119 protein-coding genes and 4 pseudogenes (1 of these 123 cut by a window edge) are annotated in these 230,686 nt (G+C 71.8%); 54 read left to right on the top strand and 69 right to left on the bottom strand.

What is annotated here, in order from left to right; translation table 11 throughout:
• A protein-coding gene (locus LNK82_RS14975) for a macrolide family glycosyltransferase (RefSeq protein ID WP_230567583.1) crosses the window boundary here: on the bottom strand, window positions 1–454 show its 5' portion. It extends 749 nt beyond the left edge of the window; 454 of the gene's 1,203 nt are visible here — the first part of the coding sequence; its start codon is at window positions 452–454; its stop codon lies off the left edge, out of view.
• A 433-nt stretch (window positions 455–887) separates the two neighbouring features.
• Here LNK82_RS14975 and LNK82_RS14970 point away from each other — a divergent pair, with 433 nt between their 5' ends.
• Both LNK82_RS14970 and LNK82_RS14965 read left to right on the top strand, forming a co-directional pair.
• Complete coding sequence (locus tag LNK82_RS14970) at window positions 888–1,898, top strand: ATP-binding cassette domain-containing protein (RefSeq protein ID WP_230567582.1); 1,011 nt, start codon at window positions 888–890, stop codon at window positions 1,896–1,898.
• Window positions 1,891–2,664, top strand: coding sequence for an ABC transporter permease (locus LNK82_RS14965; RefSeq protein WP_230567581.1), 774 nt, complete (start codon window positions 1,891–1,893; stop codon window positions 2,662–2,664). Before LNK82_RS14970 ends, LNK82_RS14965 begins: the two co-directional genes overlap by 8 nt.
• Before the next feature lie 81 nt (window positions 2,665–2,745).
• Here the strand turns inward: LNK82_RS14965 and LNK82_RS14960 are convergent, their stop codons facing one another.
• Window positions 2,746–3,462 carry a class I SAM-dependent methyltransferase gene (locus LNK82_RS14960; RefSeq protein ID WP_230567580.1) on the bottom strand — a complete coding sequence of 239 codons (717 nt, stop codon included), beginning with the start codon at window positions 3,460–3,462 and terminating at the stop codon, window positions 2,746–2,748.
• The gene (locus LNK82_RS14955) at window positions 3,449–4,543 is read right to left on the bottom strand and encodes a DegT/DnrJ/EryC1/StrS family aminotransferase (protein ID WP_230567579.1); all 1,095 of its coding nucleotides are present in this window, start codon (window positions 4,541–4,543) and stop codon (window positions 3,449–3,451) included. Before LNK82_RS14955 ends, LNK82_RS14960 begins: the two co-directional genes overlap by 14 nt.
• A gap of 348 nt (window positions 4,544–4,891) precedes the next feature.
• On the opposite strand from LNK82_RS14955, the gene LNK82_RS14950 reads away from it, so the two are divergent.
• The 5 genes from LNK82_RS14950 to LNK82_RS14930 all read left to right on the top strand — a co-directional run bounded on the left by LNK82_RS14950 (window position 4,892) and on the right by LNK82_RS14930 (window position 12,478).
• Window positions 4,892–6,367, top strand: coding sequence for an NDP-hexose 2,3-dehydratase family protein (locus tag LNK82_RS14950; RefSeq protein ID WP_230567578.1), 1,476 nt, complete (start codon window positions 4,892–4,894; stop codon window positions 6,365–6,367).
• Window positions 6,368–6,369: 2 nt separating this feature from the next.
• Window positions 6,370–7,317, top strand: coding sequence for an aldo/keto reductase (locus tag LNK82_RS14945; RefSeq protein ID WP_230567577.1), 948 nt, complete (start codon window positions 6,370–6,372; stop codon window positions 7,315–7,317).
• A 219-nt stretch (window positions 7,318–7,536) separates the two neighbouring features.
• Complete coding sequence (locus tag LNK82_RS14940) at window positions 7,537–8,328, top strand: ABC transporter ATP-binding protein (RefSeq protein ID WP_230567576.1); 792 nt, start codon at window positions 7,537–7,539, stop codon at window positions 8,326–8,328.
• Window positions 8,328–10,865 (top strand): FtsX-like permease family protein, encoded by a 2,538-nt coding sequence (locus tag LNK82_RS14935; RefSeq protein WP_230567575.1) that lies wholly within the window; start codon window positions 8,328–8,330, stop codon window positions 10,863–10,865. The genes LNK82_RS14940 and LNK82_RS14935 overlap by 1 nt, the downstream gene beginning before the upstream one ends.
• A gap of 350 nt (window positions 10,866–11,215) precedes the next feature.
• Window positions 11,216–12,478: an LLM class flavin-dependent oxidoreductase gene (locus tag LNK82_RS14930; protein ID WP_230567574.1), complete on the top strand. Its 1,263-nt coding sequence runs from the start codon at window positions 11,216–11,218 to the stop codon at window positions 12,476–12,478.
• Between the two features lie 306 nt (window positions 12,479–12,784).
• On the opposite strand, the pseudogene LNK82_RS14925 reads toward LNK82_RS14930, so the two are convergent.
• The 7 genes and pseudogenes from LNK82_RS14925 to LNK82_RS14895 form a co-directional block, all read right to left on the bottom strand.
• Window positions 12,785–17,860, bottom strand: a pseudogene (locus tag LNK82_RS14925) (type I polyketide synthase); the annotation flags it as partial.
• Window positions 17,861–17,896: 36 nt separating this feature from the next.
• Window positions 17,897–33,835, bottom strand: coding sequence for an SDR family NAD(P)-dependent oxidoreductase (locus LNK82_RS14920; RefSeq protein WP_443706257.1), 15,939 nt, complete (start codon window positions 33,833–33,835; stop codon window positions 17,897–17,899).
• An 80-nt stretch (window positions 33,836–33,915) separates the two neighbouring features.
• The gene (locus LNK82_RS14915) at window positions 33,916–35,220 is read right to left on the bottom strand and encodes a methylaspartate mutase (RefSeq protein ID WP_230567626.1); all 1,305 of its coding nucleotides are present in this window, start codon (window positions 35,218–35,220) and stop codon (window positions 33,916–33,918) included.
• 112 nt (window positions 35,221–35,332) lie between these two features.
• Complete coding sequence (locus LNK82_RS14910) at window positions 35,333–35,815, bottom strand: cobalamin B12-binding domain-containing protein (RefSeq protein ID WP_230567571.1); 483 nt, start codon at window positions 35,813–35,815, stop codon at window positions 35,333–35,335.
• A complete protein-coding gene (locus tag LNK82_RS14905) occupies window positions 35,812–37,032 on the bottom strand; it encodes a type III PLP-dependent enzyme domain-containing protein (protein ID WP_230567570.1) in 1,221 nt (406 codons plus the stop codon). The genes LNK82_RS14910 and LNK82_RS14905 overlap by 4 nt, the downstream gene beginning before the upstream one ends.
• Window positions 37,032–38,564, bottom strand: coding sequence for an AMP-binding protein (locus LNK82_RS14900; protein WP_230567569.1), 1,533 nt, complete (start codon window positions 38,562–38,564; stop codon window positions 37,032–37,034). Before LNK82_RS14900 ends, LNK82_RS14905 begins: the two co-directional genes overlap by 1 nt.
• Window positions 38,565–38,625: 61 nt before the next feature.
• The gene (locus tag LNK82_RS14895; protein WP_230567568.1) at window positions 38,626–40,191 is read right to left on the bottom strand and encodes an AMP-binding protein; all 1,566 of its coding nucleotides are present in this window, start codon (window positions 40,189–40,191) and stop codon (window positions 38,626–38,628) included.
• Between the two features lie 95 nt (window positions 40,192–40,286).
• On the opposite strand from LNK82_RS14895, the gene LNK82_RS14890 reads away from it, so the two are divergent.
• On the top strand, window positions 40,287–40,532 hold the full coding sequence (locus LNK82_RS14890; RefSeq protein WP_230567567.1) for a phosphopantetheine-binding protein: 246 nt from the start codon (window positions 40,287–40,289) through the stop codon (window positions 40,530–40,532).
• A 22-nt stretch (window positions 40,533–40,554) separates the two neighbouring features.
• Here the strand turns inward: LNK82_RS14890 and LNK82_RS14885 are convergent, their stop codons facing one another.
• The 8 genes and pseudogenes from LNK82_RS14885 to LNK82_RS14850 all read right to left on the bottom strand — a co-directional run bounded on the left by LNK82_RS14885 (window position 40,555) and on the right by LNK82_RS14850 (window position 88,248).
• Window positions 40,555–41,466, bottom strand: a complete 912-nt coding sequence (locus tag LNK82_RS14885) for an ACP S-malonyltransferase (RefSeq protein ID WP_230567566.1) — start codon at window positions 41,464–41,466, stop codon at window positions 40,555–40,557.
• A 114-nt stretch (window positions 41,467–41,580) separates the two neighbouring features.
• A complete protein-coding gene (locus LNK82_RS14880) occupies window positions 41,581–42,486 on the bottom strand; it encodes a proline iminopeptidase-family hydrolase (protein WP_230567565.1) in 906 nt (301 codons plus the stop codon).
• Window positions 42,483–53,351, bottom strand: a pseudogene (locus tag LNK82_RS14875) (SDR family NAD(P)-dependent oxidoreductase); the annotation flags it as partial. The gene LNK82_RS14880 and the pseudogene LNK82_RS14875, both read right to left, overlap by 4 nt.
• A gap of 27 nt (window positions 53,352–53,378) precedes the next feature.
• Window positions 53,379–73,235 (bottom strand): SDR family NAD(P)-dependent oxidoreductase, encoded by a 19,857-nt coding sequence (locus LNK82_RS14870; protein ID WP_372470491.1) that lies wholly within the window; start codon window positions 73,233–73,235, stop codon window positions 53,379–53,381.
• A 32-nt stretch (window positions 73,236–73,267) separates the two neighbouring features.
• Window positions 73,268–77,881: pseudogene (locus tag LNK82_RS14865) on the bottom strand (type I polyketide synthase); the annotation flags it as partial.
• A gap of 47 nt (window positions 77,882–77,928) precedes the next feature.
• A pseudogene (locus LNK82_RS14860) lies at window positions 77,929–86,172 on the bottom strand (type I polyketide synthase); the annotation flags it as partial.
• A gap of 185 nt (window positions 86,173–86,357) precedes the next feature.
• Entirely contained in the window at window positions 86,358–87,776 is a 1,419-nt protein-coding gene (locus tag LNK82_RS14855) for an NAD(P)/FAD-dependent oxidoreductase (protein WP_230567561.1), read from the bottom strand.
• A gap of 37 nt (window positions 87,777–87,813) precedes the next feature.
• The gene (locus LNK82_RS14850; RefSeq protein WP_230567560.1) at window positions 87,814–88,248 is read right to left on the bottom strand and encodes an SRPBCC family protein; all 435 of its coding nucleotides are present in this window, start codon (window positions 88,246–88,248) and stop codon (window positions 87,814–87,816) included.
• 213 nt (window positions 88,249–88,461) lie between these two features.
• Here LNK82_RS14850 and LNK82_RS14845 point away from each other — a divergent pair, with 213 nt between their 5' ends.
• Genes LNK82_RS14845 through LNK82_RS14835 form a run of 3 tightly spaced genes read left to right on the top strand, consistent with a single transcriptional unit; the run spans window position 88,462 to window position 91,016 of the window.
• Entirely contained in the window at window positions 88,462–90,042 is a 1,581-nt protein-coding gene (locus tag LNK82_RS14845) for an acyl-CoA carboxylase subunit beta (RefSeq protein WP_230567559.1), read from the top strand.
• A gap of 4 nt (window positions 90,043–90,046) precedes the next feature.
• Window positions 90,047–90,229 (top strand): acyl-CoA carboxylase epsilon subunit, encoded by a 183-nt coding sequence (locus LNK82_RS14840; protein WP_230567558.1) that lies wholly within the window; start codon window positions 90,047–90,049, stop codon window positions 90,227–90,229.
• A 22-nt stretch (window positions 90,230–90,251) separates the two neighbouring features.
• Window positions 90,252–91,016: a thioesterase II family protein gene (locus LNK82_RS14835; RefSeq protein ID WP_372470490.1), complete on the top strand. Its 765-nt coding sequence runs from the start codon at window positions 90,252–90,254 to the stop codon at window positions 91,014–91,016.
• A gap of 43 nt (window positions 91,017–91,059) precedes the next feature.
• Here LNK82_RS14835 and LNK82_RS46755 read toward each other — a convergent pair whose 3' ends face one another.
• Window positions 91,060–93,837 (bottom strand): AAA family ATPase, encoded by a 2,778-nt coding sequence (locus LNK82_RS46755; protein WP_308257213.1) that lies wholly within the window; start codon window positions 93,835–93,837, stop codon window positions 91,060–91,062.
• Between the two features lie 379 nt (window positions 93,838–94,216).
• Here LNK82_RS46755 and LNK82_RS14815 point away from each other — a divergent pair, with 379 nt between their 5' ends.
• The gene (locus LNK82_RS14815; RefSeq protein WP_230567556.1) at window positions 94,217–94,777 is read left to right on the top strand and encodes a flavin reductase family protein; all 561 of its coding nucleotides are present in this window, start codon (window positions 94,217–94,219) and stop codon (window positions 94,775–94,777) included.
• A gap of 386 nt (window positions 94,778–95,163) precedes the next feature.
• A complete protein-coding gene (locus tag LNK82_RS14810) occupies window positions 95,164–95,358 on the top strand; it encodes a hypothetical protein (RefSeq protein ID WP_230567555.1) in 195 nt (64 codons plus the stop codon).
• A 46-nt stretch (window positions 95,359–95,404) separates the two neighbouring features.
• Here LNK82_RS14810 and LNK82_RS14805 read toward each other — a convergent pair whose 3' ends face one another.
• Window positions 95,405–98,329: an AfsR/SARP family transcriptional regulator gene (locus LNK82_RS14805; protein WP_230567554.1), complete on the bottom strand. Its 2,925-nt coding sequence runs from the start codon at window positions 98,327–98,329 to the stop codon at window positions 95,405–95,407.
• A 117-nt stretch (window positions 98,330–98,446) separates the two neighbouring features.
• On the opposite strand from LNK82_RS14805, the gene LNK82_RS47685 reads away from it, so the two are divergent.
• From LNK82_RS47685 to LNK82_RS14745, 12 genes are all read left to right on the top strand, one after another.
• On the top strand, window positions 98,447–99,088 hold the full coding sequence (locus tag LNK82_RS47685) for a response regulator transcription factor (RefSeq protein ID WP_230567553.1): 642 nt from the start codon (window positions 98,447–98,449) through the stop codon (window positions 99,086–99,088).
• 151 nt (window positions 99,089–99,239) lie between these two features.
• Window positions 99,240–100,949, top strand: coding sequence for an IlvD/Edd family dehydratase (locus LNK82_RS14795; protein ID WP_230567552.1), 1,710 nt, complete (start codon window positions 99,240–99,242; stop codon window positions 100,947–100,949).
• Between the two features lie 128 nt (window positions 100,950–101,077).
• Window positions 101,078–103,822, top strand: a complete 2,745-nt coding sequence (locus LNK82_RS14790) for a PKD domain-containing protein (RefSeq protein WP_230567551.1) — start codon at window positions 101,078–101,080, stop codon at window positions 103,820–103,822.
• Between the two features lie 439 nt (window positions 103,823–104,261).
• A complete protein-coding gene (locus LNK82_RS14785) occupies window positions 104,262–107,897 on the top strand; it encodes a tetratricopeptide repeat protein (protein ID WP_230567550.1) in 3,636 nt (1,211 codons plus the stop codon).
• A gap of 76 nt (window positions 107,898–107,973) precedes the next feature.
• The gene (locus LNK82_RS14780; RefSeq protein WP_230567549.1) at window positions 107,974–109,539 is read left to right on the top strand and encodes a hypothetical protein; all 1,566 of its coding nucleotides are present in this window, start codon (window positions 107,974–107,976) and stop codon (window positions 109,537–109,539) included.
• A gap of 30 nt (window positions 109,540–109,569) precedes the next feature.
• Window positions 109,570–110,139, top strand: coding sequence for a hypothetical protein (locus LNK82_RS14775; RefSeq protein ID WP_230567548.1), 570 nt, complete (start codon window positions 109,570–109,572; stop codon window positions 110,137–110,139).
• A gap of 55 nt (window positions 110,140–110,194) precedes the next feature.
• Window positions 110,195–110,617 carry a hypothetical protein gene (locus tag LNK82_RS14770; protein ID WP_230567547.1) on the top strand — a complete coding sequence of 141 codons (423 nt, stop codon included), beginning with the start codon at window positions 110,195–110,197 and terminating at the stop codon, window positions 110,615–110,617.
• Window positions 110,614–111,216 carry a nucleotide exchange factor GrpE gene (gene grpE / locus LNK82_RS14765; protein WP_230567546.1) on the top strand — a complete coding sequence of 201 codons (603 nt, stop codon included), beginning with the start codon at window positions 110,614–110,616 and terminating at the stop codon, window positions 111,214–111,216. Before LNK82_RS14770 ends, grpE begins: the two co-directional genes overlap by 4 nt.
• Window positions 111,213–112,862, top strand: coding sequence for an Hsp70 family protein (locus tag LNK82_RS14760; RefSeq protein ID WP_230567545.1), 1,650 nt, complete (start codon window positions 111,213–111,215; stop codon window positions 112,860–112,862). Before grpE ends, LNK82_RS14760 begins: the two co-directional genes overlap by 4 nt.
• A gap of 49 nt (window positions 112,863–112,911) precedes the next feature.
• Complete coding sequence (locus tag LNK82_RS14755; RefSeq protein WP_230567544.1) at window positions 112,912–114,996, top strand: Hsp70 family protein; 2,085 nt, start codon at window positions 112,912–112,914, stop codon at window positions 114,994–114,996.
• 6 nt (window positions 114,997–115,002) lie between these two features.
• Window positions 115,003–118,020 carry a zinc ribbon domain-containing protein gene (locus LNK82_RS14750; protein WP_230567543.1) on the top strand — a complete coding sequence of 1,006 codons (3,018 nt, stop codon included), beginning with the start codon at window positions 115,003–115,005 and terminating at the stop codon, window positions 118,018–118,020.
• Window positions 118,021–118,467: 447 nt separating this feature from the next.
• Entirely contained in the window at window positions 118,468–119,895 is a 1,428-nt protein-coding gene (locus tag LNK82_RS14745) for a pectate lyase family protein (RefSeq protein ID WP_230567542.1), read from the top strand.
• 76 nt (window positions 119,896–119,971) lie between these two features.
• Here LNK82_RS14745 and LNK82_RS14740 read toward each other — a convergent pair whose 3' ends face one another.
• The gene (locus tag LNK82_RS14740) at window positions 119,972–121,501 is read right to left on the bottom strand and encodes a tetratricopeptide repeat protein (protein ID WP_230567541.1); all 1,530 of its coding nucleotides are present in this window, start codon (window positions 121,499–121,501) and stop codon (window positions 119,972–119,974) included.
• Between the two features lie 562 nt (window positions 121,502–122,063).
• On the bottom strand, window positions 122,064–125,021 hold the full coding sequence (locus LNK82_RS14735; protein ID WP_230567540.1) for an NACHT domain-containing protein: 2,958 nt from the start codon (window positions 125,019–125,021) through the stop codon (window positions 122,064–122,066).
• 316 nt (window positions 125,022–125,337) lie between these two features.
• On the opposite strand from LNK82_RS14735, the gene LNK82_RS14730 reads away from it, so the two are divergent.
• The gene (locus LNK82_RS14730) at window positions 125,338–125,811 is read left to right on the top strand and encodes a hypothetical protein (RefSeq protein ID WP_230567539.1); all 474 of its coding nucleotides are present in this window, start codon (window positions 125,338–125,340) and stop codon (window positions 125,809–125,811) included.
• A gap of 45 nt (window positions 125,812–125,856) precedes the next feature.
• On the opposite strand, the gene LNK82_RS14725 is transcribed toward LNK82_RS14730, so the two are convergent.
• Together LNK82_RS14725 and LNK82_RS14720 are read right to left on the bottom strand one after the other, a co-directional pair.
• Window positions 125,857–126,687 carry a class I SAM-dependent methyltransferase gene (locus LNK82_RS14725; protein WP_230567538.1) on the bottom strand — a complete coding sequence of 277 codons (831 nt, stop codon included), beginning with the start codon at window positions 126,685–126,687 and terminating at the stop codon, window positions 125,857–125,859.
• A 41-nt stretch (window positions 126,688–126,728) separates the two neighbouring features.
• A complete protein-coding gene (locus LNK82_RS14720; RefSeq protein ID WP_230567537.1) occupies window positions 126,729–127,553 on the bottom strand; it encodes an SAM-dependent methyltransferase in 825 nt (274 codons plus the stop codon).
• 234 nt (window positions 127,554–127,787) lie between these two features.
• Between LNK82_RS14720 and LNK82_RS14715 the strand changes: the two genes are divergently transcribed.
• The 6 genes from LNK82_RS14715 to LNK82_RS14690 all read left to right on the top strand — a co-directional run bounded on the left by LNK82_RS14715 (window position 127,788) and on the right by LNK82_RS14690 (window position 133,253).
• Window positions 127,788–128,642, top strand: coding sequence for a methyltransferase domain-containing protein (locus LNK82_RS14715; protein ID WP_230567536.1), 855 nt, complete (start codon window positions 127,788–127,790; stop codon window positions 128,640–128,642).
• 5 nt (window positions 128,643–128,647) lie between these two features.
• Window positions 128,648–129,106, top strand: coding sequence for a PPOX class F420-dependent oxidoreductase (locus LNK82_RS14710; protein WP_230567535.1), 459 nt, complete (start codon window positions 128,648–128,650; stop codon window positions 129,104–129,106).
• A gap of 65 nt (window positions 129,107–129,171) precedes the next feature.
• Complete coding sequence (locus LNK82_RS14705; protein WP_230567534.1) at window positions 129,172–129,675, top strand: SRPBCC family protein; 504 nt, start codon at window positions 129,172–129,174, stop codon at window positions 129,673–129,675.
• A gap of 70 nt (window positions 129,676–129,745) precedes the next feature.
• A complete protein-coding gene (locus LNK82_RS14700; protein ID WP_230567533.1) occupies window positions 129,746–130,279 on the top strand; it encodes an EF-hand domain-containing protein in 534 nt (177 codons plus the stop codon).
• Between the two features lie 149 nt (window positions 130,280–130,428).
• Window positions 130,429–131,895, top strand: a complete 1,467-nt coding sequence (locus LNK82_RS14695) for a TldD/PmbA family protein (RefSeq protein ID WP_230567532.1) — start codon at window positions 130,429–130,431, stop codon at window positions 131,893–131,895.
• Window positions 131,889–133,253, top strand: a complete 1,365-nt coding sequence (locus LNK82_RS14690) for a metallopeptidase TldD-related protein (RefSeq protein WP_230567531.1) — start codon at window positions 131,889–131,891, stop codon at window positions 133,251–133,253. The genes LNK82_RS14695 and LNK82_RS14690 overlap by 7 nt, the downstream gene beginning before the upstream one ends.
• Here LNK82_RS14690 and LNK82_RS14685 read toward each other — a convergent pair.
• Genes LNK82_RS14685 through LNK82_RS14665 form a run of 5 tightly spaced genes read right to left on the bottom strand, consistent with a single transcriptional unit; the run spans window position 133,161 to window position 138,147 of the window.
• A complete protein-coding gene (locus LNK82_RS14685) occupies window positions 133,161–134,126 on the bottom strand; it encodes a homocysteine S-methyltransferase family protein (RefSeq protein WP_230567530.1) in 966 nt (321 codons plus the stop codon). The two genes, LNK82_RS14690 and LNK82_RS14685, sit on opposite strands and share 93 nt — an antisense overlap.
• Window positions 134,123–135,277 (bottom strand): trans-sulfuration enzyme family protein, encoded by a 1,155-nt coding sequence (locus tag LNK82_RS14680; RefSeq protein ID WP_230567529.1) that lies wholly within the window; start codon window positions 135,275–135,277, stop codon window positions 134,123–134,125. The genes LNK82_RS14685 and LNK82_RS14680 overlap by 4 nt, the downstream gene beginning before the upstream one ends.
• A gap of 8 nt (window positions 135,278–135,285) precedes the next feature.
• The gene (locus LNK82_RS14675; RefSeq protein ID WP_230567528.1) at window positions 135,286–136,149 is read right to left on the bottom strand and encodes a class I SAM-dependent methyltransferase; all 864 of its coding nucleotides are present in this window, start codon (window positions 136,147–136,149) and stop codon (window positions 135,286–135,288) included.
• Between the two features lie 22 nt (window positions 136,150–136,171).
• The gene (locus LNK82_RS14670) at window positions 136,172–137,434 is read right to left on the bottom strand and encodes an aminotransferase class V-fold PLP-dependent enzyme (RefSeq protein WP_230567527.1); all 1,263 of its coding nucleotides are present in this window, start codon (window positions 137,432–137,434) and stop codon (window positions 136,172–136,174) included.
• Window positions 137,431–138,147, bottom strand: coding sequence for a crotonobetainyl-CoA--carnitine CoA-transferase (locus LNK82_RS14665; protein ID WP_230567526.1), 717 nt, complete (start codon window positions 138,145–138,147; stop codon window positions 137,431–137,433). The genes LNK82_RS14670 and LNK82_RS14665 overlap by 4 nt, the downstream gene beginning before the upstream one ends.
• A gap of 177 nt (window positions 138,148–138,324) precedes the next feature.
• Here LNK82_RS14665 and LNK82_RS14660 point away from each other — a divergent pair, with 177 nt between their 5' ends.
• From LNK82_RS14660 to LNK82_RS14640, 5 genes are read left to right on the top strand one after another with little or no spacing between them, the layout of a single operon-like run.
• Window positions 138,325–139,677: a DUF885 domain-containing protein gene (locus LNK82_RS14660; protein ID WP_230567525.1), complete on the top strand. Its 1,353-nt coding sequence runs from the start codon at window positions 138,325–138,327 to the stop codon at window positions 139,675–139,677.
• On the top strand, window positions 139,674–140,390 hold the full coding sequence (locus LNK82_RS14655; protein WP_230567524.1) for a DUF899 family protein: 717 nt from the start codon (window positions 139,674–139,676) through the stop codon (window positions 140,388–140,390). Before LNK82_RS14660 ends, LNK82_RS14655 begins: the two co-directional genes overlap by 4 nt.
• 52 nt (window positions 140,391–140,442) lie before the next feature.
• Complete coding sequence (locus tag LNK82_RS14650) at window positions 140,443–141,735, top strand: aminotransferase class V-fold PLP-dependent enzyme (RefSeq protein ID WP_230567523.1); 1,293 nt, start codon at window positions 140,443–140,445, stop codon at window positions 141,733–141,735.
• A gap of 16 nt (window positions 141,736–141,751) precedes the next feature.
• Window positions 141,752–143,464, top strand: a complete 1,713-nt coding sequence (locus LNK82_RS14645) for an ABC transporter substrate-binding protein (RefSeq protein ID WP_230567522.1) — start codon at window positions 141,752–141,754, stop codon at window positions 143,462–143,464.
• On the top strand, window positions 143,461–144,102 hold the full coding sequence (locus LNK82_RS14640; RefSeq protein ID WP_230567521.1) for an NHL repeat-containing protein: 642 nt from the start codon (window positions 143,461–143,463) through the stop codon (window positions 144,100–144,102). Before LNK82_RS14645 ends, LNK82_RS14640 begins: the two co-directional genes overlap by 4 nt.
• 17 nt (window positions 144,103–144,119) lie before the next feature.
• Here LNK82_RS14640 and LNK82_RS14635 read toward each other — a convergent pair whose 3' ends face one another.
• From LNK82_RS14635 to LNK82_RS14565, 15 genes are all read right to left on the bottom strand, one after another.
• Window positions 144,120–144,797, bottom strand: a complete 678-nt coding sequence (locus LNK82_RS14635; RefSeq protein ID WP_230567520.1) for a winged helix-turn-helix transcriptional regulator — start codon at window positions 144,795–144,797, stop codon at window positions 144,120–144,122.
• Between the two features lie 55 nt (window positions 144,798–144,852).
• Window positions 144,853–146,157, bottom strand: a complete 1,305-nt coding sequence (locus LNK82_RS14630; protein WP_230567519.1) for an ABC1 kinase family protein — start codon at window positions 146,155–146,157, stop codon at window positions 144,853–144,855.
• A complete protein-coding gene (locus LNK82_RS14625; RefSeq protein ID WP_230567518.1) occupies window positions 146,141–146,779 on the bottom strand; it encodes an NHL repeat-containing protein in 639 nt (212 codons plus the stop codon). Before LNK82_RS14625 ends, LNK82_RS14630 begins: the two co-directional genes overlap by 17 nt.
• Complete coding sequence (locus LNK82_RS14620) at window positions 146,779–147,678, bottom strand: class I SAM-dependent methyltransferase (RefSeq protein WP_230567517.1); 900 nt, start codon at window positions 147,676–147,678, stop codon at window positions 146,779–146,781. The genes LNK82_RS14625 and LNK82_RS14620 overlap by 1 nt, the downstream gene beginning before the upstream one ends.
• An 81-nt stretch (window positions 147,679–147,759) precedes the next feature.
• Window positions 147,760–148,962, bottom strand: coding sequence for a DUF6004 family protein (locus tag LNK82_RS14615; protein ID WP_230567516.1), 1,203 nt, complete (start codon window positions 148,960–148,962; stop codon window positions 147,760–147,762).
• A 401-nt stretch (window positions 148,963–149,363) separates the two neighbouring features.
• Window positions 149,364–149,783, bottom strand: coding sequence for an acyl-CoA thioesterase (locus LNK82_RS14610; protein ID WP_230567515.1), 420 nt, complete (start codon window positions 149,781–149,783; stop codon window positions 149,364–149,366).
• Entirely contained in the window at window positions 149,776–155,133 is a 5,358-nt protein-coding gene (locus LNK82_RS14605; protein ID WP_230567514.1) for a type I polyketide synthase, read from the bottom strand. The genes LNK82_RS14610 and LNK82_RS14605 overlap by 8 nt, the downstream gene beginning before the upstream one ends.
• Window positions 155,130–156,077, bottom strand: a complete 948-nt coding sequence (locus tag LNK82_RS14600) for an enediyne biosynthesis protein UnbU (protein WP_230567513.1) — start codon at window positions 156,075–156,077, stop codon at window positions 155,130–155,132. Before LNK82_RS14600 ends, LNK82_RS14605 begins: the two co-directional genes overlap by 4 nt.
• On the bottom strand, window positions 156,074–157,972 hold the full coding sequence (locus LNK82_RS14595; RefSeq protein ID WP_230567512.1) for a CRTAC1 family protein: 1,899 nt from the start codon (window positions 157,970–157,972) through the stop codon (window positions 156,074–156,076). Before LNK82_RS14595 ends, LNK82_RS14600 begins: the two co-directional genes overlap by 4 nt.
• 33 nt (window positions 157,973–158,005) lie before the next feature.
• A complete protein-coding gene (locus tag LNK82_RS14590) occupies window positions 158,006–158,917 on the bottom strand; it encodes a DUF1702 family protein (protein ID WP_230567511.1) in 912 nt (303 codons plus the stop codon).
• 172 nt (window positions 158,918–159,089) lie between these two features.
• Complete coding sequence (locus LNK82_RS14585; RefSeq protein WP_230567510.1) at window positions 159,090–160,841, bottom strand: ABC transporter substrate-binding protein; 1,752 nt, start codon at window positions 160,839–160,841, stop codon at window positions 159,090–159,092.
• A 39-nt stretch (window positions 160,842–160,880) separates the two neighbouring features.
• Complete coding sequence (locus tag LNK82_RS14580) at window positions 160,881–161,366, bottom strand: SRPBCC family protein (protein ID WP_230567509.1); 486 nt, start codon at window positions 161,364–161,366, stop codon at window positions 160,881–160,883.
• Window positions 161,367–161,469: 103 nt separating this feature from the next.
• On the bottom strand, window positions 161,470–162,843 hold the full coding sequence (locus LNK82_RS14575) for a cytochrome P450 (RefSeq protein WP_268996421.1): 1,374 nt from the start codon (window positions 162,841–162,843) through the stop codon (window positions 161,470–161,472).
• Window positions 162,844–162,950: 107 nt separating this feature from the next.
• Window positions 162,951–163,379 carry a DUF6188 family protein gene (locus LNK82_RS14570; protein WP_230567507.1) on the bottom strand — a complete coding sequence of 143 codons (429 nt, stop codon included), beginning with the start codon at window positions 163,377–163,379 and terminating at the stop codon, window positions 162,951–162,953.
• 31 nt (window positions 163,380–163,410) lie between these two features.
• Window positions 163,411–163,893, bottom strand: a complete 483-nt coding sequence (locus LNK82_RS14565; protein WP_230567506.1) for a hypothetical protein — start codon at window positions 163,891–163,893, stop codon at window positions 163,411–163,413.
• A gap of 229 nt (window positions 163,894–164,122) precedes the next feature.
• Here LNK82_RS14565 and LNK82_RS14560 point away from each other — a divergent pair, with 229 nt between their 5' ends.
• The 6 genes from LNK82_RS14560 to LNK82_RS14535 all read left to right on the top strand — a co-directional run bounded on the left by LNK82_RS14560 (window position 164,123) and on the right by LNK82_RS14535 (window position 174,905).
• Window positions 164,123–164,566, top strand: a complete 444-nt coding sequence (locus LNK82_RS14560; protein WP_230567505.1) for a YbaB/EbfC family nucleoid-associated protein — start codon at window positions 164,123–164,125, stop codon at window positions 164,564–164,566.
• A gap of 4 nt (window positions 164,567–164,570) precedes the next feature.
• Window positions 164,571–164,876 carry a type VII secretion target gene (locus tag LNK82_RS14555; RefSeq protein ID WP_230567504.1) on the top strand — a complete coding sequence of 102 codons (306 nt, stop codon included), beginning with the start codon at window positions 164,571–164,573 and terminating at the stop codon, window positions 164,874–164,876.
• On the top strand, window positions 164,873–169,462 hold the full coding sequence (locus LNK82_RS14550; protein ID WP_230567503.1) for an RHS repeat-associated core domain-containing protein: 4,590 nt from the start codon (window positions 164,873–164,875) through the stop codon (window positions 169,460–169,462). Before LNK82_RS14555 ends, LNK82_RS14550 begins: the two co-directional genes overlap by 4 nt.
• Window positions 169,463–169,464: 2 nt before the next feature.
• A complete protein-coding gene (locus LNK82_RS14545; protein WP_230567502.1) occupies window positions 169,465–169,857 on the top strand; it encodes a hypothetical protein in 393 nt (130 codons plus the stop codon).
• A gap of 152 nt (window positions 169,858–170,009) precedes the next feature.
• On the top strand, window positions 170,010–172,307 hold the full coding sequence (locus LNK82_RS14540; RefSeq protein WP_230567501.1) for an RCC1-like domain-containing protein: 2,298 nt from the start codon (window positions 170,010–170,012) through the stop codon (window positions 172,305–172,307).
• Window positions 172,308–172,820: 513 nt separating this feature from the next.
• On the top strand, window positions 172,821–174,905 hold the full coding sequence (locus tag LNK82_RS14535) for an ATP-binding protein (RefSeq protein ID WP_230567500.1): 2,085 nt from the start codon (window positions 172,821–172,823) through the stop codon (window positions 174,903–174,905).
• A 12-nt stretch (window positions 174,906–174,917) separates the two neighbouring features.
• Here the strand turns inward: LNK82_RS14535 and LNK82_RS14530 are convergent, their stop codons facing one another.
• On the bottom strand, window positions 174,918–177,131 hold the full coding sequence (locus LNK82_RS14530) for a tetratricopeptide repeat protein (protein WP_230567499.1): 2,214 nt from the start codon (window positions 177,129–177,131) through the stop codon (window positions 174,918–174,920).
• Window positions 177,132–177,547: 416 nt separating this feature from the next.
• Between LNK82_RS14530 and LNK82_RS14525 the strand changes: the two genes are divergently transcribed.
• A complete protein-coding gene (locus tag LNK82_RS14525; protein ID WP_230567498.1) occupies window positions 177,548–178,564 on the top strand; it encodes a hypothetical protein in 1,017 nt (338 codons plus the stop codon).
• Here LNK82_RS14525 and LNK82_RS47680 read toward each other — a convergent pair.
• Complete coding sequence (locus LNK82_RS47680) at window positions 178,521–180,695, bottom strand: ATP-binding cassette domain-containing protein (protein WP_230567497.1); 2,175 nt, start codon at window positions 180,693–180,695, stop codon at window positions 178,521–178,523. The genes LNK82_RS14525 and LNK82_RS47680 overlap by 44 nt on opposite strands.
• Window positions 180,692–182,512, bottom strand: a complete 1,821-nt coding sequence (locus LNK82_RS14515; protein WP_230567496.1) for a serine/threonine-protein kinase — start codon at window positions 182,510–182,512, stop codon at window positions 180,692–180,694. Before LNK82_RS14515 ends, LNK82_RS47680 begins: the two co-directional genes overlap by 4 nt.
• A gap of 301 nt (window positions 182,513–182,813) precedes the next feature.
• Between LNK82_RS14515 and LNK82_RS14510 the strand changes: the two genes are divergently transcribed.
• Window positions 182,814–183,206 carry a hypothetical protein gene (locus tag LNK82_RS14510; protein ID WP_230567495.1) on the top strand — a complete coding sequence of 131 codons (393 nt, stop codon included), beginning with the start codon at window positions 182,814–182,816 and terminating at the stop codon, window positions 183,204–183,206.
• 7 nt (window positions 183,207–183,213) lie between these two features.
• On the opposite strand, the gene LNK82_RS14505 is transcribed toward LNK82_RS14510, so the two are convergent.
• Window positions 183,214–186,018: a tetratricopeptide repeat protein gene (locus LNK82_RS14505; RefSeq protein ID WP_230567494.1), complete on the bottom strand. Its 2,805-nt coding sequence runs from the start codon at window positions 186,016–186,018 to the stop codon at window positions 183,214–183,216.
• A gap of 229 nt (window positions 186,019–186,247) precedes the next feature.
• Here LNK82_RS14505 and LNK82_RS14500 point away from each other — a divergent pair, with 229 nt between their 5' ends.
• A complete protein-coding gene (locus tag LNK82_RS14500; RefSeq protein ID WP_230567493.1) occupies window positions 186,248–187,735 on the top strand; it encodes a hypothetical protein in 1,488 nt (495 codons plus the stop codon).
• Between the two features lie 12 nt (window positions 187,736–187,747).
• On the opposite strand, the gene LNK82_RS14495 is transcribed toward LNK82_RS14500, so the two are convergent.
• The 4 genes from LNK82_RS14495 to LNK82_RS14475 all read right to left on the bottom strand — a co-directional run bounded on the left by LNK82_RS14495 (window position 187,748) and on the right by LNK82_RS14475 (window position 192,979).
• Window positions 187,748–188,332: a TIR domain-containing protein gene (locus LNK82_RS14495; RefSeq protein WP_308257217.1), complete on the bottom strand. Its 585-nt coding sequence runs from the start codon at window positions 188,330–188,332 to the stop codon at window positions 187,748–187,750.
• A gap of 187 nt (window positions 188,333–188,519) precedes the next feature.
• The gene (locus LNK82_RS46730; protein ID WP_308257212.1) at window positions 188,520–191,378 is read right to left on the bottom strand and encodes a tetratricopeptide repeat protein; all 2,859 of its coding nucleotides are present in this window, start codon (window positions 191,376–191,378) and stop codon (window positions 188,520–188,522) included.
• A gap of 52 nt (window positions 191,379–191,430) precedes the next feature.
• Complete coding sequence (locus LNK82_RS14480; protein ID WP_230567491.1) at window positions 191,431–191,766, bottom strand: hypothetical protein; 336 nt, start codon at window positions 191,764–191,766, stop codon at window positions 191,431–191,433.
• Window positions 191,767–192,046: 280 nt separating this feature from the next.
• Window positions 192,047–192,979 (bottom strand): helix-turn-helix domain-containing protein, encoded by a 933-nt coding sequence (locus LNK82_RS14475; RefSeq protein ID WP_230567490.1) that lies wholly within the window; start codon window positions 192,977–192,979, stop codon window positions 192,047–192,049.
• A 354-nt stretch (window positions 192,980–193,333) separates the two neighbouring features.
• Here LNK82_RS14475 and LNK82_RS14470 point away from each other — a divergent pair, with 354 nt between their 5' ends.
• Window positions 193,334–193,852 (top strand): hypothetical protein, encoded by a 519-nt coding sequence (locus LNK82_RS14470; protein WP_230567489.1) that lies wholly within the window; start codon window positions 193,334–193,336, stop codon window positions 193,850–193,852.
• A 394-nt stretch (window positions 193,853–194,246) separates the two neighbouring features.
• Here the strand turns inward: LNK82_RS14470 and LNK82_RS14465 are convergent, their stop codons facing one another.
• The 6 genes from LNK82_RS14465 to LNK82_RS14440 form a co-directional block, all read right to left on the bottom strand.
• Entirely contained in the window at window positions 194,247–194,567 is a 321-nt protein-coding gene (locus LNK82_RS14465; RefSeq protein WP_230567488.1) for an alpha/beta hydrolase, read from the bottom strand.
• Window positions 194,568–194,584: 17 nt separating this feature from the next.
• Entirely contained in the window at window positions 194,585–194,803 is a 219-nt protein-coding gene (locus LNK82_RS14460; protein WP_230567487.1) for a hypothetical protein, read from the bottom strand.
• A gap of 99 nt (window positions 194,804–194,902) precedes the next feature.
• On the bottom strand, window positions 194,903–195,139 hold the full coding sequence (locus LNK82_RS14455) for a hypothetical protein (RefSeq protein ID WP_230567486.1): 237 nt from the start codon (window positions 195,137–195,139) through the stop codon (window positions 194,903–194,905).
• A gap of 1,009 nt (window positions 195,140–196,148) precedes the next feature.
• A complete protein-coding gene (locus LNK82_RS14450) occupies window positions 196,149–197,438 on the bottom strand; it encodes an FG-GAP-like repeat-containing protein (protein ID WP_230567485.1) in 1,290 nt (429 codons plus the stop codon).
• Window positions 197,439–197,644: 206 nt separating this feature from the next.
• Window positions 197,645–198,121: a hypothetical protein gene (locus LNK82_RS14445; RefSeq protein ID WP_230567484.1), complete on the bottom strand. Its 477-nt coding sequence runs from the start codon at window positions 198,119–198,121 to the stop codon at window positions 197,645–197,647.
• Between the two features lie 326 nt (window positions 198,122–198,447).
• Complete coding sequence (locus LNK82_RS14440; RefSeq protein ID WP_230567483.1) at window positions 198,448–201,240, bottom strand: BTAD domain-containing putative transcriptional regulator; 2,793 nt, start codon at window positions 201,238–201,240, stop codon at window positions 198,448–198,450.
• A 582-nt stretch (window positions 201,241–201,822) separates the two neighbouring features.
• Here LNK82_RS14440 and LNK82_RS14435 point away from each other — a divergent pair.
• The gene (locus LNK82_RS14435) at window positions 201,823–202,173 is read left to right on the top strand and encodes a hypothetical protein (RefSeq protein WP_230567482.1); all 351 of its coding nucleotides are present in this window, start codon (window positions 201,823–201,825) and stop codon (window positions 202,171–202,173) included.
• Here the strand turns inward: LNK82_RS14435 and LNK82_RS48280 are convergent.
• Window positions 202,140–202,595, bottom strand: coding sequence for a group II intron maturase-specific domain-containing protein (locus LNK82_RS48280; protein ID WP_372470492.1), 456 nt, complete (start codon window positions 202,593–202,595; stop codon window positions 202,140–202,142). The genes LNK82_RS14435 and LNK82_RS48280 overlap by 34 nt on opposite strands.
• A 59-nt stretch (window positions 202,596–202,654) precedes the next feature.
• Window positions 202,655–203,026: a hypothetical protein gene (locus LNK82_RS14430; protein ID WP_230567481.1), complete on the bottom strand. Its 372-nt coding sequence runs from the start codon at window positions 203,024–203,026 to the stop codon at window positions 202,655–202,657.
• A 16-nt stretch (window positions 203,027–203,042) separates the two neighbouring features.
• Between LNK82_RS14430 and LNK82_RS14425 the strand changes: the two genes are divergently transcribed.
• The 3 genes from LNK82_RS14425 (at window position 203,043) to LNK82_RS14415 (ending at window position 204,945) form a co-directional block, all read left to right on the top strand.
• The gene (locus LNK82_RS14425; RefSeq protein ID WP_230567480.1) at window positions 203,043–203,276 is read left to right on the top strand and encodes a hypothetical protein; all 234 of its coding nucleotides are present in this window, start codon (window positions 203,043–203,045) and stop codon (window positions 203,274–203,276) included.
• 586 nt (window positions 203,277–203,862) lie between these two features.
• Window positions 203,863–204,225, top strand: a complete 363-nt coding sequence (locus LNK82_RS14420; RefSeq protein WP_230567479.1) for an integrase — start codon at window positions 203,863–203,865, stop codon at window positions 204,223–204,225.
• 36 nt (window positions 204,226–204,261) lie between these two features.
• Window positions 204,262–204,945 (top strand): integrase core domain-containing protein, encoded by a 684-nt coding sequence (locus LNK82_RS14415; protein ID WP_230567478.1) that lies wholly within the window; start codon window positions 204,262–204,264, stop codon window positions 204,943–204,945.
• 234 nt (window positions 204,946–205,179) lie between these two features.
• Here LNK82_RS14415 and LNK82_RS48275 read toward each other — a convergent pair whose 3' ends face one another.
• Window positions 205,180–206,127: a cold-shock protein gene (locus tag LNK82_RS48275; RefSeq protein WP_372470489.1), complete on the bottom strand. Its 948-nt coding sequence runs from the start codon at window positions 206,125–206,127 to the stop codon at window positions 205,180–205,182.
• A gap of 777 nt (window positions 206,128–206,904) precedes the next feature.
• Here LNK82_RS48275 and LNK82_RS14395 point away from each other — a divergent pair.
• Window positions 206,905–209,673, top strand: a complete 2,769-nt coding sequence (locus tag LNK82_RS14395; RefSeq protein ID WP_230567477.1) for a SpoIIE family protein phosphatase — start codon at window positions 206,905–206,907, stop codon at window positions 209,671–209,673.
• Between the two features lie 1,361 nt (window positions 209,674–211,034).
• Here LNK82_RS14395 and LNK82_RS14390 read toward each other — a convergent pair.
• The 7 genes from LNK82_RS14390 to LNK82_RS14360 form a co-directional block, all read right to left on the bottom strand.
• Window positions 211,035–212,768, bottom strand: a complete 1,734-nt coding sequence (locus LNK82_RS14390) for an AIPR family protein (protein ID WP_230567476.1) — start codon at window positions 212,766–212,768, stop codon at window positions 211,035–211,037.
• A 24-nt stretch (window positions 212,769–212,792) separates the two neighbouring features.
• Window positions 212,793–215,882 carry an ATP-binding protein gene (locus LNK82_RS14385; protein ID WP_230567475.1) on the bottom strand — a complete coding sequence of 1,030 codons (3,090 nt, stop codon included), beginning with the start codon at window positions 215,880–215,882 and terminating at the stop codon, window positions 212,793–212,795.
• Window positions 215,883–215,979: 97 nt separating this feature from the next.
• Window positions 215,980–216,627, bottom strand: a complete 648-nt coding sequence (locus tag LNK82_RS14380; protein ID WP_230567474.1) for a hypothetical protein — start codon at window positions 216,625–216,627, stop codon at window positions 215,980–215,982.
• Window positions 216,628–216,790: 163 nt separating this feature from the next.
• On the bottom strand, window positions 216,791–219,388 hold the full coding sequence (locus tag LNK82_RS14375; RefSeq protein WP_230567473.1) for a pPIWI_RE module domain-containing protein: 2,598 nt from the start codon (window positions 219,386–219,388) through the stop codon (window positions 216,791–216,793).
• On the bottom strand, window positions 219,385–222,642 hold the full coding sequence (locus LNK82_RS14370; protein ID WP_230567472.1) for a pPIWI_RE_Z domain-containing protein: 3,258 nt from the start codon (window positions 222,640–222,642) through the stop codon (window positions 219,385–219,387). The genes LNK82_RS14375 and LNK82_RS14370 overlap by 4 nt, the downstream gene beginning before the upstream one ends.
• A 29-nt stretch (window positions 222,643–222,671) precedes the next feature.
• Window positions 222,672–223,709: a pPIWI_RE_Y domain-containing protein gene (locus tag LNK82_RS14365; RefSeq protein ID WP_230567471.1), complete on the bottom strand. Its 1,038-nt coding sequence runs from the start codon at window positions 223,707–223,709 to the stop codon at window positions 222,672–222,674.
• Window positions 223,706–225,247 carry a PD-(D/E)XK nuclease family protein gene (locus LNK82_RS14360; RefSeq protein ID WP_230567470.1) on the bottom strand — a complete coding sequence of 514 codons (1,542 nt, stop codon included), beginning with the start codon at window positions 225,245–225,247 and terminating at the stop codon, window positions 223,706–223,708. Before LNK82_RS14360 ends, LNK82_RS14365 begins: the two co-directional genes overlap by 4 nt.
• A 101-nt stretch (window positions 225,248–225,348) precedes the next feature.
• Here LNK82_RS14360 and LNK82_RS14355 point away from each other — a divergent pair, with 101 nt between their 5' ends.
• A complete protein-coding gene (locus LNK82_RS14355) occupies window positions 225,349–226,278 on the top strand; it encodes a serine/threonine protein kinase (protein ID WP_230567469.1) in 930 nt (309 codons plus the stop codon).
• Here the strand turns inward: LNK82_RS14355 and LNK82_RS14350 are convergent.
• On the bottom strand, window positions 226,275–229,010 hold the full coding sequence (locus LNK82_RS14350) for an ATP-binding protein (RefSeq protein ID WP_230567468.1): 2,736 nt from the start codon (window positions 229,008–229,010) through the stop codon (window positions 226,275–226,277). The genes LNK82_RS14355 and LNK82_RS14350 overlap by 4 nt on opposite strands.
• 239 nt (window positions 229,011–229,249) lie before the next feature.
• Between LNK82_RS14350 and LNK82_RS14345 the strand changes: the two genes are divergently transcribed.
• The gene (locus LNK82_RS14345) at window positions 229,250–230,284 is read left to right on the top strand and encodes a hypothetical protein (RefSeq protein WP_230567467.1); all 1,035 of its coding nucleotides are present in this window, start codon (window positions 229,250–229,252) and stop codon (window positions 230,282–230,284) included.
• Window positions 230,285–230,686 lie beyond the last annotated feature (402 nt).

Genomic DNA, 230,686 nt, shown 5'->3' with positions numbered 1-230,686 from the left:
CGCTGACCACGCCGTCCTCGTCCTCCATCATCGCGTGGAGGTAGGAGAAGTGCTCGTTCGAGGCGAACACCGAGACGGACTGCAGGGCCGGCCGCTGCCACTTCAGGCCCAGGATCCGCCAGGCCAGCGGCGTGGCCGAGTCGGCGATGACCATGTCGGGCACGTCGTCGGCCAGGCCCTCCAGCGCCGCCCGGACCATCGCGCCGCTGTCCTCGACCAACGTGCGCGGCATGAACGACGCGTCGGAGTTGATGATGTCGAGGATGTCGACCTTGTCGTACTTCGAGTCGTACGGGAGCAGCGTGGCCCCGGAGGGCTTGACGACCTCTGCCATGCTCTCACCGGTGACGTAGGTGACCCGGTGACCGCGGCGAATCAGCTCGGCCACGACCGAGAGGTTCGGGAACACGTGACCGCGGTCGGGGATGCCGACGAACAGGAAATGGTGGGACATCGCTGAGGGTCCAATTCGGTAGGCGGGCTCATGTCTGAGGCGGGTACTGCCGACGGTATGAACCGCCGCCCCGTACGGACGGCCCCTAGCGGCCCCCTAATTCAACCCTTGTCGGGCGAAACCCCCCGTCGCACCCGGTGAGTGTTACCCGGCAATACACCCGTGCGGCGCACTCGCGAAAGCTCGCGTTCACCCCAATGGCCCCGGCACGGCTACTGCGAACGATAGGGGGCGCGAAGCGTGGGAAACAGCTGCCTGCGGGTGCGCCCTATGGCACAATCCCCGCAGATCAAGCGCCCGACGCGTCGTGGACGCCGCGATCGGCACCGCGTCCCGGCACCGGTGGTCGGTTTTCCGTGCGCCCCGGCCGTTGATCATTCAACCACCCACCACGAACGTCGCACCGCTCAACCGAACGAGGGGGACCACGGATATGGCCGATGACTTCGCGATCGAGGCGAACGGCCTGGTGAAATCGTACGGGTCGGTCCAAGTGCTCACCGGCGTCGACATCCGGGTCGCCCGGGGCAGCATCTTCTCGCTCCTCGGCCCCAACGGCGCGGGCAAGACGACGATGGTCCGCATCCTGTCGACCCTCGTGCGCCCCGACGGCGGCACGGCGCGCGTGGCCGGCCACGACCTGTTGACCGACCAGCGCAAGGTGCGCCGCGCCATCAGCCTGACCGGTCAGTCGGTCGCGCTGGACCAGCGGCAGACCGGCGAGGAGAACCTGCGCATGATGGCGCAGCTGTCGGGCCTGTCCGGCGCCCGCTCCCGCGCGCGGGCCAAGGAGCTGCTGGAGCAGTTCGACCTCGTCGAGGCCGGGACCCGCCGCGTGGGCACCTACTCCGGTGGCATGCGCCGCAGGCTCGACCTCGCGGCCGGCCTCGTCGGCCAACCGTCCATCGTGTTCCTGGACGAGCCGACGACGGGCCTGGACCCGCGCAGCCGCCGCATGATGTGGGAGGTCATCAGCGGTCTGACCGCCGCCGGCGTGACGATCTTCCTCACCACGCAGTACCTGGAGGAGGCCGACGAGCTGGCCGACCACGTCGCGCTGCTCGACGGCGGGCGCGTGGTGGCCGAGGGCACGCCGACGGAGCTGAAGGAGCGGGTGGCCGAGCAGCGGCTGGACGTCACGTTCGTCGACGACGCCGCGTTCCGCGCCGCCCTGGGCTTCCTCGGCGAGCGAGCCGTGCACCGCGAGGAGTCCCGCCGCACGATCGGCATCGCGACCGACGGCACGGCGGCGCACATGCGGGCGCTGCTGGACGAGATCGACGCGGACCGCACCGCGGTCACGCAGTTCGAGGTGCACAGCGCGACGCTGGACGACGTGTTCCTCGCGCTCACCGGGCGTGCCGCGACCCGGGCCGAGGACCAGACCGGGAAGGCCGACGGCGACGCCGAGGCCAAGCACGAGAAGGAGATCTCCGGTGTCTGACACCGCCACCCCGCCGTCGCGCCTCGGCCAGTGGCCCGCGATGAGCAGCCGGGCAACCCGGCTCGCGCTGCGCGACCTGGACGCGCTGCTGACCACCTGGATCCTGCCGATCGCGATCATGGTGCTGTTCATGTCGCTGTTCGCGGGCGCCATCCAGACCGGCACCGACTACATCCTCTACCTCACCCCCGGCATCCTGCTGACCTGCGCGGGCTTCGGCGCCGCCACCACCGCGGTCACCGTCAACAACGACATGACCGGCGGCATCGTGGACCGCTTCCGGTCCATGGACATCAGCGGCGCGCCGGTGATCGCCGGTCACGTCCTGGTCGGCACGGTCCGCACGATCGTCACGCTCATCCCGGTGGTCGGCGTCGCGCTGCTCTACGGGTTCCGGTCCGAGGCGACCGCGCTCGAGATCCTCAGCGCGGTCGGCATCATCGCGCTGTTCATCTTCGCGATGGCGTGGTTGGCCGCGTCGGTCGGCGTGCTGGCCAGGTCGAGCGAGGCCGCGAACGCGTTCACCTTCGTGGTCGTGTTCCTGCCCTACCCGAGCAGCGCGTACGTGCCGATCCACACCATGCCGGGCTGGTTGCAGCCGTTCGCGGAGTACCAGCCGGTGACGCCGGTCATCGAGACCATCCGCGGCCTGCTGCTCGGCACGCCGGTGGGTGACAACCCGCTGCTGGCGATCATCTGGTGCGTGGGCATCGCCGCCGCCGGCATCGTGTTCTGCACGGTGATGTTCCGCCGTCGCACGGCCTGACCGGAGGACCGCGAAAGCCCGGCTGGGAATCGTCCCAGCCGGGCTTTTCGTCCACAAGGGACGTCCGGGGTGGACGCCGGGTCAGAGCGGCCTGGTGCCCACGAACAGCCCGCGTGCCGCGTGGCCGCCGCCCTCGACGTACTCCACCGGGCAGCCGGCGTCGGCGAACGCGGCCTCGTACTCCGCCTTCGTGTAGAGCCCCAGGCTCTGGCGGTCGGTGAAGTAGCGGATGTTGTCGCCTTCGGCGTCGCTGACCAGGTAGTGCATCTCCACCACGCTGCGCGCCTTGACGGTCTTCCACCGGCCCATCCGCGACACCACGACCCCGTTGTGCTCGAACGTCGCGGTGACCAGCTCGCCGCCGTTCCAGTGCTCGGCGAGGATCCACGGTTCCACGACCAGGACGCCCTTGGGCGACAGGTGCCGCACCATGTTCTCGGCCGCCGCGCGCAGCCCGGCCAGGCCGGGCAGGTAGCCGACGGAGCTGTACATCGAGCACACCGCGTCGAACTCGCGGTCCAGCGCGACGTCCCGCATGTCACCGCAGTGGATCGGCACGTCCGGCAGCTTCGCCCGGGCGTGCTCCACCATGGCCGCGGACAGGTCCACGCCCACCACGTCGAACTGCTCGGCGAGGTGGACCAGGTGCGAGCCCGTGCCGCAGCCCAGGTCCAGCAACGTGGTCGCGTGTGGGCAGCGGTCCAGCACGAGGCCGCGGATCACGTCCGCTTCCGCCCGGTAGTCCTTGTGCGCCTGGTAGATCGCGTCGTAGGCGTCGGCGAACTCAGCGTCGTACACGGGATCCCCGTTCGGTGACGACGGCGCGGATGATCGCGGCGATGCCGATGATCTCCTCCTCGCCGATGGACGTGCCGGTCGGCAGCGCCAGCACCCGCTCGGCCAAGGCCTCCGAGTGCGGCAGCGGCAGGGGTGCGTGCACCTCGGGCGCCTGCTTGTAAGGCTCGATCTGGTGGCACGCGGGGTGGAAGTAGCGGCGCGCCATGACGTTGCGGGCGTGCAGCTCGTCGCACATCTCGTCGCGCGACAGCCCGGCGACCGCGCCGTCGACCTCGATCACCAGGTACTGGTTGTTCGACCGCTCGTCCGGCGCCTGCTCCCGCACCGTCACGCCCGGCACGTCGGCCAGCTCCCTGAGGTACAGCTCGTAGTTGAGCAGGTTGTGCTTGATGATCTCGTCCATCACCTCCAGCGAGGTGAGGCCCATGGCGGCGACGCCCTCGTTCATCTTCCCGTTGGTGCCGTGGGAGACGACGTCGCGGTCCGGGTCGATGCCGAAGTTGCGCATGGCGCGGATCCGCGCGGCCAGCTCGGGGTCGTTGGTCACCACCGCGCCGCCCTCGAAGCTGTTGAGGAACTTCGTGGCGTGGAAGCTCAGCACCTCGGCCGCGCCGAACCCTCCCAGCGGCACGCCGCCGTAGGTCGAGCCCAGGCCGTGGGCCGCGTCGAAGATCAGCGGGATGCCGTGCCGCTCGGCGATCGCGGTCAGCTCGGCGATGGGGCACGGCCGGCCGAACACGTGCACGGCGACGATCCCCTTGGTGCTCGGGGTGATCACCCGCTCCAGGTGCTCGGGGTCGATGTTGCCGGTCCCCTGGTCGATGTCGCAGAACACCGGGACGACGCCGATCCAGCTCAGCGCGTGCGCGGTGGCCACCCAGGTGAACGACGGCACGATCACCTCGTCACCCGGCCCGATGCCGCACGCCCTGGCGGCGAGCTGGATGCCGACCGTCGCGTTGACCACGGCCACGCAGTGATCCGCGCCGGTCACCTCGACCAGTCGCTGCTCGAACTCGCGGACCAGGGGACCGTCGGTCAGCCACAGCCTGTCCAGTGCCTCGTTGAGGAGCTCGAACAAGCGAGACCGTTCACCCACGTTCGGGCGCCCCACGTGCAGCGGGCTGCTGAAAAGAGGCTCGTCAGGCATTCCTGCATGGTGCGGGCCGGTCGACCGCCCCTTCAACCCCTACGGAACACCGGCCACCCCTCGGCCGCCCCTTACGGAACCCGGGCGCACCCCCCGACCTCACCCTTAGGTTCCGCGCCGGCCTTGATTCCACCGCGCCGAGGCAACACGATCGAGCGGGTCGACCGCGTCGACCCGTCCCTCCACTCTACCCGGTCACGCGGCACCGTCGACCCTTTCCAGCGCCGGTCCGCCCTTCCCGACCGCGCCGGCCCGCTCACGAGCCACAGGAAGTGCCCAGTGTCCGAAACCACGGCGGCACGAGCCGTCCTGCTGCGCACCACGGATGAGACGACACCCGTGCGCATCGCCGAGTCGGTCCTCGCCGACTCCGGTTCCGAGATGTCGCTGCCCGAGTTCCTCCAGTGGTTCGCCGAGAGACTGGCCACCGACGGCAGCGTCATCGAGAAGATCCCGCTGCGCGACCTGAAGGGGTGGCGGACCGACCCGGACACCGGGAACCTGGTCCACGACAGCGGCAAGTTCTTCGTGGTGGAGGGCCTGTCGGTGCGGATCGAGGGCGCCGCCGTGCCCGCGTGGACCCAGCCCATCATCAACCAGCCGGAGATCGGCATCCTGGGCATCCTGGTCAAGGAGTTCAACGGGGTGCTGCACTGCCTGATGCAGGCCAAGATGGAGCCCGGGAACTGCAACACCTTGCAGCTGTCCCCCACCGTGCAGGCGACCAAGAGCAACTACACGCGGGTGCACAAGGGCGCCCCGGTGCCGTACCTGGACTACTTCACCGACACCGACCGCAACCACGTGCTGGCGGACGTGCTGCAGTCCGAGCAGGGTTCCTGGTACTACCGCAAGCGGAACCGGAACATCATCGTCGAGACCACCGACGACGTCGAGCTGCTCGACGGGTTCTGCTGGCTGACGATCGGCCAGCTGCACCACCTGTTCGAGATCGACAACCTGGTCAACATGGACTCCCGCACGGTGCTGTCCTGCCTGCCGTTCTCCGGTGACCGGCTGACCGACGCGTTCTCGGCCGCGGCCGGCGCGGTGCGGCTCGACGTGCTGCGGTCGTGCAGCGACGACGAGGGCAGCCTGCACACCACCGGCGAGATCCTGAGCTGGATCACCGGCGCGCGGACCCGGCACGACGTGACCACCCAGCGCATCCCGCTGGACCAGGTCGAGCACTGGGTGCGCACGGACGAGCGGATCTCGCACGAGAGCGGGCTGTTCTTCAACGTCGTCGGCGTCGACACGGTCGCGGGCAACCGCGAGGTGCGCAGCTGGACCCAGCCGATGATCGAGCCCACCGACGTCGGCGTGGTGGCGTTCCTCGCCAAGCCGATCAACGGCGTGCTGCACGTGCTGGTGAACGCGCGGGTGGAACCGGGCTACCTCGACGTGGTCGAGCTGGGTCCGACGGTGCAGGGCATGCCGAGCAACTACGCCGCGCTGCCCGACGCCGCGCGCCCGCCGTTCCTGGACGAGGTGCTCGACGCGCCGGCGGAACGGGTGCGGTTCGAGACGGTCCTGTCCGAGGAGGGTGGGCGGTTCTTCAACGCGCAGACCCGCTACACCGTGGTCGAGGTCGACTTGGACGTGCCGCCGGAGCTGGCGGACGACTACCGCTGGATGACGCTGCACCAGCTGGTGAGCCTGCTGCGGCACGGGCACTACGTCAACGTGCAGGCGCGCAGCCTGATCGCCTGCCTGCACAGCACGTTCGGCGCGTCGAACTGGGACGAGGGGTGACGGTGCAGCACGTCAGGCTCGGCCGCACGGCGCTGAAGGTGAGCAGGCTGTGCCTCGGCACGCTCAACTTCGGCGTGCGCACCACCCGCGAAGAGGGCTTCGAGATCATGGACGCCGCGCTCGACCGCGGCGTGAACTTCTTCGACACCGCCAACAACTACGGCTGGCAGGTCCACAAGGGATTCACCGAGGAGCTGATCGGCGAGTGGTTCGCCCGTGACGGCGGCCGGCGGGACAAGGTGGTGCTGGGCACGAAGGTGTGCCAGCCGATGAGCGACCGGCCCAACGACCAGGGGTTGTCCGCGCGGCACATCATCGCCTCCTGCGACGCGTCGCTGCGCCGGTTGCGCACCGACTGGATCGACCTGTTCCAGTTGCACGACATGGACTTCACCGCGCCGTGGGACGAGGTGTGGGGCGCGTTGGAGGTGCTGATCGGGCAGGGCAAGGTCCGCTACGTCGGCACGTCCAACTTCGCCGCCTGGTACCTGGTGTCGGCGCAGGAAGCGGCGGTGCGGCGCGGGAACCTCGGCGTCGTGTCCGAGCAGTGCGTCTACAACCTGGTCCGGCGCGGCGCGGAGGCCGAGCTGATCCCGGCGACCACCGCTTACGGCGTCGGGGTGTTCGCGTGGTCGCCGCTGCACGGCGGTCTGCTGGGCGGCGCGGTGCGCAAGCTCGCGGACGGCACCGCGGTCAAGACGGCGCAGGGCCGGGCCGAGGTCGAGATGCGCACGCAGCGGGACCGGATCAGCGAGTACGAGAAGCTCTGCGCCGAGCTCGGCGCGGACCCGGCCGAGGTGGCGCTGTCCTGGGTGCTGACCAGGCCGGGGATCACCGGCGCGGTCATCGGCCCGCGCACCCTGGACCACCTGGCCTCGGCCGAACGCGCGCTGGGCGCGCCGCTCGACGACGAGGTGTCGGGAAAGCTCGATGAGCTGTTCCCGGCGTGAGCGCCGAGGACCGCGACCACCGGGAAAACCGCAGGAACGCCGGACCGGCCGACCCCCCGGCGGTCTTGGTGTCAGCGCCAGCGACCAGGGGTGAGGCTAGCCCTACCCACCGGCTCAGGGCGCGCCCCATTCCAACGGAGCGCCAACCGCTCGTAGTGTCGCTGCCAGATGCGATGCGGCACGACGAACGGCGCTGACGAACCTTTGAGGAGTCACGAAGTGGAAACCCAGAAATCCTCGAGCACGGCGATTGTCCGGCTGGATTCCGTGCGCAAGGTCTACGGCAAAGGTGCGAACAGCGTCACCGCGCTGGCCGATCTCTCGCTCGAATTCGAGAAGGGCACCTTCACCGCCGTCATGGGCCCGTCCGGGTCGGGCAAGAGCACGATGCTGCACTGCGCGGCCGGGCTCGACCAGCCCACCTCCGGCACGGTCGTGCTGGACGGCGTCGACCTCGGCAAGCTGAACGAGAAGAAGTTGACGCTGCTGCGCCGCCGGCGCATCGGGTTCATCTTCCAGTCGCTCAACCTGCTGCCCGCGCTGACCGCCGAGCAGAACGTGACGCTGCCGCTGCAGCTGGCCGGTACCAAGCCGGACCGCGCCGCGGTGGAGGACGCCCTGGCGCAGGTCGGTCTCGCGGACCGCCGCCACCACCGGCCGACCGAGCTGTCGGGTGGTCAGCAGCAGCGCGTCGCCGTCGCGCGCGCCCTCATCACCCGCCCTGCCGTGATCTTCGCCGACGAGCCGACCGGCGCGTTGGACACCCGCTCCGGCCGCAGCGTGCTGACCCTGCTGCGCAACGCCGTGCGCAACCACCAGCACACCATCGTCATGGTCACGCACGACCCGTCCGCCGCTTCCTACGCCGACCGCGTCGTGTTCCTCGCGGACGGCCAGATCGACAGCGAGCTGCGCAACCCCACCGCCGAGACCGTCGCCGAGCGCATGACGATGCTCGGCGCCTGGGCCGACAAGGACGCCGTCGGGTCGAGCGCGTTCGGGGGTGCCTGATGCTGCGCCTCGCCCTGCTGACGCTGCGGCACCGCTGGGCCGGGTTCGTGGCGACGTTCGTCGGCATGTTCCTGTGCGCGGCGATGATGATCGCGGCGGGTGGTCTGCTGGAGACCACCATGCTCAACGCCATCCCCGCCGAACGGCTGGCCGCCGCGCCGGTCGTGGTGACCGGGGATCAGAGGTTCGGCGCGACCGGCTCGTTCAGCGAGCGCATCCGGCTCGACGAGGACCTGGTCGACACGGTGGCGGCCGTCCCGGGTGTCGCCGAAGCGGTGCCGGACCGCGGTTTCCCGGTCCTGCCGCTGGGCACCACCCCGCCGAGCGGCACGCCGCTGGCCACCACCGGCCACGACTGGGACACCGCGAAGCTGCGCCCGTACTCGCTCAGCGAGGGCGCCGCGCCCACCGCGGGCCAGGTCGTGCTCGACCCGATCGCGCAGCAGCAGTCCGGCGCGAAGGTCGGCGAGCCGGTCACGCTGTCCATCGCGGGCGGTGTCGAGCAGTTCGAGGTCGCCGGCATCGCGAGCGGTCCGGGCGCGAACAACTCGGCGACCGTCTTCTTCACCGGCGACGACGCGCGCCGGTTCGTGACCGACACGTCGAAGGTCGACGCGATCGCCGTGCTGCCCGAGCCGGGCACGGACACGGCGGCGCTCGCCCAGCGGATCACCGACGCGGTCGCGGGCAAGCAGGCGACCGTGCTGACCGGTGACCAGCGCGGTCACGCCGAGTACCCGGTCGCGTTGGAGTCCGACGACCTGCTGCTGATCTCGTTGATGCTGGCCAGCGTCGCCTTCCTGGTGTCGCTGCTGGGCATCGCGGTGACGCTCACCCTGGCGCTGCAGAACCGCCACCGCGAGCTCGCGCTGATGCGCGCGGTCGGCGCGACGCCGGGTCAGCTGCGGCGGATGGTGCTCGGCGAGACGATCGCGGTCGCGCTGGTCGCCTCCGCGCTGGCCGTCGCGCCGGGCGTCCTGCTGGGTCGCTGGCTGTTCAGCCGGGTCGTGGACGCGGAGATCGCGCCCAAGATGATGGCGTTCCACCTCGGCTGGATCCCGACCGTCGCCGCGGTGGCGACCGCCCTGGTCACGGCCGTGGGCGCGGGGCTGGTGGCCGGTCGGCGGGCGACCAAGACGCGGCCGATCGAGGCGCTCGGCGACCTCGCCGCCCAGCGCACCCGCGCCGGGTGGGTCCGGCGGGGCCTGGCCATCCTGTGCGTGATCTACTCCGGTGGCCTGGTCTTCGTCACGTTCAACTTCGTCAGCGGCCCGTTCGTGGCCGGACCGGCGACCTGGTCGTCGATCCTGCTGGCGATCGCGTTGCTGCTGCTGGGCCCGGACGTCTCGCGGCTCATGGTCGCCGTGCTCGGTCCGCTGCTGCGCGCGCTGTCGGGGTTCTCGGGCACGCTGGCCACGCTCAACGCGCGGGCCCGGCCCGCTCAGGTGGCCGCCGTGATCACGCCGTTGATCCTGCTGGTCTCCGTGGGCACCGGCAGCCTGTACGTGAACACGACCGAGCAGAGCACGGTGGGCAAGTACACCGAGGGCTTCGGCGCCAACACGATCCTGCGGTCGGGACCGGACGGGTTCGCGCCCTCCGTGTTGGAGGAGGTCCGGGCGGTGCCGGGGGTCGGCACGGCGTCGGAGTTCCTGGTGAGCAACGGGTTCATCACCTCGCCGGCCGACGCGTGGGCCGGTCAGCAGAGCCTCGGCGGCTGGCAGCTGAAGGGCTTGACGGCGGACGCCGCGCAGCAGGTCACCACGACCACGGTGGCGCAGGGCTCGCTGGCGGACCTGGAGGGCGATTCGGTGTCGCTCAACGAGGGTCACGCGCAGGCCATGGGTGTGAAGGTCGGTGACTCGATCACGATGCGCCTCGGTGACGGCGCGGAGGTCGACCTGCGGGTCGTCGCGCTGCACGCCGAGGACGAGGACTTCACCTCGATCATCCTGCCCGCCCGGTTGCTCGCCGACCACACCACGTCCGGCCTGCCCAACCACATCGTGGCGGCGCCGGCGGCCGGCACGGACGCGGCGCAGCTGACCGCGGCGGTGGAGGCGGTGACGGCGGCCCACCCGGGCAGCCACGTGGTGAACCGGGAGCAGCTGAACGAGGCGTTCGAGAACTACCTCGACGCGATGGCCACGATCAACTACCTGTTCCTGACCATCCTGCTCGGCTTCATCGCGATCTCGGTGATCAACACGTTGGCGCTGTCGGTCGGCAGGCGGCGTCGTGAGTTCGGGTTGCAGCGGCTCACCGGCGCGACCCGCGGCCAGGTGATGAGGATGACGATGCTGGAGGGCGTGCTGGTGGCGCTCATCGGCATCGTGCTCGGCAGCCTCATCGCGCCGACGACGATCGTGTCGTTCAGCCTGGCGCGGACGGGTTCGCCGTTCCCGGTCGGCCCGGTGTGGATGTACTTCGCCGTGATCGGGGCGGCATTCGTGCTCGTGCTCGCCGCGACGTTCACGTTCGCGATGCGTGCGACGAAGGGTCGACCCTTGGAGGCCGCACTGCCAGAGGGCGACTAGCAGCACCCCGTCAGCGCCGCGTCCGCTCAGGCCCCGCGACTCCCGGTTGGGAGGTCGTGGGGCCTGAGTGTTGTGGGGGTCGGGGCTGTTTGGTGGTCTGGTCGGGGCTGTGGGGGTGCGAAAGCCAGGTCAAATCGGGCCTCCGCGGGGTGGTTTCGGGTCCGTTGAGGGCGGGTTGGGGTCAGCGGCCTCGGCGGGGCGGGGTTTCCTGCTATCCCCTAGGCACCCCTAACTGTGGGAATGTCCGAGAGACCGGGCTGGTAATGGTTGCCTGTTGGCCTTGGGCGGCCGAATACTTCGGGGCGAAGCGAGCGGACGACACGGGGTTTCCCGACGAAATGGGGATGGTCATGCGATTTGGGCTCCTGTATCACCACCAGCTTCCCCGGCCGTGGGCCGAGGACAGTGAAGAGCGGATGCTCAACGAGTCGCTGGACCAAATCACGTTGGCCGACCGGCTCGGTTTCGACTACGCCTGGGAAACAGAGCACCACTTCATGGACGAGTACTCGCACTCGTCCGCGCCCGAGGTGGTCCTGGCCGCCGCGGCGGCGCGGACCAAGCGGATTCGGCTGGCGCACGGGATCGTGTCCCTTCCCCCCGGTGTCAACCACCCCGTGCGGGTGGCGGAACGACTGGCCACGTTGGACCTGATCTCCGGTGGCCGGGTCGACTTCGGCACCGGGCAGGGCAGCACGCAGTTGGAGCTGGAGGCGTTCGGCGTCAACCGGGAGACCAAGCGCGAGCAGTGGGAGGAGGCCGTCGAGGTCATCACCCGCCTGCTCACCGAGACCCCGTTCACCGGGCACAACGGCCGGTTCATCGACCTGCCGCCCCGCAACGTCCTGCCCAAGCCCAAGCAGAAGCCGCACCCCCCGATGTGGGTGGCGTGCAGCAGCCCGCAGACCGTGGAGACCGCGGCCCGCAACGGCATGGGCGCGTTGTCGTTCGCCTTCATCTCGCCCGAGCAGGCCAAGGAACGGGTCGACGCCTACTACGAGACGCTGGCCTCCGACGAGTGCCTGCCGATGGGCTTCTCGGTGAACCCGAACTTCGCGCTGGTGCTGCCGTTCATGTGCCACCAGGACGAGCAGGTAGCCCTCGACCGCGGCCTGGACGGCGCCTACTTCTTCGCCTACTCGTTCATGCACTACTACGTGAACGGCAAGCACCGCCCCGGCGTCACCGACGTCACGGCGGACTTCGAGCGGATGCGCCACCAGTTGGGGTTCGTGCGCGACCTGGGCGACTCCGCGCTCGCCGCGATGGACCCGAAGACGCGCGCGGAACGCGCCGCCCTGCGCCGCGGCATCGGCACGCCGGAGCAACTCGCCGAGGTCATCCGCGCCTACGAGGACGCGGGCGTGGACCAGATCATCTTCCAGGCGCAGATCGGGGCCAACAAGCACGAGCACGTCTGCGAGGCCCTGGAACTGTTCGCCGCCGAGGTCATGCCGGAGTTCGAAGCGCGCCGCGAGGAGCGGGACGCGGCCAAGCAGCGCCGCCTCGAAGTGCCGATCAAGGAAGCCCTGGCCCGCAAACCCCACCGCTCGGTCGACGTGTCCGACTACGTGACCAAGGCCGAACGTCCAGAGCTCGCCCCCCGACGCTAAACCCACCAAACCAACCCGGAACCACCGCCCACTACACACGACCACAACGGACCCGCCACACCACCGCAGAGGCCCGATTTTACATGGGGTTCGGGTGCTTTAGGCTGGTCGAAGCCGGCAGGCCTGGCGGGACGCTCTTCCCCGCCGGGCCTGCCGGCTTTGGCCTGCCTGGAGTGCCCGTAAGGGGCCCCATGTCAAATCGAGCCGGGCTGAACCACCGAACCACCAACCACCGACGACCGACCACCGAACCACCGGTCAGCCGCGGAGGTCCCGATCCAGCCGGGACCTCCCCCGTGCCACCGATCAGCCGCTGAGCTCCCGGTCCAGGATGTCGAACAGCTCATCAGCCGTGGCGTCGTCGAGGCTCGCGGGAACCTCCTCCACCGGCGGGGCCAGTTCGTCACGCAGGTGCCTGGCCAGGGCGATCGGGGTCGGCTGGTCGAAGATCAGGGTCGGCGGCAGGCGGTGGCCGGTGGCCTCGGCCAGCCGGTTGCGCAGCTCCAACGCGGTGAGCGAGTCGAAACCGAGGTCGAGGAATCCGCTCGCGGCGGCCACCGCGGCGGTCCGCTCATGCCCCAGCACCGCCGCCGCGTGCGTGCGGACCAGGTCGAGCAGCACGCGTTCCCGCTCGGCCTCGGTCAGCCCGGCCAGCTTCGCGACCAGCGCCGCACCACCGACCGCGACCGGTTCCCGGCGGGCCGGACGGCGCGCCAGGTCGCGCAGCACCGCGGGCACCTCGTCGGTCCGGCGCCGCAACGCGGGCAGGTCCACCCGCAACGCCACGGACCTCGCCCGGTCCTCGCCCACCGACGCGTCGAGCAGCGCGAGCCCTTCCTCGACCGACAACGGCGGCAGGCCCTGCCGTCGCATCCGCTCCAAGTCGGCCTCGGCCAAGTCACCGCTCAGCCCGGTGCCGACGGCCCACAGTCCGAACGCGACGGACGTCGCAGGCAGCCCGGCCGCACGGCGGTGCTCGGCGAGCGCGTCCAGGAACACGTTGGCCGCGGCGTAACCAGCCTGCCCGGACGCCAGCACCAGACCACCGGCGGACGAGAACAGCACGAACGCCGCCACGTCACCCGCGAGCTCGTGCAGGTGCCACGCCGCGTCGGCCTTCGCCCGCAACGTGCGGTCCACCTGCTCGTCGGTGATCGCACCCACCAAAGCGTTCTCGGCGACACCGGCGGCGTGCACGACGGCGGCGGGCGGGTGGTCGGCCAGCAACGCCGCCACCGCGCCACGGTCCGACACGTCGCACGCGGCGATGGTGACCTCGGCGCCCAGCCCGGTGAGCTCGTCGCGCAACGCGTCCGCGCCCGGCGCCGCCGCACCCCTCCTGCTCACCAGCACCAGCCGTCGCACACCGTGCTCGGCGACCAGGTGACGGGCGACGAGCGCGCCGAGACCACCGGTGCCACCGGTGATCAGCACGGTGCCGTCCACGGGCCACCGCACGGCCGAGCCGGTCGCCTGGACCAGCCGGGGCACCAGGATCTCGTTGCCCCGCAACGCGATCTCCGGCTCACCGGTCGCCACGGCCGCCGCGAGGGAAGCGTCGGCACGATCGACGTCCACCACCGTGAACCGGCCGGGGTGCTCGGCCTGCGCGGCGCGCACCACGCCCCACACCGGAGCCAGCCGCACGTCCACCGACTCGCCTTCGGCCGTGGCGACCGCACCGCGGGTCACCACCACCAGCCTGCCCGGACGGTCGTCCGCGACCCAGGACCGAACGGCGGCGAGCACATCGCCCACGGCCGCGCGCACGGCGTCGGGGACGGCCAACCCGTCCGGCGCCACGCACTCGTGCACGGTGAACGGCTCGCCGAGCTCGCCCGCGGGCGCGGTCCGCCACTCGACGCCGAACAGCGAGCCGCCGAACTCCCGCGCCACCGGCCGGGACAGCAGGGCGGCCACCGACAGCACCGGCCGGCCCGACGAGTCGGCCGCGTCGACCGCCACCAGGTCGTCGGCCTGCCGCCGCAACCGGACGCGCAGCTCCGCGGCACCGTGGACGTGCGGCGTCACGCCGGTCCACGTGAACGGCAGGAGCGTGGCGCCGGTGTCCTGCAGCACGTCGGCGTGCAGGGCCGCGTCGAGCAGGGCGGGGTGCACCACGAACCCGGCTCCCCGCTGGGCCTGCTCCGGCAACGCCACCTCGGCGAACACCTCGTCGCCACGCCGCCACGCGGCCCGCAGGCCCTGGAACGCCGGGCCGTAGTCGTACCCGCGCTCGGCCATCCGCTCGTACGCGTCGTCCGTGTCGAGGGGGGTGGCGCCGGCGGGCGGCCACTCGGCGGGAGGCTCCCACGCGGGCTCGGTAGCGGCGGTGAGCACGCCGTCCGCGTGCGACGTCCACGACGCCTCGGCGTCACCGGCGGGACGCGAGTACACGCGGACGCGACGGTGGCCGTCCTCGTGCGGCGGGTCCACGACCACCTGGATCGCGAGAACGCCGGTGAGCACGAGCGGCGCGGTGAGGACCAGTTCCTCCAACGCGTCGCACCCGACGTGGCCGCCCGCGCTCAGCGCCAGCTCCACGAACGCCGTGCCGGGCAGCAGCACCCGGCCGTTGACGGCGTGGTCGGCGAGCCACTGGTGGCCGCGCGGGTCGAGGCGACCGGTCAGCACGACGCCGTCGTCCGCCAAGGGCACCACGGCGGACAGCAACGGGTGCCCGGCGCTGAGCTGGCCGTGCGCCCGCGCGTCGGAGTCCTGCCCGACCTCGGCCTGCGACCAGAAGCGGCGGCGCTGGAAGGCGTAGGTGGGCAGCGGGACGCGGCGGGCGCCGCTGTCGGCGAAGAACGCGGCCCAGTCGGGGGCGGCACCGCGGCCGACAGCCGTGGCCAGCGCGGCGAGCACACCGCGCGGCCCGTCGTGGCCCCGGCGCGCGGCGGCGCGGAACACCACCTCGGGGTCCGCCAGGGACTCCTCCCCCAGCGCGGACAGGACCGTGTCCGGGCCCAGCTCCACGAACGTCCGCACGCCGTCGGCGGCCATCGCGCGCACCGCGTCGTCGAAGCGCACGGCGTCGCGCACGTGCCGGACCCAGTGCTCCGGCGAGCACAGCACGTCCGCGCCGGCCTTCTGCCCGGTGGTCATCGACACCACCGGCAGCGTCGGCGGGTGGTAGGTCAGCCCGGCCGCGACCTCCCGGAACCGCGCGAGCACCGGTTCCATCAGCGGCGAGTGGAACGCGTGCGAGACCCGCAGGCGCTTGGCCCGGGGGAACCGGGAGGCCAGCTCCAGCACGGCGGACTCGACGCCGGAGAGCACCACCGCGTCGGGACCGTTGACCGCGGCGATGTCCACCTCGTCGGTCAGCAGGGGGCGCACCTCGTGCTCGCCCGCCCGCACCGCGACCATCGCGCCGCCCTCGGGCAGCTCCCGCATGAGCCGACCGCGCGCGGCGACCAGGGTGGACGCGTCCTCCAACGACAGCACACCGGCGACGTGCGCGGCGGCCAGCTCGCCGATCGAGTGGCCGGCGACCGCGGTCGGCCGCACGCCCCACGACTCGACCAGCCGGTACAGCGCGACCTCGAACGCGAACAGCGCGGGCTGCGCGAAGTCGGTGCGGTCCAGCAGCCCGGCGTCCTCGCCCCACACGACCTCGCGCAGCGGCCGGTCGAGGTGGGGGGCCAGCGCGGCGAGCACGGCGTCGAACGCGGCGGCGAACGCCGGGAACGCCGCGTGCAGGTCGCGTCCCATGCCGAGCCGCTGCGCGCCCTGGCCGGTGAACAACACCGCCGGGGCGCGGTTGCGGCCGTGGTCGACGACGGCGTCCGCGTGCGGTCGACTGGCCACGACTGCGGCCAACGCCGAGCGCGCCTCGTCGTGGTCGGCGGCGAGCACCACCGCGCGGTGGTCGAACAACGTGCGGGTCGTCGCCTGGGAGAACGCGAGGTCGACCACGCGGGCGTCCGGCCGGGCGTCGATCCGGGCCAGCAGGGCGGCGGCCTGGCCGCGCAGCGCTTCCGGCGTCTTCGCGGACACGACCAGCGGCCACACCGCACGCGGGGGCTCGACGATGTCAGCGGCGTCCTCGGCGGGCGCCTGCTCCAGGATCACGTGCGCGTTGGTGCCGCTCATGCCGAACGACGACACGCCTGCGCGGCGCGTGCCACCGTGCTCCGGCCACGGCCGCGCCTCGGTGAGCAGCTCCACGGCGCCGGCGGACCAGTCCACGTGCGGCGTCGGCTCGTCGACGTGCAGCGTGCGCGGCAGCACGCCGTGCCGCATCGCCTGGACGACCTTGATCACGCCGCCGACGCCCGCGGCGGCCTGGGTGTGCCCCAGGTTCGACTTGATCGAGCCGAGCCACAGGGGCGCGCGGTCGGCGGGCCGGTCCCGGCCGTAGGTGGCCAGCAGCGCCTGCGCCTCGATCGGGTCGCCCAGCACGGTCCCGGTGCCGTGCGCCTCGACCACGTCCACGTCGGCCAGGGTGAGGCCGGCCGCGGCGACCGCCTGCTTGATCACCCGCTGCTGCGCCGGGCCGTTCGGCGTGGTCAGCCCGCTGGACGCGCCGTCGGAGTTGACCGCGCTGCCGCGCACCACCGCGAGCACCGGGTGGCCGTTGCGCCGGGCGTCGGACAGCCGCTCCAGCAGCAGCACGCCCACGCCCTCCGAGCAGCCGGTGCCGTCGGCGGCGGCGGAGAACGACTTGCACCGGCCGTCGCGGGCCAGGCCGCGCTGGACGTTGAAGTAGACGAACATGTCCGGGGTCGCCATCACCGTGACCCCGCCGGCGAGCGCGAGCCCGCACTCCCCCGACCGCAGCGCCTGCACCGCCGAGTGCAGGGCCACCAGGGACGAGGAGCAGGCGGTGTCGACCGTGACGGCGGGGCCCTCGAGCCCGAGCGAGAACGCGACCCGCCCGGTGACCAGGCTGCCGTCGCTCGTGCCGAACCCGTAGTCGTGGTACATCACGCCGGCGAACACGCCCGTGCGGCTGCCCCGCAGGGAGCGCGGGTCGATGCCCGCGCTCTCGATCGCCTCCCACGACGTCTCCAGCAGGAGCCGCTGCTGCGGGTCCACGCCGATCGCCTCGCGCGGGCTGATGCCGAAGAAGTCGGCGTCGAAGTCGGCGGCGTCGTGCAGGAAGCCGCCCTCCCGCGCGATGCTGCGGCCCGGCGCGCCCGGTTCGGGGTCGTACAGGCCGTCCAGGTCCCACCCGCGGTCGGTGGGGAACCCGGTCACCCCGTCGCGGCCCTCGTCGACCAGGCGCCACAGCTCGTCCGGGGATGTCACGCCGCCCGGGTAGCGGCACGCCATGCCGACCACGGCGATCGGCTCGGTGGCCGCCGCGGCGAGCCGCGCGTTCTGCTGTCGCAGGCGCTCGTTGTCCAGCATGGACTTGCGCAGCGCCTCGACGATCCGCTCAACCGATGTGTCCACTGAGGACCGTCCCCACTCTCAGTCGTCGTCGCTCGCGGCGAGCGCGGCGCGCACCAGGTCGTCCACGTCCAGGTTCTTGATCAGGTCGCTCTGGTCGGTCGGGCCGTCCGAAGCGGTCGGCGCGGCCGGACGGCCCGCGTCGGGCGTCCCGGCCAGCGCGAGGATCGCGTCGAGCAGACCCGCGGCGCGCAGCGCGTCGACCGGGACCGACGTGAGGGCGCGGCGGACCGCCTCGTCGTCGTGCGCCGCCGGGGCGGGCGGGGTGACCGGAACGGGCGCGGCGGTCGGTGCGGGCGTCGCGGCCGGGATCAGGTCGGACACCTCTTCGAACAGGTAACCGGCCAGGGCGCTCGGGTTCGGGTAGTCGAACATGAGCGTGGCGGGCAACCGCATGCCGGTCGCCGTCTGGAGCCGGTTGCGCAGTTCGATGGCGGCCAGGGAGTCCAGGCCCATCTCGGTGAAGCCCCGGTCGACGTCGATCGCCTCCGGCTCGTCGTGCCGGACGGCCGCGACGTGCGTGCGGACCAGGTCGAGCAGCACGCGTTCCCGCTCGTCGTCGGGGAGGCCGGCCAACCGCTGTTCCAGCGACACGGGCGCGGGCTTGGCGGCGGGCGTGGCCGTGCGGTCCGCGGCGGCGGCGACCCGGGTCGGGGTCGTGCGCTTGGCGACCTCGCGCAGCATCGCCGGGACCGGTGCGGACGACGCGGCCAGCGCGGCGGCGTCGACGCGCATGGGCACGAGCACCGGCTGGTCCAGCGCGACGGCCTCGTCGAACAGCACGAGCCCTTCGGCGGACGACATCGGCGGCAGGCCGAGCGCCGCCAGCCGCTGCTCCTCCGCGCCCGCGTCCACGGTGCCGCCGCCCAGGCCGGTCACCGTGGTCCACAGGCCGAACGCGAGCGCCGTGGCGGGCAGGCCCTCGGCGCGCCTGCGCTGCGCGAGCGCGTCCACGAACCGGTTCGCGGCGGCGTAGTTCGCCTGACCGGTGCCCAGCACCAGCCCGGACACCGACGAGAACAGCACGAACGCGGTCAGGTCGGCGTCACGGGTCAGCTCGTGCAGGTGCCAACCGCCGTCGACCTTGGGGCGCAGCACCCGTGCCAGCCGGTCCGCGTCCAGCGAGTCGACCAGCGCGTTGTCCATGACGCCCGCCGCGTGCACGACACCGCGCAACGGGTGCTCGGCGGGCACCCCCGCCAGCAGGTCGGCCAGCGCCGCGCGGTCGGCCACGTCGCACGCGGCCACCTCGACCCGTGCGCCCAGCTCCGCCAGCTCGGCGACCAGCGCCGCCGCGGCGGGCGCGGTCGCGCCGCTGCGGCTGGTGAGCAGCAGGTGCCGCACGCCGTGCACGGACACCAGGTGGCGGGCCATCAGCGCGCCGAGGCCGCTCGTGCCGCCGGTCACCAGCACGGTGCCGTCGGCGTCCCACGGCGCCGCCCGCTCCGGGTCGGACGTGGACACCTCGGCGAGCCGCGGCACGCGCACGTCGCTGCCCCGCACGGACAGCTCCGGCTCGTCCAGTGCGACCAGCGCCGGCGTGATCCGCCCGTCGAGCACGTCGACCAGCACGAACCGGCCGGGGTGCTCCTGCTGCGCCGCGCGCACCAGACCGTGCACGGCGGCCTGCGCCGGGTCCACGTCGTCGGTGTCGACCCCGCCGCGCGTCACCACCACCAGCCGCGACCGGTCGAACCGCCCGTCGGCGAGCCAGCGCTTGAGCAGGTCCACCACGTCGGACAGCACGCGCCGCGTGGAGCCGGGCACGTCGCCGTCACCCGACGGGCACCCGAACCACACGACCTCCGGCCCGGTCGCGGCGAGCGCGTCCAGGTCGTCGAACGCGGGCACGCCCGGCAGGTCCACGTCGCCGAGCACGGCCCACCGGCCCGCCGGCGCGTCACCCGCCGCGCCGAGCGGCAGCGAGACCCAGCCGAGCCGGAACATCGACTCGCGCGGCCGGGTGCCGGTGGACGCGGCGGCGGCAGCGGCGACCCGGTCCGGCGTCACCGCGCGGACCACCAGGGACCGCACGGTCGCCACCGGGTTGCCGGTGGTGTCGGCGAGTTCCAGGCGCACGGCGTCGGAGCCGACACCCGCGTCGGAGTCGACCCAGTTGATCCGCACCCGCAGGTGCGCGATGCCCCCGGTGTGGACGGTGACGCCGGTCCACGCGAACGGCAGCTGCGACGCGCCGACGTCCTGCGGCTTGCGCCCGCCGAGGAAGTCGGTGGCGCTCAGCGCGGCGTCGAGCAGCGAGGGGTGCAGCCGGAACCGGGCGGCCTCGGTCCGCGCCTCCTCGGGGAGCGCGACCTCGGCGAAGATCTCCCGGTCGCGCCGCCAGACCCGCTTGAGGCCGCGGAACATCGGCCCGTAGTGGTAGCCCTGGCTGGTGAGGTAGTCGTAGACGTCGGAGATGTCGACGACCTCGGCGCCCGCGGGCGGCCACTCGCGGTGGCCGACGTCGAACTCCTCGGGGGTCGGGTGCTCCTGCGCGAGCTCCGCCAGCACACCGGACGCGTGACGGGTCCACCGCACGTGCGGCGGCGCGTCCTCGACCCGCGAGTACACCGCGAACGACCGGCGACCGCCCGCGTCGGCCTGCTCCACCACGACCTGCACGGCGGTGCCGCCGGTCAGGGGCAGCGGCATCAACGCCTCGATGGTCAGCTCCTCGACCACGGGGCAGCCGACCTCCTCGCCCGCGCGCACGGCCAGTTCGACGTACGCGGTGCCGGGCAGCAGCACGGTGCCGAGGACGTCGTGGTCGGCGAGCCAGGCGTGGGTGTCCAGCGCCAGCCGCCCGGTCAGCGTGACGCCACCGGACTCGGGCGCCACCACGACCGCGGTGAGCAGCGGGTGGTCGGCGTCCACCTGGCCGGCGCCGGTGACGCCGGTGTTCGCGGGTGCCATGTCGAGCCAGAACCTCCGTCGCTCGAACGCGTACGTGGGCAGGTCGGTGCGCCGCGCGCCGCGCCCGGCGAAGTAGGCCGACCAGTCGGGGCCGCCGGCCGTGACGTGCAGCCCGGCCAGCGCGGTGAGCAGGGCCTCGGGTTCGGGCCGGTCCTTGCGGACGGCGGGCGCCAGCACGGCGGGCGCGTCGTCCAGGCAGGCGTCGGCCAGCGCGGTGAGCACGCCGGTCGGGCCCAGCTCCAGGAACCGGGTGACCCCGGCGTCGGCGAGCGCGCGCATCCCGTCGGCGAACCGCACGGCCTCGCGGACGTGGCGCACCCAGTAGTCGGGCGAGCCCAGGTCGGCCGCGGTGGCGAACCCGCCGGTCAGGTTGGACACGACGCGCAGCCGCGGCGTGCCGTAGTCGAGGCCGGCGGCGACCTCCCGGAACTCCGCGAGCACCGGTTCCATCAACGGCGAGTGGAAGGCGTGGGAGACGCGCAGCTCCGTGCCGCGGAAGTGGGCGGTGACGGCCCGGACCTCCTCGGCGACGCCCGAGACCACCACGGACTCGGGACCGTTCAGGGCGGCGATGCCGACGCCCTCGGTGAGCAGCGGCACGACCTGGTCCTCGGTCGCGCGCACCGCGGCCATCGCGCCGCCGGCGGGCAGCGCCTGCATGAGCCGGCCGCGGGCGGCGACCAGCGTGCAGGCGTCGGCGAGCGACAGGACGCCCGAGACGTGCGCGGCGACCAGTTCGCCGATGGAGTGGCCGAGCAGCACGTCCGGCGTGACGCCCAGCGACTCGACCAGGCGGAACAGTGCGACCTCGAACGCGAACAGGCCGGTCTGGGTGAACCGGGTCTGGTCGAGGTCGGTGCTGTCCTGGTCGAACATCAGGTCGCGCAGCGAGCGGCCGAGCAGCGGGTCGAGGTGCGCGCACACCTCGTCCAGGGCCTCGGCGAACACAGGGTGCGCCTCGTACAGCTCGCGGCCCATCCCGGCGCGTTGGGCGCCCTGCCCGGAGAACAGGAACGCGGTGAGGCCGTCGCCCGCGGCTGCCCCGGTGACGACCGCGCCGCCGGCGACCGCGCCCGTGGAGAGGTCGGCGAGGTCGCGCAGCACCTCGTCCCGGCTCGCGCCCAGCACGACCGCGCGGTGCTTCAACGCGGCCCGCCCGGTGGCCAGGGAGTAGCCGACGTCGAGCAGGCTCACGTCGGGGTCGGCCTCCAACCACGCCTTCAGCCTGGCCGCCTGCTCGGGCAACCGGCTCTCCGCCGCTGCCGAGAGCACCAGCGGCACGAGACCGGCGTCGGGTTCCCGCTCGTCGGACGCCGGCTCCACCACCGGCTCGTCCGGCGCCTGCTCGAGGATCACGTGCGCGTTCGTGCCGCTGAGCCCGAACGAGGACACGGCGGCGCGGCGCGGACGTCCCGCGGCGGCCCACTCCACCGGCTCGGTCAGCAGCCGCACGTCGCCCTCGGTCCAGTCGACCTGCGGCGACGGCTCGTCCACGTGCAGGGTCCGGGGCAGCACGCCCCGCCTCATCGCCATCACCATCTTGATCACGCCGCTCACACCGGCCGCCGCCTGCGCGTGGCCGATGTTCGACTTGACCGAGCCGAGCCACAGCGGCCGGTCCGGCGTCCGGTCCTGGCCGTAGGTGGCGAGCAGCGCCTGCGCCTCGATCGGGTCGCCGAGCCGCGTGCCGGTGCCGTGGCCCTCGACCACGTCGACGTCCGAAGTGGACAGACCGGCGCTCGCCAGCGCCTGCCGGATCACGCGTTGCTGCGAGGGGCCGTTGGGCGCGGTCAACCCGTTGGACGCGCCGTCCTGGTTGATCGCCGACCCGCGCACGACCGCGAGCACCCGGTGGCCGTGGCGGCGGGCGTCGGACAGCCGCTCCACGACGAGCAGGCCCATGCCCTCGGCCCAGCCGGTGCCGTCGGCCGCGCCGGCGAACGCCTTGCACCGGCCGTCGGCGGACAGCCCGCGCTGGCGGCTGAAGTCCACGAAGATGTCCGGGGTCGGCATCACCGTGACGCCGCCCGCGATCGCCATCCCGATCTCGCCCTGGCGCAGCGCCTGGACCGCCATGTGCAGCGCGACCAACGACGAGGAGCACGCCGTGTCGACGGTGACGGCGGGCCCTTCCAGGCCGAGGGTGTAGGAGACCCGGCCGGACGCGATGCTGCCCGCGCTGCCGTTGCCGAGGTACCCGGCCAGGTCCTCGGGCACTTCGCCGGGACGGCTGCCGTAGTCGCCGTACATGACGCCGACGTACACGCCGGTCCGGCTGCCGCGCAGCGTGGTCGGGTCGATCCCGGCGTCCTCCAACGCCTCCCAGGAGCCCTGCAGCAGCAGCCGCTGCTGCGGGTCCATGGCCAGCGCCTCGCGCGGCATGATGCCGAAGAACTCGGGGTCGAACTCCGCCGCGTCGTGCAGGAACCCGCCCTCGCGGACGTACGTGCGGCCCGGCTGCCCCGGTTCCGGGTCGAAGATGCCGTCGACGTCCCAGCCGCGGTCGGTGGGGAAGCCGCCGACCGCGTCCCGGCCCTCGGCCACCAGCCGCCACAGGTCCTCGGCGTCGCGCACGCCACCGGGGAAGCGGCAGCTGATGCCGACGATCACGACGGGGTCGTCCGCGACGGCGGACGTGGTGACCGGAGGCGGTGCGACGGCGGCGGCGGTCGTCGTGAGGGAGCCGTCGATCAGCGCCGCGACCGCGCGGGCCGTCGGGTGGTCGAACACCAGCGTCGCGGGCAGCCGCACGCCGGTCGCCGCGGTGAGCGCGTTGCGCAGCTCGACCGCCGCGAGCGAGTCCACGCCGAGGTCCCGGAACGGCCGGTCGGCGTCGATCGCGTTCGGGCTCGCGTGGCCCAGCACCGCCGCCGCGCACGACCGCACCACGTCGAGCACGGCCCGCAGCCGCTCCGCGCCGGACAGCCCGGCGAACCGGTCGTCGGACGCCCGGCCCGCGCGCACCGGCCGACCGGCGAGGCCGCGCAGCAACGCGGGCAGCTCGTCGGACCGCGCGCGCAACGCCGCCCGGTCGACCGGCATCGGCGTCACCACCGGGTCACCGGTCGCGAGGGCGCTGTCGAACAGCGCGAGGGCGTCCTCGACGGCCATCGCGGGCGTGCCGAGCCGTGCCATCCGGTCCAGGTCGGCGTCCGCGAGCGGACCGCCCAGCCCGGTGTCGACCGCCCACATGCCGAACCCGAGGGACGCGGCGGGCAGGCCGGCCGCGGCGCGGTGGGCCGCCAGGGCGTCCAGGAACACGTTGGCGGCGGCGTAGTTGCCCTGCCCGGCGGCCAGCACGGTGCCGCCCGCCGAGGAGAGCAGCACGAACGCCTTCAGGTCGCGGGTCAGCTCGTGCAGGTGCCACGCGCCGTCCACCTTGGGCCGCAGCACGGCGTCCGTCCGCGCCGCGGTCAGGTCGCCGACCAGCGCGTTGTCGGCCACGCCCGCCGCGTGCACGACGGCGGTCAGCGGGTGGTCCGCGGTGATCCGGTCGAGCAGGGCGGCGACGGCGGCGCGGTCGGTGACGTCGCACGCCTCGACCCGCACGTCCGCGCCGAGCCCGGTCAGCTCGGACCGCAGGTCGTCGGCGCCGGGCGTCTCCGCGCCGCGGCGGCCGGTGAGCACGAGCCGCCGCGCGCCGTGCTCGGTGACGAGGTGCCGGGCGAGGATCGCGCCGAGCCCGGTGAGGCCGCCGGTGACGAGCACCGAGCCCTGCCAGGCGGCGGAGGGGTCGGCGGTCGCGGGCGCCGCGGCGACCAGCCTCGGCACCAGCGCTTCACCCGCCCGCAAGGCGATCTCCGGCTCACCCAGGGCGACCGCGGACGCCACCAGCTCGGCCGACGCCGTGCCGTCGTCGTCCACCAGCACGACGCGGCCCGGGTGTTCGGCCTGGGCGGCGCGCACCAGACCCCACACGGGGGCCTGCGTCACGTCGATCGCGTCGTCACCCGAGGTGGCGACGGCCCGCGTGGTGCGGACGACGAGCGTCGAGGAGGTGGTGCGGTCGTCGGCCAGCCACGTCCGCAGCGCGTCGAGGACGTCGACGACGACCGCTCGGGTGGCCTCGGGCACGTCACCCGAGCCTGGCGCGGCCACGAGGACGTCGTGCTCGGGGGCCGGACCACCGGTCCGCACGCCCACCCGGCTCCAGTCGACCCGCCACAGCGCACCGGACGACACCGCGGCCCGGCCGAGCTCTCCGGCCGTGACGGGGCGGCTGACCAGCGAGCGCACCGACAGGACGGGGTTGCCGGAGCCGTCCGCGACGGTGATCCCGGTGACCTCCTCGCCACGCAGCCGCCGCAGCCGCACCCGCAGGTCGGTCGCGCCCGACGCGTGCAGCGACACGCCGTTCCACGAGAACGGCAGCAGCGTCGCGCCCGCCGCGCCACCGTCCGCGTCCAGCAGGTCGGCGTGCATCGCGGCGTCGAGCAGCGCCGGGTGCAAGCCGAACCGGCCGGCGTCACGCCTGGCCTCCTCGGGCAGCGCGACCTCGGCGAACACGTCGTCACCGCGCCGCCACGCGCGCCGCAGGCCCTGGAACGCCGGGCCGTAGGCGTAACCGCGGTCGACCAGCCACCGGTAGGCGTCGTCCACGGGCACCTCGGCGGCGCCCGGCGGCGGCCACTCGACCAGCTCCGCCGTCGGCGGGTCGGCCACCGGGCCGAGCACGCCGGTCGCGTGCCGCACCCACGGCATGTCGTCGCCGTCGGCGCGCGAGTACACCCGCACCGAACGCGTGCCGTCGTCCTCGGCCTGACCCACGACCACGCGCAAGGTCACGCCGACGTGCAGCGCGAGCGGCACTTCGAGGGTCAGCTCGTCCACGTGCCCGCAGCCGGCCTGCCGCCCGGCGCACAGCGCCAGCTCCACGAAACCGGTGCCCGGCAGCAGGACCGTGCCGAGCACGTCGTGATCGGCGATCCACCGCTGCACACCCGTCGAGAGCCTGCCGGTGAGGACGACCCCGCCGGAGTCCGGCTCCACCACGGCGGCGCTCAGCATCGGGTGGTCCACCCGGTCCAGGCCCGCGGCGGTGACGTCACCCTGCCCCGGCTGCACGTCCAGCCAGTAGCGCTCGCGCTGGAACGCGTAGGTCGGCAGGTCCACCTTGCGGGCGTTGCTGCCGGCGAAGAACGCGGACCAGTCGACGGTGCCGCCGGCGGCGTGCAACCGGCCGAGGCCCGTCACCGCCGTGACCGCCTCGTCGCGGCCCTTGCGCTGCAACGGGATGCCGTGGTCCACCAGGGCGCTGAGCACACCGTCCGGCCCGACCTCGACGAACCTGCTGACGCCCTGGTCCCGAAGGTGCGTCACGGCGTCGTGGAACCGGACCGCCTCCCGGACGTGCTTCACCCAGTGCTCCGGGTCCGTCACGTCGCCGGTCGTGGCGATCGGGATCTCCGGTTGCCGGAAGGTCAACTCCCCCACGACAGCGCGGAAGTCGTCCAGCATCGGGTCCATGAGGGTGGAGTGGAAGGCGTGCGACACCGAGAGCCGCTTCGACTGCTCGAACCGCGCCGCGACCGCCAGCACCTCGGCCTCAACGCCCGACACGACGACGGAATCCGGCCCGTTGACCGCCGCGATGCTCACACCGTCGGTCAGCAACGGCAGCACGTCGGCTTCGGTGGCCTTGATCGCCACCATCGCGCCGCCTTCAGGCAACGCCTGCATCAGGCTCGCGCGGGCCGACACCAACCGGCACGCGTCGGGGAGCGACAGGACCCCGGCGACGTGGGCGGCCGCGATCTCACCGATCGAGTGGCCGGCCAGGAAGTCCGGCCGAACGCCCCACGACTCCAACAACCGGTACAGCGCCACCTCGAACGCGAACAGAGCGGGCTGCGTGAACTCCGTGCGGTTCAGCCGTTCCGCGTCCTCGCCCCACACCACATCCCGCAGGACGGGGTCGAAGCCGGCCAGCACCTCGTTGAACGCGCCGGCGAACACCGGGAACGCGGCCGAGAGCTCACGACCCATCCCAGGTCGCTGCGAACCCTGACCCGTGAACAGGAACGCGGTCTCACCGCCGGCACGCGCCGCCACCGGCACCACACCGGCCAGCGCGCGCACCAACTCGTCACGATCCCGACCGACCGCCACGGCCCGGTGCTCGAACGCCGACCGCGCCGTCACCAACGACAACCCGACGTCCACCGGGCGGACGTCGGCGTCCACGAACGACGCCAACCGCGCGGCCTGAGCACGCACCGCCTCGGCCGAACGACCGGTCAACACCCACGGCACCACGGGCAGCTCGACACCGGCCACCTCGGGCTCGACCGGCTCCTCGACGGCCTGCTCGACGATCACGTGCGCGTTCGTGCCGCTGATCCCGAACGACGAGATGCCGGCCCGACGCGGCCGGTCCTCGACCGCCCACTCCCGTGCCTCCGTGAGCAGGCGGACGCCACCGGCGGTCCAATCCACGTGCGGCGACGGCTCGTCGACGTGCAGCGTGGACGGCAGGACCCCGTGCCGCATCGCCATGACCATCTTGATGATCCCGGCGACACCGGCCGCGGCCTGCGTGTGACCGATGTTCGACTTGATCGACCCCAACCACAACGGGGCATCCTCAGCGCGGTCCTGGCCGTAGGTCGCCAGCAACGCCTGCGCCTCGATCGGGTCACCCAACGTCGTGCCCGTGCCGTGGCCCTCTACCACGTCGACGTCCGAAGTGGACAGTTGCGCGCCGGCCAGGGCCTGGCGGATCACCCGCTGCTGCGACGGGCCGTTGGGCGCGGTGAGGCCGTTGGACGCGCCGTCCTGGTTCACCGCCGAGCCCCGCACGACCGCCAGGACCTGGTGCCCGTTGCGGCGGGCGTCCGACAGCCGTTCGACCAGCAGGACGCCGACGCCCTCGCTCCAGCCGGTGCCGTCCGCCGCGCCCGCGAACGACTTGCACCGGCCGTCCGGCGCGAGACCGCCCTGGCGCGTCATGTCGACGAACGTGTCCGGGGTGGACATCACGGTCACGCCGCCCGCGAGCGCCAACGAGCACTCACCGCGCCGCAGCGCCTGGATGGCCAGGTGCAGCGCGACCAGCGACGACGAGCACGCCGTGTCGATGCTGACCGCGGGGCCTTCCAGCCCGAGGGCGTAGGAGACCCGGCCGGACACGACGCTGGCCAGGCTGCCGTTGCCGTGGTAGCCGGCGAGCTCCTCCGGCAGCGGCCCGAGGCGCAGGCCCCAGTCGTGGTACATCACGCCCGCGAACACACCGGTGTCGCTGCCCCGCAACGACACCGGGTCGATGCCGGCGCGTTCGACGGTCTCCCACGCGGTCTCCAGCAGCAGCCGCTGCTGGGGGTCCATGGCCTGCGCCTCGCGCGGGCTGATGCCGAAGAAGTCCGCGTCGAACTCGGCCGCGTCGTAGAGGAACCCGCCTTCGCGCGCGGCGCTGGTGCCCGTGCGGGCGCGTTCCGGGTCGTAGAGGTCGTCCGGCCAGCCGCGGTCGCCGGGGAACACCGAGATGGCGTCCGCGCCGCCGGACACCAACCGCCACAGGTCCTCCGGCGAGGCCACCCCACCGGGGTAGCGGCAGGCCATGCCGACGATGGCGATCGGCTCGTCCACCGACGCCTCGGGCGCGGGTGCGGCGACCTGGGGGCGGGCCGCCGCCGTGCCGCGCACCAGCTCCGCGAGGTGTCCGGCGAGCGCGGCCGGGGTGGGGAAGTCGAACGTGAGGGTGGCGGTCAGGCGCAGGCCGGTGGCCGCGCCCAGCCGGTTGCGCAGCTCGACCGCGGACAGCGAGTCGAACCCGAGCTCGCTGAACGCGCGGGTCGCGCCGATCGCGTCGGAACCGGTGTGCCCCAACACGTCCGCGGTGGTGGCGCGCACGAGGGCGAGCAGCGCGTCCTGCCGCTTCGCCTCGGGCAGCGCCGCGTACTTCGACCCCGGCGCGTCGGCGACGGCGGGGCGGCGGGCCGGGGTCGGCACGAGGCCGCGCAGCATCGGCGGCACGTCGTCCGGGCGCTTGCGCAGGCCCCGGGTGTCGACGCGGGTGGGCACGAGGGTCGGTTCGGCGCTGCCGAGCGCGAGGTCGAGCAGTTCCAGGTTCTCGGCGGCGGAGAGGGGTTCGAGGCCGGAGCGCGCGATGCGCCGCAGGGCCGCGTCGTCCAGGCCCGCGCCCATGCCGGTGTCGGTCCACAGGCCCCAGGCCAGCGAGGTGGCGGTGGAGCCGGCCGCGCGGCGGTGGGCGGCCAGCGCGTCGAGGAAGACGTTCGCCGCGGCGTAGCCGGCCTGGCCCGGTGCGTCGAACAGCGTGGCGGTGGAGGAGAACAGCACGAAGGCGGCGAGGTCGCCGGCCAGCTCGTGCAGGTGCCAGGCCGCGTCGACCTTGGGCCGCAGCACGGCGTCGAGCCGCTCGGGGGTCAGCTCGCCGACGAGGCAGTCGTCCAGCACACCGGCCGCGTGCACGATCGCGGTGAGGGGGTGGGCGGGGTCGATGCCGTCGAGGAGGGCGCGGGTGGCTTCGCGGTCGGCCAGGTCGCACGCGGCGACGGTGACGTGCGCGCCCAGTGCGGTCAGCTCGTCGCTGAGGCTCGCCGCACCGGGCGCGTCGGCACCGCGCCTGCCGACGAGGAGCAGGTGGCGAACGCCGTGCGCGGTCACGAGGTGCCGCGCGACGTGCGCCCCGACACCGCCCGTGCCGCCGGTGACCAGCACGGTGCCGGCGGTGTCGACGACAGTGCCGGCGGTGTCCGAGGGCGGTGGGGTGGCCGTGTCGAGGGTGCCCGGCGGTGTGGCGGGCGCGGCCGCCAGCCTCGGCACGAGGACCTTGCCGTCCCTCAGCGCGAACTCCGGCTCACCGGTCGCCACCGCCGCCGCCAGCGCACGATCGGACTCGGGCGAGCCGTCGAGGTCCGCGAGCACGAACCGGCCGGGGTGCTCGGCCTGCGCCGACCGCACCAGGCCCCACACCGGCGCGAGCCGCAGGTCGGGCGCTTCGCCGTCGACCGGCACCGCGCCGCGCGTCACGATCACCAGCGGGGAGTCCCCACCGCCGGCCGTCCACTCGCGCACCCGGTCGAGCACCGCACCGGCGACCGCGCGCACCGCGTCCGGCACGTCGCCGTCCACCGGCTCCACCCGTGCCACGGCGAAGTCCGCGCGCACGGGATCCGGCACGACCGCGAGCGGCGTCCACGCCACCCGGTGCAGCGAGGCCGGGCGGCCGGCGCGGGCGGCGCGCAGCTGCTCCTCCGACACCGGCCGCACCAGGTACGAGCCGATCGACGCGACGGGCACGCCGTCGCCGTCGGCGAGGTCGAGGCGGGCCTCGTCGTCACCCGTCGCGGTGATCCGCACGCGCAGCGCGGACGCGCCGGCGGCGTGCGGCACGACCCCACCCCACCCGAACGGCAGCCGGGTCGTGCCGGTCGCCGAGGCCGGCCACGCGAGGTCGGTGGCGTGCAGCGCGGCGTCGAGCAGCGCGGGGTGCAGGCCGAACGCCGCGCCGTCCACGCCCTCGGGCAGGGCGACCTCGGCGAACACCGCCGAACCCAGCCGCCACGCGGCGCGCAGGCCCTGGAACGCCGGGCCGTAGCCGTAGCCCTGGTCGGCCAGCTCGTCGTAGATCCCGGAGACGTCCACGGGTTCCGCGCCGGCGGGCGGCCACTCCGTCAAGTCGACGGGCACGACCTCGGCGGTCGGCACGAGGACGCCGTTCGCGTGCTTGGTCCACGCCTCGTCGAGGTCCGCGCCCTCGGCCCGCGAGTACAGCTCGACCTCGCGCCTGCCGTCAGCGTCCGCCGCCCCGACGACGGCTTGCAGCGCCACCGCGCCGGCCGCGGGCAGGGCCAGCGGCGCGGCCATGGTCAGCTCCTCGACGGCCGCGCAGCCGACCTCCCGGCCGGCGCGCAGGGCGAGTTCGAGGTAGGCGGTGCCGGGCAGCAGGGCGCTGCCGCCGATCGCGTGGTCGGCCAGCCACGGGTGGCTGCGCAGCGACACCCCGCCGGTCAGCACCACGCCGTCGGAACCGGCCACGCCCACGGCCGCGCCGAGCAACGGGTGCCGGACCGCGGACTGGCCGGGCGCGGCGTCGACGGCGCGCGGCGCGGTGAGCCAGAAGCGCTGCCGCTGGAACGGGTACGTGGGCAGCTCGACCTGCCGGGCGCCGCGGTCGGCGTAGAACGCGCGCCAGTCCACCTCGCCGCCGCGGGCGTGGGCGAGCGCGACGGCCGACACCAGGGACCGCTCCTCGTCGTGACCGCGGCGCAGCACCGGCGCGGTGGCGAGGTCGGTGGCGTCCACGCAGTCGGGGACCATGGCCGACAGCACGGCGTCGGGGCCCAGCTCGACGAACGTGCTCACGCCCTGCTCCACCAGGTGCCGCACGCCGTCGAGGAACCGCACGGGGCGGCGCACGTGCTCCGTCCAGTGGTCCGGCGAGGCCAGGGTGGCGGCGGTGACGGGCGCGCCGGTCAGCGTCGAGACGATCGGGACGCGCGGCCGGGAGTACGTGACGACCTGCGCGAGCCGGCGGAACTCCGCCAGCATCGGGGCCATGAGCGGCGAGTGGAACGCGTGCGACACCCGCAGCTGCTTCGTGCGCCTGCCCAGGCCCGCGAAGTGGGCGGCGACGAGCGCGACACCGTTCTCCTCGCCCGACACCACGGTGGACCGGACGCCGTTGAGCGCGGCGATGTCCACGTCGTCGGCCAGCAGCGGCAGGACTTCGTCCTCGGTGGCCTCCAGCGCCACCATCGCACCCACGCCGGGCAGCTCGCCCATGAGCCGGCCGCGCGCGGCGACCAGCAGGGCGGCGTCGGCCAGCGACAGCACGCCCGCGACGTGCGCGGCGGCCAGCTCGCCGACGGAGTGGCCGATGAGGTGGTCGGGGCGCAGGCCCCAGGACTCCAGCAGCCGGAACAGCGCGACCTCGACGGCGAACAGCGCCGGCTGCGCGTACTCGGTGCGGTGGACGAGTTCGGCGGTCGGCGTGCCCGGCTCGGCGTGCAGCACGTCCCACAGCGAGGTCGCCAGCTGGAGGTCGAGGTAGCCGATCGCCTCGTCGCGCGCCTTGGCGAAGACGGGGAAGTCGCGGTAGAGCTGGGCGCCCATGTCGGGGCGCTGGCTGCCCTGGCCGGTGAACATGAACGCGAGGCCGCCGGTGCGGGCGGAGCCGACGAGCACGTCGGACGCGGGCTCACCGGCCGCGATGGCGCGCAGCCCGCGGCGCAGCTCGTCGCGGTCCGCGGCCACCACCACGGCGCGGTCGACGAGCGCGGCCCGCGTGGTGGCCACCGAGAAGCCGAGGTCGGCGGGCTCGGCGTCGGCGTCGAGCAGCCGTTCCGCCTGGGCGCGCAGCGCCTGCTCACCGCGTGCGGACACCACGACCGGCGTCACCTGGCGCGGCCGGACGTCGCGCGGCACCGCGTCGGCGTCGTCCGCCGGCGGCTCCTCGATGATCACGTGCGCGTTGGTGCCGCTGATGCCGAACGCGGACACGCCGGCGCGCCGCGGCCGTTCGCCGCGCGGCCACGCCACCGGTTCGGTCAGCAGCCGCACCTCACCCGCGGACCACGTGACGTTGGGCGAGGGCGCGTCGACGTGCAGGGTGCGCGGCAGCACGCCGTGGCGCATCGCCAGGACCATCTTGATCACGCTGGCGACGCCGCCCGCGGCCTGGGTGTGCCCGAGGTTGGACTTGACCGAGCCCAGCCACAGCGGACGGCCCTCGGGCCGGTCCTGCCCGTAGGTGGCCAGGATCGCCTGCGCCTCGATCGGGTCGCCGAGCCGGGTGCCGGTGCCGTGGGCGTCCACCGCGTCCACGTCCGCCGCGGTGAGGCCCGCCTCGGCCAGCGCCTGCCGGATCAACCGCTGCTGGGACGTGCCGCTCGGCGCGGTGAGGCCGTTGCTCGCGCCGTCGGAGTTGACCGACGAGCCGCGCAGGAGCGCCAGCACGGGGTGGCCGTTGCGGCGGGCGTCGGACAGCCGCTCCACGACGAGCAGGCCGACGCCCTCGGCGAAGCCGGTGCCGTCCGCGGCGGCGGCGAACGCCTTCACCCGGCCGTCCGGGGCCAGGCCGCGCTGTCGGCTGAACGCCGTGAACATGCCGGGGCTGCCCATCACCGCGACGCCGCCGACGAGCGCGAGCGTGCACTCGTGCCGGCGCAGCGCGTTGGCCGCGAGGTGCAGCGACACGATGGAACCGGAGCACGCCGTGTCGACGGTGACGGCGGGCCCTTCCAGGCCGAGCACGTAGGCGACGCGGCCGGACACCACGCTGGGCGCGTTGCCCGTCATGAGGTAGCCGTCGAGGCCTTCGGGCGCCTCGTGCACGTGGACGCCGTAGTCGTGCACCTCCGCGCCGACGAACACGCCGGTGCGGCTGCCGCGCAACGAGGTCGGGTCGATGCCGGTGCGCTCCAACGCCTCCCAGGCCGTCTCCAGCACCAGGCGCTGCTGCGGGTCCATCGCCACCGCCTCGCGGGGGCTGATGCCGAAGAAGTCCGCGTCGAACAGCGCGGCGGTGTCGAGGAAGCCGCCCCGGTCGACGTAGCTCTTGCGGGGCGCGTCGGGGTCTGCGTCGAAGTAGTCGTCGAGCGCCCAGCCGCGGTCCGCGGGGAACGGCCCGAGCACGTCGCGGCCCTCGTCCACCAGGGACCACAGGGCTTCCGGGTCGTGCACGCCGCCGGGGAAGCGGCAGCCGATGCCGACGATCGCGATCGGGTCGTCCGCGTCGTCGGCCGAGCGGGTCGCGACCGGCGCGATCGTCGCGGGCGCGAGGCCGAGCAGTTGCGCGCGCAGGTGCTCGGCGAGCAGCGCGGGCGTGGGGTGGTCGAAGGCCACGGTGGGTGGCAGCGCGAGGCCGGTGGCGGCGTTGATCCGCGTGTGCAGGTCGACCAGCGCGAGCGAGTCGAGACCCAGGTCGCGGAACGCCACCGCGTCCCGCACGGACACCGGCTCGCCCGGCCGCACCTGTCGCAACGCCGCCAGGGCGTGCCGGCGGACGAGCTCGACCAGGACCCTGGTCTGCTCGGGTGCGGAAAGCTCCGCCAGCGACGCGGTCAACTCGGACTCGTTCATCTGCACTCTCCACGCATTCGCCGTCGCACGCTCGTTGCACGAAAACAGGGACGACCGCCCCGGCACGCCCCTAGCCGACCCCTGACCTAGCGCTCCGGGCTCGTGGGCAGGGATACGGGGTGGTGGTCGGGGAGCCCGGGGAGCTCCGGCTCGCCGTCGTAGGCGCGGCGCACGTACGACAGGTCGGCAAGCAGGCCCGAGGACGTCACGTGCCGCCCGCCGGTGGGCGCCACGAGGTGGCGCAGGGGCAGGTTGCCCAGGTCCGACCAGCACAGCCGACCGCGCGCGTCGAGGTGGCTGCGGGTGCGGCCCGCGTTGTCCGGGTGCAGGCAGTAGGGGATGTCGAGGTAACCCCGCTCGAACGCGCGCAGCAGGGCCGTGCCGACGTCGCCCGCGAGGTCGAGCACCGCGTCGACCAGCGCCCGTGCCTCGGCATAGGTCTGGCTGTCCTGGGGCGCGGGTCCGGCGGTGCCCGCACGCGCCGCGGCGGCTGCGTGTTCGAGCGCCGCCACGTTCTCCGCGATGGTGGGGATGCGCCGGGACTCCGCGACGGTCTTGACGATGAGGCGTTCGGACCCGGTGGTCACGGCGAGTTCAGCGGCCTTGCCGAGCAGCCGGTACGCGCCCGCGGGCGTGGTGGGGTAGGCGCCCATGTAGGCGTAGACCACCACGTGCCAGTCGGCGACCCGCAGCAGTTCGCCGCACAGCCGGCGCAACGCGGCCACGGCCTCGACGTCCTGCTCGTGGTTGGTCTGCTGGGCGTAGCTGACGGAGATGCTGCGGATGCCGTTGGCGGCGAAGAACAACGCCTCCAGCACGCTGATCGCCACGAGTTGGCTCGGCGGGCACAGCTGGCCGAGCATGCAGCCGCCGAAGGTCTCCACGTGCGGTTCGACGCCGAAGTCCCGCAGCGCGGTGAACCTGGTGGCGGCGTCGGCCCAGTTGCGCACGGACTCGGCGAGCGGTGTGCGGCCGTAGGGCAGGCAGTACGAGACCGGACCGCCCTCGGTGGCGTCGATCCGCAGGCGCACCAGGGCGGACACGATGTCACCCGGCACGGCCGAGCCGTGTCGCACCTGGACCGGGAAGTCGTCGTCGCGGAGTCCGTCCAGGACTCCGGCCGTGGTCTCGGGGAGGTGCGTCACGATCGGGTAGCCGTTGAGCGGCATGCCGTCGGCGAGCGCCGTCTCGGCCGCGGCGAGGTCGCCGACGCGGGTGTAGCTGTCGAGCGTGATGGTGCCGACGGTGGTGGCGCGGGCGTGCTTGGTGGCCATGAGCCCGGCGCGCATCCGCTCGGGCGAGTCGAACCCCATGCGCGGCTGCACGACCAGGCCGTCGCGCCGGGCGGCGGTGCGCACGAACTCACCGAACCCGACCGGCCGGGTGCCCATCGCGCCGGTGGTCCGCCCGACGACGCCTTCGCCGGCCGACGGCCCGACGGACGTCACGCCGCCCACCCGACCGGGCTGACGACACCGGGTCCCGGCCGCCGTAGCAGCGCCCTCACGCCGTCGCCTCCGAGCCCTGCGCCGCACCCGACAGGGCGGGGCGGCCGGCGGGCGGGATGGCGTGCACGAAGCGGCGGAAGTCGGCGATCGCTTCGCCGCCGTCCTCGAAGACCGCGTCGAAACCCGCCGCCAGCAGGGCCGGAGTGTGGCGGCTCACGTCGCCGGAGACGCCCAGCTTGCCCCCGATCACCACGGGCGTCGCGGCCAGTTCGGGGACGCCGCGCAGCCGTTCGATCACCCGCAGGGCGTCCTGGCCGCCGTGGCCGTTGACGGTCCCGATCACCACCAGCCCGGGCCGGAGGTGCCGGCACCGCTCCACCAGCACCTCGTCCGGCACGCACGGCCCTAGGTTCACCACCGGGTAGCCCAGCTCTTCCACCAGCAGCTGGAGGAACACCAGGTTCCACGTGTGCGAGTCGGACGCGACGCCGCTCACCACGACCGTCGGCGCGGTCGGCAGGAGGTCCGGAGTCGTCACCGGGGCACCCGTCGGTGCTCGATGCGGGACACCGAGACGACCTCGTCACCCCGCACCACGACCTCGGTGGGCGCGGGCCTGCCGAGGAACATCAGCAGGCTCGCCGTCGGCCCGTACGCGCCGGTGTTGGGCACGCGCACGACGTCACCGGACTCCAACGGCGGCAGGTCGATCTGCCGACCGAGGACGTCACCCGGCGTGCACAGCGGACCGACGAGACTGGCCTTCTCCACCGGCCCGTCACCCTCGGCGGGCCGCACCTGGACCGGCAGCAGCCGACCCAGACCGGACATGCCGCCGAACGTGTTGATCCCGGCATCGGTGATCACGAACTTGCGCCCGCGGCTGACCTTGACGTTCGTGACGCCCGCGACCAGCGTGCCGCTGCCGCCGACCAGGTAGCGCCCCGACTCGCAGGCGACGCGCGGCGCACCGGTGCGCCACCGCGGCAGGTGCAGGTCCAGCGCCCGTTCGAGCGCGGCGCGCAGCTTCGGGTACTCGGGCCGCTCCCCCGGCGCGCCGTAGGGCACCGTGAAGCCGCCGCCGATGTCGAGGTAGCGCAACGGCAGGTCGAGGTCGTCCGACAGCCGGGCGGCGAGCTCGATCGTGTGCTCGAACTCGCCGATCAGGTTGTCCTCGTCGGTGGCGTTGCTGAGCGGGAAGAAGTGGAAACCCGCGATCCGCACGCCCTCCACCTCCCGCAGCAGCGGCAGCGCGTCGGCGAGCACCTCGCTGTCGAAGCCGAACTGCGACGGCGTGCCGGTCATCCGGATGCTGGTGGTGGCGCTGGCCGCGACGCTGTTGACGCGCAGCAGGCAGTCCACTTCGACGCCCCGCGCGCGAGCGGCCTCGCCGACGTGCCGCACGTCGGTCACCGAGTCGGTGGAGAACAGCCGCACGCCCTGGGCGATCGCCTCGTCCAGCTCGCCGCGGGTCTTGCCGGGGCCGGTGTAGAGGCAGTCCTCGCCGCGGAACCCGGCGGTGAGCGCGGCGGCCAGCTCACCGGTGGAGCTGATCTCCGCCCGGCAGGTGCGGCCCTCGCCCTCGCGCAGCGCCCGCACCAGGTCCGGGTGCGGGTTCGCCTTGAGCGCGTAGAACAGCTCGACCTCGTCGGGCAGCGCGTCGAACAGCTGCTTCCTCGCCTCGGCCACGTCGTCCAGCCGGTACACGTACAGCGGCGTGCCGAACTCGGCGGCAAGCTCGACGTCGTCGGTCATCATCTGCTCCGGTCGAGGAGGTCGGCGAGCGCGGCGCGCGCGTTCTTGCCGTGCATGGTCAGCGGCAGGTCGTCCACGACCCGGCAGATCGCCGGCACCTTCGCCGGTTCCAGGCGCTGGGCCAGTTCCTTCAGCACCACGTGCGGGTCGACGTCGCCCTCGACGAACAGCGCGAGGTCGCGGTCGCCCGCCGGCGGCACCGCGGCGGCCGTCCGCACGCCCGGCACGTCCATGGCGGCGGCCTCGATCTCGACCGTGCTCATGCGGATGCCCTTGCGCTTGAACATGTCGTCGCGGCGGCCCTCGAAGTACAGGTAGCCGTCCTCGTCGACGCGGCCGTAGTCGCCGGTGTGCAGCCGCCGCTGCCCGGTGTCGCCGACCGGTCGGAACGTCTTGTCGGTCAGCTCGGGCATGCGCCAGTAGCCGGGCATGACGTGCGGGCCGGACACCACGATCTCGCCGACCTCGCCCTGCGGCACGGGTTCGCCGTCGGGGCCGAGGATCGACACGGTGGTGCCGGGCAGGGGCAGGCCGACCGACTGGGGCCGCTCCCGGTCCTCCTCCGGCGGCATGATCGACACGCGCTTGCACTCGGTCTGCCCGAACTGGCGCACCACCCGGACACCGGGGAACGCCGACCGCAGTGCGCCGATCGTCGGCGCGGACAGCGCGGCGCCGGTGTTGGTGATCAGCCGGACCGGCGGAGGCGGCTCGACGTCGCGCTGCGCCAACGTGGTGATCATCGTGGCGAGCGACGGCACGATGGGCACGACGGTCGCGCCCACCTCGCGCATCCGCCGCAGCAGCAACAGGTCCGACTCCTCGCCCGCCAGCACGATCTCGCTGCGGCCCAGGCACGTCAGCAGGACCTTGTAGAGGCCGTAGTCCCAGGAGAGCGGGAAGCGGCAGAACACCACGTCGTCGGCGCGGTAGCCGAGCACCTGCTGCAGCGCCCGGGACGCGAACACCACCTGCGCGTGCGGTCCGATCACGGCCTTGGGCGCGGCCGTGCTGCCGGAGGTGTAGATGAGCACGGCGATGTCGTCGGGCGCGACCTCGACGTCCACCCGGACGTCCTGGTCGGCCGCCGCTTCGACCTCGGGCCACACGTCGGCCAGGTCGTGCACCGGCAGGTCCGTGATCGCCCGCAGCTGCGCGGTCTGCTCGCCCGCACCGATCACCGCGACGGGCTCGGCGTCGGCGAGCACGGAACGCAGGTGGTACTGCTTCATCGCGGGGTTGAGCGGCACGAAGATCACGCCGTTGCGGGACGCGCCGAAGAACATCGCGACCTGTTCCCGGCGGGTCGGCAGCTGCACGACGAGGCGGTCGCCGCGGCGCAGCCCCTGGTCGTGCAACCACCGGGCGAAGGCGTGGCTCAGCGCGTGCAGCCGGCGGTAGGTCAGCGTGCCGACCGGGTCGCGGACGGCGGACGCGTCGGGCGTCTCGGCCGCGGCTTCGTCGAGCAGGCCGTGGATCGACGCGGCGCGTTCGATCGGGGTGATTCGGGCGTCCAAATCCGCGTCTCCCATTCGGAAAGCGGGGCCTGAGAAGAATTCGATGGTGTCGAACGTAACCGGCGGCCGGCACCGGTCACACCCCTAGAGAGCTTTTCTCACCCCTAGGCGAGTACACGGCCGCGGCATCGGCTGCGAGCCGTGAACGGTCCACCTTGCGGTTGGAGTTGAGCGGGAATTCATCGACGTGCCGGTACCGCTTCGGCACCATTCCGGAAGGCAACGTCGAGCGCAGCGCGGCGGCCAGCGCGGCGGGTGGCGTCGGCTCCCCGGTGTAGTAGACGACGAGTTCGGTCGTCTCGTCCGCGGTGACCGCGACGACCACCGCGTCCTGCACGCCGGGGCACGACCGCAGCGCGTGCTCGACCTCGGCGGGCTCGACCCGCCAGCCCTGCACCTGGACCTGGCTGTCGAGCCGGCCGAGGTAGATCAGCTCGCCGTTGTCGAGCCTGCGCACGCGATCCCCGGTGTGGTACCAGGTTCGGCCGTCGCGGCGGACGAACCGGCCCCGCTCGTCGGCGGGGTCGAGGTAGCCCGCGGTGAGCTGCGGCCCGGTGACGCACAGCTCGCCCTCGTCGGCGACAGGCTCGCCGTCCGCGCCGAGCAGCACGTGGTCGTGTCCCTCGTGGACGGCACCGATGGGCACGAGCCCGTTGACGCACAGGGAAGGTGACGTGTCGGGCCGCCAGCGGTGCCCGGTCACGGTGACGGTCAGCTCGGTGGGGCCGTAGATGTTCTCCAGCGCCGAGTTGGGCGCCGCGGCCTGCCAGTCGGCGGCGTCGGCGGCCTTGAGCGCCTCGCCCGCGAACAGGCTCAGCCGCAGCCCCGGCAGCACGCCGGGCGCGAGGCCGCCGGTGCGGCGCACCAACGGGATCGCGCTGGGCGTGGAGAACCACACCGTGACGCCGCGCTCGGCCAGGAACTCCGGCAGCCTGCGGTAGGCGGCGGCGGGCACGGCCTGCACCGTCGCGCCCGCGTCCCACGCGCAGAACAGGTCGAACATCGCGCAGTCGAAGTTGAGGTCGAACGTCTGCGAGAACACGTCGTCCGCGCCTGCCTCGTACCGACGGGTGACGAGGTCGAAGTAGTGCCGGGTGTTGCCGTGGGTGATCGACACGCCCTTCGGCGTGCCGGTCGACCCCGAGGTGAACAGCAGGTAGGCGGTGTCCCGCGCGTCGACCGACCGCGGCTCGCCGAGCGCGGTGGCGGCGTGGACCGGCACGGCCCGGCCGGCGGGGACGTCGCCGCCCGCCGGGGCGAGCACCGGCAGGTCGACCTCCGGCATCCGGGCGAGCACGCCCGCGCCCTCCTCGTCCACGATGAGCGCCGACACCCCGGCCAGCTCGATCATCCGCGCGGTGCGCGCCGGCGGGAACGCCAGGTGCAGCGGCACGACCGCGGCGCCGGTGTAGAGCGCGGCGAGCACGCCGACGTACGCCTCGACGCTCTTGCCCGCCAGCACGCCGATCGCGCGCGGCCGTTCGTCCACACCGGCCAGCAGCGCGCCCGCCCACCGCGACGCGAGGTCGTGCGCGGCCTCGTAGGTGATCGCGTCCGCGCCCACGCGCACCGCGTCACGGTGCGGCGAAACCGCGAGCCCGCGCAGGAAACGGGCGTGCAGCGCGGGTGTCGTGTCGGTCATCGTGGCTCCGGGGACTAGGGGGCGCCAGGGGTTGTGAGGGCACCGCGGATCGGGTGTCGTTTCGGTCCAGCGGACCAACGACAGTCGGAGGGGTTATGTGGGACGAACGGTTCGAGGAGCTGCTGCGGGCGCAACTGCCCTTCCTCCCGCCGGACGAGGAGCTGGCGGCGGACGCGGTGCTGCGCGACCTGGGCCTGGACTCGATGGCCACGGTGGACCTGCTGTCCGCCGTGGAGCAGGAGTACGGCGTGCGGTTTCTGGACGAGTCGCTGAACATGAGCACGTTCGCCACGCCGGGCACGCTGTGGGCGGCGCTGTCGTCCATGATGGAACCCGCCTGACCGGCGGACCGGGCAGCGACGGCTACGCGCTCGCGGCGGCCATGCCGCGGGTGCGTGGCCGCAGCACGCGGTCCAGGTTGGCCGGCACGACCTCGAACGCGGAACGCGCCGCGCGGACCCGGCCGAAGACCGCGTCCGGCCCGGCGACGTGCAGCGTGCGCACCCCGAGCCCTTGCAGCGCCGCGATCACGGCGGGCCAGCGCACCGGGCGCACGATCCCGTCCAGCAGCATCGTCCGCACCCCGTCCGCCGTGGTGAGCACCCGACCGTCCTGGTCGGCCACCACCGGCACGCGCGGGTCGGCGAAGTCGATCCCGGCCAGCACGTCGCGCTCGACCCGGTCGCGCAGCGGCGCGAACGCGGCGCAGTGCAGCGGCGGGCGCATCGTGTAGAACGACATGCCGCCCACCGCCCGGAGCCTGCGCTGGAACTCCTCCAACGCGGTGTCGCGCAGGGACACCATGTGGAAGTCCTCGTCGACGTAGCAGGAGATCTCGTGCCACTCGCCCCGCCGGTCCATCTCGCCGAGGATCTCGGCCAGCGCGTCGGCGGGCACCCGGGTGAACGAGTGGGTGACCACGTCGCGGTGCTCGTGGGCGAAGTACTCCTGCTCGGCCCTGGCCATCGCCACCGTCAGGCCGACCGCGTCGGCGAAGTCCAGCGCGCCCGAGTAGACCGCGGCGGTCTTGCCCCCGAAGCTCAGCCCGACGCACACCTCGGGGCGTGCGCCGAACTCCTCCTCCGCCCACTTGGCCATGCCCAGGCAGGCGATCAGGAACGCGACCTGAGCGTATTCCGAGTAGTCGTCGTCATCGGCCAGGCAGCGGTCGAACAGGGAATAGCCGAGCACGTCGTCCGCGGTCGCGAGCATGGCCCGGGTCGACGGGTCGACGAGCAGGAACTTGGCGAGGTCGTGGAATCGGTTGGGCCCCATTCCGGGGAAGGTGATGGCGGTGTCCATGTACCTTTGTCCATTCACGTGTGACGCGCCGCGGTTTCCCTGCGAGTGTGTGGCGCGGGTCCGGGCCCGGCACACCCCTAGCTCCCCCTACCGGGCCGACAGGCCGTCCAGGTAGTCCCGCATGACCCGGGTGAAGCGCTCCGGCTCCTCCAGGTTGGGCAGGTGGCTGGACTCCTCGAACAGTTCCCACCGCACGTCGGGCACGAGGTCGGCGTAGGGCTGCACGGTCACCGGCGTCGCCTCGTCGTGCCTGCCCGAGATGAGCAGCGTCGGCACCTCCACCAACGGGCAGCAGTCGATCACCGACCAGTCCTTGAGGGTGCCGACGACGTGGAACTCGCTCGGCCCGTTCATCGCGTGGTAGACGGTCGGGTCGTTGACGATCTCGTAGAACGAGGCCAGGTAGTCGCGCGGCCACGGGTCGAGCCGGCACACGTGCTCGGTGTAGAACGGCATGATCGCCTTGGCGTACTCCTCGCTGTCGGTGGTGCCCGCGGCCTCGTGCCGCAGCAAGGTGTCGTTGACGCCCAACGGCAACCGGGCGCGCAGCACCTCCATCTCCCGCAACCACAACGGGTAGGACGCGGGCGAGTTGGCCACCACCAGGCCGCGCAGCCCGGCGGGCCGCGCGGCGGCGTGCTTGGTGGCGAGCATCCCGCCCCAGGAGTGCCCGTACAGCACGTACCCGTCGGCGATGCCCAGGTGCGCGAGGAGGTTGTCCAGCTCGGCCAGGAACAGCTCCACGGTCCAGAAGCCCGGCCCCCGGTCGGGCAGGTGCGTGGAGCCGCCGTTGCCGAGCTGGTCGTAGTGCACGACCGGGTGGCCGTGCTCGGCGAGGGCGGCCATGTTCTGGAGGTAGTCGTGCGTGCTGCCCGGCCCCCCGTGGACGACCACCAGCGGCGGGCGGCCGGCGCGCAGGTCGCCGGTCACCCGGTACCAGGTGTGGTGCTCGCCGAAGGGCGCCAGGCCCCTCGACGTCGGCTTGATCTTCATCGGTCGTCCCTCTCCATCGAGTCGAGCCAGCCGTCGACGAGCTTCGCGGTGTCGGCGGAGCGCTCCTCGATGACGGTGAAGTGGTTGGCCGCCACGGACCGCACGGCGTGCGTGGGCTCCAGCGGCTCGGCGAGCCAGTCCTGCTGGTCCTCGGGCAGGTCGAGGAAGCTCTCGGTGCACCGGATGAACAGCACGGGCGCCTCGACCGGGTCCATCCGCAGGTTCGGCACGAGGTCGAACCAGCAGGCCATCGCGGACAGCCGGGCGTTGTCGAACCGGCCGAACAGGGACTCCTTCTCGTACAGGCCCAGCGTCAGCTCGCGGATCGGCATGGCCGCGCCGGAGCCCTCGTCGAGGATCTTGAACGAGTCGAGCATGACCACGCCCGCCGGTCGTGCGGCCCCGGTCCGCTCCAGGTGCCCGGCCACCGAGTAGGCCAGCGACCCGCCCGACGAGTAGCCGAAGAGCACGAACGGCTCGCCCTCCGCGGCCTTGAGCACGGCCGCGGCGAGCACCTCGACGGCGGCGTCCACGGAGGCGGGCAGGCCCTCCCCCGCGACGAAGCCCGGCGTGGGGATGCCCACGACGTGCCGCGGCGTGCCGAGGTGCCCGACCACCCGCGAGTGCTGGTGCAGGCCACCGGTGACCATCGGCGTGCTCAGGCAGATCAGGCGCGGCGCGCCGGCCGGCCCTTCGCGCATGGTGACCGGCGACGGGATGTCCGCCGGGTCGGCCGCCGAGGTGAACTTCGGCCGCAGCGCGACCACCGCGCGCAGCAGGTCGTACGCCTCGCCGACGCGGCCCTCCTCCAGCCCGGCGCGGAACAGGGCGCTGAGCGAGTCGTCCGCCGCGGCGGCCACCGGCGTCGCCGTCGCGCCGACGGCCAGCTCGGACCGCACCCACCGTGCCAGCTCCGCCGGGTTCTTGTTGTCGAACACCACCATGGGCGGCAGGCTCAGCCCGGTGGCCGCGTTGAGCTGGTTGCGCAGCTCCATCGCGGTGAGCGAGTCGAACCCGGACTCCAGGAAGTCGCGCTCGGGGTCGACGGCGGCCGGGTCGGTGTGGCCGAGCAGCATCGCGCAGTACCCGAGCACGAGGTCGCGCAGCACGACTTCCTGCGCGTCCTCGTCCAGCCCGGCGAGCCGCTGCCGCAGCGCGCCCGCTTCGGCCGCCTCCGCCGCGCCACGCCTGCGTGCCGGTGCGAAACCGCGCAGCAGCACGGGGATCTCGTCGGTGCGGGAGCGCAGCGCCTGCACGTCCACCTTCAGCGGCACGAGTGCCGGCACGCCCGCCGCGAGCGCCGCGTCGAACGAGGCGAACGCCTCGGCCTCGGTCAGCGCGGGCAGGCCCTGACGACGGAGGCGGTGCAGGTCGGCTTCGGTCAGGTAGGCGCTCAAGCCGGTGTCGACCGCCCACAGGCCGAACGCCATCGACGTCGCGGCCAGCCCGGACGCCGCCCGGTGCGCGGCGAGGGCGTCGAGGAACACGTTCGCCGCCGCGTAGGGCGCCTGGCCCGACGCGAGGACGTGCCCACCCGCGGAGGAGAACAGCACGAACGCGGCCAGGTCCACCTCCGCGGTCAGCTCGTGCAGGTGCCAGGCGGCGTCCGCCTTGGCCCGCAGCACGGGGTCGATCCGCTCGGGCGTGATGGTGCCGATGAGGCCGTTGTCCGCGACGCCGGCGGCGTGCACGACACCCGTCAACGGGTGCTCGGCCGGGATGCCCGCCAACAACGCCGCCACCGCGTCACGATCACCGACGTCGCACGCCGCGATCGTCACCTCCGCACCGAGCGCCGTCAGCTCTTCACCCAACTCCGCCGCGCCCGGCGCCTCCACACCACGCCGACTCGTCAACACCAGGTGCCGCACACCGTGCTCGACCACCAAGTGACGGGCCACCAGACCACCCAGACCACCGGTACCACCCGTGACGAGCACCGTGCCGCCCTCGCGCCACCGCGGCCGGTCACCGACGTCGGTGTGCCGGACCAGCCTGGGCACGCTCAACCGGCCGCCCCGCACCGCGACCTCCGGTTCACCGGCAGCCGCGGCGGGGTCGACCACGCCCGCGGACACGGCCCGGTCGTCGACGTCCACCAGCACGAACCGGCCCGGGTTCTCCGCCTGCGCCGCCCGCACCAGGCCCCACACCGGGGCCTGCGCGACGTCGACCACGCCGTCACCGGCGTCGACCGCGTGCCTGGTCACCACCACGAGGGTCGTGCCGGTGAAGCGCTCGTCCTCCAGACAGGTCCGCACGGCGGCGAGCACGGCGGTCGTGGCGGACCGCACGCGCGTCGGCACGTCGTCACCGACGGGTTCGACGCGCAGCCGGACGTGCGCGGGGGCCGGACGACCCTCGGCGACGTCGGCGAACGGCACCAGCTCCACCCGGTCCTCGGGCGTGGCGAGCGGGTTCCAGTCGACGCGCAGCACCGACGCGTCGCGCCGACCCGCCGTCAACTGCTCGACCGACACCGGGCGCAGGTTCAGCGCCGCGACGGACGCGACGGGCGCACCCGCGGCGTCGGCCAGGGTGAGCGCGAACGCCGTCTCGCTCGACCGGCTCAGCCGGACCCGCAGCGCGGTGCCGCCGGTGGCGTGCAGGGTCACGCCGGACCAGGAGAACGGCAGCATCGTGCGCGTGCCGTCGGCGTCCTCGTCACCGGCGAAGTTCAACGCGTGCATCGCGGCGTCGAGCAGCGCGGGGTGCAGCCCGTACCGGGCGGCTTCGGCGCGGCTCTGCTCCGGGAGCGCGACCTCGGCGTAGACGTCGTCACCGCGCCGCCACGCCGCCCGCAGGCCCTGGAACGCCGGGCCGTACCCGTACCCGCGCTCTTGGAGGAACTCGTACGCACCGTCGAGGTCGACGGGCTCGGCCCCGGGCGGCGGCCACTCGTCCAACCGGGCGCCGGTCGCCCCCGTCCCGGCCACGAGCACACCTTCGGCGTGCGACGTCCACGGCTCGTCCGGCTCCGCGTCCTGGGGACGGGAGTGGATGGTGATCCGACGTCGCCCGTCGTCGTCCGGCGCGCCGACGCGCACCTGCAGCTGCGAGCCCTTCTCGCCCGGCACGAGCGGTGCGCCGAGGGTCAGCTCCTCCAGCACGTCGCAGCCGACGCGGTCACCGGCCTGGACGGCCACCTCGACCAGCGCGGCGCCGGGGACCAGGACGTTGTCGAACACGCGGTGGTCGGCCAGCCAGCGCTGCGCGTGCACGGCGAGGCGTCCGGTGAGGAGCAGCTCGCCGGAGTCGGCCAGCGGCACCGCCGCACCCAGCAGGGGGTGTTCGACCGTGGCCAGGCCGGTGGCCGCGATGTCCGGGGTGAGCAGCAGTTGCTCGTCCGGCCAGTACTCCTGGCGCTGGAAGGGGTAGGTCGGCAGGTCGACCCGCCGGGCGGCGCGGCCCGCGAAGAAGGCCCGCCAGTCCACGGTCCCGCCGGCGGTGTGCAGCCGACCGACGCCGGTCACCAGCGTGACGGCCTCGTCACGGCCCTTGCGCTGCAACGGGATGCCGTCCTCGACCAGCGCGCTGAGCACGCCGTCCGGGCCGACCTCCACGAAGCGCACGACACCCTGCTCGCGCAGCCGCACCACGACGTCGTGGAACCGGACGGCGTCACGCACGTGCCGCACCCAGTACTCCGGGTCCGTCACATCACCGACCGTGGCGATCGGGATGGTCGCCTCGCGGAAGCTCAACTCCCGCACCACCGCCCGGAATGCGTCCAACATCGGGTCCATCAAGACCGAGTGGAACGCGTGCGACACCGACAGCCGCTTCGACCGCTCGAACTTCGCCGCGACCTCCAACACCTCGGCCTCGACACCCGACACGACCACCGAGTCCGGCCCGTTGACCGCCGCGATGCTCGCACCGTCGGTCAACAACGGCAGCACATCCGCCTCGGCGGCCTTGACCGCCACCATCGCCCCACCCTCGGGCAACGCCTGCATCAGGCTCGCCCTCGCCGCCACCAGCCGGCACGCGTCCGACAGCGACAACACACCAGCGACATGAGCCGCCGCGATCTCGCCGATGGAGTGACCCGCCACCCGATCCGGCCGAACACCCCACGACTCCAACAACCGGTAGAGCGCGACCTCGAACACGAACAACGCCGGCTGCGCGAACTCCGTGCGGTTGACGGCCTTCTCGTCCCAGCCCCACATCACGTCCAGCAGCTCCGGGGCGAACCCGGCCGCCGCCGCCTCCACCGCCCGCGCGAACACCGGGAACTCCCCGTACAGCTCACGGCCCATGCCGACCCGCTGCGAGCCCTGGCCGGTGAACAGGAACGCGGTCGAGCCGGTCGACCGCGCCACGCCGGACGTGCCCCGGCCCTCGGCCAGCGCGGTGAGCTCCCGCATCAGCTCGCCCCGGTGCTCACCGACCAGCACGGCGCGGTGCTCGAACCGGGAACGGCCCGTGGCCAGCGAGAAGCCGACGTCGACACCGCGCAGGTCCGGCCGGTCCGCCAGGTGCGACCGCAGCGACGCGGCCTGCGCGACGAGCCCTTCCGCCGTCCGGGCGGACAGCAGCCACGGCACGACCGAACCGGTCGCGGTCGGCGTCTCGGACCGGGGTTCCACCGGGTCGGCCTGCTCGATGATCACGTGCGCGTTGGTGCCGCTGATGCCGAACGACGAGACCGCCGCCCGCCGCGGCCGGTCCACCGCGGGCCACTCGCGCGCCTCGGTGAGCAGCCGCACGCCGCCCGCCGCCCAGTCCACGTGCGGCGACGGCTCGTCCACGTGCAGCGTCTTCGGCAGCACACCGCGCCGGACGGCCTCCACCATCTTGATCACCCCGGCCACGCCCGAGGCGGCCTGGGTGTGGCCGATGTTCGACTTGATCGACCCCAACCACAGCGGGGCGTCCTCGGTCCGGTCCTGGCCGTAGGTCGCCAGCAGCGCCTGCGCCTCGATCGGGTCGCCCAACGTCGTGCCGGTGCCGTGGCCCTCGACCACGTCGACGTCCGAAGTGGACAGCCCGGCCACGCCGAGGGCCTGCCGGATGAGCCGCTGCTGGGACGGCCCGTTCGGCGCGGAGAAGCCGTTCGACGCGCCGTCCTGGTTGAGCGCGGTCCCGCGCACGACGGCGAGCACCGGGTGCCCGTTGCGCCGCGCGTCCGACAACCGCTCGACCAGCAGCAGACCCGCGCCCTCGCCCCAGCCGGTGCCGTCCGCCGCGCCCGCGTACGACTTGCACCGGCCGTCGGCGGAGAGCCCGCGCTGGCGGCTGAAGTCGACGAACATGTCCGGCGTGGACATCACCGTCACGCCGCCCGCGAGCGCCAGCGAGCACTCACCGGAGCGCAGCGCCTGGATCGCCAGGTGCAGGGCGACCAGCGACGACGAGCACGCCGTGTCGACCGTGACCGCGGGCCCTTCCAGGCCGAGGGTGTAGGAGACGCGGCCGGACACGAGGCTGCCGCCGCTGGAGTGCGCCCGGTCCGAGCCCTGCCCGTAGTCGTGGTACATCAGGCCCGCGAACACGCCGGTGGCGCTGCCGCGCAGCGAGACCGGGTCGATCCCGGCGCGTTCCAGGGCCTCCCAGGCGATCTCCAGCAGCAGCCGCTGCTGCGGGTCCATGGCGACGGCCTCGTTCGGGCTGATCCCGAAGAACCCGGGGTCGAACATGGTCGCGTCGTGCAGGAAGCAGCCCTCGCGGGTGTAGCTCTTGCCGCGCTTGCCGGGTTCGGGGTCGTAGACCTCGTCCCAGCCGCGGTTGTCCGGGAACCCGGTCACGGTGTCGACGCCGTCCAGCACCACCCGCCACAGGTCCTCCGGCGTGGTGACGCCGCCGGGGTAGCGGCAGCCCATCGCGACGATGGCGATCGGTTCGTCGGCCGCCACCCTGGTGACGACCGCGGTGGTCGCGGCGGCGGCGCCGGCCAGCGTCTCCGCGATGTGCTGCGCCACCGCACGCGCGGACGGCTGGTCGAACACCAGGGTCGCCGGGAGGTCGAGGCCGGTCACGGTGTTGAGGGCGTTGCGCAGCTCGACCGCCGACAGCGAGTCGAAGCCCAGCTCCTGGAACGCCCGGTCGGGCTCGATCGCGTCGGCGGAGGCGTGCCCGAGGACGGCGGCCACGTGGCCGCGCACCAGGTCGAGCAGCGCGTCGACGCGCTGGGCGTCGGTGAGGCCGTCCAGTCGCCCGGCCAGCTCGTTCGAACCCCGCCGTGCCGCTTGACGGGCGGGAGCGCGCACGAGTCCGCGCAGCAACGCGGGCACGTCGCCGGTGCGGGCGCGTGCGGTCGCCGCGTCGACCCGCAGCGGCACGAGCACCGGCCGGCCCGTCCCCAGCGCGGCGTCGAAGAGGCCGAGACCTTCCTCGAGCGTCAGCGGCGGGAGTCCCTGGCGGCGCACGCGGTCCAGGTCGACCTCGCCGAGCAGCGCGCCGAGGCCCGCGTCCACGCCCCACAGCCCGTACGCCAGGGACGTCGCGGGCAGCCCTTCGGCGTGGCGGTGGTGCGCGAGGGCGTCGAGGAACACGTTCGCCGCCGCGTACGTCGCCTGCCCGGCGGCCAGCACCATGCCACCCGCCGAGGAGAACAGCACGAACGCGGCCAGGTCCACCTCCGCGGTCAGCTCGTGCAGGTGCCAGGCGGCGTCCACCTTCGGGCGGAACACGTCCTCGACCTGCTCGGGGGTGACCGCGCCGACCACGCCGTTGCGCGCGACGCCGGCGGCGTGCACGACACCGGTCAACGGGTGCTCGGCCGGGATGCCCGCCAACAACGCCGCCACCGCGTCACGATCACCCATGTCGCACGCGGCGATCGTCACCGCCGCACCAAGGGCGGTCAGCTCTTCTCCCAGCTCGGTCGCGCCCGGCGCTTCCACTCCACGCCGACTCGTCAACACCAGGTGCCGCACACCGTGCTCGACCACCAAGTGACGGGCCACCAGACCACCCAGACCACCGGTACCACCCGTGACGAGCACCGTGCCGCCCTCGCGCCACCGCGGCCGGTCACCGGTCGCGGACGTCCTGGCCAGCCTCGGCACGTGCGCCGACCCGGCGCGCAGGGCGATCTCCGGCTCACCGGTCGCCACCGCCGCCCGGACCAGCGACTCGTCGAACCCGTCGGTGTCCACCAGCACGAACCGGCCGGGGTTCTCCGCCTGGGCGGCCCGCACCAGACCCCACACCGGGGCCTGCGCCAGGTCGACCACGTCGTCCGCGCCCACCGCCACGGCGTGCGTGGTCACCACGACCAGCGTGCCCGTGCGCTCGGCGTTGAGCTGGTCGAGCACGGCCGCCGTGACCGCGCGCACGCGGTCGGTGACGTCGCCGTCCGGCGTCGTCACGGCGAACACCACGTCCTCGGCCCCCTCGGCCGAGGCGACCGGGACCTGCTGCCACCCGATGTGCAGCAGCGCGTCGCGGTGGTCGGGCCGCACGTCGAGCTGCGCCGCCGACACCGGCCGGGACACCAGCGCCTCGACCGACATGACCGGCAGGCCGGTCTCGTCCGCGACGGCCAGCGCGATGCTGTCCCGCCCGGACGGGGTGATCCGCACCCGGACCGCGTGCGCGGCGGCGGCGTGCAGCGTGACACCGCTCCACACGAACGGCAGCACGGTCCGGCCGTCGCGGTTGCCGTCGTCGTGCACCAGGATCGCGTGCAGGGACGCGTCGAGCAGCGCCGGGTGCAGCCCGAACCGCGCGGCCTCGGCGTTCTGCGCGGGCAGCGCGACCTCGGCGTACACGTCGTCCCCGACCTTCCAGGCCGCCTTGAGCCCCTGGAACACCGGCCCGTAGCCGTAGCCCTGATCGGCCAGCTGCTCGTACGCGCCGTCGAGGTCGATCGACTCCGCACCGGCCGGTGGCCACTGCGCCAGGTCGAAGGACGGCACGACCGCGCGTTCGGACAACGCGCCCTGCGCGTGCAGCGTCCAGGGCGCGTCGGAACCCTCCTCCCGCGAGTACACCGACACCGGCCGGCGACCGTTGCCGTCGGGCGCGTCGACCACGACCTCCACCACTGCCGCCTTGCCCGGCGCCAGCACCAGCGGCGCGGTCAGGGTCAGCTCCTCCAGCGTGGTGCAGCCGACCTGGTCACCCGCGCGCACCGCCAGCTCGACGAAGCCCGTGCCGGGCAGCAGGACGCTGCCGAGCACGTCGTGGTCGGCCAGCCACGGCTGCCGGTCGGTGCCGAGCCGCCCGGTCAACACCACTCGTTCCGAGTCGGGCGACTCCACCACCGCGCCCAACAGCGGGTGCTCGACCTTCCCGAGCCCGGCGGACCTCACGTTGCCGAGCTCGTCGGCCATCCACGACTCGGCCAGGTAGTCCATCGTGTCCAGCCAGTACCGCTCGCGCTGGAACGCGTAGGTCGGCAGGTCCACCCGCGTGCCGCGGCCGTCGAAGAACGCCTGCCAGTCGACCCCACCGCCCGTGCCGTGCAGCTGCCCGAGGCCCGCGACCAGAGTGACCGCTTCGTCACGCCCCCTGCGCTGCAACGCGATCGCGCCGTCGACCAGCGCGCTCAACACGCCGTCGGGCCCGACCTCGACGAACCTCGTGACACCTGCGCCGTGCAACTGCGTCACCGCATCGTGGAACCGCACCGCGTCCCGCACGTGCCGCACCCAGTACTCCGGGTCCGTCACATCGCCGGCGGTGGCAATCGGGATAGTCGGTGCCTGGAAGCTCAACTCCCGCACCACCGCGCGGAAATCGTCCAACATCGGGTCCATAAGGGTGGAGTGGAACGCGTGCGACACCGAAAGCCGCTTCGACCGCTCGAACTGCGCCGCGACCGCCAACACCTCGGCCTCGACCCCGGAGACGACCACGGAATCCGGCCCGTTCACCGCAGCGATACCGACACCGTCGGTCAGCAACGGCAGCACGTCGGCTTCGGTGGCCTTGATCGCCACCATCGCCCCGCCTTCGGGCAACGCCTGCATCAAACCCGCACGCGCCGACACCAACCGGCACGCATCAGGCAAGGACAGCACACCGGCGACGTGGGCAGCCGCGATCTCACCGATCGAATGACCCGCAAGCCGATCCGACCGAACACCCCACGACTCCAACAACCGGAACAACGCAACCTCGAAAGCGAACAACGCAGGCTGCGTGAACTCAGTGCGATCCAACCGTTCCGAGTCCTCACCCCACATCACGTCCCGCAACACCGGGTCGAAGCCCGCGAGCACCTCCGTGAACGCACCCGCGAACACCGGGAACGCCGCCGACAGTTCACGACCCATGCCGACCCGCTGCGAACCCTGACCCGTGAACAGGAACGCCGTCGAGCCCGTGGACCGGGTGAACGCGGGCACCAGCCCGGCCAGCGCACGCACCAGCTCGTCGCGGTCCCGACCGGCCACCACCGACCGGTGCGACAACGCCGCACGCGTGTTCACCAGCGAGAACGCCACGTCTGTCGGCCGCACGGACGGGTTGTCCACCAACCAGTCGTGCAGCTTGCGAGCCTGCGCGGCCACGCCCTCGGCGTCGTGCCCGGACACGAGCAGCGGCACGACCGGCAGCTCGGCGGTAGCGAGCTCGGTCTCCTCCTCCGGCGCCTGCTCGATGATCACGTGCGCGTTCGTCCCACTGATCCCGAACGACGAGATGCCGGCCCGACGCGGCCGACCCTCGACCGACCACTCCCGCGCCTCGGTCAACAACCGCACGTTCCCGGCCGCCCAGTCCACGTGCGGGGACGGCTCGTCCACGTGCAGCGTCTTCGGCATCACGCCGTGCCGGATGGCGTGGACCACCTTGATGATGGCGGCGACACCGGCCGCGGCCTGGGTGTGGCCGATGTTCGACTTGATCGAACCCAACCACAACGGGGCATCCTCAGGGCGGTCCTGACCGTAGGTCGCCAGCAACGCCTGCGCCTCGATCGGGTCGCCCAACGTCGTGCCGGTGCCGTGGCCCTCGACCACGTCGACCTGGTCGACGGAGACGCGGGCGTTGGCGAGGGCCGCCCGGATCACGCGGCGCTGTGACGGGCCGTTGGGCGCGGTGAGACCGTTGGACGCGCCGTCCTGGTTGATCGCCGACCCGCGGACCACGGCGAGCACGCGGTGGCCGTTGCGGCGCGCGTCCGACAGCCGCTCGACCAGCACCACACCGACGCCCTCGCCCCAGCCGGTGCCATCGGCCGCGCCCGCGAACGACTTGCACCGGCCGTCCTTCGCCAGCCCGCGCTGCCGGCTGAACTCCACGAAGGTCTCCGGCGTCGCCATGACCGCGACACCGCCGACGAGTGCCAGCGAGCACTCCCCCGCGCGCAGCGCCTGGACGGCCCAGTGCAGCGCCACCAGCGACGACGAGCACGCCGTGTCGACGGTGACCGCGGGACCTTCGAGGCCGAGCGTGTAGGAGACGCGCCCGGAGGCGACCGCACCGGTGCTGTTGTTGGCCGGGTAGTCGTGGTACATCATCCCGGCGAACACACCGGTATCACTGCCCCGCAACGACACCGGGTCGATCCCCGCCCGCTCGATCGCCTCCCACGACGCCTCCAACAGCAAACGCTGCTGCGGGTCCATCACCAACGCCTCGTTCGGGCTGATCCCGAAGAACGCCGGGTCGAAGTCGGCGGCGTTGTGCAGGAACGCGCCCTCACGGGTGTAGGTCTTGCCCACCGCACCGGGTTCCGGGTCGTACACACCATCGACGTCCCAACCACGATCGGTCGGGAACCCGCCCACGGCGTCCACACCGTCCGCCACCAACCGCCACAAGTCCTCCGGCGACGACACGCCACCGGGGTAGCGGCACGCCATGCCGACGATCGCGATCGGCTCACGCTGGGTGGCGGTGAGCTTCTGGTTCTGCTCGCGCAGGAGTTTCGTTTCCTTCAGCGACGCGCGGAGCGCTTCGACGAGTTTGTCGTTCGGGCCGGTCATTCCCGTTCACGCTCCCTGAGTCGCGTCGTCGAGGTCGATGCCCTCGAACGCCATGCTGATGAGGCTTTCCGTGTCCATCTCGTCGATCGAGTCGGCGGCCGTCCCCTGACCGGCCTGGACCTGCCGATCGCCCGCCCCGCCCAGTTCGAGCAGGCTGTCGAGCAGCCCCGCGTCGCGCAGCCGGGTGAGCGGGATGGCTTGCAGGATGCGGCGGACCTGCTCTTCGTGCGCCCGCGCCTCGTCGCCGGCCCCGGGCGCCAGCTCGGCGCGCAGGAACTCGGCCAGCGCCCGCGGCGTGGGGTAGTCGAAGACCAGCGTCGCCGGGAGCCGCATGTCCACCGCGGCGCTCAGGCCGTTGCGGAACTCGACCGCCGACAGCGAGTCGAAGCCCAGGTCGTTGAACGCCTGCTCCGGATCGATCGCCTCCGGACCCGCGTGGCCCAACGTCACGGCGGCCTGCGTCCGCACCAACTCCACCAGCACCGCGAGCCTCTCGCCGTCGTCGTCCAGGCCCGCCAGCCGGTCCCGCCACACGGACGCCGCCGCGTCACCGGTCACCCGGCGGGCACGGCGACGAACCAGGCCGCGCAGCAGCGGCGGCACGTCGTCCCCACCGGCGCCGGAGAGGGTCAACCCGATCGGCACGAGCGCCGGGAGGTCGAGCGACACGGCGGTGTCGAGCAGCGCCAGGCCGTCCTCGGTCGACAGGGCCTGCACGCCGGACCGCCGCATCCGCTGGACGTCGGCTTGGCCGGTCATGCCGGAGTCGTCGGCCCAGAGGCCCCAGGCCAACGAGTGCGCGACCTGGCCGTTGGCCCGGCGATGCGCCGCCAACGCGTCCAGGTAGGCGTTGCCCGCCGCGTAGCTGCCCTGGCCGGGGTTGCCGAAGACACCGGCGGCCGAGGAGAACAGCACGAACGCCGAGACGTCGCCGACCACCTCGTGCAGGTTCCACGCCGCGTCGACCTTCGGGCGCAGCACCCCGTCCACCCGTTCGGGCGTCAACGAGGCGATCACCCCGTCGTCGAGGACACCCGCGACGTGCACCACGCCGTCCACCGGGTAGGCGGCCACCAGCTCGGCCAGGGCCTCCCGGTCGGCCACGTCGCAGGCCACCAGTTCCGCCTTGGCCCCTGCCTCCGCCAACTCGGCCACGAGGTCGTGCGCGCCCGGTGCGTCCAGGCCGCGCCGACTCGTCAACAACAGCTCGGTGACACCGTGCGCGGTCACGAGGTGCCGTGCGACCACCCGGCCGAGGGAACCCGTCGCGCCCGTCACCAGGACACGACCCGAGAACGCCTCGCCGTCCGTCTCCGACCCACGGGCAACCCGCGCCAGCCGGGCGGCGTGCATGACGCCCTCGCGGACGACCACCTGCGGCTCACCGGTGCCGAAGACGGCGGCGGTGTCGAGTTCGGCGTCGGTGTCCACCAGGACGATCCGGCCGGGGTTCTCCGACTGAGCGGACCGCACCAGGCCCCAGACGGCCGCACCGGCGAGGTCCGTGACCTCGCCGAACGGCACGGCACCCCGCGTCACCACGACCAACGACGAGCCGTCACCCCGCGCCAGCCAGTCCTGCACCTCGGCCAGCACCCGTGACACCTCGGCCCGCACACCCGCCGGGTCCGCACCCGGCGCGCCGGCCTCCAGCACGACGGCGTCCACCGACACCGGAGACGTCGACACCGGCGACCACTCCAGCCGGAACAGCGACTCGTACGTTCCCGCACCGGCCGCGAGCTGTTCGGCCGACACGGGCCGCATCGCCAGCGTGCCGACCCGGGCGACCGGCACACCGGCGCCGTCCGCGACCAGCAGCGTGACCGCACCCTCGCCCACCGGGGCCAACCGCACCCGCAACCGCGACGCACCGGCCGCGAACAACGACACCCCGGACCAGGAGAACGGCAGCATCGCGGGCGGCGCGGTCCCGCTGTCGTCGCCGTCACCGGCCGCCAGCCTCAGCGCGTGCAGCGAGGAGTCGAGCAGCGCCGGGTGCAGCCCGAACCGCGCGGCGTCCGCGGCGTCCGGCAACGCGACCTCGGCGTACACGTCGTCCCCGACCTTCCAGGCCGCCTTGAGCCCCTGGAACACCGGCCCGTAGCCGTAGCCCTGATCGGCCAGCTGCTCGTACGCGCCGTCGAGGTCGACCGGTTGGCCGCCGGCGGGCGGCCACTGCGCCAGGTCGAACGTCGGCGTGACGTCCTCCTCGGCCAGCTCGCCGACCGCGTGCAGCACCCACGGCACGTCGGTCCCTTCGGCCCGCGAGTACACCGACACGGCACGCCGTCCGCCGTCCGGCGCGTCCACCACGACCTGCAACGCCACCCCGCCGTCCGTCGGCAGGACCAGCGGCGCGGTCAGCGTCATCTCCTCCAGCACGCCACAACCGACGTGGTCACCGGCCCGCACGGCGAGTTCCACGAAGGCCGTGCCGGGCAGCAGCACCGTGCCGTGCACTTCGTGGTCGGCCAACCACGGCTGGCGGTCCACGCCGAGCCGCCCCGTCAGCACCACGCGCTCGGAGTCGGGCGACTCGACCACCGCACCCAGCAGCGGGTGCTCGGACACCTCCAGCCCGGCCGACTTCACGTTGCCGATCTCGTCGGCGATCCACGACTCGGCCAGGTAGTCCATCGTGTCCAGCCAGTACCGCTCGCGCTGGAACGCGTAGGTCGGCAGGTCCACCTTCCGGGCGTTGCTGCCCGTGAAGAACGCGGACCAGTCGACCGTCCCGCCGGCGGTGTGCAGCCGACCCAGGCCTGAGACCAGGGTGACCGCTTCGTCACGTCCCCTGCGCTGCAACGCGATGCCGTCGTCGACCAGCGCGCTGAGCACACCGTCGGGGCCGATCTCCGCGAACCGGCCGACGCCTTCGTTCCGCAGTTGCGTCACGGCGTCGTGGAAGCGCACCGCGTCGCGCACGTGCCTCACCCAGTACTCGGGATCGGTGACGTCACCGGTCGTGGCGATCGGGATGGTCGGTGCCCGGAAGGTCAGTTCCCGCACCACCGCGCGGAAATCGTCCAACATCGGGTCCATAAGGGTGGAGTGGAACGCGTGCGACACCGAAAGCCGCTTCGACCGCTCGAACTGCGCCGCGACCGCCAACACCTCGGCCTCGACCCCGGAGACGACCACGGAATCCGGCCCGTTCACCGCAGCGATCCCCACGCCGTCAGTCAGCAACGGCAGCACGTCCGCCTCGGCGGCCTTGATCGCCACCATCGCCCCACCCTCGGGCAACGCCTGCATCAAACCCGCACGCGCCGACACCAACCGACACGCATCAGGCAAGGACAGCACACCGGCGACGTGGGCAGCCGCGATCTCACCGATCGAATGACCCGCAAGCCGATCCGACCGAACACCCCACGACTCCAACAACCGGAACAACGCAACCTCGAAAGCGAACAACGCAGGCTGCGTGAACTCAGTGCGATCCAACCGTTCCGAGTCCTCACCCCACATCACGTCCCGCAACACCGGGTCGAAGCCCGCCAGCACCTCCGTGAACGCACCCGCGAACACCGGGAACGCCGCCGACAACTCACGCCCCATGCCCAACCGCTGCGAACCCTGACCCGTGAACAAGAACGCGGTCTCACCACCGGATCGCGCCACCACCGGCAGCACGTCAGCCAGGCCACGCACCAACTCGTCACGATCCCGACCGACCACCACCGCCCGGTACTCGAACACCGAACGACCAGCCAACGACACCGCAACATCGACCGGCCGGACGTCAGCGTCGATGGACGACAACAGCCGCGCGGCCTGAGCACGCACCGCCTCAGCCGACCGGCCCGACAACACCCACGGCACCACCGGCAGCTCGACACCGGTTTCGACCGCGTCCACCGCCACCGGTTCCTCGATGATCACGTGTGCGTTCGTGCCGCTGATCCCGAACGACGAGATGCCCGCCCGGCGCGGATGCCCGTTCGACGGCCACTCCCGCGCCTCGGTCAGCAACCGCACATTGCCCGCCGCCCAGTCCACGTGCGGGGACGGCTCGTCGACGTGCAGCGTCTTCGGCATCACACCGTGCTGGATCGCCTCGACCATCTTGATGATCCCGGCGACACCGGCCGCGGCCTGCGTGTGACCGATGTTCGACTTGATCGAACCCAACCACAGCGGAGCGTCCTCGGCCCGGTCCTGGCCGTAGGTCGCCAACAACGCCTGCGCCTCGATCGGGTCACCCAACGTCGTGCCGGTGCCGTGCGCCTCGACCAGGTCGACGTCAGCGGTCGTCAGACCGGCGTTCGCCAGGGCCTGCCGGATCACCCGGCGCTGGGACGGGCCGTTCGGGGCCGTGAAGCCGTTCGACGCGCCGTCCTGGTTGATCGCCGTGCCACGAACGACCGCCAACACCCGGTGGCCGTTGCGGCGCGCGTCCGACAACCGCTCCACCAGCAGCACGCCGACGCCCTCGGCCCAGGCGGTGCCGTCCGCCGCGCCCGCGAACGACTTGCACCGACCGTCCGGCGACAACCCGCGCTGACGGCTGAACTCCACGAACACCTCCGGCGTCGCCATCACGGCCACACCACCGACGAGGGCGAGCGAAGACTCACCGGACCTCAGCGCTTGGACGGCCCAGTGCAGCGCCACCAGCGACGACGAGCACGCCGTGTCCACCGTGACCGCGGGACCTTCCAGCCCCAGGGTGTAAGCGACACGGCCGGAGGCGACCGCGCCCGTGCTGTTGTTGGCCGGGTAGTCGTGGTACATCATCCCGGCGAACACACCGGTATCACTGCCCCGCAACGACACCGGGTCGATCCCCGCCCGCTCGATCGCCTCCCACGACGCCTCCAACAGCAAACGCTGCTGCGGGTCCATCACCAACGCCTCGTTCGGGCTGATCCCGAAGAACGCCGGGTCGAACTCCGCCGCCCCGTACAGGAAGCCACCTTCACGGGTGTACGACTTGCCCACGACGCCGGGCTCAGGGTCGTACACGCCATCGACGTCCCAACCACGATCCGTCGGGAACCCGCCGACAGCGTCCACACCGTCCGCCACCAACCGCCACAGCTCCTCCGGCGACGACACACCGCCCGGGTAGCGGCAGGCCATGCCGACGATCGCGATCGGCTCGTCCGTCACCGACGTCGTCGCCACGACCGCCCGCGCCCGCTCACCCGTGCCGGACATCTCGCCGAGCAGGTGTTCCGCCAGCGCGAGCGGCGTCGGGTAGTCGAAGACCAGGGTCGCCGGCAGCACCATGTCCACCGCGGCGCTCAGGCCGTTGCGGAACTCGACCGCCGACAGCGAGTCGAACCCGAGGTCGTTGAACGCCTGCTCCGGATCGATCGCCTCCGGACCCGCGTGGCCCAACGTGGAGGCCGCCTGCGTCCGCACCAACTCCACCAACACCGCAAGCCGCTGCTCCTGCGCCAACCCCGCCAACCGCTCACGCCACACCGACGAACCACCGGCCACTCGGCGAGCACGGCGACGAACCAGGCCCCGCAGCAACGGGGGAACGTCGTCACCGGCGCCGGACAGGTCGAGGTCGATCACCACCAGCGCGGGCGCGTCCACCCCGGTTCCGGCGTCGAACAACGCCAGACCGCGTTCCGCGGACAGCGGGAGCACACCGGTGCGCCGGATGCGCTCGACCTCCGCCGCGCCGCCCATGCCGGTCTCGTCGGCCCACAGGCCCCAGGCCAGCGACTGCGCCGCCAACCCGTTGGCCTGGCGGTGGACCGCCAACGCGTCCAGGTACGCGTTGCCCGCCGCGTAACTGGCCTGACCGGGGTTGCCGAACACGCCCGCGGCCGAGGAGAACAGCACGAACGCCGACACATCGCCCACGAGTTCGTGCAGGTTCCAGGCGGCGTCCACCTTCGGGCGCAACACCCCGTCCACCCGCTCGGGTGTCAACGAGGCGATCACACCGTCGTCGAGGACACCCGCGACGTGCACCACGCCGTCGACCGGACGTTCGGCCAACAGTCCAGCGAGCGCCTCCCGGTCTGCCACGTCGCAGGCCACCAACTCGACCTCAGCCCCTGCTTCGGTGAGCTCCGCGACCAACTCCGCCGCCCCCGGCGCGTCCGACCCGCGCCGACTCGTCAACACCAAGTCGGTCACGCCGTGCGTGGCGACCAGGTGCCGGGCCACCAGCCGACCGAGGGAACCCGTCGCACCCGTCACCAGGACACGACCCGACAACCGCACCTCGGATCGAGCTTCCGCCACTCGCGCCAACCGGGCCCCGTGCATCACACCGTCACGCACGACGACCTGCGGCTCGCCGGTCCCGAGGACGGCGGCCGGGTCGAGTTCGCCATCGGTGTCCACCAGGACGATCCGACCCGGGTTCTCCGACTGAGCGGACCGCACCAAACCCCAGACCGCCGCACCGGCGAGATCCGTGATCTCGCCGAACGCCACGGCACCCCGCGTCACCACGACCAACGACGAGCCATCGCCCCGCGCCAACCAGTCCTGCACCTCGGCCAGCACCCGTGACACCTCGACCCGCACACCCGCCGCGTCCGCACCCGGCGCGCCGGCCTCCAGCACCACGGCCTCCGTCGACACCGGGGACGTCGAGACCGGGGACCACTCCACCCGGAACAACGATTCCGCGGACGACGAGGCCAGCTGATCCGCCGACACCGGGCGCAACGCCAACGACTCCACCGACGCGACCGGCGCACCGTCGGCGTCCGCGAGCTGCAACGTCACAGCGCCCTCACCGGCCGGGCTGATCCGGACGCGCACCCGACTGGCCGCGACGGCGTGCAGCGTGACCCCGGACCAGGAGAACGGGAGCATGGTCCGCCCGTCGGTCCGACCGGCGAGACCGATCGCGTGCAGGCACGAGTCCAGCAGCGCGGGGTGCATCCCGAAAGCCGAGCCGTCCACGTCGTCCGGCAGGGCCACGTCGGCGAAGACGTCGTCGCCGTGCCGCCAGGCGGACTTCAGCCCTCGGAACACCGGCCCGTAGTTCAGGCCCGCGTCGGCCAATGCGTCGTAGAGGCCGGCGACGTCCACCGGCTCCGCACCGACCGGCGGCCACTGCCCCAGGTCGAACGCGGGAGCCTGGGTCCTGGCCGAGAGCACGCCTTCCGCGTGCAGCGCCCAGGGTGCGTCCGTGCCGCCGGCCCTCGAGTACACCGACACCGCGCGCCGCCCGGTGCCGTCCGGCGCGTCCACGACCACCTGCAACGCCACCCCGCCGGTCGCCGGCAGCACCAACGGCGCGGTCAGCATCAGCTCTTCGAGCGTGCCGCACCCCACCTCGTCGCCCGCTTCGACGGCGAGCTCCACGAACGCCGTCCCGGGCAGCAGCACGTTGCCGAACACGTCGTGATCAGCCAGCCACGGCAGCGCGTCGACCGACAGCCTGCCGGTCAGCACCACACCGTCGGACGCGGGCGACGGCAGGACCGCCGAGAGCATCGGGTGCTCGACCTGACCGAGGCCCATGGACGCCGCGTCACCGCCCGACCGCTGCTCACGCAGCCAGTACCGCTCGCGCTGGAACGCGTAGGTCGGCACGTCGACCTGCCGCCCGCGGCCGTTGAAGAACGCCCGCCAGTCGACCGCTCCACCCGTCGTGAAGAACCGCCCGACAGCGGACACCAACGTCAGGGCCTCATCACGGTCCCTGCGCTGCAAGGCGATGCCGTCGTCCACCAGCGCGCTGAGCACACCGTCCGGCCCGACCTCGACGAACCGCGCCACGCCCTCGCCCTGCAACCGCGTCACGGCGTCGTGGAACCGCACCGCCTCCCGGACGTGCCGCACCCAGTACTCGGGATCGGTCACATCACCAACCGTCGCGATCGGGATCTTCGGCTCCCGGAAGCTCAACTCCCCCACGACAGCCCGGAAGTCGTCCAACATCGGGTCCATCAACACCGAGTGGAACGCGTGCGACACCGAAAGCCGCTTCGACCGCTCAAACCGAGCCGCGACCGCCAACACCTCGACCTCGACACCGGAAACCACCACGGAATCCGGCCCGTTGACGGCCGCGATGCTCACACCGGCCGTCAGCAACGGCAGCACCTCGGCCTCAGCGGCCTTGACCGCCACCATCGCCCCGCCCTCGGGCAACGCCTGCATCAGGCTCGCCCGAGCCGACACCAACCGACACGCGTCCGGCAACGACAGGACCCCGGCCACATGAGCCGCCGCGATCTCGCCGATCGAGTGGCCGGCCAGGAAGTCCGGCCGAACCCCCCACGACTCCAACAACCGGTACAGCGCAACCTCGAACGCGAACAACGCAGGCTGCGTGAACTCCGTGCGGTCCAACCGCTCCGCGTCCTCGCCCCACACCACATCCCGCAGCTCGGGAGCAAAACCGGCCAACGTCTCGCTGAACGCACCCGCGAACACCGGGAACCCCGCCGACAACTCGCGTCCCATGCCGACGCGCTGCGAACCCTGACCCGTGAACACAAAGGCCGTCGAACCCGCAGACCGCGCCACCACCGGCACGGCCTCGGACAACCCGCGCAGCAACTCGTCCCGGTCCCGGCCGACCACCACGGCCCGGTGCTCGAACACCGAACGACCAGCCAACGACGCCGCAACATCCACGGGCCGGACATCCGAGGCAATGAACGACGCCAACCGCACAGCCTGAGCACGCACCGCCTCAGCCGAACGACCGGTCAACACCCACGGCACCACCGGCAAGTCGTCGCCCGCAGGCTCCCGGCGATCGTCACGCCCCTGCTCGATGATCACGTGCGCGTTCGTGCCGCTGATCCCGAACGACGAGATACCCGCCCGACGCGGCCGACCTTCGACAGCCCAGTCCTGCGCCTCGGTCAACAACCGCACATTGCCCGCCGACCAGTCCACGTGCGGGGACGGCTCGTCCACGTGCAAGGTCGGCGGCATCACGCCGTGCCGCATCGCCATGACCATCTTGATGATCCCGGCAACACCAGCCGCAGCCTGCGTGTGACCGATGTTCGACTTGATCGACCCCAACCACAACGGCACATCACGATCACGCCCATACGTCTCCAACAACGCCTGAGCCTCGATCGGATCACCCAACGTCGTACCGGTGCCGTGCGCCTCCACCGCATCCACATCACCAGCCGCCAAACCCGCATTCGCCAACGCCTGCCGGATCACCCGACGCTGAGACGGACCATTCGGAGCGGTGAAGCCATTCGACGCGCCATCCTGGTTGATCGCCGTGCCACGAACGACCGCCAACACCCGGTGGCCGTTGCGCCGGGCGTCCGACAACCGCTCCACCAGCAGCATCCCGACGCCTTCACCCCACCCGGTGCCGTCCGCCGAACCGGCGAACGACCTGCACCGGCCATCCGCCGACAGCCCGCGCTGCCGGCTGAACTCCACGAACGTGTCCGCGGTCGCCATGACGGTCACGCCGCCGGCCAGGGCCAGCGAGCACTCGCCCGACCGCAGCGCCTGGCTCGCCAAGTGCAACGCCACCAACGACGACGAACACGCCGTGTCCACCGTGACCGCGGGCCCTTCCAGCCCCAGGGTGTAAGCGACGCGACCGGAGGCCATCGCACCGGTGTTGTTGTTCGCTTCGTAGTCGTGGTACATCATCCCGGCGAACACACCGGTATCACTGCCCCGCAAGGAAACCGGGTCGATACCGGCCCGCTCGAACGCCTCCCACGACGCCTCCAGCAACAACCGCTGCTGCGGGTCCATCACCAAGGCCTCATTCGGGCTGATCCCGAAGAACGCCGGGTCGAACTCCGCCGCCCCGTAGAGGAAGCCACCTTCACGCGTGTAGCTGGTGTCCTGCCGCTGACCGGTCGGGTCGAACAGCCGCTCGACGTCCCACCCGCGATCGGTCGGGAACTCGCCGATGGCGTCGACACCGTCGGCGACGAGCCGCCACAGGTCCTCGGGCGTGGTGACACCGCCGGGGTAACGGCACGCCATGCCGACGATCGCGATCGGCTCGTCCGTCACGGAAGTCGTCGCCACGACCGCCCGCGACCGCTCACCCTCGCCGGTGACCTCGCCGAGCAAGTACTCGGCCAACGCGAACGGCGTCGGGTAGTCGAACGCGAGCGTCGCCGACAGCCGCATGTCCAGCGCCGTGCTCAGGCCGTTGCGGAACTCCACCGCCGACAGCGAGTCGAAGCCCAAGTCGTTGAACGCCTGCTCCGGATCGATCGCCTCCGGACCCGCGTGACCCAGGGTCGCCGCCGCCTGGGTCCGCACCAACTCCACCAACACCGCAAGCCGCTGATCCTCAGCCAACCCCGCCAACCGCTCACGCCACACCGACGAACCACCGGACGCCGCCGCACGCCGCGCCGGGCGGCGCAGCAACCCGTGGAGCATGTGCGGCACATCGGCCGCGGTCGCGCCGGACATGTCGACGTGGATCGGCACCAGAGCCGGCAGGTCGAGCGACAGTGACGTGTCGAGCAGCGCCAGCCCTTCGGCGGACGACAGCGCGAGCACACCGGTCCGCCGCATCCGCTGCACGTCGGCTTCGCTCAGCTCGCCACCCATGCCCGCTTCGTCAGCCCACAGGCCCCAGGCCAGCGAGTGCGCCGCCAACCCGTTCGACCGCCGATACTCCGCCAACCCATCCAGATACGCATTCGCCGCCGCATAGTTGCCCTGACCCGGCGCACCCAACACACCCGACGCCGACGAGAACAACACAAACGCCGACACATCACCCACGAGTTCGTGCAAGTTCCAGGCAGCGTCCACCTTCGGACGCAGGACCCCATCGACCCGATCAGGCGTCAACGACCCGATCACACCGTCGTCCAACACACCCGCAACGTGCACCACGCCATCGACCGGACGCCCGGCCAACAACCGGGCGAGCGCCTCCCGATCAGCGACGTCGCAAGCCACCAACTCGACCTCGGCACCAGTCTCAGCCAACTCCGCGACCAACTCGTGAGCCCCCGGCGCATCCAAACCACGCCGACTCGTCAACACCAAGTCCGTCACACCATGCACAGCGACCAAGTGCCGAGCCACCAACCGACCCAACGAACCCGTCGCACCCGTCACCAACACCCGACCCGAGAACCGCACCTCAGACCCGGTCTCGGTCACCCGCACCAACCGGGCCCCGTGCATCACGCCATCTCGCACGACAACCTGCGGCTCACCGGTCCCGAGAACGGCAGCCGGGTCGAGTTCACCGTCGGTGTCCACCAGGACGATCCGACCGGGGTTCTCCGACTGCGCCGACCGCACCAAACCCCACACGGCTGCACCAGCGAGATCGGTGACTTCACCGAACGCCACCGCACCCCGCGTCACCACGACCAACGACGAGCCGTCACCACGCGCCAACCAGTCCTGCACCTCACCCAGGACCCGCGACACCTCGGCCCGCACACCCGCCGCGTCAACACCCGGTACACCGGCCTCCAGCACGACAGCGTCCACCGACACCGGGGACGTCGACACCGGGGACCACTCCACCCGGAACAACGACTCCGCAGACGACGAAACCAACTGACCGGTCGACACCGGGCGCATCGCGAGTTCACGCACCGACGCGACCGGGTTGCCGTCAGCGTCCGCGACGAGCAGCGCCACCGCACCCTCGCCCACCGGCGACAACCGCACCCGCACCCGCGACGCCCCGGCCGCGAACAACGACACCCCGGACCAGGTGAACGGCAACATGGCCTGCTCACCCAACGCCCCGGTGAACGAGGAGGCGTGCAAGCACGCGTCCAGCAACGCCGGGTGCACCCCGAAAGCCGAGCCGTCGACCTCGTCGGGCAACGCCACCTCGGCGAACACGTCGTCACCCAGCCGCCACGCCGACCTCAGCCCCTGGAACACCGGCCCGTACTCCAAGCCCGCCCCGGCCAGCACGTCGTAGTGCTCGGCGACGTCCACCGGCTCCGCGCCCGCCGGCGGCCACTGCCGCAGGTCGAACCCCGCGACCGGCGTCCCCGCCGACAACACGCCCTCCGCGTGCAGGACCCAGGGCAGGTCGTCCCCGCGCTCCGGCCGCGAGTGGACGGTCACCGTGCGTCGACCGGTCCGATCGGGCGCGCCCGCGATCACGCGCAGCTGAACGCCCTGGTTCCGGTCCTCGGCGGGCAGCACGAGCGGCGCGGTGAGCACCAGCTCGTCGAGCGTGCCGCAGCCGACCTCGTCACCGGCCCGGATCGCCAACTCCGCGAACCCGGTGCCGGGGAAGACGACCGCGCCGCCGACGGCGTGATCGGCCAGCCACGGCTGAGCCCGCACCGACAGCCTGCCGGTGAGCACCGCGCCATCGGTGTCCGGCGCCACCACGACCGCCCCGAGCAACGGGTGCTCCGGCACGTCCAGGCCGGCGGACACGACGTCGCCCGCGCCGAGGGTCGCACCCGCCCACGCCTCACGCCAGTAGTCGAGCGAGTCGATCCAGTACCGCTCGCGCTGGAACGCGTAGGTCGGCAGCTCGACCCGCCGCCCACGACCGCCGAAGAACGACGGCCAGTCGACGGACCCACCGGTGGCGTACCACTGGCCGAGCCGCTTGACCAGCGTCAGCGCTTCATCATGCCCCTTGCGCTGCAACGGAACCGCTCCATCGACCAGCGCGCTCAGCACACCGTCGGGCCCGACCTCCAGGAACCGCGCCACACCCTCGCCCTGCAACCGGACCACGACATCGTGGAACCGCACCGCATCCCGAACGTGCCGCACCCAGTACTCCGGGTCCGTGACATCACCCGACGCGACGATCGGGATGATCGGCTCACGGAAGGTCAACTCCCGCACCACCGCCCGGAAGTCGTCCGACATCGGGTCCATCAACACCGAGTGGAACGCGTGCGACACCGAAAGCCGCTTCGACCGCTCGAACTTCGAGGCCACCTCCAGCACCTCGGCCTCGACACCCGACACCACCACCGAATCCGGCCCGTTGACCGCCGCGATACCCACACCATCAGTGAGCAACGGCAACACGTCAGCCTCGGTGGCCTTGATCGCCACCATCGCCCCGCCCTCCGGCAACGCCTGCATCAAACCCGCACGCGCCGACACCAACCGGCACGCATCAGGCAGGGACAGCACACCGGCGACGTGGGCAGCCGCGATCTCACCGATCGAGTGGCCCGCAAGCCGATCCGGCCGAACACCCCACGACTCCAACAACCGGAACAACGCAACCTCGAACGCGAACAACGCAGGCTGCGTGAACTCAGTGCGATCCAACCGTTCCGAGTCCTCACCCCACACCACATCACGCAACACCGGGTCGAACCCGGCCAACACCTCGTCGAACACCCGCGCGAACACCGGGAACACGGCCGACAACCCACGACCCATCCCCAACCGCTGCGAACCCTGACCCGTGAACAAGAACGCCGTCTCACCACCAGCCCGAGCCACCACCGGCACCACGTCAGCCAGACCACGCACCAACTCGTCACGATCCCGACCGACCACCACCGACCGGTACTCGAACACCGAACGACCCGCCAACGACACCGCGACATCCACGGGCCGAATGCCTGCGTCCACGAACGACGCCAATCGGGCAGCCTGAGCACGCACCGCCTCAGCCGAACGACCGGTCAACACCCACGGCACCACCGGCAGGCCCGCACCGACCTCGTCGACCGACTCCGCCGCCACTCCTTCGACGATCACGTGCGCGTTCGTGCCGCTGATCCCGAACGACGAGATGCCCGCCCGGCGCGGCCGACCCTCAGCAGCCCACTCCCGGGCCTCGGTCAACAACCGCACGTTCCCCGCCGACCAGTCCACGTGCGGAGACGGCTCGTCCACGTGCAAGGTCGGCGGCATCACGCCGTGCCGCATCGCCATGACCATCTTGATGATCCCGGCGACACCGGCCGCAGCCTGGGTGTGGCCGATGTTCGACTTGATCGACCCCAACCACAACGGGGCGTCCCGATCACGGCCATACGTCTCCAACAACGCCTGCGCCTCGATCGGGTCGCCCAACGTCGTGCCCGTCCCGTGGGCCTCCACCGCATCCACGTCGGCAGTCGTCAGACCCGCGTTCGCCAGCGCCTGCCGGATCACCCGGCGCTGAGACGGACCGTTGGGCGCGGTCAGACCGTTGGACGCGCCGTCCTGGTTCACCGCCGTGCCGCGGACCACGGCCAACACCGGGTGGCCGTTGCGCCGCGCGTCGGACAGCCGCTCCACCAGCAGCATCCCGACGCCCTCGCCCCAGGACGTCCCGTTGTTCGTGGCCGCGAACGACCTGCACCGACCGTCCGGCGACAGCCCGCGCTGACGGCTGAACTCCACGAACACCTCGGGTGTCGCCATCACGGCCACGCCACCGACGAGCGCCAGCGAGCACTCACCGGACCGCAGCGCCTGGCTCGCCAAGTGCAACGCCACCAACGACGACGAGCACGCCGTGTCCACCGTCACCGCAGGCCCTTCGAGCCCGAACACGTACGACACCCGCCCGGACGCGATGGCTCCGGTGCTGCTGTTGGCCGCGTAGTCGTGGTACATCATCCCGGCGAACACACCGGTGTCACTGCCCCGCAACGACACCGGGTCGATCCCCGCCCGCTCGAACGCCTCCCACGACGCCTCCAGCAACAACCGCTGCTGCGGATCCATGATCACGGCTTCGTTGGGGCTGATCCCGAAGAACGCCGGGTCGAACTCGTCGGCGTCGTGCAGGAACCCGCCCTCACGGGTGTAGCTGGTGTTGGGCCGCTCGCCGGTGGGGTCGTAGAGCCGCTCGACGTCCCAGCCCCGGTTGGTCGGGAACGGCGACACCGCGTCCACGCCGTCCGCGACCAGCCGCCACAGGTCCTCGGGCGACGACACGCCACCGGGGTAGCGGCAGGCCATCCCGACGATGGCGATCGGCTCGTCGGTGACGGTCGTCGTCGCGACCGCGGCCGCGTCGTCACCGAGCCCGGACACCTCGGCGACCAGGTGCCGCGCAAGCGCTTGCGGGGTGGGGTGGTCGAACACCAGGGTCGCGGGCAGCCGCACGCCGACCGCCGTGCTCAGGCCGTTGCGGAACTCCACCGCCGACAGCGAGTCGAAGCCCAGGTCGTTGAACGCCCGCTCCGGGTCGACCGCCGCCGCGGACGTGAACCCGAGCACGGACACGACCTGGTTCAGCACCAGGTCGAGGAACGCGGCCTCCCACTCGTCCTCGGGCAGCGCGGCGAGCACCCGGCGCAACTGGGCGGGCTCGGTCCCCGTACCGGCCCGACGCCGCCGCGCCACCTTCACCAAGCCGCGGAACAGCTCGGGCATCAGCTCACCGCGTGCCCGGATCGCGCCCAGGTCGAACGACGCGGGGATCACCGCGGCCTCACCCGTGCCGATCGCGGCGTCGAGGAGCGCGAGCCCTTGCTCGGCGGCCAGTGGCAACACCCCGGCACCGACCACCCGGGACCGGTCGGTGTCCGTCAGCCGGCCGGACATCCCGGTGTCCTCAGCGGCCCACAGGCCCCAGGCCAGCGACTGCGCCGTCAACCCGTTCGCACGCCGATACTCCGCCAACGCGTCCAGATACGCATTCGCCGCCGCATAGTTGCCCTGACCCGGCGCACCCAACACACCCGACGCCGACGAGAACAACACAAACGCCGACACATCACCCACGAGTTCGTGCAGGTTCCAGGCGGCGTCGACCTTCGGACGCAGGACCCCATCGACCCGGTCAGGCGTCAACGACCCGATCACACCGTCGTCCAACACACCCGCAACGTGGACCACACCATCGACCGGACGCCCGGCCAGCAGCCCGGCCAACGCTTCCCTGTCGGCCACATCGCAGGCCACCAGTTCGACCTCGGCCCCTGCCTCAGCCAACTCCGTCACCAACTCGTGAGCCCCCGGCGCATCCAAACCACGCCGACTCGTCAACACCAGATCAGTCACACCATGCACAGCGACCAAGTGCCGAGCCACCAACCGACCCAACGAGCCCGTCGCACCCGTCACCAACACCCGACCCGAGAACCGCACCTCAGACCCGGCCCCCACCACCCGCGCCAACCTGGCCGCGAACAACGCCCCGTCACGCACGACCAGCTGCGGCTCACCGGCCCCGAGCACCACGGCCGGGTCCACCTCCCCATCGGTGTCCACCAGGACGATCCGACCCGGGTTCTCCGACTGCGCCGACCGCACCAAACCCCACACCGCCGCACCAGCAAGATCCGTGACTTCACCAAACGCCACCGCACCACGCGTCACCACGACCAACGACGAGCCATCACCCCGCGCCAACCAGCCCTGCACCTCAGCCAGAACCCGCGACACCTCAGCCCGCACCCCAACAGGGTCCGCACCCGCCGCACCAGCCTCCAAAACCACGACATCCGCCGACACCGGAGACGCCGACACCGGGGACCACTCCACCCGGAACAACGACTCGAACGTCCCGGCCGCAGCGGCCCCGACCTGCTTCACGTCCACCGGCCGCAGCACCAACGACGCCACCGACGCGACCGGCGCTCCACCGGCATCCGCCACGTCCAGCGCCACCGCACCCTCGCCCACCGGCGACAACCGCACCCGCACCCGCGACGCCCCGGCCGCGAACAACGACACCCCGGACCACGAGAACGGCAGCACCGCGCGCTCACCGAACAACCCGGTGAACGACCCGACGTGCAGGCACGCGTCCAGCAGCGCGGGGTGCAGCCCGAACGACCCGCCGTCCACCCCGTCGGGCAGAGCGACCTCGGCGAACACGTCGTCACCCAGCCGCCACGCCGACCTCAGCCCCTGGAACACCGGCCCGTACGCCAGGCCGGCCTCCGTGAAGTGCGGGTACGCCCCGGCCACGTCCACGGGTTCGGCGCCGACCGGGGGCCACTCGCTCAACGACTCGCCGTCACCGCTCGCACCGGCGCGCAGGAGCCCGGTGGCGTGGTGGGTCCACCGCACGTCGGCGGGCGCGTCCTGCGGGCGCGCGTAGACGTCCACGGAACGGCTCGAGGACTCCCCCACCGCGCCGACCACGACCCGCACCTGCGCGCCGCCGCGCTCGGGCAGCACCAGCGGCGCGGTGAGCGTCAACTCCTCGACCACGCCGCACCCGACCTGGTCACCCGCGCGGATCGCCAGCTCCACGAAACCCGTGCCGGGGAACACGATCGAGCCGCCGACGACGTGATCGGCCAGCCACGGCTGCGCCGAAGCGGACAGCCGCCCGGTCAGCACCACGCCATCGGAGTCCGCGAGCACGACGACCGCACCCAGCAACGGGTGATCGGCCGCGTCGAGGCCCGCCGAGGAGAGGTCGCCGAAGCCCGGCTTCACGTCGAGCCAGTACCGCTCGCCCTGGAACGCGTAGGTCGGCAGGTCCACCCGCGTGCCGCGACCGTCGAAGAACGCCCGCCAGTCGACCGCGCCACCCGTGCCGTGGAACCGGCCGAGGCCCGCCACCAGCGTGACGGCTTCGTCGCGTCCCTTGCGCTGCAACGCGATCGCGCCCTCGACCAGCGCGCTCAACACACCGTCGGGCCCAACCTCGACGAACCTCGTGACACCTGCACCCTGCAACTGCGTCACCGCATCGTGAAAGCGCACAGCGTCCCGCACGTGCCGCACCCAGTACTCCGGATCCGTCACATCACCGGCCGTCGCGATCGGGATCTCCGGTGCCTGGAAACTCAACTCCCGCACCACCGCACGGAAATCGTCCAACATCGGATCCATGAGGACGGAGTGGAACGCGTGCGACACCGACAACCGCTTCGACCGCTCAAACCGAGCCGCGACCGCCAACACCTCGACCTCGACCCCGGAAACCACCACCGAATCCGGCCCATTCACCGCCGCGATCCCCACGCCGCCGGTCAACAACGGCAACACGTCGGCTTCACTGGCCTTGATCGCCACCATCGCCCCGCCCTCGGGCAACGCCTGCATCAAACCCGCACGCGCCGACACCAACCGGCAGGCGTCAGGGAGCGACAACACCCCGGCCACGTGAGCCGCAGCAATCTCACCGATCGAATGACCCGCAAGCCGATCCGGCCGAACACCCCACGACTCCAACAACCGGAACAACGCCACCTCGAACGCGAACAACGCAGGCTGCGTGAACTCCGTCCGCTCCAACCGTTCCGAGTCCTCACCCCACACCACATCACGCAACACCGGGTCGAACCCGGCCAACACCTCGTCGAACACCCGCGCGAACACCGGGAACACGGCCGACAACCCACGACCCATCCCCAACCGCTGCGAACCCTGACCCGTGAACAAGAACGCCGTCTCACCACCAGCCCGAGCCACCACCGGCACGACCTCGGCCAGACCGCGCACCAACTCGTCACGATCCCGACCGACCACCACCGCCCGGTGGGTCAACGGCGCGCGGCCCGTGGCCAGCGAGAAGGCGACATCCGTCGGTCGGGCCGCCGGGTTGTCCGACCACCACGCACGGAGCCGCTCGGCCTGCGCGGCGAGCGACGACGCGTCGTTCCCCGACACCAGCAGCGGCACGACCGGCAGCTCGGCCGTCGCGACCTCGGCCTCCTCCTCCGGCGCCTGCTCGATGATCACGTGCGCGTTCGTGCCACTGATCCCGAACGACGACACACCGGCCCGACGCGGGCGACCCTCGACCGACCACTCCCGCGCCTCGGTCAACAACCGCACGTCGCCCGCGGACCAGTCCACGTGCGGCGACGGCTCGTCCACGTGCAGGGTCCGGGGCATCACGCCGTGCCGGATCGCCTCGACCATCTTGATCACACCGGCGACACCGGCGGCGGCCTGCGTGTGACCGATGTTCGACTTGATCGACCCCAACCACAACGGCACATCACGATCACGCCCGTACGTCTCCAACAACGCCTGGGCCTCGATCGGGTCACCCAGGGTGGTGCCGGTGCCGTGACCCTCGACCACGTCGACATCCGCGGCGGACAGCCGGGCGTTGGCCAGGGCCTGCCGGATCACCTGGCGCTGGGACGGGCCGTTCGGGGCGGTCAGGCCGTTGGACGCGCCGTCCTGGTTCACCGCCGTGCCGCGCAGCACGGCCAGCACGGGGTGGCCGTTGCGCCGCGCGTCGGACAGCTTCTCCAGCAGCAGCACGCCGACGCCCTCGCCCCAGCCGGTGCCGTCGGCCGCGCCCGCGAACGACTTGCACCGGCCGTCGCGCGACAGGCCGCCCTGCTTGCTGAACGCGACGAACGCGCCGGGCGTCGACATCACCATCACGCCGCCCGCCAGCGCCATCGAGCACTCGCCGGACCGCAGCGCCTGGCTCGCCACGTGCATCGCGACCAGCGACGACGAGCACGCGGTGTCCACCGTGACGGCGGGCCCTTCCAGGCCGAGGGCGTAGGCGACCCGGCCGGAGATCACCGCGCCGACGCTGGCCGTGCCCAGGTAGGCCTCGGCGAGTTCCGGTGAGCCGTCGAGCAGCGCCGAGTAGTCCTGCAACCCGGACCCGACGAACACGCCGACCGGTGCGCCGCGCACCTCCTCCGGGTTGATGCCGGCCCGTTCGAACGCCTCCCAGGACGCGTGCAGCATGAGCCGCTGCTGGGGGTCGGTGACGAGGGCCTCGCGCGGGCTCATGCCGAAGAAGCCGGGGTCGAAGTGGCCGGCGTCGGGCACGAAACCACCGACGTGGACGTAGCTCGCGCCGGTGCCGTCGGTCGTGCCGCCCACCAGCTCGTCCAGGTCCCAGCCGCGGTCGGCCGGGAACGGGGTGAGCGCGTCGACGCCGTCGTCGACCAGCCGCCACAGGTCCTCCGGCGACGACACGCCGCCGGGATAGCGGCAGGCCATGGCCACGATCGCGATGGGCTCCGGCTCGGCGCTCTCGACTTCCCGCAACCTCCGCTTGGTCTGGTGCAGGTCGGCGGTGACGCGCTTGAGGTACTCCAGGAGCTTGTCGTCGTTAGCCATCGTGTTCACGGCGTCCTTTGATTTCGTGCCCCTGCCCGGGGTCAGGAGATTCCGAGCTCGGTGTCGATGAAGGTGAAGAGGTCGTCCGCCGACGCGGCGCGGAGGCGGTCCTCGACGTCGCCCGCGGACCCGCCGACGTCGCCGAGCCGGCCCGCCAACGCCTGCAGCCGCGCCACCAGGCCCAGGCGGGCGATCTCGTCGGCGGACAGGCCGGCGGCGGCCCGTTCCAGCCGGTCCAGCTCGGTGAGCGCGGACGGCGGCTCCGCTTCGCCGTCACCGAGCACCGAGTGCAGGTGGTCGGCGAGCGCGCCGGGGGTGACGTGGTCGAAGACCAGGGTGCTGGGCAGGCTGCGACCGGTGACGGCGTTCAGCCGCGCCCGGAGGTCCACCGCGGCGACGGAGTCGAACCCCAGGTCGGTGAACGTGCGCGCCTGGTCCACCTCGGTCGGGTCGTCGTGACCGAGGATGGCGGCCACCTGCTCGCGCACCGCGCCGAGCACCGCGCCCGCACGTTCGGAGGCGGGCAGCGCGGCCAGGCGGGCGGCCAGCGCCGGTTCACCCGGCTCGGGCGACGGGTCGGCGACGGCCGCGGCCTCGGGCAGCGCGGCCAGCAGGGGTCGCGGTCGGGCGGAGGTGTAGACGGAGGTGAAGCGGGCCCAGTCGAAGTCGGCCACGACGGGCGCCGCGTCGCCGGTTTCCAGCACCCGCCGCAACGCCCGGAGGGCGAGGCCGGGCGCCATCGCCGGCGCGCCGATCCGCCGCATGGTCGCGGCGATCCCGTCGTCGACCATGCCACCGTCCCAGGAGCCCCAGCCGATGGCGGTGGCGGTCAGGCCGCGCGCCCGGCGGTCGGCGGCCAGGCCGTCCAGGTAGGCGTTGGCGCTGCAATAGGCGGCCTGCGCCGCGCTGCCCCACACCGCCGACCCGGAGGAGAACAGCACGAACGCGTCCAGCGGCCGGTCGCCCAGCAGGGCGTCGAGGTGCGCGGCGCCGCCGACCTTCGCCGCGCCGACCCGGGCGAACGCCGCCGCGTCCAGCTCGGCGAGCGGGGCCAGCGGTTGGGACGCGCCGGCGGCGTGGACCACGGCGGTCAGGTCGGGCAGCCCGGCGAGCAGCCCGCGCACGGCCTCGCGGTCGGTCACGTCGCACGCGGCGATCGTCACCTCGACGCCCCGCGCGGCGAGGTCGGCTTCCAGGTCGGCCGCGCCGTCGGCGGCCCGGCCGCTGCGGCTGGTGAGCACGACGTGCTCGGCGCCGTGGTCGGCCAGCCACCGCGCCACGTGGGCGCCCAGGCCGCCGGTGCCGCCGGTGACCAGCACGGTGCCGCGGGCCCGCCACGGTTCGCCGGGCGTGCCACCGGAACCGCGGACCAGGCGGCGTGCGAAGACGCCGCCCGGCCGGATCGCCACCTCGTGCTCGCCGCGGTCCTCGGCCAGCACGGCGCTCAACCGCTCGACGACGTGGGCGTCCACGTGCGGCGGGAGGTCGACCAGACCGCCCCAGGTGGTCGGCTGCTCCAGGGCGAGGCCGATGCCCAGGCCCCACGTCGCGCTCTGCCGCGCGTCGACCGGCTCCCCGGTCCCGACGGCGACCGCGCCGGCGGTCGCGCACCACAGGGGCGCGGTGATCCCGGCGTCGCCGAGCGCTTGGGCCAGCACGACGTTGTCCACCAGGCCGCGGGACAGCACGTCACGCTCCGCGGTGCGGTCGAACGCCAGCAGCGACAGCACGCCGTCGGGTCGGGGCACGGCGGCCAACGTGGTCGCCAGCCCGGCCCGGTCGGCGCCGCTCACCTCGATCGGCAGCACCAGCGCGCCGGCGTCGGCGAGCCCGGCGAGCACCGCGTCGAGGCGCGGGTCGTCACCGGCGGGGTGGGCGACCAGCCACGTGCCGTCGAGGCGCGCGGCCGGCGGCGTCACCGGGTGCCAGTCGACGCGGTAGCGCAGCGCGTCGGCCGGGTCCACCGCGGGCACGGGCACGTCCCGCCAGTAGCGACGGCGCTGGAAGGCGTAGGTGGGCAGGTCGACGCGGCGCACGTCCCACCCCGCGAACACCCCGGCCCAGTCGACGGTGACGCCGAGCCCGTGGGCGCGGGCGAGCGCGGCGAACACGTCGTGCCGCTCCGCCCCGTCGGCCCGCACGGTCGGCAGGAACACCGCGTCGTCGTCCTCGACGCAGTCGGGCCCCATCGCGGACAGCACGGAAGCGGGCCCCAGCTCCAGGAACGCGGTGACGCCCTCGGCGTGCAGCCGGCGGACGCCGTCGCGGAAGCGGACGGTGTCGCGGACGTGCCGCACCCAGTAGTCGGCCGTCATGCCGTTCGGGCCGACCGGTTCCCCGGTGAGGGTGGAGACGATCGGGATCGACGGCGCGCGGTAGTCGAGGCCGCGCGCGACATCGGCGAACTCGGCGAGCACCGGGTCCATCAGCGGCGAGTGGAACGCGTGCGACACCCGCAGCCGCCTCGTCCGGCGGCCGAGGGCGGTGAAGTGGGCGTCGACGGCGTCGACCGCCTCCTCCTCGCCGGAGACGACCACCGACGTCGGCCCGTTGACCGCGGCCACGTCCACGCGGCCGTCCAGCAGCGGCACGACCTCGTCCTCGCTCGCCTCCACCGCGAGCATCGCGCCGGTGCTCGGCAACGCCTGCATGAGCCGGCCCCGTGCGGCGACGAGCACCGCCGCGTCACGCAGCGACAGCACACCGCTCACGTGAGCCGCGGCCAGCTCGCCCACCGAGTGGCCCGCGAGCAGGTCCGGCCGCACGCCCCACGACTCGACCAGCCGGAACAACGCCACCTGGAACGCGAACAGCGCCGGCTGGGCGAACCCGGTGCGGTCGAGCCGCCCCGCGTCCTCGCCCCACATCACGTCCCGCAGCACCGGGTCGAACTCGGCCAGCACCTCGTCCAGGGCGGCGGCGAACACCGGGAACGCGGCGTGCAGCCCGCGTCCCATGCCCAGCCGCTGCGCGCCTTGGCCGGTGAACAGGAACGCCGTGCGGCCACCGGGCTTGGCGTGGGCCGTGGACACCCCGGCGGGCACGGCGGTGCCCTCGACCAACGCGGTCAGGCCGCGCAGGAGCCCCGGCACGTCCTCGGCCACCACCGCCGCGCGGTGGTCCAGCGCGGCCCGCGTGGTCGCGAGGGAGAACGCCAGGTCGGCCACGTTCACGGCGGTGTCGCGCAGCACGTGGTCGCGCAACGCCGCGGCCTGCGCGGGCAGCGCCGCCGCCGTGCGGGCCGACAGCAGCAGCGGCACCGCGCCCGGCTCCCGGTCGGCCCGGTCCGCGACCGGCTCGTCGGCGGGCGGCTCCTCGATGATCACGTGGGCGTTCGTGCCGCTGAGCCCGAACGCGGACACGCCCGCGCGACGCGGGTAGCCGTTCTCCGGCCACGGCGCCTGCTCGGTGAGCAGCCGCACCGCGCCGCGCGACCAGTCCACGTTGGACGACGGCGCGTCCACGTGCAGCGTGCGCGGCAGCACGCCCCGCCGGATCGCCTCCACCACCTTGATCACACCGCCGACGCCGGCGGCGGCCTGGGTGTGCCCGACGTTCGACTTGATCGACCCCAGCCACAGCGGCCGGTCCGCGGGCCTGCTCCGGCCGTAGGTCTCCAGCAGCGCCACGGCCTCGATCGGGTCGCCCAGCGTGGTGCCGGTACCGTGCGCCTCGACGAGGTCCACCTGGTCGGCCGGCACCTGCGCGTCGGCGAGCGCGGCGCGGATGAGGCGTTGCTGCGCCGGGCCGTTGGGCGCGGTGAGCCCGTTGCTCGCGCCATCGGAGTTGATCGCGGTCCCGCGCACGACGGCGAGCACCGGGTGCCCCTCACGGCGGGCCTGCGAGAGCCGCTCCAGCAGCAGCACGCCGACGCCCTCGCCCCACGCGGTGCCGTCGGCGGCGTCGGCGAACGACTTGCACCGGCCGTCCGGCGCCAGCCCGTTGTCCTGGCTGAAGCCGACGAACGACTCCGGGCCGGGCATCACGGTCGCACCGCCCACCAGCGCCGTCGAGCACTCGCCCGAGCGCAGCGCCCGGACCGCCCAGTGCAGGGCGACCAGCGACGACGAGCACGCCGTGTCGACCGTGACGGCCGGGCCGACCAGGTCCAGGAAGTAGGCCAGCCGGCCAGAGGCGACGCTGGCCAGTCCGCCGGGACCGGCGCCGATGGCGTAGTCGTGGTAGACGACGCCGGTGAACACGCCGGTCGCCGTGCCGCGCAACGCGGTGGCGTCGATGCCGGCCCGCTCGATCGCCTCCCACGCGGTCTCCAGCAGCAGCCGCTGCTGCGGGTCGGTGTCCCGCGCGTCCCGGGGGCTGATGCGGAAGAAGTCGGCGTCGAACTCCGCCGCGTCGTGCAGGAACCCACCCCGCGTCACGTAGGTGCGGCCCGGTGTCGCGGGCTCCGGGTGGTACAGCGCGTCGGCGTCCCAACCGCGGTCGGTCGGGAACGGCGAGATCGCGTCGACCCCGCCCTCCACCAGCTCCCACAGCTGCTCCGGCGTGCTCACCCCGCCCGGGAAGCGGCAGCCCGCGGCGACGATCGCGATCGGCTCGTGCCGTCGCTCGTCCGCCTCGCGCAGCTGCCGCTTCGCCTGCCGCAGCTCGGTCGTCGCGCGCTGGAGGTAGTCCCGGAGCTTGTCGTCGTCGCCCATCGCCTCATCCACCCAATCCCACACCGGCCGCGCTCACGTTCCGCGGACTACGCACCGAACTCACGGTCCAGCGCCGCGAACAGCTCCTCGTCGGTGGCCGCCTCGTAATCGGCGTCGTCGGTCCCGACGCCGCCCTGGAGGTCGCGCCACCGGCGCAACACCGCTTCCAGCCGGGCGGTGACGAGCTCCGCGTCGCCGTCGAGCGGCCCGGCCGCGGCCAGCGCCGCCTCCAACCGCTCGACCTCGCCGAGCACCGCGCCCGCCGCGCCGCCGTCCTCCGGCTGGATCTCGACCGCGAGGTAGCGGGCGAGGGCCTCGCACGTCGGGTGGTCGAACGCCAGGGTCACCGGCAGCTCCAGCCCCGTCGCCGCGCCGAGCTGACGGCGCAGCGCCACCGCCGCCATGGAGTCGAAACCCAACTCCTGCAACGGTCGTCCGGGCTCCACCGGCGCCACGGTGGCGTGCCCGAGCACGGCGGCCACGTGGACGCGCACGAGGTCGAGCAGCACGCGGTGGCGGTCCACTTCGGACAGCGGAGCCAGCCGCGCGACGAGCCCTTCGGCCTCCTCGCCCGCGCCCGCGAGCAACGGGTGCTCCGCCGCGAGCCGCGCCACGGCCGAGGTGTCGGCCCCGACGAGCCAGTACTCGTCACGCTGGAAGGCGTAGGTGGGCAGGTCCACGACCGCGGCGCCGGTGTGCGCGAAGAACGCTCGCCAGTCCACCGCCGTGCCGCGCGCGTGGGCCGTGGCGAGCGCGGTGACGAGCCGGTGCTCCTCGCCGTGGCCACGCCGCAGCGTCGGCACGAACACGTCCGGGCCCGTGCTGGACAGGACCGCGTCCGGCCCCAGTTCGAGCGCGGTGGTCACGCCTTCGCCGAGCAGGCGCCGCACCGAGTCGTGGAACCGCACGGCGTCGCGGACGTGCCGCACCCAGTACTCCGGGTCCGTCACGTCACCGCTCGTCGCGATCGGGATGGTCGGCTCGCGGTAGGTCAGCTCCGTCGCGACCGCGCGGAAGTCGTCCAGCATCGGGTCCATCAGCACCGAGTGGAACGCGTGCGACACCGAGAGCCGCTTCACCCGCTCGAACTTCGACGCGACCAGCACCACGTCGGCCTCGACGCCCGAGATCACCACCGAGTCCGGCCCGTTGACCGCGGCGATGCCGACGCCCTCGGACAGCAACGGCAGCACGTCGGCCTCGGCGGCCTGGATCGCCACCATGGCCCCGCCCTCGGGCAGCGCCTGCATCAGGCCTGCCCGCGCCGACACCAACCGGCACGCGTCCGGCAACGACAGCACACCGGCCACGTGAGCCGCCGCGATCTCGCCGATCGAGTGCCCGGCCAGGAAGTCGGGCCGCACGCCCCAGGACTCCAGCAAGCGGTAGAGCGCGACCTCGAACGCGAACAACGCGGGCTGCGTGAACTCCGTGCGGTCCAACCGCTCCGCGTCCTCACCCCACATCACGTCCCGCAGCACCGGGTCGAACCCGGCCAGCACCTCGTCCAAGGCCTGGGCGAACACCGGGAACACCCCGTAGAGCTCGCGTCCCATGCCCGGCCGCTGCGAGCCCTGGCCCGTGAAGACGAACGCGGTGCGCGCGTCCCGCCGTGCCCGCTCCACCAGCGGCGGCACCCCGGGCCCGCCGGCCAGCACCGACACCGCGGCCTCCGCCTCGGCGCGGTCCGCCGCGACGATCACCGCCCGGTGCTCCAACGCGGTGCGGGTGGTCGCGAGCGACAACCCGACGTCCGCCGCACCGCCGCGCGGGCCCGCCGCCAGCAACGCCCCGGCCTGCGCGGTCAGCGCCTCGGCGGTCCGGCCCGACAGCAACCACGGCACCACCCGCGGCTCGACCTCGGGCCGTTCGACGTCCGTCGGCGGCACGGCTTCGAGGATCACGTGCGCGTTGGTGCCGCTGATGCCGAACGACGACACGGCGGCACGGCGCGGGCGCGCCACCGCGGGCCACGCGACCGCCTCGGTGACCGGCCGCACCGCGCCCGACGACCAGTCCACCTGCGTCGACGGCTCGGCCGCGTGCAGGGTCGGCGGCACCACACCGCGCCGCATCGCCTCCACGGCCTTGATCACCCCGGAGACACCGGCCGCGGCCTGGGTGTGACCGAGGTTCGACTTGACCGACCCCAGCCACAGCGGGTCGCCGGTGCGGCCCTGGCCGTAGGTGGCGAGCAGCGCCTGCGCCTCGATCGGGTCGCCCAGCGAGGTGCCCGTGCCGTGGCCCTCGACCACGTCGACGTCCGAAGTGGACAGACCGCCGCTCGCCAGCGCCCGTCGGATCACCCGTTCCTGCGACGGGCCGCTCGGCGCGGTCAACCCGTTGGACGCGCCGTCCTGGTTGACCGCCGACCCGCGCACCACCGCCAGCACCGGGTGGCCGTTGCGCCGCGCGTCCGACAACCGCTCCACCAGCAGCAGCCCGACGCCCTCGGAGAACCCGGTGCCGTCCGCGCCCGCGCCGTAGGAGCGGCACCGGCCGTCGGCGGACAGGCCGCCCTGCATGCTGAAGTCGACCAACGTCTCCGTCGTCGCCATCACAGTCGCACCGCCCGCCAGCGCCAACGAGCACTCGCCCGCCCGCAGCGCCTGCACGGCCAGGTGCAGCGCCACCAGCGACGACGAGCACGCGGTGTCGATCGTGACCGCGGGGCCCTCGAAGCCGTAGGTGTAGGCGATCCGGCCGGACGCGATCGCGCCCGAGGCGCTGTTGAGCGGATAGTCGTGGTACATGACGCCCGCGAACACGGCGGTGTCGCTGCCCCGCAACGACAACGGGTCGATGCCCGCGCGTTCGAACGCCTCCCACGACACCTCCAGCAGCAGCCGCTCCTGCGGGTCCATGGTCAGCGCCTCCGCCGGGCTGATGCCGAAGAACCCGGCGTCGAACAGCCCCGCGTCGTGCAGGTACCCGCCGGCGCGGGCGTAGTGCTTGCCGGGCACGCCCGGCTGGGCGTCGAACCCGCCGTCGAGGTCCCACCCGCGGTTGGCGGGCAGGTCGGAGATCACGTCGACGCCGTCCGCCACCACCCGCCACAGGTCCTCCGGCGAGCTCACGCCACCGGGCAGCCGGCAGGCCATCGCGACGATCGCGATCGGGTCGTCGTCCACCCGCCGCTCCACGACCTCCGCGCGGGCCGCCACCCGTGCCCCGAGCAGTTCGTCCAAGTAGGCGGCCACCGCCCGGCAAGTCGGGTGGTCGAACACCAGCGTGGCGGGCAGCCGCAGCCCGGTCACCGCGTTGAGCCGGTTGCGCAGGTTCAGCGACGAGAGGGAGTCGAACCCGAGGTCGCGGAACACCCGGTCCGGGTCGACCGAGCCCGCGCCGTCGTGACCGAGCACCTCGGCCGCGGCGGCACGCACCTCGCCGAGCAGCACGCGGGCGCGTTCCTCGTCGCCGAGCGCGGCCAGCCGTTCGGCGGCCGAGGTCTCGCCGACGCTCTGCCGCACGGGCACCCGGGCCAGGTCGCGCAGCATCGGCGGCGCCTCGTTGCGGACGGTCAGCGCCCGCAGCGCGGCGCGGTCCACCCGCATCAGCGCGACGTGCGCGTCGTCGGTCCGCAGCGCCGTGTCGAACAAGGCCAGTCCCGCGTCCACGTCCAGCGGCGGCAGCCCGAGCGCCGCCATCCGGCGCACGTCCGCGTCGCCGAGCGACTCGCCCATGCCCGTCCCGGTCCACAGACCCCAGGCGAACGACGAGGCGGCCAGCCCGGCGGCGTGCCGGTGCGCCGCCAGGGCGTCCAGGAACGCGTTGGCCGCGGCGTAGTTGGCCTGGCCGGGTCCGCCGAGCGTCGCGGCGAGCGAGGAGAACAGGACGAACGCCGCCAGGTCGAGACCCGCGGTCAGCTCGTGCAGGTGCCACGCGGCGTCGACCTTGGGCCGCAGCACCCGGTCCACCCGGTCCGGCGTCTGGGCCGCGAGCACACCGTCGTCGAGCACGCCCGCCGCGTGGACGACCGCGATCAGCGGGTGCGCCTCGGGCACCGACCCCACCAGCGCCTCGACGGCGTCACGGTCGGCGAAGTCGCACCGGGCAACGGAGATCGCCGCGCCCGCCTCCGTCAACTCGGCCACCAACGCGTCGACACCGGGCGTCTCGGGCCCGCGGCGGCCGGCCAGCAGCAGGTGGCGCACGCCGTGCCCGGCCACCAGCCGTCGGGCGACCTGCGCGCCGAGCCCCGTCGTGCCACCCGTGATCAGCACCGTGCCCTCGGGGTCGAACTCCGGCGCGTCCCCACCGGCCTCGACCGCCACCAACCGCGGCGTGGCCAACGCCCCTTCCCGCACCGAGACCTCGGACTCGCCACTGGCCACCGCCGCCGCGAGCGCCGCTTCCGACTCCGGGCGCCCATCGGTCTCCACGAGCGCGAACGCCCCGGGGTTCTCCGCCTGCGCCGCCCGCACCGCGCCCCACACGGGGGCCACGCCCAACCCGTTCGCGTCACCCGTGACGATGACGAGGCGGGAGGACGCCAACCGAGGCTCGGCCACCCACTCCCGCAACACCCGAACGGTCCCCTGCACGACCGCGTGCACCGCGGCCACCGTGTCACCGGCCGGCTCGGGCACCCGCCACAAGACGACCTCGGGCACCTCATCACCCTCGAAGGCCGCGTGACCGTCCTCCCACCAGCCGCCAACCTCCAGCCACGCACCGCCCACACCACCGGCGACCGCGACGAGCGGCGTCCACTCCACCCGGTAGGGCGTGTCCCGCCGGCCCGACCGCGCGTTCACCTGCTCGGCCGACACCTCCCGGATCACCAGCTCGTCGACCGACAGCACGGGCCGCCCGGTCGCGTCCGCCACCTCCACCCCGGACCCCGCCAACCGCACCCGCAGCGCCGTGGCCCCGGTGGCGTGCAACGTCACGCCGGTCCACGCGAACGGCAGCGCCGTCGCACCGCCCTCGTCCGCCGTCACCAGCGCCGCGTGCAGGGCGGCGTCCAACACCGCCGGGTGCAGGCCGAACCGGTCCGCGTCACCCCGCGCCTGCTCCGGCAGCACCGCCTCGGCGAACACCTCCTCGCCCCGCACCCACACGGCGCGCAACCCCTGGAACACCGGCCCGTAGGCGTACCCACGTGCCAGCAACGCCTCGTAAGCCCCGGTCACGTCCACCTCGGTCGCACCGGCCGGCGGCCACACGCCCAAGTCCATCGAAGGCGCCCGGGCCGCGGACTCCGCCAGCGCCCCGACCGCGTTGCACACCCAGGCGTCGTCGCCCTCCCGCCGCGAGTGCACGGCGACCGACCGCGCCCCGTACTCGTCGGCCACCCCGACGACCAGCTGCACCCGCACGTCCGCGTCGGCCGGCAGCACCAACGGCTCCTGCAACGTCAGCTCGGCCAGCAGGTCGCACCCGACGTGGTCGCCCGCCCGGATCGCCATCTCCAGGAGCGCCGTGCCCGGCAGCAGCACCGCGCCCAACGCGTCGTGATCGGCCAGCCACGGGTGCGTCCGCACCGACAACCGGCCGGTGAACACGTGCCCGCCGCCGTCCGGCAGCTCGACCGCCGCGCCGAGCAGCGGGTGGTCCACCCGGTCCTGGCCGACGGCGGGCAGGTCGGCTGCCGTCGCGACCGGCTCCAGCCAGAACCGGTCGCGGTGGAACGCGTACGTCGGCAGGTCCACCGTCCCCGAGCCGGGGAAGAAGCCGGTCCAGTCGACGGGCGCGCCGTGCACGTACGCCGTGGCCAACGACAGCGCGAACCGGTCCAGCCCCCCGTGGTCGCGGCGCAGCGAGCCGACCGTCGCCGCCACCTCGCCGGAGTCCTCCACGGTCTCCTGCAACCCGACCTGGAGCACCGGGTGGGGGCTGCACTCCACGAACAGGCCGTAGCCGTCGTCCAGCAACGCGCGGGTCGCCTGCTCGAAGCGGACCGTCCGACGCAGGTTCGTGTACCAGTAGCGGGCGTCCAGCACCGCGGTGTCGTCGAGCTTCCCGCCCGTCACGGTCGAGTAGAAGGCCACTGTGGACGATCGCGGCCGGACCGGCGCGAGCACGTCCGACAACCGGTCCTCGACCGCCTCCACGTAGTGCGAGTGCGAGGCGTAGTCCACGGGGATGCGGCGGCCCTCGATCCCCGCCTCGGCCAGCCCCGCGACCATCTCGTCCAACGCGGCGGACTCGCCGCACACCACCACCGAACCCGGGCCGTTGACCGCCGCGAGCGACAACCGCCCGTCCCAGCGGTCCACCCACTCCTGCGCACGCGCGCGCGGCAGCGGCACGGACATCATGCCGCCCTTGCCCGCCAGCTCGCCGGCGATGACGGCGCTGCGCAACGCGACCACCCGCGCACCGTCCTCAAGGGACAGCACGCCGGCCACGCACGCCGCCGCGATCTCGCCCTGCGAGTGGCCGACCACCGCGGCCGGCTCCACGCCGTGCGAACGCCACAACGCCGCGAGCGACACCATCACCGCCCACAAAGCGGGCTGCACGACGTCCACGGCCTCCAGCGACGGCGCGCCGGGCGCACCGCGCAGCACGTCGGTCAACCGCCAGTCCACGAACGGTTCGAGCGCTTCGGCGCACCGGGTCAGGCTGTCGGCGAACACCGGCGCGGTGTCCAGCAGCTCCACCGCCATGCCCGCCCACTGCGAACCCTGGCCGGGGAACACGAAGACGACACCGGGCTCTTCATGCGCCACACCGCTCACGACGACCGGACCACCCGACGCCGACCGTCCGGCGGCCAGCGCGTCCAACCCGGCCACCAGCTCCGCCCGGTCCGCGCCCAGCACCACGGCCCGGTGCTCCAAGGCGGCACGGGTGGTCGCCAACGAACGCCCCACCGCACCCACCGGCAGGTCGCGCACGGCCGCCGACAGCCGCGCCGCCTGACCGGGCAACGCCTCCGCGGTGCGCGCGGACAGCGGCCACGGCGTCACACCGACGCCCGCGCTGTCCTCCACCGGCGGCACGTCCTCCGGTTCCGCCTCCTCCAGGATCACGTGCGCGTTGGTGCCGCTCACCCCGAACGACGACACACCGGCCCGGCGCGGCCGGTCGGACGCGGGCCACTCGCGGGCCTCCGCGAGCAGCCGGACGTCACCCGCCGCCCAGTCCACGTTCGGCGTCGGCTCGTCCACGTGCAGCGTCTTGGGCAGCACGCCGTGCCGCAGCGCCATGACCATCTTGATGATCCCGCCGACCGCGGCGGCCGACTGGGTGTGCCCGATGTTCGACTTGAGCGACCCCAGCCACAACGGCCGGTCGTCGGGCCGGTCCTGCCCGTAGGTCGCCAGCAGCGCCTGCGCCTCGATCGGGTCGCCGAGCCGGGTGCCGGTGCCGTGCGCCTCGACCGCGTCCACGTCGGCGGGACCCAGCCCCGCGTCCTTGAGGGCGCGGCGGATCAACCGCTGCTGCGACGGGCCGTTCGGCGCGGTGAGGCCGCTGCTCGCGCCGTCCTGGTTGGTGGCGCTGCCGCGGATCACCGCGAGCACCCGGTGGCCGTTGCGCCGCGCGTCGGACAGGCGCTCCAGCAGCACCACTCCCGCGCCCTCGCCCCACCCGGTGCCGTCGGCCGCGGCGGCGAACGACCGGCACCGGCCGTCCGGCGACAACGCGCGCTGCTTGCTGAACTCCACGAACGTGTCGGTCGTGGCCATCACCGCGACACCGCCCGCCAGCGCGAGCGAGCTCTCGCCCGACCGCAGCGACTGCACGGCGAGGTGCACCGCCACCAGGGACGACGAGCAGGCCGTGTCCACGGTGACGCACGGCCCCTCGAAGCCGAACACGTACGAGACCCGGCCGGAGGCGACCGAGCCGTTGCTGTGCGCCTCCGGGTAGTCGTGGTACATCATCCCGGTGAACACGCCGGTCGGGCTGCCCTTGAGGGACCCCGGGTCGATGCCCGCCCGCTCGAACGCCTCCCACGACACCTCCAGCAGCAGCCGCTGCTGGGGGTCCATGTAGAGGGCCTCGTTGGGGCTGATCCCGAAGAACGCCGGGTCGAACCCGGCGACGTCGTGCAGGAAGCCACCGGTGCGGGCGTAGGACTTCCCCGGCCGGCCCGGCTCGGGGTCGTAGATCCCGTCCACGTCCCAGCCGCGGTCACCGGGGAACTCCGTGATCGCGTCCGCGCCTTCGTCGACCAGCCGCCAGAGGTCCTCGGGCGAGGCGACCCCGCCGGGATAGCGGCACGCCATCGCCACCACGGCAATGGGCTCGGTCGAAGTCGAACCGGAATTCTCCAGTTCGGCAATGCGCCGACGCGCCTCGCGCAAGTCCTGGGTGGCCCTTCTGAGATAGCCGAGAAGCTTTTCGTCGTCGCCCACCGCAGGCACTCCCCTGGTCAGCTTTCGCCCCAACGTCAACCGACGCTACGTTTTCCCCACCCCCTGACCACAACCCTTAGTCGACCCGGGCGGCTCTTATTCGCGCGGCGCGGTCCGCACCGGCGGATCGGGGTCGGCGCGGACCGCGCGGGTGGGTCGGGCGGTGGTCAGCCCGGCGGGATGACGGATCCGATCCGGGACAGGGGCTCCCGGAACGCCGGGAACCGCTCGATGGCGTCCGCGAGCGCCATCTCGGGGTGCCGCGGCCCGCGCAGCACCGTGAACAGCAGCGGCAGCGTCATCATCGAACGCCGAGGCGCCAGGAACGACGCCACCTCGAACGTGGCCCGCGCCACCGCCGGGTTCTCCGCGGACACGCGGTTCCAGCGGGCGATGAACCGCTGCTGCCCCTTGCCGCCGCGCACCTTCATGGTCGACTCGGCGCCGGGGAACAGGCTGTCGTTGAACGTCGCCGCCTGCCACGACCCGACCACCGACTTCGCCACCGCGGTCTGCACCCGGCGGGTGAACCCGTCGGCGAGGCCGCGCTTGACCAGCTCGGCGCGCAGCGCGAGCGCCTGGAACGCGGCCATCGACATGCCGGTGGCGTAGTTCGGGTTGAGGATCGTGGCCGCGTCGCCGACCACCAGGAACCCGTCCGGCACGGGCAGCTTCTCGAAGTGCCGCTGCCGGTTGACCAGGCCGCGGTAGGCGCGGATCTCGGTGAGCGGGCGAGCCGCCGCCATCAGCTCGGCCACCAGCGGGTCCTGCAGGCTCCGCGCGAACGCGAGGTAGCCCTCCTCGTCGGTGGGCGGCTGCGCGCCCTTCGTGCCGATCATCGACACGATCCACTTGCCGTCCTCGTTCGGCAGCAGGCCAGCGCCGCGACCGGGACGGCCGGTGCCCGAGTCGGCCTGCACGAGGATCGCCGGGAAGCCGTCGGCCAGCGCCGCCGGCGCCTCGTAGGTCCGCCCGGCGTAGGCGAACCCGGCGTCCTGGAGGTCCTCGGCCACCTTGGGCAGGCCCAACGCCTCCAGCCACACCGGCGCGCGAGACCCGCGGCCGGTGGCGTCCACCACGAGGTCCGCGGCCAGCGTGCGCTCGGCCCGGTCGGCGTCCTGGTCCGCGCGGCTCTCCAACCGCACGCCGGTGACCCGCGCCGCGTCACCGACCAGGCCGATCGCCTTGGTCCCCTCGACCACGTCGATCGCGGGGTGGCTCAGCACGCGCCCGCGCACCACGTGGTCGAGCAGGTGCCGGCTGGCCGCGAGCACGTAGGCGCGCCCGTCGTACGGCCGCGACCAGCCGTGCATCGAGACGCCGAGGAACTCGTCGCCCATGCGCCTGCGGTGCGCGCCCGCCGCGTAGAGCAGCTCGCTGGTGCCGGGCAGCAGCTCGTCGAGCGCGTCGACCCCGCCGCCCATGAACATGTGGAAGTGGTGCCCCTGCGGCAACCCCTTGCGGGGTAGCGGCGCGTCGGGGAACCGGTCGCTCTCCACGACGGTCACCCGGTCCACGTGCTCGGCGAGCGCGGCGGCGGCGAGCATGCCGGCCATGCCGCCACCGAGCACGACTGCGTGCGTCATCACGGTCCTCCCGCGTCTGCCCGGCAGTGGGCGCGGCTCAGGCCTGGGCGGCGGCGCGGCGCTGCGCTTCCGCCTCCAGCGCGGCGAACGTCTCGTGCATGTCGGCGCGCATGCCCTTGAGGAACAGCTTCTTGAACACCGGGACGAACGCGCCGCTGAGCTCCACCTCGCGGGTGACCTTGACCTTGCCCTCGCCCACCGGCTCGAAGATCGTGTTGATCAGCATCTTCCCCATCGGCATGGGCGACTCGGTCGAGTAGCTGCGGCCGTCCTCGATCGAGGTGATGGTGAAGTTGCCGCGGGGGCCGCCGCGGGGCTTGGTCCAGCCGGAGGCGCCGACCTCGAACCGGCCCTCGAAGCCCAGCTTCTCCACGTGCGGGTCCCAGTCCTGCCACGCCTTCAGGTCCGAGGCGACCTGCCAGAGGTACTCCGGCTCGGCCTCGATCGTCGCGGTCTCGCTGAATGACAGCATCACACACCTCACCTTTGCGCGGTCGATTTCCGCATCAGTCAAACCGCGCTCGCGGGCACCGCACCAGAGGACACACCCCCTAACAGTCATCGGGCCCCTTAACGACTAGGGGGCACCACCGACACTTAGGGGACGGCCGGCATGGCCCAATTCGCCGCCGGACACTTCAATGAAATCGTCCCGGTCCGAGCCGACCCCCGTGGAGTGCGACCCATGACGACAGCGCCAGAGCGCCCGCGACTCGTCGACATGCGGGCGCGGGCGGAGGAGTTGGCGGCCGTGCGGGAAACCGCGGAAAGGGGCCCGTCACCGCGCGCTTCCGAACAACAGCACGCGCGCGGGAAGCTCACCGTCCGGGAAAGGCTCGACCTGCTCCTCGACCCCGGCACGTTCCGCGAGGTCGAGCAGTTCCGCCGGCACCGCGCGACCGGGTTCGGCCTGGAGGACCGCCGTCCGCACACCGACGGCGTGGTCACCGGCTGGGGCGAGGTCGACGGGCGCACGGTGTTCGTCTACGCACACGACTTCCGCATCTTCGGCGGGTCGCTGGGCGAGGCGCACGCGGAGAAGATCCACAAGGTGATGGACCTCGCCGAGGCCGCCGGCGCGCCGCTGGTGTGCCTGAGCGACGGTGCGGGCGCCCGCATCCAGGAAGGCGTCACCGCGCTGGCGGGCTACGGCGGCATCTTCAGCCGCAACGTGCGGGCGTCCGGGGTGATCCCCCAGATCAGCGTCATGCTCGGGCCGTGCGCGGGCGGTGCGACGTACTCGCCCGCGTTGACCGACTTCGTGTTCATGGTGCGCGGGATCTCGCAGATGTACATCACCGGGCCGGACGTGGTGGAGGCCGTCACCGGCGAGCGCATCACCCACGACGACCTCGGCGGCGCGGACGTGCACGGCACCACCTCCGGCGCCGCCGCGTTCACCTACGAGGACGAGGCCGAGTGCCTGGCCGACGTCCGCCACCTGCTGTCGCTGCTGCCCTCCAACAACCGGGAGCTGCCGCCCGCCGCGCACACCGACGACCCGTCGGACCGGCGCAACGACGTCCTGCTCGACCTGGTGCCCGCGAGCCCCAACCTCGGCTACGACATGCGCGCGGTGATCGAGGAGGTCGTCGACGACGGCGACTTCTTCGAGGTGCACGAGCGCTGGGCGCGCAACATCCTGTGCGGCCTGGCCCGGATGGGCGGCCACGTCGTCGGCATCGTCGCGAACCAGCCCTCGGTGCTCGCCGGCGCGCTCGACATCAACGCCTCGGAGAAGGCGGCGCGGTTCGTGCAGACCTGCGACGCGTTCAGCATCCCGCTGGTGACGCTGGTCGACGTGCCCGGCTTCCTGCCGGGCCGCGAGCAGGAGCACGGCGGCATCATCCGGCACGGCGCCAAGCTGCTCTACGCCTACTGCAACGCCACGGTGCCGCGGGTGCAGGTGATCCTGCGCAAGGCCTACGGCGGCGCGTACATCGTGATGGACTCCCGGTCGATCGGCTGCGACCTGTCGTTCGCCTGGCCCACCAACGAGATCGCCGTCATGGGCGCGGAGGGCGCGGCGAACGTCGTGTTCCGCCGCGAGATCGCCGCCGCGCCCGACCCGGCGGCGGCGCGGGCCCAGCGCATCAAGCAGTACCAGGCCGAGCTGGTGCACCCCTACTACGCGGCCGAGCGCGGGCTGGTGGACGACGTGATCGACCCCGCCGCGACCCGGTCGACCATCATCGACGCGCTCACCGTGCTGCGGGCCAAACAGGCCAAGCTGCCGTCGCGCAAGCACGGCAACCAGCCGGTGTGAGCCGATGAGCGCACCGCTGCTGCGCGTCCTCAAGGGACAGCCGGGCGACGACGAGCTGGTTGCGGTCGTGCTGGCGCTGGTCGCCGCCACCTCCGACGACGCCCGACCGTCCCGTCCCCCGACCACGAGCCCCGGCTGGACGAGCGCGCCGACCCACCGCGTGCCGGGCGCGTGGACCTCGCGCTGACCGCCGAACCCCGACCCACGGAATGGACCGACCGTTGAGCGCACCACCCGTTGCCGGCGCCTGGATCAGGCGTTTCCACCCCGCGCCGGACGCACCCGTCCGCCTGGTGTGCTTCCCGCACGCCGGCGGGTCGGCGTCGTACTACTTCTCCACGTCACGCGCACTCTCCCCCGACGTGGAAGTGCTCGCCGTGCAGTACCCCGGCCGCCAGGACCGGCGGACCGAGGCGTGCGTGGACGACGTGCACCGCCTCGCCGACCTGGCCACCGAGGAACTGGGCGCGTGGACCGACCGGCCGCTGCTGCTGTTCGGCCACAGCCTCGGCGCGTCCCTGGCCTTCGAGGTCGGGCGGCGGCTGGAGGGGTCGGGCGTGCGGCTGCTCGGCCTGTTCGCGTCGGGCAGGCGTGCGCCCAGCCGGTGGCGCGACGAGCACGTGCACCTGTTGGACGACGACCAGCTCGCGGTCAACCTGGCCCGGATGAGCGGCACCGACTCGACCGTGCTCGGCGACCCCGAGATGCTGCGCGCCGTGCTCCCCGCCGTGCGGGCGGACTACCGCGCCGCCGAGACCTACCGCGGCCGGCCGGGTGATCGGCTGGCCTGCCCGGTGCGCGCCCTGACCGGCGACGAGGACCCCGAGGTGACCCTCGACGAGGCCCGCGCGTGGGCCGAGCACACCACCGGTGGCTTCGACCTGGAGGTGTTCGCGGGCGGCCACTTCTACCTCAACGACCACGCGCCCGCCGTGCTGGCCTCGATCCGCCGGCACCTCGCCCGGCCGACCTGACGGGGTGCCCGCGACCACGCGCCGACCCGGACCCGGCGCGGCCCTACCCCGGCGGGATGTCGTGCCGCACCAGCACCGCGGGCAGCTCGCTCCGGCTCGTCACACCCAGCTTCCGGTAGACGCGGGTCAGGTGCTGCTCGACCGTGCTCACCGTGATGTAGAGCCGTCGCCCGATCTCGCGGTTGGTGTGCCCGAGCCCGGCCAGCTGCGCCACTCTGATCTCGGCGTCGCTGAGCACCGGGGCGGAGGACGCCGTCGTACCCCGGCCCACCCGGCCACCCTCGCCCTGCGGCCCGCTCGACTCGCCGCCGACGAGCACCGGCGACTCCGCCGGCGCGGGCAGACCCGCCCGGCACTCCTTGGCCTCGTGTGCCGCACGGCGGGCGAACACCCGCGCCCGGTCCACGTCGCCCAGCTCGTGGTGCGCCCGGCTCAGGTCCTGCAACGCGCGGGACAGCTCGAACCGGTCCCCCGCCTGCTCCAACGCGTCCACGGCCTGCGCGAGCAGCGCGGGCCGCTTCGCCACCTCACCGCACCCGGCGAGCACGCGCAGCGACAGCCCCGTCGTGCGGCGATCACTGCTGCTCACCCGTTCGAGCTGGTGCCGGACGAGGTCGCGCGCGGTCAGCGGGTCGCCGAGCCGCAGGTGCGCCTCGGCCAGATCCGTGCGCCACGGCAGCAGGGCCGGCACGTCGGCGCCCCGTTCCCGCGCCATCGCACCGCACTCCTGGAGATCGCCGACGGCGGCCAGCACCCGGTCGTTCGCGAGGTGGTGCAGCCCTCGGGCGCGCAGGAACCACAGCCCGTGCGAGGTGCCCGTCATCGCGTCGGGCGTCGGCCGGCGCAACGTCTCCTCGGCCGCGTCGAGCCGCCCGGACGCCACCTGAGCGAGCGCGAGCGTCCCCAACGGCGAACCGACGCACACGCCCCAGTCGGCGGGCGGCATCAGCTCCAGCGCCGACTCCGCCGACGCCACCGCGTCCGCGAGGTCGCCCATCAGCAGCGCCAGACGCGCCCGGACGTCGCTGAGGTACGCCTGCCACGCCGTGGCACCGCGCCGCGCGGCCTCCTCCACGAGCCGGTCGCACCACGCCGCGGCCTTCTCCGCCCGGTTGCCGTGCCCGAGCGCGATCAGCGCCGTGCCCATCGTCTCCAACGTCGCGTCGCCGAGCCGACTGCTGTGCAGGATGTGCTCGGCGGTCACCGTCAACGTCTCGGAGACGCCCTGCGTCCACACGTTGCCGAGCAGGCTCGCCGCCCTCGTCCACGGGTTGTCCGCCGCACGCTGGTGCGCGGGCCCCAGGTCGCGCACCCGCTCCCGGTGCGCGCCGTGCACCCACAGGTAGACCAGCCGCGCCTCCACGACCAGCTGCGTGTCGACCTCGCGGTCCGCGCCCACCAACGAGTCCATTATCCCCAGCGCGAGCGTCGTGTCGCCGTGCCACAACGCCTCGCGCAGCGTGGCCAGGCCGTCCCGGTCGGTCAGCTCGCCCTCGGCCGCGGCGGTGCGCACGAGCTGGCGCGCCACCCCCGCCCGCGACGGGCGGACCCGCCACGACGCCCGCACCACGGCGACGGCCAGCGACACGCGCTGCCCCGGGTCCGTGCACGTGTCGAGCGCGAGTTCGAGGTAGCGCACCGCGGTCTCCACGCGGTCGCCCGCCAACGCCACGTCCGCCGCCTCGCGCAGCACGTCCACCACCCAGTCCGCGTGGGGACCGGCCGACTCCAGCAGGTGGTCGGCCACCTCGACCGCGGGCGCGCCGACCTGGCGCAGCAGTTCCGCGGCGTCGGCGTGCAACCGGGTGCGCCGCGTCCGGGGCAGGTTGTCGAGCAATGCCTTGGCCACCACGGGGTGCCGCAGCGCGCGCCCCTCCACCAGACCGGCGGACACCAGCTGCTCCAACGCCCGCCGCACCTCCGGCAGCGGCAGCCCGACCAGCCGCGCGACGTCGTTGGCACTGGCCTTGGCGCAGAGCACGGCGAGCCCGCAGGCCGTCTCCAGCAGCGGGGTGCCCCAGCGGTGCAGGGCGGCGACGACCTCCGGGCCGAGCAGGTCGGCCGCGTCGTCGCGCGACGCGGCGAGGTGCTCCTGGACCAGCGCGGCGACCAGCAACGGGTTGCCCGCGCTCGACCGGTGCACCTCCGGCGCGACGCGCTTGGCCTCGTCCTCCGGCAGGAACTGCGCCGCGTGCCGCACGACGCCGCGCACGTCCAGCGGGCCGAGCCGCAGCCGGCGGTGGGGTTGCCGGAACAGCTCCGCGTGGAACTTCGGCAACGTCGACTCCGGCGACGCCCACTCGCTGAGGACCAGCATGACGCGCGCCGAGCTCAGCCGGCGCCACAGGTACAGCAGGAGTTGCAGGGACGTGCTGTCGACGAACTGCACGTCGTCGATGCCGATGACGACGGGTCGTTCGCGGGACAGCTCCAGCAGCGCGCCGCAGACCTCGCGCGCCGCCCGGACCAGGCCGGGCTCGGCGTACCGGCCGGCGCCGATGTCGTGGTCGCCGGCGTCCACCGTGGCCGCGACCTCGGCGAGCGGCCCGAGCAGGCGTTCGGCGACGTCACCCGGCAGCTCCGCCACGCGGAAGAGCTGCTCCATGACGGCGAGCTGGAGCTTGCTCTCCGCGGCCGAGCCGACCGCCATCAGCGACACCGCGCCCGACTCCGACGCCTGGCGGGTGAACTCGTGCAGCAGCGCCGTCTTGCCCGTGGCCAGGCCTCCGCTGATCAGCGCGAGCTGCCCCCCGCCGACCGAGGTCTTGGCGAGCAAGGCTTTCAAGGTGCCCAGTGCGTCGTTGTGGTCGACGAATACCACCCAAGCGTTCCTTCCCCCAGTGGTGAAACCCCTAGCACCGTCGTCAGTGGACTCTCAGACCGCGATGCCGTGCCCGGCTACCCCTAGTGGCCAGGACTGGGGTTCAAGCGCCCGATCGGCCGATCGCGGCAGGAAGGGAGGTGCGACCGATCGCGCGGCCGACCCGCCACCACCGGTGCCGCACCCTGCCCGTGCATGGTCGATCACCGTCCGTAGACGTCGACGAACCCAAGTGGACAGTAAGTGGACACATAATTGCGGAATCCGCCGCGGCGGACGCGGAGTCGGACCAACGACCCCTAATCCCCGCAGTCGCACTGACTCGGCCACCGTCGGCCAAATAGGATCGAAAATTGTCCCCAGGTGAATGGAGGGCGCGGTGGCGGACAGTCTCGCGGACGCGACGCCGGCCGACGTGGTGCGGTTCCGACACGCGCTGGCGGCGTTCCCCAGCGGGGTGACGATCGTGACGACCGGTGATCGTGACGGCCGGTGGTGGGGCTTCACGGCGACCTCCTTCTGCTCGTTGTCGATCGACCCGCCGCTCGTGCTCGTCTGCCTGGCCAAGACCGCGTCGTGCCACGAGGCGTTCCTGACCGCCGGGTCGTGGGTGGTCCACGTGGTCCCGGCGCACCGCAGCGACCTGGCCCGCCGGTTCGGCACCAGCGGAATAGACAAGTTCGCGGGCGGCGACTTCGAGCCCGACCCGCTCGGCAACCCCGTGTTCTCCGACGCGGCGGCGATCCTGCACTGCGACACGTTCGCCCGGCACGACGGCGGCGACCACACCATCCTCGTCGGCCGCGTCACCGGGACCAGCGCGAACGGCCACGCGCCGACCGTCTACTTCCACCGCGCGTTCCACGCCCTCGACCGGGAGGCGCCCACCGCGGCGGGCGGCGCCCGCGACGAGCCGGTGGCCGCGACCGGGCGGGGATGACCGAGGACGACGCCGCCGCCCTGGTCCGCACCCACGTCGAGCACAGCAGGCCCCCGGCACACTCGTTGAGATCACCTCATGTGCGTTGCGCTGCTCCGGCGAACGTCCACATGGCGCGATGCGACCGGTCGTGATGCTAAGCGCCCACCGGGCACCGCACTGTCGGGCGAACGACCCACAGTCCGCCCGCGAGGCACCGCGTGACCTGGGGATCGGCGACCCGCCGTGCGCGTCCCGCACGCCCGCCGGCGCGGGCGTCGCACGCCGTGGTGACGGCAAGTGTCAGGTGTTCGCCTGACACCAGGTCGGGCCCCGCGTTCGTAGTCTGCGAGGCGAGTCGACGGCCTCGCCGTCACGGGCGGGCACGGACTGGAGGGCGGATTCGGATGAGGGTGCGGAACCGATCAGTGGTGGTGGCGGTCATGGCCGCCGCGATGGCGTTCGGCGCGGTGTCACCGGCGCTCGCGCTGGACCAGGAGTCGGATGGTCACGGCGTGGTGTCGGAGGCCGGCGCCGACCTGGCGGGGGATGCCGAGATGGGGACTCAGGACCGGAAGTGGTACATCTTCCCGTGGTGGTGACGGGCACGGCGTCCTGAGCCCGTGGGCGGCGGCCGGTGGGGGCGCCTCACTCGGTCGCCCGGGTGCTGCGGGCGAGGGCGTTCTCGCGCAGGCGGTCGAGGATCTCGGCCTCCGCCGACCGGTTGCCGATCTGCCGCACGAGGTCCAGGGCCTCGCCGTAGTGCCGGTCGGCCTGCTCGTGCCGCCCCGCCCGCGCGTGCAGGGTGCCGATCTCCCGCAGTGCCACGCTCTGCCAGCGCCGGTCGCCGTTCTGCTGGAAGAACGCCAACGCCTGGTCGAGGTACCGCGCGGCTCGTCGCTCGTCGCCGAGCCGCGTGTGGACGCTGCCGAGGTTGGCCAGTGCCGCCGCCTCGCCCTCGCGGTTGCCGATCTCCCGGTACAGCTCCAACGCGTGTTCGAGGTAGGTCCTCGCGGTGTCGGGGAAGCCGGTGCCGGCGTACATGTCACCGATGTTCAGCCGGGCGCGGGCCTCGATGTTCCGGTTGCCGACGTCGTGGGCGAGCCGCAGCGCCTGGTGGAGGTACCGGCTCGACGCCTCGTCGTCCCCGCGCAGTGATTCGCCGTTGCCGAGGGTCATGAGCACTTGCATCTCGCCGGTGGGGTCGTGGGTGCCGGCGCAGATGGCCAGGGCGCGTTCGCAGTGGTCGATCGCCTCGTCGTGCCGCCCCAGCTGGAACACGGTGGTCGCCAGGTCGTTGAGCACGGTCACGGTGAGCAGCGGGTTCGCGGAGTGGTCGAACAGCCCGAGAGCGCGTTCGAGCAGCCGCTCCGCGCGCGCGAGGTCGCCCAGGTACCACTGGGTGCGGCCGAGGTTGCGGGTGGCGCCCGCCTCGGCGAGGGGGTCGGCCGCGGCACGCGCGGAGGCGACGGCGTGGGTGTGCAGTGCCTCGGCTTCCCGGTGCCGGGCTTGTTGTTCGAGGTGGCGCCAGAGGATCAGGGACAGGTCGCAGGTGTGGGAGTGACGGCCGTCCTGGGCGGCGGTGGACAGCAGGTTCGGGGTCTCCCGGTCGAGCCAGGCGCGGGCCGCCGCGACGTCGTGCCCGAACGGCAGGGGACCGCCGGGGTCCTCGGTGCGTGGCCTGCGGTCCCGGTCGTGCGGGTCGAGCAGGTTCACCGCCTCCGCGGCGGCGTGGCGGTAGTGGTCGAAGAGCCGGGTGAGCGCCTCGTGCCGCGCCGTCGCGGGTTCCTCGTCCTCGGCGCACGCGCGGGCGTGTGCGCGGAGCAGGTCGTGGAAGGTGTAGCGACCGGGACCGGTCTGCTGGAGCAGGTACTCGTCGGCGAGCTGGTCGAGCACGGCCTCGGCGACGTCGACGTCGAGACCCGCCAGCGCGGCTGCCGCGTACGGGTCGACGTCGACACCGGGGTGCAGCCCGAGCAGCCGGAACACGCGTCGCTGGTCCGGGGCCAGCGCCCGGTACGACAGCGCGAACGCGGTCGTCACCCCGTGGTCGGCGGCTGCCGCGAGCGCGGTGAGCGTGCGCTTCTCGCCGGCCATCCGCTCGGTGAGGGACCGGACCGTCCACCGCGGGCGACGTTGGAGGTGGGCCGAGACGATGCGGATCGCGAGCGGCAGGTGACCGCAGAGCCCGACCAGCTCCGCGACGGCCTCCGGTTCGTCGTCGACCCGCGCCGCGCCCAGGATGGCGACGACCAGGGCCACCGCCTCCCGCTCCGGCAGCACGCCCAGCTCGACGGGCACGCTCCCGTCGAGGTTGGTCAACCTGCGGCGGCTGGTGACGAGCACCAGGCAGCCGGGGCCGCCGGGGATCAGCGGTGCGACCTGCTTGGCGTCGGCGGCGTTGTCGAGGACCAGGAGCAGCCGCCGGTCCGCGACCTCGGTGCGCCACATCGCGACCCGCTCGTCGACCGAGGGCGGTATCCGGTCGCGCGGCACCCCCAGCGAGCTCAGCAGCACCGCCAGGGCGTCCTCGGGGCTGGTCGGGACCCGGTCGGGGGTGAAGCCGTTCAGGTCGACGAAGAGCTGGCCGTCGGGGAACCGGTCCGCGAGCGCGTGCGCGGCGTGCACGGCCAGCGCGGTCTTCCCCACGCCGGCCATGCCCTCGACCGTCGAGATCACCACCGTCCGCGCTCCGGCTCCCAGGGCGACCAGCCGTTCGAGCTCGACGGGCCGGCCGGTGAAGTCCGGCACGTCGTACGGCAGCGTCCTGGGCACGGCGCGGCCACGCGTGCGCGACGCCTCGGCGGCCTGGAGCGCCGGGCGCGGTGGGGCCGGCTCGGGGTCGTCCCGCAGGATGGCGGCCTCCAGCTCCCGCAGCTCGGCGGGCGGGTCGAGGCCGAGTTCGTCGGCGAGGTGCCGCCTGGCCCGCTGGTATCCGGTCAACGCGTCGGCGGAGCGGCCGGCCCCGTGCAGGGCGCGCATCAACTGGCCGACGACCCGCGTCCGCCCGGGGTGCTCGCCGACGATCTCGGTGAGCTCGCCGACGACCTCGCCGTGCCGACCCAGGGCCAGGTCGAGCTCCAGCCGATCCTCCAGGGCGAGGAGCCGTCGCTCGTCCAGCCCGGTCGCCATGTCGCGCACCAGCCGGGCGCGCAGGCCCGCCAGCGCGGGACCGCGCCACCAGCCCAGCGCCGTGCGCAGCAGCGCGCTCGCCTGGTCGAGGTCACCCCGTTCGGCCCTGGTCCGGGCCTCGCGCACGCCGTCGGCGAACCGGTCCGCGTCCACCACGTGCCCGTCGGTGTCGAGCCGGTAGCCGGCGTCCTCGGTGACCACGACCCGGCCGGCCGCGTCGCCGAGCGCCTTGCGCAGCGCCCACACGCTGTTGCGGACCTGGTCCCGGGCCGACGACGGCGGATCGGTGTCCCACACCGCGTCCACCAGCCGTTCCAGCGGGACGACCCGGCCCCGGTGCAGCAGCAGGACACCCAGCAGCGTGCGCTGCCGCAGACCGCCCACTCGCACGGTCGTCCCGCCGTCGACGACCTCGAGCGGTCCGAGTAGGCGAAACTCCATCGCGTCCCCCCCAAGCCGCCGACCACAGGATAGTGGCCGTTCATGATCATCCGATATCGATCGGAGAGGTCGACCGGACAAGCTCACCGCGAGTGCGTGTGACGGTGAGGGGGAGCGGTGACGACGGCGGTAATCATCGACGACCACGCGGCGATCGTCGCGGGCGTCGGGCAGTGGTGCGCGCAGGCGGATCCACCTATCGAACTGCTCGACACGGGCGGCAACCTCGCCGGTGCGTGGACCGGCCCGGGCGCGGCGGCCGACGTCGTGATCCTCGACGTCGAGGCGCCCGGCAGCCGGGGGGCCACCGCGCTGCGGCGGCTCGTCGAGGTCGGCAGGCGGGTCGTCGTGTACGCCCAGCACACCGACCGGGGCGCCGCGGAGCGGTGCCTCTCGCTCGGGGTGCACGCGTACGTGCCCAAGTGCGAGGGCGCGGACCGCCTCGTGCCGGCGATCCGCGCGGCCGCCGCGGGCCGGACCTACCTGAGCCCGGCGATGAGCGGTGCGGCCCTGGCGGACTCCGCCGTTCGGCCGAAGCTCACGCCCCGTGAGCTGGAGGTGCTGCGCGCCTGGTTCGCCTCGCCGTCCAAGCAGCTCGTCGCCGCCAAGCTCTACCTCAGCGTGAAGACCGTGGACACCTACATCCAGCGGGTCCGGGCGAAGTACGCGAACGCGGGCCGCCACGCGCCCACCAAGAGCGACCTGGTGACCAGGGTGCTCGACGACGGCTTCATCTCCATCGCGGAACTCACCGCTTGAGGCGCGGGCCGGCGAGGTGTCGCGCACTGTCCGAAGTGGATGGTGGCCTGGGGGCGGCCGTCACCCGGCCCTACCGACGCGCGTGGCGGGTAGGGTTCAATCGCATTCGACGGATCAGGCCATCGCGTCGGTAGTCGGAAGGCGGTCGCACGTGACGCTCCGGAGCGCCCAGTGGTACGCGGGAGATGATCGCAACGCCTACATCCACCGCGCCTGGATGCGGCGGGGCGTGCCGGACGACGCGTTCGACCGCCCGCAGATCGCCATCGCCAACACCGCCTCCGACCTGACGCCGTGCAACGCGCACCTCACCGAGGTCGCGGCGTCGGTGCGCAACGGCGTCCACGAAGCCGGCGGCATCCCGCTGGAACTGCCCGTCGTGTCGCTGGGCGAGACGCAGGTCCGCCCCACCGCGATGCTGTGGCGCAACATGGCCGCGATGGCCACCGAGGAGATGCTGCGGGCGAACCCGATCGACGGCGTGGTGCTGCTCGGCGGCTGCGACAAGACCATCCCGTCGCTGCTCATGGCCGCCGCCTCGGTCGACCTGCCCGCCGTGGTCGTGCCCGGCGGCCCGATGCTGACCGGCACGTTCCGCGGCGTCCCGCTGGGGTGCGGCACCGACGTGTGGCGGCTGTCGGAGGAGGTCCGCGCGGGCTCGTTGTCGAACGAGCAGTTCATCCGGTCCGAATCGGCGATGATCCGCAGCCGGGGCCACTGCAACACCATGGGCACCGCCTCCACCATGGCGCTGGTCGCCGAAGCCCTGGGCGCCGTCGTCCCCGGCGTGGCGGGCACCCCGGCCCCGGACAGCCGACTGCTGGAGGCCGCCCACAACACCGGCCGGCTGGCCGTGGAACTGGTCTCCGCCGACCGGCGGCCCAGCACCTTGCTCACCAAGGCGTCCTTCCACAACGCCATCGTCGCCCTGGCCGCGATCGGCGGCTCGACCAACGCCGTGGTCCACCTGCTGGCCATCGCCGGCCGCCTCGGGATCGACCTGGCGCTGGACGACTTCGACCGCATCGGCTCCGACGTGCCGGTGCTGGTCGACCTGCTGCCCGCGGGCCGGTTCCTCATGGACGACTTCCACCGCGCCGGCGGCCTGCTCGCCGTGCTGCGGGAGGTCCGCGACCTGCTCGACCCCGACGGGCTCACCGTCACCGGCCGACCGCTGGTGGACTACCTGGACGACGCGCCGATCTGGGACCCCGAGGTCATCCGCACCCGCGCGACACCGCTGGTCGAGCACGGCGGCATCGCCGTGCTGCGCGGCAACCTCGCCCCGCGCGGCGCGCTGATCAAACCCGCCGCCGCCTCACCCCACCTGCTCCGGCACCGGGGCCGGGCCGTCGTGTTCGACTCCGTCGAGGACTTCCACGCCCGCGTCGACGACCCCGACCTGGACGTCGACGCCGACTCCGTCCTCGTGCTGCGCGGCTGCGGCCCCAAGGGCTACCCCGGCATGCCGGAGGTCTCCAACATGCCGCTGCCCAAGAAGCTGCTGGAGCAGGGCGTGCGCGACATGGTCCGCGTCTGCGACGGCCGCATGTCCGGCACCGCCTACGGCACCGTCGTCCTCCACGTCGCCCCCGAGGCCGCCGCCGGCGGACCCCTCGCCCTCGTCCGCACCGGCGACGTGATCAGCCTGGACGTCGAAGCCCGCCGCATCGACGTCGAGGTCCCCGACGAGGAGCTCGCGGCCCGCACGCCGAACGCGGCGACCGTCGCCGGGTTCGCCAACCCCCGCCGCGGCTGGGAACGGCTCTACGTCGACCACGTCCTGCAAGCCGACACCGGCGCGGACCTCGACTTCCTCCTCGGCTCCAGCGGCTCGGAGGTCAGCCGCGAGTCGCACTGAGCACGACGTCCCGCGGCTCGGCCGGTCTCGATGATGTGCGGAGGCGATCGAGTCAACTCGTCATGATCGGCGGCGGTTTCGCGATAGAAACTACCGAACCGCCCCGTCGCGCGTCCCGAGGAGTCATCGTGCGCTTGCCGAACATCGCCGCAGCAGCGGCATTCGTGGTTCTCGCCGGGGTGGTGACGACACCGGCGGCGCAGGCCGCGGCAACCACGCTCCACGTGAACGACGTCGCGACGTGCAGCGACACCGGCGACGGCAGCGCGGCCACGCCGTTCTGCACGGTGCAGGCGGCGGCCGACGTGGTCGAACCCGGCCAGGTCGTCAAGATCACCGGCACGCAGGACGAGAGCGTGACGATCACCCGGTCCGGGACCGCCGACGCGCCGATCGTGTTCGAGGGCGGGGCCGTGCGGCGTCCGGCGGGCGGCACCGCGCCGACGATCACCGTGCGCGGCGCGCACGACGTGGCGCTGCGGGGCATGACGATCCACGGCGCCACGGTCGTCGACGCCGTCCTGATCGACGGCGCCGACCGGGTCACGCTCGACCGCGGCTCGCTGCGCCCGGACGCGGACCCCTACGGCGGCGCGCACGCGGTGCGCGTCACCGGCGGGTCCACGGCGGTCACGGTCAGCCGCACGGACTTCGGCACGCGCGGCCGGGCCGTGCACGCCGACGGCGGCGCCGGCGTCACCGTCACCGGGAACACGATCACCGAGCTCGGCAACTTCGGGGTGGTCGCCGAGAACGTCGACGCCGTCGCCGTCACCGGCAACACCTTCCGCGACTCGTGCCACCGCGCGGTCGTGATCACCGGCCCGACCACGGGCTCCTCGATCCAGAACAACATCATCTCCGAGGTGCTGTCCGCGACGATCAGCAGCTACTGCCCGCGGTTGCCCGTGAACACGATCGAGGTCGACAGCGCGGCGGCGCCGGGGGTCACGCTCGACTACAACATCGCGTACCTGTGGGTCAACGTGTACCGGTGGGCGGGCGTCGTCTACCAGGACCCCGCCGAGCTGCACGCCGCCACCGGGCAGGGCGCCCACGACCTGAAGACGGACCCGGACGAGGGCACGCCGGACGTCGACTCCGGCAACGCGGACGCGCCGGGCGCGCTCGACCAGACCCTCGACGGCTCCAGGGTGGACAACCCGCAGGTGCCCGACACGGGGGCGGGTGCGGTCACCTACTTCGACCGCGGCGCGCACGAGCGCCAGGACCACTTCGCCGGCGGGAACACCACGGTGTCCGCGTCGCAGGCGCCGGTCGGCGGCACGGTCACCGTCAGCAGCACGCTCCGCTCCGGCTGGGGATCACCCATCACCTGCGCCGTCGACTTCGGGGACGGCACGACGACGTCCGTGTCCCCGTGCTCGGCGTCGCACTCCTACAGCGCCACCGGCGACTACACCATCAAGGTGACCGCGACCAGCGAGTCGCGGTTGACCAGCAGCGGTTCCTGGTCGCTCAAGGTCGTGCCGGCCGGCGGGACGCTCAACCCCAGGCTGACCACGACCACGCGGGGTGTCATGACGACTGCGTTCAGCGTCGACTCCGGCGGCGATCCGTGGAGCATCGCGCGCACCACGTTCGACTACGGCGACGGCGACACCGAAACCGTCTCCAGCGGCTCCGGCTGGCACAGCTACGACCGCCCCGGCACCTACCAGGTCCGCGCCACCGTCACCAACGCCGCCGGCGCCACCGCGACGACGTCGACCAGCGTCACCACGCTCGGCTCGGGCTACGTCAAGCACGGACCGACCCGGTACCTGGACACCAGGGCCGGTGTCGGCGCCCCCGCCCAGAAGGTGGCGCCGTACAGCTCCGTGCGGCTCGCGATCGGCGGCCGGCACGGGATCCCGGCGGACGCGACGGCGGTGGCCGTGAACCTCACCGTCACCAACGCCACGACCGACGGGCACATCACCGCCCACCCCGCCGGGCAGGCGAGGCCCACGACGTCCGTCCTGGACTTCCGGGCAGGCGTGACCGTGCCCGGGTTGACGACCGTCGCGGTCGGCGGCGGCCACGTCGACCTGTACAACGGCAGCCCGGGCGCCGTCGACCTGATCGCCGACGTCTCGGGCTACTTCACCAAGGCCAGGACGACCGACGGCTTCACCGCCCTCTACCCGCGCCGGCTGCTCGACACGCGCACCGGCATCGGGATGCCGTCACCCCGGCCGGTCGCCGCCGGCGAGGCGTTCAGCCACCAGATCGCCACCCCGTACGGCGATGTGCCCAGCTACGCGACCGCGGCACTGCTCAACATCACCGTGGTCAACCCGCGCGCGTCGGGTCACCTGACGGCCTTCCCCACCGGCACGACCAACCCGCAGACCTCCAACCTCAACTACGCGGCAGGGCAGACCGCCACGAACTCCGTGGTCGTCCCCATCGGCGCCAACGGCCACGTCACCTTCACCCCGAACGCGACCACCGACCTCGTCATCGGCGTCGTCGGCTACTTCCACTCGGGCGGCGGGAGCTTCCTCCTGCCGGTGACGCCGCACCGCACGGTCGACACCCGCACCGGCATCGGAGGTCCCACCGGCGCGCTGCCCGGCAGATCGACCACCGAGTACACCTTCGACCGCTCCGGTCCGTCGCCCAACTACCTCCCCAGGGCGGTGATGTTCAACGCGAAGGTCGTCAACCCCCAGCGCGGTGGGTACCTCACCGCCCACTTCCCCGGCTCGATCCCCACGCCACCGACCGCCGCCACCCTGAACTTCACCCCCGGCGCCGTGACCAACAACCTCGCCGTGACCGAGCACTGGTGGGCGGCGTTCCACAACGGGAGCGACGGCAACCTCGACCTCGTGGTCGACGTGACCGGCTACTTCCACGAGTACTGACGCCGGCACGAACCAAGCCGTGACGACCACCGTGCCGCCCTCGACTCCACCGGGGCGGCACGGTGGTCGTCGACGGAATGCCGAAAGACCCGCTCCCCCGGCCGGGCAATCGTTTCCCGGACCACCGGGATCGACCCGGAGTTTCGCGGACGAGCCGATAGCCGCCGCACTCGGAAACGATTCGGCCTCGAAACCTCATTTTTGCGGGGTAACAAACCCGGAGTAGTGGCCGACTAGGTGATGGATGATCCCGGAGCCGTCGTCGCCGCAGGTCGCGGCGTCGTTCGCGACGGGTCGGGAACCGAGTGTTCATCGCAGAAGTCGGCGCACGATGCCGGGTACCCGTTCGGGATGGAGTGGTGTCGGCAAGGCGGTACGGTCATCGTGATGCGGAGACGGGCAGTGGGGCAAGCGCGTTCGAGGAGGAAGTGATCCATCGGTGACGAATCCTTTCGCCCGGGGTGAGCGCTCGATCGCGTCGCAGCGGATCCAAAGCAGCATCGTCTCGTCCGGTGACAATGCGCAGAACTACCACATCACGCTCCCGGACAACGTCCCCTCACCCCGCGAGGTCGAGCCGAACGGGTTGTGGAACGTGCCGCGCCGCCCGTCGGACGTGTTCGTCGGACGTGGCCAGTCGTTCGGCGAGCTGGGCCTGGCGATGGCCTCGGGCAGCGGGGTCATCGGGCAGAGCGTCGCCGGGATGGGCGGTGTCGGCAAGAGCGAGCTGGCGCTGCAGTACGCCTTCCAGAAGCGGGGCCTGTACTCGTGCGTCTGGTGGATCACCGCGGACACGCCGGGGAACATCACGTCGGCCCTCGCCGCGATGGCGTCGAGGCTGGCCCCCGTGCTCGGCAGCACGCCACTGGAGTTCAGGGCCGACTGGGCGTTGAACTGGTTGCAGGCGCACGACGACTGGCTGCTCATCCTCGACAACGTCGAGAACCCGGACGACATCAACGAACTGCTCGTCACCGCGGACCGCAGTCACGTCCTCGTCACCACGCGGCGGGATCTGGACTGGACGAAGCGCGGCCTGCGCCCGGTGCGCCTGGGAGTGCTCAGCCGCACTTCCGCGACAACGCTGCTGTGCGAGCGGTCCGGGCAGTCCGACGAACGCGCGGCGGCCTCGGTCGCCGAGGCGCTCGGATTCCTGCCACTGGCGTTGGAGCAGGCCGGCGCTTACATCCGCTACCACCACGTCACCATCGCCGACTACGCATCCCTGCTCGCCGCTCAGCCCTACGAGGTCCTGGCCGAGACCAGCCCGGAGATCAGCCAGGAACAAGCCGTCACCCGGACCTGGGACATCACGCTCCGCGCCCTGCGCGACGGGCCGGTCCCGAAAGCGCTCGACGTGCTGAACGTGCTCGCCTGGCTCGGGCCGGACGACATCCCGCGGAGCCTGGTCACGAACCTGTTGGCCGGTGACGAACTCGCGGCGAACCGGATCCTCGGTCACCTCGCCTCGTACAGCATGATCACCCTGACCGCCCACTCCGTCAGCATCCACCGACTCGTCCAGACGATCCTGCGCGTGGGTCAGAAGGACGTGCCGCGCACGGATTCGGGGCTCGCGCCCGCGGCGACCGAGGCGATCGACCTGCTCGAGCGCCGGATACCGGAGGACCCGAGCACGAACCTGGACGGCTGGCCGCTGTGGTGGCGCCTCCTACCCCACGTGAACGCGCTGGCCGACGACATCGGCGGGGACAACCGGGACGCGCCGCTGCGCACGTTGTTCAACCAGGCGGGGTTGTTCGCCGCGGCGCAGGGGATGTACACGGCGACCGAGCGCTTCGCGACGCTGGCCCTGCGCATCGGTGAGGCCACCCTGGCCCCGGACGACCCCGAGATGGCGACGTTGCTCGGCAACCTCGGCGCGGCCTACAGCTCCCTGGGCCGGGCCGAGGAGGGCGTCGGGCTGGAGGAGCGAGCGCTCGCCATCACGACCGAGCGCCTCGGGCCGAACCACGTCGACGTCGTGACCAGGCTGAACAACCTCGCCACCAGCTACAGCCACCTGGGCCGCATCCCGGAGGCGGTGCCGCTGGCCGAACGCGCGCTGCGGATCGCACAGGCCGGTCTCGACCCGGCCGACCCGTTCCTCGCCGGGTGCAAGGCGAGCCTCGCGGGCTTCTACCGGGAACTCGGCCAGACGCGCGAGGCCGTGCCGCTGCTCGAAGAGGCGTTGGCCATCGAGGAGAGCGCGTACGGCTCCGACCACATCGTCGTGGCGTACCGGATGCGCGGCCTGTCGTCGGGCTACCGGGAGCTGGGTCGGGTCAACGAGGCGCTGGCGCTGGCGCAGCGGGCCCGCGAGATCAGCGAGGAGCGGCTGCGGCCCAAGCACCCGGACCTCGCGTTGTTCCTCGCCGAGCTCGGTGCGGTGCACGGGGAGATGGGCGAGTTCGAGAAGGAGCTCCACCTCGAGGAACAGGCGTTGGAGATCACCCGGGAGGCGGTCGGGGAAGACCACCCCGACCTGGCGTTCCGGCTCGGCGACATCGCCAACACCTACCGCCTGCTCGACCGCGCCGAGGAAGCCGCCCGGCTGGACCGGCAGGCGCTGGACCTGCTGGAGGCCCGGCGCGGACCGGACCACCCGGACGTCGCGGCGCTGCTGTCCAACCTGGGGCAGAGCTACCTGCAGCTCGGCCTCGCGGCCGAGGCGGTGCCGCTGCTCCAGCGGGCGCTCGTGATCACCCAGACCCACTTCGGTCGCGACCACCGGGACGTCGCGCACCGGTTGCGCGGCCTGGCCTCCGGTTACCAGAAGCTCGGCCGGGCCGACGAGGCGGTGCCCCTGCTCAACCGGGCGGTGTCGATCATGCGGCACACCTACGGGGAGCGCCACCTCGGGCTGGCCCGGGTCCTGTCCGAACTGGCCGACGCGCACGCGGACCTGGCCAGGCTGGACGACGCGGTCGGCACGCGGTGGCAGGCGCTGGAGATCACGCAGAACGTGCTGCACGCCTACCACCCCGACGTGGCCCTCCAGCTGCGCGAGATCGCCACCACCTACGGCAGGCTCGGCCGTCAGCACGACGCGCTCCCGCTGCTGCGGCGCGCGCTGGAGATCGTCGAGTTCGAGCACGGCCGGGACGACCCGGAGACCCTGCTGTGGCTGGAGGCGGTCGCCGACGCCTACCAGGACGTCGGGCGGTTCGACCTGGCCGCGAAGTTCTACCGACGGGCGGTGGACGTCAACATCGCCGAGCACGGTGAGGACCGAGCTGCCGCCTACTACCTCACCGGCCTGGGCCACGCCTGCTACCAGCTCGGCCGCTACGAGGACGCCGCGGCGGCGGAGACCCGCTCGCTGGAGATCACCAGGCGCCTGCTCACCGACCACCCGACCGCCGAGCTCGACCAGCGGTTCCTGCTGCTCCGGCTGGACAACCTCGTGGCCACCTTCCGGGCGCTCAGCCGGTACGACCAGGCGCTGCCCTTGGCCCTGCACGCGTTGACCGTGGCCGAGGCGGTGCACGGCAGCCACAGCCCCGAGCTCGTCTCGCGCCTGGAGGAACTGGCGATCAACCAGCGCAACGTGGCCGAGCACGCCGCCGCCGAGGCGACCGGACTGCGGGCGCTGGAGATCGCGGAGGCCGAGTTCGGTGAGGACCACGTCGGCCTGGTGAGCCCGCTGCGCGAGCTCGCCTTCACCTACCGGGAGCTCGGGGACCACCGGAGGAGCATCCCGTTGACCCAGCGGGTCCTGCGCATCACCGAGGCGGAGTTCGGGCCGGTGTCGCTCGAAGTCGCGGGCGAGCTCACCGCGCTCGGCCACCTGCACTTCCTGGACGACGACCCGGGGGCGTCCATCCCGCTCGAGACCCGTGCGCTGGAGATCACCGAGAGGGTGCTCGGTCCCGACCACGTGGACCTGCTCCTGCCGCTGTTCAACCTCGCCGCCAGTTGTCGTGCCCGCGGACGTGAGCCGGACGCGACCGCGCTGGCCGAACGCGCGCTGACGATCGCGCAGAAGAACCTGGACCCGGACCACGAGACGATCCGCGAACTGCGCGACTTCCTCGGTCCGCCCGACCCGACGCCATCCGGGTGGGGCCCGTGACCCGTGAGGCGAACCCCGTCCCGCGACACCGCCGTGACGACCACCGACTTACCGACCCTGCCCGGGAGGAGCCCGCATGACGGGTGAGCCAGTTGAGGAGCCCTCGGCCACCGAGCCGTTCTCGGCCGTAGCGGACCTCGGACCGCACGGCGAAACCGCCGCGGCGCGATTACGGGCGGTCCACGAGGAGTTGCTGAGCCTCGGCGCGGGGGACGACGCCGAACGGCTCGTCGTGGCGAACCGCGCGGCGGCGCTGCGGGACTTCCCGATGCTGGAACGGCTGGTCGTGCGCGAGCACCGGCTCGACCAGCTCGAGGACCTCCAGCACCACCAGGTCCGCCGGATCACCAGCCTGCGCAACGCCACGGCGCTGCTGCCGCTCGTGATCACCTGGCTCCTCCTCGGCTGGGCCAGCCTCCTCTACCAGCGGCAGCTCACCGCCGACCCGGAGTTGGCGGCGCAGCCGTTCCTGTCGCTGTGGCAGACCCGGTTCGGCGGCGGGCTCATCCTCACGTTCACCGAAACGGCGCTCACCACCGTCGTCCTGATCCTGGCGATCCTGGGGCTGACGGTCTGGGCGCACCGGGCCGAGACCACGTCGAGTCGAGTGCTGGCCGACCTCGCCGGCCGGCTGGACGACGCGATGGACGCGCTCGCCGCCGCCGCGGCGGACAACGTCGTGCAGCCGCCGGTGACCGCCCAGGAGTGGGCCAGGACGGCGCAGGAGATCCTGACGAAGACGCAAGAGGCCCTGAGCACGACGCAGGCGACGATCAACGCCGCGGTCGCGGAGACCAAGGGGCTCGCGGAGACGAACCGGAAGCTCTCCGAGGACGCGCACAAGGAGATGGCGCAGCTCCAACAGCGGGCGCACGAGAAGATGGCCCGGCTCCAAGAGCAGGCGCAGCAGGACATGGCCGAGCTCCAGAAGCAGGCCGAGACACTGGTCGGCGGCCTGGCCAGGGAGGTCCGCGACACCCTCGGCGCGGTCCGGGAGGACAACACCCAGTTCATCAGCAGGACCACGCAGGAGGCGCTGCTCGTCCTGCGGCAGGCGGTGGCGGACAACCGGCAGCTCGTCGAGCAGCAGATGACGCCGCTGTTCGACGGGTTCCGCGAGTCGCTGCAGGACTACCGGGCCGATCACCAGGTCTACCGGGCCGCCGCGACCGAGATGGCCACCGAGGTGACCGGGCTGTCCGAGTCGGCCTCGGTGATCGCCGCCGCGTCGAGCTCGCACGCCGAGGCCGCGAAGTCGATCGACCGGCAGCTCGAGCACATCGAGCAGTCGCAGACCAACATGGTCGCCACCGTGGCGGAGCACTCCACCACCATCAAGAGCGCGGCCACCGGGCTGAGCGAGGTGACCGCGCTCCTGACCGGCCGGATGCGCGGCGACCTGGAGACGATGACCAACGACGTCGTCCTCGCGAGCAAGCGCATCGCCGACGTCGACGCCGGGTTGTCCGTCACCACGGCCGAGTTGGCGAAGACCATCGGCGCGCTGGCCTCGACCACGAGCACGCTGGCGACGACCGCGGGCGCCCTGCAAGGCGCAGCCACCCAGCTGGCGAAGGCGGCGGCGGCGAGCCCCGCCCGGCGGACGTGGCCGTGGCCGTTCAGGCGAGGCGGTGGCGCATGACCGACCCGGGGAACGAGGCGGTGAGCCGGCGTGCGGACCTCGACCGGTAGGCGTCGCGCGGAGCGCGATCCGGGCAACGCCGTCTTCGGCTCCATCGGCTGGCTCTTCGCCGACCTCATGCTGGCGCTCGCGCTGGCGTTCATCGTGGCCGTGACCGCCGCGCCGCCGCTGCCCCCGGGCGCCCAGGCCGAACCGACCACGACCACCACGACGACGACAACGCCACCCACCACGACCACGCCGAGCCGACCCACCGGGCCCGCGCTCGAACTCGATCCGGTCAAGCTCGAGATGCCGATCGACTCGGCGGCGCTCCTCGGCGGTGACGCGGGGACGGCGCAGGGGTTGCGCGACCGCGTCCGCGCGGACCCGCGGCTCGCGGGACGCCGGGCCGGTCTGGTGATGACCTTCGGCGGCACCGGCGGGTCGGGCCAGGGCGCCGACGTCACGCGCGGCCTGGCGATCGCCGACCGCGTCAACGGCGTGCTCGGCGAGCTGGGCGCGCAGGGCTTCGTCTTCGACTCGACCGTGTACCGGTCGTTCATCAGCCTGGGCTCACCGGACGCGTTGAGCATGGACGTCTACCTGTTCAAGGTCTGACGGTCAGCGCGTCCACGGGAAAACACAACACATTCCGTCGTTGGAGGTAGTCGACATGAGTGCGGAGATCGCCGAGCTGGCGAACGCCGTGGTGCCCTACGTGACCGCCGCGGCCGGCGCCTACGGCAGCGCGGTGCTGACGAAGTTGCAGGAGCAGTCCGCCGACGCGACCGTCCGGACGGGCGGTTCCCTGCTGCGCAGGCTGTTGGGGAAGGAGCAGTCCGCGCCCGCGTTGGAAGCGGCCGTGCTCGACCTGGCCGAGGACACGGAGGACCCGGACCGGCAGGGGGCGCTGCGGTTGCAGATCCGCAAGCTGCTCGCCGAGGACGAGGAGCTCCGCGCCGAGATCTCGGACGTCCTCAAGAGCGCGGGCGCCACCGTCACCGCGTCCGGGGACCGGGCGGTCGCGGCCGAGGCGATCACCGACAGCGTCGTCTCCACCGGCGACGACGCCCAGATCACCCAGATCACCCGATGAGCTCGCCGGAGGCGCAGGACGCGACGGACGTGGTGCTGGCGGAGATCCGGCGCCTGCAGACCGCGTTCGACGCGAAGATCCGCTACGACGAGGCCAGGGAGCGGGTCTTCGACGCGATGAGCGAGGAGCTGACCGCCCACCGCCAGGGCCTGGTCCAGGCCCAGCTGCGGACGGTCCTGCTCGACCTCGTGGCGATGCACGACGACCTCACCAAGCTGACCGGTTCGCCCGGGCGCGATCCGGCGACCGTCGAGGCGCTGCTGTTCGTCCGGGAGACCGTCGAGCAGACGTTGGCGCGCAACGGGGTCGAGGCGTTCACCGTCGAGGGGTCCGAGGTGGACCGGGCCCGGCAGAAGGTCATCAGCGTCGTCGAGACCGCGGACCCCGGTCTCGACCGGCACGTCGCCGAGCGGTCCCGCACCGGCTTCTCCTGGCACGACAAGGTGCTGCGGCCGGAGTGGGTGAAGGTCTACGCCGCGGTCCAGGGCGCCGCGCCCGAGCCCACGACCCCCGAGCCGGCCGACCCGACCGCGGAGACGACGCCGGCAGCCCCACTGGAAGACACCCGGACGAGCACTGAAGAAGGAGCGTCGAGTTGACCGAGACACCGGTGTACGGAATCGACCTCGGGACGACCTACACGTGCATCGCGCACGTCGACCCGCTCTCCGGCCGCCCCATGATCACCCCGAACGCCGAGGGCGACCTCACCACGCCCTCGGTGGTCCTGTTCGAGGACGCGGACACGCGGGTGGTCGGCCGGGAGGCGAAGAGCACCGCGATGCTCGACGCGGGCCGCGTGGTGGAGATGATCAAGCGGCAGATCGGCCACGGCGAGTGGCGGCGGGAGTTCTTCGGCCGGGAGTACTCGCCGGAGGAGATCTCCTCCTACATCCTGCGCAAGGTCGTCGACGACGCGGAACGGCACGACACCGTCCGGCCGCACAAGGTCGTCATCACCTGCCCGGCCTACTTCGGCGTGGTCCAGCGCGACGCGACCGCGAACGCCGGGAGGATCGCCGGGCTCGACGTCCTGGAGATCATCAACGAGCCGACCGCCGCCGCGATCAGCTACGGCATGCAGGACCGGACCGACCAGGTCGTCCTCGTCTACGACCTCGGCGGCGGCACCTTCGACGTGACCGTGATCAAGATCGAGGTCGGCGCCATCACGGTGGTGGCGACCGACGGCGCGCACGAGCTCGGCGGCCGGAACTGGGACGAGCGGGTCGTCCAGCACCTCGCCGAGCAGTGGCAGGCCGCGCACGGCAGCACCAGCGACCCGCTGGACTCGCCGGAGACCTTGCAGGACCTGTGGCAGCAGGCGGAGATGGGCAAGCGGGCGCTGAGCGCCAAGAGCGAGACCCGGATGCGGGTCGTCCACGACAACCAGCAGCTCGCGGTCAGCCTGAACCGGGAGAAGTTCGACGAGCTCACCCGCGACCTGCTGGACACGACGGTGGTGCTCACTAAGAGGGTGATGGACACCGCGCGCGAGCTCGGCCACCCGAAGGTCGACCGCATCCTGCTGGTCGGCGGCTCGACCAGGATGGTGCAGGTCACCGAGCGGCTGAAGGAGGAGTTCGACATCGAGGTGACCATGGTCGACCCCGACCAGGCGGTCGCCAAGGGCGCGGCGATCTACGGGCAGAAGCTGGCCGTCGGCGACCGCCTCCGGGAGGTGACCGCCGAACTCGCCCAAGACCCGGCGCGCCACGGGACCTCGACGCGCGAGGCCGCCGAGGAGCTGGTCGCGTCCGAGCTCGGCCTGCGCCTGGACACCGTGCGCCACCTCGACGGCATGGTGGTCAAGAACGTGCTGAGCCACAGCTTCGGCGTCCGTTCCCTGACCAAGGACGACAAGCCGGTCATCTTCAACCTCGTCCGCGCCCAGGAGACGTTGCCCGTGGAGGCCACGAAGGTCTTCGGCACCCGGAAGGCCGGTATGGGCGAGGTGGAGCTGCGCATCTTCGAGAACACGGTCCGGGACCGGATCGTCGAGGACTTCGACACCGCCGAGGAGGTCGGCCGCGCGGAGCTGAAGCTCGTCGCGGACCTGCCCGAGAACTCGCCGGTCGAGGTGCGCTTCAGCATCAACGGGCAGGGCCGGCTGCAGATCACCGGTCGTGACATGGCGACGGGAGGCGCGGAGGTGAACGCCGTCATCGAGACCAACCGCGCCCTGTCCGCCGACGAGCTGAACGACGCGGTCGAGCACGCCAAGAGCATCCGGATCATCAGCTGATGCCCGGGTCGACGGCGGTCCGGGCACCGGATCGAGGAAGGCGGACAGGATGACACCGGCTGTCGGTATCGACCTCGGCACCACGTACTCCGCGGTGGCTTGGGTGAACCCGGACGGCGACCCCGAGATCATCCCCGACGCGGCGGGAGAGCCGCTCACCGCGTCCGTGGTGAGCTTCGCCGGCGGCGCCCCGGTCGTGGGCGTCTCGGCCAAGGCCGACCTGGCCGCCGACGCGACCGAGGTCGCGCACCTGTTCAAGCGGTCGATGGGCAACGCCTCGTTCCGGTTGTCCCTCGGCGGTCGTCAGTGGAGCCCGACCGAGCTGTCCGCCCTGGTGCTCGGCCACTTGAAGGCGCAGGCCGAGGCCGCGCTGGGCGTGCCGGTGACCCGTGCCGTGGTGACGGTCCCCGACTACTTCACCCATCCCCAGCGCTCGGCCACCATCGAGGCGGGCAGGCTCGCCGGGCTGGAGGTCCCGCGCATCATCAGCGAGCCGACCGCGGCGGCGCTGGCCTACGGGCTCCGGCCGGGACCGCGCTCGCGGCGCGTGCTGGTGTACGACCTGGGCGGCGGCACGTTCGACATCTCGCTGGTCGACATCGACGCCGAGGGGATCACGGTGCGGTCCACCGAGGGGGACCACGAACTCGGCGGACGCGACTGGGACGAGCGGCTGGCCGCGATCATCCTCGACAAGCACCCCGACGAAGCGGCCGCGATCGAGGCGCACCCCGGGCCGCTCCTGGTGGCCGTGGAGGACCTCAAGCGGATGCTGTCCGCGCGCCGTGCCGCCGAGGTCCGGCTGGTCGTCGGCGACCGGACGCTGCGCTGCGAGGTGACCCGCGAGGAGTTCGAGGCGGCCTGCCGCGACCTGTTGCAGTCGACCGCGCAGCTCACCGGGAAGGTGCTGGAGGAAACCGGGCTGACCTGGGCCGACATCGACGGCGTGCTGCCGGTCGGCGGCTCGACCCGGATGCCGATGGTGCGCGACTGGATCGAGGCGATGTCCGGGAAACCGCCGATGGGGGGCGTCCACCCCGACCAGGCCGTCGCCCTCGGCGCCGCCGCCCAGGCCGCGATCCTGCTCGAGCAGGAGGCCGGGCTCAGGCTCGACGGCCCGGGTGACGTCGAGCCCATCCTCCGGCTGTCCGCGCCGCGGCGGATCGTCGGCACCGTCGCGCACAGCCTCGGCATGATCGCCGAGAACGCGGCGGGCGACCGCTACGTCAACAGCGTGCTGCTGCCGAGGAACCGGACGATCCCGTGCGTCGAGACGCGGCCGTACCAGTTCCACGTGAAAGGCGACGGCAGCGACCTCCTCGAGGTCTTCCTGACCCAGGGCGAGACGGACGACCCGGCGCCCTGCGCCTACCTCGGCCGGTACCTGGTCACCGGGTTCCCCGGGCGCAGCCGGGGCCGGACGGTGGTCGACATCGCCTACGCCTACGACGACAACGCGATCGTGGGGGTGACCGCGACCGACCGGTCCAGCGGCGCCGCGTTGCACGTCGAGGTCGCCGACCTGCCGGAGGACGTTCCGCAGCGCTTCCTGCAACCACCCGTGCGGGCCACCGTCCGCGAGCCCCTGACGACCTACCTCGCGTTCGACCTCTCCGGCAGCATGGCCGGCGCGCCGCTGGCCGCCGCGCAGCAGGCCGCGCGGGCGTTCTTGGCGCAGCTCGACCTGACGACCACGGAGGTCGGCATCGTCTCGTTCTCCGACCGCGTCGCCGTCAGCCTGCCCGCCACCCACAACGCCGCCGACGTCGAGCGCGCCATCGGGCGGCTCACCGTCGGCAGCACCGGGGTCGGCAACGCGACCGACCCGTTCCGGGAGCTGCGCCAGTTGCTCGCCGGCGTGGAGGGTCGCAGGTTCGGCGTCGTCCTCGCGGACGGCGTCTGGTACAACCAGAGCGGAGCCGTCCAACGAGCGCACGAGTGCCACCGCGACGGTGTCGAGATCATCGCGGTCGGCTTCGGCTCGGCCGACCGGAAGTTCCTCCGGAAGATCGCGTCCTCGACCGAGCAGGCCATGTTCACCAACCTGGGGCAGCTGTCCGCGGTGTTCGGCACGATCGCCCGCGAGATCACCGAGAGCGGCTCGTCGGACTACCGGCTCCCCGGCGCCGGGTGAGTTCCGGTGGCCAACGAGCGCCCGAACTTCTTCGCCCTGCTCGACCTGGACCCCAACGCGCCGTGGGACCAGGCGCGCTACGAGCGCGTGCTGGCCCGGCGCCGCAACGAGTGGTCCACGGCCACGCAGAACGGTTTCCCCCGGAAGAAGGCGCAGGACGCGAAGTACCACCTGACGCTGCTCCCCGAGATCGACAAGGTCATGTCGAGCGCCGACCGGCGCCAGGCGGAACGCGAGCTGGCCCTCCGGCACGAGCGCGCCGCACTCGAGGACCGCCGCCGCGAGGTGGGCAGCCGGCTGTCGCTCATGCTGGCCAAGGGCTACCTGCTCACCGAGGAGGCGACCGGCCTGCGGGCGGAGTTCGCCGACGTCCTCGCGGCCGACGAGGCGCTGGCCGGCCAGGTCGAGCGCGCCGAGAAGCGGAGCGCGGGCACCGGGACCGCGAGCGCGCGGCTCCCGCCGGAGGACGAGCGCCGCTTGAGCAGTCAGCTCGCGGAAGTCGGCGAGATCAGCCTCTACCAGTTGCTCCGAGGGGTCGACGAGTCCATCACCAACACGTCGTCGTTGTCGCAACTGCGCGACGCCGCGCAGGAGCTCTGGGCGCGGACGCACCGCATCAAGGTCAAGTCCGACCCGACGCTCCCGACGCGGGAACGCCTCGGCGCCTTCGCCAAGTCCGTGTTCGCCTCCGAGGAGAAGCGCGAGCAGCACGACATGTCGATGAAGGTGGTGACCCTGCAAGCGATCATCAAGCGGTTCGAGACCACCCTGAAGGTCGCCGGGTCGGTGAGCGCCCGGCAGTTCGAGCTGTACCTCGAAGAGGCGCGGCTCGGCGGCGTCGACGACCTCGTGCTGGCGAAGCGCGAGTTCGTGGCGCACTTCGGCAAGCTCGGCTGGGCCGTCGAGCTGCCCGCCGCGGAGTCCGAGCGGCACCTGCGCAGCCGCGTCCAGTGCCCCAGGTGCGCGGACCTGAACGACGAGACCAGCACCGCGTGCAAGACGTGCGGCCTGCTGCTGCGCGAGCCGTGCCCGCGCTGCGGCGCCGTGGACCCGGCCTACGGCCTCGGTTGCCGCCGCTGCGGCTTCCCGATCGGGCAGCGGTACCTGGTGGAGGAACTGATCACGGAGGCGAAGAGCGCGCTGAGGGAGCGCGACCTGGAACAGGCGAGGCTCCGCATCGACCGGGCCGCGAGGATCTGGGCGGTGCCCGCCGACCGGACCGACCCGCTGGCCCGGGAGATCCGCGAGTTCAAGGGTGCGGTGGACACCACCTTGCTGTCGATCGGCGAGGCGGTGGCGCGCGTCCAGAAGCTGGTCGACGGGCGCAACTACGTCGCCGCCGTGAGCGAGCTCCGGGCCGCGCCGGAGGGGTTCCCCCGCCGTGACGCGCTCCTCGAACGGGCGAAGACCGAGATCGACAAGGCCACCGAGCTGTACCTGCGGGCCAGGCGGCCGGACACGCCGAACTCGCGCCGGGCCGAGCTGTACGCCGCCGCGCTCGACCTCTGCGCCGACCTGTCGGCCGCGCGCAACGAGCTCGACCGGATCCCGCCGGACCCACCCGGACGACCGCGGGCCGTCGTCACCGACCCGGCCGCCGGCGTCCGGCTGACCTGGCTCGCGTCGCCCGACCTGGACATCGCCTACGTCGTCGTCCGCGTCACCGGGGACCGGGTGCCGGAACGCCCCGACGAGGCCCCCGGCCCCGCCCGTCTCGGCCGGACGAGGGCGACGGGGTTCCGCGACGCCGCCGCGGCCGGACTCCCCGGCGTGCCGTTGCGCTACGCGGTGTTCACCGAGCGGTCCGGCACGTACTCCGCGCCGGTCGTGACGGCGCCGGTCGTCATCACCTCCGAGGCGACCGTCGAGGCCGACACCGACGACGGCGAGGTCACGTTGACCTGGCACGTGCCGGACACCGCCGTCCGGGTCGAGGTGTCCCGGGCCGAGATCGGGGCCGAGCACGACGCGCCGGTCGTCCTGCCGATCACCGTGTCCGGCCGGCTGACCGACACGGACGTCCGCAACGGCGGCCGGTACCGCTACACGGTTCGCGTCGCGTACCCGGGCCACGGGGGTGGGCTCGTCTGGTCGTCGGGCCGCTCGCGGGAGGTCACCCCGGCCGGCCGGCCGGCACCCGCGGGCCCGCTGACCGTCGTGCGGGTCAGCACCGAGCTGAGCCTGGCCGAGCACACGACCCAGCTCCGCTGGCCACCGCCCGGCCAGGGCGTCGTCAAGGTCGTCCGGGTGCTCGGCACGGGCACGCTTCGCGAGGGCGACCGCGTCACCGAGGCCGACCTCTACCAGGCGGGCCGAGTGCTCGACGGACCCTCACCGGTCAACGACGCCTGGATCGACAAGGGTCTCGTGCTCTGCTCGTACCTGCCGGTCGTGATCGTGAACGGCACGGGTCACGTCGGCAGGCCGCGTCACTACGCGAGGGTCGCCGAGCCGACCGGCATCCACGTCGAGTACGTCGGCGCCGCGGTGCAGATCGGCTGGACCTGGCCGGAGGGCGGCACCAGGGTCCTCGTCGGCTACGAGCTGTCCGACCAGCCGCCGGTCGATCCCACGGTCGCCTCACGGCAGGTGCTGGTCGGCAGGCACGCCGGGGACGGCTTCGGCGGCTGCGAGATCCCGGCGGGTCCGAGCACGCACGTGTCCGTCGCGCTCGCCTCCGCCGTGGACCACGAAGGCCTGCCGTTCATCGGTTCCGGCGTCCCTGCCCAGGCGGCCCGCCCCACCACCCACATCGGCTACGAAGTCCGCCCGGGTGGCCGCCGCCGACTGGAACTGGTGCTGCGCGCCGACACCCCGGTCGAGCTGCCCGCCCTCACCCTGCGCGCCCACCCCGACCGACTCCCGCACACCGTCGACGACGGCGAGGCCGTCACCTCCCTACCCCCGTTCCGCCTGGTCGACAGGCACACGGTTCCCTTGCCGAAGACCACCCGCCCCGACTCCCGGTACCGCCTCTTCGCCGCCACCACCACGCCGCCCACCGTCCGCCTCGACCCGATGTGAAGTCGGCGGCGATTGGTGGATCACACCAAACCTCGACCAGGATGATCACGATGTCCTCGACATCCGTGCGTGCTGCGGCGTCGAATTCGGTTACCATCGCGCCCCGCACCTCTTTTGTTCACGTGCATGAATCGGCGGACCGCTGCCGAGAAGTGTGCGCCGCAAGGCGCTGACTTCCTCCCCGGAGCGACTCCGGATGTTCACCGACGTGAATTTTGTTGCCTGCTCCACAAAGTTGCGCAATGCTCGCTGGGAGCGTTCCCAGACACCGCTCCCCCGCGCCGAAACCGCTGGTCGGCACCGGTTCGTGTCTGCGGGAACCGCGGTCCGGGAGTGCTGTTCGCAAGGAGGCGACGCATGAGTCTGCGCATTGGCCAACGAACGAGAAGTCGAGCCGCCGGCATTGCCGCGGCCCTGTCGGTGGCGGCCTTGACCGGAGGTTTGGTGATGGCGGCCGGCACCAATGCCAATGCGGCGGCCGGATGTCGCGTCGACTACAGCGTGATCAACCAGTGGGACGGCGGTTTCGGCGCCAACGTCACCGTGACCAACCTGGGTGACCCGCTGTCGAACTGGACGCTGGGGTGGTCGTTCACGGCCGGTCAGAAGGTCACGCAGATGTGGGGCGGTGAGTTCTCCCAGTCGGGCAGCGCGGTGACGGTGCGCAACACCTCCTGGAACGGCTCGCTGGCGACGGGAGCATCGGTCACGCCGGGCTTCAACGGGTCGTGGAGCGGCTCCAACCCCACGCCCACCTCCTTCACGCTCAACGGCGTGGCGTGCACCGGACAACCCACCAACACCTCGACGTCGACCTCCACGTCAACCACCACGTCGACGACCACCACGACCACCACCACGTCGAACCCGCCCACGGGCACCGCGACCGGCTTCGCGTCCCAGAACGGCGGGACCACGGGCGGTCAGGGCGGTGCGACGGTCCGGGCCACCACCGGCACCCAGATCCACCAGGCCCTGTGCAGCCGGGCCGGCAGCAGCACCCCGATCGTCATCGAGGTCTCGGGCACGATCAACCACGGCAACACCGCCAAGGTCTCGGGCAACAGCTGCGAGACCGCCGCCGGCGTGATCGAGCTCAAGCGGATCAGCAACGTCACGATCATCGGCGTCGGCGGCGGCGCCGTCTTCGACCAACTGGGCATCCACATCCGCGAGTCCCGCAACATCATCATCCGCAACGTGACGATCCAGAACGTCAAGAAGTCCGGCTCGCCCACGTCCAACGGCGGCGACGCCATCGGCATGGAGAGCGGCGTCCGCAACGTCTGGGTCGACCACGTCAACCTGCTGGCGTCCGGTGGCGAGTCGGAGGGCTACGACGGCCTGTTCGACATGAAGGACGACACCCAGTACGTGACCCTGTCCTACAGCACCCTGCGCAACTCCGGCCGCGGCGGGCTGATCGGGTCCAGCGAGAGCGACGTCTCGAACGGGTTCGTGACCTACCACCACAACCTCTACGAGAACATCGACTCCCGCACGCCCCTGCTGCGCGGCGGCATCGCCCACATCTACAACAACCACTACGTGAGCCTCAACGAGTCCGGCATCAACTCGCGCGTCGGAGCCAAGGCCAAGGTGGACAACAACTACTTCAAGAACTCCAAGGACGTCCTCGGCACCTTCTACACCACCGAGGCCGGCTACTGGCAGGTCAGCGGCAACATCTTCGACAACGTGACCTGGTCCGCCCCCAGCAGCGACCACAAGCCCGCGGGCCCGGACGTCAAGTCCACCACCACCGTCAGCATCCCCTACGGCTACGCGCTCGACCAGGCCACCTGCGTGCCGAGCGTCGTCAGCCGCACGGCAGGCGCCAACACCGGCCTGAGCGAGTCGAACGGCAGCTGCTAGCGGCGCACGACCCGCACCGACGTGCCGGCGCAGAAGGCGGCTACCGAGCGACACCCGCCCGGTAGCCGCCTTCTCGTCAGTTGTTGCGCTCCACGTACAGGCAGTACAGGTCGAACCCGCCGGCCTGGACGTCGAACTGCTTGGCCAGGTCACCGCTGTCGTCGAACGTGGCGAGCACGTGGTGGGTGCCCGCCCCCAGGCCGACGGCGAACAAGGGCCGCCCGACGGGCGAGTCGCAGGCCGCGGCCCCGGTGCCGGGCGCGTGGTACTCCGGGCAGGTCTCGCACGGCGGCAAGGTGAACTCGTGCGCCGTGGAGCCCGCCAACTTGATGTCGATCGAGGAGTTCACGGTGTTGTAGAAGGTGATCGTGATCGGGCCACCCGCGCCGAGGGGTGCGGGCACCGGCACCCGCGCGCCCGTGCCGATGGCCACCTTGGCGGCGATGCGCGCCGACTTGGCCTGCGGCACGTCGCCGTGCTCGGGGAAGGTCCTGATGAACCGGTCCAACGTGCCGACCGCGGTTTCCGCCTGGCCGTCGCGCAGCTCGCTCAGCCCGCAGTCGAGCATGGCGCGCGGGTACTGGTTCTTCGCCTCGCCCGCCACCTTCTCCGCGACCTTGTTGGTCAGGCCCGCGAAGAACGCGAGGACGTCCACCACCTTGCACGGCTGGCCCGCGGCGAGGGGCGCGGTGGCCGCCGCGTAGAGCGCGTCGAACGTCGCGGGCACCTCCTTGGCGGACGGCGTGTCGGCGAAGTCGTCGGCGATCGCCTCGAGGGCGGTGGCCGCCCCGCTGGCGCCGACGGGCTCCTCCGCCATGAACTGCTTCGCCAGCCGCAGGTAGGCGTCGGCGACCTCCGGGGCGAACGACTCGTCCTCGGAGAGCAGGTCGCGGTAGACCTTGATCGAGTCGGCCAGCCGGCCCTCGTCGCGCAGGCCGCGGGCCCAGGTCGTGTAGGTCTCGACGAGCTCGTCGCGGACGAACGGGCTCAGCGGGCTGTCCGGGTGGTCGCGGCGGAACTGGCCGTAGCGCTGCACGGCGGTGGCTTCGTCCTCGGCGTCGGCCGCACGGGTGAAGTCGGCGCACTCGACCAGGCCGCGGTTCGCCGCGGCGATGTCCGAGCTGAGCGTCAGCTCGTAGGGTCCGGTCACCGCCTTGAACTGGCCGGTCGCCGCCGCGCAGTCGCCGCGCCCCTGGGCGGCGAGCCCGTCGTCGTAGGCGCCGCGGCCCAGCACGCCGTACGCGATGTACGCGCCCACCACGGCGACCACCGCGATCGCCCCGATCACCACCGGGCGGCGGTTCGCGACCGGCGGGTGCTTCACCGCGATCCGCCGCGCGTCGAGCACGAGGATCACGAGCCACACCGCGGCCACCGTCCGCCACAACCACGGGTTGGCCGCCGCGTTGGTGACGAACGCGACCACGACGAGCCCGACCGCGAGCACGACCGCCGTCCACGCCTGCCACCGTCGGCGCAGGTAGAAGTACCCCGCCCCGACCCCGGTCAGGTTCAACAGCACGGCGGCCGCAGTGGACTTCGGCTCGGGCGGCGTCGGCGGGATCCGCAGGATCGGGTCGGTCGGCGTCGGATCGACCCACGCCACCTGCTCCTCCGGACCCGAGGGCCGCGCCCACGGATTCGCCGCCACAGCGGAATAAGCCGCCGAGGGTTCGGCTGAACCAGGGGCCACCAATCCAACGGCCGCCGGTTCACCGGAATCCGCTGCCCCGGCGGACGAGTCACCCACCGCCGGCTCGATCGCTTGCGACACTCCCAATCCAACGGGTGCCGATCCCACCAACGGCTCAGCAGCCACCGTTCCTGCCGCCACCCCCTCCTGCCCCACCACCGCTTCCGGCTCGGCCTCCCGCTCCACCGGTGCCGACTCCACCGGAACCGACTCCGTCGGCATTCCCACAACTGCGGCGTCACCCTCCGCCGGCTCGGCAACAGGCGGTGGCACCGGCGCCCCGTCCGGCGGATCGGCCGCCGACGACTGCGCCTTCGATCTGTCCTCGCTCATCCCAAACCCCCCACAACGGTGTCCCCCGACCCGACCAATAGGGGACCACACCGCAGCCGTCGTGTGCATCGATTTGTGTCGATGACAAAGCGGTTGCGGCGAACCTGTCACCTCAACGTGATCGACTTCAACAACCGCCCGGTCACGTCGTGTGCCACACCTTCGCCCCCGCCCCGCGCCAGTAGACGCTGAAGTCCGACGAACGGTCGGTGTCGAACGGAGGGAACACACCCGGATCGGCTTTCACACTGAGCTCGGCAGTGGTGAACAGCGACATGCTGCGGCTGTAACTGGTCGCCCGCTCCAGGATCCGTTGGTCCACGACGGGCGACCACGTCTCCAGCCAGCCCACGAACGCGCCGACGAACTCCGGCGTCCACTCGCGGAACTTGCGGGCCAGCACCTGGTAGGCCTGTTCGGCGACGGCTACGAGCGTGTCCTGCGGGACCAGGTCCGGACGGGGCACGTCGACGAACGGCGGCGCCATGTCACCGGGAAGGGCCGCCGCGGCGACGAGCCAGCTCGCGATGTAACGACTCCACTCCCGGGCTGTGCCTTCTCCGGTTCCGTCGTCGACCAGGTAGCTCAGCCCGTCGTGCACCGCGAAGCCGGTCCTGAGCCTGTCCTCCGTCTCGGAGTCGACGCGCAGCCGGGCTCGGAGGATCTCCGGCTCCAGCATCACCCGGTCCCCTTCCCGCACGACGCCGTCCACGCAGACCAAACTGTCCAGCGTGGTGTGGTAGCACGTGGAGTCGATCCCGGCCTGCCACAGGTCGACCGTGCTGCGCCACTGCGTCAACGGTTCGTGGGGCCACAGCTTCGCCAGCGGCACCTCGGGCACCGCCTTGACGAGCAGGAGCACCAGGTTGGCCGAATAGGCGGCGAGCTGCCGCACGACATCGCGCCGCAGTGGCCGGTAGTCGTCGAACCGCCTCGGCGGCCTGCGGTGGCGGTAGCCGGTCAGGAGGACTTCCAGAGTGCGCGCCACGCGTTCGCGTTCACGGGCGTCCAGGGCGTCGAGTCGCTCTCCGACGAAGGACATGACGGGTTGCTGCACGGCCAGCGTCTGGTGGGACGTCAGCGCGAACAGCAGGTCGTCGTCCGGCTCGTGCGGACGCCGCCGACCGAACGCGCCCTCCGCGACGTCCCGGAGCACCTCCACCACGCGCATGGCGACCAGGTATTCCCCGAACGTGGCGTGCAGGAACTCGTAGCTGCGCTGCACCGAACCGGTGCGCGCCTCAGGCGCGTGGACGAAGAAGAACTCGCCGAGCACCCGCTCGCCCGCCTCCACGCTCTCCTCCAACGCGGAGAGGTCGCCGGTGAGGTCGGCTTCCGAGATGTCCTGCCGGCCCCGGTTGAACATGCCGAGCGCGGCCGTGGACAGGCGGCGGATCTGCTCCTCCACGGCCTCGTCCAGTTCCTCTCCCCGGAGGACCCTGCCGGCCTTCTTGGTGACTTCCCGCCGCGAGTAGGTGTCGAACAACCGCTCGTACAGATCGGCCTCGGACAGCTGGTCGTCCAGCGGGACCGACGGATCACCGAAGTACAGGGCCAGCATCAGCAACAGGAGCGGTTGGCGGGCGAGCTGCCCGTAGGACAGGGCGGTCTCCAGCGGCAGTGGCCGTGTCCCGGGCCCGGGGTTGTGCTCGTTCCAGACGGCCAGCCAGGCGCCGACCTGCTCTTCAGAGAACTCCTCCAGCTTCACGACGGGCGTCCCCCAGGGCACGGTGACGCGGTCGGCGACGAGCGTGCGCGAGGTGACGACGACGGCGACCGGCTTGCCCATCGCGGCCTCCAGCCGCTGGAACTCGGCGATCTCGTGCAGGTAACCGACGCGGTCCTGGGTGGTGGCCTGCAGGAGTTCGTCGAGGCCATCGAGCAGCACGACCCTGAGGACCTCACCGCTGTCCTCGACGAGTCGGTGCCACTGCACCCGGCCATGGGTGTCGAGGTCCAGGGCCTGTTGGATCTGGTTGGAGATGGTGGTGTTGGCGTCCACCCGGCGCAGGGCCACGCGCACCACGGTGTAGCCCTCGTCCGGTAGGCGTGCGGCCAGGACCCGGGTCAGCAACGACTTCCCGGCACCGGGGTGCCCGAGGAACAGCAGCGGCAGCCGCGCGCAGAGGTCGCCGGTGAAGTGCCGCGCCAGCACCAGGTCCAGGTCGCTGCCCTGCTCCACCTTCGACCACCACTCCTCGGAGGCCAACCGGGCGCCGCTGTCGGCCTCCGCGATCCGGTAGCGCGGATCCGTGAAGATCTTCTCCACCGGCGGGAACACCGCGTCGACGCCGTAACCGTCGGCGTCCACGTCGACCACCGGCAGGTCGAGGACCGACCTGTTCACGCTGCGCACGATCGCACGCAGGTCGCGGGACGGCTCGGACCCGGTGACGGTCAGCAGCCGTTCCAGCCGCGCCATCGCCGTCCTCGTCGCCGCGTGCTCGGTCAGGTCCGCCCACACGGCCACCTCGGGCACCTTCGCCGCCAACTCCAGGAATAACGACCGGTAACGCGAAGCCACCGCCGTTCCGAACGGGAGGGCCTTGAGCCGGCGGTACGGCGACAGTTCCAGCCCGGCGAGGAAGTCGTCGACAAAGCGGTACAGGTTCGCGGCCCACTCGACGACACCGCCGGCGACCTCCTCGAAGCCCGACACGGCGGACGGCGTGGGAACCGGCGTGGTGTAGAGGTGTCGGACCAGCGGCTCGTCGTCGTCCGGCCGTCTGCCCGCAGCCAGCACGACCTTCTCGGAGTCCGTGATCGCCGCCGTCCGGTAGACCTCCCCCAGTTCCGCGCGCAGGGTCTCGAAGAACGCCGTCAACACGATCGTGGTGTGCGCGGCCAGCACGAGTTCGTGCCGCTCCAACCCACCTGTGCCGGTCAGCCGGTTCGCCGTCGAATCCAGCATCTTCCGCAGCAGGCCCACGGCCTCGTTCTTCTGGTCCACCCAGCCCCACACCGCGCTCACCGCGGGCACCAAGCCGGCGGCGAGCACAGCGCCACCCGCCAGGGCGTTCAGCCGGTCCAGCCAAGGGCGGTCGTGGTGTCCGAGGATCTGGAGGGCGCCGCGGAACGAAATGGCGGGGTCTCTTCGCACGGACGACAAGCCTAGACCGCCGGCAAGCGGCGTCGTCGCCATTCGCCGACTCCGTCCGCCTGTACCCGGCCGGAGAGGCGTGGCCAACATGCGGTCGTCGATCATCATCGTCGGGTCGAGCGCACTCAACACCGCACGGGCGAGGGCGTACTCACGCGTGCTCACGTGAGCAGGGAGCAGGACTTCGAGACGTCGGAACTTCACCTGCTCCACCGTGCCCATGGACCGTCGACCACACGATCCCCGGCCAGGCGACGCGGAAGGGCAATGCGGCCGGCGGTCCCGTTGGGAACGCGTCGAACTGCAGCCGCCCCACGTGCTCCAGCCCGGAAACAGTGCCTCAGACCAGCCGACTCCTGAGCGCGATCAGACGATCCCGAGCCACGACCTGATCCTCTGCCCGAAGTCGCGCCAACTCGACCTGAAGATCAGGTTGCCCAGCACGCAGCGAGACTTCCCGCTGTCGCTGTTGATGCTCGCCCGCCACGAAGGTGGCGCCCTCGAGATTCCGATCCAACTGCCCCATTGCCGTCAAAGCAGCGTGCGCGCAGCGCAACGCATCTTCAACATCACCCGACACGCGATACGAACAAGCGTACTTGGCGACGAGAACCGAGTAGAAGGAACAGGCCTGGCCGGGTCGTCGCCGCGCAGGCCGGTGAAGAACTGCGCCATGCGCTCCGCGCACCCGGCGACGAACACCCCCACCACGACGCCATCAGCCCGCCTCAGCGCAGCGGTGGTCGAATTGCCCACTATCACCCGAAATTCCTCTGACGTGTCGTCGTGACAACCAACCGGCAATGGCACTCCGGCCGTCGACGTCGAAACGCTGTCAGCCCCGCTGGGCGGTCATCAGCATGTAGTGCGGTTCGCCGGTACGGGCGCAGTTGGTGAACACCGAGTCCAGCGCGGCGACCGTTTCGGCTCCGTACTCGGCGGTCAGGTCTTCACGGTGGGCGCGCAGCCGCTCCAGCAGCATCGGGTAGTGCCGGTCGGTCTGCTCGCTGATGTCGAGGTACTCGATCAGGTGCAGGCCGGCGGCACGCAGCATCGGCGGGTACTCCTCCAGCCGGTGGAACGGTGTGTTCAACGCGGCACGGCGGTATTCCTCGATCATCCTCAGCCGCTCGCCGGTGAACGGGATCCGCTCGTAGAAGTCCGTCAACGCCAGCCGTCCCCCCGGCCGCAGCACTCGGCCGACCTCGCGGAAGACCCGCGGCCGGTCGGCCATGTGCACCAAGGACTCGATGGCCCACGCCGCGTCGAACGAGCCGTCGGGGAACGGCAGGTCCTCGGCGTCGGCGACTTCGAAGCGCACCTGCCCGTCGAGCCCGGCGGCACGCGCGCGCGAGGTGGCCTCACGGACCATCGCCCCGCTCGTCGAGATCCCCACGACCTCCACCCCGGTCGCCCGGGCCAGCCGCAGGGCCGGCGCACCGAGCCCGCACCCGACATCGAGCACCCGCTGACCGGAACCGACCGCCAGGCGCTCGATCATCACGTCGGTCAGGTTGTCCATGGCCTGGTGCAACGTGCTGGTGTCCGCACGGGAGTGCCAGTACCCGTAGTGGACGTTGTCGCCGGCCAGGCGGGCGATCAGCGGCAGCGCGTTGTCGTAGAACGCGACGACCTCGGCGCTGCTGGGAACGTAGTCGGTAGTCATCGGGTGCCTTTCAGCCAATCGACCGAATCGAGCGGAGTCGGTCAGCCGGGCTTGTGCCCGGCCACCAGCAGGTAACCGAGTCCGGCGCGGCAGACCTCGAACACCGGTGCCAGGCCGCGTTCGAACGCCCGCACCCGCTCGGCCCCGTAGGCGTCGGCCAACGCCTCACCTCCGTCGCGGAACAACGCGGCCACCTCGTCGTAGGTGCGGCGCACCCGCGCGCCCCAGTCCCGGCGCTCGTCGATCACGAGCCCGGCGCCGGCCACGAGAGCGCACAGCGCCGAGGCGGTGGGCGGGTCGAAGATCGCGTGCGTCGCGATCACCTCGCGGTCCGCCGGCGTCAACGTCGCCTCGGCGGTGTACTCGGTGATGGCGAACCGTCCGCCGGGGCGGAGCACCCTGCTCATCTCCCGCAGCCACTGTCCTTTGTCGACCGCGTTGGGCAACGAGTCGAACGCGAGCACGGCGTCGAACGCGGCGTCCGGGAACGGCAACGCCTCCGCGTCGGCCTGCCGCGCGGTCACGAGGTCGTCCACGCCGGCGGCAGCGGCACGGCGCGCGGTCTCCTCGGCGTGCCAGGCGCTGTTGGTGATCCCCGTGATCCGGACGCCGTACCGGGCCGCGACGCGAAGAGCGGGCACGCCCACGCCGCAGCCCACGTCGACGAGGTGCTGCCCGGGCGTGAGCGCCAGGGTGCCGGCGACCAGGTCGGTCATCCGGTCCAGGGCCTCGGCCAGCGTGGCCGGATCGTCGTCGCCGGCCCAGTAGCCGAGGTGGATGTTGCCGTGGTAGACCTCGACGAGGTCGCTCATCTCGTCGTAGATCTCGCCGACCTCGTCGGTCTCCTGACCGGCTGCGCTGGACACGACCCGACCCCTCCCGGTGCGCGGACGTCCTCGCACCGGATCTAACTACAACGTCATCCACCTTCCCGGCTCCCACCGTCCCTTGTAGCCGGTCGGGTGAACCGCACGCACTTGTCCCCTTAGCGGGTGAAATGCCTCCATCACCCCTCTGAGCAGGCCGCACACCAAGTCCATTCAGTTGAGAAACTGATAGCTTGTGGACGTCCGTGTGACCACCGCCACCGGGAGCCCGGGATGACCGACACCACCGCGCTGGACGCCGAGGTCGCGCAGATGTACGAGCGGACCACCGCGCTCGTCGAGCTGATCTGGGGTCGCAACCTGCACTTCGGCTACTGGACCGGGCCGCGGGACACCAGCGACAAGCACGTGGCGCAGGAACGGCTGACCGACCTGATGATCGAACGCGTCCCGCTCACCGAGGGGCAGCGCCTGCTGGACGTGGGGTGCGGCGTGGGCCACCCGGCCCTCCGGTTCGCGCGCACGACCGGCGCCGACGTCGTCGGGGTGACGATCGCACCGGGCCAGGTGAGCGCGGCCACCGCCGCCGCGAGCGAGGAAGGTCTCCAGCACCGGGTCACCTTCGAACTCGCCGACGCCGCCGCGCTCCCGTTCCCGGACAACAGCTTCGACGGCGCGTGGGCGCTGGAGAGCATGCCGCACATGCCGGACCGGGCCGCGGTGCTGCGCGAGGCGGCCCGGGTTCTGCGGCCGGGATCGCGGCTGGCCCTGACCGACGTGGCCCGGTGCGGACCGCTCAGCGAACGTCAGCAGCGCGACCTCCGCGAGCGGATGCTGATCACGGCCCCACCGCGGCCGGACCTGCTGGCCCTGCTGCGAGCGGCCGGGTTCGACGTCCTGGAGGTCGTCGACATCACCACGAGCACCTTGCGCACCACGGACTTGACCAGGCAGGCCCTCGAAGAGGACCCCGACGGGCTGTCGCGGCGGTACGGCGCCGACACGGTCGAGCACATGGCACGCGTCCTGGACGTCTACGACGAGGCCGTCCGGACGGGGATGGAGTACCTCCTGATCACCGCGCGCCTCCGATCGCCCCGTCCCGACGAACCGCTGGGCAAGTCGTGAGCGGCATGCGCGAGATGTCCGACGCCGAGTGGCGGGCCTTCATCGGCCACGGGACGCGCACCGGCAAGCTGGCCACCGTCCGCGCCGACGGCCGGCCCCACGTCGCGCCGATCTCCTTCCTGGTGCACGGCCCGGAGGTGCTGTTCTTCACGGGTCCGGACACCGTCAAGGGCAGGGCGCTGCGCCACCGGCCGAGCTTCGCCCTCTGCGTGGACGACGAACGGCCGCCCTTCGCGTTCGTCCTCCTCGAAGGGGAAGCGCGGGTGGAGGACGAGCGCGAGCAGGTGCGGACCTGGGCCAGGCGCATCGCGACGCGGTACCTGGGCGAGGCGCACGCCGACGCGATCGCCCGGCACAGCGAGGAATCCGGCGAGGTGCTGGTGCGGGGGCACATCACCAAGGTGGTCGCCCGCACCGGGCTCACCACCTCCGAAGACGCGGCACAGCTGGTGAACACACCGTGACGACCACCGGTCACGCCGATCCGCCGAGCACCACACGAACAGCAGCACCAGGGAAGGACGAGGTCATGAGTTCGGACCGCATCGAGCGCGAGGTCTTCATCTCCGCACCGGTGGAGCGCGTGTGGGCGGCCCTCACCGAACCGGAGCACGTCGGTCGGTGGTTCGGCTCCGGCGCGCCGGCGCGGATCGACCTGCGCCCCGGCGGGACCATGCACCTCGACCACGGTGAGAACGGGCAGTTCCCCACGACGATCACGACGGTCGACCCCCCTCGTCGCTTCGCCTACCTCTGGGCCGGCGCGCACCCCGGCGAGGTGGCCACCGAGCGCAACGCCACGCTGGTCGAGTTCACCATGGCACCGCAGGGCGACGGGAGCCTGGTCCGGCTGGTGGAGAGCGGCTTCGACGCCCTCGACATCCCGGAGGACAAGCGGGCCGGGGCCTCTCGCGAGAGCCACGCGGCCGGCTGGCCCGAGGCGCTGGAGGGACTGCGGCAGCACGTGGAGCGGCTCAGCCCGTCGTCACGCGGCCCAAGGGCGGCCGGTGACCACGTGGATCACCCGGCTTGACCCGACGCCGCCGAGCACCCGCCCAGGCACCGGACGCCATCGGCGGTGTGACGAGTGGAGGAGACAACAGATGACCAGTGACCTCAAGCAACGCAAGTACGACAAGGTGTTCGAGCGGTTCGACGCCGACCACGACGGCCGCATCGACCAGAGCGACATCACGGCGCTGGCCGAGAAGTGGCGTCAGGCGCTCGGCGCGACGCCGGGCTCGCCGGAAGCGGCCAGGCTCACCAAGCTCGCCTCCGACATGTGGGCGGGCGTCCAGCAGCACACCGACAAGGACTTCGACTCGGCGATCAGCAGGGACGAGTGGGCCGCCGCCGCCGAGGACCCGCAGTTCGTCGACAAGGTCGCCGTGCCCTTCGCCCTGGCCGCCTTCGACGCGGCGGACGGGGACAACGACGGCAAGATCAGCCGGGAGGAGATGGCCCAAGCGCAGACGCAGGGCGGCATGTCCGAGAGCGAGTCCGAGGCCGCGTTCGACAAGCTGGACAGCGACCACGACGGCTACGTGAGCCGCAAGGAGTTCGCCGCCGCCGTCAAGGAGTTCTACCTCAGTGACGACCCGAGCGCGGCCGGCACGGAACTGGCAGGCAGCCTGTAGACCGTCGAAGACGTGAACAGGTGCACGACGCGGCCGCCGAGCCTCCTCGGCGGCCGCCATCATGTCGTCCGCCTCGGGTTCGCCGCACTACTTCATCCTTTCGTGTCAACGAGTTCGCCTTCGCCCGATCTTGCCCTAGCTTCGGCGACATGGTCGGACCATTCTGCGCGGACGCCGCCCGCCTGCTCGCCGAGGCCGCTTTGGACGGCGCCCGCCGGCTCGGCGCCCGGCACGCGTCGTTCCGGCTCGAACGCGTGCGGACCGGGCAGCTGGTCCTGGCCGACGGCTCCGTCCGGTCGGCGCACGACTCCGCGGTCACCGGCCTGTCGGTGCAGGTGTGGTGCGACGGCGCCTGGGGGTTCGCCGCTTCGGGTGATCTGACGACCCGGTCCGCGCGCGACACCGCCCGGCAGGCGGTCGACACGGCGAGGTCCTGCTCGGTCCTCGGTCGGGAGGACGAACCCGTGCCCGAGCCCGTCCACGTCGGCACCTGGTCGTCGGGGTGCCGCGTCAACCCGTTCTCCGTGCCCGAAGCCGAGCGCGCCGACCTGCTGGCGGGGTGGAGCGCGCGGCTGCTCGCGGCGCCGGGGGTCGCGCACGTGCGGGCCAAGGTCGTCGCCGTGCAGGAGGACAAGTTCTACGCCGACCTCGCGGGCACGTCGACCAAGCAGCGGCGCGTGCGCGTGCACCCGCAGGTGGTGGTGGCCGGCGGGTCCACGGCGCTGCGCACCGTCGGGCCGCCCACCGGGCGCGGGTGGGAGTACCTGCTCGGCGAGGGGTGGGACTGGGACGCCGAGCTGGCCGCCATGCCGGGTCTGCTGCGCGGGAAGCAGGACGCGGGACCGGTGCGGCCGGGCGCGTACGACCTGGTCGTCGACCCGTCGCAGCTGTGGCACGCGATCCACGAGTCGGTCGGGCACGCCACGGAGCTGGACCGCGTGCTCGGGCACGAGGCCTCCTACGCGGGCACCAGCTTCGTGCGCCCGGGCGACGTGGGCGAGCTGCGCTACGGGACGCCGCTGATGACGGTGACCGCCGACCGGACCACGCCGCACGGGCTCGCCACCACCGGCTACGACGACCAGGGCGTGGCCGCGCAGTCCTGGGACCTCGTGCGCGAGGGCGTGCTGGTCGGCTCGCAGTACGACCGCCGCACGGCGCGCGCCGTCGGTGCGACGCGCTCGGTGGGGTGCGCGTTCGCCGAGTCGGCGTTGCGACCCGCGATCACGAGGATGCCCAATGTCTCGCTCGCGCCCGTTCTCGGCGGCCCCACCACCGAGGAGCTGATCTCGGCCGTCGACGAGGGCATCTACCTCGTCGGGTCCGACAGCTGGTCGATCGACGCGCGGCGGGGCAACTTCCAGTTCACCGCCCAGCGGGCGCACCGCGTCCACCGCGGCGAGCTGGCCGGCCAGCTCAGCGGCGTCGCCTACCAGTCGGACACCAGGGCGTTCTGGGGCTCGTTGTCGGCGGTCGGCGGAGAGGGGACCTACCAGGTGTTCGGCGCCGACCTCTGTGGGAAGGGTCAGCCGGTGCAGGCGGCGGCGGTGAGCCACGGTTGCCCGACCGCGGTGTTCCAGGGCGTGCGCGTGCGGAACACGGCGAGCTCGTGCTGACGCCCCAGGAGATCGCCGAGTCGGCGCTGACCGGGCCCGGTGACCGGATCGCGATCGTCGACGAGACCTCGACCGCGCACCTGCGGTGGGCGGGCAACGCGGTGATCGGCAACGGCGTCGTGCACAGCCGGACCCTCACCGTGATCGAGTCGGCGCCGGGGGCGGGGATCGGTGTCGTCTCCCGCGAAGGCGCGGTGGACGAGGGCGCGGTGCGCGCGGCGGTGCAGGAGGCCGGGGCCATCGCGCGCCGGGCCGCGCCCGCGCCGGACGAGCACCCCCTGCCCCCCGCCGCGGAACGGCAGTGGTCGCAGCCGCCGACCAGGACGTCCACCGAGGCCTTGGCCGGGGTCGTGGCGCAGTTGGCGGAGGTCTTCGACCGGGCGCGGTCCCGCGGGGAGGCCTCGTCCGGCTACGCCGAGCACCAGGTGCGCACGACGTACCTCGCGTCGTCCTCCGGGCTGCGGCTGCACCACGCGCAACCGGGCGGCGTGCTCGACCTGACCGCGCACAACGCCGACCGCACCGCCTCGGGCTGGGTGGGTGCGGACCTGACCGACCCGTTGGGCGCGGACCTGCTCACGGGCTACGCCGGCCTGACCGCCCGGCTGGACCCCGCGCGCCACCGCGTCGACCTGTCCCCCGGGCGCTACGACGTCATCCTGGCGCCGTCCTGCGTCGCCGACCTCGTGATCCACCTCCACCGCGCAGCCGACCTCCAGGAGGCGCTGGACGGCGGCACGGTCTTCAGCGGACCGGACGGCGGCACCCGCCTCGGCGAGCGGCTCACCGAGGCGCACCTGACCCTGGCGAGCGATCCCGCCGCACCCGGTCTCGACTGCCTGCCCTTCACCGTCGTGCGGGCGCCGGGACCGGGGTCGTCCTGCTTCGACAACGGCACGCCGCTACGACGTACCGAGTGGATCAGGGACGGTTCGCTGGCCACCCTGGTCAACACCCGGCACTCGGCGCGGGCGGCCGGTCTGCCGTTCACCCCGCGGATCGGGAACCTGGTGCTGTCCGGCCGCCCCACCGACCGCACGCTCGACGACCTGGTGGCGAGCACCGACCACGGGCTGCTGGTGACCTCGCTGTGGTACCTGAGGGAGGTGGACCCGTCCCGGTTGCTGCTCACCGGCGTGACGCGGGACGGCGTCCACGTGGTGAAGGGCGGCGAGGTGGTGGGCACGGCGCCCGACTTCAGGTTCGACGAGAGCCCGGTCGACCTGCTGGCCCGCGTCGCCGAGATCGGCCGCACGGAGCCCGCGCTACCCCGGGAGTGGGGCGACCGGGAGTTCCGGACCGCCATGCCCGCCTTGCGGGTCGAGGACTTCGCGCTGTCCTCCGTGAGCAGCGCGTGAGTGGTCCGAGATCGCCGTGCGCAGCGCCTCGATGTGGGCCGGCGTGCTGCCGCAGCAACCACCCAGCACGTCCACGCGGTAGTCGGCCCGCCACCGGCTCATCGCGTCCGCGAACTCCGCCGGGTCCACGGCCGTGGGCAGCAGGCCGCCGGTCTGCGCGCCGACGCGGTGCTCCAGGTTCGGGTAGACGCCGATCGCACCGGCGCAGTTGTCCCGCAGCGCTTCCAGGCAGCGCTCGGTCTCGCTGAACGGCGTGCAGTTGACCAGCACGGCGTCCGCGCCTTCCTCGGCGACCACGCGCGCCGCCTGCCCCAGGTCCTCCTCCGAGAGCAGCGTGGCGCCGTCCGCGCACACGAAGCTCACCCACGCGCGGATCCCCACCGACCGCACCGCTTCGAGTGCGATCCGCGCCTCGCGCAGGGTGTTCATGGTTTCCACGAGCACCAGGTCCACCCGGGCCCGCGCCAGCTCCGTGGCCAACCAGAGGTGTTCGCGGCGCAGCTCGTCGTCCGGTGGCACCAGGTCGGGGCGGTAGCAGTCCTCGACCGGCGCCATCGACGCCCCGATCAACGCGTCCGGCGCCTCCGCCGAGCGGCGTGCGGCCTGCGCCACGCCGATCGCGGCGTGCACCATCCAGCCCAGGCCCGCCGCGTCCAGCCCGTTGGCGCGCAACGCCCGCTCGTTGCAGCGCATCGTCGCGGCGGTGATCACGTGCGCGCCCGCCCGCAGGTACTGCTCGTGCACCCCGCACAGCACCGTTCGGTTGGCGTCGGTCAGCAACGCCTTGGTCGTCCACCACGGGTGGCGAATCGGCAGCCCGGCGCGTTCCAGCTCCGTCGCCAGCCCGCCGTCCAGCAGCACCGTCGCGGTCATCGCGTCGCGCTCCCCTCCGCGTACGAGGCCGCCGCCATCGCGGCGCACAGGTCCTCCACCAGGTCGGCCGGGTCCTCGATGCCGAACGACAGCCGCACCAGGTTGTCCGCGATCCCCGCCCGCGCCCGGACCTCGCGCGGCACCGGCCGGTGGCTCATCGAGGCGGGGCACTCGATGAGCGACCGCACCCCGCCCAGGCTCACCGCCGCCGCGAACAGCTCCGTGCGGCGCAGCAGTTCGGCCACGTCGCCGAGGTACTCGAAGCTGACCATCGAGCCGGGCGCCGACATCTGGCGCGCGGCCAGCTCGAACTGCGGGTGGTGCGGCAGCCCCGGGTAGTGCACGGCGGCGACCAGCGGCGACGCGGTCAACACCTCGACCGCCGCCCGCGCGTTGGCCACCTGCCGCGCGACGCGCAGCGACAGCGTCTTCAGGCCCCGGTGCACCAGGTAGCAGTCGAACGCGCCGGGCACGCCGCCGACGACCGTGCGGTGTTCGAGCAGCCGTCCGTGCAGCGTCGGGTCGTCGAGCACCAGCGCGCCGCCGAGCACGTCGGAGTGGCCGGCGATGAACTTCGTGGTGCTGTGCAGGCTCACGTCCGCACCCGCGGCGAGCGGCTGCTGCAACGCCGGGCTGGCGAAGGTGTTGTCCACCACGACGATCGCGCCGGCGCGGTGGGCCGCGGCGCTGATCGCGCCGATGTCCGCGACCTTCATCAGCGGATTGGTCGGGGTCTCGACCCAGACCAGGTTCACGCCACCGGACAGCGCCGCGGCCGTTCCGTCCACATCGGACAAATCGACCTGCCGGACGTCCACCCCGCGGCGGCGGCACAGCTCGAACAACCCGTAGGTGCCCCCGTACACGTCGTCCGACGCGACCACCCGGGCGCCCGGCTCCAGCAGCGACAGCACGGCCGCCCCGGCCGCCTGGCCGGAGGAGAAGGCCAGGGCGAACCGCACGTCCTCCAACGCCGCCAGGCACGTCTCCAGGTCCTCGCGGGTCGGGCTCTCCCCCCGCGCGTAGTAGTACCGGGCCGGGTCCTGGGCGGACGGGTCGAAGGTCACCGCGACGTGGATGGGCGGGATCACGTCACCGTGGCCGAACCGCGTCCGCTGGCCCTCGTGGACGAGCTTCGTGTCGAATCGCATCGGGCCGCTCATCCGTGCGAAGCCGTCGCGCGCAGGCACAGAGCGGTGCTGGGCAACGAGATCGTGCCGTCCGGACGGCGGTGCTCGGCGACCGAGGCGGCGACGTCGGCCCACAGCGCGGACGTGTCGGCGCCCAGCAGGCCGCGAGCCGCCTCGCGGAGCTCCACGGGTGTGACGGCCTCGGTGAACCGGGCGTAGGACTCGGCCGAGTCCAGGTCGAACGGGACCTCCACCGGGATGACCGACACGTCGGTGAAACCCGCCGCGGTCAGCTGCCGCGACACCACCTCGGGGTCCGCCATGCTGAACGGCCCGGGCCCGGGCCGTGGCGCGGGCAGGTCCAGCCACCTCGCGAGCACGCGGAAGCCGAGCGAGAGCATCGGCGCGGTCTCGGGCGGGCCCCACGTCGACGCGGCGAGCACCCCGCCGGGCCTGAGCACCTCGGCCAGCGAGCGGAACGCCCGCACCGGGTCGGGTGGGAACATCAGGCTCCACCGGCCGAGCACCACGTCGAAACCGCCGCGGGGCAGGTCCAGCGACTCCACGTCCCCGACGAGGAACTCCACGTTGCCCAGCCCGTCGGCTCGGCGCCTGGCCAGGTCGATCATGGAGGGTGAGAGGTCGACGCCGACCACCCGACCACTCGGGCCGACGACGGCGGCGGCGGTGAGCGCGGGCTCCCCCACACCGGTGCCGACGTCGAGGACGGAGCTGCCCGGCCCCACCCCGCCCAGCTCCAACAGGCGTGCGGTCACCACCCGGGCGCCGCGCTCGAACGTGTCGGCCACGGACAGCCACCCGACGCTGATGGCGTCCCAGTGCAGGCGCTGGCCCTCCTTGAAACGGACGTGGTCGAGCTCTGTGGCGCTCATGGAACCCCTCGGGTCGGTGCGGTCAGAGGAAGCGCTCGGTGGGGTGGTCGGCGGTCCACGGGCCGGGCCGTGCGGTCTTCAGCACCGACTGCACGTACTCGACCTCCGCGAGCGTGTTGTAGACGGCGAAGGACAGCCTCACGGTCCCCACCAGGCCGAGGCTGTCGAGGAACGTGCTGGCGCAGTGCACCCCGCAGCGCACGGCGATGCCGTGGGCGTCCAGGTGGCTGCCGACGTCGTACGGGTGGATCCCGCGCACGGACAGCGACACGATGCCGCACGGCAGGGCGCCCGGGTCGCCCACGACCACGACGTCGTCGAGGTCCGCGACGGCGCCCAGCACGGCCTCGACCAGGCTCTCGTCGTGCTCGCGGACCGCGGGCACGCCGATACCGAGCAGGTAGTCCAGCCCTGCCGCCAAGCCGACCGCGCCGGCCACGTTCGGCGTGCCCGCCTCGAACCGCGCCGGGGTCGGGACGTAGCGCACCGGCTCGGCGTGGCTGACGCCCTTGACCGTGCCACCGCCGACCCGGTACGGCGGCAGGTCCGCGAGCAGGTCCCGCTTGCCGTACAGCACGCCGATGCCCATCGGTCCGTACACCTTGTGCCCGGAGAAGCAGTAGAAGTCCACGTCCAGGTCCTGCACGTCCACCGGCAGGTGCGCCACCGCCTGCGCACCGTCGACGAGCACGAGGGCGCCGTGGTCGTGCGCCGCGGCGGTCATCTCCCGCACCGGGTTGACCGTGCCCAGGACGTTGGACACGTGCGCCGCGGCGACGATGCGCACCCTCGGTCCCAGCACCGCGGTGAAGGCCGACAGGTCGACCCGTCCGTCCGCGCCGGTGGGCGCCACCACCAGCTCCGCGCCGACCTGCTCGCACAACCGCCGCCACGGCAGCAGGTTGCTGTTGTGCTCCATCCCGCTGACCACCACCTGGTCGCCGCGGCCGACGACGCGCCTGCCGACGACGTCCGCGACGAGGTTGGTGGAGTCGGTGGTGTTGGCCGTGAAGACCACCTCGTCGGCGTGCCGCGCGCCGAGGAAGCGGGCGACCGACGCCCGTGCGCCCTCGTAGCGGTCGGTCGCCGTCATCGCGAGCCGGTGGTAGCCGCGGCCGACGTTGCTGTTCGCGGTCCGGTAGTAGTCCACGACGGCGTCGATCACCGCCTGGGGTTTCTGGGTCGTGGCGGCGTTGTCGAGGTAGACCGGCGCGTCCACGTCGCACAGCAACGGGAAGTCGTCCCGCACGGTCGTGGGCAGCGTTCCCGGGTGGCCCTGGCTCATCGCGACTCCTCGGTGGCGAACAGCGCGTCGAACCGGTCCACAAGGCACCGGTCGAACGCGAACACCTTCTGCTGCGGGTACGGCCGGTCCCGGGCGGGCACGTAACCCCGGTCGCCGGGCGAGGGGAGCACACCGGCGGCGTCCCTGAGGTGCGGGCCGAAGAAGAACCAGCAGACCTGTCCGATCTGCTCGGTGAACAGCGCCGCTCGCGCGGACACCGGGTACATCCGCGAGTGCAGGTAGGTGGCGGTGAACTCGCCGCGCGGCCCGAAGCCCTGGTCGAACGCCACGTGCCCGAAGACGTCGTGCACCACCCGGAACACGTCGTTGTGGCACAACCGCACGCCGTCGACCTCGACGCCCGCGGGCTCGCGCATCGGGTGGTCCTCCGGGCCCGGGACGGAGCCGTGCCCGTCCTCGGTCAGGTGCAGCTTGAGCACCCGCGTCTCGCGCACCGACCGGCGCAGTTCGGCGGACTCGCGGTACGGGAGCCCGGCACCGCGCCACGGCTCGACGCGGATGCCGTGCTCCAGGACTAACGCGAACTGCCGCGCGCTCACCCGCTGGAGCACCCGGTAGCTGTGGGCGAGGTCCGGGTCCAGCGCCCACGTCGGCGCGCGGTCGTAGACCTCGGCGACCTCGCGGCAGAAACCCTCGTCCAGTCGGACGTCCAGCACCTGGGGGCGTATCCGGTCCACCAGCGACTCGAACAACAGGCCAACCTCCCCGACGGACTGGTCGCCGAACTGCTTCGACTGTAACAGCGGCTATATGTTCCTAAAGCCACCTGATCGAGTGGACGACGCGGCGGTCCGCCCGGGCCGCTCCCGCGTGCCGACCACCCGGTCCCCGGTTACGTTGGCGGGCGGGTGCCGAGCCGGGAGGCCGCGATGTACGAACCGGAGGTGCGCGAGTACCTGCGCATCGGCCTGCTCCTCGGCCGGTTGGTCGAGGGCTTCGTCGACTGCTGGTTCGGCGATCCCGCGCTGTCGCGGCAGGTGCGCGACGAACCGCTGCCGACGCCCGGGGAACTCGCCCGGCAGGCCACCGACGTCATGGCCCGCGTGGCGGACAGCTCCCTTTCCCTCCGGCGCAAGCGTTTCCTGCACGCGCACCTGGTCGCGATGCGGTGCTCCGCCCTGCGGCTGTCCGGCCGACCGGTGCCGTTCCGCGACGAGGTCCGCACCTGCTTCCAGGTCGAGGTCGAAGTGGGTGACCAGGACCGCTACGCCGAGGCGCACGACGAGATCCGCGCCCTGCTCCCCGGCGACGGCGACCTGCGCACCCGGCTGGAACGGTTCCACGAGGCCAACACCGTCGGCCCCGACCACCTCCAGCTCGCGGTGCAGTCGGTGTCCGACGCGTTGCGCCCGCTCGTGCGGGATCGGCACGGCCTGCCGGCAGGCGAGCACGTCCGCTACGAGGTCGTGCACGACAAGCCGTGGCACGCCTTCAACCGCTACCTCGGCGACTACCGCTCGCTGGTCATGCTCGACTCCCGGGCCGGCCGCAACCTCGCCGCCCTGCCCCTGCTGGCCACGCACGAGTCCTACCCGGGCCACCACACCGAGCACTGCCTCAAGGAGGCCGGGCTGGTGCGGCGGTGCGGCGAGGGCGAGCACACCCTCGTGGTGGTCAACACGCCGCGGTGCCTCGTGGCGGAGGGCATGGCCGAGCTGGCGCTCGCGGCGTCCGTCGGTGACGGCTGGGGCGCTTGGACGTCCGGGATCCTGGCCGGGCACGGGGTGCGGGTCGACGGCGAGCGGGTGGAGGCGGTGATGCGCTCCTGGTGGAAGTTGATGGGCGTTCGCCAGGACGCCGCGATCCTGCTGCACGACCGCGGCGCGTCGACCGAGGACGTCGTGGCCTACTTGACGCGGTGGCTGCTGCTGCCCGAGCAGCGGGCGAGGCACATGGTGGACTTCCTGACCGATCCCCTCTGGCGCGCCTACACGGTGACCTATGTCGAGGGCAGGCGCCTGGTGTCCACGTGGCTCGACGCGCACGACGGCGCGACGACCGCAGCGGACCGGTTCCACCACTTGCTGCGCGCCACCGTGCTGCCCGACGACCTGCGTGACCCGGTGCCGTCGAATCACCCCATCGGGCAAGGCTCGGTGGTTGTGCCGCGCACCGCCGATGGGCAACCCTTTGTGCACGGCGCCCGGCAGCCCGTGCTCGGGACCGACCTCGCACGGTCCACTGTGGATGGACCCGTCGCGGACACGGAAGGGGCACGATGAGCGGCACCAACGGTCAACCCGTCCTGCCGATCTGGCCGGAGGGCGCGAGCCTGGAGTACCAGGCCGCCCGCGCGCAGCTCGCCAGGGCGGAACGAGCGCTGCGGGACCACGTGGAGGCGGTCGCCGCGGCACGGCGGGCCCTGCCGCCCGGCCCGGTGCTCCGCGACTACGAGCTGGCCGAGGACGGGCTCGACGGGCCGGTCCGGACGCCGCTGCGCGAGCTGTTCGGCGAGCACGACACCCTGCTCGTCTACCACCTGATGTTCCACCCGGACCACGACGAGGCGTGCCCGATGTGCTCGACGTGGGTGGACGCGCTGCGCGGTGTCGCCGTGCACCTGGCCCGGCACACGTCGTTCGTCGTGATCGCCAAGGCTCCGCTCGACAAGCTCCGGGCCTGGGCCGACCGGCGGGGCTGGGACGGGTTGCGCATCCTGTCCAGCCACGGCACCACCTTCAACGCCGACCTGAACGCCGAGCGCCGCGACGGGAACCAGCGGCCGATGGTGAGCGTGCTGCGCGCCGAAGGCGACGCCGTGCGGCACTTCTACTCGCAGCCCGCGAACCACTTCGACGGCGCCGAGCGCGGCCTCGACCTGCTGAACCCGGTGTGGAACGTGCTCGACATGCTCCCTGGCGGTCGCGGCGACTGGTACGCGGACAACGACTACGTCCCCGAGGGCGGTGGCGTCCGGGCGACCGCCTCCGCGTGACGTCCCGAGGGTTCCACCGGCATCCGGGCCGTCGTACGAAGGGGGACGAACCGTGGCCGCGACCATCGACTTCGACACCACCAGCCTCGCCACCGCGTCGTGGGAGGCGATCCGCGACCTCTTCGCGCTCGATCCCACGACCACGCACCTGAACACCGGCACGATCGGCGCGATGCCGCACGACGTCGTCGAGACCTACGTCCGGGTCACCAGGGAGTGGGCGGGCAGCCTGGCCAACATCTACCCGCCCAGCCTCTACCCCGAGTACCGGGCGCAGATCGCCCGGGACTTCGGCGTGGACCAGGACGAGCTGGTCATCTGCCACAACGCCACCGAGGGCATCTCGCGGATCATCGCGGGCCTCGACCTCGGCCCGGACGACGCGGTGCTGACCACGTCCCACGAGTGCTTCTCCGTGCTGTCGAACTTCAACCTCGCGCACAACCGCTTCGGGGTGCGGGTCGACCTGGTCACCCTGCCCTCCGGCCCGAACGTCACCACCGAGGAGATCGTCGCCGCGTTCGAGGCGGCGCTCACCCCGCGCACGAAGGTGATGGCCTTCGCGGCGACCACGCTCTACACCGGCACCCGGATGCCGATCCGCGCGCTGTGCGACCTCGCCCAGCGGCACGGCGTCATCACCATCGCCGACGCGGCGCTGCTCCCGGGCATGGCGGAGGTGAACCTGCGCGAGCTCGGCCTGGACTTCCTGGCCGGCTCGGGCTCGAAGTTCCAGTGCGGTCCGCTCGGCACCGGCCTGCTCTACGTGCGCAACAAGGTCTTCCCCGAGCACAACCCGCTGCCGCTGCCCCGGTTCTGGCCGGTGATCTCCACCTGGTACCCGCTCGTCGGCGACATGCCCAAGCGCACCACGACGTCGGTCGAGACCTGCAACATGGGCGACTACCTCCAGAGCGCGGGCAGCGCGAGCATCGGCCGCGCCGCCGCGCTGGCCAAGGCGTGCGAGCTGTGGAACCGGATCGGCAGGCGGCGCATCGAGGAGCGCGCCCTGGAGCTGGGGTGGCACGCCAAGCGGCGGGTCGTGGAGCTGTTCGGCGAGTCCGCCCTGTACTCCCCGCTGCACGACACCCGGCTGCACTCGCCGGTGGTGGCCTTCAAGCCGTTCCGGGCGCCCGAGGACGCCTGGAACATCAACAAGGTCATGGCGTTCGTCGACCGGCTGGAAGCCGAGCACCGGATCTGGATCAGGTGGGTCGAGTTCGAGGTGCCCGGCTCGCCGCACATGCACTACGCGGCCCGGGTCTGCACGCACCTGTTCAACGAGCACGACGAGATCGATCGGGCGCTCAAGGTGATGGCCCGACTCGCGGACGAGATGTCCTGACCCGGAGGTCACCAGCATGAGCGACAGCGAACCGCGACGCGGGGGGACCCTCCGGCTCTACGGCCCTGGGAGCATGGACCACCTCGACCCCGCGTCGGCCTACTACGCGCTCGGCCACCAGATCACCCGGTTGTTCGCCCGGCAGCTGTTCACCTACCCCGCGGTCAAGGACCTGAAGGACTGGCGCGCGATCACCCCGGTGCCGGACGTCGCGGTCGAGGTGCCGTCGACGTACAACGCCGGGCTGAGCGTGAACCACCTGACGTACACCGTCCGCCTGCGCCGCGGCGTGCTGTGGGACACCACGCCGCCGCGCGAGGTCACGGCGCACGACTTCGTCCGCGGCTTCAAGCGGATGTGCAACCCGGTGTGCGGCGCGGGCGCGATCCGCTACTTCACCAGCACCATCCGCGGCCTGGCCCAGTTCGCCGCAGCGTACGGGGAGGCCGTGCCGCACGCCGACGCGACCGCCGCCGAGCTCGCGGACTTCCAGAACAGCCACGAGATCAGCGGTATCCGGGTGCTCGACGACTGGACGCTGGTGTTCGAGCTGATCCGCCCGGCCGCCGACTTCGTCCACATCCTGGCGGTGCCGTTCGCCTCCGCCGCACCGGTGGAGTACGACGCGCTCGTCCCCGACAGCGACGGGTTCCGGCGCGGCGTCCGCTCCGACGGCCCCTACCGCGTCGTCCACTACGACCACGGCAGGAGCCTGCGGCTGGAGCGCAACCCCGTGTGGGACAAGGCCACCGACGACGTGCGCAACCAGCACGTCGACGCCGTCGAGGTGACCATGGAGCGGGCCGACCCGGTGCAGGTGGGCCGGGTGATCACCTCGGGTGCGGCGGACCTGTCGTGGGCCTCGCCCGTCACCGAGCCGTACGAGGCCAACCCCACCGACCCCGGCAACGACCTCGGCTACGCGCTCAACCCGTACCTGGTGTTCAACACCGTGAGCCCGAACAACGGCGGGGCGCTGGGCAGGCCGGAGGTGCGCCGGGCGCTCGCGTGGGCCTTCGACAAGGTGGCCGTGCTCGACATCTACGACCAGCTGGCGGCGGGCACCGTGATGCGGCCGGCCCGCTCGGCGATCCCGCCCGGCAACGTCGGGTACGAGCCGTTCGACCTGTACCCGACGCCGGGCGACCGGGGCGATCCCGAGCGGTGCCGCGCGCTGCTGGCCGAGGCCGGCCACCCGGACGGGCTGACCCTGACGTTCCTGCACCGCGACGTGGACGCCAACCCGGAGGTGGCCAAGTCCTGCGCGGCGGACCTGGAACGGGCGGGGATCACCGTCGAGCTGCTGCCGATGGGCCACGCCGACTACTACGCCTACCTCCAGGACCCGGCCAACGCCGAGGCCGGCACGTGGGACCTGACGTCGCCGTCGTGGACGCCCGACTGGTTCGGCAACAACGGCCGGGCGTTCCTCCAACCGATGTTCCAGACCAACCGGGCCAGGGGCACCAGCAACTACGGGTGCTACCACAACCCCGAGGTCGACGAGCTGATCGAGGAGGCGCTCGCCACCGTCGACGAGGACCGGGCGCACGCGATCTGGCACCGGGTGGACGAGCTGGTCATGGGGGACGCGGCCATCGTGCCGATCCTGGAGCACGCGCCGACCATCCCGCACCTCAAGGGCAGCCGGGTCCGCAACGCCATCCCGATGCCGACGATCGACCGGTGGTTCGACCTGTCCAACCTGTGGCTGGAGCCGACGCCGTGACCGCGCCGACGACCATCCCGGTGGTGCGCTCGCTGCCGACGCCCGGGAGCTACCCGTGCGGGCTCACCTGGTTCGACGGCCTGCTGTGGCACTCGGACCAGGACGCCGGGAGGATCTGGGCCATCCACCCCGGCTACGGCGAGGTCGTGCGGGAACTGGAGTGCGATCGCGTCCGCGCCGACCTCACCCACCACGACGGCGTGCTGTGCCAGGTCGGCGGCCGACCCAAGCGGATCGTGCTGGTCGACCCGCGGACGGGTGAGGCCCTCGGCACGAAGCCCGTCGACCCGCCCAGCGGCAGGCTGTGCGGCACGGAGGCGTCCGCGGAGGGCGTGTGGATGTGCCTGCGCGAACCGGCGGTGGTGCAGTTGCGGGACTTCGGGACGATGACCGTGCGGCGGGAGATCCCGGTCGAGGGTTCGCCGTCCGGGCTGACCGCCGTCAACCACACGGTGGTGTACGGGGACTTCGAAGCCGGCCTCGTGCGGGCGGTGGACACCCGGACCGGGCTGATCACGGGCACGGCCAGGGTCGAGGGCGCGCCGACGGGGATGGCGTGGGACGGCTACAGCCTGTGGTACTGCGACTTCCGGGCTCGCCGGCTGAAGGCGATCAGGCTCGACGACGTCCTGCGCTGACCGTCCCCGCGCGGCTCTCAGCGGGCGTGCGCGGACGGCACCCCGGCCTCCAGCCCCAGCAGGTCGCAGCAGCGCAGCACGGCGTCGGGCTCGCCGACCAGGGACAGCCGCCCGGTCACCATCGCGGCCAGCGGGGTCAGCCGGCCGGAGCCGATCTGCACGAACGTCGCCGCGTCCGTGGTCGCCACCATGGCGGGCTCCACCGCCGGGCCTTTCACCGCGCGTGGCACGCGGTCGCTCACCTCGACGTGGTAGACGTGGTCGTCCACCCGGAACTCGTAGCGCTCGTCGATCGCGGTGGCCCTCTCCGGGCGCAACATGGCCTCCACGGCGAGGAACCCCCAGTGCGGGCGCACGGTGTCCGATTCGGACTTCTCACCCACGAAGCCCATCCCCCACCGGGCCAGCCCCGCCACCAGCGGCCGCAACTCCTGACCCACCGGCGTCAACCGGTACGCCAGCCGTGATCCGGTGCCGTGCAGGTCGACCTGCTCCACGACGCCGCGCTCCACCAGGAACCTCAACCGCTCCGCGAGGAGGTTGGTGCCCAGGGCGGGCAGGTCGGCCAGCAGGTCGACGTAGCGCCGCGGACCCATCAACAGCTCGCGCACGATCAGCAACGTCCACCGCTCGCCGACGACGTCGAGCGCCGACGCCAGCCCGCAGTACTGGTTGTACGTCCGCTTGCCTGCCATCTCACTACTGTAAACCGCAGCGATGCCGCGGGAGGGACAGCCTCGGCCACCGGTGTCAGCGCGCGCTGAACCGACCTTTCATCAGCACGGGACGGGCGAGTTCCTGGAAGTCGACCTCCGGGTCGAGGTCGCGGATCGTCCCCTCGATGACCAGCAACGAGAGCAGCGGGAAGATCAGCTCCGCCGCGGCGTGGATGCCGTGCCGCCGCTGGAGGTCGAACATCTCCGCGGCGAACGCCATGAGGCTGAACTCGCGGGCGGGCAGCTTGTGGCTGCGCCGGACCAGGTCGGCCATCCGGTCGAGGAAACCGGTCAGGTCCGCGTCCGCGCGCACCTCGGCGGCGCTCTCCACGACGATCGCGGCGCACTTGTCGCCGTCACCGACGGCCATGTTGAGGAAGAAGTCGGCGAACAGCAGGCGCAGCCGCTCGGTCAGCTGCACGCTGAACCCCGCGTCGAGCACCACCACCTGCGCGGACTCGGTGAAGTACAGGTTGCCGGGGTGCAGGTCGCAGTGGACGAAGCCGTTCACGAACAACATCTCGTAGATCGCGGTGAGCCCGGACGCGGCGAACTTCCGGCGGGCCGCGGGCGAGCACCGCGACGCCGCGTCGACGTCCAGGCCGGGGATGAACTCCATCGCGATGCACCGCGGTCGGCACGCCTCGGGCACCACCCGAGGCACCCAGACCCGTGGCACCACGGCCAGTTCCACGCGCAGGCGGGCCAGGCCGGCGGCCTCGCGTTCGAAGTCCAGCTGGCCGAGCACCGCCGCGCACATCGCGTCGACGACCTCCACCACCGGGACACCGCGCAACGGCGGCAGCCGGGCCACCAGCGCGGCGCCCCGGCGCACCAGGCCGAGGTCCAGCCTGATCACCCGGTCGACGCCGGGCCGGCGCAGCTTCAGGGCCACCTCACCACCGGTCGCCAGCCGCGCGCGGTGGACGCCCGCGATGCTGCCGCTCGCGACCGGCGAGTAGTCCACCTCGGTGAAGAGGGTGTCGAGCTCGTCCCCGTAGACCTCGGCCAACGCCTCCCGGGCCTGCCGCGCGGACATCGGTGCGACCGCGTCCCGCAACGTCGCCAACCCGTCGCACATCCCGGCTGGGAGCACGTCGCGCCGGGTGCCCAGCACCTGCCCCGCCTTGACGAACGCGGGGCCCAGCCTCATCAACAGGGTGGTCAGCCTCGACCACACGTGCCGCCGGGTCGCCCGACTTCCCTGCGCCAGCAGCACGAGCGGGACCGTGACGACGAGTGGGGCCAACGTCGCCGCGACGAGAAGGAGGATCTCGCCCAACCGCGACGCGAGCGCTCCGAGAGGCGCGTTCCCGTCGTGCTCAACCCTTGTCGACACCCGGCACCTCGATGGCGCGCAGCTGCAAGGTCGTGTAGTCGCAGTACCAGATCCGGGTGCCGTCCCAGGTGATCCCGGTCGGGTTGCCCGCGACCGAGAACGAGGCCACCTCACGACGCTCGTCGATGTCCACCATCGTGATGGTCGACGCGGCGTGGTCGGCGTAGGCGAGGTAGTTGTCCGACACGGTGACGCCGGCCGGCCTCCCGGAGACGGCGAAGCTGTCCACCAGCCCCATGTCCTCGTAGCCGCGCAGGTCGATGCGGCGCAGGTCCTCGTACCCCAGCCAGATGCCCTGACGAGTGGCCTCCAGCCCGCACAGCACGTTGCCCGGCCTCGGGTTGGCGATCTCGCCGAGCTCGTCGCCCGACTCGGGGTCCATCACCCGCAGCGCCCGCCGGTCGCCCACGACCTGCACGAGGTTGCCGCCGACCGTGGTCAGGTCCGTGCGCACCTCGGGGCACGGGATGTCGCGCTCCACCTCGCCGCTGTACGGGTCCAGTGCCATGATGCGGTTGGACACGGCTTCGGAGAACATCAGGAACTCGCCGGTCCACGTCAAGCCGCACAACTTCAAGCCGCGGACCGGGATGTCGCGGACGGTGCCCGCCGCGAACGGCATCACCGCCTCACCGCCCGGGCGATGCGGCAGTCCAGGCTCCAGGCCGTGGCGTCGCGCGCCCGCCCCCGCCCGCTCGGCGGCACCACGCTCACGTGCAGCTCGTCGCCCGCCCGCACCTGCGTGTGCCGCAGCGGCCACACCCAGACCGCCCAGTTGCAGCCGGGGTACGACGGGTAGTTGGACAACGACTCGCCATCGGCCAGCTCGGCGGTGAAGTAGCCCATGATCGCCTGGAGGCAGCCGTCCCGGTGCACCGGCAGGCGCACGTCCCGCCGGGGTCGGCCCGTCGAGCCCTGCCCGACCACGTCGTCGCAGAGCCCGACGGGCGCGCTGAGGAACCGCGGCTCGCGCTGGAAGAAGTGCAGCTGCGCGTGCGGCTCGACGAACTCCTGCACCGCGTCGAAGCGGTAGCCGGGCACGACGTCGCCCCAGGTGCCCCAGCCCTCGCCGTCGAACTCGATGGCGACCAGCTCGGTCCTGAGGCGACGCGGCACGACGGCGCCGCCGGGACGCAGGTTGTGCCTGGCCACCGCGTCCAGGATCTCGACCATCTGCTCCTCCGGGCCGAGGTTGCCCATCATCTCGGAGACGATCACGTCGGCGCGGCGCGGCAGCCTGGCCACCCGGGCATCCCCCTGGACCAGGGTCACCCGGTCGTGGAGGTCGTTGTCCGCGATGATCCGCTCGGCCACCGCGGCCATCGCCGGGTCGGCCTCCACGGCGTAGACGTGACCGGCGCCGTGCCGCAGGGCCAGCATCGACAGCACCAGCGTGCCCGCGCCGACGTCGGCGACCACGTCACCTGCCGTGATCACCGACGCCAGTGCCCGGTCGTAGGCGCTCAGCCGTGGACGGTCCGCGAGCATCACCTGGTGCATGACTAGGAGCCGTTGGTCCATGGGCGCCTTCCTGGCGAGAGGCGTTCCCCGAACAGCCGTCCGGAGAAATCCGAGTATGTCCGGAAAACCGCCGGCGCGCTGTCAGACGTTGACCGCCGCGTGCTCCCCGACGAACGCGTCGCGCATGACCAGCCGCACACCGGTCAGCCGGGCCTTGACCTCGTCGTCGGTCGTGACGAGCGGGGCGTCCACGCCGCTCATCGACAGCTCCGTGCCGGTCGCGCCCATGTCGGTGAGGTTCCCGCTGACGTGCACCGAGTTCGCCGCGTAGAGCGTGGCTTGCGGCGTCATGAGCTCGAACTCGGCGTCGAGGTGCAGCTCGCCCGGGAACCTGACGCGGCTGAGGCTCTCCTCGGAACCCTCGCCCAGCGTGCCGCCGGACACCCGCGGCCAGCTCGCCCGCAGCATGACCCGACCGCCCAGCTCCGGGCAGTGGCCCACGACGGCCAGCCGCGCCATCTGCGCCAGGACGCCCGTGCCCTCGGCGTGCTTCTCCGGACCGAACAGCAGGATCTCCGTGCCGGCGGCCTTGCGGTGGTCGCCCGCCAGGTCGACGTGCACGGTCCTGCCGCCGACCTCGACCTCGATCCGGCCCTCCAGCGACACCTGCATGATCATCGACGGGTCGACCAGCATCGACATGCAGGGACCCGCGCTCGGGGCGAAGAACACCGTCGGCGTGATGCCGACCGGCTGGTTCTCGTCGTCGGCCGGGTACCACGCCTCGGGCAACGTCGTGCCGCGGGCCACGTTGGGCGCCTGGACGACCTCGAACGGGCCGTCGCCGCGCGGCTTGCCCAGGTACGGACCGGTGAGCGGCTTCTTGAACGGCGGCACGTGGTCGACCACCCCGTGGATGTCGATCACGTTGCGGTGCGCCAGGCGCAGCGTGCTGGTCTCCAGGATGCCGAAGCGGCGGATGTAGAACTCCGCCGGGAAGTTCTTGCCCGGCACGATCTGCCGGACGTGGCCCGTGTTGGGCAGGAACGGGTTGGACAGGACCTGGATGCGGTCGTCGAGCTCGTAGCTGAAGCCCTTGATGCCGACCTCGGGCGCGCTGATGAGCTCCGTCTCGAACTCCGCGTACCCCTTCTCGTCGACCCGGTGCTCGAACCCCGGCATGGGCCACTTGTTCAGCTGGACGAAGCCGGACAGGTTGATGGTCTCGCGCCGACCCGCGTAGTAGTCCTCGCCGAACACGACGGTCGCGGCGGCGAGGATGTGCGGTCGGATGGGCTTCGGTTCGAGGTTCAGCGACTCGTAGGTCTCCCGGGGATTGCTCACTGCTCTACCTCCAGCGTCTGTCTCGCACGAGGAAGTGGGCGAGACCGTCGACAAGTGACACAAGCTATGTGTTCCGATAGCCATCGTCCAGGACGGCGGTCGCGTCCACCTCCGACTTCACAACGCAGGCGTGTGTCGGTTAATCCCTTGGTGTTACCCGGATACACAACGTCGCCCTGCCCCGGACGACGCTCGGGCGAAGTCGACCCGTTCGTGGCAGCACGCCGCACCGACCCCTTGGAGTAGCGTCGAGCTTGGTTCAGTTTCCGATAGCCACTTCGGCTGGGGCCTCGGAGGACGAGATGGTGCCGCGCCACGACGAGAGCTCCTACCTGACCGCGCTGGCCGCCGTCGGGTCATCGCTCGACCGAGCCCGGGAGGAGCAACGGGACGACGGCCCCTCACCGCACGAGCTCGTACGGCGCCAGCGCGGTGACCAGCTCGTCCGGGACGTCGACGGGCTCGACCCCTGACCCGGTGCGGCGCAGGCAGGCGACGCCCTGCTCGCCGCGCGCCACCAGCCGGTCGTCGCGCCGGAAGTCGAAGGCCATCCGCAGCCCGCTGCGCCACCGCTCGCGCAGGGTCATCGCGATGTCGACCTCGTCGAAGGCGAAGCACTCCCCGAAGTACTCCATCGAGCAGGACGTGGTGGCCAGCACGAGACCACCGCCGCTCAGCTCCTTGAGCACCCCGGGCGCGTGCCGGGCCAGGAACATCTCGCGGCAATGACCCTGCCAGTGCAGGAACTGCGCGAAGTAGACGTTGCCGACGAGGTTGGTCTCGTCGAACGTCACCACGTGCCGCCAGTGGTACTCACGCACCGACTCCACACCTCCGGGGCAGGGCGACCGCGACGGACCGCGGGCCGACGAACGTGACGACCTCCGCCACCGGGGTGCCACCGACCAGCAGCCCGTCGTCGGTGGCCCGGTCGACGACCACCTCGGCGCCACCGGGCAACCCCAGGTCCAGCAGCGCCCTCGCGGCCGCCGTCCGGCTGTCGCCGGCCCACCCGACGCCCACGGGCGAGTCCGCCACGGCCACCACGCCGTCGTCGGTGCTCACCAGTTCCAGGCGGTCGGCGATGCCCAGTTCGGCCAGCCGCCTGCTCAGCAGCGGACCGACCAGGGGCGTGGGCACGGGGCCGGGCCAGGGCCGGTTGCCGAACGCGCGCAGCCGCAGCCCTTCCCACCGCGCGACCCGCGCACCGTCCTCATCGGACAGCCACAGGTCGTAGGCGTAGTCGTCGCCCTCCCGCGACCGCTCCTCGGCGGTGACCAGCACCATGCCGGTGGGGCGTCGCCACACCACCACCCGTTCGGCCGCGACGGGCAGCGCCCGGCGGTGGGGCAGGCACGCCAGCAGCACGTGGATGCCGGCGTCGTGCGCGCCCGGGTCGCCCAGCAGCAACCGCGGGGCGTGGTGCTCGGAGAACCAGCGCTCCTCGCCGGACCGGACCCACGCCCGGACCCGGAAGGCGGACAGGTGCTCGTAGTCGACCAGTCCGCGCATACGTCCGGAGTGGAACAGCAGCGGGCCGTAGAACGGGTGCGGCCCGTCGCGTCGTGGCGGTGCGGTCGTCGGGGCCAGGCCGTGCGGCGCGGGCGGGGCGGGCCGGATCACGGCGCCGAAGCGGTCGGTGGCGAAGCCGTCGGAACCGTCCCGCAGCACCACGTCCACCGAGGGCTCGACCTCGTCCCGGGCGAGCGCCGCCACGCGCAGCGGACGCGGCTCGTGCGGGTTCACCATCACCGGGGCGGACAGCTCGACGTCGGTGAACTCCCAGGCCTCCCGTTCGCCGATCACGGCCGCCGCGGCCTGGGCCATCGCCTCCAAACCGACGACGGCCGGGAGGACCGGGACGCCGTCCACGCGGTGGTCGTCCAGGTACGGGTCGCTGCCGGCGGAGATCACGGGTGCGAGGACCGCCTCCACCCCCGGCACGCGGACGAGGGGGTCGGCGGAGAACCGGAGCGGTTCGGCCGGTGGTCCGGACACCGAGAGCGTCGGACCGTCCGGGAACCGCCCGGCGACCAGCTGCGTCACCGGCGCGTCCTCGTCGGCCAGCACGGCCAGCAACGCCGCCACTCCCGCGGCGGGCTCGACCGGCGTGATGCCCCGGTCGCGCAACGAGTCCAGCACGCCCATGCGCGACCCCATGCCGACGTCGCTCCAGACCGACCACTCCAGCGCCCTGGTGCGGGCGGCCGGGTTCGCGGCGGCCCACCGTTCCAGGTGCGCGCGCTGCCAGTCGTTGGCGACGCAGTACTCGGCCTGCCCGGGCAGACCGCGCCGGCCGATGATGGACCCGAACCCGACCAGCAGCGCGGGCGGCTCCCCCAGCGCGGTCAGCAGGTTGTCCAGCCCGGTCACCTTGGGCGCGACGGTCGCGGCGAGGGTCTTCCCGCTGACCGCGCCCAGCGCGCGAGGCACGTTGAGGCCGGCGCCGTGCAGGACGGCGCGCACCGGCCCGTGCGCCCGGGCCGCCACGACCGCCGTGCGCACCTGATCCGGATCGGTGACGTCGCACTCGACGTAGTGGGCGGTGACCCGCCGGTCGAGGGCGGCCAGCCCGGCTCGCACCCGTGCCGCCTCCCGCGGCGATCGACCGAGGAAGACGAGCGTGCACCCGGTGCTCAGGGCCAGGGCTTCCGCGCAGCGCGCCGTGATGCCGTCGACACCCCCGGAGGCCAGGCAGACCTCGCCCGGGCCCAGCGGCAGCGGCACGCCGGGAGTCGCCGGGCGCGCCCTCGTGACCGAACGCCGCACGTCGCCCCTCGCGTCCACGCGCAGCCGCCCGCCGATCCCGGCCAGGCGGAGGTCGACGTCGCGGGCGCCGTCCGTCAGCTCGATCGAGGTCGCGGTGCACGAAGCGATCTCGACCGCGGCGCTGCTCGCCACCGCGGCAGCGGCCGGGTGGCCGCGGTGCAGCACGACGAGCACGTCGGGCCGATGCGCGGCGATGGTCCGCAACAGGTCCGCCACCACCGCCGTCCCCGCGTCGTCGGCCAGCCACACGGCCAGGCCGTCCTGGGCCACACCGTCCACTTCGGAGCTCCTCGCGGCGTCGTGGAGCCACCGGGGCGCGGCGGCCGGCACGGTCCAGCGCACCGCGCCACCGGGCACGGGCCCGCTCCACGGCTCCCAGCGGTGCTCGAACGACCGCACCCACGGGCGCACGCCGTCGACCGCGTCGGGGGTCTGGTCGACCGGCGGCCGGCTCGCGACCAGCTCGGCCACCTCACCGACGGTCATCGTGTCCAGCGACGGCGGCAGGGCCGGCACGCGCCTGCCCAGCAGGTCCGCGGCCTCGGCGACGAGCTGGACGACCTGCAACGAGTTCAGGTGCAGGTCGGCGAGCAGCCTGCGGTCCGGCCGGATCCCGGCCAGCGGCAGTTCCAGCGTGCGGCTCAGGTGGGTCCGCAGCACCCGCAGCGGGTCCGCACCGGTGGTCGGCTCGGGCTCCGGGGTCCGCTTGGCGGGCACCACCTCGGTCTCGGTCGGGTTCGCCAGCAGCGTGATGGGCGTGTCCAGGTCGAGGTGGCGGTGGGCCCGGTCGCCGAACCACCGGTCCAGGTCGCACGCGGACACCGCGGCCAGCGCGGCGAGCGCGATCGCGTGCTCCCGCCCGGAGCCGCCCGGGTCCAGCGAGACCGCCGGGAACCCGGTCGCCAGCGAGGTGAGCGTGGTGCCCGGTCCGGCCTCGACCAGCAGGTCGCACGTCGCGGTCAGCGCGGCGAGGGCGTCGGCGAACCGGACCGGCGCGGTGAGCTGGTCCACCAGCAGCGAGGCAAGGTCGGTGTCCGGGTCCAGCCGGTGACCGGTGACGGTGGAGAACACCGTGCGGCGCGGTGGCCGCAGCCGCACCCGCCGGAGCTCCTCGGCGAAGGGCGCCGCGGCCGGGCGCATCGCCTCGGTGTGGAACGCGTGCGACACCGCGAGCACCTTCGCGCGGGCCCGAGCCCGCAACGCGCGTTCCGCCACCCGGCGCACGTCCGCCGTCCGGCCCGCGATCGTGACCTGGTCGGGGCCGTTGAGCCCGGCCACCACGACCGGGGTGCTCCCGGCCAGTTCCTCGACCGCGGCCAGGGGCAGGCCGATGCTCGCCATGGCGGTGCCCGCACGTCCGTGCTCCCCCATCACCCGCCCCCGGGCGGTGGCGAGCCTCAGCCCTTCCTCGGCGGACAGGGCTCCCGCCCACACGAGCGCGGTGATCTCGCCGAGGCTGTGCCCGACCGCGGCCACCGCGTCGCACCCCAGCTCGGCGAGCAGGGCCAGGGCCGCGAGGGACTGCCGGACGATGGCGGGCTGCGCGATGGCGGTCGCCGTCGCGCCGTCGTGCAGCCGCACGTCCTCGGCGATCCCGGGCACGGTCAAGTCGCGCGCCCAGTCGTCGAGGCGGGCGCGCACCGGCGCCGCCTGGCCGGGGAACAGCAGCCCGACCCGACCCCTGGCCCCGCGCGCGAGCACGAAGCCTTCCTCGCGGTCGACCAGCAGGGTCGACGCCCAGCCCGGCACCCCGCGCGCCGCGCGGTCCGCGGTTCTGGCCAGCCGCTCGGGGGAATCGCTCACGAGCACGCAGCGGAACGCCGGATCGGGCGTCGCCGACCGGTGCCGCGTGGCCGCGAGGTCGTGCAGCTCGGCCGCGCTCAACGAGCCCGCCTTGGCCGCCAGGTCCGCCAGCCGGGCGGCCAGGTCGTCGCGGTCCTCGGCGGTCAGCAGCACGATCTCGTGGGCCGGCAACGACCTGCTCCACCGCAGCATCGGCTCCGGGACGATGCCGGGGCCGTCACCACCGCACCCGGAGAGCACGACGTGCGCGTTGATGCCGCCGAACCCCAGCGCGGACACACCGGCGACCCGCGTCCGGTCCAGCCACGGCTCGGGCCCGTCGAGCACGCGCAGGGTGCTGTCGGCGCCCGACACCAGTGGGTGCGGGTCCTCGCACCCGGTGGTCGGCGGCAGCACGCGGTGGTGCGCGGCGAGCACCGCCTTGATCAACCCGGCGACACCCGCCGCCGCCTTGGTGTGGCCCACGTTGGCCTTGACGGAGCCGAGCGCGGCGCGCGTGGCCGCACCGGCCCGCACGCGGTTGAGCGCCACCAGCTCGACCCGGTCGCCGACGGCGGTGCCGGTGCCGTGCCCTTCCACGAGCCCCACCGCCGAGGGGTCGACGCCCGCCGTCGCGTACGCCCGGTCCAGCGCGCGCACCAGGCCCGACGCCTCCGGCCGCGTCAAGCCCCCCGCCCCGTCGCACGACATGCCCCACCCGGACACCAGGGCGTACACCCGCAGCCCTTTCCGGCGGGCGTCGTCGGCGCGCATCAACGCGACCACGCCGCAGCCCTCACCCGGCAGGAAGCCCGTCGGGTCCGCGTCGTACACCCTCATCCGCCGGCCCTCGGCCAACGCGCCCAGCCGCGCGAACCCGACCAGCTCGAACGGGTCCAGGCTCAGGTCCACCCCGCCGGCGAGGGCGAAGTCCAGCTCGCCGCACGCCAGGGCGCGACAGGCGGTGATCACCGCCAGCAGGCTCGACGAGCACGCGCCGTCGACGGTGTAGCCGGTGCCGTGCAGGTCGAAGTGGTTGCAGACGCGGCCGGCGATCGTGTTGGACAGGGCTCCGGCCAGCGTCTCGTCGCCCGGCTCCGGGAAGGGCTCCCGGACCAGGTCCCGGAGCAGCTCCAAGGCGTGCTCGGCCTGGCTGTCGGGCACGCCCGCGCCCGACAGCGCGGCGACGGCCGCCCGCCGGACGAACGGCCAGCGCAGCCGCAACTGGGCGGCGCGGGAGAACTCCCCGGTGAGCGAGTTGCCCAGGACGACGCCCGCGCGGTCGCGGTCGAGCCCGTCGGCATCCCCGAACCCGGCGTCCGACAGCGCTTCCGCACAGGTCTGCAAGGCGAGCCAGTGCGTCTGGTCGACGGCGCGGAACAGCGGGCCGGGCACCTCGAACCGGTGCCGGTCGAACTCCCACCCGCGCAGCAGGGCCGCGTGGGTCACGTAGGTCTGGTCGGGCTCGGCGCCCCGGTACCCGGCGCCGAGCCGCCGGTCGGGCAGCACGCGGAACGCGCGGCGGCGGCCGACCACCGTCTCCCACAGCTCGGCGGGACCATCGGCGTCCGGGTAGCGGCACGCGATGCCGACCACCGCGATCGGCTGCGCGCTGCTCACGGGGTGGTTCCCGGCGCGCCGCGACGGCCGGTGCGGAGGAGTTGGCCGAGGCAGCGCAGCACGCAGGTGATCACCAGGGCGAAGAACAGGCCGAAGGAGACCCCCGACACCACCAGGACGCCGTAGACCGCCGCCGCGGTGACGCCGAAGACGACCTGGTCGCGCGTGCCGGTCGGGCTCGTGGCGGGATCGGTGATCATGTAGTTGGTGAACAGGACGAACGCCAGCCCGGTCATGGGCGCCAGCGCCGCGAGCAGGTGGTGGTCGAGCAGCGACCAGCGCAGCACCGCCTGGGCCACGAACCCGCCGACCCAGCCGGCGATCAGCGGCATCCTGCCGGTCAGCTTGGCGTTGATCACGGTGCCCGCCGCGAGGACGGCCAGCGGCACCAGCCAGTCGATCGCGCCCGAGGTGTTGCTGGTGAAGTGGTAGGGCGGCGCGATGCTCACCCACGGGAACAGCAGCAGCACCACCGTGATGCCCGTGTTGGACGGGTTGAGCACGTGCCTCAGCCTGCCCCGGACGCGCAGCCGCACCAGGTACTTCGACCCGTTGCCCACCAGGATCGCGAAGATGTAGGGCCACAAGGAGGCGTTGCCCCACAACAGCATCCCGGTCGCCAGACCGGTGATGTGGGCCGGCAGCAGGAAGACCACGAACGCCCGCCGGCCCTTGGCGAACTCGGCCCGCCTGCCGAACGCCCAGGCGTCGAGCGCTTCGAAGCACAACGCGGAGGCATAGCTGACGACGACCGCGACGATCGGGGTGATGGGCGCCTGCTCGAACCCGAGGAACAGGTGCCCGAGGACGTTGAACAGGGTGATCGAGACGGCGAACCGGGTCAGCGCCTTGACCCGGCGCTGATCGGGGGTCAACCCGGGTTTATCCGGTGCGACGAGCGCCCGCTCGTCCAGTGAGGCGCCGTCCAGGCGTGTCGCCGTCATCGCGCCACCGCCGTCGCTGCGGGGCCGAGCTCGACCGTGCGGTGCCCGGGCGTGACCAGGACTTCGGCGCGGTGCGTGCCGGAGGTGTCCCGCCAGGTGATCGTGGCCCGCACCGGACCTCCTCCGGGCAGCGCGAAGTGCAGTCGCGCGGCGGACACGCCGCTGTGCCCGTTCGCCGGGTAGAGCTGCGCCTTCTGCGGCCGGTCGGGGTGGTGCAGCTCCACCTGCGCGCCGATCGCGTCGACGAACCCGCCGACGGCGCCGGGGCGCACCAGGCGCAGGTCCGCCGCCGGGCCGCCCTTCCCGCCGAGCAGCAGCACGGAGTCCTCCCACTGGTTGGCCACCAGGACGTCGAGGCGGTTGTCGCCGTCGACGTCGCCGACGGCGAGTCCCCTGGTGTTGTCGGGGAAGGACGCGCCCACCCGGTCCGCCAGGTCGGAGTACCGGCCGCTCGCGTCGCGGACCCAGAACCGGTTCGGCTCGTGGCCCGACAAGTCGTCGCCGGGGCCGAAGCGCGGCCACACCGCCGGGTGGCGCAGCAGCTCGTCGTTGGCGATCGCCAACTCCTGGAGGACGGGCCAGCGGTTCACCTCCCCCTTGAGGAAACCGTTGGCCTGGAAGAGCTCGTCGACGCCGTCGTTGTCGAAGTCGCCCGCCTTGACGTCCCAGCACCAGCCGGCGCGGGCCAGGCCCAGCGCCTCGCTGCGCTCGGTGAACGGCGCCTCGCCCGCCAGCAGGTCCTGCGGTGTGCCGTCCGGGACGAACGCGAAGTTGCTCTCGTGCAGGCCGTAGGGGACGGTGATGTTGCTGACGACCACCATCGGCAGGCCGGCGCCACCGGGGTAGGTGAACGCGACGCCCATGCCCTTGAACGAGTCGCGGCCCAGCACCTCGGACTTCGGCGTCACCAGGTCGCGGGCGCCGGTGACCTCCTGCAGCCGCACCGCGCCGGGCACCGAGCGGTTGACCATCAGCTGGTCCGGCCCGAAGTCGTTGGCCTGGTAGACCTCCGGGAGGCCGTCGCCGGTCAGGTCCTGCAACCCGGTGGCCAGGGTCCACGACTGGGCGGCGTCGCCGGTCAGGGCCACGCTGGCGTCCACGACGGCCGGCTTGCGGTCCGCGGCACCCGTCGGCCGCGTCAGCAGGATCCGGTTCACGCCGCCGTTGCGGGCCGAGGACATGGAGTCCTGCATCCGGATGCGGGTCTCGTCGGCAGCGGTCGGGTCCAGGACGCGCGCGCCGTCGGGGAAGTAGTTGCCCACCAGGATGTCGAGGTGGCCGTCACCGTCGATGTCGCCCACGTTGAGCGTGCCGGAGTTCCACAGGGCCATCGGCTCGATCAGCTCGTCGGCCCGGAACCGGGTGGGCACGCCGTTCCCGCCGGTGTTGACGAAGAGGACCGGCGAGCGGCCCCAGTAGTGCACGATGAAGTCCACGTCGCCGTCTTCGTCGAGGTCGGCCGGGACGCAGCCCATGGGCGCCATCGTCGAGTCGTAGCGCAGGCCGTCCGGCCGCAGCGCGAACGGGGCGTAGGGCACACCGCCGCCGCCGATCGGCACGGGGCGCAACGTCACGGAATCGTCGCGCGGGTCGACGAGGCAGACGTCGGCCTCCCGCCCGGTCCCGCGCACGTCCGCCAGCGCGACGGCCGCGCCGACCGAGGAGATCCAGCCGCGGATGCCGTGCAGTTCCGGCGCGACGGCGCGCTCGGTCCGCGCGCCGACCGGCTTCTCGTTGAGCTTCACCGCGGTGAAGCCGAACCGGGCGGCGGTGGCGGCGGAGGTCTCTTCGCCGAGGCCCGGCCGCACCACCATCAGGCCGGCGGCGGCGCAGGTGGCCACCACGACGATCACGGACAAGGTCTTGCGCGCGGCAGCGTTCACCGTCACACGCATCGGTCCTCCCTGGCGAGCGGTCGGCTCGGATCTCTAGGGCAATCGGTCGCGCAGCCGCGCCTTCCACTCCAGGTACGCCTGCACATCGGTGGCGTCGAGCAGGTCCGCGCAGGCCTCGTCGGCCCAGCGCGCGGCCACTTCCGCGGTCGTGCCGAGCACCTGCGCGCACGTCTCGCGCGTGTGCCGCGGCACGATCCCCGAGCGGACCCGGGCGCCCGCCGCGAAGACGACGCCTTGCGCGAAGTGCGCCCGGTGCCGTCCGGCGAGGTCGAGCAGCTCGGAGCGGGCCGACGCGTCCGCCGCGCCGGCGTAGGCGGCGGCGAGCCCGACACCGCTCCACAGGTGCGGTCGCGCGATCGTCGGCGCGCGGTCGATCACGTCGGCGATCCCCACCGGGCAAGCGGACTCGGCGAACCACAGCGCCCGCCCGCAGCCGGCGACGCGGACCTGCCACACCGGTCCCGGTGTGCGCGAAGCCCGGCGCAGCAACGCCCGCGTGCCACCGAAGTACACCTCGCCGAAACCCGAGCCGTCGACGGCGAGCCACCGCAGCAGCGGTGTGCGGGGCAGGCGAGGCAGCACCGGCACGCGCGCCGCCGTCAACAACCACCCGGCGCCGACGTGCACCAGGTGCGCGTACGCGTTCCCCGGTCCGGCGAGCAGGCGGTCGAGGGCGCCGGCCCGGCCGGCGGTGGCCAGGTCGAGCAGCCCGGCGAACATGGCGGCGCCTTCGTAGGCGAACCCGCGCTCCTCGGCGTCGACCCGGCTCAGCGGCTCGTGCGGTCGTCGCCACGACCGCACCGCGAGGTTGAACCCGCCGAGGAAGTTCCGGGCGTGCAGTTCCAGGACGGCGCGCTGCGCCGGGTGGTCCACCCGGAAGCCCCGGCGCGAGAAGTCGGCCAGCCGCAGCGGCAAACCCAGTCGCGTGGTGACCGCGGCGACCACGCCGTCGGTAAAAGCAAGCCCGGGAGCTGCATCACCCCTCCAACGGCCGCTTCCGTCACCGGACGAGGATTGCCCGGTGATCCCTGCCTACCAGAGCACCAGGGTGGTCCCAAGGTCGTCTGGTCGTCTTCACGCGAAGGTGTCGCCGGTATGCCCAGGTCAACGCGCATCGCTACGACACGGTCCCGTCCGCCAGCCAGAGGTTGGTGAGGTCGCCGTTGAGCACCGGGTAGGGCAACCAATTCCGCACCCTCGTGGAGTGGAACCAGTACTGGTGGGCGAACAGGACGGGGACGATCGCCCCGTCCCGCAGCACCTGCGCCTCCACCTCCCGGAACAGCTCACCGGCGCGCTCCTCGTCGGCTGACGTCAGGGCCGCCGTGAGCAGCCGGTTGACCCGCTCGCTGCGGTAGCGGCCGAAGTTCGAGCCCCAGTCGCCGTTCTCCGGCACGTCGCGGCTGTCGAACAGCGGCTGGAGGTAGGTGCGGGCGTTGTTGCCGTACCAGTCCGGTTCCCAGCCGGTGAGCGCGAGCTCCCAGTCCCGCGGCCGTGCGGACGCCGACGAGGACAGGAACTCCGAGAACAGCTCGTTGATCGACGCCGGGACGAGCCGAACGCGGATGCCCGCCCTGGCCAGGCCCGCGCGCACCGCCTCGGCGGTGGCCGGGTGGATGTCGCGGTCGCGGTAGACCAGCCGCAGCGTGAGCCCGTCCGGGTAGCCCGCCTCCGCGAGCAGCCGCCGTGCCCGCTCGGGGTCGCCCCGGCCCCCGTCCGTGGCGTGCGGCCGGGTCTCCCGGTGCGCCAGGCACAGCGGCGGCAGGACCTGGTCCGCGATGTCGTTGAGCCGGGGCCCGCCCCACACCAGTGACACCGCCGCCTTGTCCACCGCGTACTGGAGGGCGGTGCGGACGGCCTGCTTGCCGGTGGCGCCGTCCTCGGCCTCGCTGGCGAAGTTCACCACGATGTACGGGCTGAGCAGACCGGCGGGGCACACCTCCAGGCGCGGGTCGTCGGTCGCGAGCAGCGCGGGGAGTTCCCCGGTGAGCGGCTGGACGTCCCAGAGCATGTCGGCCGCGCCGCGGGCGACGAGGTCGTGCGACTCCCGCTCGTCCACGCCCTGCCTGATCTCGATGCCGTCCACGTGCGCGGCGCGGAGGTCGTCGGTCCCGGGGTCCCAGGCGGGGTTGCGGCGCAGCTCGATCCGCTCGCCGGGGCGGTAGGCGGTGATCCGGTAGGGGCCGTTGGAGAGGACGGCCTGGTCCAGTTCGGGGCTGCCCGGCGCGAAGAGCAGGTACTCCTCGGGCGCGGGTGTCGCGAACGGCAGGGCCAGCATGTTGAGGAAGTCCGACATCGGGTACCGCGTGGTGAAGCGGACCTCGGTGTCGTCGAGTGCGACGACACCGCTGATCCCGGTGTGCTCCAACCGGTCCGCGATCGCCTCGACCGTGCGGGGCGCGTCGGCGAGCACGTCGCGGAACTCCGCCATGCCCTCGACGGCGTTGAGGTAGTAGGCGAGCCCGGGGCTGTTGGCCATCGGGTGCGCCAGGCGTTTGATGCCGCGCACGACGTCCCACGCCGTGACCGGGCGGTCACCGTTCGGGGCGTGCCACCGGACCCCGTCGCGGAGGGTGAACGCATAGCGGGTGCCGTCCCCGGTGAGCCGCCCGTTCGCCGCGGTCGGCACCTCGGTGGCCAGGTCGGCGACGAGCGTCCCGGCCTCGACCCGGTCCCGACTGGCGGCGTACCCGACGAGCTGCCGGGTGTACGCGCGCAGGATGCCCCTCGTCACGGTGTGGTAGGCCAGCGCCGGGTCGAGGTGGTCGACGTCCCCCGCGCCGACCATCGTCACCGTCCCACCGCGGCGGGGCGCGACGCCGACGGCCGTGCCGGGGGACCTGCGCTGTGACTGCAGCACGGTGGACACCGCCCCTCCGCTGGATGACCGGGCCTTCGGACGACGCGCTCAGCTACCGCCGATGCCGTCGGGGTGCCGGTCGGCGACGAGGGTCAGCACGATGCCGTGCTCGAGCAGCGCCTTCGCCGCGGCCAGCACCTCGGTGAACCCGCCCATCGAGTTCAGGGCCCAGGTGACGAGCTCGTCGGGTTCGGCGCCACCGAACCCAGTCTCGGTGAGGTCGACCCGCGTCACGTCGTCCGAGTGCGGCGAGAACCGGAACTCGAACGTCGTCGGCCGCGGGCCGTTCTGCCACTCGATGGCGAATCGGCGGTCCTGCTCGAACTCCTTGACCCGGACCGCGACCGTCAAGTCGTACATGTCCCACGTCCACCGCAGTTCCGCTCCCGGTTCCACCGGGCCGCTGCTCCTGGTGAACCAGAACCTGCTCGTGATCGAGGGATCGGTGAAAGCTCGGAAGACCTCGGCCGGTGGTTTGCGGATCAACATCGTCGTCGCGACCACCGGAGACAGTTCGAGGTGGGAATCGCCCACTGCTTCTCCTCTTGGAGACGGCCCACAGCCTGCGTCGAAGGACGCTACCGCGCCAGGACGCCGCGAACCGCCGCCGTTGCCCGGTTGGCCCCGATCGAGTGCATCAGCCCTGGTCTCCCCGGACACCGCGAGGGCCGACGTCGCGGCTGCGCGCGATCATGGGCAACGCGTTCACCGGCATCGTGACGGCGGGCTTCGGCCGCACGCGGTGGCCGGGCACGGGCACCAGTCGCCAGCGCGCCGCGATCGTGGCGAGGGAGAGGACCAGTTCCGCCCAGGACAGGCCTTCGCCGACGCACCCGTGGAGCCCGGTCCCGAACGGGAGGAACGCGGCGCGGGCCAGTGGGTCGAGGCGCTCGGGCAGCCACCTGTCGGGGTCGAAGCGATCGGGGTCGGCGTGGATGCGGGGGTTGTGGTTGAGCGCGTGCGCGCTGTAGAGCACGACCGCGCCGGCAGGGATGTGGTAGTCGCCCAGTCGAGTGTCCACTGTGGTGGAACGGCTTTGGAACAGTCCCTGCGTCCGGTGGCGGAGCGTCTCCGTGACCAACCGTCGTGTGTATACCAATCGGTCGATGTCCTCGAAGGTGGCCGTCCGGCCCGCCAACACCCGGTCCACCTCGTCGTGCAGGCGGCGTTCGACGTCCGGGTGGGCACCGAGTTCGTGGAAGGCCCAGGACAGGGTGTTGCTGACGGTGTTGCTGCCCGCGATCAGGAAGGTCATGACCTCGTCGTGCAGCTGCTCCTCGCCCATGGCCGGTTCGCCGTCGTCGCCCGCGAGGACCATCTTCGACAGCAGGTCGCCCCGGTCGGTCCTCGTCGCCAGGTACTCGTCGACCACCGCCTTGATCGTCCGCCGGAGGAACTCCTCCGCTTCGCGGTAACGGCGATTACCCGGCGTGGGCAGCCTGGTGAGGACCCCCGGACCGGTCATCCGCCGGAACAGCCCGCCCAGCACCACCGAGGTCGCGGCCATGAACCGCGCCCGGTCCAGGGACGCCCCGTCGGCGACGATGACCCGGACGATGTTCGCCAGCGCGAGCTCGTCCATCTCCTCGTGCACCGCGACCCGTTGGCCGTCGTGCCAGGAGGCGGCCTTGGCCTCCGCGTGCGCGCTCATGACCGCGGCGTAGTCGGCGATCCGCCCGTGGTGGAACGCGGGCAGGACCAACCTGCGCTGCCGTCGGTGGAACTGCCCGTCGGAGATGCCGAGCCCGTTGCCGAACATCTGCCGGAACCGCTCGGCGATCGGGCCGCCCCTGGCGAACACGTCGGGGCGGCGCATGACGTCGCGCACCAGTTCCGGGTCGTTGACGACGTACATCGGCCTGCGCCCCAGCAGGATCCGGGTGACCGGGTCGCCCGACTGGAGTTCGAGGAGGAACGAGCCGGGACTTCGCTTCATCCGCAGTGCGTGCCCCAGGAGGGGCAGCGCGCCGGGGTAAGTCCCGGGTGGACGGACGGTGGCGGTGGTCGACATCGGCAGTCCTCACGCCGAGTGCTGTTGATTCTCAAGCAATGTAGCCGTGGGACGACCACCCGGCGAGCCCGTGCTACCGCACGATCGCGTGAGCCGCCGAACGGACCTCAGGTCGTCTCCTCGTACCACAGCGCCAAGGCGCCGCCCGGCGTGGACACGACCACCAGCTTGGCCGGGCCGGACAGCATCCACGGCTCGTACTCCCGCGAGCCGTCGACCACGAGCCTGCTGCCGTCCGCGAAGGCCACCGCCAGCCGACCGTCATCGAAGGCGAGGGCCTCCACGACCGACGTGCGGGTGCAGGCGAGCACCGGGCCCAACCCCGTCGGGTCGGTCTGCGGGCGCAGCACCACCTCGACGCCCTCGGCCGACACGAAGGCGAAGTCCTCCTCGATCCGCAGGTCGTAGCTCCCGTCCGGGGAGTCGAAGCCGAACGTCACCGCGTGGTCGACCCGGCACTGCACGATGGGCAGCCCGGCCAAGGGCAGGCGCCAAGCGTCACCTGCCCGGACCAGACCTGCGGTTGCCGGAGCCACGACGGTCAGTATCCCCGAGACCCGCGCACCGTCATTCGACGGCCTCGATGTCGTGCACGACGTCCGACCTGACGGCGGATCGCCGGACAAATGCGAAGCGGCACTGATCGAATGGGATCACGACCCGCTCAAGAGGCATAAACGTATTCTCGTCGAGCTTTGCACCCTGAACCTCGTCGAACGTCTCACGACCGGACAGGAGCCGGATGAACACGACCAGAGACCGATCACCGCCCCGTTCGACCCGGATCCAACTGCTCCGCCCGTACGACGAGTCGTCGATGTCATAGCGGGGAAGGCGGTGGTCATCGCGCCGATGCCGGGCATCGGCCTCGATCGGGCCGCGAACGCACGAGTCGAACACCGCTTCCGCCATGCGTTCCCAGTGGATGTGCTGACCCTCGTCCCGCCACTCCATCTTCAGGCGCTGCGCGATGGGGGCGAGCACGGACAGCGCGTCCCGGAATGCCGCCAGGAAGTCGGACACCGAGCAGCGAAGAACGTCGTCGTCCACGTCACCACACCCCCACAGCCGATCGATCCACGGCGCACCGGGCCGAGCACGCCGCTCGCCGCCGACCGCATCCGGCCTGCTCACCGGACGAGGCAGACGCCCCGGCCCCGGCGCCGATCCGGGCCGACCGGTTTGGGCCGAACCGGTCATCTTGGGAACGAAACGGCCCCGGGCGCCGACACAGGAGCAGTAGCTTGGCCTGATCTCTGCGTCACCGGAGGGGGAGCCGATGACCGACCCGTTGGCCAACGTGCAGCGCTTGGTGGACGACTGGGAGCGCGACGCCGAGGAGAAGGCCGCGCGCTACGAGTCGATGCGGCAGGAGGTCGAGCGGATCTCCATCACCGCCTCCGCCGCCGGTGGCGCGGTGAGCGTGACCGTCGGCCCGAACGGCATCCCGAGCGCGGTGACCATGACCGCGGAGGTGAGCCGGTTGCGGCCGGAGCAGATCGCGGCGGCCGTGATGGAGGCGATGGGCAAGGCCCAGGCCGGCTACCCGGCCGAGCTGGCGCGGATCGTCGGGGAGACGGTGGGCCAGACCCCTTCGGGCCAGCACATCGTGGCCGTGGCCGAGCGGAACTTCCCCCAGCCGGAGCCGGATGTGCGACCCACCCCGCCGCGCCGCCGCCCGGGCGATGACGGCGACTTCACCGACGAGAGCTACCTGAGGTGACGCGATGACCGGGTACGAGGCCGTTACCGGTGAGATCGGCGCGTTGGCCGGTCGGGTGGAAGGTCTGGCGGACCGGCTGCGCACGGCAGCCGACGCCGCGCGGACGGTCGCGATGAACGACTCCGCGTACGGCGTGGTGTGCCAACCGTTCGCGATGTTGTTGCAGCCGTTCGAGGACATGGGCGTGCAGGCGTTGACCAAGGCGGCCGAAACCGTGTCGGACAACGCGGCGAAGCTGCGCGAGACCTCCCGCGACTACGACGCCCAGGAAGCCGGCGAGTCCGCGCGGTTCGACGGGATGAACACGTGAACAACCCCCTGATCGCGGTGCCGCAGAGCGACACGACGGCGGTCACCGGCATCGGCATCGCCGAGTCCGCGAACGACCTGGCGCAGGGCATCTCCGACGGCAGCTGGGTCGCCGCCGGGCTCGGCGGCATCGGCGTCGGCCTGGAAGTGCTGTCGATGGTCATCGACCCGATCGGCACCGTCGCCTCCTACGGCGTGTCCTGGCTGATCGAGCACGTGCAGCCGCTCAAGGAGGCGCTGGACTGGTTCGCCGGCGACCCGCCGGTGATCCGCGCGTTCAGCGAGACCTGGTCCAACGTCGCCGTCGAGGTCGCCCGCATCGCCGAGGACCTGGGCACGCAGGACGCGCCGGGCTGGCAGGGCGCGGCGGCCGATACCTACCGCGGGCACGCCGCGCAGACCGCGGACGCCATCGCCGGCGCGGGCACGCTCGCCGAAGGCGTCGGCGCCGGCGTGATGATCATGGGCGAGGTCGTGGCCGCCGTCCGCGAGATCATCCGCGACCTGGTCGCCGAGGTCGTCGGCAAGCTGATCACGTGGGCGCTGGAAGCGGTCGCCACCCTCGGCCTGGCCACCCCGCTGATCGTCGCCCAGGCCACCTCCACCATCGCCAAGGTCTGCAACCGCATCGCCGACCTCGTCCGCAAGCTCGTCAAGACCATCGGCAACGTCACCCCCCGCATCCGCAAGGTCCTCGACAAGCTCGGCGAGATCATGGAGAAGCTGGGCAAGCTCGGCCGCCGCGCCGACAGCCCCGGCACACCCAACACCACGACCCCGTCCAGCGCACCCAGCGCGCCCGACGCACCCACGGTGAAAGGCCCCGACGGCACCACCAGCCCGTCGAGCTCACCCGACGGCACCACGTCGCCGTCCGGCACCACCTCCCCATCCGGCACGACCAGCCCGTCCGGCACCACGTCCCCATCGGGCACCACCAGCCCGTCCGGCACGACGTCGCCGTCCGCCACGACGTCCCCTGACGGCACTTCACCGTCGGGCACGACCTCCCCCGGCAGCACCACGCCGACCAACCCCGGCAAGCCTTCGGGCACCCCGGAGCCGGACAGCCCGAGCCGGCCCGCGAACCCGGACACCACCAAGACGCCCGAGTCGAACCGGGTCTGCGAGAACGACCCGGTCGACGTCGCGAGCGGTGACGTCGTGCTCGGCCAGACCGACGTCGAACTGGCGGGCGTCCTGCCGCTGGTGCTGCGCCGCACGCACATCTCGTCCTACCGGGCGGGCACGGTGTTCGGCCGGAGGTGGGCGAGCACCCTCGGCCAGCGGCTGGAGGTCGATGCCCGGGGCGTGGTGTTCGTCGCCGAGGACGGGATGATCCTGGTCTACCCCAAACCACCCGAGTCGGGCGAGGTGCTGCCCGAAGCCGGCCCGCGCTGGCCGCTCACGCGCGACGGCGCCGGGTACGTGGTCCGCAGACGGGACAACGGTCACCTCCTCCACTTCGGCGGTCCCGGCCCCGTCCTGCCCCTCACCGTCGTGACCGACCGGGGTGCCAACCGGATCGACCTGGACCGTGACGCGGCAGGGGACCTGGTCGCCCTCCGCCACAGCGGCGGCTACCACGTCGACGTCACCACCGAAGGTGGCCGCGTCACCGAACTCCGGCTGCGCGACCCGCACGGCGGGGTGTCGACGACGTTGGTCCGCTACCGCTACGACGACGCCGGCGACCTGGCCGCCGTGTTCAACTCCTCCGGTCGTGCCCTGTCGTTCGACTACGACCACGCGGGCCGGCTCGTCCGCTGGCTCGACCGCAACGGGTGGTGGTACCGCTACCGCTACGACGCCGAGGGCCGGTGCATCGGGAACGAAGGCGCGGACGGGGTCCTGGACGGCACGTTCACCTACGAACGGGTCAACGGGCAGCGCGTCACCGTGTTCACCGACGCGCTCGGGAACGGCACCCGGTACCTGATCAGCGAACGCGGCCAGGTCGTCGCCACCACCGACCCGCTGGGCGCCACCACCACCCAGGAGTGGGACGAGTCCGACCTGCTGCTGACCCGCGTCGACCCGCTCGGTCGCGTGGACCGCTACGAGTACGACGACCACGGCAACCTGACCGCCTGGACCAGGCCCGACGGCACCCGGCTGCTCGCCGAGCACGACGCGGACGGGCGACCGCTGGTCACGGTCGACCCGGACGGCGCGGTCTGGCGGCGCACCTACGACGAGGCGGGACGGGTCACCTCCGTCACCGACCCGACCGGCGGTGTGACGCGCTGCGCCTACGACGAGTCCGGCCAGCTCGCGTCGGTCACCGACCCGGTGGGCCGGGAACGCCGGGTCGTCAGCGACGCGGCGGGCCTGCCGGTCGCCGAGACCGACGCGGACGGCCGCACCACCCGCTACCGCCGCGACCACTTCGGCCGGATCGTCGCCATCACCGACCCGTCCGGCGCGGTGACGAGCCTGGCGTGGACCGTCGAAGGGCGGTTGCTGAGCCGCACCGGACCGGACGGCGCCACCGAGCGGTGGAGCTACGACGACGAGGGCAACCAGGTCGAGTACCGCGACGCGAGCGGCCGTGCCACCACCGAGACCACGACGCACTTCGACCTGCCCAAGGTGCGGTCGTTCCCCGACGGCGGCCGGCTGGTGTTCGACTACGACCGGCTGCTCCGGCTCGTGTCCGTGACCAACGCCCACAACCAGGTCTGGCGCTACGAGTACGACGCCGCGGGTCGGGTGGTCGCCGAACGCGACTTCAACGGCCGCACCGTCCGCTACCGGCGCGACGCGGCCGGGCAACTGGTCGGCCGTGCCACCGACCTGGGCGAAGAGGTCACCTTCCTGCGGGACGCGGCCGGTCGCGTGCGGGAACGCCGCTTCGGCGACGGCGCTGAGCTGTTCGAGTACGACCCGGTCGGGCGCCTGGTGCGGGCGCGCAACCGCGACGCCGACCTCGTGCTCCGCCGGGACGTGCTGGGCCGGGTCGTCGAGGAAGGGGTGAACGGCAGGGTCGTGGCGTCGGCGTACGACGCGATCGGCAGGCGCGTGGCGCGGACGACACCGACCGGAGCGGTGTCGCGCTGGACGTACGGCGGCTCCGGTCGTGCCGAGGAGTTGCTGACCGGGGGTCACGCGATGTCCTTCGGCTACGACACCGCGGGCCGGGTCACCCACCGCACCACCGGCCCGACGACGATCACCCACGTGTGGGACGAGGCGCACCGGCTCAGCGCCCAATCCGTGTCGACGCGTCACGCCGACCGGGAGCACCTCGTCCAGCGCCGCGGCTACCGGTACGACCGGGCGGGCGCGCTGGTCGGCGTCGAAGACCTGCTCGGCGGCGACCGCAGGCTGGTGCTCGACGCGGGCGCCCGCGTGACCGAGGTCGTCGGCGACGGGTGGCGCGAGCGGTACGCCTACGACGCGGCCGGCAACATCACGCACGCGGAGTGGCCGGGTGGCGAGGCAGGTGGGCCCCGGGAGTACGCCGGCGCGGCGGTGGTGTCCGCGGGCAACGTCAGCTACCGCTACGACCGCCACGGCCGGGTCGTCCAGCGGTCGCGGAAGCGGTTGTCGGCCAAGCCGGACACGTGGCACTACCGCTGGGACGCGGACGACCGCCTGGTCGAGGTCGTCACCCCGGACTCGGTGCGCTGGCGCTACCTGTACGACCCGCTCGGCAGGCGCGTCGCGAAGCTGAGGCTCGACTCGTCCGGCGCGGTCACCGAGAGGGTCGACTTCTGCTGGGACGGGCTCGTGGTCGCCGAGCAGATCACCTCCGCCGGCGCCGCGACGACCTGGGACTTCGAGCCCGGCACCTTCACACCCCTGTGCCAGGTGGAACGAGTCCGCGACGACGTCGGGGCCTGGGTCGACCGGGAGTTCCACTCGATCGTCACCGACCTGGTGGGCGCGGTGTCCGAGCTCGTGGACGCGGACGGCGCGGTCACGTGGCGTCGACAGGCGAACATCTGGGGCGCCACCGTCGGGGTGTCGCAGGGCGCCGACACGCCGTTGCGCTTCCCGGGCCAGTACTACGACGCCGAATCCGGCCTGCACTACAACAACGCCCGCTACTACGACCCCCAGAGCGCCCGCTACACGTCCGTCGACCCCTTGGGCTTGGCGCCGGGGCCCAACCCGCAGGCGTACGTGCCGAACCCGACCGCGGCGATCGACCCGCTCGGGCTGTCACCGTGCCGGACGTACTACAGCGTGCAGGGGCCCGCAGACGCGGACCGCCTGATCAACAACGGCGGCGAGCCGTGGCCGTCCGGGGTGGACGGCAACGGCAGGCCGCGTTCCGAACTCGGTGACGGGCTCTACGCCTGGGAGACGCGGGAGCAAGCCGAGCGGTACCTGGACGCGGTGAGCAGCAGGCCGGGCGGTCCGACCGACCTGAGCATCATCGAGCACCGCATCCGCGGCGAGGACTTCGACAACCTGCGGCACGCGGACATGTCCACCATGGACGACGACGCCGCGACGGACCTGTGGAACTCCGGCGGACGGCACGACTACGACCACATCCAACGCACGACCGGGCGGTTCGGCAACGAGCACTACTTCCGGAATACGATCTACCACCTGTTCGTGAACACCAGGAGTTGAGCATGCCCGACGATCGCACCGGTGAGTACCGGCTCCGGCGCCAGCACGCGGGCGTCGGCTACTTCGGCCAGGTCCGAGTCCGGTTGACGACCGCGTCCGACGACCGGGTCGCCTGGGTGGTCGACCCCGACGACACGTCGTCGCTGCAACCGGGCCCCGACGGCGAGTTCGTGGACGCGGCGGTGGCGGGCGCGGCGGACGGCCTCGACCTGGTGAGCCGGTGCGGCGCGGACACCACCGGCGTCGCGGTCGAGGTCGTGCACGCCCAACTGGACCTGACCGACATCGAGGTGTCCGCCGTGCGGGCGGCGGCGGCCCTCGCGGTGGCCGACGCGTTCGGCGTGGCGGACCGACTGCACCTCGTCTACCGCGAAGGGTGGACCGTCCAAGCCTGAATCCGGTGGTGGTCGTCCACAAAGGAGGTTCCACTTCCGGGCGGCGCGGTTGTCGCGCAAGCGGCCGGTCAATACTCTGGACGCGGGTCGGGGGATCCTGCTCACCGGGGGGAACTGCTGTGCGTCGTGTACTACCCGTTGCTCTGAGTGCGTTGCTGGTCGGAGGGCTGCTGCTCGCCGGCCCGCCCGCGTCGGCGGCACCTCCGCCGGCCGAAGTCCAAGCCGGCGAGACCGGTTCGACCTTCACCGCCCTGTCCACGGTCCGCGTGCTGGACACGAGGGACGCCGGCAAGCCGCTCGGCGCGGCCGGCACCGTCACCGTCGACCTCGCCGCCCGTGTCCCGGCCACCACCACCGCCGTGGTCCTCAACGTCACCGGGGTGACCCCGACCACACCCACCTACGTGACGGTGTTCCCCAGCGGCGGCGCCCGGCCCGTCGCGTCGAGCCTGAACCTGACGCCCGGTGACGTCCGACCCAACCAGGTCACCGTCACGCTCAGCGCCGACCGGAAGGTCGACCTCTACAACAACAGCGGCACCGTCCACCTCGTCGCGGACCTCGCCGGCTACTACAGCACCGGCGCCGGGGCCAAGTTCACCGCGCTGGCGGCCAACCGCGTGCTGGACACCCGGCAGGACACGTCGGTGGGCCCCGGCGTCGCCCGCGCGGTCGACCTCTCGGCCTGGATCCCCGCGTCGGCCACGGCGGTCACGTTCAACCTGACCGCCACCAACGCGACCGCCGACACGTACGTCACCGCGTGGCCCGCCGGCACGCCCCGACCCACCGCGTCGAACCTGAACGTGCCACCCGGCGACACCCGCCCCAACCTCGTCACCGTCGCCGTGGGCGCGAACCGCGCGGTGAGCCTGTACAACAACGCGGGCACCATCGACCTGATCGCCGACCTGACCGGCTTCCACACCCCCGACTACGGCGCCCTGTTCCTGCCGATGAGCCCGACGCGGGTGCTCGACACCAGGGACGGCACCGGCGGCAGGACCGGTGCGGTGGGCGCCCGGCAGGTCGTCGACCTGGGGCTCACGACCAAGGCGTCGATCACGGCAACGGCCGTGGTGCTCAACATCACCGGCGTCGACGCGACGGCCGCGACGTACGTGTCCGCGTACGCGAGGGGGCAGCATTCGAACGCCTCGAACCTCAACCTGTCCCCCGGTCAGACCGTGCCGAACGCCGCCGTGGTCGGCCTCGGCAGCACCCGTGACATCCAGCTGTACAACAACGACGGGAGCGTTCACCTCGTCGCCGACATGGCCGGCGCGTTCGCGGTGCTCGACGCCCCCGTCTGCACGACCGACTGCATCTACGGGTGGGGCCGCAACGGCGCCGATCGCGCGCTGGGCACCGCGGAGGCGGTGGCGTGGACGTCCGTGCCGACGCGGGCGCGGCTGACCGACGTGCGCGCGATCACCGGCAGCATGTGGGGCACCCAGTACGTGCTGCGCGCCGACGGCACGGTGGTGGCCTGGGGGAACAACGACTCGGGGCAGCTCGGCAACGGGTGGAAGGCCGGTAACGGCGGTGGGTCCGTGGCGCCGGTCCGCGTGCTCGGGCTGACCGGGGTCACCGCCATCGCCGCCGGTCAGCTCACCGGCTACGCGCTGCGCGAGAACGGCACCGTGTGGGCCTGGGGCTGGAACGGCACGGGCCAGCTCGGCAATGGCGGTACCGGCAACTCGTCGGTGGCGGCGCCGGTCCCCGGTCTGACCGACGTCGTCGCGATCGGCAGTTCGTGGGGCACCGGCTACGCGGTGCGCGCCGACGGCACCGTCTGGGCGTGGGGTTTCAACAGCCAGGGCGAGCTCGGCAACGGTTCGAGCGCGACGCACTCGTCGGTGCCCGTCCAGGTGTCCGGGCTGACCGGCGTCACCGAGGTGTCGGGCGACAGCGGCGGCGAGGGCGTCTACGCGCTGCGCGGCGACGGCACGGTCTGGGCCTGGGGTTCCAACTACTACGCGCAGCTCGGCAACGGTCAGGCGTGCGGACCGTCCGGCAGCGGGCTCTGCTCTTCCCGGGTCCCGGTGCGGGTTTCCGGGCTGACCGGGGTGACGGCGATCGACGCGGGCCGCTACACCGGTTATGCGCTGCGCGGTGACGGCACCGCGTGGGCCTGGGGCTCCAGCTATCGAGGTGTGCTCGGCAACGGGGTCGAGTGCGAGCAGTACACGCCGGCGTGCGCGTCCGCCGTCCCGGTCCAGGTGTCGAACCTCTCGGACGTGACGCAGATCGCCAGCTTCGGCGAGGGCGCCCTCGCACTCCGCGCCGACGGCACCGTCGCGGGCTGGGGCCAGGACATCTACGACACGCTCGCCAACGACCGGACGTACACGCACTCGGCCGTGCCGGTTCCGGTGCAGGGCCTGTCCGGGGCAACCGCCATCACCGCCGACTACTACACCGCGTGGGCGCTGGTGCCGAACCCGTGAGCAGGGGGTGTCCGGCGGATCGCCGTGGTCCGCCGGACACCCCGGCAAGTCCTCAGTGGACTGTCCGCTGCTCAGGCCTCGGCACTGACCCACGAGCGGGACAACGCGTCCGCGAGCCTTCGCAGCCACCGTCCCGCGTCGCCCTCGATACCGGTCCCGTCCTGCGGCGAACAGCGCTGGACCGGGCTCGCGGGAACATCGTGCATCACCTCTGTCGTCCAGACCGACGCCCTACCGGTAACCGGCACGTAGTGGACAGCGGTGCACGCGGTACGTCGATGACCTGACGACAGCGGTGTCGCCACGCTGGCCGGTGCCCTCCCGCCCTCCCGACAGGGCAGCGGCGGCGCGCCATGTCCGGCGCGGTTCCTGGAGCCGTCCGGGCCACGCTCGGTCCTCACGATCAGTGCTTCTGAACGTCCACCGATGTCGACCAGGCGGCCGACTGTGGTGGGAACCGGAGGATGGTTGTCTTGATCAAACTGCCGGAGATCGCCGTCCGAGGAGAACATGATGCACAAGAACGTGATGTCGGGCGTGTCGGACAACGTCGTCCAAGCAGGCGTGATTGCTGGAGGGGTCCACTTCCACGCGGCCGCGGAGGCGAGGCCCGTGCCTCGACAGCTGCCCGGGCTGCCGCGCGGGTTCACCGGACGCGAGTCGGTGCTCGCTGCCGTCGAAGCGGCGATGCGCGACGCCTTGCCCGACACCGTGCCGGTGGTGGTGCTGTCCGGCATGGGCGGGGTCGGGAAGACGACCGTCGCGATCTCGTGGGCGCGCCGGACCGCCGAGCGGTTCCCGGACGGTCAGCTGTACGTCGACCTGAGGGGCTACGGGCTGGACGAGCCGTTGACGGCGGCCGAGGCGCTGGGTGGCTTCCTCCGCGCCTTCGGGATCCCCCCGGAGCGGGTGCCCCTGGACACCGGGGAGCGCGCCGCCGCGTTCCGCTCGCTCGTCGCCGAACTGCGGGTGCTCGTCGTGCTGGACAACGCGCGCGACGTCGAACAGGTCCGACCGCTGTTGCCGGGACCGGGGTCGAACGTGGTGGTGACCAGCCGCAACGCGTTGATCGGCCTGGTCGTGGAACAGGGTGCGACACCGATCCTCGTGGACGTGCTCGACACCGAGGAGGCCCACTCACTGCTGCGGGCGATCATCGGCGCACGGGTCGACGAGCAGCCGGAGGCGACCGCCGCGATCATCCGGCTCTGCGCGCGTCTGCCGCTGGCGCTGCGCGTCGCGGCGGGGCTGGCGCGGTCCGCACCGGAACGACCGCTCGCCGAGGTGGCGGGAACGCTGGCCGACGAGCACCGCCGGCTCGACTCGCTGGACGTCGGCGACCCGCGCACCGCCGTGCGCACGGTGTTCTCCTGGTCCTACCACCAGCTCCCGGCGGATCAGGCGAGGGTGTTCCGCCTGCTGGGGCTGGTGCCCGGCGCCACCACGTCGAGGCGTGCGGTGGCGGCGCTGACCGGGGTCGCGCACCAGGTGAGCGACCGACTCGTCACCGCGCTCGCCGAGGCGCAACTGGTGGCGGAGACCGCCGACCACCGGATCGGCATGCACGACCTGCTGCGGGTCTACGCGCTGGAACTGGCCGAGCAGGACGACCCCGAGGAACGGTTCCAGGCCGCCGAGCGCCTGTTCGACCACTACCTGCACGGTGCGGACCAGGCTGACCGACTCCTGACCCCCAACCGGTTCCGCGTCCCGCTGGCGGGCCGGCCCGTCGAGCTGCCGCTGTTCGCGGACCACGCCGCGGCGCTCGCGTGGATGACCGCCGAGCGGGACGTGCTGACCGGCCTGTGCCAGCTCCCGGACCCCCGTTTGGACGTCCGGTGCTGGCAACTGGCTTACACGATGCGCGGCTACTTCTTCCTCACCAAGGACTGGGACGCCTGGATCCGCTCGCACGAACGCGCCCTCGTCGCGACGCAACGCCTGGAGGACAGGGAGGCCGAGGCCGCGACCAGGAACAACCTCGGGCTGGCACTGCTGGAGCGGGGATCAACGGACGCGGCCGAGGACCACTACCTCGCCGCGCTGCGGATCTTCGAGGAGTTGGGCGACCGGCGCGGCGCGGGCAACGCGATGGGCAACCACGCGTGGGTGCTGCACGGGCGTGGCGACCACGAAGGCGCTCTGGAGCAGGCGAACCGGGCCCTGCGGAACTACCGCCGCTGCGACGCCCTCACCAACGCGGGCATCACGTTGCGCAGCATCGCGATCTTCGAGGCGGCGCTGGGCAGGCACAGCGCCGCGATCGACCACCTGCACGAGGCGATGGCGATCTTCGACGAGCACACGTCCGTGCTGGACACGACCATGGCGCTGAACTGCCTCGGCGAGGTGCACCACCAGTCCGGCGACCCGGAAGCGGCGGACCGGGCGCACGCGGGGGCCGTCGCCCTGGCCCGTGACCTGGGGAGCGTGTTCGAGGCGGCCCGCGCCCACCGCGGTCGGGCGCGGGCCGCCGTCGCGCGCGGCGACCCCGCGCGGGCCGTGACCGAGTTCGAGGCCGCACGCGAGCTGTTCGCCCGGTTGTCCGCCGCCGAGGCCGACGACGTGGCCGCGGAACTGGCAGGCCTGGGTGGCTGACCGGCACACCGCTCAGCCGCCCGACCGCGCTCTGGCCTCGCCCACCATCGTCGGGTCGAGACGTGGGTGCAGTTCGTCGGCCCGTGCCCACGCCCGCGCCGCCTCTGCGGAACGACCGGCGGCGGCGTGGACGTTGCCGAGGCCGGTCCGGGCACGGGCTTCCTCGTACCGGCTGCCGCAGTCGCCGGCCGACCTGACGGCCTGCTCGTACCGCTCGGCCGCCTGGTCGAGGCGGCCCGCCCGGAAGTGCGCCCACGCCGAGCCGTTCAGCGACATCACCAGGTCGAGGGGCAGTCCGAGCCGGCGGAACCGGTCGTACGACAGGTCCGCGTGCTCGACCGCGTCGTCGTACCGGCCGAGTTCGGTCTCCACGAGTGAGATGCCGCGCAGGGAGATGGCCGCGTTGCGCTCGTTGCCAAGTCGCCGGTAGGCCGCCTCGGCGGACCGGAGGCCGTGCCAGGCGCGTTCGAGATCACCCAGGTACAACGCCACCCAGGCCAGGTTGGACTCGGCGTTGATCGACCCGTGCTCGTCGCCGACCTCGCGGAAGAGTTCCATCGCTTCCGCGTAGTAGCCCCCTGCCTGCTCCAGTTCGCCGCGGTCGGCGTGCGCGATGCCCAGGTTGTTCAAGGTCATGGCCAGTGCGCGGTCGTCACCCGCGGCGCGGGCCGACGCCGCGGCGGTCCGGTGGGTGTCGATCCACTGGTCCCACAGCTTGGCCTGGAAGAAGTAGTCGCGCAGGAGGAACGCGAGCTGCCAGCAGCGGCTGTGCAACCCACGGGCGCCGGCCAGCCCGCACAGGCCGACCAGCGTCGGCCACCTCCGGTCGAGCCACGTCACGGCGCTCTCGCGGTCGGGGAACCCCGCCGAGAACGCGGGCAGGTGGTCCAGCTCGAGCGGCATCCGGTAGCGGTGCGGCGCGAGGTGCTCGTCGCTCGACTCGGCGAGCAGCAGGGTGTGGTCGAGCAGTCGGAGCACCGCGGCGTCGTGGTCCTCGGCCGCCGGCAGGGCGCGGGCGAAGTCGCCGAGCAGGTCGTGCAGCGCCACGTGACCGTCCGCGGTGTGGGTGACGAGGTGCACGTCGCCGAGGCGGTCGACCAGCACCCTCGCGCGTTCGAGGTCGACGCCGGCGAGCGCCGCGACCTCGTCGACGCCGATGTCGCGCCCGGGGTGCAGGGCGAGCAGCGCGAACACCCGCGCCTGCTCCGGCGGGAGTTCGCGGTGGGACAGGGCGAACGCCGCCGCGACGCTGCGCTCGCCGTCGTCGAGGACGCCCAACCGGGAGTTCTCGTCCGCCAGCCGCCGCTCGAAGTCCTCCAGCGACGGGTTCGCGCCCGTGCGGAACCGGGAGGCCGCGATGCGCAACGCCAGGGGCAGCAGGCCGCACAGCCGCGCGACCCGAGCGACCACCTCGTCCGGCGCGCCGGCGGCGCGCTCGCCGGCCACCGCGCGGAACAACGCCGCCGCCTCGTCCGCGGGCAGCACGCCGACGTCCACGCGGACCGCGTCGTCCAGCGCGTTCAGCTTGTTCCGGCTGGTGATCACCACACGGCACCTCGGCTCGGCGGGGACGAGCGGGGAGACCTGCGCGGTGCCGGCCGCGTTGTCCAGCACCAGCAGGAGCCGCTTGCCGCGCAGCCGGCCCCGGTAGAGGTTGGCGCGCGCGTCGGCTTGCGGCGGGATCTGGTCACCAGGCACTCCGAGCAGCCTGAGCAGCGGGTCCAGGACGTCGTGGGCGGTGGCGTGCGCGCCGTCCGCGGCGTGGCCGCCCAGGTCGAGGAACAGGCAGCCGTCGGGGAACCGGTCGGCCACGTCCCACGCGCCGCGCAGGGCGAGCGCGGTCTTACCCGCCCCGGCCATGCCGCTCAACACGCACACGCCTTCGGCGCGGGTGTCGCCGAGCACCGCCGCGATGGCTTCCCGTTCCCCGGCGCGGCCGGTGAAGTGCCTGGTCACGGGTGGCAGGCCGGTCACGGCGGTCACCGCCCCGCCGGCGGTCCGACGGTTCGACCTGGCCCGCATCAAGGCGAGCAGCGCTCCGTCAGCCGCCAAGGCGGTGTCGCACGCCTGGGCGAACTCCCGGTTGCCCGCCGCCTTGCCGGTCTCGACCTTGCTCAGGTAGCCCTTGCTGTAGTGGATCAACTCGGCGAAGGCGATCAGGGAATGCCCCGCGCGTTCGCGTCTCCTGCGCAGTTCGCCGCCGAAGTCCGGCTCGTGCCCGTCCATACCGGGATCATGCCCGTCGCCGGCGGGCGTGACGGTCGATCCGCGCCATCGGGGTCGGCGGGGGCGCCACCCACCGACCACGGCGACGGCTCAGCCGGCCAGGGCGATCAGCAACTGCACGAGCTCGATCACGACGTGGGTGTGCATCTTCGTCCACCTCCTTCGCCGGAGCGCGGCCGCACGCCGGGCGCGATTCACCCACACGCGCTATTTGCGGCCGGCATTCCGTTCTCGTTTCGACGGACCACCGAGGACATTTCCCCGATTCCCTGTCCGATTCCGACGAGAACAGCGTCGCGCGCTTTCCACCGATACGGGAGGGGTTTCGCGTTTCACCTTCGAACTGGAAACCAGGAAACAAGCGTGGACAGCGCGCGGTGCGTGGATACACTCGCCGAGGACGAAGGAGGAGCGCCATGATCGAGAACGCGGTCGAGCAGCTCGTCATCGAACTCAAACGCCTGCGGCAAAGACGCGGGCTCGACTCGCCCGACCTGACCGACGCGATCGGCCACGCCCTGGCGGACAGCCTGGGGCTGGACCTGCGAGGAGGCCCCGCGCGGCTCAGGGAAGTGTTGCGGCACAAGCTGACCGAGCTCGCCGAGCAACTGCCCGACGAGCCTCGCCGGGCGGTGCTGATCGCTTACGGGCTCACCGCGGAGAGCGCTTCGACGACGGTCTTCACGCAACGGGCGAAACTGTTCGCCGACCTGATCGACCGAGACCCGAGAACTGCGGTCAGGAGGATCGACCAAGCGTCGCGGATGCTGGCGAAAGCGATGCTCGCCTTACGTCGCGCACCCGGCGACGAACACTCCGCGCCACCCTGGTTCACGACGTCACTGCACACGTCCGTGGTGCTGGACAACGGACTGCCCCAGATCTACGAGAAGCGACGGATCGTCGTATCGGCGGACAAGCTCGAAGAGATCGAACTCCAGGCGTCGGTACCCGTGCCACCGGACTGGAAAGGGGGCCTACCGCCGGAAAGCACGCACATCGAGGTGCTCCATGGCGGAACCCTCCAGGCACGACGGCGACGGTCGAGCGCACGTCTGGGCTACGTGCTGCGGCTGCCGCACAAGCTGCCCCGGGACGCCGAGCACGAGTTCTTCCTGCGCTTCCGGTTCACCGAGGAGAACTCGATGCGGCCGTTCTACACCTGCACCCCGGTCTTCCCGTGCGCGCTGTTCGACCTGCACGTCAAGTTCGCCCCCGAACGCGTCCCCGACCGGATCTGGCGGATCACCGGCCTGCCGCAGTCCGAAGTGGAGGATCAACTGGCGCCGCGCGAGCCCGTCAAGGTGGACGCCTGCGGCGAGGTCCACCTCAGGTTCACCGGCCTGACGCCCAACCGGTCCTTCGGCATCGCGTGGTCCGAGGACGTCCTCAGCGAGGACGAAGCCGCGTCAGGCGCCGCACGAGCAGTCTGAGGTGCACCGCCGCCGGGAGGACCGTCAACGCGATCGCCAGCGACCACCACCGCGGCTCGTGACGCCACAGTGGATCGTCCGGCACACCCGGCACCGTCGCCAGGACGTCGGAGGTGGACGCCCCGGCCGCATAGCCCCACCGGGCGGGCGCCAGCCACGACAACTGCTCCAGGACCGGACGCCCGGTCACCGGGATCATGCCGCCGCACAGCACCAACTGCGCCATCACCACCACGACCAGCACCGGCATCACCTGCTCCGCGGACCGCACCAGCGCCGACATCAACAGCGCGAAGACGCAGGACGCGAACGCGGTGCACCACACCCCGACCGTCAACTCGAGAACGGGGGATCCCAGCAGCACGGCGCCCGCGGGCCCGGGCTTCGCCGACACCGTCCCGACCACCAGCAGGACCGACTGCACCGCGGTCACGACACCGAACACCGCCACCTTGGCCGCCGCGTACGCGCGCGGGCTCAGCCCGGCCGCCCTCTCCCGCAGGAAGATCGACCTCTCCGCCACGATCTCCCGCGCGCCACCGGCACCGCCGACGAACGCCGCGCCCACGAACAGCAGCACCAACACCTGCGTGGGCTCGCCGGGGTCGGCGGGTCCGGGTGGCCCCAGGCCCGCCGCCCCCGGCACCGCCAGCACCAAGCCCGCGAGGACCAGCGGCATCAGCAGGAGGAACGCCGCGTACCCGGCGTCCGCCGCGATCAACCGCCAGTGCCGGACCACCAGGGTCGACGCCTGCCGCAGCCACGAACGAGCGGCCGTGCGGGGCTCCGGTCGCCGCGCGGGCACCGCGGACGGCGCCGACGCGACCACGGGGTCCGGCGGCGAGAACCGCGCCGCCTCCTCGAAGATCTCCGCCCAGCCGACCGACCCGAACTTGACCATGAGCTGGTCTGGCGCTCCGAGGAAGAACGGCACGCCGCCGGGCGCCAGCACCAGCACCCGGTCGCACAGCCCGAGGTTGTCCGTGCTGTGGGTGACCACGACGACGGACCGGCCGGCGTCCGCGATGCGCCTCAACGACCCCATGATCTGCTTGTCCAGGTTGGGGTCCAGCCCCGAGGTCGGCTCGTCGAGCAGGATCAGCGGGGGCGAGGTCAGCAGCTCCATCGCGATCGACACGCGCTTGCGCTGACCGCCGGACAGGTCGCGCACCTTGGTGCGGGCGTGCTCGGTCAGCCCGAGCTGGTCCAGCGCGTCGTCCACCACCCGGCGCCGCTCCCGGGCCGACGTGTCGGCGGGCAGTCGGAGCTTGGCCGTGTACGACAGGACGCTGCGCGCCGACAGCTTCAGGTGCAGGACGTCGTCCTGCGGCACCACACCGAACCGGGTGCGCACCACGGGCTGGTCGTGGATGTCGAGCCCGTCGTAGGTGACCCGTCCGGAGGTCGGGGCCAACTCCCCGGTCATCACCTTGAGCAAGGTGGACTTGCCCGCCCCGGACGGGCCGACCACGGCGACCAGCTGCCCCGGCCCGACGTCGAGCCCGACACCGGACAGCAGCGGTGTGCCGCCCGGCAGCCGGTACTCGACGTCGTCGACCACGAGGTGCTGGTCCACCCGCGGCACGAGGCGCAGCCCCGCGGCGGTGACGACCACGTCGCTGGAGCCGAACGTCAGCAGGTCGCCACCGCCGACGAGCGCCTCCCCCGCCGCCTCCAGACCGTTGACCAGCACGGGGTTGCGCCCAGCCAGGTCCGTCACGCGCCACCCGGCACCGGTTCGTCGCGCGACGGCGTGGTGCCGCGACACCGTCGGATCGGTGATCACCAGGTCGTTCTCCGGCGCTCGCCCGATGCGGATGGTTCCCCCGGGCGCCACGCCGTCGACCTCGAGGACGACCTCCACCACACCGGCGAGCCGTACGACCGACACGTCCGCGACGCGGTGCTCGGCAACCCTGGACCCGCCGAGCCACGTGCCGCCGGGGGTGCCCTGGTCGCGCGCCACCCACTCGCCGTCGAACTCGACGCGCAGGTGGTCGCGGGACACCTCCGGCGCGTCCAGCACGACGTCACAGTCGGGACCACGCCCGATGCGCACCACGGCGTCGGGGCCGAACCTCCACCGCCTCCCGCCGACGCTCACCACGAGCGCCGCGCCCGCACCGCTCACCTGCTCGTGGAGGTGGTCGTGGTCGACACCGGAGCCGACGGCAGCCCGGACACCGGGACCTCGCCGGCCAAGCCCAGCAGCCTCGCGCTGCCGAGGGCCAGGGTGTTGTGCTCGTTGCAGGTCGTCCGGTCGAGGAACACCCACTGGACCTTCAGCCGCAACACGTCGGTCAGGTCGACGTCGAAGTCCACCACGCTCCCGAACTCGACGGTCTTGCTGTCCAGCAGTCGACCGTCCCCGAAGAGCTCCACCTGCGCCTTGGCCTTGGAGTACGCGGAGTTGTCGCTGAAGCCGGCCGACGCGACGAGCCGGCGGAACCCCTTGGACAGGTTGTACTCGACCGAGTTCGCCTCCCCGCACTCGTAGAGGGTGCCCGTGCCCACCGAGTGCAGGTACTGCTTCCCCGCCATGCCGACGACGTATCCCCCGCCGTCGTCGTCCCAGTCCCCGGTCGCGGGCCTCAGGGCGTCGAGGAACACGGTGACGGCCGGGCGCGCGACCACCAGCTTCACGTTCTCGCCCACCGGCTGGCCCGAAGCCGGTTCCTGGTGCAGCACCTCGCCGTCGGGGTGCTTCTCGTCGACCTGCTCGACGATGTCGACCTTCATCGACTTCGGCAGCTTGTCGCGCGCCTCGCCGAGCTTCAGTCCGACGAGGTCGGGCATGGAGGTGAGGCGCACCTCCGAGGCCGTGGTGGTCGCCGTGACCGACCTGCCGGGCGTCCGGTCCACGCCGGTCGCGCCGACCTCCGCCGACGTGGTGGTCGGGGCGGGGCCGGCGGACGTGGCACGGCCGGCGAAGGCGTAGTAGCCGCCCGCGCCCAAGCCGGTCGCGAGCACCAGGCCGGCCACGGCCAGGGGCAGCCTGCGGCGTCGGGGGCGCGGACCGGCGGTCACGATCGCGGCCGGGTTCGGCCTGAGCACCGTCTCGTTGGTGTTCCCCTGGTCCATCGGCATGGCGGGCGGCGGCACCTCCAGCTTCGGCGCGACGGGCGCCTGCTCCTGCCAGAGCCGGTGGGTGAGGGTCGTGAGCACGGCGGCGACGTGCTGGGCGGACTGCGGGCGTGCCGCGGGGTCCTTCCGCAGGAGTTCCCAGATGACGTCCCAGAGGGCGTCGGGGACGCCCGCGGGCCGACCGGGCAGCAGTTCGCCGTGGGCGCGCAGGACCTGGAACATCGAGGCGCCCGCGAACGGGGTGACGCCGCAGCACAGCTCGTACAGCACGATGCCGAGCGAGTAGAGGTCGGTCGCGGCCGTGACGCCGCGGTTGTCCACGATCTCCGGTGCGATGTACTGCGGTGTGCCGGCGAGCAGCGTGCTGTGGCCGACCTTGGTCTGCCCGGTCATCGTCGCGACGCCGAAGTCCGTGAGTCGCGGGACGCGGGTTCCCGTCGAGACGTCCATCAGGACGTTCTCCGGTTTCACGTCCCGGTGCACGAGGTTCGCCAGGTGGACCTCGTGCAGCGCGGTGGCGATGCCCGCCCCGATCCGGGCCACCTCGGCGGGCAGGATCGTGCCGGCCTCGACGAGGTGGTCGCGCAGGTTCCCGCCCTCGACGAGGTCCATCACGATCGCGGCGGTCTCGCCCTCGATCACCAGGTCGTGCACCGCGACCAGGTTGTCGCCGCGCAGCGCGGTCAGGATGGACCTCTCGTCGAGGAACCGCCGGACGAACTCCCGGTCGTCGACGAGCTCACCCCTGAGCAGCTTGATGGCGTACTCGGTGCCGTCGTGGTCCGCACCGCGGTACACCTGCCCCATCGCGCCGGAGCCCAGGAGCTCTCCCACGACGTACCGGCTGCCCAACGCCCGCCCCATCTGCCGCACCTCTCGTCCCGCCTTGGCCCGAACGCCGTGGGCCGACCGCGCCGACCCCTCGCCGGCGACCAGATCAGCGAACTCCGCAGCGGTGACGAGGTAAAGGACAACGCCCTGACGACAACACCCCAAAAAATGGACAAACCCTATTTTTGCGGAGCCGTCGCACAGCCCGGCGACGACCCGTTATCGAACGGAGACGAAATCCGTCGATCGACCTCCCGTAACGCGCCGTCGACCCTCTCCGACATAGCCGGCGAATGATGTCCGCAGCCCGTGGCACCGACGGCTTGGAGGATCTGTGGCCGTATCACCGAGCCTGCTCCTGGACGAGCTCAAAGCGCTGTGCCGAGGCCGTGGCGTGGAGGCGCCCGGCCTCGACGCCCACCTCGGTCCCGCGTTGCGCGAGGTGTGCGGCGTGGAGGACGAAGACGGCGCCGAGGTCGTGCGGGAGAAGTTGTCGGTCTGGGCCCGCGACCTCGCCGGCGGGCTTCCCGAGGACCTGCAACTGGCCGTCGTCGTCCCGCTCGGCCTGCACCCCGATGCCCGCTACCCGTTCCTCGCGCGCCGGGTGGAGTGGTTGGCCGACCGGGAGAACCGGGATCCGCGCACGATCCGGCGCAGGGTGGGTCACGGCCTCACCCGCCTGGTCGAGGCGGCGTCGCACCCGCGCGTGGTCGAGCGCGCGGGCTGACCCGTCGTCACGGTTCCCGCTTCCGGTCCAGCAACCGGACGAACGCGAGCAGCACCACCAGCACCCGGCGGGGCAACAGCCCGTAGAGCGTGGTGACCTTGGCGCGGAAGGCCGGTTCGTGGAACCACCCGTACTGGCGGTGCAGGTTGCGGGCCGCCTCGAAGACGTGCGGGCGGCCCGTGACCTCGTCGCCCTCCAGGATCATGGCGAACCCGAGGTCGAGCCGGGTGACGAGGGTGTCGAGGTGGTCTCGCCCGATCGTGGCGACCCGCCGCGGCAGCAGGTCGGCGAGCAGGTCCCGAGCTTCCCCCGTCTTCCCCAGTTGCAGCAGGGCCTGCGCCCTGCCGTACTCCGCGCGCTGGTAGAGGGTGTGGTCGCGCCCCAGCACCCGGTCGATGCGCGGCAGCACGTCGTCGGTGAGGGCGCGGACCACGTCGGGTTGTCCCCGGTTCACCATCGCGAGGCACTCCGCCACCGCGAACTGGAGGGTGAGCGGGTTGTCCGGACCCAGCCGTCGCACGTGGTCGGCGTGCAGCGCGCTGACCTTCTTGGCCGCCTGGTCCCATTCCTCCTCCCGCATCCCTCCTTCCGTCAACGCCACCTGCAACTGCGCCTCCGCGTCGAGCGCGGTCGCCTCCAGGTACGCCGGGTGCTCGGTGGCACCGACCTCGGCGAGTGCCGCGAGCAGCCTCCCGCTGGTCCGCCGAGCCTCGACGATCTCGCTCAGGGCCAGTTCCAGCCGGGTGCGCTCGATCATCGCGGCCGGCCACGGCCCGGTGGGCAGGCGGTCGTGGGGCAGCAGCGGGAGCAGCTCCACGACCTCGTTTTTGGCCTCGCGGATCGCCCCGCGCAACCGCAGCCTGGTCACCTCGCCGAGCCGCACCAGGTGCGCCTCGTGCTCCGGCAGCCACGACGGAACCCTGCCCGGCGGGAAGACCTCGTCGGCGTCGTCGTAGTGGCCGGCCTGCTCGTGCACCCGTGACAGCAGGAACCTGGCGCGGTAGGCCGCCCTGAAGTTGTCGTCGTGCTTCGCCAGTTCCAGCGCGGACGCGGCGCGGTCGCCGGCGACGCCGTAAAGCCCGGCCCCGAGAGCCGTGCGCCCGGCGAGCAGGAGGTCGTCCACCCGGGCTTCGGCGCCCACGGTGACCAGAGCGGTCGCCGCCTCCTCCGCCAACACGACGTCACCGTGCGACGAGTGGAATTCGGCGACGGCGCGCAGCAACACCGCCCGCTGCCTGGTCGACACGGCCGAGTGGTCCGCCAGCACCCGTGCGTGGCGGTGCGCGTCGGCGGAGGACAGGAAGTCCGGCAGGACGTCGGCGAGCCGGACCGCGTGCGCCCCGAACTCCTCCGCCGGGACCTCGCGCCGGACCGCTTCCGCGACGAGCGCGTGCACGCGCCAACTCCGCGTCCCGCCGCGGACGCCCACCCGGTCGAGGCGCTGGACCAGGCTGCCGTCCTCCAACTCCGCGAGGGCCATCGGCACGTCGACCGCCAGTGCGCGTTCCACCAGCGCGACCTCGAACGGCGCCTCCGACAGCACGGCCGCCGCGGCGAGCACCGTCCGAGCGGTGGCGCCGACACCGCGGACCCGGGACCGCAGCGCGTCGACCACCGTCACGGCCACGGCGTCGAGCCGTTGAGTGAAACGGTCGTGTCCGCCCGACACGTCCGTCCTCAGGTCCACCGCGGTCGCGGACAGGACGAGCGGGTGCCCCCCGCAGCGGCGCACCATCCGCGACAGCGCGGCGCGCTGGTGCTCGTCCAGGTCACCCCAGTCGGGGCGGAACAGCTCCTCCGCCTCGACGTCGGTCAGACCCGGCAGCTCCACGACCGGACCGCCCCACGTCGGCACCACCTCCTGCGTCGTGATCACCACGTGCGCGTAGGGCGACCCGATCACCAACCGGTGCAGCACCGAGGCGTCCAGCCCGGCCGGCACGTCGTCCACCACCCACAGCGTGTCCTCCCGGGCGTCGTTCAACCGTCGCACGACCGCGCTCACCACCCGGTCCGGTTCGACGCCGTCGAGGTTGAGGCCCCAGGCGTCGTCGGCGGTGCGGCGCAACGCGGAGACGAACTCGCCGTGGACGTCCTGCGCCCCGCCGAGGTCGATCCAGTGCACGCCACCGGGGTAGGCGGAGTGGAACAGGAACGCGTACTGCTCGGCCAACCAGGACTTGCCGGTGCCCGTGAAGCCCTTGACCACGACCGCGCTTGCGGCGGTCGGCGCATGGACGCCGCGCCGGTTCTTGGCCTGGAGCGCGCTGTGCACCTGCCACATCGAGGGATAGCGCCCGACGAACCTGCGCGGCCGGTGCATCCGGGCGGGCAACGGCGTCGTGTCGACCCCGCTGCCGGCGCCGATCGGCTCCGACACCGCAACCACCTTCTCGCGCGCCCGCGCCACGAGCCGGTCGAGGTCGACGTGCCCTCCGCGCGCCGACAGGTGCACGGCGTCCTGCAACTCGATCGGCTGCACGTGCCCCTCGTCGTGCCCGACGTTGACCACGAGTACCCGGTCGCGCGGGTCGCCGAGCCGTTGCCCGGCGACGAACGCCCTCGTCAGCTCCCACTGGCACGCGTAGCGCGTCGGGTACCGGCGCGAGTAGAGGGCCAGCAGGACCTTCGACGAGTCCAGCGCGGCGAGCAGCTCCTCGGTGATCGGCTGGAACTCCCGGACGTCCTTCTCGTCGCGGAACACCCGCAGCCCGCCCCGGCCGAGAGCCCGTTCCACGCGCAGCGCGAGGTCGTACTCGCTCCACGAGTAGCTCAGGAAGACGTCCCACGTCGCCTTCGCCCCGTCACCCATCCGACCCCCTCGCGCGTCACCGCGGAAGTCACCGATCATCCACCCGACGAGCGGGCGCGGACCACGCCAGAAAGAAGACAATTCATCGACACGACGCGGATCACGACAATTCCCGGTCATTGTGTGGACAGGTGTTGCCCGCGGACCGCCGCGTGCTCCGACAGAGACTACCGTCGGGTCGCGGTCATTCGGCCGGCGAATTCATCCGCGATGCATAGGTGGGCAGCCCGTGGACCACGAACGCTCGTCCCAGCACGTCGAGAACAACCAAGGTGGCTACGTCTTCGCGAACCAGAACGGTCAGCAGTCGATCTACATCGACTCGATGAAGGACCACCTCCAGAACGGCCTGATGGCGCTGAAGGGCGGGATGTACGCCAAGGCCGTCACCGAGTTCGAGGAGTCCCTCAGCGACGCCCGCAAGGCCGGGGCGGAACGGCTCACCGACGCGGCGCACGACCTGGCGCTGGGTCACTTCTCCGCCGCGCTCGCGATGCTCGGCGGCAGGCCGCCGGGCGACCGCGTGCCCGAGGAGATCGACCGGGTGGAGAACCACCTCGAGCGAGCCATCGGCTACGCGGACCCGGTGATCACGCACCAGGCCACCGTGCTGTGGGCGCTGGTCAAGGACGACTACTACACGGCGCACGGCATGGTGCCCCGGCCGCCGACCGCCGAGGTGATGGCCGAGAGCGTCCACGGGCTCGGCCCGTCCGACCTTGAGCCCCTGCTCACCCACGTGGGGCACGTTCGCGGCCGGACGTGGCAGGTGCTGGCGGCGCGTGCCGCCGAGTTCGGCCTGCGGCCCACCGTGGAACAGGTCGACCGGCCGGTCGCGCGCAAGCACGACCCGAAACGCCGTGAGCAGGTCCGCAAGTACTTCATCCCGACGCCCGCGGAGCGCAGCCCCGCGGTCCACTCCACCGCGCTGGGTGTCGCCGCGGTCCTGGTGGTGGTCGCCCTCGCCTTGCAGAACTTCGGCACCGTGCTGTTCCTCGTCGCCGCGTTCTTCCTCGGTCGGTGGGGCTGGCGGAAGTACGGCGAGTACCGCCGCTACCTCAAGCGGCGCGCCGAGGCGCTGCCCAAGCCGTCCGACGCGCGGATGGACGACTGGCTCAAGGAGGACGTCGAGGCGTTGCGCGACAAGGCCGCCGATCAGGTGCGCCTCAACCCGCGACTCAAGAAGGACGGCGGGGACCTCGTCTACCCCGTGCAGACCGTCGTCGGCCTGCCCACCGGTGAGATGAGGCAGGCGTTGCCCATGCGGATCATCCGCGGCGACGACAAGAGGCTGCGGGCGGACCACTACGACGTGCTCACGCTGTTCCTGACCAACGACCTGCTGAGCGTCTACCGCTGCCTGATCGACTTCCACACCGGCGAGCCGATCTACGAGGAGGTCACCGAGCGGCACTACCGCGACATCGTCGGCGTGACGTCCAACCGCATCCCGGTGCCGCCCCACGTCGTCGAGCTGTTCAAGTCGATCGACGAGCTGATCGCCGAGAGCGGGGAGGAAGCCGTGGACGACCGGAAGTACGCCGACCTCTCGTTCGCCCAGACCTTCTCGCTGTCGATCATCAGCGGGGAGAAGTTCGAGATGAGCACCGGCTTCGGCAACTCGACCGACGGCACCGACGAGATCGCGTGGACGAACAACGGTCCGGCGCTCGACATCATCAAGAAGATGGTGCGCGCCAGGCACAGCTCCACGTGAGGGTCGCCGCCGTCACCGGTAGTGGATCGTCTGCTCCCCGCCTTGGTTGGCGAACACCGCGCCGCTGCCGTTGGACACGACGTTCTGCACGTTGCCCGACGGCGGCTGCGGTCGCGGAGCCGCCGGCGCGGGCCGGCCGGCGGGCGACCGCCCCGCCGGCCCGCCGCGTAGCGTCGCCAGCAGCGACTCCGCGCCCTCTTCGGTGAAGCTGTCGACCACGTAGTGATCCGCGGTGCGGGGTTGCAGGAACAGCGGGATCTCGTCGACCGCGCGACCGGGCAGGACGACCGGCAGGATCCGCCGCGTCCACATCGGACGGTCTTGTTGCAGGAGTTCGCGCAGCACCGTGGCCTCCGCCTGCGCGCCGCGGTTGCGCTCCGCGGGCACGCGGCCGTCCGCGGCCCGGCGGAAGTCCGGTGACGCGATGGCGAGGACGAAGTCGGCTTCCGGGATCTTCTCCAGCGCCCACCGGTACCAGTCCTGCCGCACCGGTGGCTGCCCCTGGTCGAGGCACACGTCGACGCCCGCGGACTCCAGGAAGGTGCCGAAGTCGAGCACCTGCCGCTTGTGGTGCGGCGAATCATGCGTGTAGCACACGAAAACGGAGGGCTGCCGACCTGTCACAACCACTCTCCCGGTCCCTCGGCGCACGATCTTCGACCCGGCGCTCGTCCGATCGACCCTAGCAACGCGGTGCGACCTCGAAGCCGAACGCCGTCGACTGTCCGGGAACTGTCGTTGAACCGTCAGGTCACGGTCCGGTGGGTGGCCGTCGACGCGACCGTCACGGCCCGAGCAGCCGCACCAGTCGGTGGAGGGTCCGCAGAGCGGGTCCGGGCAACATCCCGAACGCCGTCGCGAGGTACGCCTGCATGGTCGGCTCGTGCGCCCAGCCGAACTGGCGTCGCAGACCGCTCAACGCCTCCGCCATCAACGGTCGTGCCTCGGCCGGCTCCCCCATGGCGGTGAGGCACACCCCGAGTTGGAGCCGGGTGACGAGGCTGTCCACGTGCTGACGCCCGAGCGTGGCCACCTGCCGGGGCAGGAGTTCCCGGTACACGGCGATCGCCGGCGGCATGTCCCCTTTCAGCTGGTAGCTCGAGCCCACGTGGAAGCGGGCACGGTGCGCCAAGGGGTGGTCGGCGCCCAGGACCCGGACGATCCGCGGTTCCAAGCGCCCGAGCAGCTCGCGCGCTTCGTCGATCCGGGAGTTGTCCAGCAGCGCCTTGGCCTCCAGCACTGCGGATTGGAGGGTCAGCGGGTTGTCGTCGCCGTAGCGGTGCGCGTTCTGCGCGTGCAGCGCACTGATCTCGCGGACGGCCCGGTCCCACACCTTCCTCCGGCTCGGCATCTCCCGGAAGGCGACGTGCAGCTGAGCCTCGGCGTGCAACACGACCGCCAGCTGTGACCGGGCGTGCTCCGTCGCCTTCTCCTTCCGGTACACCTCGACGAGCTCCGCGCTCGTCCTGCGGGCTTTGAGGACCTCCCCGGCCGCGAGCTGCAGTCGGGCCAACTCGATCATCGCGTTGGACCAGGCGCCGTCGAGCCGGTCGTGGCGGGTGCCGCTGGGCAGCCGCGACACGAGGTCCGTCGCGAGGTCCAACGCCTCGCCCACCTCGCCGCGCACTCGCAGGCTCACGACCTCCGCGACCTCGACCGCGGCGCGCTCGTCCTCGGGCATCCACCGGGGAGGGCCGGCGGCCCGCCGAGCCCGGGGGTGGTGCCGGTAGACCTCGTCGGCCCGGTCGTACCGGCCCAGGTGGTCGCACGCCTGCGCGGTGAGGAAGCGGGCCCGGTACTCGGCGCGGAAGTTGTCGTCCGCGACTGCCAGCTCGCACGCCCGCAGGCCTCGGTGGTACGCCACGTCGAAGTGCCCGGCCTCCAGCGCGGTCCGGGCGCCCAGGAGCAGGTCGTCGACACCGTCGAGCCCCGCCGCCCGCTTGACGTCGAGCAGGGCGGTGGCCGCGTCGTCGGCGGGCAGCGGGTCGGCCCTCTCGCGGTGGAACCCGGTCACCGAGCGCAGGAGGCGTACTCGCAGGTCGGTCGGGACCACGTCCAGACGGGCCAACTCCCTGGCGTGTCGGTACGGTGCCTCGTTCCCGGCGTCGCCCAGGACGTCGAGCAGGACACCGGCGACGGTTCGCCTGCACGCGTCGAGCACGTCGACCTGCACCTCGTGGCGCACGGCCTCCACCACGAGCATGTGGACCTGCCAGCTCTGCGGTCCCACCACCCGGCCCACCCGGTCGAGCCGCTGGATCAGGCTGCGGTCGTCCAGCACGTCCAGGGCACGCGACACCACCGACTCGGTCTCGGCGCCGAACGTGCTCATCAACGCGCGCACGAGCAGGTCCCTGGTGAACGGCGCCGCCGACAGCACGGTCGCGGTGGCCAGGACGGCGAGGACGTCGGCCGGCAGTTCCGCGATCCGCAGGCGCAGGGCGTCCACGACGGTTCCCGACGCCCGGTCGAGCGCGACCGCCACGTGGTCGTCGCCGGCGCCTTGGCTGTTGCGCAACGAACCCGAGGTGGTCGCGAGCACGAGGGGGTGCCCGCCGCACCGCACGACCAATCGGGACACCGCCTCGCGGTCCGCCGGCGAGAGGTCGATCCAGTCGTAGTCGAACAGCTCCTGCGCTTCCAGCTCGCTCAGCCCGGCCATCTCCACGACCGGACCACCCCAACCCTCGACGGACTCCCGTGACGTGGCCAGGACGTGCACCCGGGGTGAGCCGACGACGAGCTCCTCGAAGACCTCACCGGTCATGCCGGGAGGGAGGTCGTCGACGATCCACAGCACGTCCTCCCCCTCGTCGGTGAGGTGGCGCGCCACCAGAGGCCGCAGGCGCGCCGCTTCGACTCCCTCGACGTCGAGCCGCAGGTCGTGGACCGCCACCTCCTTGAGCTGCGTGCCGAACAGGGACACCGCGTCCTCGGCGCGCGCCGCGCCGGACAGGTCCGCCCAGAAGACCCCGCCCGGGTAGGCGTCCTGGAACAGGAACGCGTACTGCTCGGCCAACCAGGTCTTGCCGGTGCCGGTGAAGCCCCGCACCACGGCCACGCGTGACGCCACGGGCCTTCGAACGGCTCGCGCGTGACCGGCGCGCAATTCGCTGTGGGCACGCCACATCTCCCGGTGACGCCCGACGAACCGCCTGTTCCGCAACACGCGTTCGGGCAGGTGCGGCCGCCGGGTCGAGCGCGACGCCCCGATCGGTCCGTCGCCGGCCGCCAGCTTGGCCTTGACCCGGGCCACGAGCGCAGCGGCGTCGAGCCTCCCGCCCGGCGCCGACAGGTACCCGGCGTCCTCCAGTTCCAGCGGTTCGATGTGGGACTCGTCCGGCTCGGGGTTGACGACGAGCACCCGGTCGCGGGGGTCACCCGCGCGTTGCCCGGCCAGGAAGGCCCTCGTCAACTCCCACTGGCAGGCGTAGCGGGTCGGGTAACGCCTGGAGTACACCGCGAGCATCAGCTTGGCGTGGTCGAGCGCGTCGGCGAGCCTCTGGGTGATCGGGTCGAAGGTGCCGATGTCCACGTCGCGGAAGACCGTGATACCGGCGCCTTCGAGCGCCGACTGGACCTGTCGCGCGAGCGCGAGGTCCGACCACGTGTAGCTGAGGAAGACCTCTGCACCAACGGCCACCGCTGCTCCCACCCCCTTGTGATGCTAGTGGATCGCGAGCGCGGAGTTCCGGCTATTCGAGGACGAACGCCACGCTCATCCGACTGGCGAGTCCGAGCTGATCCACGTGCACCTTGACCCTCACCCGACCCCTTGGCGCGCCGACGGTGAAGCGCATCACGTCGTTGGCATCATGGATGACGAACATGCCGGAGCTCGTGACGAGATCGCCGTCGAAATAGGCGACGCCGTCCACGAGACCCGCCTCAGACCTGAAGATCCCGATCTCGACCGGCCCGTCCACGGCCGGCTGCACCGAGAGGTAGACGGAATCCGGACCGGCGCTCACGTCCTCGACGGCCGGATCCCAGTCGTCGTGGTGGAACGCGCTCTCGGGGTCTTCGATCATGATTAGCCCGTGGTGCACGAAGAACGTCGCCCGCCCAATGAGCGACTCGTCAGGGCTCGATCGGAAAGTCATGGTTTCCCCGGTTGATCCGCGTCACGACTCCGCCCCGCGGCCGCCCGGGCTGCGCCTTGGTGCCGGGTGTCTTCGCATCACAGGTGTGGCACCCGTGCCGGTCGCCGGCCTCACTCGTCAGATCCTGCACGCCCCGCGCGTCCTTGTCACCACCCGGCAGCGCGACACCTTCCCTGGCGTTCCGCGACGACAAGCTACGAGAACAAGATCACGAGGTGCGGCCGGAGTACCAGTCGCGGTCCTCTTCCAGCAGACGTGCCGCGTGTTCGGTCCGCTGGTACAGCACGTAGCGCCCGTCCCTGACCTTGGTGACGAGGCGTGCGCGGTGCAGGGCGTTGAGGTGGTAGGAGACGGTGCCGGGGGTGTACCCCATCCGGGTGGCGAGTTCTGTTGTGGACCGGGCCGTCTCGAGGTCCGCCAGCAGGGCCGCCCGGGCGTTGCCGACCACCTGCGCGATGCTTCCCGACTCGCGGTCCCGACTGGCTCCGACCCGCTGGGCGGGGTAGTAGAGCACGAACTGCCCGGGAGTATCGACCTGGATGACGACGTCGGGCCGGCCGAGCACGCTGGGCGCGAGGACCAGATCCCGGCCGGTGACATCGATCTCGCCGTCCCACGACGTGACGAGCGTGACCGCGTCGCCGGCCCAATCCAGGTTGGGGTGCAGAGCTCCGAGCGTCCGACCGACGCCGTGGGTGGCGATGGTCCTCGCGCGGTGGGCGATGTCCTGGTCGATGATCGAGCGCAGTTCGGGCCAGCCGTCCGAGAGGGTGTCCCGCCAGAACCGGGCGAGACCGTTGGCGAGATGTCGCTGCATCCGCCCCGACTCGGCGATCCGCCGGGTCTCCGCCCGCAGCGGCCTGCTCCAGTGGGTCCGGGTGTAGGTGAAGACCTGGGTTTCGAGGTCCTCCTGCGCCGCCGCCTCGATCTGCGCGACCTGCTCGTCGAGCAGGTCACGGCCCTGCGCGTCCGTTCCCGGCTGCGGTGTGAGCAGGTCGGGCGCGTACGTGTCGCCGTTGCGCGGCAACAGGTCCGCGAGGAGTGCGACGTCCGGATGGGCGAGAGACGCGCGGGCGAGTGGTCCGGGATCCCCGAACACCGGGTGCCGTCCCGACGCGGCGGTGAGCTTCAGCCACGTCATGGACTCCGATGCCGGGGAGGGCGACAAGCGGGTCCTGGCCACGGTGTCGGCGTCTGCACGCAGCGTTAGCACCGCGCGACGGTAGCAGCCTCCGCGGTGGATTCGAGCTGGTTCGAATGCTTTCCAGTGCGTGGGGCTCTCGGGGTTGAGTGATCACATTCACCGAATCGCCACCGGATGAGGAATAACGGAGCGTCACGTGGCGGAACACCAGCAAGGGCGTCCCGGCCGCCGTAAGGGCTTACCGCAGCGCTCGCAGCACCCGTCGCGCCGATGGCGCAACCTCATGCCTGTGCGGGGCGGTCTTCGTGGCAGTCGGGTACAGCCGGAAGCTTGACGAGAGGGGACATGCTGATGAGGTTCACACGACGAACACTGCGGCAGGGGATGGCGGCCGCCTGGATCGCGCTCACCATGGCGGCTTCACTGATCACGTCGCCAGTGGCGGGCGCGGCCGGCGATGTCGAGCGGGCGTCCGCGTCGACCCAATCAGTTGGAGCCAGCGGGATCATCGCGGTGACCCCGGTGCCCGCCAACGGCAGGGTCAGCTGCTACGGCTACTACGGCACGTTCCTGGTCGGTTCGGACGTCATCGTCGTCGACTGGGTCACCTCCAACAACAACGAGTGCTTCGGCATCGCCACCGACCGCACGATCTGGCACGCCTGGCAGGGCTCGGGTGGCTGGAAGCGACTGCCCGGCAACGGTCACGCGGACGACACCTGGGGCATCGAAGAGGTCTTCAGCTCCGACCCCGCCGACACGCGACGGACGATCAAAGTCGTCATCTACGGGGCAGCTCGTCCCTACTGGTGCCAGACCTACACCCCTGCCACCGACTGGACGGGGATCTGGTACGCCTGCAACCCGTAGGCCTGACCGAACGAGTGGTACCACGAAGCCGTCGGCGAGTTGTTCGAAGCAGGTCAGTGCGGCTCCGCCCATCCTGACCACGCCGCGTTGGCCTGTGAGCTGTAACGACACCGGCACCGGCGCACGCCGTCCGCCCTTCTCGACACCCAACGCCGGCGGTCCGGCAACAAGGGCTCGGCCTGAACCGAAACCCAGGATCCTGAGCCACGCCGTTGCCGATGGTCTCGCTGGTTCGTCGAGGCACTCGTCGCCGCGTGCCGACCGACTGAGGGCAGCGCTGGTTCTCGAGGGGGGGAACCAGCGCTGCCGTCGGCGTGGCATCACGCCGGCCCGCTCGTTCACTACGAATCGTGGCGCCGCAGGAAGTCGAGCATCATCTCGCAGCCCAGGCTCGTCACCTCGTGACAGGCGCCGGGAACGATCCCGAGCTCCCCCGCGGCAACGCGTGGTAGAGCTCCGCCGCGTCGGTCAGCGAGCAGCTCGGGTCCCGGTCGCCGACGAGCATCAGCATCGGGGCGGTGATCCGGGGGTAGTCGGCGTAGGTGAACTCCATCGGCCCGGTCCAGAACTCGAAGATCCAGAACCGACAACCACCGCACTGCTCCTCGACCCAAGACTCCTGGTACTCCCCGTACTCCTGGTCGTCCCGCCCTCGGTTTCGGTCGCGGATCCACCGGTCGTGGATCGAGGCGAGTTCCACTTCACTGCGGGTCACGTGGTCGAATTCATCCATCACTTGGCCGGTGTGATGATGCGGAGGATCTCTTCGGGAGAGCTCACCCGTCGATCGACCTGGATCGCAAGCGTGCCGAAACCGCCGTCCACCTGCCTTCCCCTGTCCTGGGTCACCACCTTGGCGCCCAACGGCTCAGCCGACTGCATCAACTTGTCGGGGAAGCCGGCCTTATCGGCGATCAGCCGCCGGAGTGCGTCGGCAGCGCCTGCTCGCACACCCGAGGCGGCCGACGACTTCGGTTGGGGCGGCAGCTCGGAGTTCGAGAGGTACGGTCAGGTCGACGGCAAGCACCACTGCTACGACCCGGAAAGCGCCTAGAGGCGGAAGCGTGGCGCCGGGTCATCTCCGGCACCGCCCGCCCCACGGTCGAGATCCCCGACGACGCCGCCGCCGCGGACGACCGAGTCGACGCCGAATGGCGTGAACTGGCTCTGCGACACGGCGTGCTGGCCGACGACGACGCCTTCCTGATCAGCCCTCCAGGCCCTGGCGCGTTCACCGCACCGTGGACCGCCGTCCGGCTCACCGGCCACACCCACCTCGCCCGCCACCTCACCACCAACCCCAACGAGCCTGAATTCGTCACCGCCTCCGCCGACGGCATCGTGATCCTCGGCGTCACCACCGAGGAGTACGCCGTCTGGCTCGTCATCAAGGACCGTCCGCGACAGGCCGCCGACGGGATCACCAACCGGCTGGGCGTAGATGCGGCAAAGACTTGGGGCGATCCAGGGCGAGCCGGTCGGAGATCTCCGCTGCCGCCCGCTGGTACTTGCGGGCCATCCCGGGATCGTCGTCGACGAGTATCCGAGCGAGTTCGTGGTGTGCTTGGGCTTGTTCGTGCAGGTGGTTTCCCTGGACCGCGATGGCGGGTGTCGGGGCTGCCCACACGCAACCCCGACACTCGGTGGTCGGCAGCGGCTGGTCACCGCGGAAGGGGAACTACCGAACCTACAGGGCATTCCTGACGTTCACCCCGGACAACGCTGTACCTGCCGATAAGCTCATCCATGCAGGTCAGAATCGTGAACAGGACAAGAGGGCTCGGATAGCCCGTAGAGCGCTCGCGATCCACAGCCTCGTCGGCCGACGCGCCATGATGACCGGCCGTGCTACTCCGGCCGGCCTACCTGGGCATGACCAACGCCTTCGCGCTGCTCCGCCTGCGACCGGGCATTCCTCGCGGCCCTGCTGCACCGACTCCCGCCGCCACGCTTCGTCGACTCCGACTGCTGGTGCGCCCGGAGAGGACAGCTCCCGATCGCACCGGGCGCCCATGCCGATGTGGAGACGTTCGGCGAGCGAGCAGGAGCGCTTCCCGATCTCCCTCGGACGTGGCGGTGAGGGCTCAAGGCCGCGTCGAACCTCACACCCGAACGACGGTCGGCTGCCTCGCGCCCTGAACCGTCCCGTTGAATCCACCGGCGAACTCGTAGGCGCCCATGTCCGGCTCAAGGGACAATCCCGAACATGAGCAGGATCGACGTAGAACATGGTTCTGAAACCAATTGTGGACGGCACCTCGAAGGTCGTCGAGGTACCGTCCACAGTGGCCAGATGTCACATCACGTGCTTGAAGGTGCCCCAACCGTGACCGATCTCCCGCGGTGAAGAGAGGGCGAGGTTGTTGTTCGGGTAGTACAGGAGCTTGCCGTCCGCGGCCACTCCCAGCACATCGGTATGACCGTCGCCGCTGAAGTCACTGGCCATCACCTGGCTGAAGGTGCCCCAACCGTGACCGATCTCCCGCGGTGAAGAGAGCGCATAGTTGTTGTTGGGGTAGTACAGCAGGGTTCCGTCGGCGGTGACACCCAGGACGTCCGCGGCGCCGTCACCGCTGAAGTCTGCCGCCATGACGTGCTTGAAGGTGCCCCAGCCGTGACCGATCTCCCGCGGTGAAGAGAGGGCGTAGTCGTTGTTGGGGTAGTACAGCAGGGTTCCGTCGGCGGTGACACCCAGGACGTCCGCGGCGCCGTCACCGCTGAAGTCTGCCGCCATGACGTGCTTGAAGGTGCCCCAGCCGTGACCGATCTCCCGCGGTGAAGAGAGGGCGTAGTCGTTGTTGGGGTAGTACAGCAGGGTTCCGTCGGCGGTGACACCCAGGACGTCCGCGGCGCCGTCACCGCTGAAGTCTGCCGCCATGACGTGCTTGAAGGTGCCCCAGCCGTGACCGATCTCCCGCGGTGAAGAGAGAGCGAGGTTGTTGTTCGGGTAGTACAGGAGCTTGCCGTCCGCAGTCACTCCCAGCACATCGGAGTGGCCGTCACCGCTGAAGTCGGACACTCGCTCCAGGTCGATCTCCTCCACGATGTTGCGGTACCGCAGGGCGCGGTAGTGGGAGGTCGGGTGCCCGGACAGCGTGGACTGGCTGAACGACGCGCCGGTCACCTTGTCCAGCGGCGTGGAGCCGAAGCTGTAGTACCAGAAGCGGGTCTTGGCGCTGTTCTCCCAGCCGCCGAAGAGGATCGCGTGGTAGGGGTAGCGGCCGCCGTCGTCGTTGACGCGGTCGTTGAGCAGGTCACCGGGCCGCAGTTCGGACCGGGCGATCGATACAGTCAGGCCCGGGTCGTCGAGGCCGTCGGTGTTCGGGTCGGAGCCGAGGTGCCAGGCCATGCCGACGTAGCCGGAGCAGTCGCGCCGGTACTGGCGGGTGCGACCCACGTCCCACGTCTTGGAGACCTGGCTGTAGGTCATGTCGGAGTTGTTGCGGCGGTTGTACCAGTCGGTCGCGCGGGCCAGCACCTCGGTGCGGGTGATCGGCCCGCCGATCGACGAGGCGGTCGTGACCGGGACGGCGTCCACGGCCTGTGCGCCCGCCACCCCTGGAGCGAGTGGAAGGGCGAGCGCCATGGCTGCTCCTGCGCCCACCAATGTTCTGCGAACCATCTTCCTCATGCGTGTTCCCCCTGAAGATTCTCGGGATTCGAGCCCGGTCGACAACGGATCACCAAACTGATTAATTCCTTCGACGACGAACCGGAAATCACCACTCGGCCGGTCGCGTCCATGCGGGTGAATGGATGGTTCCAGTACCCGCAGCTCGTTGTACAGGCTGTTCAGGGCCGGTTGTACTGCTCACAGACGACGTATTTATCGTCGTCGTCGGCGATGCAGATGACGACGTAGCGAGGACCACCGACGATGTCCACGGGCAGGTTCCACGTGTCGCTGGAAACGTCGTCGCAGTGCAGGCTGGTACTCCTGCGGGCACGTTCGTTTCCGTTGGCGTCGTGAGCGAAGGCGTAGAGTCGGCGGCAGTAGCCGGCCTTGAAGGAGTAGTCGACGTCGACGGACCGCTGGTGCCAGCGGATGGTGCCGACCCCGTAAGTCGCGCCGTAGCGCACGTCGAACTGACTGGACGGGTCGGCTGCGATGGCTACCGGTGCCGCGGTGGCTACCGGTGCCGCGATGACAGCCGGTGCCCCGGTGAGGGCCACCGCGGCCGCGGCTACGGCCGCAGCGGCCTTGACGCGGCGAGGCACGCCCGTGGTTCCCGTCCGGACGATCCACCGGATTCCTGCGATGAATTCCACGATGATTCTCTCTCGTCGACACGCGGCCGAGCCAACGCCCTGTAGGGCCCTGCCCGGCATCGCATGTTCCGGTGATCGGTAATGCCGGAGATGGCACCCGGCTTCCCCTCGGCGCCGGGTGCCGTCCATCGGTGTGGTGCGAAGAGGTTGTCCGGCCCGGGGTCTCCGGCCGTCGGACAGGGATCCCGGGGCGGTGGCCCACCGGTGAAAGGGGCAGACGATGAGATGCCGGTTGAGCATCAGTCTGTTTCCTTTCGACAGGGGTCGGTCTCCCCGCACCGGTCACCACTGTCGCCGAGTGCTGTCATCGTTCCGTCCTCGCGCCGTCATCTCCCGCCGTTCGCGCGTGCCTGACCTGGGCATACGCGATCAGGTTCGGCGAGGCGCTCCTGGAGGCGGGCGTGCCGGAACTGGTAGACCGCCCCGACCTGGCGCAGCACGCCGCGATGGTGGGCGTCGTCCAGGAACGTGACCAGATTCCACGGGACGCGGCCCCAGGCGGCCAGCCAGACGATGGTCGGACCGAGGGCGCCCCAGGCGCGGGCCAAGCACACGCTGAGGCCCACCGAGAGGCCGAACAGCCCTCCCGCCACGCACGCTTGAACAACGCTTTGAGTGGGCTGGAAGACCTGGCCACCGATGATCACGCCCGCCACCGCGTAGGCGATGCCGCCCGGATTGGGGACGAGGAACCTGCCCAGCAGGCCGGCGGCCACTCCGCCGGCCACGCCGAGGACGACGTCGAAGCGGCCGTCCAAGATCTCGGTCGTGGGATCGTCCGGGGTGAGCATGAGCGCCAAGGTGTAGAACAGGCCCAGCGACACCGCGAACGACGCGGTCAACGCGAGCGTCGCCGTGCGGTCGTCGCGCAGCACCGTCGCCGGGCTGGAGACCCGGTTCGCGTCCAGCGGGGTGTCGAGCCAGACGTGCACTCCCACGGCCAGGCCGAACACCACCGCGAGCAGGCCGGACACCCATGCCGGGAGGGACCAGCCGAATCCGAGGCAGACGCCGGTCACCGCACCGATGGCGAACCGGCGGGCGAATCCGAACGCGGTGCCCGCGAACCGGGCCTCCACGCGCAGCGGGCCAGGTCGGCGCATCGCCCTGTGGGTGACGAAGCCCGCGGCCCCGAACGAGACGCCGTAGACGGCCCCGATCGCGGGCCCGGCGGCCAGCCAACCGGTGAGCGCGAACAGCACCGCGGGCAGCAACCCCAAATACAGACCGACGACGTGGCTCGGCACCGCGCGGTCGAGTCGCCACCAGGCCAGGTCGTAGGTGTCCTGGCGTTCCAGGTGACGGGCGAGGAAGGCAAGCCACTGCCGTGCCCGCACGGGGTCGTAGTCGCGCAACCGGGTCGGGCGGTCGGGTGGCGCCGGGTTGGGGGCGTAGACGGCGGGGAGGTACGCGTCGAGAAGGTGTCGTTCGACCGACGCCCGGTCGGGGAACCTGGTGGTGTCGCAGAGTTCGTCGGGATGGCCGGCCGGGTTCTTGTACGCGGTTCGGGCCAGGTCGACCATCAGCGGGGTGCGCAACGCCTGTGCGAGCGCCCCGCCGGGCTCTTTCCTCAGCCAGTGGACCACCGCCTGCCAGCGGGTTTCGCCGGGGCGCCGACGCGCGGTGAGGAAGTCGATGGCGTCCTCGACCTGGACCGGGTCGATTTCGATGACGGCGGCGCGGACCAGCAACGCCCCTTCCTGCCGCACCGCCGCCTCGTACTCGGCGCTGCGGCAGGTCACGACGATCGGACGCCCGCCCGCGACGGCCCGGTCGATGGCGTCGATGGCGGCCGTGCGCAGGCCCGGCGGGGTCTCGTCCAAGCCGTCGAGCACCGGGATGACCCGGCCCTCGAGCACCAGCCGCAGCGCGGCGTCCTTGCCGTAGGTGCCGGTGTTCGCCAGCCCTGGGTACTCCTCGACCAGCCGGCGGGCCAGCCAGGCGTGGAGGTGTTCGGTGTGCGGGTTCCACGAGGCAAGGGGCAGCAGCACCGGCACCGGCTCGCCCGGCAGTGGGTCGGCGAGCAGCGCGAGGGTGAACAGGATCGCGAGTACCGATTTGCCGGCGCCGGGCTCGCCGAGTACCACGAGCTGGCGGGCCGGGATCCGTCGGAACTTCGTGACGATGTCGGTGAGGTCCCCGCTGAGCACCAACCGCTCGGGGTACTCACCGGGTCGAGTGCCCAGTACCGACGAGGCCGCGGCGGCCACCTCGCGCTCGGTGCTCGACCACGTCAGCGGCACCGGGCTCGGGCGGTCCAGCGATCGCAGCTCGACTTCGGCCGTCCACTGCCTGCCGATCGCCGCGGCCAGTTCCCGCGCCGCCCGATCGAGCTCATCCGGCTCATCCGGCTCGTCCGGGGCATCGGGCGGGCGCTTTGAACGGATCTCGCCGCGCAGGATGCGCTCGTGCAGCTCGCGAACCTCGATGCTCGGGTCGAGCCCCAGCTCCTCGACCAGGGTCGTCCGCAACCCGTCGAACACCCGCAGCGCGTCGGCTTGCCGCCCGGCGCGGTCCAGGGCGAGCATCAACTGGGCGTGCAACCGTTCCCGCAGCGAGTGCTCGGCGACAGCTTCGGCCAGCTCGTCAATGACCTCGCGGTGCTGGCCCAGCGCGAGCTGCCAGTCAACGCAGCACTCGAACGCGTCAAGCCGCTGCTCGTCCAGCCGGGCGGCGCGCCCGGACAACGCGATCCCGCCCAGCCCGTCGAGCGCGGGCCCGCGCCACAGCTTCAGCACCGACCGGATCTCACGCACACCCTCGCGCAGCGCGCCCTGCTCGGCCAACCGCCGCGCGTTGCCCACAGCCTTGGTGAAGCGCAGCAGGTCGAGCTCGTCCTCGTCAACGGCGATGCGGTAGCCGGGACCATCGGTCACGATGATCCGCTGTCCGGTGTCGCCGAGCCGATCCCGCAGCCTCGAGACGCAGTTCTGGATCTGCTTCGCGGCGGTCGCCGGCGGCTCGGTGTCCCAGGTGGCCTCGATCAGCCTGCCGATCGGGACCACGGCGTTCGGCGTCAGCAGCAGCGTCGCCAGGACCCGTTGGTGACTGCTGCCCCGCAGTGCGAGCTTGCCCTGATCTGTCCAAACCTCCAGCGGTCCCAGCACACGGAATTCCATCCGGCCTCCCCCCGAAAGACCATACCGAGGTTATCGCCACCGCGGGGCCGATACTGCCGGTCTGCTGAGCTGCTGAGCTGCTGATCGGACTGTGGCATGGTGACGGATGCCTGCTGGACGAGCGAAGGCCGGCGATTGAGGCGGCGGTGGAGACGAAGGCAGGAACACCGGCTTGGACAACCGGAGAACCCTGCCGTGGATGAATGGAATACGCCCGTCCTGGACTGACTCCCACTGCGCTGAACAAATACTCAGGGCGCCCGCACGATGCTCCTCGAACGGATAGTCGAATGAGCCTTGGCCCAACGTAGGCCGCCCAGTCGTGTGATTGCCGATGACCGACCTGTGGTGAGATCGTGATGCCGCTCGCGCTGTCGTGCCAGCGGAACTGGGCCGCGACCCCGGCCGCATGGCCACCTCCCGGAGCAGCTCGCATCACGTCTGCGGACGGGTGAGTCGGTGACGAAGCCGGTCTTGGGTCTGGCTCGGGCGTTGCGCCGGCGGATGTAGCCGGCGATCGCGGCATTGTGCTCGGTGTGGTTGCGGTGGCCGGTTCCGTTGAGGGCGAAGTAGCGCAGGGCGGTGAACTCGGCCTCGATCCTGATCGACCAGCTGGAGCAGGTCGGCAGGAACACCAACTCGACGTCGTTGGCGGCGGCCCGACCCAGGACATCGGGATGGCGGCGCGGCGAGAAGTTGTCGGCCATGATGTGGCGCTTCTGTCCTGGCCACCTGGGCGCGCAGGATCTTGAGGAGTTCGAGGAACTCGCCGTGTCGTTTGCGGCGCCGGATGCAGTAGTGGATCTTCCCGGCGGTCAGGTCGAGCGCGGTGAGCATGTGCATGACGCCGTGCCGGCGGTTGTCGGTGGCCTTGATCGCAGCGATGAGCCGGTCGGCCGTCATGCCTTGCCCTTGCTCGGGGCTGGAGGTTGAGCAGCCCGTGGGGTCGGTCTGGGACGCGGTGCCGGTCTTTCAACCGGTCCGTTTCCCCAGACCGCCGCCCCGAACCGGACGTGCCCGTCTCCGGGCATCCGGCTCTCCACAAGCCCGTCGAGGTTTCCTGAGTTGTTGACCTTGCTCGGCCATGGTGACGGGATCGTCGCACCCCGATAGCGGTAGCGAGTCGTGGTCACCGCTCCGGGATTGAACATCCTTGCCGTGCCGATGGCGGGCCACCAACCGTCCGGACAGTAACGCCGTCGGAGTTCCTTCCATGTGGTCCGGCGATGCTTGCGCCGCAGCCAGCCCATCACCCTGCGCCAGGTGTAGGCGCGCAGGTAGTTGAAGGCTCTGCTGGACACCCCGGGCCGGAAGTAGGCGGTCCAACCCCGCAGCACCGGGTTGAGCTGGTGCAGCCATGGCGTTGCCAGCGCTGCAACCGGGTCGCCACAAGGAATCGAGACCCGCCAAGTGGTTACTCCCCGCCCCAGAGCATGAACGGCACCTCGCGAGCCCGCTGTGCATGTCCGCTGTCGCCGGACGTCTCCGCGATTCGGTCCAGAACCAGGCGGAACTCCGCCCGGTCGACATCGCTCAATGCGTCCAACTCATGACGGATCCCCTCGATGCCGCGCATGGCCACATCCGGGTCGATCTCGTCGTCGTCGGCATGTTCGAGGAACATCAGGGCCTCGACGATCGCCCGAACGAGCGGCGTGTTGTCCATACCGGGATTGAACCCTGTGCCTGCCGACAAACTCATCCATACAGGTAGGGAGCGTATGAAGCTCAAGGCCTCGAAGCGCTCACGGACACCGCTTCCGTCCGCCTTGGCATCGACCAGCACGGCATGATGACCGGCTGTGCTACTCCGACTGGCCTACCTCGGCGTGACCAACACCTTCGCCTTACTACGCCTGCTGCCCATGAGCGACCGGGACAAAGTCACGGAGATCCTGGCGCTGCGGCACCAGATCACCTTCCTGCAACGCCAACTCGGAGACGCCCTTACACGGTTCTCCCCCGCCGACCGGGCGTTCCTCGCGGCACTACTGCACCGCCAGACCTCGTGCCAGGCACCATCGGTCGCGGCTTGACCGCGGCTCGACTCAGCCGACGACCGCTTTACTCCGGTCAGCGACCAGTCAAGGGATCGATACGCCGTCCCTCGCGCCGAACGACACCGCGTTCGGCCAGGTGAGCGACCCAAATGGGATCCGAGACGATACGAAACGAAGAGTCAAGGTGTCGCTGAGCGACGTGCTCGACCTTGAAGGACGAACCAAGATCACAAAAGAGGGCCTTCGCAGTGTCTGACCTGCGAAGACCCTCTTGGCCGTCGGGACGACAGGATTTGAACCTGCGACCCCTTGACCCCCAGGACTGACCCGATCATGACCTGACCTGCGGAAACGAGGTTGACACCGGTCGCGACAGGTCAGTTGAGCGCAGTTCGACACAGGCAGAACCTGTTGCAGCACAACGAACTCTCCTCCCCCACTCCTCCTCGCCCACTCCCTTGACATGAAATCAAGTGAGCAGCGTCCTCCCAGACAGCTGCCGTAGCCATGAGGATCCGGTTAATCAGTAGGGACGCAGCTTGCAGCGGTTGAAGCCTGTGCCGCTCGAGAAGTCATCGTCGCTGGTAGAGCGAGGCTGTCACGGTGTTGGGACTATGTCAGGGTGATCGTGTCCCTGCTGTACAAGGTGACCCGGAAGCTGTTGTCCGTCCCGGCGGTGCTTCTCCGCAGTGAGACGGCCAAGGATGCCGAACTGCTCGTGCTGCGGCACGAGAACGCGGTCCTTCGCCGGCAACTGACGGGTCCGGTCCGCTACGAGCCCACGGACCGGTTCTGGTTCGCCGCCCTCGCCGGGCTGGTGGATCGTCGACGGTGGCGGGAGGTCTTCCCGGTCATGCCGGGCACCCTGCTCGCCTGGCACCGCAGACTCGTGGCCCGCAAGTGGGACTACAGCGCGCGGCGACGCATCGGGCGCCCACCGACCCGGACGGCGATCAAGACGCTCGTACTGCGGCTCGCCAGGTAGAATCCACGATGGGGACACCACCGGATCCATGGCGAGTTGGCCCGCCTCGGCCACCACATCGCCCACTCGACGGTCTGGCGGATCCTGCACGACGCCGGCATCGACCCGGCACCACGCCGCAGTGGCCCGACCTGGCGGCAGTTCCTCACCGCCCAGGCCCAGGGCATCATCGCGGCGGACTTCCTCCACCTCGACACCATGCTCGGCACACGCCTCTACGCACTGGCGTTCCTCGAACACGGCACCCGACGCCTGCACATCACCGGCGTCACCGCCAACCCGACCCAGGCATGGACCACACAGCAGGCCAGGAACCTCGCCACCGACCTCGGACACCGGACGGAGTCCCTGCGCTTCCTGCTCCGGGACCGCGACGGCAAGTACAGCCAGACGTTCGACACCGTCTTCCAGGCCGACGACCTGCACGTGATCAAGAGCGCACCGCAGGCGCCCCGGATGAACGCCCACTGCGAACGAGTCATCGGCACCCTCCGACGCGAACTCCTCGACCACATCCTGATCCTGGGTGAGACCCATGCACGCCAAGTCCTCAAGATCTACGAAGACCACTACAACCGACACCGCCCCCACCAGGCTCGAGACCAGCTACCACCCGAGGCTGACCAGAACCCTCCCGCGGTACACGACCTGGACACCCACAGACTGCTCCGCACCCGCGTCCTCGGCGGGCTCATCAACGAGTACAGACATGCCGCTTGACCAGCAGCGATGACTTCTCGAGCGGCACAACATCGGTGGCTCTGTGTCGTTGGGTGGGGTGACTGGTGAGCTTCTGAGCGCGGAGCAGGTCCTCGGGTCGGCACGGGGTCCCCGTCACCACGAGGGAGATCGATCTCCTGGAGGAGGCTGCAGCCGCGTTGCTGACGGCACCATCGACGGGGATGAACGAGCACTCTCGTCGGGAAGTGATCAGCCATCGGTGGGGCCGCCTCTTCAGAGGCGTTCGATGCGGTCGGCCTGCGGGCCCCGGTCGCTCTGACGCACCGCGTACCGGACCCGGTCACCCTTCTGCAGCGGCTCCGACCCCATGATCACGGACACGTGGGCGAAGAGATCGTCGCCGCCTGCGTCCGGGGTGATGAAGCCGAAGCCGCGGTCGCCGTCGTAGCGCGCGACGACGCCCTCGCCGCCTCGTACGGGCACGTCCCGCGCGGCCGGCCCTGCGGCCGCGGCAGGTGCCGACCGCTGCGGCGCCGTCTGGGGCTCGGCGCTCCGGACCAGGTGCACGTCGCGGGCCTGCGGGCCCTTGTCTCCACTAGCCACCTCGTAGGCGATGCGGTCGCCCTCCGCGAGCCACGTCAGCCCCTCGGCCAGGGCCTGGGCGTGAACGAAGATGTCCCCGGCGCCGGAGTCGGGGTTGATGAAGCCGAAGCCCTTGTCCTCGTCGTACCAGGCCACCGTGCCGTCGGCACCGTCCGAGATACCAGCCGCAGCGGGTGAGCCGGCCCCTGCTCCCAGCGGGATCACGTGCCCGGCCTGCGGGCCGCGCTCGCCTTCGACGATCAGGAATGCCACCCGCTGCCCCTCGGTGACCACGCCGCCGGTCACGATGGCGGAGCTGTGCACGAAGATGTCGGCGCCGCCGCCGTCCGGCGACGCGAAGCCGTACCCCTTGCCCGGCTCGTACCAGTTGACGGTGCCGAGCAGGCCCACGGCGCTGCCGGTGGCCGCATCGGCGGTGACGCGAACGCGCAGCGCCTGGGGCCCGCGGTCGTTCTCGCCGACCTCGAACACGACGGCCTGACCCTCGCGGAGCACTTTCGCGCCGCCGTCCTCGACGACCTCGGAGGCGTGCACGAACACGTCCGGCGAGCCGTCCTCGGGCGCGAGGAAGCCGAAACCACGTTCGGCGTCGAACCAACGGACGGTCCCTTGCGGCATCAAAGACTCCAGGTCGAGAGGGCGGGCACTGGCCCCCAGTCTCTCTGACGGACTTCCGGTCCGTCGGGCCGGGCCCATGGGCGGGCGGTGCGGAGCCAGGGGCGGGCCGTTGGTTCACCTAGCGACACGCCGAGTTTTGAGACCAGGTCTACGCACGGCCAGTCGCTTGGGAGCACCACTGTGGGAGCAGATTGGGAGCCGGAGGACGCGTCTAACCGCATTCAACGACTCCAAACCACGGTCAACTGCACCCACGCAGCCTGCTGAAGGCTTGTTTCCGCAGGTCAGAGCAGATGGCGATGTACGTTGACACAGTAGGAGTCCCCGGAGACGCCTCCAACTGCACCCAACGACACGAAACCGCAGGTAACAGGACCGAACCGCACCTGCGACAAACCTCGAACGCAAGCGACCACATACGGAAGTAGCGACGCCAAGTGTGGTCACCTCACGGCGAACCGCCGTCGGACCCTTCCGATCATGATCGTCGCCGGTTGCAAGAGAGCGACAGTGCCCGAGGCCCGCTCGGGCCGGGAAACAGGGCGAGGCCCATCACCACTCTCGGCTCCGCGCCCTGAGGACTTCGCTGAGCCGTGCGGAGTCGAGGTCGACCGGACCGGGGTGACCACCCGCGACGGCGGTCCCGCGCCGCGGTCGCGGCGGGTCGGCATGATCGGCTGCCGCGTGGGTACTCTTCCGCTCGGTCGTTCGCGTGGTCGCACCGGTTCCGGTCTGGGCCGCCGGCGTCCGGTTCGAGCGACGGGATGGTTGACGCACGTGGATTCGGCATCCGAGGCTGTGCCTTATGAGGCCACCGACCTGCGCGCACTGGTGGACGGGCTTGCCGTGGTGCTCTGGCAGGCCGACGCGCGGACCCGCCGCTGCACGTTCGTGTCCGCCCACGCCGAGCGGCTGCTGGGCCACCCGGTGGGCCGCTGGCTGGACGAGGCGGACTTCCTCGGCTCGCTGATCCATCCCGACGACCGTGCCGAGGCCACCGCGCGACGGTGGCGCGACGAGCCGGGCCTGGACGTGTTCGAGGTGGAGTACCGCGTGGTCACCGCCCAGGGTGACGTGCTGCGGTTGAAGGAGAAGCTGCACGTCGTGCGGGACGCCGACGGCACCGCGAGAACCGTGCGCGGGGCGTTGAACGACGTCACCGCGCGCCACGCGGAACACGAGCGGCAGCGGTTCCTCGCCGTTCTCGACAGCGAGCTGCAGCGCCTGGACGACGCTGAGCAGCTGATGGCGCTGGCCACCCGCATGCTGGGCGAGCACCTGCGAGTCGACCGGTGCGCCTATGCGCGCGCCGAGGCCGACGAAAACCACTTCGTGATGAGCGGCGACTACGCCACCGGGCTGCCACCGCTGCCAGGCCGGTTCGCCATGGCCGAGTTCGGCGAGGGCGCGTTGCGGGCCATGCGCGCGGGCGAGCCGTGGGTGGTGGTGGACAGCGAGGACGACCTCCGGCTCGGTCCGGATGACCTGTCCGCCTACCGGCTCACCGGCATCCGCGCGGTGATCTGTCTGCCGCTGCTGCGCGGTGGGCGGTTCGTCGCCGCCATGGCGGTGCACCAGGCGACCGCCCGGCGCTGGACGCCCGAGGAGGTCGAGGTGGTGTCGGTGGTGGTCAACCGGTGCTGGGAGTCGCTGCAACGCGCGCACGCCGACAGGGCGCTGCGCGACAGCGAGCAACGCCACCGGCTGCTGGTGGAGCGGGCCACCGAGGCCATCTGGGTGCTGGACCACGACCTGCGGTTCGTCGAGGTCAACCAGGCCGCCTGCGCGCTGCTCGGGCACGACCGCGACCACCTGGTCGGTCGTCCGGTCGGCGACGTGGTCGTGCCCGACGCACTGGACCGGCTGACCCGCCTCACCGCTGACCTGTCCGCCGCCCGGGTGGTCACCGAGGTGTGGGGCCTGCGCCGGGCCGACGGCAGCGAGGTCGAGGTCGAGCTGAGCATCCAGGCCACGCCGACCGGCGTGCAGGCCATCGGGCGGGACGTCACCGAGCGACAACGCGCCGAGGCCGAACGCGAGCGGCTCCTGCAGCGCGAGCACGAGATCGCCGAGGCGTTGCAGCGCAGCCTGCTGCCGCGCGAACTGCCCGCGCTGGACAGGCTGGCGACTTCCGCCCGCTACCTGCCCGGCTCGGGCTATTCCCGGATCGGCGGCGACTGGTACGAGGTGCTGCCGCTGGAGGGCACCACGGTCGCCTTCGCCGTGGGCGACGTCGTCGGCAAGGGCCCGAGCGCCGCCGCGGTGATGGGGCAGCTCCGCAGCGCCTTGGCGGGCTACCTGCTCGACGGCCACTCCCCCGCCGCCGCGCTGGAACGGCTCGACGCCTTCACCGCCCGGGTCAACGGCGCGGTGGGCAGCACCTGCGCCTGCCTCACGTTCGACTGGAGCACCGGCGAGCTGTGCTGGGCCGTCGCCGGGCACCCTCCCCCGCTGGTGCTCGACGCGTCCGGCCGGCCCAGCCTGCTGCCGGGCGACGCCGGAGCGGTGCTGGGCACACCGGGCCGCGCGCCGTACCTCGACCGGACCACCGACCTGCCACCGGGCGCCTCCGTGGTGCTCTACACCGACGGGCTGGTCGAGCACCGGAACACGGTGCTCGACCAGGGCCTGCAACGGCTGCTCGACACCGTCCGCGACGCGCACGACCTGCCGCCCCAGGCACTCAGCGACGCCATCACCTCCTCGCTGCTGGCCGACGGTCAGGACGACGACGTGGCGCTGGTCGTCGCCCGTCACCTGCCCCCGCCGCTGCGCGACACCGTGCCCGCGCGTCCCGCCGAGCTGTCGGTGATGCGCCGTAACGTCACGGCATGGGCGGCCACCGCCGGCCTGTCCGCGGACCTGCTGGACGACCTGCAACTGGCCCTGGGCGAGGCGGCGGCGAACGCCGTGGACCACGCGTACCCGCACGACGCGCCCGGCGACTTCACCTACGACGTCGCCACCACCGCCGCCGGTGTGCGCGTCACGGTCCGCGACTACGGCCGCTGGCGACCCGAACCCGAGGACAAGGGCTACCGCGGCCGCGGCCTGCAGATCATCCGCGCGATCGGGGACGGAGCGGTGTTCGACCACACCGGGGACGGCACCACCGTCAGGTTCGACCTCACCGCCAAGCCCTCGCGCGCACGGAATTCCGCAGTGCCGGTGGCGGAACCGAGCCGCGGGCACGCGGGCGTCACCGAGTCCGCTGACGACACCCCGGTCCAGGTCTTCCGGCTTACCGGCGCTGTGGACGTCACGACGGTGGACTACCTGCGCACGGTCCTGACCGCCCGGATCGATTCGGCTGACCGACGACCAATCGAAATCGACCTGGCCCGAGTCGGCTACCTCAGCAGTTCGGGCATCGCGCTGCTGCTTGAAGCAGCCGCGGCCGCGGCCCGTGCCCGCCGGACCTTGACTGTGCACGCCGTCGAGGGAACTCCTCCCGCGCGGGTGCTGTCGCTGTCCGGCCTGCACGGCCTCACCACCGACGCCCTGGCCGTCCGGATCCGGGCCTCCGAGCAGGCGCAAGCCGGTTAGCCCCGGCGCATGTGCCGAGGCAGGGCGCCGAGGCGGTCGGCCCACTCGGCAGCCTGCCGCTCGACCGACTCGGAGCCGACAAGCCGGGACCAAGCCCTCGATCGGGAGCCGCCTCCTCCACCGAGTACTCAACGATCCACTCGATGACCACGCGGCGGGCGGGAGCAGCCCGTGATGTCGTAGATGATCAGCGGGATTCGCCTTCGATCACCGCCGAACTGCCGGACAATCCAGCGCCCGGTTGCTTGCACCTCTGACATTGCCGCTCAACCACACCGCTACACCATGACGACCGCTCTGCGGCACGAACAGTCACCGACACTCCACGTAGGACCAGCCGCCTGGGAGCAGCGCGGTGGGAGCAGATTGGGAGCCGTTGGCTGCGTCCAACCGCAGCCAACTGCTCCCAACCACGGTCAACTGCACCCACACAGCCTGCTGAAGGCTTGTTTCCGCAGGTCAGAGCAGATATCGATGTACGTTGACACGGTAGGGGTCATCGGAGACGTCTCCAACTGCGCTTAACGGCACGAACCTGCAGGTAACAGCACTCAACCGAATCTGCGACAACCTTCGAACACAAGTGACCACATACGGAGCCCGCAGGACCGAGTGTGGTCACCTACCAATGAACAGCCGACGAACCAGCTCGGCCCTCGCCGCCTTCAACCGCGAGCAAGTGATCAAGACCGAGCCTTTGGTCGACCACGTAACTAATCGGGACCGCCCACGACGCCGCGCCTCTGCGGTTCACTGGCTCGTCAGCGTGACCTGCTCCTGCCCAGACGACCGCTGCGCCAGGAACACCTGCTCCAACCCGCCGAGTACCTGCGCAGCGCCTGGTGCCGTGTACACGATCCGTGAGGACACCAGCCAGGACCTTCCGGACAATGCCGCCGCACGCGTCGACCACGGCCAGGAAGAACACCCGAACGGAGGACACGATTCGCTTTAGCCAACGCGACCCCATTTGGCCCTGCGCAAACCGATCCTCCCAAAATCCTCCCAAACGGTCAGTTACCGGCCAGTACGGACCACTGTGGACAGTCGCCTCAAGATCGAATCGAACGCACGAAAAAGCCCGCTGACCTGGGCTTTCATCCAGATCGAGCGGGCTTCTTCAGACCGTCGGGACGACAGGATTTGAACCTGCGACCCCTTGACCCCCAGTCGCAGAACGACTGAGCGGCGTGCTTGGTCCTGTTCTTCCAGGTCGATGACCAGTGTAACTGGCCGAGTAAAGGAGTCTCCGATTGAGCCACCCGAGCTACTACTGCAGTAAGTTGCGCTTGCCCGCAAGCTGATCATGCTCATGCTGACGATCATCACGTCAGCCACTGTCCAGGCCTGCGCAAGGGCGGTCAGGGGGACGTCCGGCTGAGGATTTCGCTGCTGACGCGTTTGGTGAAGCGTTGGGTTCTCGCCAGTTCCCGCGCGGCTACGCCTTCGGATTGCTCGGCGTCTATAGCGCGTTGTAACGGCGTCAGCAGGTTCAAGACCATGCCTTCCGCAGCCGCCTTGTCCCACATGACGTCGAGGATCCGCTTGCACTCGCGCTCGGCCGTGCGGGACGTGTGCTGGATCGGGGCCTGACCCAACACGCGAAGCTTGATCGCGCTCAGGATATGGAAGCGGTAGGGCGCATAGGTCTTCGGGATCCGTCCGTTGCGCAGCAACCAGTCCAAACGGTAGTAGGCGGTGGCCGCAGTGTAATAGACGACCGGTTGGTGGCCTTCGGCGAACAGATTCCCACTGTCGGACGAGATCAACGATCGGTACTGGCCACGACGGGTCGGTTCGCCCAGGAACATGGCCGTGTAGGAGCGGATCAACTGTGCGCGAGTGATGATGCGGGTCTTTTCGACCCTGTGGTGCGCGTACTGCTTGGTCCTGCGCTCGTAGAAGAGCCTGCGCTCCGGATCCCGACTGTGGGCGAAGTAGTCCTCCAGGAGCCGGTGGAAGCTCTCGCGGATCGTAAGGTCTTCTTCGCTGATGGTGGTTTGACGGTTAGTGGCGCCGACGATGCCGTTGATGACGTCCTCGTCGTGCGAGTGCACGATCCGCACGCTCACCTGCACGTTGTCGGTCAACTCGTCCCGGTGCTCGAACAGCACATGACACGTCTGGCATCCGTTCACGATCTCGAAGTCATCCAGGTAGACGTCGTCACCCACGACGTGCAAACCACGTGTGACAATCGTGATACCGTTGTTCAGCACAGCGAATCTCTCACGTCGCGACGAATCACGCAAAGTGTTCGCTATCTCACGATTTACCGGATTCTCGCCACCGAGGTAATCACGGACATTGCCGTGGAACAACGGTTTACGCAGCCTGCCCGACTCATCAGCCAGGATCCGCACCACCAGGTCCCGTGCCGACAGCAAACCGAGTAACGCCTGCTCGACGTCCGGCACCTTCGGCAGCGACATCTTGCGCGGCATCGGGAACTGGACCGCCACCTTCGTTGTCGCCCGTCGGTACAACTGCCGCAGATCGTCGCGGGTCACGCAGCGGAACTCGACCCGTTCGAACCTGCCCAGGCCACGCAGACGCTCACTGGCCGACGCCGCCTTGCTCGCCACCATGTCGGCGACACGATCGCCGGTCGTAACGTAGTGCACGTGAAGTTCCGGCAGCGCACCCGACAGTTTCGCGATATTGCCGTACACCGCCTCCAGACATTCCCGGAAGTTGATGATGTCCTCGGAAGCGGCGTAGGGCAGGCTGCCGGTACCGGTGATGTGGCTGAGGTTGTCGGCCAGGTCGGAGATCACCCGAGCCTCGAACCCCGCTGTGGTCTTCGCCTGGATCACGACGATCTGCACGTCCACCCGTCGAGATCGCTGGATGTGAGCACGGACGTCGGTGGCGTCCTGGAACAGGATGCCGTCGACAAGCACGGCGAGCGCGTCGATGCCGAGGTCGTTGCCACCGCCCGTGCGGAACTCGTCCGGGTTGAAGTCCTCTTCGTAGTACGAGTTCAACACGCAGTACGCGGCGAACGCCTCGAATACCTCGCTCTCGGTCAGCTCGGCGAGGGCATAGTTTTTCTGGAACTCGTCAACCAGTCCGGTAATGATCCGGTCCATCATCGCGGTGGCCTTTCCTCGCTGAGCTCAGTCGGTGCGTGCCCGGACCAGGACTTCCTCCGGGGTGAGCGCACTCGGCGGGTGGTGGCTCAGGCACATGGGCGACCTGACTTTCTCGAACGGCCTGCCTTCGGCGACCGCGTAGAACTCGCCCGCGCTCAGCCGCGAGATGTCCAGCACGGTGCTGGACTTGGCGGCCGCCATCTCCTTGGCCGCCGCCACCTGCGCCGGGCTGTTGATGAACCCGAAGTACTGCGTCGCGGCATTGCCGACTATCTGGTTGTGGATGCCTTTCGGGGCCTGGGTGGCGAACACCAGCCCCAGACCGTACTTCCGCGCCTGTGACGCCAATGCGAGCGTGCTCGTGGTGCAGGCGGTCATCACACCGGACGGGGCAAGAGTTTGCGCCTCGTCCATGACGAACAAGCCACCGAGCGGACGGTCGCCAGCCGGGTTCGCCTTGATCCAGGCGAACATCGCCATCTGGAGCTGGTTGACGAAGCTGCGGCGCTGGTCGTCGTTCGGTAACCCGATCATGCTGATGATCGAGATCCGCGCGCGTTTGCCTGGTGCTGGGGTGAGCAGCACGCTCGGGTCGAGCGGCACGCCCGAACCGCCGAAGAGGGGGTCGTTGATCATCGCGGCGAGGAGCGTCTGCGCCACGTCACTGGCGATCGCGGTGGCGTTCGCGAGCCGGGTGACCTCCTCCGGGAGGTCGGAGAGGTACTCCAGGAACGACTTCAGGCCCGCGCCCCCGGCCCGCGAGAAGGATGTCAACGCCTCACGCAGCACGGCCTTGGTGCGCTCCGCCTTGGCCGTCGAACCGTCGGCGCGGGCCCGCGGTGCGAGCGCCGCGACGGCGATGTCCAACGCGAGGGCGAACTCGTCCGGGTCACCGAGGACGTCCGCGAAGTCCGGCAGCGGCTGGAAACTGATGGGACGGCCTGACTCCCGGCGTGGCGTCCAGACCACGACGTCGGTGTTCGCGAGGTAGTCGGCCGCCTTTTCGTGGTCGTCCGCCTTCCACCCGGCGGGAGGCTGAGGCCAGGCGTCGCCGAGACGAGCCAGGTCGTTGTTGGGGTCGAGCACTATCGCCGACACACCTTGCAGGGCACACTCCTCGATGATGCGACGGATCAGCACCGTCTTGCCCGAACCGGAGCCGGCGAAGATCACGGTGTGCTTGCGCAGGGACTCCAACGACACGTACACGGGCTCTCCGGTCTCCAGCCGGTCACCGAGGGAGATTGAGGCCGGGGGAGCGGGTGGGTGCTGTCTCGACATGTCGGGGTCATCGGTCGGCCACAACTGTTCGATCGCGTCGATCGGATCCGGTGCGGGTGGGTCCGGCGGAGGTGGTGTGTCGATCTCGGGTGGCCCGAACACCAGGCGGAACAACGCCGTGCTGCTCGCCGGCTTTCGCAAGTGCAGCCACTCGTGCAACTCCGGCTCAGGTCGGTCGAGCATGAGTTCCAGCGCCGCGAACGTCCGCAGGTCGTCCATGTCGACCTTCTCCACCAGGACACCACCCGCGGCACGGAACTCGGCGAGCTTTTCCTTGGTCTTCGGCGTGTTCATCGGCCACGTGCCGGTGCGCAAGAGGTAGGCGCGACGTCTGTCGATGTTCGGGTCGACCTCGGATATCACGCGCAGTCGTTCGATCCGGTTCTGGGCCGCGAGGGCGTGATCGGTCGCGATGCCGCGGAAAGACCAGTGGATCGCGTCCTCGGTGTTGTCGAGGACGAGCTTCAACCGGGAGTGCAGAGCCGGGTTGCGACCACCCCACACGTCGTCGACCTTGTAGTCCCGACCCTGCTCGCCCAACTCGTGGCGGTACGCGGTCAACGCCGCACCGAGCAGGGCGGTCATCCGCTTGTCCTCGGTGTCCTTATGGACCGCGGGGCTCGGGTCCACCTCGTTCAGCAGCTTGGCGAACGACTCGTCCAACCGCAGGAGCTGTTCGTCGCTGAGCGAGGAGAGCTCAGAGGCGGGGATCCCGCTCCGGCGGACGGTCACCACCTGGTCGAGCGCGGTCAGCTCGACAACCTCATCCTTGTCCAAACAGGACTTGATGTGCTCGTCGATGCGTTTGAACAGCTCGCGCGGCGTGTACTGGGTCGCACCCGCGAACGCTTCCGGGCGAACGGGCCAGGTCGGGTACGGCGGCGTGAACGCGCAGTCCTTGAAGCGCGGCGCGAACCGTGCAGTGACCAAGGCCTGCCCCGTGTGCGCGGTGGACACGGTCCGAAGCCGCAGCTCGTCGCGGAACCGGTCAGCTGCGGCACGGTGCGAGAACCTGCGGATCGCCTCCCAGACGGGGAACTGGCACGCGACGACGAGCAACGAACGCCGAGCCGCTTCCCGCAACTCCATGAGTCCCGTGCCGATCTGGTCGAACAGCTCACTGCGCGGCAACTCGAACGGCGACTCCCGACTGGAGCCGGTGGCGATACCCGCTTGGGCGACCAGGGTGTCGATCTGGTCGATCGCAAGCAGGGTCGCCCCGGTCATGCCGAGCAGCCCGGAGATCTCGCGGACCATCTCGTGCGGGTGTTTCGGGTCGGGGTGGATGCCCCACGCGGCGCGCTCACCGGGCACGGACTCGCTACCCGACGTCAGATAAGCCTCGCCGATCTCCTGCACCGTCGGGTCGATGGCCGCGAGCAGGATCAGTGCCCGCGCCGTGTGCCGGGACTGCCGGCCTTCCGTCGGGTTGACGTCACGCAGTGCGACGACAACCTGGTCGAGGGCTTCTTTGGTCACCGGCTCGTGGCCGATCACTTGGCGACGCACGTCGTCGGGCAGTGACAGCACGTCCGACAGACGGTGCAGGAACGAGGTCAGCTGCGAGATGCCGTTGGTGTCGGGTTGGTACAGGCCGTTGCGGAACGAGTGCACGATGTTCTGCCAGAAGTTGTTCCCGTGCACCAGGCTGACCAGGAAGAAGTAGCCACCGCGGCTTTGGACTTCGACGCGCACGGCACCCAGCAGGTGGGTCTTGCCCGCGCCTTGCTGACCGGTCACCGCGATGCCGAGCGGGTTCGTCGTCGGGTCGACGTCGGCGTCGGCGAACGCGCCGAGCACGGTGTTCAGCACGTCGGCGTTCAGCTCCGCCACGTGTGCGGGCGGCGGCGCCCACACGGCTGCGGGAGTTGGCGCCCAATCGAACCGCAAGTTCTTCAACGCACGACGTTCCGCGTGGTCCATGTCGGCCTCAAGAAGCCTTGATGGACAGCAGGTGCTTCTCTTCACCGCCGAGCCGGACGGCAGCCCGACGATCGGCCTCCGTCAGGAGCTTCTGGTTCATCTCTGGAGTGAAGAAGACCGATGGCAGCTCGGCGATGCGGTGCAGGGCCGCGTCAAACTCCGGTACGGCCACGTCGGGCAGTGCCCGACGCAGCTCGGCGAGCCCCACCCACGCCCCGGAATCGGTGACGAGGTCGTGGTACGCGGTGATGATCCGCTCGTCCACCGTGGACTCGGGTTTCGGCTCGCGCTCGGGTTCCGTCTCCGCGTACACGTCCGCGAGTTCCCAACCGGTCTTGGCGAAGACTGTGTCCACCCACTGCGCCAGGCCGTACAGCAGGCGGTCCTTCCGCTGCACCCCGGGAGGTGGGGCGTCCGCGAACTGCTCACGACAGCGCTTCCAGCCGGGTTCGGTCAGGTCGTGGACCCACGCGTTCTTGTGCGCTTTGGACTGCTCCGCCTCGATCAGTTTCCGCTCGACCAGGCTCTCCCGGACGCGCTTCTCGATGGTGAAGCCGTATAAATCTCGTATCTCGGTGTTGGATGCGGTTCGACCGATCATCAACAGCGCCAGCAATGCGGATTTCTCCGGGATGCTGAGCGGTGTGTTCGCCATGTGTGCTCCGGTGTCCTGTGGTGATCCGCCATTCGACCTTAGTCGCGCCACAACGCTCGTGCACGTACGTCCCCCACCTGGACCAACCGTTACGTGATAACAGAGAACGATGCGGTCGCGATTTGGCAACAGCTTCCGGTCGCTCATTCGTTCGAATTCCACGTCACGTTTCCCGATATTCACCGACCACGTACTCCTCGGCGAGTTTCGCGAGGTGCAGCGCCAGCGGCACGGCGAGCGGTACGTAGTCGTCGGCGTATCTGAGCTGGTGGGCCAGAGCCGCCCAGATTCGCGGGTCCTCGGGCTCGCCCGTGGTCGTCATCCGGCTCGCGAGGACGGTCAGCTCGCGGATCTCCGGGTTCCAGCCGGCCACGGTGACGCCGCTGGACGCGGCCCCGTCGCGGTACTTCACCGCCTGGTTGGGCTTGGCGCCCTGGATCGGGACCTCGGTGATGCTCTGGAAGACGCGGTTGTCCGACCCGACGTCGAACGGCTGCCACACGCCGCTCGCGTGACCGGCGAACTTCTCGTCATCACGCGGTGCGTACCACTGCGGCACCTCGTCACGCCCGCCGCTGTCGCGGATCACCACGATCCGCAGCCCGGGTCCGAACAGGGCGGTGCGCTGGGCAGGCCAGGGCCCGAAGCCCAGGGAGTCGGGCACCATCGAGCTGTTGGTGAGCCACGGCCACGAGTGACGCATGTTCCCCGCCTGCACCAGCAGCAGCGTGGGTGTGTCGCGGGTCTGGAAGAGCAGGGATCTGATCCGGCGTTGCGCGGCCGCTTGTTGTTCCGCCAGCGACAGCCATGTGCCGCGATCCTGCTCCAAGTCGACGTCTCCGTGCAGACTCAGCAGCAGCTCCGGGTACGACACCCAGCCCTTGCGGCGCTCGTCCCACCCCTCGACCCGCCGGCCGTGGTCAGTCGAACGGATGCGCACCGCCACCAGAGCGCGCCGTGCGGTGCGAGCCGTCGTGTGGTTCTTGCGTATCATCCAGAGACCCACGTGCTGGAGGTCCGGCGGGACCGCCGCGCCGAGGGTGTGCTTCGGCGGCAGCACCGCGCCGAGCTGGCGCAGACCGTCCAGGATCGAGGACCGCGCCCGTTCGGCCAGCGCCTTCGTCTCGGTGGTGATGAACTGGCTGACCCGACGCGCGTCCGCGCAGCCAAGGCGGATCGCGACCTTCGGGTCGCGGCCGGGACCGAACTTGTCCGCGCCGCGCAGCTCGACGAGGACCAGACGGATCGGCGCGTCCAGTGCTGGCGTGCCGAAGTGGCGGGTGATCAGCGCACGGCGCTCCCGGGTCGCCGTCGCGACCGCGCGCGCATGAGCCTTGCCCCACGACCGGGGCACCTGCAGATCCGCGGTGATCTTCTCCCACGTGGACGCATCCAGCCGCACTTCCAGTTCAGGGGTGCGCCAATGGGGCGCGGACGCCGGATCGAGGTCGAGCACTTCGCACAGCGCGGCGACGAGCGCGTCGCGGGTCCGGTCGTTCTCGTAGCGGATGTCGATAGTCAGCGGCCGGTCGTCGAGCGCCACTGCACACGCCAACCGACGTGCGTGGCCCTTCACCACCTTGCTCGCTGCCTTGGCCTCGGCGTCCTTGTCCCGGCGCCACAACTCCGGTTTGGCGAGGAGCGTGACCTTGGTCAGGTCCGTGGACCGGCGCAGGACCCCGGCGAGCGACTCCTCGACCCACGCGTCGAAGTGGCGGCGCTCGACGGGCATGAGCCCCGACTTCGCGTCGTGCGACCCCATCAGGGTCGAGTGAACAACCCACACTGAGACACCGTCGCGGCCCTGTGCCCACTCGGTCGGGTTGTCGATCAGCTCCTCCGCAGTGGGCAGCGTGAAGGCGGAGCTGTACTCCGGGAGCAGTTCCATCAGGCTGGTGGAACGCCATGCCGGTGTGCCAAGCGTGGAGTCGTGCCGCACGCCGTTGGCTATCAACCTCGGCACGCCGCCGTCCCGGAGCGTCCAAGGCAGTGGAACCTGCAGGTAGGCGGTCACGCCGCGCCGCGGGTCCAGCTTCACGGGTTCACCGGTCACCCAGCGGCGGACGCCATACGTGATGTGCACTCTGGGCCGCCCGGAGAACGGCACGGTGTGCAGGGAGGCCCGCATCAACAGCGAGTGGTACCAGTCACGGCCACGCCTGACGTACGGCTGGGGAGGCCATGACACCAGCTCGGTTCCCCGTGTCGAGGACACCACGCGGAAAGACAGCTCCGTGCCTTCGTACTGGTACGTCCGCGCGGCAAGCCGTGCCGCGACGACCTCGGGCACGAGATGGTAGAGCCGGCGGTGTGGATCTGCCGTGCCGCCCCGGGTCAGCGTGGTGTCGGTCAGGTCGACGGACGTGGACGCCCACTGCGGCATGGCGTCATCGAGTGCGTCGAGCAGGGCGTCCACCTCCTCACCGTCGGCCTCACCCCGACGGGACAGGATGCGCGTCAGCCAGGCGTTCGTGAGACGGCTCATCGCGTCCCGCGGCACGACGTCCGCCGCGTACAGCCACGGCAACCGGTCGTCGGTTGCCGCACCCGGAGCGGCGAGCACGTCCGGCACGGCGGCTTGGAGCAGCGAGTTGAACTGCCTGATCGGTGCGGTCCACCGCGGGTCGGCGCGGGTGAACTGCTTGGCGTACCGCCGCACCACCTCGGTGCGCCACTCCGGGGCGAACGCGATGACCTTGAAGTCGTGTGACCACGGGTCACGACCGAGGTCGTAGGCGGTGAGCCGAACCGTCGGGGTCATGGGTTGCGCACGCCTCCCGTCGCGTTCGCCAAGCACCTGCCGAGCGCCGACCACAGCGGTCCGTAGAGCTCGCGCACGAGCTGCCGCTCGTGTCCGGGTATCGCCGGATCGACATTCGGGGAGCAGTAGCGGTCCAGCACAGCGTGCATGGAGACCAACAGGCTCGTCTCCGCGGTGTCCTCGTGCCCGAGTGCCAGGTTCGGGGCGAACGCCGCGTCCACGAACACGACCCGCGCGGGCACCCCGCCTCGGACCAGGCGGCCGATGACCTGCCAGATCGCCACCAAGAGGTCCCAGGTCACCGACTCGCGGTCATCACCCAGATCCCGCCACGCCATGCTGCGCCCCACCACCCGTCGCCACTGCGCGCGGGCCGCGGACCGGAATGACCGGCCCGCCTCGTCCAGTGAACCGGCCGAGGACGCCATCGCCCGGAACCGACCATCGCGGCGGACCCTCGATGCCCAGTCGTTCACCGCGTGTACGGCGAGAGCCAGGTCGTCGGGCCGCGGGCTGGGACGGACGAGGAAGAACACAGAGCCGATCGCCGCCACCCGCTGCTCGTTGAGGATGTTGTGCCCGCGTTCCACCGCAAGCAGCGGGGCGACCAGGATGTCCGCGCGGGTCATGGCGAGCGTGTCCACGTCACCGCGACGCAGCACCGGTGCCTGGTGCTCACCGGGCTCGGCGATCTCCGCGTCGTCCGGGACGAGCCGGAACACCTTGTCCCGCCACCGCTTCCTGCCGTGCAGCAGGTCGGCGACCAGCTCGGCCTCGTCGTAGCTGCCGACCAGCAGCAGGATGCGGCGGCGGTAGTCGTCGGCGATGTCCGCCAGCTCGTCTTCGAGCACGCTCGCGTGCTCGTCCGTCGATGCCGCCAGCCGAGTGACGATGCCGGTCAACGCGCGTGACCGGCCGTCGAGCGGCGTACCGGAGACGCGCAGGGGTGTCTTGCCGTCGCGCACGGGTGCGAACCGGAAGTCGCTGTGCGACGCGATCCGCTCGATCTCCGCGCGATCCGGGGCGAGCAATGCCCGCACGGGGACGTCCACGTGGTACCGGCTCGACGAACCGGCCCAGCTGCTGCCCGACAGCAGCACGACGTGCGGTCCGGGCCGGTTGTCCGCCTCCGGCAGGTCCGCCATGGCCTTGAGCAGGTCCCGGCCGACACCGGTGCAGTGGAAGAACTTCAGCTCGCCGCTGACCACGCCGCCGTCGTCCCGGCCTTCCGGGAGGAACTGGAAGCCGATCACGTCGCCCATAGGCGGTTCGGGGATCACCGGGCCGTAATCGTCGGGTACCCGGAAGCCGAGCGCGGCGTCCAGGTTGAGCGCCGCCTCGACCCGCGGCCACATGACCGTCATCAGCGTCAACTTCGGTTCCAGCGCCGCAAGCAGCAGGGTGAACTCGAACCGGGTGGCCCACTGGTCGAGCCACTCGCGACCGGTGCGGTCCTTGGTGACGCCGGTCAACTCGGCGAGCACGTCCCGCAGCTCCAGCCGGGTGCGCCGCAAGGACGTCGCGTGCAGCAACTCGCTGGTCAACCGCACGAGGGACGGGATCGCGGGCGGGAAGCTGCGACGTTCACCGAACGGGTTGTCGCGGAAGCGGTCGAGTTCTTCGAGCAGCACGGCACGAGCCGCCTCGAACGGGTCCGGCACGGAGTCGGACCCGCGCGGATAGCGGTCCGCCGCGAGCCTGCGGTGCAGAAGCCACGCGCTGAAGTGGCCCGCCCGCAGCCACTGCCGCAGGTCGTGGTCGCGCACCAGCAACGCGTAGATCCGGTCCGTCGCGGCGCAAGCCGTGTTCACCGCCGCCGACCACATCTGGACGTCGTTGTCCGACAGCGGGATCCGGGCGCGATCCACGAGCTGGCCGATCTTGTGGGCGTGGACCTTGTCGAGCCACGACACGGCACCACGCCCCACGAGCGTGGCCATCGGTGCGAACTGGGAGTCGAGCGTGATCTGCACGCGGTCGACCTCGTCCACGACCACGATATCGCTGCGCCGGCACGCCAGTTCCATGAACCGGATCCGCTCGGCGTTCTGCGGCCACGGCACGGCGGTGAGCACCAGGCTTTGCGGCGTCGCCACCCACACGTCCGCCTCCACGAGTTCGAGGGCGGAGTGGTGGCGCGGGCAGGCCGACCAGAACGGACACGCTCGGCGGGCTTCGGCCCGGGCCTTGACACCCTTCGGCCGCAGACTGGTGCAGGGGGCGTCGTGGTAGGCCAACGGCGGCCGGTCGTCACCGCGGAGGGCGGCCAGCGCGCAAGACGTGCTCAAGTGGTCGAAGCCCGCGTCGACGTGCCCGAGGATGCCAGGCGTGCCGCGACCGGCGAGCCTGCGGTGCAGTCGCTCGGCGTGCCGGACCCGCGTCCTCGCACCGATCACGGGGGCGGCCCTGACACCGTGCGTCCCGAACAGCTCGACCAGTTTCAACGCTTCCGCGACGTCACCGACGACGAGCGTGACGCGCAGGCCCAACTTGGCCACCGCATGGACCGTCAGCACGTCCCGCAAAGTGCTCTTGCCCGCACCGACGATGCCGAGCAGGTGGGTGAGTCCTTCGAGGTCGAGCGTGCCAACCTCCGCGAAGCGTTCACCCGCGAGCGGCATCAGGGCCACCCGGTCGAGCCGCCCCTCCCAGTCGGCGTAAGCGGTCGCGTCCATGTCCCGTGCCGTCACCAGCAGCGCCGACTTGTCGATCGTGATCGGTTTGCCCGCACCCCGTTGCGGTTCATCGAGGTCGTGGCCCACCGGTCGCCGATGGTCGAGCGCGGGCAAGGTCACAGTCGTCATGTCCTCGCCGGCGATGAACGTGTGCGGGCCCGGTCCGGCGACCCGGAGCTCGCTGCTCGCGAACGGCGCCGCTGCGCGGAGCAATCGCTCGTAGATCGGCCAGCGTTCCGGTGCCGTGGACACGGGACGACGAGCGGGCGGACGGCTCGGGTCGATCAGGTGATAGCCGCGCAGTTCCTCCTCCACCTCGTTGTAATCGGCCAACGCCGACCGCCACGCGGCGGGACTCCTCATGGCCCACAGCTCGTAACGCGCGGTGCGCAGCGTCTCGTCGAAGCCGGTGATCCCTCGTTCCCGCGCGAAAGGGAAGCCGCTGAACAACGGCCACGCCTCGATGGCAGGCCTTCCCGGCAATACCGTCTGGGCGAGGAACAACCCGAGCTCCGTGGTGAACGCCTTGTGCAGGGCGTCGCCCGGAATTCGGTAGGCCGTTGACAACGGCGCGGTCATGGCCTGAAAGAGCCGCCTTGAGCTCCTCATCACATCTCACCCCACGTCACCGAGCCGCCCGCCAGGTCCACCAGCTCCGCGTCGGCCACGAGTGTCGGCGCACCGACCACGAGCCGGCCGAACACCGCCCGGTAATCGGGCCTCGCCCGCAGGCGCTCCGCGGGCACGATCACGAGCGGATTGCGGTCCCGCCAGGCTGACCTGCCCACCGCGCGGGCGAGCAGTGCCGGGTCGCCGTGGTCGAACGCCAGCACGAACCTGTGCCCGCCCTCGGGCCAGTCGATCCGCAGGCCCTCGACTTCACGGGTGACCGCCGCGCCGTGGCTTCGAGCCAGCCCGACCACGGCCTGCTCCACTCGGGCGACGCCGCTGATCACCCTCCGAGCCGCTTCGGCGAGCACGAGGCTCCCAGTGGCGGGCAGCAACTCCGGTAGCTGCTCCCCCGCCGGACACGCCTCCCACTCGCACAGCCAGCCACCGCCGGCGAGTGGCACGGACAGCGCGCGGCAGACCGTGCAGCGGGCCACCTCGCCGCGTCGCACAAGCGCCCGCGGGACCGGCCGGTAGAGGTCGCGAACCAGCCGCCACGTGCGGCGGGCGACACGGTCACCGACGAAGGCGGTGACCTCGTTGTCCGAGACGACCTGGTACTCGGCCAGGAAATCCCGGCACGCCAGGTGCAGGTCCGGTGCCGCGGCTTTCTCAAGGTGGTCGCGGATCGGGTCCGGCCGCACGGCGTTGCCGTCCTCCGCCCACTCCCGACACAGGCCCGTTGGACGAGACCGCCGGACGTCCACCAACAGCCCATCGCCGCCCAAGACCTCTCGAGGCAGACGTAGCGGCCAATCGACCAGCGGTCGGGCACCGCACCACTTGACCAGGTCCGGCAGGCTGCGGGGCGGTCGGGTACCGCGCGAAAGGCACGTCAGGGTCAGCCGATCCAGCACGGATTGCGCGCGGTCCGGGTAGGGCATCGCGAAGCCGGTCTTCAGGTCCTCGTCACCGAGTTCCAGCACTGCCAGGGCGACCGCGTGCACCAAAGCGATGTCGTCGTCCGCCACCGTCACGACGCGACCTCGGCGCGGCCGGACGGGCACCACCGCACCACCTCGCAGGTGCGGCAGTCGGCGCCCGGCCGTGCGGGGAACTCGTCGTCACCGTGCCACGGCGCGGCCAGCGACGTGACCACCGCCTCCGCCTCGGCACGTGTGGCGGGATCCCGCACGTCGTAGATCCGCAGGTCGTTGCCGTCCGGGTGGAGCAACTCCAGCTCGACCCGGGGGTTCGGACCGGCGTCGCGGATCGCGTTCTTGCCGAGCAGCACGATCGCCAGGGCGAGCTGCGGGATCGTCGACAGCGTGCGGTAGAGCCGGTCCGGGTCCGTGCGGGTGGTCTTCAGCTCACGCCAGACCAGGGAGTCGCCGTCCCGGTAGAGCAGGTCGGGTTTCGCGATCACGACGACTTCGGCGGCCGTGTCGTCGAACACAAGGTTGGGTTCAATGCGGAGCTCGGTCGGCGCCAACGAGAGCGGGCACACCTCCGCGTGGTGCCGCAGCATCGCCGTCCCGGCCGCGATCTCGTCCACCGGCAGGGCGCGGTCCGGCCAACTCTCCGGTACGTCCGGGACGCATACCGCGCCGGACCGGTGGCGATGTTCGACGTAGGCGTGGACGGCGCGGCCCCGTTCGGCAGCGGGACCGTGCTCGAACGCGGCGGCCTTAGGCAGCCGCAGCCGCCCCAGGTGGTCGCGCGCCGGACAACCGCGGTACTTGCGGGCGTTGCTGACGGACCAGGTACGACGCGGTCGAGTCCGGTCCGCGATACCGAGCACGCCGGGTGTCTCCGCCCGCGCCGGGCACACCGACCGGAACCGGCATGCGACGCACGACTCACCAGGCCGGTACTCATCGCCGTCGACGGCGTTCTTGAGCGCGTCCCGACCGTGCTCGCGGTAGTGGTCGAGCGTTTCCGCCCGCGTCCGGTCGTACAGCAGCTCGGCCTGGCCGGTCAGGCAGGAGAACTCCCTGATGCGGATCCGTTCCGGCGCGGGGTCCCCGCTCGCTGCGACGAACCCCGCGACGGCCAGCTCACCCGTCCCGCGGCGGCCGTTGCGAAAGCCGATCAGCCGCAACTCGTTCACGCCGCCGGCGGAGCGGAACCGCCTGCCCCACGCGTTGATCTCGTAGTGCCGGACGCCACGCGGATCAGGTGCCGCCAGCCTGACGACCTGCTTCCACGGTGTGCGGACGGGCGTGGCCTCGTCGCCCTCGAACGCGTCGAGGTAGCCCGCGACCGCATGCCTGGTCCAGTCGGCGAGCCCGTCGTGGTTGCGGGAACCCCGCGCGGGAGCAAGCGCCCGGCGCACGGCCACCGCCGGCTCCACACCGCCGAATTCCACGAGGTCGAGCGCGGTCATGAACGGGCCAAGGGGGAAATCGTTGAGCGTGGTGGGCTTCGGCCGTTCGTCCGTTGGGCGCAGTCCGTGGCGCGCTTTGAGGGCTTCCGCCATCGGACAGCGGAAGTCGGTGGAACCGACGCTCGCGACCGATACAACGACTTTTTGCGGATTACCCGAAATTCCCTGCGGCACCTGCCAATGCCCCATGCACCCTCCCTCCCCGTAGGCCGAGATCATGTCAGAGCCGCACTACTCCGCTGGGGTGAACCTTGTAACGGGACAGCAGGTTGCCCGGATGATGTGACACGGTGGAGTTTCAGGCGCGGAAGGGTGAATTTGTGAAGATCGGCACAGTGCTCGCTGATCGTTTCCGCTTGGTCGAGCCACTGGGGCGCGGCGGTATGGGGCGAGTGTTCCGCGCTCTGGACCTCAATTCTGATCTTGAGGTCGCGGTCAAGGTGCGGAAGACCAGGTTCCAGGAATCCGATACCTGGATCGAGTCGTACGACAAGAGGCTGGAGTCCGAAGGTGCCGTGGGCCGGTGGTTCGGCACGATCCGCGGAGCCCCCATCGTTCACCACTTCGGTGTCCACGAAGGACAGTCCTACGTGGTCATGCAGTTGATCGAAGGAGCGCTGCTCACGGATCTCATCGCCGGCAACAGATCCGTCAAACGGCGGACCGCAGTGGCGATCGCCTGCCAGGTGGGCGAGATTCTCGACGAACTGCACCGACGTGGGTTCGTCCACCGTGATGTCAAGGACGACAACATCATGATCGACCCGGAGGGTCAGGTGTACCTCTTGGACTTCGGCATCGCGAAGGACACCACTTGGGAGAATCTCCCTCAAGGAACACCAGGCTACGCACCATATGAGCAGGTGCGGGCGGCGACGGTGACCTTCCAGAGTGACATCTACGCGCTCGGATGTCTGTTGTGCGAGATGGTCGCGAACCGCCTACCGTTCCTGGAAGACGACGGCTGGAACGTCGGAGACGAGCCGGTCGATGTGCCGCCGCGAGTACTGCATCGTTTAGGTCCCGCCCTCGCACCGATCGTGCTGCGCATGGTCGACCGCGATCTCACCCGCAGATACGCTACGATTGCCGAAGCGGTGGGGAATCTGCGAAAGCTCTTGCCACCACCCGACGCGCCACCGGATCCGCAAGCTCCTGACCCCGATCCCGAAGCCTGGCTGCGTGTCAATCCTCTGCGAATTCCGCCAATCGAAAGCTAGGGTGCCGTGAGTTGACGCAGCCTGGCCAGGAGGTCCTGATCGTCGGACGAGGGTTTGGGCAGGTCCTTCAGCAAGTCCACCAGCAGGTCTTGGGCACGTTGCCAAGCCTCACGCGCACCGGCCGGATCGCCGGTCCGGGCGAGCGCATTGCCGAGCAGCTCGCAAACGCGAGCCTCGTTGAGCGCGGCACCGGTTCGGCGGTACTCATCGGCGGCCTGCTTCGCCGGGACCACCGCAGCGGCCGGGTTGCCGAGCTCCAGGTGGCAACTCGCGATCGTCCGACGTGCCGCAGCAAGGCCGTACCCATCATTCGCGGTCTCCACCGCGCGCTGCGCGAGGGTGAGCGCCTCTTCCGGACGCCCCGTCTCCAGGAGGACACCGGCCATGCCTGATGCCGTGTACGTGATACCCCGTCGATCATCAACGGCCTCGTAGGTCTGGAGGGCGGTGCCGTAGTGCTCGGTCGCTTCGGCCATGTCCTTCCGGCTCTCGTAGATCGCACCGAGGACTTGATGGCTGTGCGCCTCGCCGACGATGTTGCCGACTTCCCGCTCCAGCGCGATCGACTTGTGCAGGACGCTCACCGCGCGGTTCAGGTCGTTCAACTTGCGTCGAGTCGCGCCCAGCTGCCGGTGCACGACCGCCTGGTACCGGGGCTCGGTGGTGTGGGCGGCTGTCTCCGTCGCATCGGTCAGGAACTTCTCCGAGTCCCGCCAATGCCCACGCTGGCGCTGGTAGAAGACGAGCACCAACGAAAGCTTCCACTGGTAGGACTCGTAGCTCCGATACACGGGCTGTGTCAGCACCGAGGTGAAGACGCCGTACTCGGCGTCGAACCAGTCCATGGCCTCGTCCCTCGAGAACTCAGGCACCGTGAGGCCGAGGGGCTGCGACGTTTCCGGGAACTCGCGTTCCGATTCGAGCGCCAGGTCGCAGGCCCAACCCACCCAGAACAGGTAGTCGAGAACCCGCGTCCGCGCTGCGACAAGGGCCTCCTCGGTCAAGTCGGACTCGGCTTGGCGCGCGGCGAAGAGGCGCAACTCCCCGAGCAGTTCGAACCGGTCCTCTTCGATTTCCTCGACCAGGTGGCTCTCCGTCAGCTCGTCCATCCACGATCGGAGCTCGGCCTGCGGCAGCCCGGTGAGGAAGCTCAACGCGGCCGCGCCGATGACCGGCCCCGGATGTACGCCGAGCAGTCGGAACACGTCCGCGGCGGCTGGTGACAACGCCCGGTATGACCAGGCGATCACCGTCTCGAGCTTGATCGACCGGTTCTTCGGCACCGGCGCGTCGAGCAGCGCGGACGTGTCGCGGAGGTCCTTCAAGATCCTGTCCAGACGGTGGGTCTTGCGCTGCTCCGCGCGGGCCGCGACGATCGTGATCGACAAGGGCAGTCTGCCGCACGCGATCACGAGATCCCGGGCCGCTCCCCACTCGTCCTTCACCCGCCTGTCGTGGATCAAGTCGCGCAGCATTGCGACACCGGCTTCCAGCGCCAACCGCTTCACGGTGACCTCCTTGCCGCTCCCGGCGGAGCGGATCGCCGGTATCCGCCGTCGGCTGGTGACGACGACCGCGCACTGCGGGCCGGCGGGTAACAGCGGTTCGATGTGCTCGTAGTCGGGTGCGTTGTCGAGGACCACGAGGACCGCCCGGTGGGCTAACAGGCTGCGGTACTGGCCGACGGGGTCTTCGGTCGGCATCGCACCGAGCGCGCGGACGAACGAGGTGAGCAGGCGGTCAGCCGGCACGGGGTCGCGCTCGTCAAACCCGCGCAGGTCGCCGTAGAGCACGCCGTCGGGAAACGCGTCGAGCGAGCAGTGCGCCCAGAACAACACGAGTTGTGTCTTCCCGACGCCGGCCGGGCCGACGACCGCGATGGCTCGTGCCTGGCCGGCGAGCAGCCAGTCGAGCTGTGCCAACTCGTGGTCACGTCCGTGCAGGGTCTCGACTGTTCGGGGCAGCTGGTTCGGCCTGAGTGGGCGAGCCATGGTGATCTTGGTCGCGGTACCGGCGTCCGCTAGGGCGTTCCTCACCAGGGTGGTGAAGTTCGCAGGCAGGCCCTGTGCGGCCTTGCGTCGACGTTCGGTGAACTCGGCCGCGATCCGGTTAATTTCGCCGTCATCGCCCATGTGCCCCAGCGCCTGCAGCAAGGCCCCGCAGATCTCGCCGTCAAGCGGCCAACGGCTTAACGCCTCTCGCGCGTCCGTCACGGCCTCGTCCACCCGGCCAGACCCCAGATTCACGGTGATCAGGTCGAGGTAGGTCTTGCGGTGCCGGGTCGTCAGGTCCGCGACTTGGTCTTGGAGGTGCGCCTGCCCGACGTTGTGCAGCGGCTCTCCCGGTTGCCACAAGTCCAGGGCTTCCCGCAACGCACGCCGCCGTTCTTCACCTTCGGATGACTGGGCTCGGTCGAACAGCTTCCGGAACTGCCAGTAGTCGATGTGCCCGGGGTCGAGGTTCAGGCGGACGCGGCCGCGCTTGTTCGGCAGCACTTGGCTACCGACTAACTTCCGCAGATCGCGCGCGTAGTTCCGGATCGTCGCCAGCGTCAGCGAACCTGGGGCGCCGCCGAGCAGCTCGATCAACTGCTCCCGCTCCACGGCGCGCTCACGGTCGAGGGCCAGGGCCGCCAACAGGGCACGGGTGCGGTCCGTCAGCCGCTGTTCGACACCATCGACGAACAGCGCTACCGGACCGAGAACCTGAACGCGGATGTCGTTGTCCTCCATCACAACCAGTGAAGCAGAACTGTGTGCGGGAGCCGCTCTTCCACACGCAACCCACACGATCGGCACACGTTCGTCGGAGACGCTTCCGCCGTCCTGAGCGAGCTGGAGGGAACGGAGGTCGGATGGCGACGAGGAGCTGGACACGAGCACCTCTCGAACGAACACGTGCGGTGCGGCGAGTGGCCCTCGCGGTCGTGCACACAGTCGCCTCGGGGCAACGGGTACTCGACGCGCTATCGGTGATCGAGAGTGAGCCCGAGGTACAAGTGGTCTTCACGAGCCCACCGGACAAGGTCGGCAGCGGGGTCGACGAGTTCCTGCGCAAGGCGGCTGCGCTGACCATCCCCTGGCATGATGCGGTTGGCGAGCGGTTCGACCTTGTCGTGGCGGCGTCGAGCCGAGCCGTCAGCGACCTCGGCGGTGGGCCGGTCCTGCTGTTGCCGGACCCGGCGCCGCGCGGGGCGTTCCCGGATCTGCCTGGGTACGACGGACTCGCTGGAATCAAGCAAGCCCTGGCACGACCGGGTGGCACCGCGCACCCCTTGTCGGTCGTCGCGCTGGCACACCACGAGCAACACCGGTTGCTGCGGGATCGGTGGTCGGGGGCCGCCCGTCACGCCGTTGTGATCGGGGACATGGGCTTCGACCGGTTGGCCGCGAGCATGCGCCACCGTGAGCGGTATCGGTCGGCGCTCGAGGTCGCGGCGGCCAGGCCGGTCCTGCTCGTGAGTTCGGGACGTGGACCGCAATCGCTGTTCGCGAGGGCGCCGGGCCTGCTCGACCGGCTCGTCGCGGAGCTTCCTGAGCACCTCGTGGTGTGCCACCTGCACCCGGACGTGTGGGACGTGCACGGTCGCCGTCAGATCCTCGCCTGGACGGCGGACGTGCGACGGGCCGGGCTCGTCGTGGTTCCTCCCGACGCGGATTGGCGGATCCCGCTGGTAGCCGCCGACCGGGTGATCGGCGACCACGGCCCGGTGACTGCGTACGCGGTGGCGATCGGCAAGCCAGTCGCACTCGCCCGTGCCGCGCCGTTGGTGCCAGCCACCGTGCGAGTCTTGGACCCGTCTCTCCCGTTGCGCGACCAGCTCGACGAGCTCGCCTCACCGGGAGCCGCCCGGGCGGCCACCCACCGACTCACCTCAATGCCGCACCGTGCGGCCGCTGTCCTTCGCGCGACCTGTTGTCGGGCGATGCGCCTGCCCGACCCGGGCACACCCCCGGTCTGCCGACCAGTGCCGGTCGACCGGTTCACCACCTCGTGGTCCGCGTGACCACGACATCCAGAAAAGAGAGAGACATGTCGAACACCAATCCGTCCCTCGTCCGTCTCGATGGAAACGGGGGCACCGCCGACAGCCGCTGAAAGCACGCCTGCGGGAGGTTCGATCGCGAACCTCCCGCAGGCGTCGTACGTGCCATGGAGCCTTCGACGCAGGTTCGCCCGCACTAGACGGATACCGCTCAGTTCCGCGCTAATTGGCCAGACCGTTCATAAGGCCGCTTTCGTCCCGTCCAGCATTAGGTCTACCAGCTGAGGTTCCCCCGATATTGAGTCGAAAGTGATCGTCTTCCGGTAGGTTGATCGGTCGTGATCGAGGTTGAGGGTGCGCACCGGTTGTCGCCTGCGGAGCGTGAGGTGCTGCGGTTGCGGGTGGTGGCCGCGTTGGAGGCCG

Source organism: Saccharothrix luteola, assembly GCF_020859565.1.
GTDB lineage: Bacteria > Actinomycetota > Actinomycetes > Mycobacteriales > Pseudonocardiaceae > Actinosynnema > Actinosynnema luteola.
Note: the sequence above shows the minus strand (reverse complement) of the source record. Positions and strands in the feature narration are given on the sequence as shown.

What these genes read in the sequence shown, in the direction of transcription:
- LNK82_RS14970 (WP_230567582.1), top strand. Translation starts at nt 888, where the DNA reads ATGGCCGATGACTTCGCGATCGAGGCGAACGGCCTGGTGAAATCGTAC.
- LNK82_RS14935 (WP_230567575.1), top strand. Translation starts at nt 8,328, where the DNA reads ATGCTGCGCCTCGCCCTGCTGACGCTGCGGCACCGCTGGGCCGGGTTC.
- LNK82_RS14930 (WP_230567574.1), top strand. Translation starts at nt 11,216, where the DNA reads ATGCGATTTGGGCTCCTGTATCACCACCAGCTTCCCCGGCCGTGGGCC.
- LNK82_RS14915 (WP_230567626.1), bottom strand. Translation starts at nt 35,220, where the DNA reads ATGGGCACCCGGCCGGTCGGGTTCGGTGAGTTCGTGCGCACCGCCGCC.
- LNK82_RS14905 (WP_230567570.1), bottom strand. Translation starts at nt 37,032, where the DNA reads ATGACCGACGACGTCGAGCTTGCCGCCGAGTTCGGCACGCCGCTGTAC.
- LNK82_RS14900 (WP_230567569.1), bottom strand. Translation starts at nt 38,564, where the DNA reads ATGGGAGACGCGGATTTGGACGCCCGAATCACCCCGATCGAACGCGCC.
- LNK82_RS14895 (WP_230567568.1), bottom strand. Translation starts at nt 40,191, where the DNA reads ATGACCGACACGACACCCGCGCTGCACGCCCGTTTCCTGCGCGGGCTC.
- LNK82_RS14890 (WP_230567567.1), top strand. Translation starts at nt 40,287, where the DNA reads ATGTGGGACGAACGGTTCGAGGAGCTGCTGCGGGCGCAACTGCCCTTC.
- LNK82_RS14885 (WP_230567566.1), bottom strand. Translation starts at nt 41,466, where the DNA reads ATGGGGCCCAACCGATTCCACGACCTCGCCAAGTTCCTGCTCGTCGAC.
- LNK82_RS14880 (WP_230567565.1), bottom strand. Translation starts at nt 42,486, where the DNA reads ATGAAGATCAAGCCGACGTCGAGGGGCCTGGCGCCCTTCGGCGAGCAC.
- LNK82_RS14855 (WP_230567561.1), bottom strand. Translation starts at nt 87,776, where the DNA reads ATGACGCACGCAGTCGTGCTCGGTGGCGGCATGGCCGGCATGCTCGCC.
- LNK82_RS14850 (WP_230567560.1), bottom strand. Translation starts at nt 88,248, where the DNA reads ATGCTGTCATTCAGCGAGACCGCGACGATCGAGGCCGAGCCGGAGTAC.
- LNK82_RS14845 (WP_230567559.1), top strand. Translation starts at nt 88,462, where the DNA reads ATGACGACAGCGCCAGAGCGCCCGCGACTCGTCGACATGCGGGCGCGG.
- LNK82_RS14840 (WP_230567558.1), top strand. Translation starts at nt 90,047, where the DNA reads ATGAGCGCACCGCTGCTGCGCGTCCTCAAGGGACAGCCGGGCGACGAC.
- LNK82_RS14835 (WP_372470490.1), top strand. Translation starts at nt 90,252, where the DNA reads ATGGACCGACCGTTGAGCGCACCACCCGTTGCCGGCGCCTGGATCAGG.
- LNK82_RS14810 (WP_230567555.1), top strand. Translation starts at nt 95,164, where the DNA reads ATGAGGGTGCGGAACCGATCAGTGGTGGTGGCGGTCATGGCCGCCGCG.
- LNK82_RS14805 (WP_230567554.1), bottom strand. Translation starts at nt 98,329, where the DNA reads ATGGAGTTTCGCCTACTCGGACCGCTCGAGGTCGTCGACGGCGGGACG.
- LNK82_RS14780 (WP_230567549.1), top strand. Translation starts at nt 107,974, where the DNA reads ATGACGGGTGAGCCAGTTGAGGAGCCCTCGGCCACCGAGCCGTTCTCG.
- LNK82_RS14770 (WP_230567547.1), top strand. Translation starts at nt 110,195, where the DNA reads ATGAGTGCGGAGATCGCCGAGCTGGCGAACGCCGTGGTGCCCTACGTG.
- grpE (WP_230567546.1), top strand. Translation starts at nt 110,614, where the DNA reads ATGAGCTCGCCGGAGGCGCAGGACGCGACGGACGTGGTGCTGGCGGAG.
- LNK82_RS14755 (WP_230567544.1), top strand. Translation starts at nt 112,912, where the DNA reads ATGACACCGGCTGTCGGTATCGACCTCGGCACCACGTACTCCGCGGTG.
- LNK82_RS14745 (WP_230567542.1), top strand. Translation starts at nt 118,468, where the DNA reads ATGGCGGCCGGCACCAATGCCAATGCGGCGGCCGGATGTCGCGTCGAC.
- LNK82_RS14725 (WP_230567538.1), bottom strand. Translation starts at nt 126,687, where the DNA reads ATGACTACCGACTACGTTCCCAGCAGCGCCGAGGTCGTCGCGTTCTAC.
- LNK82_RS14715 (WP_230567536.1), top strand. Translation starts at nt 127,788, where the DNA reads ATGACCGACACCACCGCGCTGGACGCCGAGGTCGCGCAGATGTACGAG.
- LNK82_RS14710 (WP_230567535.1), top strand. Translation starts at nt 128,648, where the DNA reads ATGCGCGAGATGTCCGACGCCGAGTGGCGGGCCTTCATCGGCCACGGG.
- LNK82_RS14705 (WP_230567534.1), top strand. Translation starts at nt 129,172, where the DNA reads ATGAGTTCGGACCGCATCGAGCGCGAGGTCTTCATCTCCGCACCGGTG.
- LNK82_RS14700 (WP_230567533.1), top strand. Translation starts at nt 129,746, where the DNA reads ATGACCAGTGACCTCAAGCAACGCAAGTACGACAAGGTGTTCGAGCGG.
- LNK82_RS14695 (WP_230567532.1), top strand. Translation starts at nt 130,429, where the DNA reads ATGGTCGGACCATTCTGCGCGGACGCCGCCCGCCTGCTCGCCGAGGCC.
- LNK82_RS14685 (WP_230567530.1), bottom strand. Translation starts at nt 134,126, where the DNA reads ATGACCGCGACGGTGCTGCTGGACGGCGGGCTGGCGACGGAGCTGGAA.
- LNK82_RS14680 (WP_230567529.1), bottom strand. Translation starts at nt 135,277, where the DNA reads ATGCGATTCGACACGAAGCTCGTCCACGAGGGCCAGCGGACGCGGTTC.
- LNK82_RS14675 (WP_230567528.1), bottom strand. Translation starts at nt 136,149, where the DNA reads ATGAGCGCCACAGAGCTCGACCACGTCCGTTTCAAGGAGGGCCAGCGC.
- LNK82_RS14670 (WP_230567527.1), bottom strand. Translation starts at nt 137,434, where the DNA reads ATGAGCCAGGGCCACCCGGGAACGCTGCCCACGACCGTGCGGGACGAC.
- LNK82_RS14660 (WP_230567525.1), top strand. Translation starts at nt 138,325, where the DNA reads ATGTACGAACCGGAGGTGCGCGAGTACCTGCGCATCGGCCTGCTCCTC.
- LNK82_RS14655 (WP_230567524.1), top strand. Translation starts at nt 139,674, where the DNA reads ATGAGCGGCACCAACGGTCAACCCGTCCTGCCGATCTGGCCGGAGGGC.
- LNK82_RS14645 (WP_230567522.1), top strand. Translation starts at nt 141,752, where the DNA reads ATGAGCGACAGCGAACCGCGACGCGGGGGGACCCTCCGGCTCTACGGC.
- LNK82_RS14635 (WP_230567520.1), bottom strand. Translation starts at nt 144,797, where the DNA reads ATGGCAGGCAAGCGGACGTACAACCAGTACTGCGGGCTGGCGTCGGCG.
- LNK82_RS14625 (WP_230567518.1), bottom strand. Translation starts at nt 146,779, where the DNA reads ATGCCGTTCGCGGCGGGCACCGTCCGCGACATCCCGGTCCGCGGCTTG.
- LNK82_RS14620 (WP_230567517.1), bottom strand. Translation starts at nt 147,678, where the DNA reads ATGGACCAACGGCTCCTAGTCATGCACCAGGTGATGCTCGCGGACCGT.
- LNK82_RS14600 (WP_230567513.1), bottom strand. Translation starts at nt 156,077, where the DNA reads ATGACGGCGACACGCCTGGACGGCGCCTCACTGGACGAGCGGGCGCTC.
- LNK82_RS14595 (WP_230567512.1), bottom strand. Translation starts at nt 157,972, where the DNA reads ATGCGTGTGACGGTGAACGCTGCCGCGCGCAAGACCTTGTCCGTGATC.
- LNK82_RS14575 (WP_268996421.1), bottom strand. Translation starts at nt 162,843, where the DNA reads ATGTCGACCACCGCCACCGTCCGTCCACCCGGGACTTACCCCGGCGCG.
- LNK82_RS14560 (WP_230567505.1), top strand. Translation starts at nt 164,123, where the DNA reads ATGACCGACCCGTTGGCCAACGTGCAGCGCTTGGTGGACGACTGGGAG.
- LNK82_RS14555 (WP_230567504.1), top strand. Translation starts at nt 164,571, where the DNA reads ATGACCGGGTACGAGGCCGTTACCGGTGAGATCGGCGCGTTGGCCGGT.
- LNK82_RS14545 (WP_230567502.1), top strand. Translation starts at nt 169,465, where the DNA reads ATGCCCGACGATCGCACCGGTGAGTACCGGCTCCGGCGCCAGCACGCG.
- LNK82_RS14535 (WP_230567500.1), top strand. Translation starts at nt 172,821, where the DNA reads ATGCACAAGAACGTGATGTCGGGCGTGTCGGACAACGTCGTCCAAGCA.
- LNK82_RS14530 (WP_230567499.1), bottom strand. Translation starts at nt 177,131, where the DNA reads ATGGACGGGCACGAGCCGGACTTCGGCGGCGAACTGCGCAGGAGACGC.
- LNK82_RS14525 (WP_230567498.1), top strand. Translation starts at nt 177,548, where the DNA reads ATGATCGAGAACGCGGTCGAGCAGCTCGTCATCGAACTCAAACGCCTG.
- LNK82_RS14515 (WP_230567496.1), bottom strand. Translation starts at nt 182,512, where the DNA reads ATGGGGCGGGCGTTGGGCAGCCGGTACGTCGTGGGAGAGCTCCTGGGC.
- LNK82_RS14505 (WP_230567494.1), bottom strand. Translation starts at nt 186,018, where the DNA reads ATGGGTGACGGGGCGAAGGCGACGTGGGACGTCTTCCTGAGCTACTCG.
- LNK82_RS14480 (WP_230567491.1), bottom strand. Translation starts at nt 191,766, where the DNA reads ATGATCGAAGACCCCGAGAGCGCGTTCCACCACGACGACTGGGATCCG.
- LNK82_RS14475 (WP_230567490.1), bottom strand. Translation starts at nt 192,979, where the DNA reads ATGACGTGGCTGAAGCTCACCGCCGCGTCGGGACGGCACCCGGTGTTC.
- LNK82_RS14470 (WP_230567489.1), top strand. Translation starts at nt 193,334, where the DNA reads ATGAGGTTCACACGACGAACACTGCGGCAGGGGATGGCGGCCGCCTGG.
- LNK82_RS14450 (WP_230567485.1), bottom strand. Translation starts at nt 197,438, where the DNA reads ATGGCGCTCGCCCTTCCACTCGCTCCAGGGGTGGCGGGCGCACAGGCC.
- LNK82_RS14440 (WP_230567483.1), bottom strand. Translation starts at nt 201,240, where the DNA reads ATGGAATTCCGTGTGCTGGGACCGCTGGAGGTTTGGACAGATCAGGGC.
- LNK82_RS48275 (WP_372470489.1), bottom strand. Translation starts at nt 206,127, where the DNA reads ATGCCGCAAGGGACCGTCCGTTGGTTCGACGCCGAACGTGGTTTCGGC.
- LNK82_RS14390 (WP_230567476.1), bottom strand. Translation starts at nt 212,768, where the DNA reads ATGATGGACCGGATCATTACCGGACTGGTTGACGAGTTCCAGAAAAAC.
- LNK82_RS14380 (WP_230567474.1), bottom strand. Translation starts at nt 216,627, where the DNA reads ATGGCGAACACACCGCTCAGCATCCCGGAGAAATCCGCATTGCTGGCG.
- LNK82_RS14375 (WP_230567473.1), bottom strand. Translation starts at nt 219,388, where the DNA reads ATGACCCCGACGGTTCGGCTCACCGCCTACGACCTCGGTCGTGACCCG.
- LNK82_RS14370 (WP_230567472.1), bottom strand. Translation starts at nt 222,642, where the DNA reads ATGACCGCGCCGTTGTCAACGGCCTACCGAATTCCGGGCGACGCCCTG.
- LNK82_RS14360 (WP_230567470.1), bottom strand. Translation starts at nt 225,247, where the DNA reads ATGGGGCATTGGCAGGTGCCGCAGGGAATTTCGGGTAATCCGCAAAAA.
- LNK82_RS14350 (WP_230567468.1), bottom strand. Translation starts at nt 229,010, where the DNA reads ATGGAGGACAACGACATCCGCGTTCAGGTTCTCGGTCCGGTAGCGCTG.